Source organism: Amycolatopsis thermoflava N1165 (assembly GCF_000473265.1).
In the GTDB taxonomy this organism is placed as follows: domain Bacteria; phylum Actinomycetota; class Actinomycetes; order Mycobacteriales; family Pseudonocardiaceae; genus Amycolatopsis_E; species Amycolatopsis_E thermoflava.
Genome location: NZ_KI421511.1, coordinates 2573886 through 2794828, shown reverse-complemented (window position 1 = coordinate 2794828; position 220943 = coordinate 2573886). Strand labels below are relative to the sequence as shown.

General features: G+C 70.9%; 246 protein-coding genes, 3 rRNA genes and 4 pseudogenes (2 of these 253 cut by a window edge). 190 read left to right on the top strand and 63 right to left on the bottom strand.

Translation table 11 applies throughout. From position 1 onward, the window contains the following. A protein-coding gene (locus AMYTH_RS0114035; RefSeq protein ID WP_026153058.1) for an RluA family pseudouridine synthase crosses the window boundary here: on the top strand, nucleotides 1-299 show its final stretch. 628 nt of this gene lie to the left of the window's left edge; 299 of the gene's 927 nt are visible here — the last part of the coding sequence; the start codon falls outside the window, past its left edge; its stop codon occupies nucleotides 297-299. Here AMYTH_RS0114035 and AMYTH_RS0114030 read toward each other — a convergent pair. Beyond that, a complete protein-coding gene (locus AMYTH_RS0114030; protein ID WP_027930859.1) occupies nucleotides 296-691 on the bottom strand; it encodes a RidA family protein in 396 nt (131 codons plus the stop codon). The genes AMYTH_RS0114035 and AMYTH_RS0114030 overlap by 4 nt on opposite strands. A 97-nt stretch (nucleotides 692-788) precedes the next feature. Between AMYTH_RS0114030 and AMYTH_RS44785 the strand changes: the two are divergent. Both AMYTH_RS44785 and AMYTH_RS51310 read left to right on the top strand, forming a co-directional pair. Next, a pseudogene (locus tag AMYTH_RS44785) lies at nucleotides 789-1749 on the top strand (helix-turn-helix transcriptional regulator). Nucleotides 1750-1899: 150 nt separating this feature from the next. Then, nucleotides 1900-2031: pseudogene (locus AMYTH_RS51310) on the top strand (WCX domain-containing protein); the annotation flags it as partial. Between the two features lies 1 nt (nucleotide 2032). Here the strand turns inward: AMYTH_RS51310 and AMYTH_RS0114020 are convergent. Continuing rightward, on the bottom strand, nucleotides 2033-3058 hold the full coding sequence (locus tag AMYTH_RS0114020; protein ID WP_027930858.1) for a hypothetical protein: 1026 nt from the start codon (nucleotides 3056-3058) through the stop codon (nucleotides 2033-2035). A gap of 109 nt (nucleotides 3059-3167) precedes the next feature. Here AMYTH_RS0114020 and AMYTH_RS0114015 point away from each other — a divergent pair, with 109 nt between their 5' ends. Genes AMYTH_RS0114015 through AMYTH_RS0114005 form a run of 3 tightly spaced genes read left to right on the top strand, consistent with a single transcriptional unit; the run spans nucleotide 3168 to nucleotide 7537 of the window. Further along, nucleotides 3168-4823 carry a DUF885 domain-containing protein gene (locus AMYTH_RS0114015; protein ID WP_027930857.1) on the top strand — a complete coding sequence of 552 codons (1656 nt, stop codon included), beginning with the start codon at nucleotides 3168-3170 and terminating at the stop codon, nucleotides 4821-4823. Continuing rightward, nucleotides 4820-6451 carry a DUF885 domain-containing protein gene (locus AMYTH_RS0114010; RefSeq protein ID WP_027930856.1) on the top strand — a complete coding sequence of 544 codons (1632 nt, stop codon included), beginning with the start codon at nucleotides 4820-4822 and terminating at the stop codon, nucleotides 6449-6451. Before AMYTH_RS0114015 ends, AMYTH_RS0114010 begins: the two co-directional genes overlap by 4 nt. Before the next feature lie 45 nt (nucleotides 6452-6496). Beyond that, nucleotides 6497-7537, top strand: coding sequence for an LLM class F420-dependent oxidoreductase (locus AMYTH_RS0114005; protein ID WP_027930855.1), 1041 nt, complete (start codon nucleotides 6497-6499; stop codon nucleotides 7535-7537). On the opposite strand, the gene AMYTH_RS0114000 is transcribed toward AMYTH_RS0114005, so the two are convergent. Beyond that, a complete protein-coding gene (locus AMYTH_RS0114000; protein ID WP_027930854.1) occupies nucleotides 7530-7910 on the bottom strand; it encodes a nitroreductase family deazaflavin-dependent oxidoreductase in 381 nt (126 codons plus the stop codon). The two genes, AMYTH_RS0114005 and AMYTH_RS0114000, sit on opposite strands and share 8 nt — an antisense overlap. Before the next feature lie 85 nt (nucleotides 7911-7995). Here AMYTH_RS0114000 and AMYTH_RS0113995 point away from each other — a divergent pair, with 85 nt between their 5' ends. The 3 genes from AMYTH_RS0113995 (at nucleotide 7996) to AMYTH_RS0113985 (ending at nucleotide 9286) form a co-directional block, all read left to right on the top strand. Next, complete coding sequence (locus AMYTH_RS0113995) at nucleotides 7996-8775, top strand: Fpg/Nei family DNA glycosylase (RefSeq protein ID WP_027930853.1); 780 nt, start codon at nucleotides 7996-7998, stop codon at nucleotides 8773-8775. Nucleotides 8776-8805: 30 nt separating this feature from the next. Next, complete coding sequence (locus tag AMYTH_RS49525; protein WP_017981869.1) at nucleotides 8806-8979, top strand: hypothetical protein; 174 nt, start codon at nucleotides 8806-8808, stop codon at nucleotides 8977-8979. A gap of 97 nt (nucleotides 8980-9076) precedes the next feature. Continuing rightward, nucleotides 9077-9286 (top strand): hypervirulence associated TUDOR domain-containing protein, encoded by a 210-nt coding sequence (locus AMYTH_RS0113985; protein WP_027930852.1) that lies wholly within the window; start codon nucleotides 9077-9079, stop codon nucleotides 9284-9286. Nucleotides 9287-9664: 378 nt separating this feature from the next. Here AMYTH_RS0113985 and AMYTH_RS0113980 read toward each other — a convergent pair whose 3' ends face one another. The 3 genes from AMYTH_RS0113980 to AMYTH_RS0113970 all read right to left on the bottom strand — a co-directional run bounded on the left by AMYTH_RS0113980 (nucleotide 9665) and on the right by AMYTH_RS0113970 (nucleotide 13200). Then, nucleotides 9665-12046, bottom strand: coding sequence for a glycoside hydrolase family 65 protein (locus AMYTH_RS0113980; protein ID WP_027930851.1), 2382 nt, complete (start codon nucleotides 12044-12046; stop codon nucleotides 9665-9667). Next, nucleotides 12043-12777, bottom strand: coding sequence for an HAD family hydrolase (locus AMYTH_RS0113975; RefSeq protein ID WP_027930850.1), 735 nt, complete (start codon nucleotides 12775-12777; stop codon nucleotides 12043-12045). The genes AMYTH_RS0113980 and AMYTH_RS0113975 overlap by 4 nt, the downstream gene beginning before the upstream one ends. 72 nt (nucleotides 12778-12849) lie before the next feature. Beyond that, on the bottom strand, nucleotides 12850-13200 hold the full coding sequence (locus AMYTH_RS0113970) for an ArsR/SmtB family transcription factor (protein ID WP_037322532.1): 351 nt from the start codon (nucleotides 13198-13200) through the stop codon (nucleotides 12850-12852). A gap of 49 nt (nucleotides 13201-13249) precedes the next feature. On the opposite strand from AMYTH_RS0113970, the gene AMYTH_RS0113965 reads away from it, so the two are divergent. Both AMYTH_RS0113965 and AMYTH_RS0113960 read left to right on the top strand, forming a co-directional pair. Further along, nucleotides 13250-14665, top strand: a complete 1416-nt coding sequence (locus AMYTH_RS0113965) for an amidase (protein WP_027930848.1) — start codon at nucleotides 13250-13252, stop codon at nucleotides 14663-14665. Beyond that, complete coding sequence (locus tag AMYTH_RS0113960; RefSeq protein WP_027930847.1) at nucleotides 14662-15486, top strand: SCO6745 family protein; 825 nt, start codon at nucleotides 14662-14664, stop codon at nucleotides 15484-15486. The genes AMYTH_RS0113965 and AMYTH_RS0113960 overlap by 4 nt, the downstream gene beginning before the upstream one ends. Before the next feature lie 480 nt (nucleotides 15487-15966). On the opposite strand, the gene AMYTH_RS0113955 is transcribed toward AMYTH_RS0113960, so the two are convergent. The 3 genes from AMYTH_RS0113955 to AMYTH_RS0113945 all read right to left on the bottom strand — a co-directional run bounded on the left by AMYTH_RS0113955 (nucleotide 15967) and on the right by AMYTH_RS0113945 (nucleotide 19691). Next, nucleotides 15967-16254, bottom strand: coding sequence for a DUF6480 family protein (locus AMYTH_RS0113955; RefSeq protein ID WP_084022584.1), 288 nt, complete (start codon nucleotides 16252-16254; stop codon nucleotides 15967-15969). Then, complete coding sequence (locus AMYTH_RS0113950) at nucleotides 16251-18779, bottom strand: ATP-dependent Clp protease ATP-binding subunit (RefSeq protein WP_027930845.1); 2529 nt, start codon at nucleotides 18777-18779, stop codon at nucleotides 16251-16253. The genes AMYTH_RS0113955 and AMYTH_RS0113950 overlap by 4 nt, the downstream gene beginning before the upstream one ends. A 117-nt stretch (nucleotides 18780-18896) precedes the next feature. Next, nucleotides 18897-19691: a SigB/SigF/SigG family RNA polymerase sigma factor gene (locus tag AMYTH_RS0113945; protein WP_027930844.1), complete on the bottom strand. Its 795-nt coding sequence runs from the start codon at nucleotides 19689-19691 to the stop codon at nucleotides 18897-18899. Between the two features lie 138 nt (nucleotides 19692-19829). Between AMYTH_RS0113945 and AMYTH_RS0113940 the strand changes: the two genes are divergently transcribed. The 3 genes from AMYTH_RS0113940 (at nucleotide 19830) to AMYTH_RS0113930 (ending at nucleotide 22526) form a co-directional block, all read left to right on the top strand. Then, a complete protein-coding gene (locus AMYTH_RS0113940) occupies nucleotides 19830-20234 on the top strand; it encodes a DUF4383 domain-containing protein (protein WP_027930843.1) in 405 nt (134 codons plus the stop codon). Nucleotides 20235-20469: 235 nt separating this feature from the next. Beyond that, the gene (locus tag AMYTH_RS0113935; RefSeq protein ID WP_037322531.1) at nucleotides 20470-21294 is read left to right on the top strand and encodes a glycosyltransferase; all 825 of its coding nucleotides are present in this window, start codon (nucleotides 20470-20472) and stop codon (nucleotides 21292-21294) included. Then, nucleotides 21291-22526, top strand: a complete 1236-nt coding sequence (locus AMYTH_RS0113930; protein WP_027930841.1) for a glycosyltransferase — start codon at nucleotides 21291-21293, stop codon at nucleotides 22524-22526. The genes AMYTH_RS0113935 and AMYTH_RS0113930 overlap by 4 nt, the downstream gene beginning before the upstream one ends. 52 nt (nucleotides 22527-22578) lie before the next feature. On the opposite strand, the gene AMYTH_RS0113925 is transcribed toward AMYTH_RS0113930, so the two are convergent. Further along, the gene (locus AMYTH_RS0113925) at nucleotides 22579-23445 is read right to left on the bottom strand and encodes a manganese catalase (protein ID WP_027930840.1); all 867 of its coding nucleotides are present in this window, start codon (nucleotides 23443-23445) and stop codon (nucleotides 22579-22581) included. Nucleotides 23446-23583: 138 nt separating this feature from the next. Between AMYTH_RS0113925 and AMYTH_RS0113920 the strand changes: the two genes are divergently transcribed. The 11 genes from AMYTH_RS0113920 (at nucleotide 23584) to AMYTH_RS0113870 (ending at nucleotide 35565) form a co-directional block, all read left to right on the top strand. Continuing rightward, a complete protein-coding gene (locus AMYTH_RS0113920; RefSeq protein WP_027930839.1) occupies nucleotides 23584-24117 on the top strand; it encodes a MarR family winged helix-turn-helix transcriptional regulator in 534 nt (177 codons plus the stop codon). Nucleotides 24118-24749: 632 nt separating this feature from the next. After that, nucleotides 24750-25571, top strand: coding sequence for a DMT family transporter (locus AMYTH_RS0113915; RefSeq protein WP_027930838.1), 822 nt, complete (start codon nucleotides 24750-24752; stop codon nucleotides 25569-25571). Nucleotides 25572-25623: 52 nt separating this feature from the next. Continuing rightward, nucleotides 25624-26562 carry an NAD-dependent epimerase/dehydratase family protein gene (locus tag AMYTH_RS0113910; RefSeq protein ID WP_027930837.1) on the top strand — a complete coding sequence of 313 codons (939 nt, stop codon included), beginning with the start codon at nucleotides 25624-25626 and terminating at the stop codon, nucleotides 26560-26562. A 60-nt stretch (nucleotides 26563-26622) separates the two neighbouring features. After that, complete coding sequence (locus tag AMYTH_RS0113905) at nucleotides 26623-28251, top strand: carbamoyltransferase family protein (RefSeq protein WP_027930836.1); 1629 nt, start codon at nucleotides 26623-26625, stop codon at nucleotides 28249-28251. Then, complete coding sequence (locus AMYTH_RS0113900; RefSeq protein WP_027930835.1) at nucleotides 28248-29738, top strand: HAD-IIIA family hydrolase; 1491 nt, start codon at nucleotides 28248-28250, stop codon at nucleotides 29736-29738. The genes AMYTH_RS0113905 and AMYTH_RS0113900 overlap by 4 nt, the downstream gene beginning before the upstream one ends. Continuing rightward, nucleotides 29735-30748, top strand: a complete 1014-nt coding sequence (locus AMYTH_RS0113895) for a glycosyltransferase family 9 protein (protein WP_167344586.1) — start codon at nucleotides 29735-29737, stop codon at nucleotides 30746-30748. Before AMYTH_RS0113900 ends, AMYTH_RS0113895 begins: the two co-directional genes overlap by 4 nt. Further along, nucleotides 30745-31308 (top strand): D-sedoheptulose-7-phosphate isomerase, encoded by a 564-nt coding sequence (locus tag AMYTH_RS0113890; protein WP_027930833.1) that lies wholly within the window; start codon nucleotides 30745-30747, stop codon nucleotides 31306-31308. Before AMYTH_RS0113895 ends, AMYTH_RS0113890 begins: the two co-directional genes overlap by 4 nt. After that, nucleotides 31305-32666 (top strand): D-glycero-beta-D-manno-heptose 1-phosphate adenylyltransferase, encoded by a 1362-nt coding sequence (rfaE2, locus tag AMYTH_RS0113885; RefSeq protein WP_027930832.1) that lies wholly within the window; start codon nucleotides 31305-31307, stop codon nucleotides 32664-32666. The genes AMYTH_RS0113890 and rfaE2 overlap by 4 nt, the downstream gene beginning before the upstream one ends. A gap of 10 nt (nucleotides 32667-32676) precedes the next feature. Then, nucleotides 32677-33366: an SDR family oxidoreductase gene (locus AMYTH_RS0113880; RefSeq protein WP_027930831.1), complete on the top strand. Its 690-nt coding sequence runs from the start codon at nucleotides 32677-32679 to the stop codon at nucleotides 33364-33366. Further along, nucleotides 33363-34307: a glycosyltransferase family 9 protein gene (locus AMYTH_RS0113875; protein WP_037322530.1), complete on the top strand. Its 945-nt coding sequence runs from the start codon at nucleotides 33363-33365 to the stop codon at nucleotides 34305-34307. The genes AMYTH_RS0113880 and AMYTH_RS0113875 overlap by 4 nt, the downstream gene beginning before the upstream one ends. A 1-nt stretch (nucleotide 34308) precedes the next feature. After that, a complete protein-coding gene (locus AMYTH_RS0113870; protein WP_027930829.1) occupies nucleotides 34309-35565 on the top strand; it encodes a UDP-glucose dehydrogenase family protein in 1257 nt (418 codons plus the stop codon). 3 nt (nucleotides 35566-35568) lie between these two features. On the opposite strand, the gene AMYTH_RS0113865 is transcribed toward AMYTH_RS0113870, so the two are convergent. Together AMYTH_RS0113865 and AMYTH_RS0113860 are read right to left on the bottom strand one after the other, a co-directional pair. Further along, the gene (locus AMYTH_RS0113865; protein WP_027930828.1) at nucleotides 35569-35943 is read right to left on the bottom strand and encodes an STAS domain-containing protein; all 375 of its coding nucleotides are present in this window, start codon (nucleotides 35941-35943) and stop codon (nucleotides 35569-35571) included. 317 nt (nucleotides 35944-36260) lie between these two features. Beyond that, complete coding sequence (locus tag AMYTH_RS0113860; protein WP_027930827.1) at nucleotides 36261-36641, bottom strand: ATP-binding protein; 381 nt, start codon at nucleotides 36639-36641, stop codon at nucleotides 36261-36263. 100 nt (nucleotides 36642-36741) lie between these two features. Here AMYTH_RS0113860 and AMYTH_RS0113855 point away from each other — a divergent pair, with 100 nt between their 5' ends. From AMYTH_RS0113855 to AMYTH_RS49520, 8 genes are read left to right on the top strand one after another with little or no spacing between them, the layout of a single operon-like run. Further along, the gene (locus tag AMYTH_RS0113855) at nucleotides 36742-37299 is read left to right on the top strand and encodes a nucleotidyltransferase family protein (protein ID WP_027930826.1); all 558 of its coding nucleotides are present in this window, start codon (nucleotides 36742-36744) and stop codon (nucleotides 37297-37299) included. After that, nucleotides 37299-37559: a BON domain-containing protein gene (locus AMYTH_RS0113850; protein ID WP_027930825.1), complete on the top strand. Its 261-nt coding sequence runs from the start codon at nucleotides 37299-37301 to the stop codon at nucleotides 37557-37559. Before AMYTH_RS0113855 ends, AMYTH_RS0113850 begins: the two co-directional genes overlap by 1 nt. Then, a complete protein-coding gene (locus tag AMYTH_RS0113845) occupies nucleotides 37556-38272 on the top strand; it encodes a metallophosphoesterase family protein (protein WP_027930824.1) in 717 nt (238 codons plus the stop codon). The genes AMYTH_RS0113850 and AMYTH_RS0113845 overlap by 4 nt, the downstream gene beginning before the upstream one ends. 58 nt (nucleotides 38273-38330) lie before the next feature. Then, on the top strand, nucleotides 38331-40112 hold the full coding sequence (ctaD, locus tag AMYTH_RS0113840) for an aa3-type cytochrome oxidase subunit I (RefSeq protein WP_027930823.1): 1782 nt from the start codon (nucleotides 38331-38333) through the stop codon (nucleotides 40110-40112). 53 nt (nucleotides 40113-40165) lie between these two features. After that, on the top strand, nucleotides 40166-40585 hold the full coding sequence (locus AMYTH_RS0113835) for a phage holin family protein (protein WP_027930822.1): 420 nt from the start codon (nucleotides 40166-40168) through the stop codon (nucleotides 40583-40585). After that, the gene (locus AMYTH_RS0113830) at nucleotides 40582-40800 is read left to right on the top strand and encodes a DUF3618 domain-containing protein (RefSeq protein WP_027930821.1); all 219 of its coding nucleotides are present in this window, start codon (nucleotides 40582-40584) and stop codon (nucleotides 40798-40800) included. Before AMYTH_RS0113835 ends, AMYTH_RS0113830 begins: the two co-directional genes overlap by 4 nt. 4 nt (nucleotides 40801-40804) lie before the next feature. Beyond that, entirely contained in the window at nucleotides 40805-41146 is a 342-nt protein-coding gene (locus tag AMYTH_RS0113825; RefSeq protein ID WP_017981901.1) for a DUF3140 domain-containing protein, read from the top strand. Further along, nucleotides 41146-41322, top strand: coding sequence for a hypothetical protein (locus tag AMYTH_RS49520; protein ID WP_167344585.1), 177 nt, complete (start codon nucleotides 41146-41148; stop codon nucleotides 41320-41322). The genes AMYTH_RS0113825 and AMYTH_RS49520 overlap by 1 nt, the downstream gene beginning before the upstream one ends. A 625-nt stretch (nucleotides 41323-41947) precedes the next feature. On the opposite strand, the pseudogene AMYTH_RS44780 reads toward AMYTH_RS49520, so the two are convergent. The 5 genes and pseudogenes from AMYTH_RS44780 to AMYTH_RS0113795 form a co-directional block, all read right to left on the bottom strand. Next, nucleotides 41948-42578, bottom strand: a pseudogene (locus tag AMYTH_RS44780) (pyridoxamine 5'-phosphate oxidase family protein). A 166-nt stretch (nucleotides 42579-42744) separates the two neighbouring features. Then, entirely contained in the window at nucleotides 42745-44022 is a 1278-nt protein-coding gene (locus AMYTH_RS0113810) for a 4-hydroxy-3-methylbut-2-enyl diphosphate reductase (protein WP_084022582.1), read from the bottom strand. A gap of 409 nt (nucleotides 44023-44431) precedes the next feature. Further along, nucleotides 44432-45463, bottom strand: a complete 1032-nt coding sequence (locus AMYTH_RS0113805; RefSeq protein ID WP_027930819.1) for a family 2 encapsulin nanocompartment cargo protein polyprenyl transferase — start codon at nucleotides 45461-45463, stop codon at nucleotides 44432-44434. Beyond that, nucleotides 45460-46857, bottom strand: a complete 1398-nt coding sequence (locus AMYTH_RS0113800; RefSeq protein ID WP_027930818.1) for a family 2B encapsulin nanocompartment shell protein — start codon at nucleotides 46855-46857, stop codon at nucleotides 45460-45462. The genes AMYTH_RS0113805 and AMYTH_RS0113800 overlap by 4 nt, the downstream gene beginning before the upstream one ends. Nucleotides 46858-46897: 40 nt before the next feature. After that, nucleotides 46898-48313, bottom strand: a complete 1416-nt coding sequence (locus AMYTH_RS0113795) for a family 2B encapsulin nanocompartment shell protein (protein WP_027930817.1) — start codon at nucleotides 48311-48313, stop codon at nucleotides 46898-46900. Nucleotides 48314-48958: 645 nt separating this feature from the next. Here AMYTH_RS0113795 and AMYTH_RS0113790 point away from each other — a divergent pair. Together AMYTH_RS0113790 and AMYTH_RS49925 are read left to right on the top strand one after the other, a co-directional pair. Next, a complete protein-coding gene (locus AMYTH_RS0113790) occupies nucleotides 48959-49726 on the top strand; it encodes a bestrophin-like domain (protein WP_027930816.1) in 768 nt (255 codons plus the stop codon). Continuing rightward, nucleotides 49723-50844 (top strand): DUF6923 family protein, encoded by a 1122-nt coding sequence (locus AMYTH_RS49925; RefSeq protein WP_027930815.1) that lies wholly within the window; start codon nucleotides 49723-49725, stop codon nucleotides 50842-50844. Before AMYTH_RS0113790 ends, AMYTH_RS49925 begins: the two co-directional genes overlap by 4 nt. Nucleotide 50845: 1 nt before the next feature. On the opposite strand, the gene AMYTH_RS0113780 is transcribed toward AMYTH_RS49925, so the two are convergent. Beyond that, nucleotides 50846-51430, bottom strand: coding sequence for a TetR/AcrR family transcriptional regulator (locus AMYTH_RS0113780; protein WP_027930814.1), 585 nt, complete (start codon nucleotides 51428-51430; stop codon nucleotides 50846-50848). Between the two features lie 79 nt (nucleotides 51431-51509). Here AMYTH_RS0113780 and AMYTH_RS0113775 point away from each other — a divergent pair, with 79 nt between their 5' ends. Continuing rightward, complete coding sequence (locus AMYTH_RS0113775) at nucleotides 51510-52319, top strand: class I SAM-dependent methyltransferase (RefSeq protein WP_027930813.1); 810 nt, start codon at nucleotides 51510-51512, stop codon at nucleotides 52317-52319. Nucleotides 52320-52369: 50 nt separating this feature from the next. On the opposite strand, the gene AMYTH_RS0113770 is transcribed toward AMYTH_RS0113775, so the two are convergent. The 5 genes from AMYTH_RS0113770 to AMYTH_RS0113750 are packed head-to-tail and all read right to left on the bottom strand — an operon-like array spanning nucleotide 52370 to nucleotide 56808. Further along, nucleotides 52370-52738, bottom strand: coding sequence for a nuclear transport factor 2 family protein (locus tag AMYTH_RS0113770; RefSeq protein WP_027930812.1), 369 nt, complete (start codon nucleotides 52736-52738; stop codon nucleotides 52370-52372). A 19-nt stretch (nucleotides 52739-52757) separates the two neighbouring features. Continuing rightward, entirely contained in the window at nucleotides 52758-53927 is a 1170-nt protein-coding gene (locus tag AMYTH_RS0113765) for an aldose epimerase family protein (protein WP_228684743.1), read from the bottom strand. Between the two features lie 15 nt (nucleotides 53928-53942). After that, nucleotides 53943-54692, bottom strand: coding sequence for an ATP-binding cassette domain-containing protein (locus AMYTH_RS0113760; RefSeq protein ID WP_051362663.1), 750 nt, complete (start codon nucleotides 54690-54692; stop codon nucleotides 53943-53945). After that, nucleotides 54689-55711 (bottom strand): ABC transporter permease, encoded by a 1023-nt coding sequence (locus AMYTH_RS0113755; protein WP_051362662.1) that lies wholly within the window; start codon nucleotides 55709-55711, stop codon nucleotides 54689-54691. Before AMYTH_RS0113755 ends, AMYTH_RS0113760 begins: the two co-directional genes overlap by 4 nt. Next, entirely contained in the window at nucleotides 55708-56808 is a 1101-nt protein-coding gene (locus AMYTH_RS0113750) for a substrate-binding domain-containing protein (RefSeq protein ID WP_051362661.1), read from the bottom strand. The genes AMYTH_RS0113755 and AMYTH_RS0113750 overlap by 4 nt, the downstream gene beginning before the upstream one ends. 145 nt (nucleotides 56809-56953) lie before the next feature. Between AMYTH_RS0113750 and AMYTH_RS0113745 the strand changes: the two genes are divergently transcribed. From AMYTH_RS0113745 to AMYTH_RS0113710, 8 genes are all read left to right on the top strand, one after another. Beyond that, entirely contained in the window at nucleotides 56954-57691 is a 738-nt protein-coding gene (locus tag AMYTH_RS0113745; RefSeq protein WP_027930808.1) for a FadR/GntR family transcriptional regulator, read from the top strand. 15 nt (nucleotides 57692-57706) lie between these two features. Then, nucleotides 57707-58552, top strand: coding sequence for an SMP-30/gluconolactonase/LRE family protein (locus AMYTH_RS0113740; protein ID WP_027930807.1), 846 nt, complete (start codon nucleotides 57707-57709; stop codon nucleotides 58550-58552). Between the two features lie 97 nt (nucleotides 58553-58649). After that, nucleotides 58650-59672, top strand: a complete 1023-nt coding sequence (locus AMYTH_RS0113735; protein ID WP_037322528.1) for an alpha/beta fold hydrolase — start codon at nucleotides 58650-58652, stop codon at nucleotides 59670-59672. Nucleotides 59673-59702: 30 nt separating this feature from the next. Beyond that, nucleotides 59703-62021 carry an ATP-binding protein gene (locus AMYTH_RS0113730; protein ID WP_027930805.1) on the top strand — a complete coding sequence of 773 codons (2319 nt, stop codon included), beginning with the start codon at nucleotides 59703-59705 and terminating at the stop codon, nucleotides 62019-62021. Between the two features lie 104 nt (nucleotides 62022-62125). Continuing rightward, nucleotides 62126-62299: a hypothetical protein gene (locus AMYTH_RS48850; protein WP_017981913.1), complete on the top strand. Its 174-nt coding sequence runs from the start codon at nucleotides 62126-62128 to the stop codon at nucleotides 62297-62299. Nucleotides 62300-62592: 293 nt separating this feature from the next. Continuing rightward, nucleotides 62593-63813, top strand: a complete 1221-nt coding sequence (locus AMYTH_RS0113720) for an LCP family protein (protein ID WP_027930804.1) — start codon at nucleotides 62593-62595, stop codon at nucleotides 63811-63813. Nucleotide 63814: 1 nt separating this feature from the next. Beyond that, the gene (locus tag AMYTH_RS0113715) at nucleotides 63815-64147 is read left to right on the top strand and encodes a hypothetical protein (RefSeq protein ID WP_027930803.1); all 333 of its coding nucleotides are present in this window, start codon (nucleotides 63815-63817) and stop codon (nucleotides 64145-64147) included. A 119-nt stretch (nucleotides 64148-64266) separates the two neighbouring features. Then, nucleotides 64267-65385 (top strand): S1 family peptidase, encoded by a 1119-nt coding sequence (locus AMYTH_RS0113710; protein WP_027930802.1) that lies wholly within the window; start codon nucleotides 64267-64269, stop codon nucleotides 65383-65385. A gap of 55 nt (nucleotides 65386-65440) precedes the next feature. Here AMYTH_RS0113710 and AMYTH_RS0113705 read toward each other — a convergent pair whose 3' ends face one another. After that, the gene (locus AMYTH_RS0113705; protein ID WP_017981917.1) at nucleotides 65441-65653 is read right to left on the bottom strand and encodes a hypothetical protein; all 213 of its coding nucleotides are present in this window, start codon (nucleotides 65651-65653) and stop codon (nucleotides 65441-65443) included. Nucleotides 65654-65809: 156 nt separating this feature from the next. On the opposite strand from AMYTH_RS0113705, the gene coaE reads away from it, so the two are divergent. Then, complete coding sequence (gene coaE, locus AMYTH_RS0113700) at nucleotides 65810-66985, top strand: dephospho-CoA kinase (protein ID WP_027930801.1); 1176 nt, start codon at nucleotides 65810-65812, stop codon at nucleotides 66983-66985. 88 nt (nucleotides 66986-67073) lie between these two features. After that, nucleotides 67074-67907 (top strand): DUF4097 family beta strand repeat-containing protein, encoded by an 834-nt coding sequence (locus AMYTH_RS0113695; protein ID WP_027930800.1) that lies wholly within the window; start codon nucleotides 67074-67076, stop codon nucleotides 67905-67907. Between the two features lie 176 nt (nucleotides 67908-68083). Here the strand turns inward: AMYTH_RS0113695 and AMYTH_RS0113690 are convergent, their stop codons facing one another. The 6 genes from AMYTH_RS0113690 to AMYTH_RS0113665 all read right to left on the bottom strand — a co-directional run bounded on the left by AMYTH_RS0113690 (nucleotide 68084) and on the right by AMYTH_RS0113665 (nucleotide 73750). Further along, nucleotides 68084-68710: a response regulator gene (locus AMYTH_RS0113690; RefSeq protein WP_027930799.1), complete on the bottom strand. Its 627-nt coding sequence runs from the start codon at nucleotides 68708-68710 to the stop codon at nucleotides 68084-68086. Next, nucleotides 68707-69933: a sensor histidine kinase gene (locus AMYTH_RS0113685; protein ID WP_027930798.1), complete on the bottom strand. Its 1227-nt coding sequence runs from the start codon at nucleotides 69931-69933 to the stop codon at nucleotides 68707-68709. The genes AMYTH_RS0113690 and AMYTH_RS0113685 overlap by 4 nt, the downstream gene beginning before the upstream one ends. Next, the gene (locus tag AMYTH_RS0113680) at nucleotides 69933-71366 is read right to left on the bottom strand and encodes a glycosyltransferase family 39 protein (protein ID WP_084022580.1); all 1434 of its coding nucleotides are present in this window, start codon (nucleotides 71364-71366) and stop codon (nucleotides 69933-69935) included. The genes AMYTH_RS0113685 and AMYTH_RS0113680 overlap by 1 nt, the downstream gene beginning before the upstream one ends. An 80-nt stretch (nucleotides 71367-71446) precedes the next feature. Beyond that, on the bottom strand, nucleotides 71447-72184 hold the full coding sequence (locus AMYTH_RS0113675; RefSeq protein ID WP_027930796.1) for an ABC transporter permease: 738 nt from the start codon (nucleotides 72182-72184) through the stop codon (nucleotides 71447-71449). Continuing rightward, nucleotides 72184-73101 carry an ABC transporter ATP-binding protein gene (locus AMYTH_RS0113670; protein WP_027930795.1) on the bottom strand — a complete coding sequence of 306 codons (918 nt, stop codon included), beginning with the start codon at nucleotides 73099-73101 and terminating at the stop codon, nucleotides 72184-72186. Before AMYTH_RS0113670 ends, AMYTH_RS0113675 begins: the two co-directional genes overlap by 1 nt. 121 nt (nucleotides 73102-73222) lie before the next feature. After that, complete coding sequence (locus AMYTH_RS0113665) at nucleotides 73223-73750, bottom strand: DUF402 domain-containing protein (protein ID WP_027930794.1); 528 nt, start codon at nucleotides 73748-73750, stop codon at nucleotides 73223-73225. A 59-nt stretch (nucleotides 73751-73809) separates the two neighbouring features. Between AMYTH_RS0113665 and AMYTH_RS0113660 the strand changes: the two genes are divergently transcribed. The 4 genes from AMYTH_RS0113660 to AMYTH_RS0113645 all read left to right on the top strand — a co-directional run bounded on the left by AMYTH_RS0113660 (nucleotide 73810) and on the right by AMYTH_RS0113645 (nucleotide 78832). Continuing rightward, on the top strand, nucleotides 73810-75063 hold the full coding sequence (locus AMYTH_RS0113660; RefSeq protein ID WP_027930793.1) for a PucR family transcriptional regulator: 1254 nt from the start codon (nucleotides 73810-73812) through the stop codon (nucleotides 75061-75063). Nucleotides 75064-75342: 279 nt separating this feature from the next. Next, nucleotides 75343-75597: a hypothetical protein gene (locus AMYTH_RS0113655; protein ID WP_020420360.1), complete on the top strand. Its 255-nt coding sequence runs from the start codon at nucleotides 75343-75345 to the stop codon at nucleotides 75595-75597. Nucleotides 75598-75646: 49 nt separating this feature from the next. Further along, nucleotides 75647-77800: an excinuclease ABC subunit UvrB gene (gene uvrB, locus AMYTH_RS0113650; RefSeq protein ID WP_027930792.1), complete on the top strand. Its 2154-nt coding sequence runs from the start codon at nucleotides 75647-75649 to the stop codon at nucleotides 77798-77800. A gap of 711 nt (nucleotides 77801-78511) precedes the next feature. Next, complete coding sequence (locus tag AMYTH_RS0113645) at nucleotides 78512-78832, top strand: MmcQ/YjbR family DNA-binding protein (protein WP_027930791.1); 321 nt, start codon at nucleotides 78512-78514, stop codon at nucleotides 78830-78832. 154 nt (nucleotides 78833-78986) lie between these two features. Here AMYTH_RS0113645 and AMYTH_RS0113640 read toward each other — a convergent pair whose 3' ends face one another. The 5 genes and pseudogenes from AMYTH_RS0113640 to AMYTH_RS44775 form a co-directional block, all read right to left on the bottom strand. Next, the gene (locus tag AMYTH_RS0113640) at nucleotides 78987-79214 is read right to left on the bottom strand and encodes a hypothetical protein (protein ID WP_157360604.1); all 228 of its coding nucleotides are present in this window, start codon (nucleotides 79212-79214) and stop codon (nucleotides 78987-78989) included. 286 nt (nucleotides 79215-79500) lie between these two features. Then, nucleotides 79501-79881, bottom strand: coding sequence for a VOC family protein (locus AMYTH_RS0113635; protein ID WP_027930789.1), 381 nt, complete (start codon nucleotides 79879-79881; stop codon nucleotides 79501-79503). A gap of 39 nt (nucleotides 79882-79920) precedes the next feature. Continuing rightward, nucleotides 79921-80679 carry an enoyl-CoA hydratase/isomerase family protein gene (locus AMYTH_RS0113630; protein ID WP_027930788.1) on the bottom strand — a complete coding sequence of 253 codons (759 nt, stop codon included), beginning with the start codon at nucleotides 80677-80679 and terminating at the stop codon, nucleotides 79921-79923. Nucleotides 80680-80698: 19 nt separating this feature from the next. Next, nucleotides 80699-81625, bottom strand: a complete 927-nt coding sequence (locus AMYTH_RS0113625; RefSeq protein WP_020420365.1) for an ABC transporter permease — start codon at nucleotides 81623-81625, stop codon at nucleotides 80699-80701. Next, nucleotides 81622-84421: pseudogene (locus AMYTH_RS44775) on the bottom strand (alpha/beta fold hydrolase). The gene AMYTH_RS0113625 and the pseudogene AMYTH_RS44775 overlap by 4 nt, the downstream one beginning before the upstream one ends. A gap of 297 nt (nucleotides 84422-84718) precedes the next feature. On the opposite strand from AMYTH_RS44775, the gene AMYTH_RS0113615 reads away from it, so the two are divergent. Beyond that, a complete protein-coding gene (locus AMYTH_RS0113615; protein ID WP_027930787.1) occupies nucleotides 84719-85708 on the top strand; it encodes a TerC family protein in 990 nt (329 codons plus the stop codon). Between the two features lie 10 nt (nucleotides 85709-85718). Continuing rightward, the gene (locus AMYTH_RS0113610; protein WP_027930786.1) at nucleotides 85719-87647 is read left to right on the top strand and encodes a S9 family peptidase; all 1929 of its coding nucleotides are present in this window, start codon (nucleotides 85719-85721) and stop codon (nucleotides 87645-87647) included. Nucleotides 87648-87707: 60 nt separating this feature from the next. Here the strand turns inward: AMYTH_RS0113610 and AMYTH_RS0113605 are convergent, their stop codons facing one another. Further along, nucleotides 87708-88364, bottom strand: coding sequence for an RES family NAD+ phosphorylase (locus AMYTH_RS0113605; protein ID WP_027930785.1), 657 nt, complete (start codon nucleotides 88362-88364; stop codon nucleotides 87708-87710). A gap of 16 nt (nucleotides 88365-88380) precedes the next feature. Beyond that, nucleotides 88381-88965 carry a MerR family transcriptional regulator gene (locus tag AMYTH_RS0113600; RefSeq protein WP_027930784.1) on the bottom strand — a complete coding sequence of 195 codons (585 nt, stop codon included), beginning with the start codon at nucleotides 88963-88965 and terminating at the stop codon, nucleotides 88381-88383. Nucleotides 88966-89117: 152 nt separating this feature from the next. On the opposite strand from AMYTH_RS0113600, the gene AMYTH_RS0113595 reads away from it, so the two are divergent. From AMYTH_RS0113595 to AMYTH_RS0113585, 3 genes are read left to right on the top strand one after another with little or no spacing between them, the layout of a single operon-like run. Further along, the gene (locus tag AMYTH_RS0113595; protein ID WP_027930783.1) at nucleotides 89118-90674 is read left to right on the top strand and encodes a sugar ABC transporter ATP-binding protein; all 1557 of its coding nucleotides are present in this window, start codon (nucleotides 89118-89120) and stop codon (nucleotides 90672-90674) included. After that, nucleotides 90671-91696: an ABC transporter permease gene (locus AMYTH_RS0113590; RefSeq protein ID WP_020420372.1), complete on the top strand. Its 1026-nt coding sequence runs from the start codon at nucleotides 90671-90673 to the stop codon at nucleotides 91694-91696. Before AMYTH_RS0113595 ends, AMYTH_RS0113590 begins: the two co-directional genes overlap by 4 nt. Nucleotides 91697-91714: 18 nt before the next feature. Beyond that, nucleotides 91715-92710 carry a substrate-binding domain-containing protein gene (locus tag AMYTH_RS0113585; protein WP_027930782.1) on the top strand — a complete coding sequence of 332 codons (996 nt, stop codon included), beginning with the start codon at nucleotides 91715-91717 and terminating at the stop codon, nucleotides 92708-92710. Between the two features lie 68 nt (nucleotides 92711-92778). On the opposite strand, the gene AMYTH_RS0113580 is transcribed toward AMYTH_RS0113585, so the two are convergent. Beyond that, nucleotides 92779-93759, bottom strand: coding sequence for a LacI family DNA-binding transcriptional regulator (locus tag AMYTH_RS0113580; protein WP_027930781.1), 981 nt, complete (start codon nucleotides 93757-93759; stop codon nucleotides 92779-92781). Nucleotides 93760-93869: 110 nt separating this feature from the next. Between AMYTH_RS0113580 and AMYTH_RS0113575 the strand changes: the two genes are divergently transcribed. From AMYTH_RS0113575 to AMYTH_RS0113550, 6 genes are all read left to right on the top strand, one after another. Continuing rightward, nucleotides 93870-95285, top strand: coding sequence for an L-fucose/L-arabinose isomerase family protein (locus tag AMYTH_RS0113575; protein WP_027930780.1), 1416 nt, complete (start codon nucleotides 93870-93872; stop codon nucleotides 95283-95285). Continuing rightward, a complete protein-coding gene (locus tag AMYTH_RS0113570; RefSeq protein ID WP_027930779.1) occupies nucleotides 95278-96768 on the top strand; it encodes an FGGY-family carbohydrate kinase in 1491 nt (496 codons plus the stop codon). The genes AMYTH_RS0113575 and AMYTH_RS0113570 overlap by 8 nt, the downstream gene beginning before the upstream one ends. Nucleotides 96769-96777: 9 nt before the next feature. Beyond that, nucleotides 96778-97482 carry an MgtC/SapB family protein gene (locus AMYTH_RS0113565; RefSeq protein WP_027930778.1) on the top strand — a complete coding sequence of 235 codons (705 nt, stop codon included), beginning with the start codon at nucleotides 96778-96780 and terminating at the stop codon, nucleotides 97480-97482. A 145-nt stretch (nucleotides 97483-97627) separates the two neighbouring features. Then, complete coding sequence (locus tag AMYTH_RS0113560) at nucleotides 97628-98122, top strand: MmpS family transport accessory protein (protein WP_228684741.1); 495 nt, start codon at nucleotides 97628-97630, stop codon at nucleotides 98120-98122. 46 nt (nucleotides 98123-98168) lie between these two features. Continuing rightward, on the top strand, nucleotides 98169-98915 hold the full coding sequence (locus AMYTH_RS0113555; RefSeq protein WP_027930776.1) for an ABC transporter permease: 747 nt from the start codon (nucleotides 98169-98171) through the stop codon (nucleotides 98913-98915). A gap of 9 nt (nucleotides 98916-98924) precedes the next feature. Then, entirely contained in the window at nucleotides 98925-99431 is a 507-nt protein-coding gene (locus tag AMYTH_RS0113550; protein WP_027930775.1) for a mycothiol transferase, read from the top strand. Here the strand turns inward: AMYTH_RS0113550 and AMYTH_RS0113545 are convergent. After that, the gene (locus AMYTH_RS0113545) at nucleotides 99428-100075 is read right to left on the bottom strand and encodes a hypothetical protein (protein WP_027930774.1); all 648 of its coding nucleotides are present in this window, start codon (nucleotides 100073-100075) and stop codon (nucleotides 99428-99430) included. The genes AMYTH_RS0113550 and AMYTH_RS0113545 overlap by 4 nt on opposite strands. 262 nt (nucleotides 100076-100337) lie before the next feature. On the opposite strand from AMYTH_RS0113545, the gene AMYTH_RS0113540 reads away from it, so the two are divergent. Continuing rightward, a complete protein-coding gene (locus tag AMYTH_RS0113540) occupies nucleotides 100338-102524 on the top strand; it encodes a terpene synthase family protein (RefSeq protein ID WP_027930773.1) in 2187 nt (728 codons plus the stop codon). Between the two features lie 201 nt (nucleotides 102525-102725). Here the strand turns inward: AMYTH_RS0113540 and rnhA are convergent, their stop codons facing one another. Then, entirely contained in the window at nucleotides 102726-103184 is a 459-nt protein-coding gene (gene rnhA / locus AMYTH_RS0113535; RefSeq protein WP_026153069.1) for a ribonuclease HI, read from the bottom strand. A 122-nt stretch (nucleotides 103185-103306) separates the two neighbouring features. Between rnhA and AMYTH_RS0113530 the strand changes: the two genes are divergently transcribed. Next, complete coding sequence (locus tag AMYTH_RS0113530; protein WP_027930772.1) at nucleotides 103307-104077, top strand: hypothetical protein; 771 nt, start codon at nucleotides 103307-103309, stop codon at nucleotides 104075-104077. Nucleotide 104078: 1 nt separating this feature from the next. Then, nucleotides 104079-105932 carry a DNA/RNA non-specific endonuclease gene (locus AMYTH_RS0113525; protein ID WP_027930771.1) on the top strand — a complete coding sequence of 618 codons (1854 nt, stop codon included), beginning with the start codon at nucleotides 104079-104081 and terminating at the stop codon, nucleotides 105930-105932. Nucleotides 105933-105950: 18 nt separating this feature from the next. On the opposite strand, the gene AMYTH_RS0113520 is transcribed toward AMYTH_RS0113525, so the two are convergent. Both AMYTH_RS0113520 and AMYTH_RS0113515 read right to left on the bottom strand, forming a co-directional pair. Then, complete coding sequence (locus tag AMYTH_RS0113520) at nucleotides 105951-106412, bottom strand: STAS domain-containing protein (RefSeq protein WP_228684739.1); 462 nt, start codon at nucleotides 106410-106412, stop codon at nucleotides 105951-105953. 114 nt (nucleotides 106413-106526) lie between these two features. Beyond that, complete coding sequence (locus AMYTH_RS0113515; protein ID WP_027930769.1) at nucleotides 106527-107207, bottom strand: IclR family transcriptional regulator; 681 nt, start codon at nucleotides 107205-107207, stop codon at nucleotides 106527-106529. Between the two features lie 65 nt (nucleotides 107208-107272). Between AMYTH_RS0113515 and AMYTH_RS0113510 the strand changes: the two genes are divergently transcribed. The 6 genes from AMYTH_RS0113510 to AMYTH_RS0113485 all read left to right on the top strand — a co-directional run bounded on the left by AMYTH_RS0113510 (nucleotide 107273) and on the right by AMYTH_RS0113485 (nucleotide 112996). Further along, nucleotides 107273-108472 (top strand): styrene monooxygenase/indole monooxygenase family protein, encoded by a 1200-nt coding sequence (locus AMYTH_RS0113510; RefSeq protein WP_027930768.1) that lies wholly within the window; start codon nucleotides 107273-107275, stop codon nucleotides 108470-108472. A 20-nt stretch (nucleotides 108473-108492) separates the two neighbouring features. Beyond that, complete coding sequence (locus tag AMYTH_RS0113505; protein WP_084022579.1) at nucleotides 108493-109425, top strand: AraC-like ligand-binding domain-containing protein; 933 nt, start codon at nucleotides 108493-108495, stop codon at nucleotides 109423-109425. Nucleotides 109426-109504: 79 nt separating this feature from the next. After that, nucleotides 109505-110935 (top strand): aldehyde dehydrogenase family protein, encoded by a 1431-nt coding sequence (locus AMYTH_RS0113500; RefSeq protein ID WP_027930766.1) that lies wholly within the window; start codon nucleotides 109505-109507, stop codon nucleotides 110933-110935. Nucleotides 110936-110949: 14 nt separating this feature from the next. Then, on the top strand, nucleotides 110950-112173 hold the full coding sequence (locus AMYTH_RS0113495) for a styrene monooxygenase/indole monooxygenase family protein (protein ID WP_027930765.1): 1224 nt from the start codon (nucleotides 110950-110952) through the stop codon (nucleotides 112171-112173). A gap of 17 nt (nucleotides 112174-112190) precedes the next feature. Next, entirely contained in the window at nucleotides 112191-112499 is a 309-nt protein-coding gene (locus AMYTH_RS0113490; RefSeq protein ID WP_027930764.1) for an EthD family reductase, read from the top strand. Then, nucleotides 112496-112996 carry a flavin reductase family protein gene (locus AMYTH_RS0113485; protein ID WP_027930763.1) on the top strand — a complete coding sequence of 167 codons (501 nt, stop codon included), beginning with the start codon at nucleotides 112496-112498 and terminating at the stop codon, nucleotides 112994-112996. Before AMYTH_RS0113490 ends, AMYTH_RS0113485 begins: the two co-directional genes overlap by 4 nt. Nucleotides 112997-113162: 166 nt before the next feature. Here AMYTH_RS0113485 and AMYTH_RS0113480 read toward each other — a convergent pair whose 3' ends face one another. Next, complete coding sequence (locus AMYTH_RS0113480) at nucleotides 113163-113840, bottom strand: MBL fold metallo-hydrolase (RefSeq protein ID WP_027930762.1); 678 nt, start codon at nucleotides 113838-113840, stop codon at nucleotides 113163-113165. Between the two features lie 115 nt (nucleotides 113841-113955). Here AMYTH_RS0113480 and AMYTH_RS0113475 point away from each other — a divergent pair, with 115 nt between their 5' ends. From AMYTH_RS0113475 to AMYTH_RS0113455, 4 genes are all read left to right on the top strand, one after another. After that, nucleotides 113956-115215, top strand: a complete 1260-nt coding sequence (locus AMYTH_RS0113475; RefSeq protein WP_027930761.1) for an acyltransferase family protein — start codon at nucleotides 113956-113958, stop codon at nucleotides 115213-115215. A gap of 54 nt (nucleotides 115216-115269) precedes the next feature. Then, nucleotides 115270-118125 (top strand): excinuclease ABC subunit UvrA, encoded by a 2856-nt coding sequence (uvrA, locus tag AMYTH_RS0113470; protein ID WP_027930760.1) that lies wholly within the window; start codon nucleotides 115270-115272, stop codon nucleotides 118123-118125. A 669-nt stretch (nucleotides 118126-118794) separates the two neighbouring features. Then, the gene (locus AMYTH_RS44770; RefSeq protein WP_051362660.1) at nucleotides 118795-119256 is read left to right on the top strand and encodes a hypothetical protein; all 462 of its coding nucleotides are present in this window, start codon (nucleotides 118795-118797) and stop codon (nucleotides 119254-119256) included. A 21-nt stretch (nucleotides 119257-119277) separates the two neighbouring features. Further along, nucleotides 119278-119733 carry an SRPBCC family protein gene (locus AMYTH_RS0113455; protein ID WP_027930758.1) on the top strand — a complete coding sequence of 152 codons (456 nt, stop codon included), beginning with the start codon at nucleotides 119278-119280 and terminating at the stop codon, nucleotides 119731-119733. Here the strand turns inward: AMYTH_RS0113455 and AMYTH_RS0113450 are convergent. The 5 genes from AMYTH_RS0113450 to AMYTH_RS0113430 form a co-directional block, all read right to left on the bottom strand. Further along, nucleotides 119711-120637 (bottom strand): CE1 family esterase, encoded by a 927-nt coding sequence (locus tag AMYTH_RS0113450; RefSeq protein ID WP_027930757.1) that lies wholly within the window; start codon nucleotides 120635-120637, stop codon nucleotides 119711-119713. The genes AMYTH_RS0113455 and AMYTH_RS0113450 overlap by 23 nt on opposite strands. Then, nucleotides 120637-121947: a cation:dicarboxylate symporter family transporter gene (locus AMYTH_RS0113445; protein WP_027930756.1), complete on the bottom strand. Its 1311-nt coding sequence runs from the start codon at nucleotides 121945-121947 to the stop codon at nucleotides 120637-120639. Before AMYTH_RS0113445 ends, AMYTH_RS0113450 begins: the two co-directional genes overlap by 1 nt. 230 nt (nucleotides 121948-122177) lie before the next feature. Then, nucleotides 122178-123383, bottom strand: coding sequence for a tyrosine-type recombinase/integrase (locus AMYTH_RS44765; RefSeq protein WP_051362659.1), 1206 nt, complete (start codon nucleotides 123381-123383; stop codon nucleotides 122178-122180). Nucleotides 123384-123407: 24 nt separating this feature from the next. Next, nucleotides 123408-123707 carry a hypothetical protein gene (locus tag AMYTH_RS0113435; RefSeq protein ID WP_027930755.1) on the bottom strand — a complete coding sequence of 100 codons (300 nt, stop codon included), beginning with the start codon at nucleotides 123705-123707 and terminating at the stop codon, nucleotides 123408-123410. 116 nt (nucleotides 123708-123823) lie between these two features. After that, the gene (locus AMYTH_RS0113430; protein ID WP_157360603.1) at nucleotides 123824-124246 is read right to left on the bottom strand and encodes a hypothetical protein; all 423 of its coding nucleotides are present in this window, start codon (nucleotides 124244-124246) and stop codon (nucleotides 123824-123826) included. Between the two features lie 286 nt (nucleotides 124247-124532). On the opposite strand from AMYTH_RS0113430, the gene AMYTH_RS0113425 reads away from it, so the two are divergent. From AMYTH_RS0113425 to AMYTH_RS0112970, 83 genes are all read left to right on the top strand, one after another. Continuing rightward, on the top strand, nucleotides 124533-124745 hold the full coding sequence (locus tag AMYTH_RS0113425; protein ID WP_027930753.1) for a hypothetical protein: 213 nt from the start codon (nucleotides 124533-124535) through the stop codon (nucleotides 124743-124745). Beyond that, nucleotides 124738-124917 carry a helix-turn-helix transcriptional regulator gene (locus tag AMYTH_RS0113420; protein WP_027930752.1) on the top strand — a complete coding sequence of 60 codons (180 nt, stop codon included), beginning with the start codon at nucleotides 124738-124740 and terminating at the stop codon, nucleotides 124915-124917. The genes AMYTH_RS0113425 and AMYTH_RS0113420 overlap by 8 nt, the downstream gene beginning before the upstream one ends. Before the next feature lie 123 nt (nucleotides 124918-125040). Next, nucleotides 125041-125424: a hypothetical protein gene (locus AMYTH_RS0113415; RefSeq protein WP_027930751.1), complete on the top strand. Its 384-nt coding sequence runs from the start codon at nucleotides 125041-125043 to the stop codon at nucleotides 125422-125424. After that, nucleotides 125421-125678 carry a hypothetical protein gene (locus AMYTH_RS0113410; protein WP_027930750.1) on the top strand — a complete coding sequence of 86 codons (258 nt, stop codon included), beginning with the start codon at nucleotides 125421-125423 and terminating at the stop codon, nucleotides 125676-125678. Before AMYTH_RS0113415 ends, AMYTH_RS0113410 begins: the two co-directional genes overlap by 4 nt. A gap of 8 nt (nucleotides 125679-125686) precedes the next feature. Next, complete coding sequence (locus tag AMYTH_RS50875) at nucleotides 125687-125815, top strand: hypothetical protein (RefSeq protein WP_267283891.1); 129 nt, start codon at nucleotides 125687-125689, stop codon at nucleotides 125813-125815. Nucleotides 125816-125820: 5 nt separating this feature from the next. After that, nucleotides 125821-126231 carry an SsgA family sporulation/cell division regulator gene (locus tag AMYTH_RS47040; RefSeq protein WP_051362658.1) on the top strand — a complete coding sequence of 137 codons (411 nt, stop codon included), beginning with the start codon at nucleotides 125821-125823 and terminating at the stop codon, nucleotides 126229-126231. Then, nucleotides 126228-126629, top strand: coding sequence for a hypothetical protein (locus AMYTH_RS0113395; RefSeq protein WP_027930749.1), 402 nt, complete (start codon nucleotides 126228-126230; stop codon nucleotides 126627-126629). The genes AMYTH_RS47040 and AMYTH_RS0113395 overlap by 4 nt, the downstream gene beginning before the upstream one ends. 142 nt (nucleotides 126630-126771) lie before the next feature. Further along, nucleotides 126772-127659, top strand: a complete 888-nt coding sequence (locus AMYTH_RS0113385; protein ID WP_027930748.1) for an ATP-binding protein — start codon at nucleotides 126772-126774, stop codon at nucleotides 127657-127659. Then, the gene (locus AMYTH_RS0113380; protein WP_027930747.1) at nucleotides 127656-128102 is read left to right on the top strand and encodes a hypothetical protein; all 447 of its coding nucleotides are present in this window, start codon (nucleotides 127656-127658) and stop codon (nucleotides 128100-128102) included. The genes AMYTH_RS0113385 and AMYTH_RS0113380 overlap by 4 nt, the downstream gene beginning before the upstream one ends. Then, nucleotides 128099-128545, top strand: a complete 447-nt coding sequence (locus AMYTH_RS44755) for a hypothetical protein (protein ID WP_037322525.1) — start codon at nucleotides 128099-128101, stop codon at nucleotides 128543-128545. The genes AMYTH_RS0113380 and AMYTH_RS44755 overlap by 4 nt, the downstream gene beginning before the upstream one ends. Next, nucleotides 128542-128907, top strand: a complete 366-nt coding sequence (locus AMYTH_RS0113370; protein ID WP_027930746.1) for a DUF751 domain-containing protein — start codon at nucleotides 128542-128544, stop codon at nucleotides 128905-128907. The genes AMYTH_RS44755 and AMYTH_RS0113370 overlap by 4 nt, the downstream gene beginning before the upstream one ends. Next, the gene (locus AMYTH_RS47035) at nucleotides 128904-129383 is read left to right on the top strand and encodes a hypothetical protein (RefSeq protein ID WP_051362657.1); all 480 of its coding nucleotides are present in this window, start codon (nucleotides 128904-128906) and stop codon (nucleotides 129381-129383) included. The genes AMYTH_RS0113370 and AMYTH_RS47035 overlap by 4 nt, the downstream gene beginning before the upstream one ends. 880 nt (nucleotides 129384-130263) lie before the next feature. Next, complete coding sequence (locus AMYTH_RS0113360; protein ID WP_027930745.1) at nucleotides 130264-130839, top strand: hypothetical protein; 576 nt, start codon at nucleotides 130264-130266, stop codon at nucleotides 130837-130839. Nucleotides 130840-130853: 14 nt separating this feature from the next. Further along, nucleotides 130854-131342 (top strand): hypothetical protein, encoded by a 489-nt coding sequence (locus tag AMYTH_RS0113355; RefSeq protein ID WP_027930744.1) that lies wholly within the window; start codon nucleotides 130854-130856, stop codon nucleotides 131340-131342. After that, a complete protein-coding gene (locus AMYTH_RS0113350) occupies nucleotides 131339-131674 on the top strand; it encodes a hypothetical protein (RefSeq protein ID WP_027930743.1) in 336 nt (111 codons plus the stop codon). Before AMYTH_RS0113355 ends, AMYTH_RS0113350 begins: the two co-directional genes overlap by 4 nt. Beyond that, nucleotides 131667-132410, top strand: a complete 744-nt coding sequence (locus AMYTH_RS47030; protein ID WP_051362656.1) for a phage antirepressor KilAC domain-containing protein — start codon at nucleotides 131667-131669, stop codon at nucleotides 132408-132410. The genes AMYTH_RS0113350 and AMYTH_RS47030 overlap by 8 nt, the downstream gene beginning before the upstream one ends. Next, nucleotides 132407-132607, top strand: a complete 201-nt coding sequence (locus AMYTH_RS0113340; protein WP_027930742.1) for a hypothetical protein — start codon at nucleotides 132407-132409, stop codon at nucleotides 132605-132607. Before AMYTH_RS47030 ends, AMYTH_RS0113340 begins: the two co-directional genes overlap by 4 nt. Next, nucleotides 132604-132756 carry a hypothetical protein gene (locus tag AMYTH_RS48845; protein ID WP_157360602.1) on the top strand — a complete coding sequence of 51 codons (153 nt, stop codon included), beginning with the start codon at nucleotides 132604-132606 and terminating at the stop codon, nucleotides 132754-132756. Before AMYTH_RS0113340 ends, AMYTH_RS48845 begins: the two co-directional genes overlap by 4 nt. Beyond that, nucleotides 132753-133163: a response regulator transcription factor gene (locus tag AMYTH_RS51200; RefSeq protein WP_084022578.1), complete on the top strand. Its 411-nt coding sequence runs from the start codon at nucleotides 132753-132755 to the stop codon at nucleotides 133161-133163. Before AMYTH_RS48845 ends, AMYTH_RS51200 begins: the two co-directional genes overlap by 4 nt. 20 nt (nucleotides 133164-133183) lie before the next feature. Beyond that, entirely contained in the window at nucleotides 133184-133495 is a 312-nt protein-coding gene (locus AMYTH_RS0113325) for a hypothetical protein (protein WP_027930741.1), read from the top strand. A gap of 17 nt (nucleotides 133496-133512) precedes the next feature. Then, nucleotides 133513-134325 carry a hypothetical protein gene (locus AMYTH_RS0113320; protein WP_027930740.1) on the top strand — a complete coding sequence of 271 codons (813 nt, stop codon included), beginning with the start codon at nucleotides 133513-133515 and terminating at the stop codon, nucleotides 134323-134325. Further along, nucleotides 134322-134501, top strand: a complete 180-nt coding sequence (locus AMYTH_RS0113315; protein ID WP_027930739.1) for a hypothetical protein — start codon at nucleotides 134322-134324, stop codon at nucleotides 134499-134501. Before AMYTH_RS0113320 ends, AMYTH_RS0113315 begins: the two co-directional genes overlap by 4 nt. Before the next feature lie 479 nt (nucleotides 134502-134980). Beyond that, entirely contained in the window at nucleotides 134981-135223 is a 243-nt protein-coding gene (locus AMYTH_RS0113310) for a hypothetical protein (protein ID WP_027930738.1), read from the top strand. Further along, entirely contained in the window at nucleotides 135220-135630 is a 411-nt protein-coding gene (locus tag AMYTH_RS0113305) for a hypothetical protein (RefSeq protein ID WP_027930737.1), read from the top strand. The genes AMYTH_RS0113310 and AMYTH_RS0113305 overlap by 4 nt, the downstream gene beginning before the upstream one ends. Continuing rightward, complete coding sequence (locus AMYTH_RS0113300; protein WP_027930736.1) at nucleotides 135627-135944, top strand: hypothetical protein; 318 nt, start codon at nucleotides 135627-135629, stop codon at nucleotides 135942-135944. Before AMYTH_RS0113305 ends, AMYTH_RS0113300 begins: the two co-directional genes overlap by 4 nt. Then, nucleotides 135941-136201 carry a hypothetical protein gene (locus AMYTH_RS0113295; RefSeq protein ID WP_027930735.1) on the top strand — a complete coding sequence of 87 codons (261 nt, stop codon included), beginning with the start codon at nucleotides 135941-135943 and terminating at the stop codon, nucleotides 136199-136201. The genes AMYTH_RS0113300 and AMYTH_RS0113295 overlap by 4 nt, the downstream gene beginning before the upstream one ends. Next, complete coding sequence (locus tag AMYTH_RS0113290; RefSeq protein ID WP_027930734.1) at nucleotides 136198-136389, top strand: hypothetical protein; 192 nt, start codon at nucleotides 136198-136200, stop codon at nucleotides 136387-136389. Before AMYTH_RS0113295 ends, AMYTH_RS0113290 begins: the two co-directional genes overlap by 4 nt. Before the next feature lie 57 nt (nucleotides 136390-136446). Then, entirely contained in the window at nucleotides 136447-136650 is a 204-nt protein-coding gene (locus AMYTH_RS0113285; RefSeq protein WP_051362655.1) for a hypothetical protein, read from the top strand. A 29-nt stretch (nucleotides 136651-136679) separates the two neighbouring features. Then, a complete protein-coding gene (locus tag AMYTH_RS0113280) occupies nucleotides 136680-137024 on the top strand; it encodes a hypothetical protein (RefSeq protein ID WP_027930732.1) in 345 nt (114 codons plus the stop codon). 159 nt (nucleotides 137025-137183) lie between these two features. Beyond that, nucleotides 137184-137345 carry a hypothetical protein gene (locus AMYTH_RS48840; protein ID WP_157360601.1) on the top strand — a complete coding sequence of 54 codons (162 nt, stop codon included), beginning with the start codon at nucleotides 137184-137186 and terminating at the stop codon, nucleotides 137343-137345. Next, complete coding sequence (locus AMYTH_RS48835) at nucleotides 137342-137500, top strand: hypothetical protein (RefSeq protein WP_157360600.1); 159 nt, start codon at nucleotides 137342-137344, stop codon at nucleotides 137498-137500. Before AMYTH_RS48840 ends, AMYTH_RS48835 begins: the two co-directional genes overlap by 4 nt. Further along, nucleotides 137493-137837, top strand: a complete 345-nt coding sequence (locus tag AMYTH_RS0113265) for a hypothetical protein (protein WP_157360599.1) — start codon at nucleotides 137493-137495, stop codon at nucleotides 137835-137837. Before AMYTH_RS48835 ends, AMYTH_RS0113265 begins: the two co-directional genes overlap by 8 nt. Next, on the top strand, nucleotides 137830-138105 hold the full coding sequence (locus AMYTH_RS0113260) for a hypothetical protein (RefSeq protein ID WP_027930730.1): 276 nt from the start codon (nucleotides 137830-137832) through the stop codon (nucleotides 138103-138105). The genes AMYTH_RS0113265 and AMYTH_RS0113260 overlap by 8 nt, the downstream gene beginning before the upstream one ends. Next, complete coding sequence (locus AMYTH_RS0113255; RefSeq protein WP_027930729.1) at nucleotides 138098-138385, top strand: hypothetical protein; 288 nt, start codon at nucleotides 138098-138100, stop codon at nucleotides 138383-138385. Before AMYTH_RS0113260 ends, AMYTH_RS0113255 begins: the two co-directional genes overlap by 8 nt. Continuing rightward, the gene (locus AMYTH_RS0113250; RefSeq protein WP_027930728.1) at nucleotides 138378-138578 is read left to right on the top strand and encodes a hypothetical protein; all 201 of its coding nucleotides are present in this window, start codon (nucleotides 138378-138380) and stop codon (nucleotides 138576-138578) included. The genes AMYTH_RS0113255 and AMYTH_RS0113250 overlap by 8 nt, the downstream gene beginning before the upstream one ends. 2 nt (nucleotides 138579-138580) lie before the next feature. Further along, nucleotides 138581-139054: a hypothetical protein gene (locus AMYTH_RS0113245; RefSeq protein WP_157360598.1), complete on the top strand. Its 474-nt coding sequence runs from the start codon at nucleotides 138581-138583 to the stop codon at nucleotides 139052-139054. Further along, the gene (locus AMYTH_RS0113240; protein ID WP_027930726.1) at nucleotides 139051-139650 is read left to right on the top strand and encodes a DUF7736 domain-containing protein; all 600 of its coding nucleotides are present in this window, start codon (nucleotides 139051-139053) and stop codon (nucleotides 139648-139650) included. Before AMYTH_RS0113245 ends, AMYTH_RS0113240 begins: the two co-directional genes overlap by 4 nt. Next, on the top strand, nucleotides 139647-140909 hold the full coding sequence (locus tag AMYTH_RS0113235; protein ID WP_027930725.1) for a hypothetical protein: 1263 nt from the start codon (nucleotides 139647-139649) through the stop codon (nucleotides 140907-140909). Before AMYTH_RS0113240 ends, AMYTH_RS0113235 begins: the two co-directional genes overlap by 4 nt. After that, nucleotides 140902-141273: a DUF4326 domain-containing protein gene (locus tag AMYTH_RS0113230; protein WP_027930724.1), complete on the top strand. Its 372-nt coding sequence runs from the start codon at nucleotides 140902-140904 to the stop codon at nucleotides 141271-141273. Before AMYTH_RS0113235 ends, AMYTH_RS0113230 begins: the two co-directional genes overlap by 8 nt. Continuing rightward, nucleotides 141270-141662: a hypothetical protein gene (locus AMYTH_RS48830; protein WP_157360597.1), complete on the top strand. Its 393-nt coding sequence runs from the start codon at nucleotides 141270-141272 to the stop codon at nucleotides 141660-141662. Before AMYTH_RS0113230 ends, AMYTH_RS48830 begins: the two co-directional genes overlap by 4 nt. Before the next feature lie 145 nt (nucleotides 141663-141807). Next, a complete protein-coding gene (locus AMYTH_RS0113225; RefSeq protein ID WP_037322523.1) occupies nucleotides 141808-142188 on the top strand; it encodes a hypothetical protein in 381 nt (126 codons plus the stop codon). Next, nucleotides 142181-142408, top strand: a complete 228-nt coding sequence (locus tag AMYTH_RS0113220; protein ID WP_027930722.1) for a hypothetical protein — start codon at nucleotides 142181-142183, stop codon at nucleotides 142406-142408. Before AMYTH_RS0113225 ends, AMYTH_RS0113220 begins: the two co-directional genes overlap by 8 nt. Then, complete coding sequence (locus AMYTH_RS0113215; protein ID WP_027930721.1) at nucleotides 142405-142779, top strand: DUF6221 family protein; 375 nt, start codon at nucleotides 142405-142407, stop codon at nucleotides 142777-142779. Before AMYTH_RS0113220 ends, AMYTH_RS0113215 begins: the two co-directional genes overlap by 4 nt. Continuing rightward, complete coding sequence (locus AMYTH_RS0113210) at nucleotides 142772-143071, top strand: hypothetical protein (RefSeq protein WP_027930720.1); 300 nt, start codon at nucleotides 142772-142774, stop codon at nucleotides 143069-143071. The genes AMYTH_RS0113215 and AMYTH_RS0113210 overlap by 8 nt, the downstream gene beginning before the upstream one ends. Before the next feature lie 491 nt (nucleotides 143072-143562). Then, a complete protein-coding gene (locus AMYTH_RS49510; protein WP_167344584.1) occupies nucleotides 143563-143772 on the top strand; it encodes a helix-turn-helix domain-containing protein in 210 nt (69 codons plus the stop codon). Nucleotides 143773-144040: 268 nt separating this feature from the next. Further along, a complete protein-coding gene (locus tag AMYTH_RS44730; protein WP_037322521.1) occupies nucleotides 144041-144256 on the top strand; it encodes a hypothetical protein in 216 nt (71 codons plus the stop codon). A gap of 452 nt (nucleotides 144257-144708) precedes the next feature. After that, nucleotides 144709-145293: a hypothetical protein gene (locus AMYTH_RS0113180; RefSeq protein WP_157360596.1), complete on the top strand. Its 585-nt coding sequence runs from the start codon at nucleotides 144709-144711 to the stop codon at nucleotides 145291-145293. Continuing rightward, on the top strand, nucleotides 145290-145637 hold the full coding sequence (locus AMYTH_RS47025) for a DUF6221 family protein (protein ID WP_051362653.1): 348 nt from the start codon (nucleotides 145290-145292) through the stop codon (nucleotides 145635-145637). The genes AMYTH_RS0113180 and AMYTH_RS47025 overlap by 4 nt, the downstream gene beginning before the upstream one ends. A 368-nt stretch (nucleotides 145638-146005) precedes the next feature. Continuing rightward, a complete protein-coding gene (locus AMYTH_RS0113170) occupies nucleotides 146006-146221 on the top strand; it encodes a hypothetical protein (protein WP_027930715.1) in 216 nt (71 codons plus the stop codon). A gap of 124 nt (nucleotides 146222-146345) precedes the next feature. Next, the gene (locus AMYTH_RS44720) at nucleotides 146346-146600 is read left to right on the top strand and encodes a hypothetical protein (protein WP_157360595.1); all 255 of its coding nucleotides are present in this window, start codon (nucleotides 146346-146348) and stop codon (nucleotides 146598-146600) included. Nucleotides 146601-146880: 280 nt separating this feature from the next. Beyond that, nucleotides 146881-147045 carry an IDEAL domain-containing protein gene (locus tag AMYTH_RS0113155; RefSeq protein ID WP_167344583.1) on the top strand — a complete coding sequence of 55 codons (165 nt, stop codon included), beginning with the start codon at nucleotides 146881-146883 and terminating at the stop codon, nucleotides 147043-147045. Further along, nucleotides 147042-147188 (top strand): hypothetical protein, encoded by a 147-nt coding sequence (locus AMYTH_RS48825; protein WP_157360594.1) that lies wholly within the window; start codon nucleotides 147042-147044, stop codon nucleotides 147186-147188. The genes AMYTH_RS0113155 and AMYTH_RS48825 overlap by 4 nt, the downstream gene beginning before the upstream one ends. Then, complete coding sequence (locus AMYTH_RS48820; RefSeq protein ID WP_157360593.1) at nucleotides 147188-147346, top strand: hypothetical protein; 159 nt, start codon at nucleotides 147188-147190, stop codon at nucleotides 147344-147346. Before AMYTH_RS48825 ends, AMYTH_RS48820 begins: the two co-directional genes overlap by 1 nt. Beyond that, nucleotides 147343-147612 (top strand): hypothetical protein, encoded by a 270-nt coding sequence (locus AMYTH_RS0113140; protein ID WP_027930711.1) that lies wholly within the window; start codon nucleotides 147343-147345, stop codon nucleotides 147610-147612. The genes AMYTH_RS48820 and AMYTH_RS0113140 overlap by 4 nt, the downstream gene beginning before the upstream one ends. Nucleotides 147613-147625: 13 nt before the next feature. Continuing rightward, on the top strand, nucleotides 147626-147838 hold the full coding sequence (locus AMYTH_RS0113135) for a hypothetical protein (protein WP_027930710.1): 213 nt from the start codon (nucleotides 147626-147628) through the stop codon (nucleotides 147836-147838). An 800-nt stretch (nucleotides 147839-148638) separates the two neighbouring features. Continuing rightward, nucleotides 148639-148839 (top strand): hypothetical protein, encoded by a 201-nt coding sequence (locus AMYTH_RS0113130; protein WP_027930709.1) that lies wholly within the window; start codon nucleotides 148639-148641, stop codon nucleotides 148837-148839. Beyond that, the gene (locus AMYTH_RS0113125; protein WP_027930708.1) at nucleotides 148839-149324 is read left to right on the top strand and encodes a hypothetical protein; all 486 of its coding nucleotides are present in this window, start codon (nucleotides 148839-148841) and stop codon (nucleotides 149322-149324) included. Before AMYTH_RS0113130 ends, AMYTH_RS0113125 begins: the two co-directional genes overlap by 1 nt. Before the next feature lie 431 nt (nucleotides 149325-149755). Further along, complete coding sequence (locus AMYTH_RS47020; protein WP_157360592.1) at nucleotides 149756-150136, top strand: hypothetical protein; 381 nt, start codon at nucleotides 149756-149758, stop codon at nucleotides 150134-150136. Beyond that, nucleotides 150084-151622 carry a terminase gene (locus AMYTH_RS0113115; protein WP_167344582.1) on the top strand — a complete coding sequence of 513 codons (1539 nt, stop codon included), beginning with the start codon at nucleotides 150084-150086 and terminating at the stop codon, nucleotides 151620-151622. Before AMYTH_RS47020 ends, AMYTH_RS0113115 begins: the two co-directional genes overlap by 53 nt. Beyond that, on the top strand, nucleotides 151604-151777 hold the full coding sequence (locus AMYTH_RS48815) for a hypothetical protein (RefSeq protein WP_157360591.1): 174 nt from the start codon (nucleotides 151604-151606) through the stop codon (nucleotides 151775-151777). The genes AMYTH_RS0113115 and AMYTH_RS48815 overlap by 19 nt, the downstream gene beginning before the upstream one ends. A 3-nt stretch (nucleotides 151778-151780) precedes the next feature. Continuing rightward, complete coding sequence (locus AMYTH_RS0113105; RefSeq protein WP_027930706.1) at nucleotides 151781-153127, top strand: phage portal protein; 1347 nt, start codon at nucleotides 151781-151783, stop codon at nucleotides 153125-153127. Further along, the gene (locus AMYTH_RS0113100; RefSeq protein WP_027930705.1) at nucleotides 153124-153969 is read left to right on the top strand and encodes an HK97 family phage prohead protease; all 846 of its coding nucleotides are present in this window, start codon (nucleotides 153124-153126) and stop codon (nucleotides 153967-153969) included. Before AMYTH_RS0113105 ends, AMYTH_RS0113100 begins: the two co-directional genes overlap by 4 nt. 1 nt (nucleotide 153970) lies before the next feature. Continuing rightward, nucleotides 153971-155437 carry a phage major capsid protein gene (locus AMYTH_RS0113095; RefSeq protein WP_027930704.1) on the top strand — a complete coding sequence of 489 codons (1467 nt, stop codon included), beginning with the start codon at nucleotides 153971-153973 and terminating at the stop codon, nucleotides 155435-155437. A gap of 65 nt (nucleotides 155438-155502) precedes the next feature. Continuing rightward, on the top strand, nucleotides 155503-155781 hold the full coding sequence (locus AMYTH_RS44710; protein ID WP_051362651.1) for a hypothetical protein: 279 nt from the start codon (nucleotides 155503-155505) through the stop codon (nucleotides 155779-155781). Next, the gene (locus tag AMYTH_RS0113085; RefSeq protein ID WP_027930703.1) at nucleotides 155778-156176 is read left to right on the top strand and encodes a hypothetical protein; all 399 of its coding nucleotides are present in this window, start codon (nucleotides 155778-155780) and stop codon (nucleotides 156174-156176) included. Before AMYTH_RS44710 ends, AMYTH_RS0113085 begins: the two co-directional genes overlap by 4 nt. Before the next feature lie 14 nt (nucleotides 156177-156190). After that, nucleotides 156191-157093 carry a LamG domain-containing protein gene (locus tag AMYTH_RS0113080; protein WP_027930702.1) on the top strand — a complete coding sequence of 301 codons (903 nt, stop codon included), beginning with the start codon at nucleotides 156191-156193 and terminating at the stop codon, nucleotides 157091-157093. An 80-nt stretch (nucleotides 157094-157173) separates the two neighbouring features. Beyond that, nucleotides 157174-157578 (top strand): phage tail fiber protein, encoded by a 405-nt coding sequence (locus AMYTH_RS0113070; RefSeq protein WP_027930701.1) that lies wholly within the window; start codon nucleotides 157174-157176, stop codon nucleotides 157576-157578. An 18-nt stretch (nucleotides 157579-157596) separates the two neighbouring features. Further along, entirely contained in the window at nucleotides 157597-157893 is a 297-nt protein-coding gene (locus AMYTH_RS0113065; RefSeq protein ID WP_027930700.1) for a hypothetical protein, read from the top strand. Between the two features lie 12 nt (nucleotides 157894-157905). Further along, nucleotides 157906-159174 carry a hypothetical protein gene (locus AMYTH_RS48810; RefSeq protein ID WP_157360590.1) on the top strand — a complete coding sequence of 423 codons (1269 nt, stop codon included), beginning with the start codon at nucleotides 157906-157908 and terminating at the stop codon, nucleotides 159172-159174. A gap of 3 nt (nucleotides 159175-159177) precedes the next feature. Then, nucleotides 159178-159525 (top strand): hypothetical protein, encoded by a 348-nt coding sequence (locus AMYTH_RS0113045; protein ID WP_027930699.1) that lies wholly within the window; start codon nucleotides 159178-159180, stop codon nucleotides 159523-159525. Nucleotides 159526-159532: 7 nt separating this feature from the next. Beyond that, complete coding sequence (locus AMYTH_RS0113040) at nucleotides 159533-160330, top strand: hypothetical protein (protein WP_027930698.1); 798 nt, start codon at nucleotides 159533-159535, stop codon at nucleotides 160328-160330. After that, entirely contained in the window at nucleotides 160327-160803 is a 477-nt protein-coding gene (locus AMYTH_RS0113035) for a hypothetical protein (RefSeq protein ID WP_027930697.1), read from the top strand. The genes AMYTH_RS0113040 and AMYTH_RS0113035 overlap by 4 nt, the downstream gene beginning before the upstream one ends. Nucleotides 160804-160812: 9 nt before the next feature. Then, nucleotides 160813-161100, top strand: a complete 288-nt coding sequence (locus AMYTH_RS0113030; RefSeq protein ID WP_027930696.1) for a hypothetical protein — start codon at nucleotides 160813-160815, stop codon at nucleotides 161098-161100. Nucleotide 161101: 1 nt separating this feature from the next. Next, nucleotides 161102-162133 carry a phage tail tube protein gene (locus AMYTH_RS0113025; RefSeq protein ID WP_027930695.1) on the top strand — a complete coding sequence of 344 codons (1032 nt, stop codon included), beginning with the start codon at nucleotides 161102-161104 and terminating at the stop codon, nucleotides 162131-162133. After that, nucleotides 162070-162690, top strand: coding sequence for a hypothetical protein (locus AMYTH_RS0113020; RefSeq protein ID WP_157360589.1), 621 nt, complete (start codon nucleotides 162070-162072; stop codon nucleotides 162688-162690). Before AMYTH_RS0113025 ends, AMYTH_RS0113020 begins: the two co-directional genes overlap by 64 nt. 8 nt (nucleotides 162691-162698) lie before the next feature. Continuing rightward, nucleotides 162699-163067 (top strand): hypothetical protein, encoded by a 369-nt coding sequence (locus AMYTH_RS0113015; RefSeq protein ID WP_027930693.1) that lies wholly within the window; start codon nucleotides 162699-162701, stop codon nucleotides 163065-163067. A gap of 119 nt (nucleotides 163068-163186) precedes the next feature. Then, nucleotides 163187-167227: a lytic transglycosylase domain-containing protein gene (locus AMYTH_RS0113005; RefSeq protein ID WP_157360588.1), complete on the top strand. Its 4041-nt coding sequence runs from the start codon at nucleotides 163187-163189 to the stop codon at nucleotides 167225-167227. Next, nucleotides 167224-168093 (top strand): phage distal tail protein, encoded by an 870-nt coding sequence (locus tag AMYTH_RS0113000; RefSeq protein WP_027930691.1) that lies wholly within the window; start codon nucleotides 167224-167226, stop codon nucleotides 168091-168093. Before AMYTH_RS0113005 ends, AMYTH_RS0113000 begins: the two co-directional genes overlap by 4 nt. After that, the gene (locus AMYTH_RS0112995) at nucleotides 168090-169247 is read left to right on the top strand and encodes a siphovirus ReqiPepy6 Gp37-like family protein (protein ID WP_027930690.1); all 1158 of its coding nucleotides are present in this window, start codon (nucleotides 168090-168092) and stop codon (nucleotides 169245-169247) included. The genes AMYTH_RS0113000 and AMYTH_RS0112995 overlap by 4 nt, the downstream gene beginning before the upstream one ends. A 3-nt stretch (nucleotides 169248-169250) precedes the next feature. Then, the gene (locus AMYTH_RS0112990) at nucleotides 169251-170162 is read left to right on the top strand and encodes a hypothetical protein (RefSeq protein WP_027930689.1); all 912 of its coding nucleotides are present in this window, start codon (nucleotides 169251-169253) and stop codon (nucleotides 170160-170162) included. Nucleotides 170163-170186: 24 nt separating this feature from the next. Then, nucleotides 170187-170735, top strand: a complete 549-nt coding sequence (locus AMYTH_RS48805) for a hypothetical protein (protein WP_157360586.1) — start codon at nucleotides 170187-170189, stop codon at nucleotides 170733-170735. 337 nt (nucleotides 170736-171072) lie between these two features. Next, on the top strand, nucleotides 171073-172113 hold the full coding sequence (locus AMYTH_RS47015) for a glycoside hydrolase family 25 protein (RefSeq protein WP_084022576.1): 1041 nt from the start codon (nucleotides 171073-171075) through the stop codon (nucleotides 172111-172113). Then, a complete protein-coding gene (locus AMYTH_RS0112970) occupies nucleotides 172110-172364 on the top strand; it encodes a hypothetical protein (RefSeq protein ID WP_027930687.1) in 255 nt (84 codons plus the stop codon). Before AMYTH_RS47015 ends, AMYTH_RS0112970 begins: the two co-directional genes overlap by 4 nt. Before the next feature lie 97 nt (nucleotides 172365-172461). Here AMYTH_RS0112970 and AMYTH_RS0112965 read toward each other — a convergent pair whose 3' ends face one another. After that, complete coding sequence (locus tag AMYTH_RS0112965; RefSeq protein ID WP_157360585.1) at nucleotides 172462-172950, bottom strand: hypothetical protein; 489 nt, start codon at nucleotides 172948-172950, stop codon at nucleotides 172462-172464. A 684-nt stretch (nucleotides 172951-173634) separates the two neighbouring features. Continuing rightward, entirely contained in the window at nucleotides 173635-173787 is a 153-nt protein-coding gene (locus AMYTH_RS48800; protein WP_157360584.1) for a hypothetical protein, read from the bottom strand. 327 nt (nucleotides 173788-174114) lie between these two features. Here AMYTH_RS48800 and AMYTH_RS0112945 point away from each other — a divergent pair, with 327 nt between their 5' ends. Beyond that, on the top strand, nucleotides 174115-174360 hold the full coding sequence (locus AMYTH_RS0112945) for a winged helix-turn-helix domain-containing protein (protein ID WP_037323682.1): 246 nt from the start codon (nucleotides 174115-174117) through the stop codon (nucleotides 174358-174360). On the opposite strand, the gene AMYTH_RS0112940 is transcribed toward AMYTH_RS0112945, so the two are convergent. After that, complete coding sequence (locus AMYTH_RS0112940; protein WP_157360583.1) at nucleotides 174357-174842, bottom strand: hypothetical protein; 486 nt, start codon at nucleotides 174840-174842, stop codon at nucleotides 174357-174359. The genes AMYTH_RS0112945 and AMYTH_RS0112940 overlap by 4 nt on opposite strands. Before the next feature lie 73 nt (nucleotides 174843-174915). Then, on the bottom strand, nucleotides 174916-175308 hold the full coding sequence (locus tag AMYTH_RS0112935; RefSeq protein ID WP_027930682.1) for a DUF6221 family protein: 393 nt from the start codon (nucleotides 175306-175308) through the stop codon (nucleotides 174916-174918). Nucleotides 175309-175533: 225 nt separating this feature from the next. Here AMYTH_RS0112935 and AMYTH_RS0112930 point away from each other — a divergent pair, with 225 nt between their 5' ends. The 3 genes from AMYTH_RS0112930 to AMYTH_RS0112920 are packed head-to-tail and all read left to right on the top strand — an operon-like array spanning nucleotide 175534 to nucleotide 178297. After that, nucleotides 175534-177141: an ATP-binding protein gene (locus AMYTH_RS0112930; protein WP_027930681.1), complete on the top strand. Its 1608-nt coding sequence runs from the start codon at nucleotides 175534-175536 to the stop codon at nucleotides 177139-177141. After that, nucleotides 177138-177809 (top strand): response regulator, encoded by a 672-nt coding sequence (locus tag AMYTH_RS0112925; RefSeq protein ID WP_027930680.1) that lies wholly within the window; start codon nucleotides 177138-177140, stop codon nucleotides 177807-177809. The genes AMYTH_RS0112930 and AMYTH_RS0112925 overlap by 4 nt, the downstream gene beginning before the upstream one ends. A gap of 20 nt (nucleotides 177810-177829) precedes the next feature. Beyond that, nucleotides 177830-178297, top strand: a complete 468-nt coding sequence (locus AMYTH_RS0112920; protein ID WP_037322518.1) for a YbjQ family protein — start codon at nucleotides 177830-177832, stop codon at nucleotides 178295-178297. Between the two features lie 21 nt (nucleotides 178298-178318). Here the strand turns inward: AMYTH_RS0112920 and AMYTH_RS0112915 are convergent, their stop codons facing one another. The 8 genes from AMYTH_RS0112915 to AMYTH_RS0112880 form a co-directional block, all read right to left on the bottom strand. Beyond that, nucleotides 178319-179695: a beta-N-acetylhexosaminidase gene (locus AMYTH_RS0112915; protein ID WP_027930678.1), complete on the bottom strand. Its 1377-nt coding sequence runs from the start codon at nucleotides 179693-179695 to the stop codon at nucleotides 178319-178321. Further along, complete coding sequence (locus tag AMYTH_RS0112910) at nucleotides 179692-180540, bottom strand: carbohydrate ABC transporter permease (RefSeq protein WP_027930677.1); 849 nt, start codon at nucleotides 180538-180540, stop codon at nucleotides 179692-179694. Before AMYTH_RS0112910 ends, AMYTH_RS0112915 begins: the two co-directional genes overlap by 4 nt. Continuing rightward, on the bottom strand, nucleotides 180537-181496 hold the full coding sequence (locus AMYTH_RS0112905) for a carbohydrate ABC transporter permease (protein ID WP_027930676.1): 960 nt from the start codon (nucleotides 181494-181496) through the stop codon (nucleotides 180537-180539). Before AMYTH_RS0112905 ends, AMYTH_RS0112910 begins: the two co-directional genes overlap by 4 nt. A gap of 1 nt (nucleotide 181497) precedes the next feature. Next, complete coding sequence (locus AMYTH_RS0112900; protein WP_027930675.1) at nucleotides 181498-182784, bottom strand: extracellular solute-binding protein; 1287 nt, start codon at nucleotides 182782-182784, stop codon at nucleotides 181498-181500. A gap of 111 nt (nucleotides 182785-182895) precedes the next feature. Further along, nucleotides 182896-183270 carry a lactonase family protein gene (locus AMYTH_RS0112895; RefSeq protein ID WP_027930674.1) on the bottom strand — a complete coding sequence of 125 codons (375 nt, stop codon included), beginning with the start codon at nucleotides 183268-183270 and terminating at the stop codon, nucleotides 182896-182898. 24 nt (nucleotides 183271-183294) lie between these two features. Continuing rightward, a complete protein-coding gene (locus tag AMYTH_RS0112890; protein WP_027930673.1) occupies nucleotides 183295-184668 on the bottom strand; it encodes a GntP family permease in 1374 nt (457 codons plus the stop codon). Beyond that, complete coding sequence (locus tag AMYTH_RS0112885; RefSeq protein WP_027930672.1) at nucleotides 184665-186245, bottom strand: N-acyl-D-amino-acid deacylase family protein; 1581 nt, start codon at nucleotides 186243-186245, stop codon at nucleotides 184665-184667. Before AMYTH_RS0112885 ends, AMYTH_RS0112890 begins: the two co-directional genes overlap by 4 nt. A 9-nt stretch (nucleotides 186246-186254) precedes the next feature. Beyond that, complete coding sequence (locus tag AMYTH_RS0112880; RefSeq protein ID WP_027930671.1) at nucleotides 186255-187556, bottom strand: amino acid deaminase; 1302 nt, start codon at nucleotides 187554-187556, stop codon at nucleotides 186255-186257. 91 nt (nucleotides 187557-187647) lie between these two features. Between AMYTH_RS0112880 and AMYTH_RS0112875 the strand changes: the two genes are divergently transcribed. Together AMYTH_RS0112875 and AMYTH_RS0112870 are read left to right on the top strand one after the other, a co-directional pair. After that, the gene (locus tag AMYTH_RS0112875) at nucleotides 187648-188391 is read left to right on the top strand and encodes an IclR family transcriptional regulator (protein ID WP_027930670.1); all 744 of its coding nucleotides are present in this window, start codon (nucleotides 187648-187650) and stop codon (nucleotides 188389-188391) included. A 15-nt stretch (nucleotides 188392-188406) separates the two neighbouring features. Continuing rightward, nucleotides 188407-188787 (top strand): RidA family protein, encoded by a 381-nt coding sequence (locus AMYTH_RS0112870; RefSeq protein WP_017981977.1) that lies wholly within the window; start codon nucleotides 188407-188409, stop codon nucleotides 188785-188787. A 93-nt stretch (nucleotides 188788-188880) separates the two neighbouring features. On the opposite strand, the gene AMYTH_RS0112865 is transcribed toward AMYTH_RS0112870, so the two are convergent. Beyond that, the gene (locus AMYTH_RS0112865) at nucleotides 188881-189249 is read right to left on the bottom strand and encodes a DUF1844 domain-containing protein (protein WP_027930669.1); all 369 of its coding nucleotides are present in this window, start codon (nucleotides 189247-189249) and stop codon (nucleotides 188881-188883) included. A gap of 207 nt (nucleotides 189250-189456) precedes the next feature. Here AMYTH_RS0112865 and infC point away from each other — a divergent pair, with 207 nt between their 5' ends. From infC to pheT, 6 genes are all read left to right on the top strand, one after another. After that, nucleotides 189457-190071, top strand: a complete 615-nt coding sequence (infC, locus tag AMYTH_RS0112860) for a translation initiation factor IF-3 (RefSeq protein WP_017981979.1) — start codon at nucleotides 189457-189459, stop codon at nucleotides 190069-190071. A gap of 72 nt (nucleotides 190072-190143) precedes the next feature. Then, nucleotides 190144-190338 carry a 50S ribosomal protein L35 gene (rpmI, locus tag AMYTH_RS0112855; RefSeq protein ID WP_020420415.1) on the top strand — a complete coding sequence of 65 codons (195 nt, stop codon included), beginning with the start codon at nucleotides 190144-190146 and terminating at the stop codon, nucleotides 190336-190338. A gap of 70 nt (nucleotides 190339-190408) precedes the next feature. Continuing rightward, on the top strand, nucleotides 190409-190795 hold the full coding sequence (gene rplT, locus AMYTH_RS0112850; protein WP_017981981.1) for a 50S ribosomal protein L20: 387 nt from the start codon (nucleotides 190409-190411) through the stop codon (nucleotides 190793-190795). Between the two features lie 14 nt (nucleotides 190796-190809). Then, nucleotides 190810-191628 (top strand): TrmH family RNA methyltransferase, encoded by an 819-nt coding sequence (locus tag AMYTH_RS0112845; RefSeq protein WP_084022827.1) that lies wholly within the window; start codon nucleotides 190810-190812, stop codon nucleotides 191626-191628. A 96-nt stretch (nucleotides 191629-191724) separates the two neighbouring features. Beyond that, entirely contained in the window at nucleotides 191725-192792 is a 1068-nt protein-coding gene (gene pheS, locus AMYTH_RS0112840; RefSeq protein WP_027930667.1) for a phenylalanine--tRNA ligase subunit alpha, read from the top strand. After that, complete coding sequence (gene pheT / locus AMYTH_RS0112835; RefSeq protein WP_027930666.1) at nucleotides 192793-195312, top strand: phenylalanine--tRNA ligase subunit beta; 2520 nt, start codon at nucleotides 192793-192795, stop codon at nucleotides 195310-195312. On the opposite strand, the gene AMYTH_RS0112830 is transcribed toward pheT, so the two are convergent. Further along, nucleotides 195309-196010 (bottom strand): DNA alkylation repair protein, encoded by a 702-nt coding sequence (locus AMYTH_RS0112830; RefSeq protein WP_027930665.1) that lies wholly within the window; start codon nucleotides 196008-196010, stop codon nucleotides 195309-195311. The genes pheT and AMYTH_RS0112830 overlap by 4 nt on opposite strands. A gap of 121 nt (nucleotides 196011-196131) precedes the next feature. On the opposite strand from AMYTH_RS0112830, the gene AMYTH_RS0112825 reads away from it, so the two are divergent. Further along, a complete protein-coding gene (locus tag AMYTH_RS0112825) occupies nucleotides 196132-197718 on the top strand; it encodes an alpha/beta hydrolase (RefSeq protein ID WP_027930664.1) in 1587 nt (528 codons plus the stop codon). Nucleotides 197719-198161: 443 nt separating this feature from the next. Here the strand turns inward: AMYTH_RS0112825 and AMYTH_RS47010 are convergent, their stop codons facing one another. Then, the gene (locus AMYTH_RS47010) at nucleotides 198162-198713 is read right to left on the bottom strand and encodes a DUF4240 domain-containing protein (protein WP_027930661.1); all 552 of its coding nucleotides are present in this window, start codon (nucleotides 198711-198713) and stop codon (nucleotides 198162-198164) included. Between the two features lie 126 nt (nucleotides 198714-198839). On the opposite strand from AMYTH_RS47010, the gene AMYTH_RS0112805 reads away from it, so the two are divergent. The 20 genes from AMYTH_RS0112805 to recN form a co-directional block, all read left to right on the top strand. Then, nucleotides 198840-199340: a helix-turn-helix domain-containing protein gene (locus tag AMYTH_RS0112805; protein ID WP_027930660.1), complete on the top strand. Its 501-nt coding sequence runs from the start codon at nucleotides 198840-198842 to the stop codon at nucleotides 199338-199340. A gap of 151 nt (nucleotides 199341-199491) precedes the next feature. Then, nucleotides 199492-200520, top strand: a complete 1029-nt coding sequence (gene argC / locus AMYTH_RS0112800; RefSeq protein WP_027930659.1) for an N-acetyl-gamma-glutamyl-phosphate reductase — start codon at nucleotides 199492-199494, stop codon at nucleotides 200518-200520. Then, nucleotides 200517-201677: a bifunctional glutamate N-acetyltransferase/amino-acid acetyltransferase ArgJ gene (gene argJ, locus AMYTH_RS0112795; protein ID WP_027930658.1), complete on the top strand. Its 1161-nt coding sequence runs from the start codon at nucleotides 200517-200519 to the stop codon at nucleotides 201675-201677. Before argC ends, argJ begins: the two co-directional genes overlap by 4 nt. After that, nucleotides 201674-202588 carry an acetylglutamate kinase gene (gene argB / locus AMYTH_RS0112790; RefSeq protein ID WP_017981990.1) on the top strand — a complete coding sequence of 305 codons (915 nt, stop codon included), beginning with the start codon at nucleotides 201674-201676 and terminating at the stop codon, nucleotides 202586-202588. The genes argJ and argB overlap by 4 nt, the downstream gene beginning before the upstream one ends. Next, nucleotides 202588-203790 carry an acetylornithine transaminase gene (locus tag AMYTH_RS0112785; RefSeq protein ID WP_027930657.1) on the top strand — a complete coding sequence of 401 codons (1203 nt, stop codon included), beginning with the start codon at nucleotides 202588-202590 and terminating at the stop codon, nucleotides 203788-203790. Before argB ends, AMYTH_RS0112785 begins: the two co-directional genes overlap by 1 nt. A gap of 7 nt (nucleotides 203791-203797) precedes the next feature. Next, complete coding sequence (gene argF, locus AMYTH_RS0112780; protein ID WP_027930656.1) at nucleotides 203798-204733, top strand: ornithine carbamoyltransferase; 936 nt, start codon at nucleotides 203798-203800, stop codon at nucleotides 204731-204733. Beyond that, entirely contained in the window at nucleotides 204730-205233 is a 504-nt protein-coding gene (locus AMYTH_RS0112775; protein WP_017981993.1) for an arginine repressor, read from the top strand. The genes argF and AMYTH_RS0112775 overlap by 4 nt, the downstream gene beginning before the upstream one ends. A 20-nt stretch (nucleotides 205234-205253) precedes the next feature. After that, nucleotides 205254-206672: an argininosuccinate lyase gene (gene argH, locus AMYTH_RS0112770; protein WP_027930655.1), complete on the top strand. Its 1419-nt coding sequence runs from the start codon at nucleotides 205254-205256 to the stop codon at nucleotides 206670-206672. Continuing rightward, nucleotides 206669-207280: a VOC family protein gene (locus tag AMYTH_RS0112765; RefSeq protein ID WP_228684737.1), complete on the top strand. Its 612-nt coding sequence runs from the start codon at nucleotides 206669-206671 to the stop codon at nucleotides 207278-207280. Before argH ends, AMYTH_RS0112765 begins: the two co-directional genes overlap by 4 nt. After that, nucleotides 207277-207900, top strand: coding sequence for a DNA-3-methyladenine glycosylase (locus AMYTH_RS0112760; protein ID WP_027930653.1), 624 nt, complete (start codon nucleotides 207277-207279; stop codon nucleotides 207898-207900). Before AMYTH_RS0112765 ends, AMYTH_RS0112760 begins: the two co-directional genes overlap by 4 nt. Nucleotides 207901-207930: 30 nt before the next feature. Next, complete coding sequence (tyrS, locus tag AMYTH_RS0112755; protein ID WP_027930652.1) at nucleotides 207931-209205, top strand: tyrosine--tRNA ligase; 1275 nt, start codon at nucleotides 207931-207933, stop codon at nucleotides 209203-209205. A gap of 361 nt (nucleotides 209206-209566) precedes the next feature. Beyond that, nucleotides 209567-211089 (top strand): 16S ribosomal RNA (locus AMYTH_RS0112750). A 282-nt stretch (nucleotides 211090-211371) separates the two neighbouring features. After that, a 23S ribosomal RNA gene (locus AMYTH_RS0112745) occupies nucleotides 211372-214489 on the top strand. Between the two features lie 76 nt (nucleotides 214490-214565). Then, a 5S ribosomal RNA gene (gene rrf, locus AMYTH_RS0112740) occupies nucleotides 214566-214682 on the top strand. The 16S, 23S and 5S rRNA genes sit together here, the layout of an rRNA operon. Before the next feature lie 1719 nt (nucleotides 214683-216401). After that, a complete protein-coding gene (locus AMYTH_RS50285; RefSeq protein ID WP_228684735.1) occupies nucleotides 216402-217511 on the top strand; it encodes a tetratricopeptide repeat protein in 1110 nt (369 codons plus the stop codon). Then, a complete protein-coding gene (locus tag AMYTH_RS0112730; RefSeq protein ID WP_027930650.1) occupies nucleotides 217504-218514 on the top strand; it encodes an HAD-IIA family hydrolase in 1011 nt (336 codons plus the stop codon). The genes AMYTH_RS50285 and AMYTH_RS0112730 overlap by 8 nt, the downstream gene beginning before the upstream one ends. A 10-nt stretch (nucleotides 218515-218524) precedes the next feature. Then, complete coding sequence (locus AMYTH_RS0112725; RefSeq protein ID WP_027930649.1) at nucleotides 218525-218734, top strand: hypothetical protein; 210 nt, start codon at nucleotides 218525-218527, stop codon at nucleotides 218732-218734. A 4-nt stretch (nucleotides 218735-218738) separates the two neighbouring features. Next, nucleotides 218739-219548, top strand: coding sequence for a TlyA family RNA methyltransferase (locus AMYTH_RS0112720; protein WP_017982000.1), 810 nt, complete (start codon nucleotides 218739-218741; stop codon nucleotides 219546-219548). Further along, entirely contained in the window at nucleotides 219545-220456 is a 912-nt protein-coding gene (locus AMYTH_RS0112715; RefSeq protein WP_017982001.1) for an NAD kinase, read from the top strand. The genes AMYTH_RS0112720 and AMYTH_RS0112715 overlap by 4 nt, the downstream gene beginning before the upstream one ends. Before the next feature lie 46 nt (nucleotides 220457-220502). Then, nucleotides 220503-220943, top strand: partial view of a DNA repair protein RecN gene (gene recN, locus AMYTH_RS0112710; protein WP_027930648.1) — the 5' portion only. It continues 1350 nt past the right edge of the window; 441 of the gene's 1791 nt are visible here — the first part of the coding sequence; the start codon lies at nucleotides 220503-220505; its stop codon lies beyond the right edge, outside the window.

The following is a 220943-nucleotide window of genomic DNA, read 5'->3' as shown; positions in this document are numbered from 1 at the left end:
TGACGCACTACGAGGTGATCGAGGCCTTCCGCGCGGCGTCGCTGGTGGACGTCAAGCTGGAAACCGGGCGCACCCACCAGATCCGCGTGCACTTCTCGGCGCTGCGGCACCCGTGCGCGGGCGACCTCACCTACGGCGCGGACCCGGTGCTGGCCCGCAAGCTCGGTCTGACCCGGCAGTGGCTGCACGCCCGCACCCTCGGGTTCGCCCACCCCGCGGACGGCCGGTGGGTCCAGTTCGAGTCGCCCTACCCGGACGATCTGGCGCACGCGCTGGAAGTGCTGCGCGCGGAGAACTAGGCGACCGCGGTCCCTTCGAGTTCGACCATCAGCTCAGGGATCGCCAGCCGCGTCACGCCGAGCATCGTGGTGGGCGGGGCGACGCCGGCCGCGCCCAGCCGCGCCGCGAGCACGCCGTAGTGCGGGAACAGCTGATCGACGTCGGTGGTGTAGACGTTGAGCCGGACGAGGTTCGCCAGCGACATGCCGGCCTCGGCGAGCACGGCCTCCAGGTTGTCCAGGCTCAGCGCCAGTTGCTTCGCCATGTCCCCGGCGTGCTGGGGTTTTCCGTCGCCGCTCATCGCGGTCTGCCCGGCGCAGAACAGGGTCCGGGTGTGCCCGGCGACCAATTCGCCCTGGTGGTACCCCAGCTTCGCCGACCACGTCCACGGGTCGACCGCGGTGCGCTCCACTCCCACATCAGCTCCCTTCGGATCAGTGCTGTTACGGGACGAAGCCTGGCAGCGAATCACGACATCCTGTGTCGCGTATTTCGCTAGAGTTCGCGGAATGCGCGCCGACCGCCTGGTCTCGCTGGTGCTGTTGCTGCGCCGGCACGGCCGGCTGTCCGCGACCGCGCTGGCCCGCGAGCTGGAGGTGTCCACCCGGACGGTGCTGCGGGATGTCGAGGCGCTGTCCGCCGCCGGTGTCCCGGTCTACGCCGAACGCGGCAGGCACGGCGGTTTCGCGTTGCTGCCCGGGTTCCGGACCGAACTGACCGGGCTGAACCACGACGAGGCCCTCGCCCTGCTGATCGCCGGGTCGCGGCGCGGCGCGCAGGCGTTCGGCCTCGGCTCGGCGCTCGCCTCCGCCATGCTCAAGGTGGTCGACGCGCTCCCGGAAGGTCATCGCGAGATCGCGGCCGGCGCGGCGGAGCGGTTGCTGATCGACCCGGAGACCGACCTGCTCGCCCGCCGGGTCGCCGACGAGGAGGTGCCCGGAGCCGTCGTGGCCGAGGTCCGCCGGGCGGTGTTCGCGGGGCACAAGCTGCGCATCCACTACGCGGCCGTGGACCAGAGCCCGAAGTGGCGCACCGTGGACCCGATCGGCCTGGTCACCGTGCGCGGCCAGGGCTACCTGCTGGCCACCCGCTCCGGCGCCGACCGCACCTACCGGCTGTCCCGGATCCAGGCCGCGGAGGAACTCGCCGAACCCGCGAACCGGCCGGACCGGGCCGACCTGGACCGGGCGTGGCGGGACCGCAGCGCGCGGTTCCGGGCGGGGGGCGACCAGGTCACGGTCGTGGTCAGGGTGGACCCGGCGCGGCGAGAGGAGCTGGTGCGGACCGCGGTGGCCGTCCAGGCGGAAGAAGCCGAGCCGGACGGACTGCTGCGGCTTCCAGGATGCCCGGCACGCGGAGTGGGCGTTGTGGCAGCTCGGCACGGACGGGGAGGCGCTGGCGCCGCGGTGGTTGCGCGGCTCGCTGCGTGATCGGGCCGCGGCGATCGCTGCCCGCTACGGTGCATCTTGAGCTCCGCTGGCCGCGCCGGGTGGGCGTTGTGGCGGCTGGGCGCACGCGGAGGCGCTGAGCACACTGTGGTTGTGTGCCGCGCTGTGATCGGGCTGGGGCGATTGCCGCCAGTTTCGGCTCATCCTGAGCCGGAGCCGGCGGTCATTTTCCAAGGATGCCCGGCACGCGGAGTGGGCGTTGTGGCAGCTCGGCACGGATGGGGAGGCGCTGACGCCGCAGTGGTTGCGCGGCTCGCTGCGTGATCGGGCCGCGGCGATCGCTGCCCGCTACGGCTCTCGCTGACCTAGTCCTCCAGGGACCAGGTCAGGGAGCGCTCGTCCGGCTCGGGGCGGGGGCTCCAGCGCACCGCCACCACCCGGGTGCTCTCGGGCAGCACGTACACCGTGTGGCCGCCCGCCGTCTCGCCGGGCTGGACCCCGATCTTGTGCGGCGGCCGCGACGTCAGCGACACCGGCGCCTTCGCGACCGGCTTGCCGTCGGCGGTGAGCAGTTCCAGGTAGTTGTCCGGCAGCGACACGAACGGGACCGGGCCCTTGTTGGTGACCTCGGTGTGCACCACGACGGCCCGCTCGCCCGGTTCGAGCCGGTACCCGGCCGCGCCGAACAGGTAGTCCGCCGGGTCCTGCACCTCGAGCAGCTGCACGGTGAGCTGCTCGCCTTCGAGACCCTGCCCGGCCAGGCTGTCGCCGATCTTCCCGGTCCGCGGGCCCGCCGGCGGCGCGGGCCGCTGGTCGCCCCGCGCCCACGACGCGGTCTGCGGGGGACCCCACGTGCTGATCACCGGGTCCAGCGGCGCCGGATACGGCCCGGACGCCACCCCCGCGACCTGGTACGGCCCCGACGCGACACCCTGCTGGACGTGGTACGGCCCGGAGGGCAGACCCCGACCAGGGTCGGCGGGCGGGTAGCCCCCACCGGGCCGGGCCGGCGGCGGGTACCCGGGCGGCGCGGCCTGCGGCGGCTGCGCGGGCGGCGGATAACCGGGCACGGCCCCGGACGGCGCGTATCCCGGCGTCGCACCGGACGGCGCGAACGGCACCGCACCGGAAGGCGGCGCGTGGTAGGGCCCCGGGTTCGGCGTCTGCGGCTGCGCGGGCGGGAACGCGCCGGCGAGCGCCGCGCGCAGGCCCTGCGGGTCGCTCTCCACGCCGACCAGCAGCGGCAGCCCGCTGCCGGACAGGGCGACCAGCCGGTAGGCCACCTCGCGCGGGTCCATGCCGACGCGCGCCGCGAGCTCGTGCACGGCCACCTTGCCCAGTTCGGCCAGTGCGGCGAGCAGGCGGGCATCGGCGGGATCGGTCACGGCCACGTCCGGAAACGCTACCCGCTGACCTTCCCGGCCCGGTCGTTCACCCCGGCGCGGCGCCCGGAGGTTCTAGGCTGGCGGCACGCTTATCCGACGAAGCTGGGATGGATGGATGACCGAGGTCGTGAAGCTCGCCGACGAGTTCGTGGACGCCCTGTTCGACGCGGAGCCGTTGTGGCCCGCGGTGCTGGGGCTGGAGTCCGACCGGGACGGGCTCGGCGACCTGAGCGAGGAGGCCGAGGCCGCCTACCGCGAACGGCTCGAGGGGTTCGTCCGGCGCGCCGAGGAGATCGACCCGGCCGGGCTCGGCGCGGAGGACCGGGTGACCCGCGACGTGCTGCTCAGCCAGGCCCGCGGCAACCTGGACCGGCTGGACAGCCACCTGGTCGAGTTCACGATCAGCGACATCTTCGTGGCCCCCGCGGTCAGCCTGCTGACGATCCTGCCGATGGTCGGCCTGCCGGACGACGAGCAGGGCCGCCGCCACCTCGGACGGCTCGCCGCGATCCCGCGGTACCTGGAGCAGGCCGCGGACCGGCACCGGGCGGGCGTCGCGGCCGGGCGGGTGCCGGTCGAGCACCTGGTGCGCGCCGCGATCGCGCACCTGGACCGCTACCTGGCCGCGCCGGACTCCGACCCGCTGCTGCGCCAGCCCGCGCCGAGCGAGGAGTTCGCCGCCGACCGCGAACGGGTGCTGGCCGAGGTGGTGCGGCCCGCGTTCGCCGCCTACCGGGACGCGCTGGCCACCGACATCGCGCCGCACGGGCGCCCGCCGGAGAAGCCCGGCGTGTGCTGGCTGCCCGACGGCGAGCGCATCTACGCCTCGCTGGCGCGCACGCACACCACCACCGACCGCACGCCGGACGAGCTGCACGAGACCGGCCTGCGCGTCATCGGCGAGCTGGCCGCCGAGTACCGCGAGATCGGCTCGCGCGTGTTCGGCACCGACGACCTCGCCGAGATCTTCCGGCGGCTGCGCACCGATCCGCAGCTGCGCTGGCGCAGCGCCGAGGAACTGCTCGACACCGCCCGGTCGGCGATCAGCCGCGCCGAGGAGGCCGCGCCGCGCTGGTTCGGCCGCATCCCGCCGTACAAGTGGGTCGTGGAGCCGGTGCCCGCGGCCGAGGCGCCCGGCGGCCCGGCGGCGTTCTACCTGCAGCCGTCGGTCGACGGGTCGCGGCCGGGTATCTACTTCGCCAACACCCACGAGGTGACCGAGCGGTTCCGGCACGCCGCCGAGGTGACCGCCTTCCACGAGGCCATCCCCGGCCACCACTTCCAGCTCTCCACCGCGCTCACGCTCACCGACCTGCCGCTGCTGCGCCGGATCGGCGACTTCAACGCCTACGCCGAGGGCTGGGGCCTCTACAGCGAGCGGCTCGCCGCCGAGATGGGCCTCTACTCCGATGACGTCGCGCTGCTCGGGATGCTCACCATGGACTCGATGCGCGCCGGCCGCCTGGTCGTCGACACCGGCCTGCACGCCAAGGGCTGGAGCCGTCAGCAGGCCGTGGACTACCTGCGGGAGCACACCCCGATGCCGCAGGTCGAGATCGAGTCCGAAGTGGACCGTTACATCGCCTACCCCGGCCAGGCGCTGGCGTACATGGTGGGGCGCCTGGAGATCCAGCGCGTGCGGGCGCGGGCCGAGCAGGCGCTGGGGGAGCGGTTCGACATCCGCGCCTTCCACGACCTGGTCCTCGGCGGCGGCGCGCTGCCGTTGTCGGTGCTGGCGGCGGTCGTGGACGAGTGGATCGCGCAGGCATGAGCGAAGTGGACGCCCTCGCCGAGGAGCTCACCGGCCTGCTGTTCGAGGCCGACCCGCTGCGCCCGTCGGTGCTCGGCCTGCCCGGTGCCCACGACCGGCTGCCCGACCTCACCGCGAGTGCCGAGAAGCGGCACCGGACGGCCTACCTGGACGTGGCGGCCCGCGCGGAAGCGGCCACGCCCGCGGACGCCGAGGAGGCGGTGACCCGCGATGTCGTGATCCAGCAAGCCAGGGCCGCCGTCGACCTCCTCGACGCGCGGCTGCCCGAGTTCGCGGTCAGCGACGCCTTCACCGCCCCGCTCCAGCTGCTGCTGATGACCCTGCCGATGGTCGAGCTGACCGACGAGACCCGGGCACGGGGTTTCCTGGCCCGGCTCGCCGCGTTCCCGGCCTTCGTGGACCAGGTGGTGGAACGGCAGGCGGCCGGCCCGGTGCCGCCGGACTTCCTGGTGGACTCGGCGATCGGCTACTTCGACCGGATGCTGGCCGCGCCGGAGCTCACCTCGCTCCAGCTCGACGTGCGCTCGGCGACGCTGGCCGCCGAGCGGGACGCGCTGCTGTCCGGGTTCGTGCGGCCCGCGCTGGCCCGCTACCGCGAGTTCCTCGCCGAGGACCTGCGGCCGCGGGCCCGGCCCGCCGAGGAGGCCGGGCTGTGCTGGCAGCCGGGCGGCCTGCTGCGGTACGCCGGGCTGATCCGCGCGCACACCACCACCGAGCGCACCGCTCAGGAGCTGCACGACATCGGGCTGGCGCTGATCGCCGACCTCGCCGGGGAGTTCCGCACCCTGGGACGCCGCGTGTTCGGCACCGGCGACCTGGCCGCGATCTTCGAGCGCCTGCGCACCGATCCCGCGTTGCGGTGGGGCAGTGGCGAGGAGCTGCTGGCCGCCGCGCGCGCCGCCATCACCCGGGCCGAAGCCGAGGCGCCCCGGTGGTTCCGCACGATCCCGTCCGCGCGCTGCGAGGTGCGCCCGGTGCCGGAGAGCGACGCCGACGCGGGCACCATCGCCTACTACGTCGAACCGGCGCTCGACGGCTCCCGGCCGGGGATCTACTACGCCAACACCTTCCACGCCGGAGAACGGTTCCGGCACGTCAGCGAGGCGGTCGCCTACCACGAGGCCATCCCGGGGCACCACTTCCAGCTGTCGCTGGCGCTCGAGCTGGACCTGCTGCTGCTGCGCCGCGTCGCCGAGGTCAACGCCTACACCGAGGGCTGGGGGCTCTACGCCGAGCGGCTGGCCGAGGAGATGGGGCTCTACACCGGCGACGTGGCGCGGTTCGGGATGCTGACCCAGGACGCGATGCGCGCCGCGCGGCTGGTGGTGGACACCGGCCTGCACGCACTGGGCTGGTCGCGGCAGCAGGCGGTGGACTACCTGCGGGAGAACACGCCGATGGCGCCGGTGGAGATCGAGGAGGAGGTCGACCGCTACGCGGGCTGCCCCGGCCAGGCCCTGTCCTACATGACGGGACGCCTGGAGATCGAGCGGATCCGGGCCGGCGCGGAGCGGGCGCTGGGGGACCGGTTCGACATCCGGGATTTCCACGACGTGGTGCTGGGGCACGGCATCCTCCCGCTGCCGGTCCTCGACCGGGTGGTTTCGAACTGGATTACCAGCCGGTAATGTGCTCGGCAATCAGGTAAGCGATCGCTTAGAAGGGTTGGATCGATGCGGATCGGCACCCAGATCTCGTACTCCGGCGGGTTCGCCGAGAGCGTCCGGGATGTCGTCGAGCTGGAGAAGGCCGGGCTCGACGTCGTCACCATCCCCGAGGCCTACTCGTTCGACGCGGTCAGCCAGCTCGGCTATGTCGCGGCGAAGACCGAGCGTGTCCAGCTCGCGTCCGGCATCCTGCAGATCTACACGCGGACCCCGACGCTGACCGCCATGACGGCGGCCGGGCTGGACTTCGTCTCCGACGGTCGGTTCATCCTCGGCATCGGCGCGTCCGGGCCGCAGGTCGTGGAAGGCTTCCACGGGGTGCGCTACGACGCGCCGCTCGGGCGGACCCGCGAGATCGTGGAGATCTGCCGCCAGGTGTGGCGCCGCGAGCGCGTGGTCCACGACGGCAAGCACTACAAGATCCCGCTGCCCGCCGACCAGGGCACCGGCCTCGGCAAGCCGCTGAAGATCATCAACCACCCGGTGCGCGAGCGGATCCCGGTGCAGATCGCGGCGATCGGGCCGAAGAACGTGGCGCTGACGGCCGAGATCGCCGAGGGCTGGCAGCCGATCTTCTTCCACCCGGAGCGGGCGTCCGAGGTGTGGGGCGAGGCGCTGGCCGAGGGCAAGGCCAAGCGTGACCCGTCCCTCGGTGAGCTGGACGTCGCGGTCGGGGTGCCGGTGGCGATCGGCGAGGACGTCGGCCACATGCTCGACTGGGTCCGCCCCGTGGTCGCGCTCTACGTCGGGGGCATGGGCGCCCGCGGCAAGAACTTCTACAACGAGCTGGCCTGCCGGTACGGCTACGAGGCCGAGGCCAAGCTGATCCAGGACCTCTACCTCGACGGCAAGAAGGAGGAGGCCGCCGCGGCGGTGCCCGCCGAGCTGCTGCGGGCGATCTCGCTGGTCGGGCCGAAGGGGCAGGTCAAGGAGCGGCTGGCCGCCCTGCGCGAGGCCGGGGTCACCACCCTGCAGGTCACGTTCCTCGAACCCGACCCCGCGCGCCGCGTCGGTGTGGTGAGCGAGCTGCGCGAACTGCTCAGCTGACCCGGTCGAGGAACAGGAAGTCGGTCACGCCGATGACCGACAGGACCTGGCGGACGCCGGCCGGCATGCTGGTCCGCTTCTCGTCGTGCACCAGCCGGGGCCGGGTCGTTTCCACGACCTGGCCCCGCATCTCGATCCCGCACCCGCCCGCGGCCAGCACGTTCCTGACCCAGTCGGCCTGCGGCCCGTAGGTGAGGGCGACGACGAAGCCGTCCCCGGCGCGGAAGACGTTCACCGGTGTCCGGTAGGTCTTCCCGGACTTGCGGCCCCGGTGGACGATCGTCCCGAACCCCGGGAGCCCCTTCGTCAACGGTCCCAGCACGCGGTTGGTCGCCACGCGGTTGAACCGGGCGACCTTCTTCGACAGCACCATGCGATCAGCATGCCCGCTCGCCCGCCGGAAATCAACAGGTGATGAATTCAGGTTTAGGCGCCGGCGTGGGGTGGCAAGCTGTGGCGTGCCCGAGCTGCCGGACGTCGAAGGTTTCCGCCGCACGCTGGCCGCCCACGCGGTGGGCAAGCGAATCACCGGCGTGACCACGCTGGACGCGGGCGTGCTGCGCGGGGTGAGCGCGCGCAGGCTGCGGGAGACGTTGCGGCACCAGCGCTTCGGCGAGCCCCGGCGGCGGGGGAAGTGGCTGATCGTGCCGGTGCACGGCCGTCCCGCCACGATGGTGCTGCACTTCGGCATGACCGGGTCGCTGGAGTGGTCCGAGCTGGACGAGCGCAACCGGCACGACCGGGTGATCTTCGCCTTCGACGACGGAGAGCTGCGCTACCGCGACATGCGGAAGCTGCACGGCCTGCGCCTGCTCGCGGACGACGCGGAGCTGCGCCGGCTGCTCGCGGACACCGGGCCGGACGCGCTGGACGTGCGGAAGGAGCAGTTCCGCGTCCTCCTCCGCCGCCGTCGCGGGATCAAACAGCTGCTGACCGACCAGGCGGTGCTCGCCGGGCTCGGGAACCTGCTGGCCGACGAGATCCTGTGGCGGGCCCGGCTGGCTCCGCAGGTGCGCGCCGCGGACCTCGACGGCACGGCGGCCGACCGGTTGCACCGGGAGATGCGCGAGGTGCTGCGGGCGGCGGTGAAGGCCGGGCGGGTGCCGCCGCGCACCACGTGGCTCACCGGGCGGCGGGACGAGCCGTCGGGGGCCTGCCCGCGATGCGGGACCGTCTTGGAGCACGGCCGGGTCGGCGGGCGCGGCACCGTGTGGTGCCCGCGGTGCCAGGCCGGTTGACAGTTCGCGGAAAAGGGGTAAGCCGGTGCCATGAACGACAAGGACGACGAGAAGAAGCCGGTCAGCCCCGAACCACCCCTGTCGCCGGACTTCCCCGACGTCCGGCACCCCGACCTGGACATGGGCCCCACCGAGGACGTCGAGAAGCCGCCGAACACCGAAGAGGTCAAGCCGGAGGAGGGGATCCCGGAACCGCCCGACTGACCCCGCGGGGTGAGGTGGCGTGCAGCCCCGGGCGTCGCGGGTAACCGTCCGGGGTGCCCGGCGCCGCGTGGTGGTCGCCGAAGTGGCAGGAGGGACGATGGCGGAGTTCAAGAAGGGCGACCGGGTCCGCTGGGACGCCGGCAACGAGAGTTCGGTCGGCACGGTGGAGAGGAAGATCACCGAGGACACCCACGCGGGCGGACGCCAGGTGCGCGCCTCCGAGGACGCCCCGCAGTACCTGGTGAAGAGCGAGAAGACCGGCCGCACCGCGGTGCACAAGCCGGACAAGCTGCACCCCGCGGACTGAAGCACGGACTGAGGCGCGGCTGTTCTGGACGGGCACCGAGTCCGTCCGGCGGGCGGGCAGCGCCGTCTACACCCGGCCGGCGCGCTGCGGTGCGGCCACCTGGCCGGCCACAGTGCGCCGCGTCGTCGGCGAAACCGGCGGCGGGACGGCCCTACCGCCCGGCCGGCGCTCACCGGGAAGCGGCGATTGTTTGCCCTGCCGCGCCGCGGCGCCCGGTCGACGGGTGATGGGCAGGCAGCGATGGCCCGGCCCCGGCCCTCTCCGCGGGAAGCGGCGATGGTTCGACGCGCGGCACCGCGGCGTTCGGCCGACGGGCAGGCGCCGCAGCCCCGGCCAGTTGGCCGGGGCCACGGCGCGCCATCTCGTAGGCCGGGCCCGTCAGCGGGAAGCGGCGAGGTTGCGCCGCACCTGGGCGGGGTCCCTGCGGGCGGGCTCGCGGCCCGCGGGCTGGTGCGGTGCCGGGCCGGGGTCGATCGGCGGGATCGGTTTCGTCGTGGCGGCCTCGGTGACCGACATCGGTTCGCCGTGGTGCCGGATCTCCACCGGCTTCCCGGACAGCAGCCGGTACGTCGCGTGGTCGCGGTGGATCTCCACCAGGAAGCGGCTCTCCCGGAAGCACATGCGGAACTGGATCCGCTCCAGCGCGGGCGGCAGCCGCGGCGCGAAGGTCAGCTTGCCGTCGTGGTCGCGCATCCCGCCGAAGCCCGCGACCACCCCCATCCACGCCCCGGCCAGCGAAGCCATGTGCAGCCCGTTGCGCACGTTGTTGTGCACGTCGTGCAGGTCGGTCAGCGCCGCCTCGCCCAGGTAGTCGTAGGCCAGGTCCAGGTGCCCCACCTCGGCCGCGATCACCGACTGCGTGCCCGCCGACAGCGACGAGTCCCGCACCGTCCTGGCCTCGTAGTAGGCGAAGTTGCGCTGCTTCTGCTCCGGCGTGAACGCGTCGCCGCGCAGGTGCAGCGCCAGCACCAGGTCGGCCTGCTTCACCACCTGCTTGCGGTACAGGTCGAAGTACGGGTAGTTCAGCAGCAGCGGGTAGTTCTCCATCGGCGTGCCGGCGAAGTCCCAGTCCAGGTGCTCGGTGAAGCCCTCCGACTGCGGGTGCACGCCCAGTTCTTCGTTGTAGGGCACGTACATCTGCTCGGCGGCGCGTCGCCAGCCCGCCAGCTCGGTTTCGTCCACACCGAACAGTGACGCGACCTCCGGCACCCGCTCGCAGGACGCCGCCGCCTCGCGGAAGTTCCGCTGCGCCATCAGGTTCGTGTACACGTTGTTGTCCGCGACCGCCGAGTACTCGTCCGGCCCGGTCACCCCGTCGATGCGGAACCGGCCGTGCCGGTCGAAGTGCCCGAGCGACATCCACAGCCGCGCCGTCTCCAGCAGCAGCTCGGTGCCGCACTGGCGCTCGAACTCCGCGTCGCCGGTGGCCCAGTAGTAGCGGGCGACCGCGTCGGCGATGTCGGCGGTGACGTGGAACGCCGCGGTGCCCGCCGGCCAGTACGCCGAGCACTCCGCGCCGTTGATCGACCGCCACGGGAACGCCGCGCCGCGCAGGCCCAGCTGCCGCGCCCGCTCCCGCGCCTTGGGCAGCGTGGAATGCCGCCACCGCAACGCATCCCGCGCCGCCTCCGGCACGCTGTAGGTCAGCACCGGCAGCACGAACGACTCGGTGTCCCAGAACGCGTGGCCGTCGTAGCCCGGCCCGGTCAGCCCCTTGCCGGGGATCGCGCGGCTTTCCCCGCGGGCCCCGGCCTGCAGGATGTGGAACAACGCGAACCGGGTCGCCTGCTGCAGCTCCGGGTCGCCGTCGATCTCGACGTCGGCGGTCTCCCAGAAGTCGTCGAGGAACGCGCGCTGCTCGGCGAGCAGCCCGTCCCAGCCGGTCTGCAGCGCCCCGGCGAGCGCGGCGTCGACCTGCGCGCGCAACGCGGGCACCGAACGCTGCGCCGACCACCCGTACCCGACGAACTTCGTCAGCCGCAGCACCTTGCCCTGCGGCACGTCCACCGCGATGCTCAGCCGCGCCAGGTCCTCCTCGGCGAGGATGTCGGTGCGCAACCCGTCCGGCGACTCGATCTGGTGGTCCATCGCGGCCGCCACGCGCAACCCGGACCGCCGCGTCTGGTGCACCAGCACCGCGCGGTAGTGGTCGGCGAGGAAGAACTCCGACTCCAGCGGCGACTGCAGCGCCGCGGCCACCCGCGGGTCCTTGCTGTCGGACTCGATCGGCTCGTTCGCCAGCAGGTCCGACTGCAGCACCAGCTGCATCTTCCCGTCCAGCGGCTCGACCTCGTACCGGATCGCCACCACCGCGCGCTGGGTGAATGACACCAGCCGCTGCGTGCGCACCCGCACGTGCCGCCCGGTCGGCGACGACCACTCGGTGGTGCGGGTCAGCGTGCCCGTCCGGAAGTCCAGCACCCGCTCGTGCGAAGTGGCCGTGCCGTAACGCATGTCGAACGGCTCGTCCTCCACCAGCAGCCGGATGATCTTGCCGTCGGTCACGTTGACGACCGTCTGCCCGGCCTCCGGGTAGCCGTACCCCGCTTCGGCGTAGGGCAGCTCGTGCTCCTCGTAGAAGCCGTTCAGGTACGTGCCGGGCAGGCCGCGCGGCTCGCCCTCTTCGAGGGTGCCGCGCAGGCCGATGTGCCCGTTCGACAATGCGAACGTCGATTCCGTGCGCTGCAACTGGTCGACCGCGAGGCCGCGCCACCGCAGTTCCCACGGCGCGCACTCGTAGCCGCGTGTCACGAGGCTCATGCGTCGTCCCCCAGCAGTTCCGCGAGATCGTCCACCACCACGTCGGCGCCGTGCTCCCGCAGCGCCTCCGCCTGGTCCGCCCGGTTCACGCCGACGACGAACCCGAAGTTCCCGGCCCGGCCCGCTTCCACACCGGCCAGCGCGTCCTCGAACACCGCCGCCCGCGCGGGTTCCACGCCCAGCGCCTTCGCCCCGGCCAGGAACGAGTCCGGCGCCGGTTTGCCGCGCAGCCCGTCGCGGGTGATGACCAGCCCGTCGATGCGGGCCTGCACGAACGGGGTGAACTCCGCCGCGTCCAGCACCGCCTGTGCGTTCGCCGACGACGTCACCACCGCGATCGCCAGCCCGGCGTCCCGCGCGGCCTCCAGGTACCGGCGCGACCCCGGGTAGGGGTTCGGCCCGCGCTCGGCGATGATCCGCAGCACCAGGTCGTTCTTGCGGTTCCCCAGGCCGTGCACGGTGTGCTCGGTGACCGCGTCGCCCGGACCGCCCTCGGGCAGCTCGATCCCGCGCGAGGCGAGGAACGTGCGGACCCCGTCCAGCCGGGGCCGCCCGTCCACGTAGCGGGCGTAGTCCGCGTCGGTGAACGGGTGGAAACCGCTTCCGTCCCGTTCGCGCAGGAACTCATCGAACGTCTGCTTCCAGGCTTCCCGGTGCAGCGCGGCGGTGCCGGTCAGGACACCGTCCAGGTCGAACAGGCACGCGGTGATGGCGTCGGGCAACCCGATCATGCCTGCACGGTACCTGCGAACCCGCGCGCTCGCCGCGTGCCGCGGCCGTATAACGACCTATACCGCGCGGCTCTAGTGCTGCGGGTGCGGCCGGACGTGGTGGATGAGCTCGTGGACGGTGGCGTCCGCCAGCCGGTACCGGACGATCCGCCCGGTGCGCTGCGCGGTGACCAGGCCGTGCGCGCGCAGCAGCCGCAACGCCTGGGACACCGCGGTGTCCGTCATGCCAGCCGCCACCGCCAGGTCGGACACGCAGATCTCCCGCGCGTAGTGGATGCACACGAGCAACGTCAGGCGCGACGGGTCGGCCAGCACCGAGAACCGCTCGGCCCACTCGCGCACCACGTCGCGGTCGCCGAGGCCGTCCAGCGCCGCCTCGACGGCCGGGCCGTCGATCACCCGGCGTTCCGCCTCACCTGCCACCCCGGAATCGTCTCATCCACGCGCGCCCGCGGGCTGGCAGGATCACACCGTGACCGACATCCCCTTCCGCACCGCACGGGAACTGCGCGCCGCGCTCGGGGCGCGCGAGCTGTCCGCCCGCGAGGTCGTGCAGGCGCACCTGGACCAGATCGAGCGCGTGAACCCGGACGTCAACGCCGTCGTCACGCTCGTCGCCGAGCGGGCGCTGGCCGAGGCGGCCGCGGCCGACGAACGCGCCGCCCGCGGCGCGGAACTGCCGCCCCTGCACGGCATCCCGGTCGCGCACAAGGACACCCACGAGACGGCGGGCGTCCGCACCACCTTCGGCTCGCCGCTGCACGCCGACCACGTGCCCGACCGCGACGAGCTGGTGATCGAGCGCATGCGGGCCGCCGGGGTGATCAGCATCGGCAAGACCAACGTGCCGGAGTTCGCCGCGGGCTCGCACACCTTCAACCCGGTCTTCGGCGCCACCCGCAACCCCTACGACCTGTCGCGTTCGGCGGGCGGGAGCAGCGGTGGCGCGGCGGCGGCGCTGGCCACCGGGATGCACCCGCTGGCCGACGGCAGCGACCTCGGCGGGTCGCTGCGCAACCCGGCGTCGTTCTGCAACGTCGTCGGATTCCGGCCGTCGATCGGGCGGGTGCCGTCGTGGCCGGCGCCGCTGGGCTGGTCGGGGCTGGCCACGGCCGGTCCGATGGCCCGCACGGTCGCCGACGCGGCCCTGCTGTTGTCGGTGCTCGCCGGCCCGGACCCGCGGTCGCCGATCGCGCTGGACGAACCGGGGGCGACCTTCGCCCGTCCGCTGGACCGCGACGTGCGGGGCCTGCGGATCGCGTGGTCGCCCGACCTGGGCGGCAGCGTGCCGGTGGAACCGGAGGTGGCGGACGTGGTCGAGGCGTCGGCGAAGGTGTTCGGCGACCTGGGGTGCGCCGTGGAGCGCGACTGCCCGGACTTCGCCGGCGCGGACGAGGCGTTCCGGATCCTGCGGGCCTGGCAGTTCGCGGTGAAGTACGGGCCGCTGCTGGACACCGAGCGGGACCGGATCAAGGACACCATCGTGTGGAACACCGAGGAGGGGCTGCGGCTGTCCGCGACCGACGTCGGCCGCGCCGAGCTCCTGCGCACCGAGCTGTTCCACCGCTTCCGCGAGTTCTTCACGCGCTACGACTTCCTGCTGCTGCCGGTCAGCCAGGTGCCGCCGTTCGACGCGGAGCTGGAGTACCCGGTGCGGGTCGCGGGCCAGGACATGGAGACCTACCTCGACTGGATGCGCTCGGCCTACTTCGTGACAGTCAGCGGCTCACCCGCGTTGTCGGTGCCCGCCGGGTTCACGCCCGGCGGCCTGCCGGTCGGGCTGCAGATCGTCGGGCCGCACCGCGCGGACTTCGCCGTGCTGCAGCTGGGGCACGCGTTCGAGCAGGCCACCGGGGTGGCCCAGCGGCGGCCGGCGGTGGCGCGGTGAGGGCGCGGGAGCTGTGGGTGGTGCTGGAGACGTTGCACGACGTCACCTACTTCGCGCCGCAGGCCAAGGCGGCGCACGAGGCGGCGGGGCTGCGCGGGTTCTGGCGCGGCTACGTCGGGACGCGGGCCGCGCCGCTGGGGGCGGCCGGGCTCGGCGTGGTGACCGCCGTGTTCTACGGCTTCGCGCCGTCGTTCCTGGCGCGGTCGGTGCCGTCCATCTGGGAGGTGGTGTCCCCGGCGGAGGCGCTGGCCGCCCGGAGCGCGGGCGCGGTGGCGGCGTTGCGGGAGCACGTGCGCGAGGTGCCGGCGCCGGTGCTGCCGGTGCTGCGGCGGATCGTGGCGGCGGCCGGCTGGGCAGGCCGGCCGCTGGGGGCCGCGAACGCCGCGCTGCCGTGGCCGGACGACCCGCTCGCCGCGCTGTGGCAGGCGGCGACGACGTTGCGCGAGCACCGCGGCGACGGCCACGTGGCGGTGCTGGCCGCGGAGGGCGTCGACGGCCTGGAAGCGCACGCCCTGCGCGACGCGGCGGACGGCAGCCGGAGCGTCGTGGCGCCCAACCGCGGCTGGACGGACGAGGAATGGGCGGCGGCGCGGGACCGGCTGGCCGCCCGCGGCCTGATCGACGGGCGCGGCCTGACCGACCGGGGCGCCCGCCTGCGCGAGCACATCGAGCGGCGCACGGACGAGCTGGCGGCGGTGCCGTACTCGGCGGTGGGTGAGGACGAGCTGGCCGCGCTGGACGGCTGGCTCCGGCCGATCGCGCGCGGGCTGGTGCCGGTCCCGGTGCCGCACCCGAACCCGGTGGGGGCGCCCACGCCCTGAGCAATGGGCCGAATCGTGGGCGCGGGCCGCTGCGCCCGCTGCGCGGTTGTGGCGTTGCGTGGTGAGCCGGTGGGGGCGCGGATGCGCTGCCCGAGCGGCCCGACCGTGGGCGGGGGCCGGGCCGTTGGGCCGCCCGTGGCTGTGTTGTGGCATCGCGCGGCGAGCGGATGGGGGCGTTGACGAGCGGGCAGGTTCGTGGGCACGGGCCATACGGGCGGTTGCGCCGCCCGGTGGCTGTGTTGTGGCATTGCGCGGCGGCGGGTGGGGTGCTGGTGCGCGGCAGGTTTGTGGGCGGGGGCCGGGCCGTTGGGCGCGCGTGGTGGCTCTGTCTTGACATTGCGCGGCTAGGCGGTCGGGGCGCGGGCGCCCTGGCCAGCGGGCCGGGCTGTGGGCAGGGGTGATCGGCCGCTGCGCACCGGCCACGGCGTTGCGCGGCGAGCCTGCCCCGAGTCGGCGGCTCCGGCAGCCGCCGCGACCGCCTCAGAACTGCAGCCAGCCCACCGCTGAGGACACCAGCAGCGCCGCGACCAGGATGGCCAGCACCACGGAGATCACGATCGTCACCACGGGCAGCGCCCGCGGCGGTTTCTGCTGGTGGTGCGACAGTCCGGAGGTCTGGCCGGAGTCTGGGGGCGTGTCGCCGGGGGCGACGCCGCCGCCGGGTTCCAGTCCGGGCGTCCGGGCGGGATCGGGGTCGGGCGGGGTGTTGCCCGGCACGCCGCCGCCGGGTTCGGCCCCCGGAGTGGACCGCGGATCGGGACTGCTCATCGGTCTTCCCTTCCCACCGACGCTGACACGTCGAACGACAGGCCCTTGTCACCGGCGCCCACGCGCACCCGCGCGCCGGGGGTCAGCTCGCCGCGCAGCATCATCCGCGACAGCGGGTTGTCGACCTCGCGCTGGATCGTGCGGCGCATCGGGCGCGCCCCGAACTCGGGCTGGTACCCGGCCCGCGCCAGCCACTGCACGGCTTCCGGCGTGAACTCCAGCGTGATGTCCTGCGCGTGCGCGCGCCGTTTCGTCTGCTCCAGCATCAGCTCGGTGATCTGCTCCAGCTGCGCGGCCTCGAGCTTGCGGAACACGATGATCTCGTCGATCCGGTTGAGGAACTCCGGCCGGAACTGCTCCCGCAGCCGCCGCATCAGCCGCTCCCGCAGCGGCCGCTCCGAGTCGCCCCGGTCGGCGGCGAACCCGAGCGCACCCTGCGTGCTGCTGGAGATGATCTCCGAACCGATGTTGCTGGTCATGATCAGCACCGTGTTGGTGAAGTTGACCGTGCGCCCGCGCCCGTCGGTCAGGCGGCCGTCGTCGAGGACCTGCAGCAGCACGTTGAAGATCTCCGGGTGCGCCTTCTCGATCTCGTCGAAGAGCACCACCGAGTAGGGCCGCCGCCGCACCGCCTCGGTCAGCTGGCCGGCCTCCTCGTAGCCGACGTAGCCGGGGGGAGCGCCGATCAGCCTGCTGACCGTGTGCCGCTCGCCGTACTCCGACATGTCCAGCCGGATCATCCGGTCCTCGTCGCCGAACAGCGCCGCGGCCAGCGCCCGCGCCAGTTCGGTCTTGCCGACGCCCGTGGGGCCGAGGAACAGGAAGCTGCCGTAGGGCCGGTCCGGCGGCGCGAACCCGGCGCGCGAGCGGCGCACGGCTTCGGCCACCGCGTCCACCGCCTCCTCCTGCCCGATGACCCGCTCGTGCAGGTGCTCCTCCAGCCGCAGCAGCCGGTCGCGCTCGTCCTCGGTCAGCTGGTTCACCGGCACCCCGGTGAGCCGCGAGATCACCTCGGCGATGTCCTGCGGCGTCACCTCCTGCACGCCGCTGGGCCGCCCGTCGCTGTCGGCGGTGCGCAGCTGCTCGCGCAGGCCGGCGATCTCGTCCCGCAGGGCCGAGGCGCGCTCGAAGTTCTCCTCGGCGACCGCCTGGTCCTTGTCGCGGGACAGCTCCTCCAGCCGCGCCTGCAGTTCGCGCACGTCGTTGGGGCGGCGGCCGGACCGCAGCCGCACCCGCGCGCCCGCCTGGTCGATCAGGTCGATCGCCTTGTCCGGCAGGAACCGGTCGGTCAGGTAGCGGTCGGACAGGTCCGCGGCCGCCGCGAGCGCCTCGTCGGTGAACCGGACCTGGTGGTGCGCCTCGTACCGGTCGCGCAGGCCGTGCAGGATGGCGACGGTGTCGGACACCGACGGCTCGGGCACCAGGATCGGCTGGAACCGCCGCTCCAGCGCCGGGTCGTTCTCGATGTGCTGCCGGTACTCGTCCAGCGTGGTCGCGCCGACGATGTGCAGCTCACCGCGGGCCAGCGCCGGCTTGAGCATGTTGCCCGCGCCCATCGACCCCTCCGACGCGCCCGCGCCGACCACGGTGTGCAGCTCGTCGATGAACACGATCAGCTGGTCGCGGTTGCGGCGGATCTCGTCGAGGAGGTTCGTCATGCGCTCCTCGAAGTCGCCGCGGTAGCGGGTGCCGGCGACCATCGCGGTCAGGTCGAGCCGCACCACGCGGCGGCGGGCGAGCAGGTCGGGCACGTCGCCGTCGCAGATGCGCTGCGCCAGGCCCTCCACGATCGCAGTCTTGCCCACGCCCGGTTCGCCGATCAGGACCGGGTTGTTCTTGGTGCGCCGGGACAGCACCTCGACGGTCTGCTCGATCTCGTCGTCGCGCCCGACGACCGGGTCGATGTTGCCCTCGGCGGCCTCCGCGGTGAGGTCGCGGCCGTACTGGTCCAGCGTCGGGGTGTCGGTGCGCGGCTGCGGCCGCTGCTCCGCACGGCCGCGCGACATCGGCTGCCCCTGCGGCGGCCCCTGGAACGCCTCCGGGGTGACCCCGGCGCGGGCGAGGATGCGGCCGGCCGCGGAGTCCGGGTTGGCCACGAGCGCGAGCAGCAGGTGCTGCGGCCCGATGTAGCTGGAGCCGAGGGTGCGGGCGATGCCGTGCGCGTCCAGCAAGGTGCGCTTCGCGCCCGGCGCGAGCATGGCCGGGGTGGTGCGCTCGCCGTCGCCACGGCCGTGCCGGTCGATCTCCCGCGCGATCTCCTCGGGCTTCGCGCCCGCGCTCTCCAGCAGCTGCCGCGTCGGCGACGCCTGCGTGGCCGCCCACAACAGCTGTTCGGTGTCGACGTCGGTCCGGCCCTGTTCGGCCGCCTTCTCGGCGGCGTGCGCGACGAGTTCCCGCGCCTGGTCGGACATCAGCCGCGTGATGTCGACCGCGTTCGGCCGCCTGCTGGGCACGGCGTTGCCGAAGAACTGCGCCAGGAACTGGTCGAACGGACTGCCGGGCCCGCCTGCGAAAAAGCCGGTCATGGGGGAACGCTCCTCAGCCGTCGGGGGTGCGGGGCCCGGCGCTCCACTTCGGACGGAGCGGGCCCGGGCCGTCCACCGCCGTCGGCTACCCGTGCCCGGGCGGGGCGAAACGACGCGTCAGGGCTCTTCGGTGAGCTTCTCCCGCAGGTGCTGCAGGGTCTGCGCGAGCAGCCGCGACACGTGCATCTGGGAGATGCCGACGCGCTTGGCGATCTGCGTCTGCGTCATGTTGCCGAAGAACCGCAACATCAGGATGGTCCGCTCGCGCGGGGCCAGGTCGCGCAGCAGCGGTTGCAGCGCCTCGTGGTTCTCCACCGTCTCGATGCCGTAGTCCTCTTCGCCGAGGGTGTCGGCCAGCGACGCGGCCTCGTCGTCCTCACCGGCCGGTTTGTCGACCGACACCGCGTAGTAGGCGTTGCCCGCCTGCAGGCCCTCGCTCACCTCGTCCGGCGTGAGGTCCAGCTCGCGCGCGATCTCCGTCGGCGTCGGCGCGCGGCCGAGGCGCTGGCCCAGCTCGCTGCTGGCCTGCCCGATCTGCAGGTGGAGTTCCTTGAGCCGCCGCGGCACCCGCACCGACCAGCTGGCGTCGCGGAAGTGCCGCCGGACCTCGCCCATGATGGTCGGCACGGCGAAGGACAGGAAGTCGGTGCCGCGTTCCGGCTCGAACCGGTCGACGGCGTTGATCAGGCCGACCCGCGCGACCTGCAACAGGTCTTCGTACGCCTCGCCGCGCCCGCTGAACCGGCGCGCGATGTGCTCGGCCACCGACAGGTACTGGGTGACCAGCGCGGTGCGGAGCCGTGCCCGGCACGGATCGTCCGGCGCGGCGGCCGCCAGATCGGCGAAAGTGGGGGTGTTCTCCTCCGAGGAATCGTTGTCCTCGACGGTGCCCGCGAGGCGCGTCTCAGCCAACGTTCCGCTTCCCCCCGCTGTCTCGTGCCGACCTGGTCATGGCCCGGACTACCCCGTGCCGCCGTTCGCCACACCTGGTTGCACGGGCCCGGTCCGGGGAACCCCGCGCCGAGAGGAACGACGCAAGGAGGTCTTTCCATGGCTGAGCGCACCACGGGGCGGGCGCCGGTGGCACAAGGTTTCGCGTTGCTGGTCGGCGTGGTGTTCCTGGCGCTGGGCATCGGCGGGTTCGCCACTTCGGGCGAACTGCTGGGATTCCACACCGGAACGCTGCTGAACCTGACGCGGACCGCGGTGGGCGTGCTCGCGCTGGTGGCGGCCTGGAAGGGACCGTCCGCGCGGATCATCGGGCTGGTGGTCTTCTTCGGGCTGCTGGGCATCACGGTGTGGGGCCTGCTTTCGGCGGGCACCGGAAATCCGGCCGACGTCCGGCGACTGTTCGACCCGACCTGGGCGGACAACGCGCTGCACGGCGTCGTCGCGGTGCTGGGGCTCGTCGTGTTCCTGATGCCCGCCCGGTCGAGGACCACCGAACGCGTGTGACGAATACCGAGAGTAGCGGCATTGCGCAGCGTGTTTAGTTCCTCTGCCAGGGTGAAAGAACTCCTCCATGAGACGGGCAGAGGACAATCCGCTGCGAATACTGCTGTGGCACGTACACGGATCATGGACCAGTTCCTTCGTGCGCGGACGGCACGAGTACCTCCTTCCGCTGCTACCGGAGGGCGGTCCCTGGGGGCGGGGCCGCTGTGACCGAGCGTGGCCGTCCGCGCGAGAGGTGAGTCCGGCCGAGCTGCGGAACGCCGACATCGACGTGGTCGTCCTCCAGCGCCCGGACGAGATCGAGCTGACCGAGCGCTGGACGGGGCGGCGCCCCGGCCGGGACGTGCCCGCGGTGTTCGTCGAGCACAACACCCCGACCGGCGACGTGCCGCGCACGCGGCACCCGCTGGCCGACCAGGACGAGATCCCGCTGGTGCACGTCACGCACTTCAACAACCTGATCTGGGACTCCGGCCGGGCGCCGGCCACGGTCATCGAGCACGGGGTGGTCGACCCGGGCGAGCTGTACACCGGCGAGGAAGCTTCGATCGGCCTGGTCATGAACGAGCCGGTGCGCCGCGGCCGCGCGGTCGGCACCGACCTGCTGCCCGCCTTCGCCGAGGTAGCCCCGCTGGACGTGTGGGGCATCGGCGTCGAGAAGCTCGACGACCACTTCGGCCTGGGGGAGCGCCTGCGCACGCGGGGTGACCTGGGGCAGGACGCCCTGCACGCGGGTCTGGCGCGGTGCCGGTTGTACCTGCACACCCCGCGCTGGACGTCGCTGGGCCTGTCGCTGATCGAGGCGATGCACCTCGGGATGCCGGTGGTGGCGGTGGACAGCACCGAGGCGTCTCGTGCGGTGCCGCCGGAGGCGGGTTTCGTCTCGGCGGATGTGAACGAACTGGTGCGCGCGGCCGCCGACCTGGTGGCGGACCCGGAACTGGCGCACCGGATGGGCAAGCAAGCGCGCGAGCACGCGCTGGCCAGCTACGGCCTGGACGCCTTCCTGCGCAACTGGGACGTCCAGCTCGGCCGGGTGACGAGTGGAGGTAGCGCATGAAGATCTCGATGGTGTCGGAGCACGCCAACCCCCTGGCCGTCCTGGGCGAGGTGGACGCGGGCGGGCAGAACCTGCACGTGGCGGAACTGTCCGCGGCGCTGTGCCGCCAGGGCCACGACGTCACCGTCTACACCCGGCGCGACGACCGGGAGCAGCCGGAGGAGGTCCGGGCGCCCGCGGGTTACCGGGTGGTGCACGTGCCGGCGGGCCCGGCGGAGTACCTGCCCAAGGACGACCTGCTGCCGCACATGACCGAGTTCGGCCGCTACCTGGCGAAGGCGTGGCAGCGGGACACCCCGGACGTGGTGCACGCGCATTTCTGGATGTCCGGGCTGGCGTCGCTCCTCGCGACGCGCGGCTCCGATGTGCCGGTGGTCCAGACCTTCCACGCGCTGGGTGTGGTGAAGAAGCGCTACCAGGGCACGGCGGACACCAGCCCGCCGGAGCGGGTGCAGCTGGAGCGGCTGATCGGCAAGAACGCCGCGCGCGTCGCCGCCACCTGCTCGGACGAGGTGTTCGAGCTGGCCAGGATGGGACTGCCGCGCTCGCGGATGTCGGTCGCGCCGTGCGGGGTCGACCTCGAACGGTTCACCCCGGACGGGCCGGTCGCGCCGCGCGGCAACCTGCACCGGATCGTCAGCGTCGGGCGGCTGGTGCCGCGCAAGGGGTTCGCGACGGCGATCGCCGCGCTGCCCGCCGTGCCCGGCGCCGAACTGGTCATCGCGGGCGGCCCCGAGCAGGGGCGGCTCGCCGACGACCCGGAGGCCAAGCGCCTGGTGGAACTGGCCGAGCGGCTCGGTGTGGCCGACCGCGTGCGGCTGCTGGGCCAGGTGACGCGGGACGAGATGCCGTCGCTGCTGCGCTCGGCGGACCTGGTCGTGTGCACGCCGTGGTACGAGCCGTTCGGGATCGTGCCGCTGGAGGCCATGGCGTGCGGTGTCCCGGTGGTCGCGGCGGCGGTCGGCGGGCTGATCGACACCGTCGTGGACGGCGTGACCGGGGAACTGGTGCCGCCGAAGCGCCCGGAGGCACTGGCCGCGACGCTGCGCCGCCTGCTCGGAGACCCCGCGCAGCGCGAGGCCTACGGGATCGCGGGCTGCGACCGCGCCCGGTCGCGGTACTCGTGGGACCGCATCGCGATCGACGTCCTGCGGATCTACGAGAAGGCGCTGGGGGACAAGGCGCCCGCCGGTGCGGTCGTGCCCGCCGACGCCGCGGCGAGCCCGGTCTGACGAGGACGAAGGGAAGCCCCTCGGGATCGTGGTCCCGAGGGGCTTTCTTCCGTCACGTCAGCTTGTTGACCGCGGACTGGGCCTTGCCCTTGACCGTGCCCATCGCGTCCTGCGTGGGCGAGTAGGTGGCGTAGAGCTCGGGGGCGGGCTTGGGTGCGCTGCCCGGGCCGCCGAGGGGTTTGGGGTCCATCAGGTATTCGATGCGGTCCTCGCCGCTGGACCAGGTGCCCTTGTTGCCGTCGGGGCCGTCGGAGAGGTGCCAGATGGTGTTGTTGTGGGTCTGGTCCTCCTCGTCGAGCAGGGCGCCGGGGGCGATGTCCGATTCGAGGCCGTCGGCCTGGAGTTCTTCGATGGCGCGCAGCCACTGCTTCTGGTGCACGGTGTCGCGGGCCAGGTTGAACTTCAACATCTCCTTCACGCCCGGGTCGTCGGTCATGTTGTACAACCGCGCGGTCTGCAACCGGCCCTGCGCCTCGGCGGCGGCGTTGGCCCGGAAGTCGGCCAGCAGGTTGCCAGAGGCGACGATGTACTTGCCGTTCCACGGGGTGCCGTTCGAATCGGCCGGCACCGCGCCACCACCGGACACGATCGCTTGCTGCGGGTCCATTCCGCCCAGTACGGCGGCCATCACCGGGTCCTGGGCGGCTTCGGCGGTGGCGGTGGCGGGCGCGCCCTCCAGCAGCCGGGCGACCATGGTGGCCAGCATTTCCACGTGACCGATCTCCTCGGTCGCGGTGTCCATGATCAGGTCCTTGTACTTGCCCTCGATGCGGCAGTTCCAGCCCTGGAACAGGTACTGCATCGTCACCGTCATCTCACCGTAGGCACCACCGATGAGCTCCTGCAGCTTGCGCGCGTAGTACGGGTCCGGACGCTCCGGCTTCGCCTCGAACTGCAGCAGTTTCGTGTGTCGGAACACAGAGATCTCCCTTGGAAAAGAAGGAAAAGTTGTAGTCGGTACGCGTACGCAGACTGGGTGGCTTCCCCCGGGCGGGCGGGTTATTCGTGTCCGTCCGCCCGACTTGCGTAATCCACGCCGATGATTTATGCATGAGTCATGCATGACGAACGACTGGCGAACCTGCTCGGTGCTCTCGCGCTGACGGTCAACGACCTCGCGCTGACCGACGCGACGGCCGCCGCGGGCACGAGCGTGAGCGGATCGGCCGCGCTGGTGGTGCTGTCCACGGCGCCCGGGCTGTCGGTGACGGAGCTGGGGCGGCGGGTCGGCCTGAGCCAGCCGGCAGCCGCGCGGATGGTGGACGTGCTGGAGCGGCGGGGCCTGGTCGAGCGGCGGCCCACCCTCGCGCGGGCGGTCGCTGTGCACCTGACCCCGGCCGGCGCCGAGGCCGCGGGGCGGATCCTGGGCCGCCGCGGCGGACGGCTCGGGACGCTGACGGCCGCGCTCGACGAGCGGGAGCGGGCGGTGTTCGCGGAGCTGGCCGGAAAGCTGCTGACGGCGGCCTACGAGCAGCTCCCGGAGGCCGACCGCCTGTGCCGGCTGTGCGACCGCTCGGCGTGCGTGGCGGAGGGGGAGGTGTGCCCGGTGGGGGCGGCCTGCCGGGCGAGGGAGGCCGCTGATGAGGGGTGAGCAGGGGTGGGGTGGCTCGGCCCGCGCTGGGCGGTGGCCCGGAGAACCGTCTGCCAGGTGCGGGAGGCCGCTGGTGACTCTTGTGTCGGCGCGAGGTGGGCGGTGGCCGGATGGCCGCTCTCAGGCAGCGGAGGCGGGGCGGCGTAAATGCTCTGCCGGGCACGGCAGGCCGCTGGTGACCGGTGAGCTGGGTTGGGCCTGGTTCCCGGGGTGGGCGCTGGGTCGGACGGCCGTTGCCCGGCAGCGGTGGCGGTGCGGCGCCGTGGATGCTCTGCCGGGCACGGGAGGCCGCTGGTGACCGGTGAGCTGGGTTGGGCCTGGTCCCGGGGTGGGCGGTGGCCGGTGGGCGCTGGGTCGGACGGCCGTTGCCAGGCAGCGGTGGCGGGGCGGCGCCGTGGCGGGGGTGCTGCTGGGCACGGGAGGCCGCTGGTGACCGGTGAGCAAAGCCCTGGTCCGGGGCGGGCGATGGCCGCTGGGCGGCGCCGCCGCGCGGGGTGCCCGTGCTCCCGGTGCGTGGTGGCTTCTGAGGGAGCCGGAGCCGCGGAATCGTCGTCTGGGTGGCCGCGCGGCGGCTCGATGCGCCTGGGCGCGGCTGCCGTCGCGGGCGGTCTGTCCGGCCTCGGGGGGCGCCGATGACCGGGGAGTTGCTCGCCCTCGCCTCGGCTGGGTGCTTCGGCGTCACCCACTTCGTCAACGGCGTCGTCGCGCGCCGGGCGCCTGGGCTCACCGTTTCCCTCTACGCGCAGCTCGGCGGCACCCTCGTCACCCTGCTCGTCGCCCTGGTCTGGTCGGCTCCCACGAGCGAGGGCATCTGGTGGGGCGCGCTCTCCGGCGCCGGCACGGGGATGGGCGTCGGGTTCCTCTACCGGGCCATGAGCCGGGACGCGCTGAGCGTCGTGGTGCCCGTCAGCGATGTCGGGGCCGTCGCGCTGCCCGTCGTCGCCGGGCTGGCCTTCCTCGGGGAGCGGCCCTCGCCCGCGGCGATCGGCGGGATCGTGCTCGCCCTGCCCGCCATCTGGCTCGTCTCCGGCGGCGGGCGGCCCTCGGGACCGGGCATCCGGGACGCGCTCGTCGCGGGGGCCGGCTTCGCGATTCAATTCCTCGCCATGAAACCCGTGCCGCTGGACGCCGGGCTCTGGCCGATCGTCGTCAGCCGCGCCGCGTCCGTGGCCGTCATCTTGCCCCTCGTGCTCACCACGCGCACTCCGCTCGCGCTGCGGCCCCGCCTGGCCTGGCCGGCCGCGGCCGCCGGTGCGCTCGGCAGCGTCGCGATCGTGCTCTACTGGGTCGCCACCCACCAGCAACTGCTCGCCGTCGCCACAGTCCTGGCCGCCCTCTACCCGGCCATCCCCGTGGTGCTCGCACTGCTCTTCCTGGGTGAACGCCTCAGCCGGAAACAGACTCTCGGTGTCTGCGGAGCCGCCGCGGCACTCGCCCTGTTGGCCCTGGCGTAGGAGAAGTACCTCCGTAGCGTTTCGAAGTGACTCCGCCGGGTAGGAGGAGTGCGTGCCAGGGCATGCGGTCGTCACGGGTGGAGCGGGCTTCGTCGGCTCTCACCTCTGCGAGCGCCTGCTCGCCCGTGGCATGCGCGTCACCTGCGTGGACAACCTGTCCACCGGCCGCGCGGACAACATCGCGCACCTGCGCGGCGACTTCCGCTTCGTCGAGGCCGACGTCGCGCGTGGACTGGACATCACCGGCCACGTCGACCTGGTGCTGCACCTGGCCAGCCCCGCCTCGCCACGCGACTACGAGCGCCTGCCGGTGGAAACGCTGCAGGTCGGCGCCGCCGGCACCGGCCACGCGCTGGACCTCGCGCAGGCCAGCGGCGCCCGGTTCGTGCTGGCCTCGACCAGCGAGGTCTACGGCGACCCGCGGGAACACCCGCAACGCGAAACCTATTGGGGCAACGTGAACCCGGTCGGCCCGCGCAGCGTGTACGACGAGGCCAAGCGCTACGCCGAAGCCCTCACCGCCGCCTACCGCCGCGCCCGCGGCGTGAACACCGGCATCGCCCGCATCTTCAACACCTACGGCCCCCGCATGCGCGCCGACGACGGCCGCGCGATCCCGACGTTCGTCAAGCAGGTCCTCACCGGCGAGCCGGTCACCATCGCCGGCGAGGGCGCCCAAACCCGCTCCCTGTGCTATGTGGACGACACCGTCGACGGCCTGCTGGCGCTGGCGGACAGCGATTTCCCGGGACCGGTGAACCTCGGCAACCCGCACGAACTCCGCATTCGCGACCTGGTCGGGGAAATCCAGCGGCTGGCGGGCACCAGCGTGCCGGTGCGCAATATCCCGGCCCCGGTGGACGATCCGCAACGACGCTGCCCCGATATCGCGGTGGCGCAACGGGAACTGGGCTGGCAGCCGCGGGTGGAGCTGCACGAGGGCCTGCGCCGGACCCTGGAGTGGTTCACCACCCACCTCAGTCTCGTTTAGACGAGGAGTAGCAGGGGTAGCGCTAAGTAGCAGTGGTAACCGGATTTGGAGGTAACGAGCTTGCGGATCCTCGGGATCAACGCGGTGTTCCACGATCCGGCCGCCGCCCTCGTGGTGGACGGCCGGGTGGTCGCCGCCGCCGAGGAGGAGCGGTTCAGCCGCCGCAAGCACGGCAAGCGCCCGGTCCCGTTCGCCACCTGGGAACTCCCCGAGCAGGCCGCCCGCTGGTGCCTGGCCGAGGCGGGCCTGGAGCCGGGGGACCTGGACGCCGTGGGCTACTCCTACGACCCGGACCTGGTCGACCACGGCCTCGACGGCGTCGACCCGGGCTGGGAGGAGCTGCGCACCACGTACGCGCGCCGCGCCCCGAACTTCCTGAAGACCGCGCTGCCCGGCCTCGACCCGGCTAAGGTGCGGTTCGTCCGCCACCACGTCGCGCACGCCGCGTCCAGCGGGCTGGCCGCGCCGTTCGGCGACGCCGCCGTGCTGGTCGCGGACGGCCGCGGCGAGGCGACGTCCTACCTGGCAGGCGAGTACCGCGACGGCAAGCTGGTCGAGCTGGCCGCGCAACGGCTGCCGCACTCGCTCGGCCTGCGTTACGAGGACCTCACCGAGCACCTCGGGTTCGCGCGCTCCAGCGACGAGTACAAGGTGATGGCCCTTGCCTCGTACGGGAAACCACGGTTCCGCGACCAGCTGTGCGAAGCGATCGCCGCGTCGCCGGACGGCGGTTTCCGCGCCCCACCGGTGGATCTGACCCCGTTCGCGCCGCGGCGGGAACCCGGCGCGGACTTCCGGCCCGAGCACGCCGACCTCGCGGCCAGCGTGCAGCAGCGGCTCGAAGAGGTCCTGCTCGACCTGCTGCGCTGGCTGCACGCCCGGACCGGGCAGTCCAGGCTCACGATGGCCGGCGGCATCGCGCTGAACTGCGTGGCCAACACCCGGCTGCTCGCCGACGGCCCGTTCGACGAGATCTGGGTGCAGCCCGCCGCGGGCGACGCGGGCACGGCTCTCGGCGCCGCCCTGCACCTCGCCGCGGAACTGGGCGAACCGGCCGCCCCGATGCCGGGCGCCGACCTCGGGCGGGGCTTCACCGACGCCGAGATCCAGCAGGCGCTCGACACCGCCCGGCTGCGCTACGACCGGCCGGACGACCTCGCCGCCACCGTGGCCAAGGCGCTCGCCGACGACGAGATCGTGGCCTGGTTCCAGGGCCGCGCCGAGTTCGGCCCGCGCGCGCTGGGCCACCGCTCGCTGCTCGCGCACCCCGGCCACCGGCGCAACCTGGAACGCCTCAACGACGTCAAGGGCCGCGAGCAGTTCCGCCCGGTCGCGCCGATGGTCCTCGCCGACCGCGCGCGGGAGCTGTTCGAGCGTGGCCCCGTGCCCAGTCCGCACATGCTGTTCGTGCACGACGTCCGTCCGGAGTGGAGGGACCGCATCCCGGCGGTGACCCATGTGGACGGTACCGCGCGGATCCAGACGGTGGACCCGGCGAGCGAGCCGCTGGTCGCTCGCATGCTCGGAGAATTCGCCGCCCGCACCGGGATCCCCGTCGTCGTCAACACCAGTCTCAACACCGCGGGCCGCCCGATGGTCGACTCGCCGCGCGACGCGCTGGAGTGCTTCGGCTCCAGCCCCATCGACCTGCTCGCCATCGGCCCGTTCGTGGTGCGGAGGCCGGCATGACGGCCTACACCGTGGTTGTCCCGACGACCGGCCGGGACAGCCTCCGGGCTCTGCTGTCCGCGCTCGGCCACGGCATCGGGCCGGGCCCGGCGGAGGTCATCGTCGTCGACGACCGCCCCGAACCCGGCGACCTGCCCCTGCCCGACACCAACCTGAAGGTGCGCGTGCTGCGCTCCGGCGGCCGCGGCCCGGCCGCGGCGCGCAACGTGGGCTGGCGTGCCGCGGACACCGAGTGGATCGCGTTCCTCGACGACGACGTCCGCACCACCGCCGACTGGCCGTCGCGGCTGGTGACCGACCTGGAGTCGCTGGCCGCCGACGTGGCGGCCTCGCAGGGCCGGATCGTGGTGCCCGGCCCGACCGGCGGCCGCCGCCCCACCGACCTGGAACGGGACACCGCGGGGCTCGCCACCGCGGAGTGGATCACCGCGGACATGGCCTACCGGCGCGCGGTTCTCGCCGCCGTGGGCGGTTTCGACGAGCGGTTCCCGCGGGCCTTCCGCGAGGACGCCGACCTCGCGCTGCGCGTCCGGCAGGCCGGGTGGCGGCTGGAGCACGGCACCCGCCGGACACTGCACCCCGCACGGCACGGCGGTTTCTTCGCCAGCGTGCGCGCGCAGCGGGGCAACGCCGACAACGCGCTGATGCGCCGCAAATTCGGTCCACAGTGGAGGGAGCTGTCCGCCGCAGGCCCCGGCCGTCTCGGCCGCCACGCGCTCACCACCGTCAGCGGCGCGGCCGCGCTCGCGTTCGCCGCCGCCCGCCGCAACACGCCGGCCGCGTTCGCGGGCCTCGCCTGGCTGGGTCTCACCGCGGAGTTCGCGCTGCGCCGCATCCTGCCGGGGCCGAAGACGGCGGACGAGCTGGCGAAGATGGCCGTCACGAGCGTGCTGATCCCGCCCGTCGCGGTGGGCCACCGGCTCGCCGGCGAGGTGCGGGTGCGCCGTCCGCGCCCGGTCGCCAAGGCGATCCTGTTCGACCGCGACGACACCCTCATCCACGACGAGCCCTACAACAACGACCCGGACAAGGTCCGCCCCGTGCCCGGCGCCGAGGACGTGCTGCGCCGCCTGCGCGCCGCCGGCGTCCCGGTGGGCGTGGTGAGCAACCAGTCCGGTGTGGCCCGCGGGCTGATCACCCGGGACGAGCTGGCCGCGGTGAACGCCCGCGTCGAGGAGCTGCTCGGGCCGTTCGGCACCTGGCAGGTGTGCGTGCACGCCGACGGCGACGGCTGCTGCTGCCGCAAGCCCAAGCCCGGCCTGGTGACGCGCGCCGCGCTGGCACTGGGGGTGCGGCCCGAGGACTGCGTGGTCATCGGGGACATCGGCGCCGACATCGAGGCCGCCCGCGCCGCGGGCGCGCGCGCTGTCCTCGTGCCGACCCCGCGCACGCGGGCCGCGGAGATCGAAGCCGCGCGGCGGGACGCGCACGTGGCGGGTGACCTGGCCGAGGCGGTCGGGCTGGCGATGGGGGACCGGAAGTGGTGAGGTCACGGGTTCTGGTGGCGCGCTTGGACAACGCGGGCGACGTCCTGCTGTCCGGGCCGCTGGTGCGCGCGGTCGCGGCGGAGGCCGACACGGTCACGTTCCTGGCCGGGCCGCACGGGCGCGCGGCCGCCGAACTGCTGCCCGGCGTCGACGAGGTGGTCGAGTGGTGCGCCCCGTGGATCGACCCGCGGCCCCCTGCGGCGACCCCCGCCCACCTGGCCGCGTTGCGCGCTCACATCCGTGCCGCGCAACCGGACGCGGCGCTGATCGTCACGTCGTTCCACCAGTCGCCGCTGCCGCTCGCGCTGGTCCTGCGCGAGTGCGGGGTGCCGTGGATCGGTGCGATCTGCGAGGACTACCCGGGGTCGCTGCTGGACCTGCGGCACCGCGTCGAGGGCGACCCGCCGGAGGCCGAACGCGCCCTGTCGCTGGCGCGGGCCGCCGGGTTCGAGCTGCCGCCCGGCGACGACGGGCGGCTGGCCGTGCGCGAGCCCCTGCCGGACGTGTCCGGCCTGGTCGGCGAACCCGGTTACGTCGTGGTGCACCCGGCGGCCTCGGTGCCTGCCCGGCAGTACCCCGCCGAGCACAACGCGGAGGTCGTCCGGCTGCTCGCCGAATCCGGGTACCGGGTCGTCGTCACCGGCGGCCCGTCCGAACGCGATCTGACCGCCCGGGTCGCCGGTGACCACGGCCTGGACCTGGCGGGGCAGACCGATCTGCACGGCCTCGCCGCCGTGCTCGCCGGGGCGCGCGTGACCGTCGCCCCGAACACCGGGCCCGCGCACCTCGCCGCGGCCGTCGGCACCCCCGTGGTGTCGCTGTTCGCGCCGGTGGTGCCTGCCGCGCGGTGGGCGCCCTACGGCGTGCCGCTCGTTCTGCTCGGCGATCAGGACGCGCCCTGCCGCGACACCCGGGCCCGGACCTGTCCGGTGCCCGGCCACCCGTGCCTGGACCGGGTTCCGCCCGAGGAAGTCCTGCGGGCCGTGGAGAAACTAGGAGGTGCAGCGTGATCGAGGAGCGGTTCGCGGCGTTGGCCGCGACCATGCGGGACCTGACCGCGCTGGCGCCGAGGATCGAGGCGTGGGGTCGTCACCTCGCCGAGGTGCTCGGCGCCGGCGGACGGCTGCTCGCCTGCGGCAACGGCGGCAGTGCCGCCGAGGCCCAGCACCTGACCGGCGAGCTGGTCGGCCGGTTCGTCAACGACCGGCAGCCGCTGTCGGCGATTGCCCTGCACGCCGACACCTCGGCGGCCACCGCGATCGTGAACGACTACGGCGACCAGGAGGTGTTCGCCCGGCAGGTGCGCGCGCACGGCCGTCCCGGCGACGTGCTGGTGGCGCTGTCCACCAGCGGCCGCAGCCAGAACGTGTGCGCCGCGGCCAAGACGGCGCACGAACTGGGCATCACGACGTGGGCGCTGACCGGTCCCGGCCCGAACGCGCTGTCCTCGGTCAGCGACGACGCGGTGATGATCGACGCGCCGAGCACCGGCACCGTGCAGGAGGCGCACCTCGCGGTGATCCACGGCCTGTGCGCCGCGCTGGACGAGGCGCTGGGAGTGCCCTCGTGACCGGCCCGCTGGTGGTGGTCGGCGACACGCTGCTCGACATCGACGTGGACGGCAATGCCGACCGGCTGTGCCCGGAGGCGCCGGTGCCGGTCGTCGACGTCGGCCGCGAATGGCACCGTCCCGGCGGCGCCGGGCTCGCCGCCCGCCTTGCCGCCCGGTCCGCGGCGGACGTCGTGCTGGTCACGGCGCTCGGCGCGGACGAGGGCGGGGCGCGGCTGGCCCGGCTGCTGGCCGGCGAGGTCGAGCTGTGCGCGCTGCCGCTGGAAGGCGAGACGGTCCGCAAGACCCGCATCCGCGCGGCCGGGCAGTCCGTCGTGCGGCTGGACCACGGCGACGGGCACGCCGCGCACGAGCCGCTGGACGAGCGCACGGTGGCGGTGCTGCGTGGGGCGTCCGCGATCCTCGTCGCCGACTACGGGCGCGGCGTGGCGAGCCACCCGCGGATCCGGGAGCTGCTGGCCGCGACCGAGGCGCCGGTCGTGTGGGACCCGCACCCGCGGGGTGGCCCGCCGGTGCCCGGCGCCGCGCTCGTCACGCCCAACGACAGCGAGGCCGCCAAGTTCGCCGGAGTTGCCGGCACGCCCGGGGAGCTGGCCGAGCGGCTGCGGGCGGAGTGGGCGGCCGAGGCCGTCGCCGTGACCGTCGGCTCGAAGGGCGCCGTCCTCGCCGACGGCACCGGCACGCGGACCATCCCGGTGCCCAACGCCGCGCGCGTCCCGGCGAGCGTCCGGCCCGACACCTGCGGCGCGGGCGACCGGTTCGCCAGCGCCGTCACCGCCGCCCTGTTCGAGGGCGCCGCGCTGCCCAACGCCGTCGCGTCGGCGGTCGAGTCGGCGGCCCGGTTCGTCGCCGCGGGCGCGGCCACCGCGCTGTCCGAGCCCGCCGAGCCGATCCGCCCGCCCGAGGGGCTGACCGGCGTCGAGCTGGCCGAGCGGGTCCGGCGCCGCGGGGGCCGGGTCGTCGCCACCGGCGGGTGCTTCGACATCCTGCACCCCGGTCACGTGACGCTGCTGCGGCGCGCCCGCGAGCTGGGTGACGCGCTGATCGTGTGCGTCAACTCCGACGAGTCGGTGCGCAGGCTGAAGGGACCGGGCCGGCCGGTCGTGACCGCCGCCGACCGGGTGCGCGTGCTCAGCGCGCTGGAGTCCGTCGACGCCGTCGTGGTGTTCGAGGAGTCCTCGCCGGTCGAGGTGCTGCGCACGCTGCGGCCCGACGTCTGGGTCAAGGGCGGCGACTACGAGGGCGCCGACCTGCCCGAGGCCGACGTCATCCGCGAGAACGGCGGCAAGGTCGTGCTCGTGCCGACCGTCGACGGCTACTCCACCACGCGGCTCATCGAGACCGTGTCCAACGGATAGAAGGGAAGACATGGCTGCATCGCCAGGCAAGGTACTGATCACCGGGGGCGCGTCCGGGCTGGGCGCGGCGACCGTCAAGGCGGTCGCGGACGCCGGCGGGACCCCGCTGGTGCTCGACCGCAAACCCCCGGCCGCCGGCGTGCCCTACGTGCCGGTCGACCTCACCGACAGGGCCGAGACCGAGCGGGCCGTCGCGGAGCTGGCCGAGCAAGCCGGCGGGCTGGACGCGGTGTTCACCGCCGCGGGGATCGACTTCCCCGGCAAGCTGACGGATGTGTCCACAGAGGACTGGGAGCGCGTCGTCAAGGTCAACCTGTTCGGCACCGCCGCGGTGGTGCGCGCCGCGCTGCCGTACCTGGAGCGCTCGCGCGGCAAGGTCGTCACCGTGGCGTCCACCCTCGGCATCAAGGCGGTCAGCGACGCCACCGCCTACTGCGCCTCGAAGTGGGGCGTCGTCGGTTTCACCCGCGCGCTGGCCGCGGAGACCGCGGGCCGCATCGGCGTCACCATGCTGGTGCCGGGCGGCATGCACACGGCGTTCTTCGACTCCCGCGACGAGCAGTACAAGCCGCCCGCGGACGCGAAACTGAACAACCCGGAGAACGTGGCGCAGACCGTGTTGTTCGCGTTGTCCCAGCCGGCCGGCTGCGAGGTGCGCGAACTGGTCGTCGCGCACTCGGAGGAGGGCTCCTGGCCGTGACCGGCGACGTCCTGGTGCTGCGGGCGCTCGGGATGGGCGACCTCCTGGTCGCCGTCCCGGCGCTGCGCGGCCTGCGGGCCGCGTTCCCGGACGCGCGGATCACCCTCGCCGCGTCCGCGGCGCTGGACGAGCTGGCCGCCCTCACCGGCGCGGTCGACCGGGTGCTGCCCACGACCGGTCTCGGCGCGCTGCGCTGGACCGGCGCGCCGCCCGCCTTCGCGGTCAACCTGCACGGCAGCGGCCCGGAGAGCGTGACGGATCTGCTGGCCACGGGGCCGGACCGGCTGCTGACCCACCGGCACCCGGACTTCCCGGATCTGGAGGGCCCGGACTGGCGGGAGGACCAGCACGAGGCGTTGCGCTGGTGCCGGATGCTCGCGTTCTACGACATCGCGGCCGACCGGCACGACCTCGGGCTGGCCCGGCCCGAGGTGCCGAGCCCGGCGGCGGACGCGGTCGTCGTGCACCCCGGCGCGGCGTTCGGGTCGCGGCGCTGGCCGCCCCGGCGCTTCGCCGAGGTGGCGCGCGAGTTCTCCCGCGCTGGTCACCGCGTCGTGGTGACCGGTAGCGCCGCGGAACGGGACCTCGCGGGAGACCTCGCGGCCGCCGCCGGCCTCAGCGGCGACGCGGTGCTGGCCGGGCGCACCGGGCTGACCGAGCTGGCCGCCCTCGTGGCCGGGGCGCGGCTGGTGATCAGCGGCGACACCGGCGTCGGCCACCTGGCCACCGCCTACGGCACGCCGTCGGTGCTGCTGTTCGGCCCGACACCGCCGTGGCGGTGGGGGCCGCCGCCGGGCACCGAGGACCGGCACGTCGTGCTGTGGGCGGGGGAGGAGGGCGACCCGTTCGCCGGCACCCCGGCCGCCGGGCTGCTGCGGATCACCGTCGACGAGGTCGTCGCCGCGGGCCGGAAGGTGCTGCGGCCGGTGGCGGAGGTGTGACGTGGCCGCCGTCGGGGTCGCCGGGGCCGGCTACGTCGGCCTGACGACCGCCGCCTGCCTCGCCGGCCTGGGCCACGACGTGGTGTGCGCCGAGGTCGATCAGTCCAAAGTAGACGAGCTGTCCCGTGGCGAGGTTTCGCTGGGGGAGCCGGACCTGGCCCCGCTGGTGCGGGACGAGCTGGCCGCCGGGCGGCTGCGGTTCACTGCGGACCCCGGCGCGCTGGACGGCCGGGAGTTCGTGTTCGCCTGCGTGCCCACCCCGGCGGGCCCCGACGGGGCGGCCGATCTCGGCGCGGTCGAGGCCGTGCTCACGGCGCTGCACCCGGGCCCGCGCACCGTGCTGGTGGTCAAGTCGACCGTGCCGGTGGGCACCTGCGCCCGCATCGCGGAGACCGCCGGGATCCCGGTGGTGAGCAACCCGGAGTTCCTGCGCGAAGGCCATGCCGTGCACGACTTCCGCCACCCGGACCGGATCGTGCTCGGTGGCGAGGAGCCCGCGGTGACGCGGGTCGCCGCGCTGTACGCGGACCTGGGCGCGCCGGTGGTGCGCACCGACCACGCCAGCGCCGAACTGGGCAAGTACGCGAGTAACGCGTTCCTGGCCCTGAAGCTGTCGTACGTGAACCTGCTGGCCCGGCTGTGCGAGCGCACCGGCGCCGACATCGACGCCGTCACCCGCGCGATGAGCCTCGACGAGCGGATCGGGCCGCACTTCCTGCACCCCGGCCCCGGCTGGGGCGGGTCGTGCCTGCCCAAGGACACCAGGGCGCTGGTCGCCACGGGCGCCGCGGCCGGGGTGGACCTGACCGTCCTGCGGGCCGCGATCGAGGCGAACGACCGCCAGCACGACCACGTCGTCGCGCGGGTCCGGGAGGCCGCGGGCGGGCGGCTGGACGGGGTGCGGATCGGCCTGTTCGGGCTGACGTTCAAGGCGGGCACCCACGACCTGCGGGACTCGCCCGCGCTGGCCGTGGCCGGCCGGCTCGCCGCGGCGGGCGCCGTGCTGACCGGCTACGACCCTGGCGTGACCGGCGACCAGGCCGGGCCTGTCCAGCGCGTGGACGACCCGGTCCTGGCCGCCAAGGGCGCGCGAGTGCTGGTCGTGCTGACCGAGTGGCCGGAGTTCGGCGGGCTCGACTGGAGCCAGCTGGCGGCCGTCGCCGAGGGCGACGCCGTGGTGGACACCCGGGGCGTGCTCGATCCCGCGGCGCTGCGGGGGAGCGGGCTGCGCTGCCTGCGGCTCGGGCACCCGGCGTGACGGTCAGTGGGCGACCGGCGCGCCCTGCGTGAGGTGGCGCGTGGCCACGGTGACGCTCGGGAAGAGCGGCAACTGCTCGTGCAGGCCGGTGACCTCCAGCGGGCGGATGACCACGCGGTGGCTGCCTGCCAGCGCCCAGCGCACGGAGCGCCCTGCGGCGGCCTCGTCGGCGTCGACCAGGGCCTGCAGGCCCGCCGAACCGAGGAAGGTGACCGATTCGAGGTCGACGATGAACGTGCGGCCGTCGTCGACGCAGCCGGTCAGGAAGGCGCGCAGCGCGGGCGCCGCGGCGAGGTCGAGTTCACCGGTGAGGCGGGCCAGCCGGATCCCGTCGGCGCCGTTGGTGAGGTCGATGCGGAGTTCGTGAGCTTCGTACACGGGAGTCTCCCCGGGTCGTGGTGAGCACAGCGGGGAAGCCCACACACACGTCCAAGAATCCGAAGAGTCGAAATTCGAAAGCGCAAGGGCCGGGTGTGTCCTTCCCCGGCACGGCTGGTCACTCAACCGCTCCCCACCGACCGTACGGACCAGCGAGCCGCGTTGGCAACCCGGGTCATCCGGTTAGCGATGTTCCGGGTGGGTATCCGGTGCTCGTCGGCACGACGGCGAGCCGTTCGCGGCCGCCGCCAGGGTCGTCTCGTGGTGGGTGCGCCGGCGGTGCGGGACAGCGGTGGTCCGCACCGCCGGTCCGCGGCTCACCGCACGGTCGCCCACACCGTCTTGCCGCCGGCGGGCTCCCGGTCGCACCCCCACTGCTCGGAGGTCTGCGCGACCAGCAGCAGCCCGAGGCCCGGCGGGTGACCGCTTTCCCGGATGACCGCCTCGCGCGGGTCGTCGTCGGTGACCTTGACCGTCAGCTGGTCCCCCTTCAGCTGGTCTCGGTGCAGCTCCAGGCCGAGCCGGGGCGTCGCGCGGGTGTGCCGCAGCGTGTTCTCCACCAGCTCCGTGGCGATCACGACCGCGTCCGGCGCCAGCCCGGGCACACGCCACTTCGCGCACACCTCGGTGGTGAACCGGCGCGCCCGCCGCGCCGCGTCCAGTGTCCTGGGCAGCCTCAGCTCCGTACTGCGGCGCATCGCGCTCCCAACCGTCGCGGACGGAACGGGACATACCCGGTGGCCGGGGCCCGAAACCCGCGCCGTTTTGCCCCGGTCGGGCACGGGTACCCGGCCGGTCATGGACGAGCAGTCGTTGCTGCGCACGCTGACCAAGGTGGTCACCACGCTGACGGCTCGGGAGATCCCGTTCACCGTGTCCGGCGGCTGCGCGGTCTACGCCAGGGGCGGTCCGCCGTCGGACCACGACGTCGACGTCTTCCTCAAGGAGGAGGACGTGCCCGCCGCGCGTGCGGCGCTCGTCGCGGAGGGCATGCGGCCGGAGGACCCGCCGGAGGACTGGCTCAGCAAGGTCTGGGACGGCGACGTGCTGGTCGACCTGATCTTCCGGCCCAACTACCGCGCCGTCACCGACGAGACGCTGAGCCGCTCCGACGTGATGCGCGTCGGCCCGACCATGGCGCCGGTCCTGAACGGCACCGACATCATGGTCGACAAGCTGCTCGTCCTCGACGCGCACCGCTGCGATTTCGCCCCGCTGCTGCACATCGCCCGCGACCTGCGGGAACAGGTGGACTGGGAGCGCGTGGCGAAGGAGACCGGCGAGTCCCCGTACGCGCAGGCGTTCCTGACGCTGCTGGACTCGCTGGACGTCGTCGAGCTCGAAGGAACCACGTGATGACTGCCGAGCAGGAGACACCCCAATACCGCGCCGCGCACCTGCGCCGCGCGCTGGCCGAGGACTCCCGGACGGCCGAGATGGGCGTCCGGGTCAACGTCCGCGGCGACGACGTGCACCTGTCCGGGGAGGTGACCTGCGACGAGCGGCGCGCTGAGCTGGAGAACGTGCTGCACGAGGCCGCGCCCGGCCTGCGGGTGCACAACGACGTGCGGGTGGCCGACACCCGCGAACCGGCCCGGAGGGAGGACCTGCGGTGATCCGCGTGGCGGCGGTCGGGGACGTCCACCTCGGCGAGGACGCGCGGGGCCTGCTGCGCCCCGCACTGGAACACCTCGGCGACCTGGCCGACGTGCTGCTGCTGGCAGGCGACCTGACCCGGCACGGCGCGCTGGAGGAGGCCGAGGTGGTCGCCGACGAGTTCAGCGGCCTGGACCGGCCGGTCGTGGCCGTGCTGGGCAACCACGACTACCACAGCGACCGGCAGGACGAGATCACGAAGCTGCTGTCCGACCACGGCATCCAGGTGCTGGAGGGCGCCTCGACCCGGGTGGAGGTCGACGGGCAGACCCTCGGCGTCGCCGGGGTGAAGGGCTTCGGCGGCGGGTTCGCGGGCAAGTGCGCCAGCGCGTTCGGCGAGCGGGAGATGAAGGCGTTCGTCGAACACAGCATCGAACGGGCGGACGCGCTGCGCCGCGCGATGATGGAACTCGACGACGTCGACTACCGCGTCGCGCTCACCCACTACTCACCCATTCCGGAGACTCTGCGCGGCGAGCCGCCGGAGATCTACCCGTTCCTCGGCGCCTACCAGCTGGGCGAGGTCATCGACGAATGCGGCGCCGACCTGGCCCTGCACGGCCACGCGCACTTCGGCTGCGAGCAGGGCGTGACCCCGGGCGGGGTGCGGGTGCGCAACGTCGCACAGCCGGTCATCCGCAGCGCCTACGCCACCTACGGGTTAGGGTCTTGATTCACCGATGTGATCCGGAGCACTCTGGGTTCGTCCACTCGGCACCCGGGGAGGGCGCATGACGGAGCTGAAGGCACGTCCCATCGTCCTGGGCAACCGGTACGAACTGCCGGCCAGGCACCGCAGGGGCAACCTGCTGGTGAAGATGGCGAAGACGACCGATCACAAGCTGATCGGCCAGATGTACCTGTACACGTCGCTGGGCTTCTTCGTCGTCGGTGGGTCGCTCGCGCTGCTGATGCGGGGCGAGCTGGCGCGGCCCGGGATGCAGTTCCTGTCGCCGGAGCAGTACAACCAGCTGTTCACCATGCACGGCGCCATCATGCTGCTGCTCTACGCGACCCCGAACGTGTTCGCCTTCGCCAACCTGATCCTGCCGCTGCAGATCGGCTCCCCGGACGTGGCGTTCCCGCGGCTGAACGCGTTCTCCTACTGGCTGTTCCTGTTCGGCGGCTCGATCGTGCTGTCCTCGTTCCTCACCCCGGGCGGGGCCGCGGACTTCGGCTGGACGGCCTACACCCCGCTGTCCGACGCGATGCATTCGCCCGGCATCGGTGGCAACCTGTGGATCACGGGCCTGATCGTCTCCGGTCTGGGCACCATCCTCGGCGCGGTCAACATGCTGACCACGATCGTCACCCTGCGCTGCCCGGGCATGACCATGTGGCGGATGCCGATCTTCACCTGGAACATCCTGTTCACCAGCGTGCTGGTGCTCGCGGTGTTCCCGATCCTGACCGCGGCGCTGTTCGGGCTGCTCGCCGACCGGCTGATCGGGGCGCACGCGTTCGACCCGGCCGTCGGCGGGGCGATCCTGTGGCAGCACCTGTTCTGGTTCTTCGGCCATCCCGAGGTCTACATCATCGCGCTGCCCTACTTCGGGATCATCACCGAGATCGTCCCGGTGTTCAGCCGGAAACCGCTGTTCGGCTACCGGCTGATGGTGTTCGCGACGATGGGCATCACGGCGTTGTCGTTCGTGGTGTGGGCGCACCACATGTTCGCCACCGGCGCGGTGCTGCTGCCGTTCTTCTCGATCATGACGTTCTTCATCGCGATCCCCACCGGCATCAAGTTCTTCAACTGGATCGGCACGATGTGGAAGGGGCAGCTCACCTTCGAGACACCGATGCTGTGGTCGGTGGGCTTCATGGTCACGTTCCTGCTCGGCGGGCTGACCGGCGTCATCCTCGCCTCACCGCCGCTGGACTTCCACATCACCGACAGCTACTTCGTGGTCGCGCACTTCCACTACGTGCTGTTCGGCACGATCGTGTTCGCCACCTTCGCCGGCGTGTACTTCTGGTTCCCCAAGATGACCGGGCGGATGCTCGACGAGAGACTCGGCAAGCTGCACTTCTGGACCACGTTCGTCGGGTTCCACACGACGTTCCTGGTGCAGCACTGGCTCGGTGACATGGGCATGCCGCGCCGCTACGCCGACTACCTGGACAGCGACGGGTTCACCGTGCTGAACACGATCTCCACGATCGGCGCGTTCATCCTGGGCGCCTCGATGCTGCCGTTCATCTACAACGTGGTGCGCAGCTACCGGTTCGGGGATCCGGTCGAAGTGGACGATCCGTGGGGCTACGGCAACTCGCTGGAGTGGGCGACCTCGTGCCCGCCGCCGCGGCACAACTTCCTGGAGCTGCCCCGGATCCGGTCCGAACGGCCCGCGTTCGAGCTGCACTACCCGCACCTGGTGGAGCGGCTGCACGAAGAAGGACACATCACCCTCACCGGGAAGACCGTCCCGCACTCCGAGGCGTCGAAGACGCCGTCGGAGAAGGCCACCGAGGAGCTCAGCGAGGGCAGCTCGCCCACCGCGCACGATTAGCGCTCTCCGCCCGGGGGTAGCCGGACTACGAGCTACCCCAAGGGAGGCGAGGCATGACTGAGAGCACGGGCCGCGGCTCGACCGCGGTCGACGACCGCTCGATCGGGCAGCTCGTCCAGGACATGTCGCAGCAGGTCCAGCGGCTGGTCCGGGACGAGATGCGGCTGGCGGCCGAGGAGCTGCGGCGGAAGGGCAAGCGCGCCGGGACCGGCGCGGGCCTGGCCGGCGCGGCCGGGATGCTCGCGCTGTTCGGGGCGGCGACGCTGGTCGCCGCCGCGGTGCTGGCGCTGGCCCTGGTGGTGCCCGGGTGGGCCGCCGCGCTGATCGTCGGCGGCGCGCTGCTGCTGATCGGCGGGGTGGCCGGGCTGGCAGGCAAGAAGCAGCTGTCGGCGGCGGTGCCGCCGGTGCCGCAGGAGGCGGCGTCCGGGGTGCCCAAGGACGTGGCGGCCCTGCGGGAGGGGGTGCGCCGATGACCACGAAGAAGGACACCTTCCCGCACGACGCCGAACAGGCGCGGCTCGACCTCGAACTGACCCGTCAGGAGCTCGGCGAGACCGCCGAGGCCCTGGCCGGGAAGGTGCGGGAGACCGCGCACACGACACAGCGGATCGCGCTCGGCACCGGCGCCGGGATCGGGATCCTGGCGCTGGTCTTCGTGATCGTGCGAAGGCTGACCGCCCGGAGGTGACACGATGGCGACGCAGTCGCATGTGGACGAAGCACTGTGGGACGAGTTCCACCGCGTGGTGAACATGACCTCGCGCGAGCTGGGGGACTGGCTGCGGGTCCGCTCGGCCGGCACGGACAGCGAGGAGCTGCCGGACCAGTCGGGCACGAAGACCGGGCAGCACGTCCTGGAGATCCTCGGCAAGCGCCGGACGGACCTCACCGAGGACGACGAGCGCGTGATGCGCAAGGTGGTGGACAGGGTGCACGCCGAACGGCGGGACGACCTGGAGCCGACGGCAGGCCAGGAGAACTGGCGCCACCGGCTGATGACGATCGGGCACGACCCGTTGAAAGGGGCCGGCTGATGGAACGCGGCAGTGAGAAGCACAGCGCGCGCGAAGACGACGCGATGAAGGCCGAACTGCGCGGCACGTTGCAGGGCAACCGGTCCAGCCGCGCCGAGGAGTGGCGCGACCCGGAGCCGCCGGCGGACGACGACCCGGACGTCCCCCTGGCCGGCGAACGGCCCGAGGGGCAGTAAGGGGAAGCGAGCGGCCCGTGGTGTTGTCCGGGAGGGGGCACCACGGGCCGTTCCGCGTTCCGGCCCGCGTCAGGCGATCCGGCGGTGCCCCTTGGCTGGTGGATGGCCCGAGGGGGCGGAAGGGGAAGTTCGTGGTGTTGTCCGGGAGGGGCAGCGCGGGCTGTTGCGCGTTCCCGCCCGCCTACGACGACCCGGACGTCCCCTGGCCGGCGAACGGCCCGAGGGGCGGTAGGGGAAGTGAACGGCCTGTGGTGTTGCGGGAGGGGGCATCGCGGGCCGTTGCACGTTTCCGTTGGCGTCAGGTGATCCGGCGGTGCCCCTTGGCTGGTGGATGGCCCGAGGGGCAGTAAGGGGAAGCGAGCGGCCCGTGGTGTTGTCCGGGAGGGGGCGCCACGGGCCGTTCCGCGTTCCGGCCCGCGTCAGGCGATCCGGCGGTGCCGCTTGGCTGGTGAATGGCCCGAGGGGGCGGTAGGGGAAGGCGGGCGGTTCGTGGTGTTGCGGGAGGGGGCATTGCGGGCTGTTGCGTGTTTCCGCCGGCGTCAGGTGATCCGGCGGTGCCGGAAGCGAGCGGCCCGTGGTGTTGTCCGGGAGGGCCATCAAGGGCCGCTCCGCGTTCCGGCCCGCGTCAGGCGTACAGCTTCTTCACGTACTCCGGGCCGTAGTAGCGCTCGAGTTCCGCCAGTGACGCGTCCGGCTGCTCCAGCGTCTTGGCGATCACCGCGCGCGGGGCCATCTCCTCCGGCGCCCAGGTGTCCGCCTGCCACAGCCGCGACCGCAGGAACGCCTTCGAGCAGTGGTGGAACACCTCGTCGATCTCGACCAGGATCGCCAGCCGCGGCCGGTGCCCCTCCACGACCATCTCGTCGAAGAACGGCGCGTCCCGCACCAGCCGTGCCCGGCCGTTGATCCGCAGCGTGTCGCCCCGGCCGGGGGATGAAGTACAGCAGCCCGACGTGCGGGTTGGCGAGGATGTTGCGGAACCCGTCGGCGCGCCGGTTGCCCGGCCGCTCCGGCACGGCGATCGTGCGGTCGTCGAGCACCACCGTGAACCCGGCCGGATCGCCCTTGGGGGAGACGTCGCAGCGGCCGGCCGCGTCGGACGTGGCGATCAGGCAGAACGGCGACAGCGCGAGCCACTGCCGGTCCAGCTCGTGCAGCGCCGCCCGCTGCTTGTGCAGCACCCGCGGCAGCGGGTGCCCGATCAGCTCCCGCAGCTCGTCCTCGTCCGACACCTCGGTCACCCCAGTGAGATCCATGCCCGCAGGTTATCGGTCATCCGGGGAACCGCTCGAGCGCCACCTCCAGCAGCGTCTCCACGATCCGGCACCGGCGCACCGCCGCCGACGGGCACGTCGCCGACCATCACCTGACGGGAGTTCCGGCGCGGCGCGGGCACCTGCGGCATGCCCAGCGGCACCGCGGTCAAGGCTTCCTCCGCACGGCCGTCGGCAGCGTGAAGTGGATGGTCTCGCGGGTGGTCTCCCGTTCGCCGACGGTGAGCGGGCCGAGGCCGCCGAGCGCGGCGACCACGGAGTCGACCAGCCCCGGCGGCGCCGACGCGCCCGCGGTGAGCCCGATCCGCTCCACCCCGGACAGCCATTCGGGCCGCACGTCCCGCGCGTCGTCGATCAGGTGGGCCGGCGTGCCCGCCCGCTCGGCGAGTTCGACGAGGCGCAGCGAGTTCGACGAGTTCCGCGACCCCACCACCAGCACCAGGTCGCTGTCCCTGGCGACCGAGCGCAGCGCGTCCTGCCGGTTGGTGGTGGCGTAGCAGATGTCATCGGAGGCCGGGCCGCGCAACGCGGGGAAGCGCCGTCGCAGCTCGGCGAGCACGTCGGCGGTCTCGTCGACGCTGAGAGTGGTCTGGGTCAGGTAGGTGACGCGGTCCGGGTCCGGCACCCGCACCCGGCGGGCCTCCTCGACCGACTGCACGAGCACGGTCCGCTCGGGCGCCTCGCCGAGGGTGCCCTCGACCTCCTCGTGCCCGGCGTGCCCGATCAGCAGGACGGTGTCGCCCTGCCCGGCGAAGCGGCGCGCCTCGGCGTGCACCTTGGTGACGAGTGGGCAGGTGGCGTCGACGACCTTGAGACGGCGGCGGTCCGCCTCGGCGCGCACGGCGGGGGAGACGCCATGCGCGGAGAACACGACGGTCCCTCCCCGCGGCACGGCGTCCAGTTCGTCGACGAACACCGCGCCCCGCGCGCGGAGGTCGCCGACGACGTGGCGGTTGTGCACGATCTCCTTGCGCACATAGATCGGACCGCCGCGCTGGGCGAGGAGGCGTTCGACGATCTCGATGGCCCGTTCGACGCCCGCGCAGAACGATCGCGGCGCGGCGAGCAGCACCGAGCGGGGCCGCCCGGCGACGGCGAGCACCGAGGCCATCGCGGCGCTCACGGCGGCCGCGAGTGTGGAGGAGGCCTGCCCGGTGGCGGCGACGCCCAGCCCGGCCGGCCCGCGGGCCGCGGGGAGCACGGCACGCAGGGCGACCGCGGCGGCGTGGTCGGTGTCGACGTAGAGGGGCCCGCGGGCGGTGGCGATCCCGCGGCGCCGGAGCTCGCCTTCGAGCAGCCCCGCGCCGGGACAGCGGACCGACGGGCGGTCCGCCCAGAGCAACTCGTCGGCGACGAGGACCTCCCCGGGAGCCGGCCGGCCCGGATGATGCGCGGCGAGGATGCTCTGCGCTGCGGTGAACGACATGGTTTTCTCCCGTTCCAGGTGGGATGCGTGCTGTGCGCTCTGCCGGCGAGGGCCTCGGGGGTGACCCCGCTCTGCGGGGTGGGTTCTGGCGGGTGGCCAGGCTCTGCGGATGGCGGCCCGCGCCGTGGGGTGGAACCGGCCTGCCCGATGCGGTGCCGGGTCCCGCCTCACGCTGCGGGCCGGCCTTGGCCATGCCGCCCGCTCTGCGGGCGTGGCACCACGCGGCCGAGTGCAGCGGGCCCGCCCTTGATTGGGCGGCCGGTCCCGGCCTGGCGGCCCTTCCCACCCCGCGAAGTTCGCCTGCAGGGATGGCCGCGCCCGGCCAGTGTTCGGCCCGGGCGCGGCCCGCTTCACGGGTGCCCGGGACGCGGCCCGCCGGCGCGCCGCCGATTCCGGCCACCGCCGCCGGTTATCTGTCCCGGTCCGCGAGCAGCGCCGCCAGCGCCTCCAGCTCCGCGGCGCCTCGCGGGTCCGGCACCGCGGCTTTCAGGTGCTCCCGAGCCCGCTCCAGCAGCGCCGCCGCCTCGGTGCGGGTCCACTCCCGGCCACCGGCCTGGTCGACCAGCCGCGCGGCCCGCACCAGGTCCACCCCGGCCGGCTCACCCGGTGCCGCGTACAGCGACGCCAGCTCCCGGCCTGCCTCGGTCCCCGACGTCAGCGCCGCCACCACCGGCAGCGACTTCTTCCGGTTGCGCAGGTCCGAGAACACCGGCTTCCCGGTCGCCGCCGGGTCGCCCCAGATCCCGAGCAGGTCGTCGACCATCTGGAACGCCAGCCCGGCCGCCTCCCCGAACCGCCGCAGGTGCGCGACCTGCTCGGACGAGCCGCCGCCGAGCAACCCGCCCAGCGCGCACGCGCACCCCAGCACCGCCCCGGTCTTGCCCTCCGCCATCAGACGGCACTCGTCCAGCCCGACGTCGGCACGCTGCTCGAACGCCAGGTCCGCGCCCTGGCCCTCGATCAGGTCCTGCACCGCCGCACCGAGCATCCGCAACGCCTCCCGCGCCGCCGGGTGACCGCTCGCCGCCAGCACGTCCGACGCCGCGACCAGCAGGCTGTCCCCGGCCAGGATCGCCGGCCCCGGGCCGAACAGCTTCCACACCGTCGGCCGGTGCCGCCGCGTCTCGTCGCCGTCCATGACGTCGTCGTGCAGCAGCGAGAAGTTGTGCACCAGCTCGACGGCGACCGCGCCGGGCAGCGCCGGCCCCCACTCGCCGACCGCCCGCGCCGCCGCCAGCACCAGCGCCGGCCGCACCGCCTTGCCGCCGCCCCCGCTCGCCGGCGCGCCCGTCTCGTCCGCCCACCCGAAGTGGTAGGCGACCAGCGGCCGCATCGACTCCGGCAGCCGCGCCACCGCCGCCCGCAACGCCGGGTCCACGCATCCGCGGCTCCACGCCAGGAGGTCCCGCGCCGTCCGTGCCCCGGCCACCGTCTCCGTCACCGTCCGACCTCCACGTGCTCGAGCACGCCCAGCGCGTCCGGCACCAGCACCGCGACCGAGAAGTACGCCGTGACGAGGTAGGACACGATGGCGCGCGGGTCGATCCCCATGAACCGCACGGTCACGCCGGGCTCGACCTCGTCCGGCAGCCCGGTCTGGCGCAGCCCGATCACGCCCTGGCTGTCCACACCGGTCCGCATCGCGAGGATCGACGTCGTCCCGGTCCGCGACACCGGGATCTTGTCGCTGGGAAAGATCGGCACCCCGCGCCAGGTGGACACCACATGACCGTCCACTTCGGTGCGCTCCGTCGCGATCCCGCGCGCCGAGCACTGCCGCCCGAACGCCGCGATCGCCTTGGGGTGCGCCAGGAACAGCTTCGTCTTGCGGCGGCGGCACAACAGCTCGTCCAGGTCGTCCGGGGTGGGCGGCCCGGTGCGGGTGTGCAGGCGCTGGCTGAGATCGACGTTGTTGAGCAAGCCGAACTCGGCGTTGTTGAGCAGCTCGGACTCCTGCCGCTCGCGCAGCGCCTCCAGCGTCACCCGCAACTGCTGCTGCGTCTGGTCCATCGGCTGGTTGTAGAGGTCGGCCACGCGGGTGTGCACCCGCAGGACCGTCTGCGCCACCCCGAGTTCGTACTCGCGGGGGCTGAGGTCGTAGTCGACGAACGTGGCCGGCAGCGCGGGTTCGCCGGTGTGCCCGGACGCCAGCTCGATGTTCGCCTCGCCGTGCTTGTTCTGCGCCAGCTGCGAACTCCGCCGCAGCCCGTCCACATGCGACCGAAGCTCCGGGGAGGTGTCCAGCAAAGCCAGCACTTCCCGCTGCGGCAGGGCGAGCACGGTCACCGGCGTCTCCGCCCGGACGCCGTACGCCCACCGCTCCGGCGACTCGGCGAGCACCTGCTGCCCGAGGTAGTCGCCGTCGGCGAGCACCCCGAGCGTCACCGGGTCGCCGTAGTCGCCGCGGCCGACCTTGGTCACCTTGCCGTGCGCGACGAGCAGCGCCTCGCCGGTCGGCGCGCCCGCGGTGACGATCGTTTCCCCGGCCCGGTACTCGCGCTGCTCGAACCGGTCGGCCAGCGCGGTCAGGACGAGCTGGTCGCCGAAACCGCGGAACAACGGCAGTTCGGCCAGGCTGGCCGGCACCACCCGGACGCGGCCCGCCTCGACGGTGAACGCCACCCGGCCCTGCCCGGCGACGCACGTCAGCCGACGGTTGACCCGGTAGGTGCCCGCTTCGGTCTCCTCCCACGGCAGCAGGCTCAGCAGCCACCGGCTGGTGACCGCCTGGTTCTGCGGCACGGACTTGGTGGTGCTGGCCAGTTTGCGGGCCGCCGCCGTGCCCAGGCTCAGCCGGGTTTCGGTGTGCTGGAAGGTCTGCAGGGTTACGGTCAACGGACCCAACCACCCCTCGTTCGCTCGTGGCTTCCGCGGGTCAGCTCTCGCGGCCGATCTCCACCTTCTCCAGCACCGCCAGCGCGTCCGGCACCAGCACGGCCGCCGAGAAGTACGCCGACACCAGGTAGGAGATGATCGCCTTCTCGTTGATGCCCATGAACCGCACCGACAGGCCGGGCTCGACCTCGTCCGGCAGACCGGTCTGGTGCAGGCCGATCACGCCCTGGTTCTGCTCGCCGACGCGCATCAGCAGGATCGAGCTGGTGCGGGTCTCCGACACCGGGATCTTGTTCGACGGCAGGATCGGCACGCCGCGCCAGGACGGCACGTGATGCCCGTTGAACTCCACGCCGGCCGGGTAGATCCCGCGCGTGTTGCACTCGCGCCCGAACGCCGCGATCGTCTTCGGGTGCGCCAGGAAGAACGCCGGCTCCTTCCACACCGCGCCGAGCAGCTCGTCCATGTCGTCCGGCGTCGGCGGGCCGGTGCGGGTGTGCAGGCGTTGCTTGACGTCGGCGTTGTGGAGCAGGCCGAAGTCCTTGTTGTTCAGCAGTTCGGACTCCTGCCGCTCGCGCAGCGCCTCGATGGTCAGCCGCAGCTGCTGTTCGGTCTGGTTCATCGGCTGGTTGTAGAGGTCGGCGACGCGGCTGTGCACGCGCAGGACGGTCTGGGCGACGCTCAGCTCGTACTCGCGCGGAGACATCTCGTAGTCGACGAACGTGCCGGGCAGCTCCGGCTCGCCTTCGTGCCCGGAGGACAGCTCGATGCTGGCCTCGCCGTATTCGTTGCCACTGGACAGTTTCCGGGCGCGGAACAGCTCGATCTGCTCGCGCAGCGCCGCGGACTGCTCGACCAGCTCGTCGAAGCCGCGCTGTTCGAGCACCAGCACCGTGCAGGAGGTGACGGCCTTGACCGTGTACTCCCAGATGCTCGAGTCGTCCAGCAGCGAGTCGTCGCCGAAGTGGTCGCCGTTGGCCAGCACGCCGAGGTTGGTGAAGTCGCCGTACTCGCCGGGGCCGACCTTGCTGACCTTGCCGTGCGCGATGAGGAAGGCCTGGTCGGAGGCGCTGCCGAACTCGACGATCACGTCGCCGGGCTCGTACTCGCGCTGCTCGAACCGGCTCGCGAGCGCGGCGAGCACCTCCTGGTCGTCGAAGCCGCGCAGGATCGGCAGCTCACCAAGCTCGGCGGGGATGACCTCGATGTTCCCCGCGGTCGTCACGAACGTCACGCGCCCGTCGCCGACCGCATAGGACAGCCGCCGGTTGACCCGGTAGGCGCCGCCGGAGGCCTCCACCCAGGGCAGCAGGCGCAACAGCCACCGCGACGTGATGGCCTGCATCTGCGGGACGGACTTGGTCGTGGTCGCCAGGTTCCGCGCGGCCCGGGTGCTCAGGCTCTGCTGCTGGCTGCCGCTGTCCAGGGCGGGCACGGCGGGATCGGTCACAGTCACGGCAAATACCACCCATCGTCGAAAACTTGATCCGCGAATTGGAAATTGATGATCCGGCGAACTGGCGCCTTGTTTTCTCGGCCGGCGGAAGCGACGTTAGCACCGGCGTCGCGGACCCGTACAGTCACTCGTCCGTGGCGCGGCGTGATGGCAATTTCCGGAAAAGCACACGTTCGGCGGTTCCGGCAAACTCACGGTAGACCGGAATGGACGGTGATCACCCGGGCCGCCCAACCGGGCCGGTCCGGACGGCGTGACCCGCTCGGCAGCGTGCTCCCGGCATTTCCGGTCCACTGCTCCGAACGGGCTGAAACTTCCCGGACTCTGGGAACACCGTGGTCCGGGTAGGGCAACCGGGACGTTCTACCGTTGTCTGTTAACGGAAACCACCGTGAAGTCCGAGGTGGAGTGACGTCCGGTGACCGGAACTCGCCCGGTCGGCCCAGCCGCGCGTCCGGCCGCGCGTTGGCCGCGGGACAACAAGGCCGGTAAATTCGCGGAATACGCGCCGGCTGCTCCGAACAAGTGACCGGTAATAATCCGTCCTATTCCGTCGGGTTGAAAGAGCGGAACCAAACTTGCCGCCGTCATCCGGCCGCGCCTAGCGTGAGCCGACGTCCTTTTCCCGTTCGGGAGGCACAGCCGATGAATGTCTACGTGGCCGGTTCGCTGTGGGTGGTGGGCGCCGTCGGGCTCGGTGCGCTCATCGCTTACCTGGTCCGCCGTTACGGTCTGGACGAGGGCAGGCCGGACAACAACGACGCGGCCGGCCAGGCGTTCACCATCGTCGGCGGCCTGCACGCCGCGGTGATCGCGTTCGTGCTGATCTCGCTGTTCGACGCGGCGAGCACCGTGCGGGACTCCTCCTACGAGGAGTCGCAGAGCCTGGTCGCCGCCTCGTGGGCGGCCGACGCGCTGCCCGAGCCGGCACGCACGGAGATCCGCGAGCTGGCCGCGGGCTACGCGGACACGGTGGTGAACCGCGAGTGGCCGCGCATGCGGGACGGCGGCGTGCTGCCCGAGGAGGGCTGGGACCAGCTGGACCGGATGCGCGCGGTGGTGGACACCGCCGACGTGCCCGGCGACGACGACTGGCTGACCAGCCGCAAGACCGAGGTCGCCGACTCGCTGCTGGACGTGTTCAAGGAACGGCAGGCCCGGCTCAACGCGGTGCAGGACAACAACGTCGGCATGGTGGTGTGGTTCGTGCTGATCGGTGGGAGCGTGATCTTCGTGCTGCTGCCCAACCTGTTCGGCGGCACGAAGTCGCTCACCCACGTCGTGATCGTGTCCACCCTCGCCGCGGCGACGACCCTGCTGCTCTTCGCGATCTTCCAGATGCAGAACCCGTTCGCGGGCGGGTCGAAGGTGGGCCCGGACGCGTTCAGCCAGGCGATCGAGCGGCTGCGGTGAGGGTGCGGCGCCCGGCCCGGGCGCTGGCGGCCGCGGGCGTCCTGGCGGCGTCGCTGCTGCCGGTCACGCCGGCCGCCGGGGCGGCCCCCGCCACCGCCTGCACGGTCCTGCGGGTCGTCAACACGGCTCCGGGCGGACCGTCCACTGTGGAGCTGGTGCGGATGCCGTCCGGGGCGGTGGAGAGCCGGACCGCGCTCGGCGTGCAGGTCAACGCCCTCGGCTACGCGCGCGCCCAGGACCGGGTGTACGGCCTGACCCGCGACGGCACGGCGGTGGCCGTGGGCCGGGACGGCGAGCTGACCCGGCTCGGCCCGGTGCGGACGACGGACCGCCGCGGGCTGGACCGGGCCACCGCGGGCGCGGTGTTCGGCGACCGCTGGTACGTCCTGCGGGACGACGACCTGTACGTGATCGACATCGACCCGGGCGGTGACGGGTACCTCTCGGCGGTGCGCGGTGTCGGCCTGTGGCCTGCGCCGTTCACGTCCGGCATCGACGACTTCGACTTCGCCGGGGGCGCGCTCTACGGGGTGACGAGCACGTTCCCGTTCAGCGGGCGGGTCGTGCGGATCGACCCGGTGTCGGGGTGGACGCACCCGGTTCCCGGGCCGGTGCTGCCGCCGGCGACCGCGTACGGCTCGGTCGTGCTGGCGGGGGAGACGCTGTACGTCACGGCGAACCGCAGCGCCGGCCGCAGCCGCACGTTCCGGGTCGCCCGGGACGGCTCCGAGCCGGTCACCGAGGTGTCCGCCGGGGCGCCGCTGTCCGGTTCGGACAGTGCCGGGTGCCTGCGGGCGCCCCCGCTGCCGCCCCCGCCGCCGCCACCTCCTGCTCCGCCGCCGCCCCCACCACCTCCGGCAGTGGCTCCGCTCGTGCCCGCGCCGCCGCCTCCTTCGGTGCCGGACCCGCCGCCGCGACCGGTGACCACGCCGCGCCCGGCGCCGCCGACGGTCCCGCCGCCACCGCCGTCCACCACCAAGCGTCGTCCGGTGACCACGAAGAAGCCGGTGGCGCAGGTGTCCACACAGGAGCGGACCGAGGAGAAGCGCGGGTGGTCGTTCACCGTGCTGGTGCTGATCCTCGGCGCCGGGATCGCGGTGCGGCGGCTGAGCCGGTGAGTCAGAGCAGGCGGCGCTGCACGACGTCCGCGACGACGGTCTCCACGACCCGGCCGACCTCCCCGGCCGCCGGGCGGTGCGCGCGGTCGGCGAAGAGCAGGTGGCCGGCGCCGATCAGGACGAGTGCGAGCGAGTCCACGTCGGCGTCGGCGGCGATGCGGCCCTGCGCGCGTTCCTCGGTCAGGTAACCGGCGAGCATGGCCGCCGCGTCGGCGAGGACCGGGATGCCGCGCCCGAGCCGGGCTCGCAGCTCGTCGCGGAAGACGACGAGCCCGACGATGCCGACGGCGACCGGGTCGAACAGCTCGGTCAGGGCCGCGGTGAGGTTGCCGGTGACGGTGCCGGTGCCCGCCGACGCGCGCAGGATGGCGCTGTGGTCCCCGATGCGGCGTACGCGGTCCTGGACGAGCTCGGCGAGGAAGGCGTCGAAGTCGGTGAAGTGCCGGTGCAGCACGCCCTTGGCGACGCCCGCTTCGGTGGTGACGGCGCGGCTGGTGAGCGCGGCCGCGCCGTCGCGGAGCAGAACGCGCTCGGCGGCGTCGAACAGCTGCTGGCGCGCGTCGCGGATGTGCACCCCGGTTGGCATGCGCCCATTGTCCTCCTTGCCGTTGTGGGCGCTTGCCCACTAAGGTGGGCGCATGCCCACTTCGTACGAGGCCCGAGAAATGGCCGAATCATTCGGGATCGACGCGAGCCGCTACGACCGCGCCCGGCCGCCCTACCCGGACGCGCTGATCAAGCGCATCGCCGCACTCAGCCCCGCGAGTTCCACGCTCAACGGGGAGAGTTCCGCGTTCGGGGACGCCTCGCACCACGGGCCGGTGGTCCTGGACGTCGGCTGCGGCACCGGCATCGAGGCCCGGCAGTTCCGGGCGGCGGGCTGCCGCGTGCTCGGGGTCGACCCGGATCCGCGGATGGCGGAGTTCGCGCGCCGCGGCGGGATCGACGTCGAGGTCGCGACCTTCGAGGACTGGGATCCGGCAGGCCGCGAGTTCGACGCGGTGGTGGCGGGGCAGGCGTGGCACTGGGTGGCGCCGGAGGCGGGCGCGGCGAAGGCGGCGGCGGTGCTGCGGCCGGGCGGGCCGCTGGCGGTGTTCGCGCATGTCTTCGAACCGCCGCCCGCGGTGGCGGAGGCGTTCGCCGAGGTGTTCCGCCGGGTGGTGCCCGATTCGCCGTTCGCCGGGCAACCGGGCGGCGACGCGGTGGCGGCCTACCGCGCCGGCTTCGAGCGGTTCGCCGAATCCTTCCGGCAGACCGGGGCGTTCGCCGAACCGGAGCACTGGCGGTTCGACTGGGAACGCACCTACACCCGCGCGGAGTGGCTGGACCTGCTCCCGACGACCGGCGGCCTGACCCGCCTGCCCGCCGCCGCGCAGGCGGAAATCCTGACCGCGGTCGGCGCGGCGATCGACGACCTCGGCGGTGCGTTCACGAAGACGTTCACCACGCTCGCGGTGGTCGCCGTGCGCACCTGAAGCGGCGGTGCCGCCGGAGTGGCCGGCACCGCCGCGTCACGTTGTCAACGTCAGTCCTTCGCTCCGGCCGGGTTGGTGTCGTCGCCGAGGTAGGTTCCGTGGCCTTCGCGGACCAGTGGGCCGTCGAAGTGCAGCACCTCGTTGACCAGGCCGCCCTTCTGGTTGCGGTAGTTGATGACCACGGTGTCCACACCGGAGTACACGCCGACCACCTCGAAGCGCAGGTCCGGGATGCGGCGCAGGCCTTCGCTCCAGTAGGCGCGCAGTGCGTCCTTGCCGCGGATCACCGCGGTGCCGGTCAGCTGCGCGGCGACCGGTGAGGTGAACACGACGTCGTCGGTGAAGTGCGCCAGCAGCGCGTCGAGGTCGTGTGCGTTCCAGGCCTTGGCCCAGTCGTCGGCGAATTCGCGGGCGTCCATGCCCCGGAGCCTATCCGGCTCACTCCGCGCTCAGGGCGAAGACGGTCGTGGTGTGGTACACCTCTCCGGGCCGCAGCACGGTGCTCGGGAATCCGGGCTGGTTGGGCGAATCCGGGAAGTGCTGCGTCTCCAGCGCGAACCCGTAGCTCTGCCGGTAGGCCTTCCCGCCGGTGCCGACGAGCGTGCCGGTCAGGAAGTTGCCCGAGTAGAACTGGATCCCCGGCTCGGTGGTGTAGACGGTGAGCACGCGGCCGCTCGCCGGGTCCGCGGCACGGGCCGCTTGCGCGAGGCGTCCGGAGGAGTTCAGCGCCCAGTTGTGGTCGTAGCCCTGGCCGATCAGCAGCTGCGGGTCGTTGTCGGCGATGCGGGCGCCGATCGGCACCGGGCGGCGGAAGTCGAACGGGGTGCCTGCCACCGGGGCCAGTTCGCCGGTCGGGATCTGGGTCGCGTCGGTGGGGGTGTAGCGGTCGGCGTCGATGCGCAGGGTCTGGTCGTAGATGTCGCCGGAGGACTCGCCCGCCAGGTTCCAGTACGTGTGGTTGGTCAGGTTCACCACGGTCGGCTTGTCGGTGGTGGCGCGGTAGTCGATGGTGAGCCGGTTGTGGCTGTCCACTGTGTACGTCACGGTCGTGGTCAGGGTGCCTGGGTAGCCCTGGTCGCCGTCGGGGCTGACCAGGCTCAGCAGCAGCCCGGCCTTGCCCGGCTCGCGCACCTCGGCGGCGGACCACACCTTGTCGTCGAACCCGGCCGTGCCGCCGTGCAGGCTGTTGCCGTTGTTGTTGACCGGCACCTGGTACTCGACCCCGTCCAGGGTGAACCGGCCACCGGCGATCCGGTTGGCGTAGCGGCCGATCAGCGAGCCGAAGTACGGTCCGCCGCCTTCGGCCGGGCTGTTCTTCGCCACATAGTCGGCCAGGGTCGGGAACCCGAGCACGAGGTTCGCGGTCCGCCCGCGCTTGTCGGGCGCCTCCAGCGTCTGGATGGTGCCGCCGTAGGTCAGGATCCGCACCCGCATCCCGTTGCCGCTGGTCAGCGTGTACCGCTCGACGGACTGGCCGCCGACGCTGCCGAACGCTTCCTTGGAGATCGCGGGAGCCGTGGGCCGCGGGGCGGCGGAGGAGGTCACGGCGGGCAACCCTACCGCCGCGGACAGGATTGTGGCGCAGGCGATCGGAACGAGCTTTCGCATGAGGGCTCTCCTCGGTCACTGCTGGAGCCGGTACTCGGCGTGCACGAGCTCGAGCAGCTCGGCCACCGAGGTGTCCCGGGACGGTTTGTCGAACGTGATCTCGCCGTGCTGGAGCAGGTTGACCCGGTCGCACACGTCCACGACCTGGCTGTAGTTGTGCGCGATCAGGATGATCGCGAGGTCGCCGCGTTGTTTGAGCTGGGCGAGCAGCCGCAGGATCAGCCCGCCCTCCTTGGCGCCCATCGCGGCCAGCGGCTCGTCGAGCAGCAGCAGCTTGGTGTTGCGGGTGAACACCGAGCGGGCCACCGCGATCGCCTGCCGCTGCCCGCCGGAGAGCTGACCGACCTCGGCGGTCACCGAGGGGATGCTGATGCCGATCTCGTCCAGCGCCTCCCGCGCGCGCCGCTTCATCTCCCGCCGCTTCAGGAACGGCAGCGGCCGGTGCACCAGTTCCTTGTTGAGGTGCAGGTTCAGGTACACCGGCAGGTCGTTCACCATCGCCAGGTCCTGGAAGACCGTTTCGATCCCCAGCGACCGGGCGTGCGTCACCGACTTCAGCTGCACCGGCCGCCCCTCGAACAGCAGCCGCCCGCTGTCCGGCTGGTGGTAACCGGTCAGGATCTTGATCAGCGTGGACTTGCCCGCGCCGTTGTCGCCGATCAGGCCGAGGACCTCGCCCGCCGACACGTGCAGGCTGACGTCCGACAGCGCCCGCACCGGCCCGAACCGCTTGCCGATGTGCTCGGCCCGCACCACCTCGGTCACGGCCGCCCCCTCGATCCGAGCCGTTTGCGCATCACCGACACGTACACGTTGAGCAGCGCCGCGACCAGGATCGCGACCCCGAGCACCAGGTAGAACGCGTTGGCGCTGATGCCGGTCAGGTTGAACCCGTCGTAGACGAGCCCGAGCAGCAGCGCGCCGAGGAACGCCCCGACCACCGTGCCGGACCCGCCGAGCAGCGCGGTCCCGCCGATCACCGCCGCCGCCACGGCGTAGAACATCACGTTGAACCCGCCGTTGGTCGGGTCGTAGGAGCCGACCCGGGTGCCCTGCAGGATGCCGGCGAGCCCGGCCAGCGCGCCGACGATCGCGAAGTTGACCACCTTGATCCGGTTGGTGCGGATGCCTGCTTCGGCCGCCCCGACCGGGTTGCCGCCGGTGGCCTGCGTGGCGATGCCGAACCGGGTGGTGGACAGCACGACCTGCATGACCACCACGACCACGACCGCCCATACGAACTCCGACCAGCCCCACGCGCCGAAGACGTCCATCACCCAGCCGTCGGCCGGCGCGCTCACCGGGGAGCCGCCGGAGATGACCAGCGACAGGCCCCACAACAGGAACGCCATGCCGAGGGTGGTGATGAACGAGGACAGGCCGAAGACCGTGTGGATCAGCCCGTTCACCATCCCGATGGCGCCGCTGACCACGATCGCCCCGATGACGGCGAGCAGCAGCGGGAAACCGTTGTTGTGGAACAGCACCAGCACGAACGGGGACAGCGTGAACACGAACCCGGCGGAGAGGTCGATCTGCCCGCAGATCAGCACCATCACCTCGCCCGCGGCGACGATCGCCCACGGCGCCACGTACTGGGCGATCGTGTGGTAGTTGTCCGTGGTGGTGAACCCGGGCCCGCTGGTGAGGGCGAAGTAGATCGCCGCGGCGACCGTCACCAGCAGGATGCTCAGCTCCTTGACCCGGATCAGGCCGGGCAGGAACCCGCCGCGGCCACGCGCGCGGGCCGCGGCCGGTGGCCGTTCGGGAAGCGCTTTCGTCATCGCGCCTGCCCGGTCGCCGGCGGGAGCGGGATGGACGACGGCATCGGCACCAGGTCCGTCTTGGCGCCGCCCTCGAACTTGCTGTCCGCGGTCAGGTACGGCCCGACGTTGTCCTTGGTGACGAACGTGAGCCCGGTGTCGGTGAACGGCGGTGTGACCAGCGTGCCCGACACGCGGTAGAGGTAGAGATAGAGCACGGACAGGAAGCCCTGCAGGTAGGCCGACTGGTCGATGGTGAAGTCCAGCGCGCCGGACTGGACGCCGCGCAGGGTGTCGGTCAGCGTGTCGTACCCGCCCGCCCGCACCTGTCCCTGCAGGCCGCGGGTGGTGAACAGCTGCGCGATCGAGGCGGTGCTGCCCGCGTCGACGGCGTACACGCCCTTCGCGTCCCGGTGCCCGTCGTAGGCGGCGGTGATGGCGTTGAGCTCGGCGGCCTGCTCCGCGCCGGTGTTGATCGGCAGCACAGTCACCCCCGGCGCGGCCTGCCGCAGCGCGTCGGTGATGCCGTCCAGCCGCGGCTGCACGTTGTTGCCGCCGGGCTGGGAGATGCCGACCAGGATGAGCCCGGACGTGACGTCCCGCGCGATGCGTTGTCCCATCAGGAAACCGGACTGGTAGAGGTCCTGCCCGACGTAGGTCAGCGGATGGTTGCCCGCGGCGGTCGCGTTGTAGGCGATCACCGGGATGCCGCGCTCGAACGCGCGCTTGGTCGGCTCGACGAACGCGTTGTTGTCGGTCAGCGCGATCGCGATGCCGTCGACCCCGCCGTTGACCGCCGTGGAGAACGCGTTGGCCATCTCGGACACGTTGCCGTCGGCGGAGCCGGTCCACTGTGGCTCGGGGATGCCGACCAGCCGGGCCGCGTCGGCCATCCCGGTCCTGGTCGGCACGAAGAACGAGTTGGTCGTGACGTGGTTGACGAAGACGAAGCGCCAGTCCGGGGTGTCCGGGAACGCGCCGCCACCGCCCGATCCCGGGCTGTCGCGGACGCCTTGGCAGGCCGCCAGCAGGGCCGAGGCGGCCACGGCTCCGCCGCCTGCCCCGAGGAATTTCAGGGCGCTCCGCCGGGAGGTGAGGCTGATCTGGTCGTCGGTCATGGGGGACCACCCATCCACGTCGTCGGGGAGCTGGGATATCGAACCAAGAACCTGCATGAATGATTGGATGATTCGTCGATACAGTCAACCCCTGTCGTGTGATGGGCGCATTGACTTTATGGATCAATGATTTGAGGATTACTCCGTGAGCAGGAGTCAGAGCGGGCCGCTCGGGCGGCACCGCACCCTCCACGGCCAGGTCGTGGAGTGGCTGGGGCGGCGCATCGTGTCCGGCGAACTCGCCAACGGTAGTCAGCTGCCCAACGAGGCCGACCTGGCGGCCCAGCTGAACGTCAGCCGCGGCGGGGTGCGCGAGGCGGTCAAGGCGCTGGCCGCCAAGGGGCTGGTCGAGCCGCGGCCCCGCCTCGGCACCCGGGTGCTGCCGCGCGAGCAGTGGAACCTGATGGACCGCGAGGTGATCAGCTGGCACGGCCAGCTCTCCGACGCGGCCTTCCTGCGCGACCTGCTCGAGCTGCGGCTCATGGTCGAGCCCGGCGCCGCGCAGCTGGCCGCCGAGCGCGCGACGGACGAGCAGCTCGCCGTGCTCGAGAACGCCTGCGCCCGGATGGCGGAGGAGGCGGGCCGGGTCGACGCGGACTCCGCCGCGTTCGTCGAGGCCGACCTCGCCTTCCACCTGACCCTGCTGCGCGCGAGCGGCAACCAGCTCGTCGAGCAGCTGGGCCGGCTGCTGGAGGCGAGCCTGCACCACGGCCTGGCGGCCAGCTCGCACGCGCCCGGCGGGGTGTCCGCGACGCTGCCCCTGCACCACGCGGTGCTCGTCGCGGTCCGCGCCCGCAGGCCGACGGCGGCCGCGCGGGCGATGCGGAAGCTGATCGAGACCACCACCGACGCGGTGCGGCGGATGACGCCCGAGGGGGACTGACGCGTAGTGTCCACAGTGGACCAGGTGACGGAACCGGTGGCGGCGCACGGCGAAGGGCCGGTGTGGGCGCCGGAGTGGCCGGGTGTGCGGTGGGTGGACATGCTCGCCGGGGACGTGCTGGAACTCGACGGCGAGGAGGTCCGCCGCCACCACGTCGGCCCGGTCGCGGCGGCGCTGCGGCCGGGCGCCGCGGGCGGGGTCGTGCTGGCGCTGGAGCGCGGGTTCGCCCTCGCCGACGCCGCGCTGACCGAGGTGCGGCCGCTGGGGGAGGTGTGGACCGGCGCCGGGGTGCGGATGAACGACGGCGGGTGCGATCCGGACGGCCGGTTCTACTGCGGCTCGATGGCCTACGACGAGACGCCGGGCGCGGGCGCCCTGTACCGGCTCGACCCGGACGGCGCCGTCACCACGGTGCTCACCGGGGTCACGATCTCCAACGGCCTCGCCTGGAGCCCGGACGGCGGCACGGCCTACTACGTCGACACGCCCACGGGCCGGATCGACGCCTTCGACTACACCGCCGCGGCCGGGCTCACGCACCGTCGCCCCGTGGTCACCATCCCGGACGGAACCGGCTCCCCGGACGGCCTGACCGTCGACGCGGAGGGCAACATCTGGGTCGCGCTGTGGGGCGGCGGCGCGGTGCACTGCTACACCCCGGCCGGCGGGCAGGTCGCCCGCGCCGAACTCCCGGTCACCCAGGTCACCGCGTGCGCCTTCGGCGGGCCGGACCTGGCCGAGCTGTACGTCACCACGTCGCGACAGGGCGTCGAGGAAGGCACGCAGCCCGAAGCCGGGGCCCTGTTCCGCCTCCGGCCCGGCGTGCGGGGCCTGCCCGCCCACCGCTATTCCGGCTGCTGACATCTCCGTACCGAAATACGTACTTTCCCGGTGCCCGGGTTTGGCCGCGACCAGGCAGGGTCAGTCTGTCGTGGTTTGCGCACCCGGAGGAGTGACGATGCGAGCGGTCAAGGCGGTCGAGCTGGGCCTGGTGGCCGGGCTGGTGCTGACCAAGACCGCGCTGCGCGCCGCGACCGGCGGCCTGGCCGGCCCGGCGTCCCGCACCGGGCCGGCCATCCCGGTCACCCGCGGCCGCGGCCAGTCCCGGACCGTCACCGCCGACGACGGCGTCGAGCTGCACACCGAGGTCTTCGGCGACCCGGCCGCGCCGGTGACGGTCGTGCTGTGCCACGGCTACGCCCTGTCCAGCGCCAGCTGGTGCTTCCAGATCGCCGAGCTCGCCCGCCACGCCCGGGTCGTCACCTGGGACCAGCGCGGGCACGGCCGCTCCCAGCGCGGCACGGCCGCGCACGCGACCGTCGACCAGCTCGGCCGCGACCTGCGCGCGGTGCTCGACCAGACCACGCCCCACGGGCCGGTGGTCCTCGCCGGGCACTCGATGGGCGGCATGACGATCATGGCGCTGGCCGAGCAGGAGCCGGAGCTGTTCGGCACCCGCGTCGCCGCCGTCGCGCTGCTCGCCACCAGCGCCGAGCCGGTGCTCGGCGGCCTCGGCCTGCCCCGGCACGGCATGCGCGCGCTGCACTGGGTCACCCCGTGGGCGCTGGCACTGCTGCAGCGGGCCACCGTCCTGGCCGGACCGCTGCGTGAGCTGACCGGGGCGGTCGTGCCCCGGCACGCGTTCGCCTCCGACGTCCCGCCGCACGTCGCCGAATTCCTGGTCGAGCAGATCGGGCAGACGCCGCTGGACGTGCTGGCCGACTTCTTCCCGCAGTTCCGGGTGCATGACAAGACCGCCGCGCTCGCCGCGCTGACCCGGGTCGACTGCCTCGTGCTGGCCGGCTCACACGACGTGGTCACGCCGCCGGAGAACAGCGAGGCGATCGCGCGGGCGGTGCCCGGCGCGGATCTGGTCGTCCTGCCCGACGCCGGGCACGCCTTCCCGCTGGAGCACCCGGAGCTGGTCAACGCGCACCTGGTGACCCTGCTGCGGCGGCAGAGCCACCGCCGAACCGCCTGATCAACCGCGAACCCGGCCTAGAATCGGGGGATGCCCGACGTCTCGCGAGGCGCAGGCAACCTGCCCAGCGAACTCACCAGCTTCGTCGGGCGGCGCCGCGAACTCGCCGAAACCCGCCGCCTCCTGGCCTCCGCCAGGCTGGTCACGCTGACCGGGGTCGGTGGCGTCGGCAAGACCCGGCTGGCCCTGCGCGCGGCCGCCGACGTGCGGCGGGCGTTCCCCGACGGCGTGTGGTTCGTGCCGCTGGCCGAGCTGCGGGATCCGGCCCTGCTGGCCCACACGATCGCCACCACGCTCGGCCTGACCGACGAGGCCGGCGCGCAGGTGGGCGGGCTCGCCGAGTACCTCGAGGACCAGCGCGTGCTGCTCGTGCTGGACAATTGCGAGCACGTGCTGGACGCGTGCGCGGTGCTGGTCGCGAAGCTGCTGTCGGCCACCTCGTCGGTGCGGGTGCTGGCCACCAGCCGCCAGCTGCTGCGCGCCGACGGCGAACAGGTCCTCGTCGTGCCGCCGCTGCCGGTGCCCTCGGAAGGGGAGCCCGCGGTCGAGGCGGTGACGTTGTTCGCCGAGCGCGCCGCCGCCGTGGTGCCCGGGTTCACCGTCGACGCGTCCAACCGCGACACCATCGTCCGCATCTGCCGCCGCCTGGACGGCATCCCGCTCGCGCTGGAACTGGCCGCGGTCCGGCTGCGGGTGCTCTCGGTCGAACAGCTGCTGCAGCGCCTGGACGACCGGTTCCGGCTGCTCACCGACGGCAGCCGGACGGCGCCGGACCGCCAGCAGACGCTGGAGGCGGCGATCGCGTGGAGCTACGACCTGTGCAGTCGTGCCGAGCAGGCCGTGTGGTCGGCGGTGTCGGTGTTCGCCGGCGGCTTCGACCTGGAGGCCGCCGAGGCGGTGTGCGCCGCGGTCGGGATCGGCCCGGACGAGGTGCTCGACCTGATCGCCGCCATGGTGGACAAGTCCATCCTGGTCCGCCGGGACGGCACCTTCGGGCGGGCGGCGTGGTACGGGATGCTGGAGACCGTCCGCGAGTACGGGCACGTCCAGCTCGTGCGCTCCGGCCGCGAGAACGCCGTGCGGGGCCGCCAGGTCGAGCACTGCGCCCGCCTGGCCCGCCGCTACCACACGGAGAGCTTCGGCCCGCACCAGCTGGACTGGGTCGGGCGGATGCGGCGCGAGCAGCCCAACATCCGCGTCGCGCTGGAGCACTGCGTGTCCGGCGGCCCGGAGGGCGCCTGCCGCGCGGCAGAGATCACCGGACCGCTGTGGGACTACTGGTTCGCCGGCGGCTACGTCCGCGAGGGCTACCGCTGGCTGCGGGCGTCGCTGGCCCAGGAGGTCGCCCGCGACACCCCGGCCCACGCCCTTGCCCTGCAGGGCGCCGCGTTCGTGGCGGCCCAGATCGGCGACGAGGAACCGGCCCGCGCGATGCTCGCCGAGCTGCGTGAGCTGGCCGACGCGCTGGACGACGACAACCTGCGTGCCGGCTGGGCCCAGTGCGCCGGCATGGGCTCGATGTTCCTCGGCAGGCTCGACCGCGGCCGCGAACTGATGGAGCAGGCCCTGGACGGGTTCCTGCGCACCGGCGACGAGATGCAGGCGTGCAACACGCGGATCCTGCTGGCCGCGGCGCTGTTCTTCCTCGACGACCCCGAGGGCCTGGTGGTGGCCGAGGCGGCGCTCGCGCAGTGCGAGGAACACCAGGCCGGCTGGTCCCGGGCGTACGCGCTGTGGGCGGTGGCGATCAACACGTGGCGGCGGGGCGACCACCGCCGGGCGTCGGCCCTGCTGCGCGAGGCCATCGCGATGCGGCAGCCCGACCGCACCCAGCTGGCCTTCACGCTGACCGCGCTGGCCTGGTGCGCGGGCGCGGCGGGGGAGCACGAACGCGCCGCCGGGCTGCTCGGCGCGTCCAGCGCGGTGTGGCGGATCAGCGGCGCCGGCGTCGCCGAGACCGGCCCGTACCGCCAGTTCGACGAGGAGTGCGAAGCGCGGGCCCGCGACGCGCTCGGCGACGACGGCTACACCCGCGCGTTCGCCGCGACCAGCGGGTTCGACGTCGACGAGGCGATCGCGTACGCGCTGGCGGAGAAGCCGGGCGGACCGCGGGCGCCGCGCCGGGGCAGGCAGAGCAGCCCGGGCGGGCTGACCCGGCGCGAGCGCGAGATCGCCGAGCTGGTCGCCGACGGCCTGAGCAACAAACAGATCGCGGGCAGGCTGGTCATCGCGCAGCGCACCGCGGAGACCCACGTGGAGAACATCCTGACCAAGCTGGGCTTCACCTCACGCGCCCAGATCGCCGCGTGGCTGGCCGAGCAGCGCGCCGCACCGGGGGACGGTACGTAGCCCGGTTCTACGTACCCAGATGCGTAGGACTCCCGGTTCCCCGGCCCCTCTTCCCAGGCACTCTGGTATTCGCGACCGGAGCCGAGAACACCGGAGGGGTGGTCATGAAGGTCGATTCGCCGCCGCAGCCCTGCTCGCGGTGCCACCGTCAGGTGGTGCTCGCCGGGTTCAGCTGGGGACGGCAGTGGGTGCACCTGGGCACGTGGCGGCCGCAGTGCGGTCCGCCGTCCTGGGCGCTCGCCCGCTCGGCCGGGACCACCTCGACGGCGGCTTCCTGACCCCGGTCCGGTCCACAAGTCCAGCCGTCCGGCGCCGCCCTCCCCCTCGCGTGCCGGCCGGTCGAGCGCGGCGGGTCGTGCCCAGCCTGCCCGCGAACTCCGGCACCCCGCCGCGCTCACTCCAACCGAACACGGAAGAACCGCCCCGCTCCCCGGGGCGGTTCTTCGCGTGACAAGAAGTTCACCGGCCGCGGCCTGGATTTCACAGCAAACTGTCAGATTTCTCGTGGATCCTGGTGTTAGCTGGATCGAGTGATCTTCGAGGGGGAACCGGGGTGCTGCGCAAACGGGGAGTGACTGCTGCGCCCGCGCGCGGTCACCGTTGGCGCCCGGTCGCGTACACCGCCGTCGGGCTGGCGTCGCTGCTCGTGCTCGGCGGCACCGGCTTCGCCTGGACCCAGCTGTCCCGCCTGGACACCGGGCTGGCCACCGCGGACGTGATCGCGCCGTCCGCGCAGGTCCCGTCCGGGCGGGCGAGCCTGTCGGTGGACCAGAACATCCTGCTGGTCGGTCTCGACTCGCGCACCGACCTGCAGGGCAACCCGCTGCCGCAGGACGTGCTCGACCAGTTGCACGCCGGGGACGCCGCGGACGGCGGCGACACCACCGACACGATGATCGTGGTGCACATCCCGGCGGGCGGCGGTTCCGCGTCGGCGATCTCGATCCCGCGCGACTCCTACGTCCAGATCGCCGGCGGGTTCGGCAAGCACAAGATCAACTCCGCGTACACCTACGGCAAGCAGGCGGCGCTGGACACGTTGCGCGAGCAGGGCCTGACCGGGGCCGCGCTGGAGCGCGCGGCGTCGGCGGCCGGGGCCAGGACCGCGATCGAGACGGTCGAGGACTTCACCGGACTGACGATCAACCACTACGCGGCGGTCAACCTGGCCGGGTTCTACGCGCTGAGCAACGCCGTCGGCGGGGTGCCGGTGTGCCTGAAGCAGGCGGTGCACGACAGCTACTCGGGCGCGGACTTCCCGGCGGGGGAGCAGACGCTGTCCGGGGCGCAGGCGCTGGCGTTCGTGCGGCAGCGGCACGGTCTGCCCAGCGGCGACCTGGACCGGATCGCGCGCCAGCAGGCGTTCCTGTCCGGGATGGCCCAGGTCGTGCTCGGCGCCGGGACGCTCACCAATCCGCTCAAGCTGTCCGGGCTGATCGACGCGGTGCAGCGGTCGGTGGTCCTCGACCAGGGCTGGGACGTGCTGACCTTCGCCGAGCAGATGCACGGCCTGACCTCGGGGTCGATCACGTTCGCCACCATCCCGGTGCAGAGCCTGAGCCTGCAGACCCCCTACGACGGCGACGCGGTGAAGGTCGACCCGGTGCAGGTGCGCGACTTCATCACCGCCCTGCTGGGCGGCCCGGCCGCCGCGACGCGGGGCGGCAGTACCGCCACGACGCCGGCGAGCGTGGCGAAGCAGGCCGCGGAGACGGCAGGCGCGACCACGACCACCCCGTCCACGATCGCGCCGGAAACGGCCAGCACGGACCTGTCCGGCTGCGTGAACTGACGTGACGGGCGACCCGCACATCCACGTCGAGCGGGGCGTCGCGCACGCCGGCTCCGCGCTCCGCGGCCTGGTCGCCTCGACGTTCGGCCTCGTCGCCGACGCGCCGGCGGAGGTCACCACCGGGTGCGGCGCCCGCGTGCCCTACGCGATGACCTCCACCCGCCCGGAAAGCGTCACCTGTCTGGCCTGCCGCGAACACGCCCGGCGGGAGCACCTGCGGCTCGCCGGCCAGGTCGAACTCCTCGGCCGGACGCCGGGCGCACCGGTGTCCGCGGCGGACGCGGCACGCGCCGCGCGCGGGCTGCGAGACCTCGCGGAGCGCTACGCCGGATAGTCCGGACGGACGGGGCCGGCCGGGTGAGACATTCTCCAACCCTACTTCCGGCGGGTGTGAAGTTGTCGTGACCCGCAGCAGACTGCGCGTGTCCCCATCGGCAGCGAAGGAAGGCACCCATGAAGCGACCACCCCTCGTCCGCACGATCGGCCTCACCGCGCTGGCCGTCGGCTCGGTTCTCGCCGCCACGGTGAACTCCGCCGGGGCCGCACCGGCCTCGCCGCTCCTCGGCGCGGTGCAACGGGACCTCGGGCTCACCGCCGAGCAGGCCGGCGTCCGGCTCGCCCAGGAGGCCGCGGCCGCGAACGTCGCCCCCGCCGCCGAGGCCGCGGCCGGTCCCGCGTTCGGCGGCGCCTGGTACGACGCCGCGTCCGGCAAGCTGGTCGTCGGCATCACCGACGCCGCCCGCGCCGGCGCCGTCGAGGCCACCGGCGCCGACACCGCGCTGGTCGCCCACACCGAGTCGGCGCTGGACGCGGCCAAGGCGAGCCTCGACACCCTCACCGCCCCGCGCGAGGTCACCGGCTGGTACGTCGACGAGCGGGCCAACCGCGTGGTGGTGACCGTCGTGCGCGGCGCGCAGGGCGCCGCGGTCCAGGGCTTCCTCGACCGGGCCCGCGCCGCCGGTCCCGTCCAGGTCGAGGAGACCACCGACGTGCCGCGGCTGTTCGCCGGGAACATCGTCGGCGGCGACGCCTACTACATCAACGGATCCGCGCGCTGCTCCATCGGTTTCTCCGTGCAGGGCGGGTTCGTGTCGGCCGGCCACTGCGGCAGCGCGGGCGACTCGGTCAGCGCGCCGGACGGCTCGGCGATGGGCACGTTCCAGGGCTCTTCGTTCCCCGGCAACGACTACAGCTACGTCCGCACCACCTCGTCCTGGACACCCACGCCCGTCGTGGACGGTTACGGCAACGGGAACGTGACGGTCACCGGGCACACCGCGGCCCCGGTCGGCTCGTCGGTGTGCCGCTCCGGTTCCACCACCGGCTGGCACTGCGGCACCATCCAGGCCACCAACCAGACCGTCAACTACGCCGAGGGCTCCGTCTCCGGCCTGACCAGGACCACCGCGTGCGCCGAGCCGGGCGACTCCGGCGGCTCGTGGGTCAGCGGCAGCCAGGCGCAGGGCGTGACCTCCGGCGGGTCCGGCAACTGCAGCAGCGGCGGGACGACCTACTTCCAGCCCGTCAACGAGATCCTGTCCGCCTACGGGCTCACGCTCGTCACCGGCTGACCGGCACGACCCGCGGCCCCCGTCCGGAAGGCCGGGGGCCGCGTCGTGTCCGTGCTCAGGTGGTGGCCGGCGCCCAGGCGCGCTCGAGCGCCGCGGCGCGCGCCCGGCGCTTCAGGCCGGCGAGGCTGTGCTTGGCGGGGATCAGCAGCGCGGTCAGCCAGGTGCGCCGGTACTCCTCCAGCGCCAGCGCCACGGGGCGATGCATGACGCAATGCACCAGACCCGGCGTGCCGAGCCGGTGCCTTCCGGTGTGCTTGCTCTGCGTCATCGTTCCTCCGTGCGGGCGACCTTTCCCGCCGCGCACCGTACGCAACGAGAGGCCCGAAGCGTAGTAGCGCGGCGGCGTGTCACCGATCTCGTTCCGGTCACAGACCGATCAGGGAGTAAAGAACACCCGATCGTGGCGTCTGGTCTAATGCGAACCATGCTGCGGGTGGGGTTGTCCGGTGGGATCGGTGCGGGGAAGTCGACTGTCGCGGCGCGACTCGTGGAGCACGGCGCCGTGCATGTGGACGCCGACGCGATCGCCCGCGAGGTCGTGGAACCGGGCACCGAGGGGCTCGCCAAGGTCGTGGAGGCCTTCGGCGCGGACGTCCTGGGCGAGGACGGCCGGCTGAACCGCCCCGCCCTGGCGGCGAAGGCGTTCGCGGACGAGGATTCGCGCCGCCTGCTGAACGGGATCCTGCACCCCCTGATCGGCGCCCGCACCGCCGAGCGGATGGCCGAGGTGCCGCCGGACGGGATCGTGCTGCACGACGTGCCGCTGCTCGTCGAGGGCGGGTACGCGCCGAACTACCACCTCGTGGTGATCGTGGACGCGCCGGTGGAGACGCGGGTGCGGCGGCTGACCGAGCTGCGCGGGATGTCCGAAGCGGACGCCCGCGCCCGGATCAAGGCGCAGGCCGGTGACGAGCAGCGTCGCGCGGTGGCCGACGTGTGGCTGGACAACTCCGGCGCGGCGGAGGACGTGCTGTCCGAGGTGGACCGGTTGTGGCGCGAGCGGCTGGTGCCGTTCGAGGAGAACGTCCGGCTGCGCCGCCCGCGCCCGCCGATGCCGCCGAAGCTCGTGCCCTACGACGGGACGTGGCCGACGCAGGCCGCCCGCGCGCTGGCCCGGCTGCGGCTGCTGACCGCGGGGCGCGCGTTGCGGGTGGACCACATCGGGTCCACGTCGGTGCCCGGGCTGCCCGCGAAGGACGTGCTGGACCTGCAGGTGACGGTCTCGACGCTCGCGCAGGCCGACGAGTTCGCCGACGTCCTGTCCGACGCGGGTTTCCTGCGCGCCGAGGGAGAGTGGTGGGACGACCCCCAGGGCGGCGGCGAGCGCTGGGAGAAGCGGTTCCACTACGGCGCCGACCCGGCGCGGCCGGTCAACGTGCACGTGCGCAGCACGGCCACCCCGGCCTGGCGGCTGGCGCTGCTGTTCGCCGCGTGGCTGCGGGCGAACCCGGACGAGCGTGACGCGTACGCCGAGGTGAAGGCGTCGCTGGCGAAGGCGCACGCGACCGTGGACGGCTACGCCGAGGCGAAGCAGAGCTGGGTCAACGACGGCTTCCGGCGGGCCGAGGAGTGGGCGGAGCGCACCGGCTGGTCCGCCTGACGCCTGGCGTCAGCGGTGTGACAGCCCGGTGTCAGGTCCGGTGGCGAGGGTGATCACCACGAACCGCACACCGGACGAGGAGCCCCCGATGAACACCTTCGCCACGCCGTCGCCCATCACCGCCGCCCTGATCACCGCGGGCGCCCGGGTCCGCATCGCCGCGAGCGAGCGGCCGGACACGGTGGTCGGGGTCGAGCCGCTCGACGCCGCGAACGCCTCGGACGTGACGGTGGCGGAACGGACCGAGGTCGCCTTCGCCGGTGGCGAGCTGTCGGTCAAGACGCGGAAGCCGGGCGGCCGGACGGGTTCGGTCGCGATCACGATCGAGCTGCCCGCCGGATCCCGGCTCGTGCTGCACAGCACCTGGACGGACGTGCGGGCCGAGGGCCGGTTCGGCGACTGCGAGCTGAACCTCGGTTCCGGGCACGTCCAGCTCGACCACATCGCCGCGCTGCGCGGGAACCTCGCGGCAGGCTCGGTCGCGATCGCGCACGTCGCCGGGCCGGCCGACGTGGACGGTGGCGCGGCCGGGCTGCGGATCGGCGAGGTCGACGGCGTCGTCCGGTACCAGGGCTCGACCGGGCAGGTGTGGATCGGCCACGCCCGGTCCGACGTGGACCTCGGCAGCGCGCGGGGCGGCTTCGACATCGACCGCGCCGACGCCGGGGTCGTCGCGAACGCGGGCGACTGTCCCATCCGGATCGGCCGGATGACCCGCGGACGCGCCGAGCTGGCGAACGCCTCGGGCGGCATCGAGGTCGGCATCAGCGAGGGGGCCGCCGTGTCGGTGGACGCGAAGAGCACGAAGGGGGCGGTGCGCAGCTCGCTGTCCGCGCAGGACGCCGAGGGTTCCGGCGAGCGGGTCAGCGTGCGCGCCCGCACCCGGCTGGACGACATCGTGATCCACCGGGTGGCCGCGTGAGCGGGGGCCGCGCGGCCACGGGGCACGGGCGGCGAGTGCCGCGACAGGCGTGGCTGCCTGTGCGGCGACCCGCGGCGGGTGTTGCGGGGCGGAGCCCCACCTCCTGCACACGGCGCGGCGACCGGCCGAGCACCGGGAGTGCTGTGCCCCGCGCTACCGAGCAGCGCCGCCCGGATCTAGTCCAGCTCGATGAGCCCCCGGCGCAGCGCGAGCGCCACCGCGGCGGCCCGGTCCTTCACGCCGAGCTTGGCGTAGGCGTGCAGCAGGTGCGTCTTCACGGTGGCCTCGCTGATGAACAGCTTCGCGGCCGCGTCCTTGTTCGTGCCGCCGCGCGCGACGAGCGTCAGCACCTCGATCTCGCGCTGGCTCAGCTCCTCCCGGGCCGGCGCGCGCACCTGCCCCATCAGCCGCGTCGCCACGGCGGGGGAGAGCACCGCCTCGCCCCGCGCCGCCGCCCGCACCGCCCGGAACAGCTCCTCCCGCGGCGCGTCTTTGAGCAGATAGCCGGTCGCGCCGGCCTCGATCGCGGGCAGCACGTCCGAGTCGGTGTCGTAGGTGGTCAGCACGAGCACCCGCGCCGGGTTGCCGCGGCGCGCCAGCTCGGCGATCGCGTGCACCCCGTCGGTGCCCGGCATCCGCAGGTCCATCAGCACGACGTCGGGCCGCACGCGTTCGGCGAGCGCCACCGCCTCCGCGCCGTCCGCGGCCTCGCCGAGCACCTCGAACCCGTGCTCGGCGGTGAAGATCCCGCGCAGCCCGTCCCGCACCACCGGGTGGTCGTCGGCGAGCACCAGCGTGATCATGCGGCTCCGATCGCATGCAGGCTGGCCGAGATGGCCGTCCCGGCGCCGGGTTCCGACTCCACCGCGAGCGTCCCGGCGAGCCGCTGCACCCGCTGCAGCATCCCGGGCAGCCCGAACCCGTCGCCCCGCCGCGCCGGGTCGAACCCGGACCCGTCGTCCCGCACGTCGAGCGTCACCTGATCCTCCATGTAGGACAACGTGAGGCCGACGCGCCGCGCGCCGGCGTGCTTGGCCACATTGGACAGTGCCTCCTGCGCGACGCGCAGCAGCGTCGCCTCGATCTCCGGGTGCATCGGGCGGGCGGTGCCGGTCGCGGTGAACTCGATCGCCACCTCCGACCGCTGCGCCCACCGCTCCGCCACCGCCTTCAGCGCGTCCGGCAGCCGGGCCTCGTCGAGCGGGCCCGGCCGCAGCGCGCGCACCGACCGCCGCGCCTCGGCGAGGTTCTCCCGCGCCAGCGCGGTGGCCGTGGCCACCCGCCGCCGCCACTCGCCGGGGTCCTGTTCGGCGGCCTCGAGCTGGGTGATGATCCCGGTGAAGCCCTGCGCGAGGGTGTCGTGGATCTCCAGGCTGAGCCGCTGCCGCTCCTCCATCACGCCGGCCTCGCGGGCCTGGGTGAGCAGCTGCCGGTGCAGGCCCGCGTTCTCCGCCTGCGCCGCCTCCAGCTGTTCCAGCGCCGCGCGCCGTGCCTCGTTCTGCTCGCTGACCTTGCGCGAAACGATGGTGCCGAAGCCGATCGCCCCGGTCTGCACGGCCACGATGGTCACCCACAGCAGCGGCTCGGTGCTCAGCGCCTCGCCCGGCCCGCCCGCGCCGATCGTGTTGATCAGCAGGGAGGTCGTGGCCAGCGCCAGCACGCCCAGCGGCGCGGGCTTGAGCCGCAGCGCGCCGAAGAAGCAGGTGAGCATGAACACCAGGAACAGCACGTCCTGGAACATCAGCAGGGACGCCAGCGTCAGCGTCCCGGCGAAGGACACCGCCAGCGTGATCCCGTGCGACCGCCACCGCCGCGGCACCGCGGGACCGGTCAGCAGCAACCACGCCAGCGCCGCCCCGGCCAGCGGCAGGGTGTCGGCGCGGTGGACGAGCAGGGTCGCCAGTCCCAGCAGCAGGTACGGCAGGTAGTGGTCGACCAGCCGACTCCACGTCCGCGCCAGCGGTCCGCCGGAGCCCTCGGCGAAGTCGAGGGGCTGCATCCAGGAGCGGCGGTTCACACCGGGCATTATCCGGTCCCCACGTCCAGATCCCGCATCCGCGGCCACACCGCGGACCACGGTTCGGCTCGGCCGGTGGCCAGCCACAGCGCGGTGCCCTGGCCGAAGCCCGGGCCGTCGTCGATCCGCCCGGCCGGGGTGATCGCGGCGAAGTGCCCGGCCAGCACCGCCGGGTCGTCGCCGACGAACAGCACGTCCCGCGCGCTTTCCGGCGGTGTGCCCAGGTCCCAGTAACCGCGGCTGCCGCTGAAAGGCCCGGGCAGCCCGAGCGGACGGCCGAAGCGGTCCAGCGCGGCCGCGTGCCAGTAGAAACCGGTCACGATCGCCGTGCGGGCGGGGTCGGGCACCTGCCGGTAGGCGCGCGCCACCGACGCCGCGACCTCGGGCCAGCCGATCTCCGCGGTGGCGAACCCCGGCGCGGGCGCCCTGCCCAGCCAGGACACCGGCACCACGGGCAGCGCGAGCGGCACCGCGATCAGCGCGCTGACCGCGTACACGGGCCAGGTCGCGACCCAGCGCCACCACCGCGCCGCCGCCCCGGCCTCCAGGCTCACGGCGGCGGCCGCCCAGCACACCGCGAACATGCCGGCCACGTAGTAGGACCGCCCGCCCGTCACGAGGAACACCGCGGTGAGCCCGGCCGTGGCCGCCCCGAGGAACCGGTACGCGCGCAGCTCCGGCGCCCGCAGCAGCCGCCACACCCCGTGCACCAGCAGGACCGCGCCCACCACGATCCCGGCGCCGGCCAGCATCCCGGGCAGGAACATCAGGCGCCCGCCGTAGACGTGCTCGACCTCCGCGGCGATGGCGGCGTTCATCTCCAGCTGCGGCCAGCCGTGCGCGGCCTGCCAGACCACCGTCGGCGCCGCGCCGGCCGCGGCGATCAGCGCGCCTGCCCACAACAGCGGCCGCCGCAGCAGCCCCCGCGGCCCGAACACCAGCACGCCGATCCCCGCCACCAGCCAGAACGCCAGGACCAGGAACTTCACGTTGACCGCCACCGCGGTCACCACCCCGGCCCACACCAGCAGCCCGTCGGCGCGGGTGCGCACCCAGCGGACGAGCAGCCAGCACAGCACCGTCCACAGCAGCGGGTCGAACGTGGAGGTCGCCAGGTAGTGGCCGGTGCCGAGGAGCTGCCCGCTGATCGCGAACGCCCCGGCGGTGAGCACCTGCGCGCGCCGACCGCCGCCGAGCTCCCTGGCGATCAGCGCGGCGACGACCACCCCGGCGGCGGTCGCCAGCGTCGCCGGCAACCGGAACACCACCAGCGACCCGGGCGCCAGCGCGTCCATCAGGTGCGCCAGCTGGGGGAGTGCCGGCGGCTGGTCGGCATACCCCCAAGCCAGATGCCGACCAGCCGCCAGGAAATACAGCTCGTCGCCGAACCAGCCGTAGCGGCCGCTCGTGACGAGCAACAGCAGCCCGACGGCCCCCGCCATGGCGAGCACGGGAACGCGAGCGAGCTTCGCAACTCTGACGCCGCCCGGGGCCGTTCGGTTGCCCACGAAAGTCAACTTCTTCACTTCCACCGGAAGAAGCGGACCGCCAGACCACCGCAGACCAGTGCGAACACGATCATCGTCGCCAGCTGCAGCGGCTCCGGCGAGCCGCCGGTCCAGCACGCGCGCAGCGCGTTCAGCATCGCGCCCAGCGGCAGCACGTCGGCCAGCTCCCGCAGCACCCCCGGCAGGTTCTCCTTCGGCACCCACACCCCGCCGAGCGCGAGCATCGGGAAGAACAGTGCGGTCCCGACCCCGCCCGCGGTCCGGCCGGTCGGCGCGAGCGCGGCGACCAGCAGCCCCGCGGCGAACAGCGCCGTGGTGCCCAGGACGAGCGTGAGGAGGAAGCCGCCCGGGTTGGCGGGCACTGCCAGGCCGAGCACGACGTGCCCGCCGACGACGATCAGCAGCACGACCACGAGCGCGGCGGCCAGGTTGACCAGCAGTTGCGCGGTGAGCAGGCGGGACGGCGGCACCGGGCTCGCGGCGAGCCGCCGCAGCACGCCGCGTTCCCGGTGCGTCGCCATCGCGCCGGGGAACAGCGTCAGCGCCAGCATCCCGATGAGGATCGCCACCGCGAGCGGCGCGATGAACCCGGACAGCGGCGGCCGGCCGCCGAACTCCTCGCTCGGCTGGTTCGCGTCCGGCAGCAGCCCGAACACCAGCAGCAGCGCGATCGGGACGCCGAGCACCGTGATCGGCGCTCCGGGGTCGCGCAGGAACAGTTTCGCCTCGACGGCGGTGAGCCTGGTGAGCATCAGTGGTCCCCCTGTCCGATCCGGCGGCCGGTGAGCGCGACGAACGCGTCGTCCAACCCGGCCTGTTCCACCCGCAGCTCGCCGGCGACGATCCCGCGCCGCGCGAGGACGGACGTGACGGCGTGCAGCACGTTGCCCACGCCGCTGACCTCGACCTGCTCGCCGCGCCGCGTCACGGTCCGCACCTCGCGCAGGCCGGTGAACAGCTCGTCCGGCACCGGCTCCGACGGGCGGAACCGGATCACCTGCTCGTCGGCGACGCGCGCGACGAGCCCGGCCGGCGTGTCGACGGCGACGACGCGCCCGGCGTCGATCACCGCGATCCGGTCGCAGAGCCGTTCGGCCTCCGCCATGAAGTGGGTGACCAGCAGGATGGTCACCCCGCGGTCGCGGATGCCCTCGATGACCTCCCAGGTGTCCCGGCGGGCCTGCGGGTCCAGCCCGGTGGTGAGCTCGTCGAGCACCGCGACCTCCGGGTTGCCGATCAGCGCCAGCGCGATCGACACACGCTGCTGCTGGCCGCCGGACAGCTTCCGGTAGGCCGTGCCGCGCCGCCCGGACAACCCCAGCTGCTCGAGCAGCACGTCCGGATCGGCCGGGTTCCGGTAGAACGACGCGTACAACTCCAGCGCCTCGCCGACCCGGAGCTTGTCGGGCAGCCTGCTCTCCTGCAGCTGCACGCCCAGCCGCTGGCGCAGTTCCGCGGTGTCGCGCCACGGGTCCAGCCCGAGCACCGTCGCGGCGCCGCCGTCCGGGCGCCGCAGTCCCTCCAGGCACTCGACGGTCGTGGTCTTGCCCGCGCCGTTTGGCCCGAGGATCCCGAAGATCTCGCCGCGTTCGACCGTGAAGGACACGTCCTCCACGGCGGGTTTCCCGCCGTAGTGCTTCCTGAGGTTCCGCACCTCGATGACCGGCATCGTGCCGCCCCCTTTCCTCCGCCGGACCAGCATGCGGGGGAAGGGGCGGGCGCCGGATCGACTCCGCGGCGGGACTTCGGTCAGCCGCCCGGTGACCGGGCATCCACCGATCGGTGGATGCTCAGCGGCGGCGCCAGGTCAGCTCGATGTCGTGGGTGGCCAGCCAGCGGTCCACGCGGTAGCCGTGCGCGGCCAGGCCGTCCACCGCGTGGTAGGCGATCTCCAGCGCGCGCCGCGCCTCGCCCGCGGTGAGCAGCCCGGCGCCGGCCGCGGCGAGCAGCTCGTCGATGTCGACCACGTCGACCCGCGCGCCCTCGCGCACCACGAGGTCCAGGTACCAGTCGGTGGTGCGCCAGGTGGCGCCGTCGCGCTCGACCGAAACGACGTCGAGGTAGAAGTCCTGGTCGCGTTCGTGGCCGGGCCGGAACCAGAAGTCGGTCAGCCGCAGGCCGAGCCCGGGCAGCAGCCAGGATTCGAGGTAGTGGAACTGGGCGCGGCCGGGGGTGGGCCGGGCGAGGTAGAGCCCGAACGGCTCGACCCGGTACTCCTCGACGGCGCGGGCGATGCCCTTGGGGTCGGTGTTGGTCCGGTTCGCGACGTCGAAGGTCTCGATCTTCGGGGGGTGGATCGTCCCGGCGTGCGCGGTCATACCTCCCATTCTGCTGGTTTACATAAGTTTGGGAACTGTCACGACGGTAGGGTGATCACGTGGCGGACGAGGCAGACGCGGTCGAAGGAGTGGCGCGGGTGGCCGCCGTGCTCGCGGAGCGGGCCACCGAGCTCACCGGCGAGCTGGTGCAGTTGTACGCGCGCGAGCTGCCGAACCTGGTCAACGACGACGAAAGCGTCGTCAGCCTGCTCTCGGCGAGCGTCTACCAGAACGTGGACACCGCGCTGCGCATCTTCCAGCACGGCATCGACCCACGCCGGGTGGAGGCGCCCGCCGCCGCGATGGAGTACGCGCGCCGCCTCGCCCAGCGCGGCACCCCGGTGGTCGACCTGATCCGCGCCTACTACCTCGGCCAGACCGCGCTCCTCGATTATTCCCTTCGCGAGGCGGTCAAGCTCGAGTCCGACCCGGAGCTGCTGGGCGGCATGATGGGGCACGCGCTGACCGGCGCGTTCGCCTTCATCGACCGCGTGACACAGCAGGTGGTGTCCGCCTACCAGGAGGAACGCGACCGCTGGCTGGTCAACCGCAGCGCGGTCCGGGCCGCCAGGGTGCGCACCCTGCTGGAGGGCGGGGCCACCGACACCAGCGAGACCAGCCTCGGCTACCGGCTGCGCGGCACGCACCTGGCGATGATCGTGTGGCAGGCCCCGGTCCCGGGTGCCGGGCACGTGCTCGGCGGGCTGGAAGCGGTCGCCGCCGAGCTCGCCGCCGGCCTGCCCAGCACGGGCGCGCCGCTGTTCGTGCCGAACGACGAGGTCTGCGCGTGGGTGTGGTTCCCGCTGGAGCGGCCCGCGATGCCGGACGAGGAGCGCGTCCGGAAGGTGCTGGAGAAGGCCGATCCGGGCATCCGGCTCGCGCTCGGGGACCCGGGGGATGGGCTGGACGGGTTCCGGCGCAGCCACCGGCAGGCGCAGCGGGTGCACAACCTGGCCTTCGCCGCGGGCGAGCACTGCGACCGGGTCCTGACGTTCCGCGAGGTCGGGGCGATGGCCCTGATGGCGGGCGACATGGCGGCCGCGCGCGGCTGGGTCGCGGACACGCTGCGAGACCTCGCCACCGACGACGAGCAGCACGCCCGGCTGCGCGAGACGCTGCGGGTGTTCCTCGCCGCGGGCGGCAGCTACACCGCGGCGGCCACCCAGCTGACGATGCACAAGAACTCGGTGCAGTACCGGGTGCGCAAGGCGGAGGAGATGCTGGGCCGCCCGGTGTCGGAGAACCGCCTGGACGTCGAGCTCGCGCTGCGGCTGTGCCACCGGCTCGGCGGCGCCGTGCTGACGACGCAGTAACTCTGCTGTCTCGCCCCGCACCTCGGAAACCCGCCGCCGACAAGCCTTCCCCGCCTGGCTTCCCCGTCTGGCCGAGCGCGGCCACGCCCATCCGGCCGCGGAACCAACCGCACGGGACGACACACCGAGCGGCACGCCTGGTTTGTCACTTTCGGGTGTTTCATCGACCCCCGCGGCACGCCGCGGTCCAGCGCTTTCGTCCTTCAGGACCAGTCCTGGCCCCCAGGATTGGGCCGACGGCACGAAGATTCCACGATTATTCCGGTTTACGCTTCGCCCATGGGGAACGTCGTCCACGCCGAGCCGACCGGAGTGATGGCCCTCGTGCGCCTGCGCCGGGGCGCCGCGGGTGAGCGCGACCGGGTCTGCCACCTCGTCCCGATCCCCGAGACCGGCCCCATCCCGGAGGTCCTGATCGCGCGCTGCGGCGCGCCGATCGCCTGCGGGAGCGCCGAGCTGCTGGAGCGGATCTGCGGCATGCCGTGCGAGTCGTGCCTGGCCCGCGCCGCCCGCGACCGCCGTCTGGCCTGCTAGAACGCCGCCTCGCTGAAAACTGTCGGTGGGTCGGCCTACCCTGGTTCCCGTGGCTTTCGCAACCGAACACCCCGTGCTCGCCCAGTCCGAGTTCCGGCCCGTCTCCGAGATCCCGCGCGCGGGCGGCCGGTTCGAGGTCGTCAGCGAGTACCAGCCCGCCGGTGACCAGCCGGCGGCCATCGACGAGCTCGCCAAGCGGCTCGAGCGGGGCGAGAAGGACGTCGTGCTGCTGGGCGCCACCGGCACCGGCAAGTCGGCGACCACGGCCTGGCTGATCGAGCGGGTGCAGCGGCCCACGCTGGTCATGGCGCCCAACAAGACCCTGGCCGCGCAGCTGGCCAACGAGCTGCGCGAACTGTTCCCGCACAACGCGGTCGAGTACTTCGTCAGCTACTACGATTATTACCAGCCGGAAGCCTACGTCCCGCAGACCGACACCTACATCGAGAAGGACTCGTCGATCAACGACGACGTCGAGCGGCTCCGCCACTCGGCGACGATGAACCTGCTGTCCCGGCGGGACGTCATCGTGGTCGCCTCGGTGTCCTGCATCTACGGCCTGGGCACGCCACAGTCCTACCTCGACCGGTCCTCCAAGCTGGAGGTCGGCATGGAGGTCGAGCGCGACACGTTCCTGCGCGCGCTGGTCGACGTCCAGTACACCCGCAACGACCTGGCGTTCTCGCGCGGCACGTTCCGGGTGCGCGGCGACACGGTGGAGATCATCCCGGCGTACGAGGAGCTGGCCGTGCGGGTCGAGTTCTTCGGCGACGAGGTCGACAAGCTGTACTACCTGCACCCGCTCACCGGCGAGATCGTGCGCGAGGTCGACGAGGTGCGGATCTTCCCGGCCACCCACTACGTGGCCGGGCCGGAGCGCATGGAGAAGGCGATCCGCGGCATCGAGGCGGAGCTGGCCGAGCAGCTGGAGCGCCTGGAGAAGCAGGGCAAGCTGCTGGAGGCGCAGCGGCTGCGCATGCGCACCAGCTACGACATCGAGATGATGCGGCAGGTCGGGTTCTGCTCGGGCATCGAGAACTACTCGCGGCACATCGACGACCGCCCGGCCGGGTCGGCGCCTGCCACCCTGATCGACTACTTCCCGGAGGACTTCCTCCTGGTCATCGACGAGTCGCACGTGACGGTGCCGCAGATCGGCGGCATGTACGAGGGTGACGCGTCGCGCAAGCGGACCCTGGTCGAGCACGGGTTCCGGCTGCCCAGCGCGCTGGACAACCGGCCGCTGACGTGGGAGGAGTTCACCGACCGGATCGGCCAGACGGTGTACCTGTCGGCGACGCCGGGGCCGTACGAGCTGGGCCAGACCGGCGGCGAGTTCGTCGAGCAGGTCATCCGCCCGACCGGCCTGATCGACCCGGAGGTCGTGGTCAAGCCCACCGAGGGCCAGATCGACGACCTGGTGCACGAGATCCGGTTGCGCGCCGAGCGGGACGAGCGGGTCCTGGTGACCACGCTGACCAAGAAGATGGCCGAGGACCTCACCGACTACCTGCTGGAGCTGGGCATCCGGGTGCGGTACCTGCACTCCGAGGTGGACACGCTGCGGCGGGTGGAGCTGCTGCGGCAGCTGCGGTCGGGCGATTTCGACGTGCTGGTCGGCATCAACCTGCTGCGTGAGGGCCTCGACCTGCCCGAGGTGTCGCTGGTGGCGATCCTGGACGCGGACAAGGAGGGCTTCCTGCGCAGCGGCACGTCGCTGATCCAGACGATCGGCCGCGCGGCGCGCAACGTCTCCGGCGAGGTCCACATGTACGCGGACAAGATCACCGACTCGATGCGGTACGCGATCGACGAGACCAACCGCCGCCGCGAGAAGCAGATGGCGTACAACAAGGAGCGGGGCATCGACCCGCAGCCGCTGCGCAAGAAGATCGCGGACATCCTGGACCGCGTCTACAGCGAGGCGGAGGACTCGGAGCAGGCGGTGCAGGTCGGCGGTTCCGGCCGCAACGCCTCGCGCGGCAAGAAGCCCGAGCAGGGCGGCCGCAGCTCCGGGGTGCTGGTGGACCGCGACGTGGCCGGTATGCCGCGTGCCGAGCTGGCCGACCTGATCCAGCAGATGACGGACCAGATGATGCAGGCGGCGCGCGACCTGCAGTTCGAGCTGGCGGCCCGCCTCCGCGACGAGATCGCCGAGCTGAAGAAGGAGCTGCGGGGCATGGACGCCGCCGGCGTGAAGTGACCCTCCGCGGTGCTCGGCACCGGGGTGCCGGTGGCCGGCGATTCACCCCGGGATGGGGGCGTGGAGGGTCGGGCACCGGATTGCCGGTGGCTGGTCACCCTCCGCGGTGCTCGGCACCGGGGTGGCGGTGGTCGGCGATTCACGCCGGGATGGGGGCGTGGGTGGTCGGGTACCGGGGTGCCGGTGGCTGGTCACCCTCCGCGGTGCTCGGCACCGGGGGTGCCGGTGGTCGGCGATTCACGCCGGGATGGGGGCGTGGGTGGTCGGGTACCGGGGTGCCGGTGGCTGGTCACCCTCCGCGGTGCTCGGCACCGGGGGTGCCGGTGGTCGGCGATTCACCCCGGGATGGGGGCGTGGGTGGTCGGGTACCGGAGTGCTGGTGGCTGGTCACCATCTGCGGTGCTCGGTACCGGGGTGCCGGTGGTCGGCGATTCACGCCGGGATGGGGGCGTGGGTGGTCGGGTACCGGAGTGCCGGTGGCTGGTCACCCTCCGCGGTGCTCGGCACCGGGGGTGCCGGTGGTCGGCGACTCACCCCGGGATGGGGGCGCGAGTGGCTGGGCGCCGGGGTGCCGATGCCCGGTGCCCTGCCCGGGCGGAGGGCGCGGGCAGCGGGCGCCGGAGTGCCGGTGGCCGGTCACCGGCCTGGCTGCGGGGAGTGACTGGGCGCCGGGATGCCGGAGCTCAGCGACCCGGATGGAAGGAGCGGCCGTTGACCCGCGACGAGGTGATCGCCTGGTGCCTGGCGCAGCCGGGCGCCGTGGAGACCTATCCGTTCGGTGAGCACGTGCTCGTCGTGAAGGTCACGGGCAAGGCGTTCGCCTACATCGGCTTCGAGGAGAACTCGATCGCCCTCCGGTGCGGCGTCAACGCCGAGGAGGCCGCCACCGTGCGGGCCCGCCACCCGGACGCCGTGCGGCCCATGGGCTACCAGTCCCGCCACGGCTGGAACACGATCACCTTGGACAGCGCCATCCCTGACGCCGAACTGCACGAACTGCTGGCCGCGTCCTACGACCACGCCCGCTCCTGACCCGGCAGCACCCTCGCGGTGACTCCATCGGAGCCCGCCCGCCGAACCAAGCTTCCTGCGCTCGAACTTGCCGCGCCACCTTGGGCACGGCACCGCGGTTCGCCGCTCGCGGGCAGGCGCCACCCGCCCCAGCGGTGTGAGCCTCAGGCCAGGCTCACCACCCGCGGCGCTTCGCATCCACCCGCCCCAGCACCGAACCGACCCGCTTCGCAGCGGCATCACCCAACCCCGCCGCCGCAGCGGCATCACTCGACCCCTGCCGCCGCACCGGCATCACGATCCCCGCCGCCGCAGCGGCATCACTCGACCCCTGCCGCCGCACCGGCATCACCATCCCCGGCGCGGCAGCGGCATCGCCCGAGCCCTGCCGCGGCAGCGGCATCACTCGACCTCCGCTGCGGCAGCGGCATCACTCGACCCCTGCCGGGGCAGCGGCATGACTCGACCCCTGCCGGGGCAGCGGCATGACTCGACCCCTGCCGGGGCAGCGGCATGACTCGACCCTCGCCGCCGCAGCGGCATCATCCGACCCCCGCTGCGGCAGCGGCATCACTCGACCCCCGTCGCCGCAGCGGCATCACGCAACCCCGCCGCCGCAGCGGCGCCCCTCGACCTCTACCTCCAGCAGCCTGTACCGGCTCCATCCGGCCTACAGCCCCGCCCCACCATCACTCGGCTTCCGGGGCCGGCTCCAGCATCCCGAAGATGTTTCCCTCGGTGTCCACGCAGTACGCGAGCCACCCGATCCCCGGGATCGGGCTCCGCGGCACCGCGACCTGACCGCCCGCCTGTTCGACCCGCCGCACGGCCGCGTCGAGGTCGTCCACCTCGACGGTCAGCGGGAAGGCGTTCACCGGCGCGTCCTCGGTGGGCGCGGGGCCCTGCCGCGGCACCAGCCCACCGTCGATGCCCGGGCCGTCGCCGGTGCTGATCAGCCAGTACGGGTTGCTGCCCCACCGCTCGAACGTCCACCCGAAGACCGTCGCGTAGAAGGTGACGGCTCGTTCCGGGTCGCTCGCGTGGATCTCGAAGTGCACCGGACGCGGCATGGCGGCCTCCGGGAGGCGGTGGGCGGGGAACCGAGAATGCTACCCGCCGAGCGTGGTCCGCACGTACTCCTCGATCGCCGCCAGCGAGGACGGCGCCGACCACACCCGCTCGACGTGCGCGTCGTCCCCTGCGCGCTGCTCGCCGATCCGCTCGTCGAACGGCCGGTGGATCTGCGCCTTCGTGTGCCGGAACGCGTCCGACGGCACCGAAGCCAGCCTCGTCGCCGTCTCGATCGCCCTCGGCAGCACCTCCGCCGGCGCGGCCAGCTCGTCCACCAGACCGCGGGAAAGCGCTTCGCGGCCGGCGTAGGTCTCGCCGAGGAACGTCAGCCCGGGCAGCCGCTCCGTCCCGTACGCGCAGCGCAGGATCTCCAGCGCCACCAACGGGAACGGCACCCCGACGAGCAGTTCGGTGACCCCGAACCGGCCCTGCCGCTCGTTCAGGATCCGCCGGTCGCACGCCGCCGCCAGCACCGCCCCGCCGGCGATCGCGTGCCCGGTGACCGCCGCGACGACCGGGCCGGGGAACCCGAACACGGCCAGGAACGCGTCCGACAGCGCGGGCAGGAACTCCCGGAGGTAACCGGCCCGGCCCGCGGCGACCCGCTTGAGGTCGACGCCGGCGGAGAACATCCCGTCCCGCCCGGTCAGCACCACGCCCTTCGCGCCGCCGAGCTCGGCCTCCTCCAGCCGTGCCACCAGCTCCCGGCACAGCTCGGTGTCCATCGCGTTCGCCTTGCCGTGGGCCAGTTTCAGCACGGCGACGTCGCCGGCCTTGTCCACCTCGATCGTCGTCATGGCCCCACCGTAGGGCACGTCAGCTGGTGATGTCCTTGGTCGCGAAGCGCCGCGCGGCCAGCAACGTGAACACGGTCGCGTAGATCACCGCGGACAGCGTCCCGGCGGCCATGTTCGTCCAGTCGATGTCGGTGGCGATCAGGTCCATCCAGCCGTACGAGTAGTGCGTCGGCAGGTAGTTGCGCAGCGTGCCCAGCGCGGTGATCTGGTCGAGGATCTGCGACAGGATCGCCGCCAGCACCGCCCCGCCGACCGCCCCCAGCGGCGCGTCGGTGAGCACCGACAGCAACAGCGCCAGCCCGGCCACCCACGCCAGCTGGATCACCACGTACACCGTGGACAGCCCGATCGCGATCAGGCTCTGCCCGAACGGGATCGCGTCGCCGGTGGGGCTGACCGCGTCCCCTGCGCCGTAGAAGATCAGTCCCGCCACCAGGGCCACCAGCGGCAGCAGCACGAGCGCCACCACCGACAGCAAGCCGGACGCGATCGCCTTCTGCCGCAGCAGCCGGTGCCGCGGCACCGGCATCGCCAGCAGGTACTTCAGGCTCGACCAGGACGCCTCGCTCGCGATCGTGTCCCCGAAGAACAACGCGACGATCGTGGGCAGCAGGAACGTCCCGGACACGAACAGCGCCAGCACGACGAAGTTCGGCGCGCTCGCCGTCGCCAGGTCGACGAACCCGCCGGAGCGCCGGTTCGGGCTGGACTCGCCGATCTCGAACGCCACCACCAGGATGAACGGCAGCAGCACGACGAACCCGAGCACCAGCTGGGTGCGCCGGCGCCGCAGCTGACGCCGCAGTTCGACGCCCAGCCGCAGCGTCCGCCGCGCCCGGTAGCCCTCGACCGCGCCGTCCGCGCCCACCCCGGAGTGGGTGTGCGCGGCGGCGTCGGTCAGCTCGTCCAGTGCCGCGGGATCGGTGTGGACCCCGTTCTCGCTCATGACGTTTCCTCTCCCACGAGCTGGAGGAACGCGTCCTCCAGCCGCCGCCGCGGCCCGGCCTGCTCGACCGCGACCCCGGCCCGGACCAGCGCCGCGACCGCCTCGGCGCGCGGCATGCCGTCCAGGTCGGCGTGCACGAGGGTCCCTTCGACGTCCACACCGGACACGCCGGGCACCCCGCGCAGGGCGTCGGCCGCCGCCTCGGGCCGGTCCACCCGGAAGGTGGCCTCGCCGCCGGCGGCCACGATGTCGCCGACCTCGCCCGCGGCCACCAGCCGGCCGCGGTGCATCACCACGACGTGCGTGCAGGTCTGCTCGACCTCGGCCAGCAGGTGGCTGGATACCACCACGGTCCGGCCGGTCGCGGCGTACCGCTGCAGAACCTCGCGCATCTGGTGGATCTGCGGCGGGGTCGAGCCCGTTGGTCGGTTCGTCGAGCACGAGCAGCTCCGGCAGCCCGAGCATGGCCTGCGCGATCGCCAGCCGCTGCCGCATGCCCTGGCTGTAGGTGCGGACCTTGCGGTGCACGGCGTTGCCCAGCCCCGCGATCTCCAGCGCCTGCTCCAGGTGCGCCTGCTCGATCGGGCGGCCGGTCGCGTCCCAGTACAGGCGCAGGTTCGCGGTGCCGGACAGATGCGGCAGGAACCCGGAGCCCTCGACGAACGAGCCGATCCGCGACAGCACCGGCGCGCCCGGCGTGATCCGGTGGCCGAACACCCTGATCTCCCCGGCGGTCGGGGTGATCAGGCCCATCAGCATGCGCAGCGTCGTGGTCTTGCCGGCGCCGTTCGGCCCGAGCAGGCCGAGCACCTGGCCCGGTTCGACGCGGAAGGACAGGTCCTTCACCGCGGTGAGCCCGCCCGGGTAGGCCTTGGTCAGCCCGTCGATCACCAGCGGCACCCCGGCAAGGTCCGGATCGGCCTGGTGCGACCGCCGCCTGCGCACCGCGGCCAGCGCGGCGACCGCCGCGGCGAGCGCGAGCGTGACGGCGATTCCGACGAGCGTGCCGACCGGCCACCCGCCACCGACGGCGTTGCCCGGCACGACCGGCACCGCGATGGCCGGGTCGGCGAGCGAGACGCGGTAGGCGGCCGGGGTCACCGGGGTGGCGTACGCCTGGTCGGTGGTCGTGACCACGAGCTGCAGGGCGTGCCCGGCCTCGACCGGCCGCACCACCCCGGGCAGCGTCACGGTCACCTCGGCGGTGCCGGACGCCGGGATCGCGACCCGCACCGGGGCGATCTGGTTCGCCGGCAACGTGCGGGTGCCGTCCGGGTTGAGGTCGTAGAGCTTGACGAACAGCACCGCCTCGCCGGTGCCGGACACGCGCAGCCGGACGGTCGACGAGCCGGTGATCAGCAGCTGCGAGTCGACGGGCGCGGTGGTGAACCGCGCGGACTGGCCGGGCGGGTCGACGCTGAACAGCCCCGACAGCCGCGACGATCCGCTGACCAGCGCGTTCAGGCCGGGGATCCCGCTGACCGCGGCGGGCGTGCCGCCGGGCGGGTTGACGATCGTCTGCTCGTCGCCGGTGAGCCGCAGCGTCCGCCGCTGCGCCTGCGCCGGGTACTCGCCCGCGTCGACGGTGCGCACCGAGGGCGAACCCGACGCGCGCAGCGAGCCCTGCACGTCGTAGGAGAACCCGCTGAACGGGTTGCCGCCCTCGCCGGTGAGCTGGAACCACAACCAGTCGCCGAGCTTCGCGCGCAGCTGCGGGCCCGGCCGTCCGCCGTCGTGCCCGCCGGTGAACCAGACCTGCTGCACCGTCCCGCCCGCCGCGGTGATCTGCCGCGCGGTGGCGTCGGACTGGTCGAGCCCGAACAGCGTGTCGGCCTCGCCCTGCACCAGCAGGGTCGGCGCGGTGATGTGCCCGGTGACCGCGGCGGGGGACAGGCGCTGCAGCAGGGCCGCGACCTGCGGGCTCACCTCGCCGGTGGTGGCCAGGTCGGCGTAGGCCCGGCAGATCTCGGCGGTGAAGCGGCCGCACGTCGTCCCGCCGAGCTGCTGCGGCGGCTGCTGGGGGAGCGGCGCGGCGGCGGCCGAGCCGCCACCGCCCGTGGTGCCGGCGCTCTGGGTGTCGTCGTCGGTCTCCTGGCCCGGCTCGGGCGCCTCCGCGCCCAGCCCGCCCGCGCCCGAGGGCGAGGTCCCGGCGGAGAAGAGCAAGCCTGCCCACGACTTCTTGAACACCCCGTCCGGGGAGAACGCGCCCGCCGCCGGGGTGCCTGCCGCCGGCGCCGTCGCCGCGGCCGCGTTCGGCGTGAGCCCCTGGGCCAGGTCGTTGTAGGTGATCACCGGCGTGATCGCGTCGACCCGCTTGTCGCGTCCGGCCAGCTGCAGCGCCAGCGCGCCGCCGTAGGAGGCGCCCAGCACGCCGACCCGCGGATCGCCGGGACCGTCCAGCCGGACTTCCGGGCGGGTGGCGAGCCAGTCGAGCAGCCGGGCGGCGTCCGCGACCTCGAAGTCCGGGTCGTTCAGCCCGATCTCACCCGTGCTGCGGCCGAAGCCGCGCGCCGAGTAGGTGAGCACCACGAACCCGCGCCGGGCCAGCTCCTGCGCGTCGCCCGCGACGCTGTTCTTGTCCCCGCCGAACCCGTGCGGCAGCAGCACCGCCGGGGCGGGCGTGCGCTCCGGCAGGTAGAGCGTGGTGTCCAGCGTGACCTTCGCGGCGGAGCCGGGCGCGGCGGGCACGTCGAGGAAGGCGTCCTGCGTCGGCACCGCGGCGGGCTCGCTCGACGAGCGCGTCCAGACGAGCACGGCGGCCGCCACCAGCAGGACGACGACCCCGAGGGCCACCATCCGGGAACGGCGCGTGTGCGGGAGCGGGATTCGGGGCACACCGAAACCGTATGGGAGCTTTCCTGAGAACGCGTCAGCGCGGGTCCTGATCTTGGAATCCGGGTGATGAGGGTTACCTAAGGTGGTGTTCGTCCGGTTGATCAGGAAAGATGGATACGACGTGGAGGGGAGTATTCCTTCGCGGCGGTGTCGTCAGCACGGCGGTCCTTCGGGGCACCCGGCACCGTCGGCCGGTTCCACCGGCGGAAGAGACCTCCGGCTAGCTGCTGCTGCGCGCTAACCGGAGGTATTGCGTAGATGAATGTCCCCGTGTGGCTGTGGGCTGCCACTGTTGCAGGCCTGCTCGTGCTGATCGCGATCGATCTCGTGATCGTCGACCGGAAGCCGCATGAAGTCACCACCAAGGAAGCGGCCAAGTGGGTCGTCTTCTACGTCACCTGCGCGGTGCTGTTCGGCATCGGCGTGTGGGTCCTCGCCGGGCACGACTACGGCGTCCAGTTCTTCACCGGGTACATCACCGAGTACTCGCTCTCGGTGGACAACCTGTTCATCTTCATGATCATCATGGCCTCGTTCCGGGTGCCCGCGATCCACCAGCACCGCGTGCTGCTGATCGGCATCCTGCTCGCGCTGGCCATGCGCAGCGTGTTCATCGCGGTGGGCGCGGCCCTGATCGCCCAGTTCGTGTGGGTGTTCTTCCTGTTCGGCGCGGTCCTCGTGTGGACGGCCATCAGCATGCTGCGCGGCAACGACCACGAGGACGAGTACCACGAGAACGCGGTCGTGCGGTGGATCCGCAAGGTCTACCCGGTCACCGACGACTTCCACGGTCACAAGATGACGATCAAGCGGGACGGCAAGCGCTGGCTGACCCCGATGTTCGTGGTGATCGTGGCCATCGGCAGCGCCGACCTGCTCTTCGCGGTCGACTCGATCCCGGCGATCTTCGGCATCACGCAGGAAGCCTTCCTGGTGTTCACCGCCAACGCGTTCGCGCTGATGGGGCTGCGGCAGCTGTACTTCCTGCTCGGCGGCCTGGTGAACAAGCTGGTCTACCTGTCCTACGGCCTGGCGGTCATCCTGGCCTTCATCGGCGCGAAGCTGATCCTGCACGCGCTGCACGAGTACCACGCGGTACCGGACTGGCTGGACATCAACAACTGGGTGTCGCTGGGCGTGATCGTGGTCGTCCTGACCGCCACCACCGTCCTCAGCCTGGCCAAGGCCAAGCGGGACGAGAAGAAGTCGGAGTCAGAGGCTCTTAGCGAGGCTAACGAAATCCGGTAGGTTCGGGGGCATGCGTCCCTCGGATCTCGAACTCCTCGCCGTGCCCGGCACTCCGGCGCTGCACGGCACCCTGCTGCTGACCGCGGTCACCACCCCCGACCTCGGCGGCAACACCTATCGCAGTTCGCTGTGGCGGGCCGCCCCCGACGGCGGGGCGGCCCGGCAGTGGACCCACGGCGAGCGGGACACCGATCCCGCGATCTCCCCGGACGGCCGCTGGGTGGCCTTCCTCCGCGCGGACGGCGACAAGCCGCAGCTGCACGTGATGCCCGCCGACGGCGGCGACGCCCGGCGCCTCACCGAACTGCCGCTCGGCGCCGGCGCCCCGGTGTGGGCGCCGGACTCGCGCCGCGTCGCGTTCACCGCGCGGGTGCCCGAAGCCGGCCGTTACGGCGCGCCGGACGAGGACGGCGAAGTCCTCGAACCGGGTGCGGAGGCGCCCCGCCGGATCACCCGCTACGACTACCGGCTCGACAACGTCGGCTTCCTGCGGGACCGCCCCCGTCGGCTGTTCGTCCTCGACGTCACCGACCCGGGTGAGCCGGAGCCGCTGACCGACGACCAGGCCGACGTCTCCGACCCGGCGTGGCTGCCGGACGGCTCGGCCGTGCTCGTCGTCGCGCCCCGCGAGTGGGGCGCCACCGACACCGAGGAGAGCGACCTCTACCTGGTGCCGGCCGAGGGCGGTGAGCCGGTGCTCGCGGTGCGGAGCGCGGGCAGCGCGGCCAAACCGTCGGTGACCGCGGACGGGACGATCTTCTTCTACGGCCAGGAGTACACGTGGCCGCACGTCGTGGCCCGCAACCCGGGACTGTGGTCGGCCGAGCTGCCCGCCGACGGCGAGCCGGCGAAGCCGCGCCGCCTGACCGACCCGGAGTCCGTGTACTGCATGGCCGACGTGCCGCCCGCGCAGTTCCGCGACGAGGTCCTGGTGACCGTGCTCAACCGCGGCGCGATCGAGCTGCGGGCCGTGCCGCGGGACGCCGACCGGGCGCCGCTGGACGGCCTGGGCAGGCTGCTCGGTGACCGCGGCGCGGTGCGGTCGTTCACGGTGCACGGTGAGCGGATCGCCGCGGTCGTGGCGCGGCCGGACAGCTCGGGTGACGTGGTGCTGCTCGACGGCCCGGACCAGCTGGTGCTCACCGACTTCGCCAAGCCGGTGCGGGAGAAGGGGATCCACCCGGTCGAGGAGCTGACCGCCACGGCGCCGGACGGGTACCCGGTGCACGGCTGGCTGGTGCTGCCCGAGGGCGACGGGCCGCACCCGGTGCTGCTCGTGGTGCACGGCGGTCCGTTCGCGGCCTACGACTGGGGCCTGTTCGACGAGGCGCAGGTGTACGCGTCGGCCGGATACGCCGTGGTGATGGGCAACCCGCGCGGTTCGGCCGGCTACGGCGAGAGCCACGGGCAGGCGATCGTGCACGGCCTGGGCACGGTCGACGTCGACGACGTGCTGGCGCTGCTGGACGCGGCACTGGAGCGCGACGACCTGGACTCCTCGCGGGTCGGCGTGATGGGCGGTTCGTACGGCGGTTTCATGACCACGTGGCTGGCGGCCCACCACGGCTCCCGGTTCCGCGCCGCGTGGAGCGAGCGGGCCGTCAACGCGTGGGACTCGTTCACCGGCAGCTCCGACATCGGCTGGTTCTTCACCGAGGCCTACGTCGGCGCGGACCCGGTGGTGCAGCGCGAGCGCAGCCCGCTGACCTACGCCGCGCAGATCCGCATCCCGTTCGCGGTGGTCCACTCCGAGCACGACTGGCGGTGCCCGGTGGAGCAGGCCCAGCGGCTGTTCGTGGAGCTCAAGCGCAACGGCACGGAGGTCGAGATGCTGCTCTTCCCCGGCGAGGGCCACGAACTGAGCCGGTCCGGCAAACCGCGCCACCGGGTGCAGCGCTTCGACGCGATCCTGGACTGGTGGTCGCGCCACCTGGCGTGACGCGCCGGTGCGGGCCCGCTCACCCGGGCGGGCCCGCACCGGCCGCCGGGCGGGGACGCTTCAGTTGAGCAGCACGTAGTTCAGTTCCTCGCACACCCGGCCCAGCGGCACGTCCAGGCCGGGGTGGTCGAGCGGCAGCAGCACGTCCGGCGCCAGCGGCAGCGCCTCGCCCGCCGGCGGGTCCCACAGGCACAGCGCGGGGTGCCCGCCGTCCATCGACGAGCGGTACCACAGCCCGTCCAGCTCCGGGAAGGCCGCGCGGATCGCCCGCGCCCACGCCTGCGTGATCTTCTTCGGCCCGCTCGAAATCTCCTGCGACGCCCCGACCCGCGTCGGCCACAGGCCGGTCAGGTCGAGCAGCCTCAGCGGCCGCGAGGGGCGCACCACGACCAGCCGCGGGAGCCGCGTCCTGCGGTCGACCAGCGACGTCGTCTGGAACACCTCGGCCACGCTCGTCCGCACGGTCAGCCCGAAGTACAGCACCCCGTGGCCGGGGTCGGCGGTGGCGCGGCCGTCCCGGCTGGGCGGCTGCGGGTCGAAGCGACCGTGCGGCAGCGGACCGGTGTAGCGGAACGTGTTCCACTGCTGCGGGTGGTTGCCGCCCGCGGTGAAGATCCGGACCAGCCGCCGCGTCGGCGGCACGGTCACGATGTCGACGTCGGCGCGCAGGGCAGCGACGAGCTCCGCCCGCGACGGCGGGAGTGGCAAGCGGGCCATGGGATGCGGCGCGGCCTCAGAACGGGGTGCCGAGCGTGGCGGCGAGCGCGGCGACCGGTCCGGGGTCGCCCCCGGCCAGCAGCCACTGCCGCGGGGTGGCGGGCCGCCCGCCGATCTGCAGGTCGGCCTGCTCGGTGTTCATGAACGCGGCCACGACCAGCGCGGGCTGGTCGTCCGGCACCGCGGCCAGCACGGCTTCCAGCCCGGGCAGCGCGCCCCGCTCGCCGAACTGCCACGACGGCAGCCGCCAGCCGCCCTGGTCCTTCCAGCCGGTCAGGCGCCGGTCGGCCAGCTTGTGCCGGATCCGGCTCGGGTCCACGCCCAGCCGTCGCGCGGCCTCGGCGACCGTGAGGGCGGACTCGGCGAGCACCGCGTGCGCCGCGACCGACGGCGCGCGGCTGTCCGGCTCGTCGTCACGCCGGGGCGACAGATCGAGCCCGGTCTCGGCGAGCGCGGCCCGCTGCCCCTCGGAGAAGAAGGACACCGGGTCCGGGTTCGGCGGGGCGAGGCGGCGCGCGGCATCCTCGACCAGCGAGAGGAAGTCCGCGGCGTCGATCCGGAGGCCTGCCTTGGCGAGGACGTTCTCCAGCGCGACCGTCATGGGCCCCAGCATAGCGCTCGGCGTGCGGGTTCGTGCGCCCTGGGGGAAACTGTCCGCAGAGGACACGACCTTGTCCACTCTTGACATGTGGGTCGGGTCACTCTAGGTTCGGCCGAGTAATCGATTTCTCGCAGCGTGGCGAGGGGGCCGGCATGGACGCGGAGGCACGGTCGTCCCTGGTCGAACTGGCCGGGGTGAGCAAGTCCTACGGCGGCGTTCATGCGGTGCGTGACGTCGATTTCACTGTTCGTGCCGGAGAAGTGCACGCGCTGCTCGGTGAAAATGGCGCGGGCAAGTCCACTTTGATGAAGATCCTCTCCGGTGAGGTCGGCGGCCACCGCGGGGAAATTCGCATCGACGGCTCGCCCGTCCGGTTCGCCCGGCCCGCCGACGCGCAGCGCGCCGGGGTCGCCATGATCCACCAGGAACTCGACCTCGTCCCGGCGCTGCCGATCGCCGAGAACGTGTTCCTCGGCCGCGAACCACGCACCCGCTTCGGCACCATCGACCGCCGCAGGATGGTGCGCGAGACCGCGCGCCTGCTGGACCGGATCGGCATCGCGCTCGACCCGCGCCGTCCGGTGGAGGAGCTGCGCACCGGCGAGCAGCAGCTGGTCACCATCGCGAAGGCGCTGTCGCTGGACGCCCGGATCATCGTGATGGACGAGCCGACCTCCGCGCTGTCCGCGCCGGAGATCGACCGGCTGTTCGCCGTGATCGCCGAACTGCGCCGCGCCGGCGCCGGCGTCGTCTACATCTCGCACCGCATGGACGAGATCGGCCGCGTGGCGGACCGGGCGACCGTGCTGCGCAACGGCGAGGTGGTGGCGGAGTTCGACGCGCGGGCGATGACCGCGCAGCAGGCGTCCGAGGCGATGGTCGGCAGGCCGGTCGAGTCGATGTTCCGCACCGGCGACGGCGCGGGCGCGGGGGAGGAGCTGCTGCGCGTCGAGGACCTGGTCGTGCAGTCGCGGCGCCCTGGCCGTCGTGATCCGGCCGGCATCAGCCTGCGGGTCGGGCGCGGTGAGATCGTCGGCGTCGCCGGGCTCCTCGGCGCCGGCCGCACGGAGCTGCTGGAGACGATCTACGGCGTCGGGGGACGCTGGTCCGGGCGGATCCTGCTGCGCGGCGAGGAGATCCGTCCGCGCGGCCCCCGCGGCGCGCTGCGGCTGGGCATCGCGTTCGTGCCCGAGGACCGGCGCGTCGCGGGCCTGGCGCTGGAGCACTCCGTGCTCGCCAACACGGTGCTGTCCATAGTGGACCGCATCGCCCGGGCCGGGGTGGTGCCGCGGCGGCGGGAACGCGGCGCGGCGCAGGAGATGGTCGACCGCCTCGGCGTGAAGCTCGCGTCGCTGCGGGATCCGGCCGGCTCGCTGTCCGGCGGCAACCAGCAGAAGGTCGTGCTGGGCCGCGGCCTGCTCACCGAACCGGCGCTGCTGTTGCTGGACGAGCCGACCCGCGGGGTGGACGTCGGCGCGAAGGCCGAGATCTACCGGCTCCTCGGCGAGGCGGCGAGCAGGGGCGTGGGGGTCCTGCTCGCGTCGTCGGAGCCGGCCGAGCTGATCGGCGTGTGCCACCGCGTGGTCGTGCTGCGGGACGGCCGCAGCGTGCGGGAACTGGACACGGCGAGCACCACCGAAGCGGAGCTGCTGGCGTTCTCGATGGGCGAGGGGGCCGTCGAGGACCTGGTGGCGGAAGGGACGTCATGACCAAGGTGGCCGCGCTGCCCGACCTCGCCCGCCCCGGCGGCGGACTGCTGGCGACGTTGTTCCGGTTCCAGAGCCTGTTCGGCCTGGTGCTGGTGTTCATCGCCGCGGTGGTGTACTCGCCGAGCAAGAACGGCGAGCTCGTGTTCCTGGACTCGGGCAACCTGTTCAACGTCGTGCGCTCGATGTCGGAGATCGGGATCCTCGCCGTCGGGATGACGCTGGTGATCCTCATCGGCGGCATCGACCTGTCCGTCGGGTCGGTGCTCGGCCTGGCCAGCGTGGGTGTGGCGGTCCTGCTCACCGAGAACGACCTCGGGCTGGTGCCCGCGGTGGCGCTGGTGCTCGCGATCGGGCTCGGGTTCGGGCTGTTGCAGGGGTTCGCGATCACGTCGTTCGGCATCCAGGCGTTCATCGTGACCCTGGCCGGCATGCAGATCGCGCGCGGGCTGGCGCGGATCTGGTCCGGCGGGCAGGGCGTGTCGATCACCTACGGCGAGGGGCCGGGGCAGGCGCCCGAGACGTTTTCACTGCTGGGGGAGCGCACCTTCAACGGGCTGGTGCCGATCCCCGCGCTGATCTTCCTGGTGGTCGCCGCCCTGGCGGTGGTGCTGCTGCGGGTCAGCGCGTTCTCCCGGCACATCTACGCCATCGGCGGCAACGAAAAGGCCGCGCGCCTGTCCGGCGTGCCGGTCAAGCGGGTGAAGATCATCGTGTTCGGCCTGTGCGGGCTGCTCGCGGCGCTGGCCGGGATCGTGCACGCCGGGCAGCTCAACTTCGGCGGGCCCAACGACGGCGCGATGTACGAGCTGGACGCGATCGCCGCCGTGGTCATCGGCGGCACCAGCCTGATGGGCGGGCGCGGCTCGGTCGTCGGCACGGTGGCCGGCGCGCTGCTGGTCGGCGTGCTGCGCAACATCCTGGGCCTGAACAACGTGGACTCCAACGTCCAGCTGCTCGTGATCGGCCTGGTCATCGTGCTCGCCGCGGGGTTGCAGCGGCTGCGCCCGGCATCGGTTTCCTGACGAGAGGGGATAAGGACCATGAGGAAGTCCCGTGGCCTGGCGGCGGTGGGCGCGTGCCTGCTGCTCGCGGCCTGCGGCACCACGAACGAGAACTCGGGCAGCGGCGGCGGCGCGCAGGGCGTGCCGGAGCGGTGCGGCGCCGACGGGCAGTACACGATCGGGATGAGCCAGGCCAACGTCGCCGAGCCGTACCGGCAGCGGATGGACGACGACATCCGCGCCGCGGCCGCGTCGGTGCCGCAGTTCACCGTCAACTTCGCCGACGCCGCACAGGACAACTCGAAGCAGGTCGAGCAGGTCGACAACTTCATCACCCAGCAGGTCGACCTGCTCATCATCAGCCCCAACGAGGCCACGCCGCTGACCGCGCCGGTGAAACGCGCCTACGACAAGGGGATCCCGGTGCTGGTGCTGGACCGCAAGGTCGACGGCGACGCCTACACGTCGTTCATCGGCGCGGACAACGTCGACATCGGGCGGCAGGCCGGCGAGTACTTCAAGACGACGTTGCTGCCGGACGGCGGGAAGATCGGCGAGTTGCGCGGGCTGGCCGGGTCGACCCCGGCGCGGGAACGGCACGACGGCTTCATGCAGGGCATCCAGGGTTCGAAGATCGAGATCGTGGCCGCGCAGGACGGCGACTGGCTGCGGGACAAGGGCCAGCAGCAGGCCGACGCGATCCTCAAGGCGAACCCGGACATCCAGGCGATCTACTCGCACAACGACCCGATGGGCGAGGGCGCCCGCATCGCCGCCGCGAACGCCGGGCGGCCCGACCTGCCGATCACCGGGATCGACGGGCTGCCGATCGAGTCGGGCGGGCTGAAGGCGGTCGAGGCGGGCCGCCTGTCGGCGACGTTCATCTACCCGACGGGCGGGCAGGAGGCGATCGCCGCGGCGAAGAGCATCCTGGTGGACTGCCGCCAGGTGCCGAAGACGCAGACGCTGCCGACGAAGCTGGTGACGAAGGACAACGCGGCGGCCACGTACGCCGAGCTGAACAACGGTTCCTGACCGTTTCGCGCGCCGTCCCGTCGCCCCGGCGGCGGGACGGCCCCGGATCGCCGGAAACGAACCCCCGTTCAGGCGCGGTGGCTGCTGCCCCGCTCGATGAGCTGCGCCTCCAGCGTCGTCGCGGTCGGGGGCAACGAGCCATCGGCTATCCGGGCCAGCAGCAGCCGCGCCGCTTCCGCTCCGATTTCGTACGCCGGCTGGGCCACGACCGTCAGCGGCGGGTCGATGAGCGTCGCCCAGGGGACGTCGTCGAAGGCCACCACCCCGACGTCCCGCCCCAGCCTCAGGCCGGCCGCCCGCAGCGCCTCCAGCACGCCGATCGCCATCGCGCTGTTGGCCACCAGCAGCGCGTCCGGCGGCTCCGCCTCGGCCAGCAGCGCACGCGTCGCCGCCTCGCCGCCGGACGCCCGGTACTCGGCCCGCCGCTCGCGCCGCTTCCGCCGCCCGAGCGCGTCCCGGTACCCCGCCAGCCGGTCGTCGGCCGTGCGCACCCCCGCCGGCCCGGTCACACACCCGACCCGCTGGTAACCGGCCGCCAGCAGATGCTCGGCCGCCGCCCTGGCCGCGGCCCGGCTGTCGACCAGCACCTGATCACCGGTGCCCGCGCGCAGCGGCCGGTCCACCGCGACGACCGGGGTCCCGCGCCGCAGCAGCATCTCGACCCCGGCCCACTCGTCGGTCGGCGAGATCACCACCCCGGCCACCCGCTCCTGCAGCGCCACGTCGATGTAGCGGCGCTCCTTCTCGGCGCTCTCGTCTGAATTGCACAGCACCACGGAGTAACCGGCCGTCTGCGCCACGTCCTCGACGCCGCGGGCGATCGCGGTGAAGAACGGGTTCTCCACATCGGAGATGATCAGCGCGAGCACCGCGGTCTCCTGCCTGCGCAGGTTCCGCGCGAGCCCGTTCGGCTGGTAGCCCAGCTCTTCCGCCGCCGCGCGCACCCTGGCGACCAGCGCCGGATCCACTGTGGACACGCCGTTCAGCGCCCGCGACACGGTGGCCGTGGACACCCCGGCGCGCCGCGCCACATCGCTGATGGTCGCCACCGCGACCTCCCGTCTTCCTCGCCGCTCACGCGGTGGACGGGCGGCTATTGACACCGTCCGGGGTCCAGAATAGCGTCTTGAGTAATCGATTACCCGCCCTAGGAGGCAGCGTGGCCCGCATCGGTGTGATCAGCATTTCCGACGGGCGTGACCATGTGCACGCGCGCAACGCCCGGTTCATCCAGTCCAAACAGGACGAGCTCGTGCGCTCGCTGACCGCGGCCGGGCACGACGTGGTCGCGGGGCCGGACCTGGTCGCGACCAACACGCTGGCCACGTCGGTGGCGCGGGAGGTCGCCGCCGCCGGGGTGGACGTCACGATCTTCTACTACGCGGTGTGGAGCTTTCCGCACTTCACGATGCTCGCCGCGGACGCCACGCGCAGCCCGCTGATCCTGGTCGCCAGCACCGACCCCACCGAGCCGGGGCTGGTCGGCATGCTCGCCGCCGGCGGCGCGCTGGACCAGATCGGCCGCGCCCACACCCGGATGTGGGGCGCGCCGGACGACGCGGACCTGGCCGGCCGGGTCGGCGCGCACGCGCGGGCCGCCGCCGCGGTCGCGTCGCTGCGCGGGTCCACCTTCGGCCGCTTCGGCGGCCGCCCGATGGGCATGAACACCGCGGTCGCCAACACCGACCAGTGGATGCGCCAGTTCGGCGTCGACGTCGAGGAGATCGACCAGTACGAGCTGGTGCTGCGCGCGGAGAAGGCCGACGTCGGCGAAGCGGCCAAGGCGCGCCGCTGGATCGAGGAGCACGCCGCCGGTGTCCACTACGACGGCCAGAAGCTCACGCCCGAGCTGCTGGAGCGGCAGATCCGGTCGTACCTGGCGATCCGCGACATCATCGACGAGCGCAAGCTCGACTTCTCCGGCATCAAGGGCCAGCCGGAGCTGACCGAGCACTTCGCCACGATGGACGTCACCGAGGCGTTCCTCAACGACCCCTACGACTGGAACGGCCCCAAGCCGGTGCACGTCACCGCCACCGAGGCGGACATGGACGGCGCGCTGACCATGCAGCTCATGCACAAGATCTCCGGTGACCCGGTGCTGTTCGCCGACGTGCGCCACTACCACGCCGACCGCGACATCTGGGACCTGTGCAACTCCGGCCAGCACGCCACCTGGTACGCCGCGCGCAGCGACGACCCGGCGGAGAACCTGGCGAAGGTCCACTTCTATCCGGAGGTGTTCTTCTTCCCCGCGGGTGGCGCGTCGGTCCAGCACATCGCCGCGCCAGGGCAGATGACGCTGGGGCGGCTCACCCGGCAGGCCGGGGAGTACCGTCTGCAGCTGATGCTGGGCGAGTTCGAGAACTACGACGACGAGACCAACGAGTCCCTGATGCGGCAGTCCACGCCGGAGTGGCCGCACGCGTGGGCGCGGCTGGACGCGCCCGCCGAGACGTTCCTGTCGCAGTTCGGGGCCAACCACATCCACGCCATCCCGGGCGACCGCCGCGCCGAGCTGCGGGCCGCGGCCGGCCTGCTCGGCGTCGACGTGCACGAGTGGTCCCGTGACTGATCTGCTGCTCGGCATCGACATCGGGACGTCCAGCTCGAAGGGCGTCCTGGTCACCCCCGACGGCGAGATCGTCGCCCGCGTCTCGCGGGCGCACGAGACGTCGTGCCCGCACCCGGGCTGGGTCGAGCACGACGCGGAAACCGTGTGGTGGCAGGACTTCCTCGCACTGACCCGGGAACTGGTCGCGGCGGCGGGCGATCGGAAGCCGGCCGCGCTGGCGGTGAGCGGCATCGGGCCGGTGCTGCTGCCCGCCGACTCGGACGGCAAGCCGCTGCGGCCCGCCATCCTGTACGGCGTGGACACCCGGGCGTCCCGGGAGATCGAGGAGCTGACCGCCGAACTCGGCGCGGAGTCCATTCTGGAGCGGGCCGGGACGGCGCTGTCGTCGCAGGCGGTCGGCCCGAAGTGGCGCTGGCTCGCCCGCCACGAGCCGGAGGTGTTCCGGCGCACCCGGCTGTTCTTGATGTGCAGTTCCTACCTCGTGCACCGGCTGACCGGCGAGTACGTCCTGGACCACCACTCGGCCAGCCAGTGCGACCCGATGTACGACCTGCGCGCGGGGGACTGGGCCGCGGACTGGGCGGCGCTGTGCGCGCCCGGCGTCGAGTTGCCGCGGCTGGTGTGGCCGACCGAGGTGGCCGGCGTGGTCAGCGCGGCCGCGGCGGCGGAAACCGGTCTGCCCCAAGGTCTCCCGGTCACCGCCGGGACCGTCGACGCGTGGGCCGAGGCCGCCAGCGTCGGCGTCGCCGAGCCGGGCGACACGATGGTCATGTACGGCACCACGATGTTCCTCATCCAGGTGCTGGCCGACCCGCGCCCGCACACCGGCCTGTGGACGACGTGCGGCGCCTTCCCCGGCACGTACTCGCTCGCGGCCGGAATGGCGACCTCCGGCGCGATCACCGACTGGCTGCGCCGTCTCGTCGGCGGCGACTTCGCCACGCTCGTCGACCAGGCCGCGAAGGTGCCGCCGGGCAGCCGGGGCCTGCTGATGCTGCCCTACTTCGCGGGCGAGCGCACGCCGCTGTTCGACCCGGACGCCCGCGGCGTGCTGGCGGGGCTGACCACCTCGCATGGCATCGGCGAGATCTACCGCGCTGCCCTGGAGGGCATCGCCTACGGGGTGCGGCACAACCTGGAGGCCATGCGCGACTCCGGCGGCGCGGCGGGCCGGCTGGTCGCGGTCGGCGGCGGCACGCAGGGCGGGCTGTGGACGCAGATCGTCAGCGACGTGACGGGCGCCGACCAGCAGGTGCCCGCGGAGACGATCGGCGCCGCGCTCGGCGACGCGCTGCTGGCGGCCGTCGCGATCGGCACGGAGCCGGACATCACGCGTTGGAACCCGGTGGCGAGCACGGTTCGCCCGGATCCTGCCGCGGTGGACACCTATGACCGGTTCTACGCGCGGTACCGCGAACTCTACCCCTCCACAAAGGACATAACGCACTTTCTGGCCGAGCAGCAGCGGGAGAGCGGGCACTAGCCTGGCCGGGTGTTTTCCGAACCCTCGGGCCAGGGCTGGCAGCAGGTCGGCGAACTCGTGCTCGCGCTGGTGCTGTGCTCGCTGATCGGCCTGGAACGCGAACTGAAGCAGAAGAGCGCCGGCCTGCGCACGCACACGCTGGTCGGGGTGGGCGCGGCGCTGTTCCTCCTGGTGAGCAAGTACGGCTTCACCGACGTGCTCGAGCCGGGGCGGGTCGTGCTGGACCCGTCGCGGGTGGCGGCGCAGATCGTGTCCGGGATCGGATTCATCGGCGGCGGGCTGATCTTCGTGCGGCGCGACGTGGTGCGCGGCCTGACCACCGCGGCGGTGGTGTGGATGAGCGTGGCGGTGGGCTGCGCGTGCGCCGCCGGGCTGCCGCTCCTGGCGGTGGTCGTCACCGCGGCGCACTTCGTGGTGGTCTACGGCTACCCGCCGCTGGTGCGGCTGCTGACGCGCCGGAGCCCCGCGACGACGACGGTGCGCCTGGCCTACCGGGACGGCGAGGGGGCGCTGCGGCGCATCCTCGAACTGGCGACCCGTTCCGGCTACTCGGTCCAGCAGGCCCTGACCGACCGTCGCGACTCCGGCGGCGTGATCGACCTGAGGATGCGGCTGCTCGGGCCGCGGGGCGTCGACGACCTGCTCGCGGCGCTGGCCGAGCAGCCCGGGATCCTGGCCGTGGAGACCGGCGCGATCGACGATACGAGCGAGTAGAAGTCGCAGGTCAGCGGGGTTGCACTACCCCGAGCGGGTGAAAAGCGGACGGTGGTGTTCCCGCTAGGTAACGATTCACGCTCGGCTTGCGAGGAATGGTTGACGCGCTCGGTGGAAGCGCGGTGAGCCGAGAGAAGACGACGCCATGGGTGTTGTTCCCACCGTGGGTCCCGGGCCGGGACCGCGGCGGCCGCTGGCCAGTTCGATGGCGGTGTTCGCCGCCCTCGGGGTGGTCCTGACGGTCGGCCTCACCTCGCTGCTCGTCGCCGGGCAGCGCTCCGCCGACCCGTCGGTGGGGTCGCTCAGCGGGGCCAGCGCGCCGGTCGTGGCGCCGGTCGCGCCGGTGCCGCAGGTGTCCTACGCCGTGACGTACGAGCTGACGGGCGGCGCCGGTGCGCTGAACGTGACGTACGTGGCGAAGGGCGCCGACATCGCCCAGGTCCTCGAAACGGACACGCCGTGGTCGGTGTCGATCGAGCGCACCGGGCCGCAGGGCTCGGAGCAGTACTTCAGCCTGACGGCGCAGAACGCCGGCGGCGGCACCCTGACGTGCCGCATCATCGTCGACGGGGTCGTGGTGAGCGAGCGGTCCGTGTCGGCGCCGCGGGGCATGGTGCGCTGCTCGAAGTCGCTGCCCTGACCCGTCCGCGCCGCCTCCCGCGGTCGCCGTGGGGCACGATCACCTCGTGAACGGTGCGACGCTGCAGACCGGGCCGGTGCTGGCCGTCGTCCTCGCCGCGCTCGTCGTGGTGGGCGCCCTCGCGGTGTGGCTCGGCCGGCTCGGGCCCGGGTGGGCGGTCGCCACGGCGGCCGGCCGCGCGATCGTCCAGCTGGGCGCGGTGTCGCTGCTGATCACCGCCGTGCTCCGGTCCGGCTGGCTGACCGGGCTGTTCGTGCTGCTCATGTTCACCGTCGCCGCGGTCACCTCGGCCCGCCGCGTCGGGCTCCGGCTGCGCCGCGTGCCGTGGATCGCCGTCGCCCTGGCGTGCGGTGTTCTCCCGGTGCTCGCGCTGGTGCTGGGGTCGGGTGTGGCGCCGCTGGAGCCGATCGCGGTGGTGCCGATCGCCGGCATCGTCATCGGCGGCGCCATGAGCGCGACGTCCCAGGCCGCCCGCCGCGCCCTCGACGAGCTGGCCACGCGGCACGGCGAGTACGAAGCCGCGCTCGCGCTCGGTTTCCTGCCGCGGGCGGCCGCGCTGGAGATCTGCCGTCCCAGCGCCGGGCAGGCGCTGATCCCCGCGCTCGACCAGACCCGCACGGTCGGCCTGGTGACCCTGCCCGGCGCCTACGTCGGCGTGCTGCTCGGCGGGGCCAGCCCGGTGCAGGCCGGGGTGACGCAGGTGCTGGTCCTGACCGGTCTGCTGGCGGCCGAGGCGATCGCCGTGCTCGTGGTGGTCCAGCTCGTGGCGGCGGGACTGGTCGATCGCGGTTAGCGTGGGGGCATGACTGTTGCGGACTTGGTGATCGACGGGTTCGGCCGCGTCCAGGAGGTCGTGCACGAGGCCGTCGACGGGCTGACCGAGGACCAGCTGGCCGAGCGCCTCGACGCGGACGCCAACTCGATCGCGTGGCTGGTCTGGCACCTCACGCGCGTGCAGGACGACCACATCGCGGACCTGGCAGGCACGCCGCAGGTGTGGACCGAGCAGGGGTGGCACGAGCGGTTCGGGCTGCCGTTCCGTCCGGGGGCGACGGGCTACGGGCACCGCTCCAAGGACGTCGCCGCGGTGCGCGCGGAGGCCAAACTGCTCACCGGCTACCACGACGCGGTGCACGATTCGACGGTCGCGTGGCTGGGCTCGCTGCGCGAAGACCGGCTGGACGACGTGGTCGACGAGGCGTGGGACCCGCCGGTGACCCTCGGGGTCCGGCTGGTCAGCATCCTCTCCGACGACCTCCAGCACGCCGGGCAGGCCGCGTTCATCCGCGGCGTCCTGGAGCGGCGTTAGGGCGGTGGGAACTCGGCCGCGACCTCGGCGGCGTCGTCCATCGTCGCGGGGTCCGGCCGACCGCCGCCGGGCGCGGCCTCCGCGATGACGACGAGCGAGCCGTCGCGCCGGGACCCGTAGTACCGCCCCGTGAACTCGACGCCGGTGAGGCCGAGCGCGCCGGCCGCCAGGGGCTCGACGTTGCCCGTGCCGTCGGTGTCGGCGAGCTCCTTGAGGTCGGCCGCGGTGCCCGCGCTGGGCATGCGCACCCACGCGATCGACACGACGACGGTGTTGCCGCGCGTGTCCCCGATCGCGAGGAGGAGCCGGTCCAGCTTGCGGCACGGGTGCGTCCGGAAGAACTGCTGGACCTGGCCGTAGGATTGGGCGCCGCAGGTCGTCGCGGCGTGAGCGGTCTGCCGCAGCTGGCGCAGGCCGATGCGGTTCCAGGCCTCGCCGCGCTGTCCCTTGCGGGCGGCGTCCTTGCCGGCCGACTTGCCGTGGGCGGAGGTGGCGGAACCGCCGGTGACGCCGCCGCCCGTGGTCAGTCCGGCCCCGCCCGCTGTCAGCGCACCCACCGCCACGGCCGCGACGATCGCCTTGCCGCCCTTCTTGGGGCGGTCCTCCCCGAAGGGGCGCTTCTTGCCGTTGATCGTGCGGACCATGGCCGGAATAGTCGCCGTTTCACCCCATTGGTTTCATCGGTTGCGGTGAAATCGCTCGAACGGCCCAGTCCCGAATTCTGGCGAGATTTCAAATGCTCCCAGTATTCCGAGAAGAACCGCTGGTCGTGACTGACAAAACCGGCACTGTCCGAAAAGGACACCGAGGCCACTGAGGGTGTTCTCGCCGGTTCATCCGAACAGGACCCCGGGTCGCTCGCCTGGCCGTTGCCGCCACCCGATCACCGATGGCACCGTCGAAGACATGCAGGCCTTCACTCTGCCCGAGTTCTACGTCCCCCATCCGGCCAGGATCAACCCGAACCTGGAGGGCACCCGCGCGCACAGCATGGACTGGGCGCGTCGCATGGGCATGCTCGACGCGGCCAAGCCCGGCGGGGGTGTGGTGTGGACCGAGGCGGCGCTGGCCGAGATGGACTACGCCCTCATGTGCGCCTACACGCACCCGGACTGCGAGGGCCCGGCCCTCGACCTGATCACCGACTGGTACGTCTGGGTGTTCTTCTTCGACGACCACTTCCTCGAACAGTTCAAGTACTCCCGCGACATGGCTGGCGCGAAGGAGTACCTGGACCGCCTCGAGCTGTTCATGACCGCGCCCGGCCAGGAGCCGCCGGAGCCGGCGAACCCCGCCGAGGCCGGGCTGAAGGACCTGTGGGAGCGCACGATCCCGGCGATGTCGGAGGGGTGGCGGCGGCGGTTCACCCTGAGCACCCACAACCTGATGGTCGAGTCGATGTGGGAACTGGCGAACATCGACCTGGGCCGCGTCGCCAACCCCATCGAGTACATCCAGATGCGGCGGCGGGTCGGCGGGGCGCCGTGGTCGGCGAACCTGGTCGAGTACGCCGTGCGGGCCGAGGTGCCCGACCGGTTGTCGGCGACGCGGCCCGTCGAGGTCCTGTCCGACACGTTCGCCGACGCCGTGCACCTGCGCAACGACCTGTTCTCCTACCAGCGCGAGGTGCAGGAGGAGGGCGAGAACTCCAACGCCGTGCTGGTGCTCGAACGGTTCCTCGGCTGTTCCACCCAGGAGGCGGCCGAGCTGGTCAACGACCTCCTGACGTCCCGGCTGCAGCAGTTCGAGGACACCGCCTTGGTCGACGTGCCCGCGCTGCTGGCCGAGCACGCGGCCCTGCCGCACGAGCAGATCGCCGTCGGGGCGTACGTCAAGGGACTGCAGGACTGGCAGTCCGGCGGTCACGAGTGGCACGCGCGGTCCAGCCGCTACATGAACGAGGGCGCGGCCGGCGGCGGCTCCAGCCGGCTCACGGCCGGACCGGTCCTGCGCACCCGCACGCAGCAGCGTGACCACGTGCCGTTCACGAAGGTCGGGCACCTGCCGCTGCCGGAGATCTACATGCCGTACGCGTTCCGCACGAGCCCGCACCTGGACGAGGCGCGCGAGCACAACGCGCAGTGGTGCCGGGAAATGGGTTTCTACGATTCCGTGCCGGGTGTGGAGGCCGGCGGGGTGTGGGACGAGGAACGGCTGCGGGGGATCGACCTGGCGCACTGCGCGTCGATGATCCACGCGGACGCCGATCCGGACGAGCTGCACCTGTCCACGGCGTGGCTGGCGTGGGGCACCTACGGCGACGACTACTTCCCGGCGGTGTTCGGCGCGGGCCGCAACGTGCCCGCCGCGAAGGTGACCAACGACCGGCTGTCGCTGTTCATGCCACTGGACGCGGGGGAGACGCCGGAGCCGCTGACCCCGCTCGAGCGCGGCCTGCAGGACCTGTGGCGGCGCACGGCGACCCCGCTGAGCGGCGACGCGCGGCGGGTGTTCCGGAAGGCGGTCGAGGACATGACCGCGAGCTGGGTGTGGGAGCTGGCCAACCAGGCGCAGAACCGCATCCCGGACCCGATCGACTACGTCGAGATGCGGCGGCGCACGTTCGGCTCGGACATGACGATGAGCCTGGCCAGGATCACGCACCTGACCGAGGTGCCGCCGGAGCTGTTCGGCACGAGGACGCTGCGTGAGCTGGAGACCGCGGCGCAGGACTACGCGTGCTTCGCGAACGACCTGTTCTCCTACCAGAAGGAGATCGAGTTCGAGGGCGAGCTGCACAACATGGTGCTGGTCGTGGAACACTTCCTCGGCCTGGACCGGCTCGCCGCGCGGGACGTGGTGAACGACCTGATGACGGCACGGATGGGACAGTTCGAGCACATCCTCGCCACGGACCTGCCACAGCTCTTCGAGGACGCCGAACTGGACCAGCCCGCCCGCGACGCGCTCCTCCGCCACGCCGACGAGCTGAAGGACTGGATGTCCGGCATCCTCGAGTGGCACCGCCAGTGCGTGCGCTACACCGAGCCGGAGCTGAAGCGCCTGACCACTCCCGCGGCGCCGGCGTTTCCCGCCGGGCTCGGCATGTCGGCCCTCCGGCTGGCCGACCGTTTCCGGGCCGCCTCGGCCTGAGGAACCGCGCGGGCCGGGGGCGCGGGTCAGCGGCGGCTGCCGGGTTCAGGCCGGGGCGACCAGGCGCCGAGGGCGGACCCAGCCGCCGCGCCTGGCGCGGCGGGGGGCAGTGGCGAGCAGCTTCCGTCCGGGAGATCGTGGCGGTGAGGAAGTCACCCCTGCCGGGAGACCACTCCCGGGGAAATCACCCCCGCCGGAAGATCACCCGCGCCCGGCGGCTTCCTTCGCGCCTCGCACGGCGAGCTTGTCGGCTCGTTCGTTCTCGGGGTGTCCGGCGTGCCCCTTGACCCAGTGCCACTGCACCTCGTGGGCGCCGATCGCCGCGTCGAGGCGTTGCCACAGGTCCGCGTTCTTCACCGGCTCGCGGCTCGCCGTCTGCCAGCCGTTCGTCTTCCAGCGCGGCATCCACTGCGTCACGCCGTTGCGGACGTAGCTCGAGTCCGTGTACACCCGCACCACCGAGGGCCGCGTCAGCGCCTCCAGCGCGCGGATCGGCGCCATCAGCTCCATGCGGTTGTTCGTCGTCGTGCCGGGTTCGCCGCCGTAGAGCTCCTTCTCGTGCCGCCCGTAGCGCAGCACCGCGCCCCAGCCGCCCGGCCCGGGGTTCCCGCTGCACGCGCCGTCGGTGTAGATGTCCACGACCGGCCCGTCCTCCTGCACGCGCGGAAGCGTAGCAGCGGCAACGAATCGTTCACCCCACGGCCACACCGGATCAAGTAACTTCCGCGCCCCGGCCGCGACTCCAGGAGGAGGCCCTCCGGACTCACCCGCGGGAGTGGATCATGCGTTACCGTCCCATCGGCAGCGATCCCCTGGACGGGCGGCTCGGCCGCTACATCCCGGACGACTGGCGCCACCTGGAGAACTACCCGATCACGGCGCTGCCGGAGGTGGACCGCCCCAGCGCCGTGCCCGTGGTGATCGGCGTCAACTGGTACGAGGCGTTCGACGAGCCGGAGCGCGACGAGCGGTCCGGCGAGTTCTTCATCGGCCACCGGGGCGACCTCGGCCGGATCCGCGGCGGGCACTGCGTCTGCCTGGAACCGGGCGGCGACCCGGACACGGACGACTGGTACCGCTTCTACGACCAGGGCCACGAGGGCGCCTGCGTCGGTTTCGGCTGGTCGCGCTGCATGACCCTGCTGAACAAGGGCCTGTACGCCGCGCGCTGGCTGTGGGACCGCGCCAAGGAACGCGACGAGTGGCCGCAGACCAACCCCGGCGACGACGAGGGCACCTCCGTCCGTGCCGCCGCCGAAGTGCTCGTCGCCGCAGGCCACGTCGACTGGCGGGAGGACTTCGCCGGGGACGACTCGGGCGAGCGCGCCGGGTACGAGCCGGACGTGGCGGACGGGATCCTCGCGTTCCGCTGGGCGACCTCCGCCGCGGACGTGCACCAGGTGCTCGCCAACTCGAGCGCCGACGAACTGAACGCCGTGCCGATCCTCAACTCGTGGGGCGACAACTACCCGCACCGGGTGTGGCTGCCCGACGAAGTCCTCGACCGGCTCATCGGCGAGGACGGCGAAGTCGCGATCCCCACGGACCGCTGACATGACGTCCTACCCGGACCGCGACGCGGTCGAGAAGCGCGTGCACGAGCGCGAGGACGAACGCCTGCGCAAGATCGCCATCCTGGCCGAGCCGTTCGGGCTCGCGAAGGCCGACGACCCCGGCCGGGTCGCCACCCGCATCGACCGGCTGAGCCGCTCCCGCCCGGACGTCCGCCCGGTCGACCCGGTAGCCATCGCGGAGGGGCAGGAGGACGCGCTGCGCGACGCGGGCACCGTGCTGGAGCGGATCATCCGCACCGACGACCTGCTCGGCGTCGGCTACCTCGAAGGCGGGGTGCGCGCGGCGAAGGCGGTGGGCCGCATCTCCATCCGCGACGACCGCGGCCGCCTGCGCGGCTACGGCACCGGGTCGCTGGTGTCGGCGGAGCTGCTGCTCACCAACCACCACGTCCTCGCCGACGCCGCGACCGCCGCGTGCAGCGTCGTCGAGTTCGACTACCAGGACGGCGCCGACGGCCTGCCGCTGCCGGTGCGGCTGCTCGCGCTGGACCCGGCGCGGTTCTTCGCGGCCGACCAGGGCCTGGACTTCGCGCTCGTCGCGGTCCGGGCCACCGCCGCGGAGCTGGCGCCGTTCGGGTTCAACCGGCTGGTCGAGGCCGAGGGCAAGGCGATCGTCGGCGACTTCGTGACGATCGTGCAGCACCCGAACGGCGAGCGGAAGCAGATCGCGTTGCGGGAGAACAGGATCGTCGACGTGCTGGAGCGTTTCCTGCACTACGAGACCGACACCGAACCGGGCTCGTCGGGCTCGCCGGTCTTCAACGACCAGTGGGAGATCGTGGCGTTGCACCACGCCAGCGTCCCCGCGCCGGAGAAGGGCGAACTGGGCGGCGTCGTCAACGAGGGGGTGCGGGTCAGCCGCCTGCTGGCCGCCCTGCGCGTCCGCACGTTCCCGCCCGAGCAGCAGGCCCTGCTGGCCGGCGTGTTCGGCGAGCCCTCGCCGGTGGTCGCCGCCCCCGTCACCGAGGCCATCCGCATCGACCCGGACTACGGCAACCGGGCCGGTTACGACCCGGATTTCCTGGCCGGTCACCGGGTTCCGCTGCCCGAGCTGTCACCGGACCTGGTGCCGCTGGCCGCGGTGAACCGGCAGGCCACGAGCGAACCGAAGCACGTGCTGCCCTACCACCACTTCAGCGTGGTGCTGAACAAGCAGCGCAGGCTCGCGTTCTTCACCGCGGTCAACATCGACGGCGCGACGAGCGTCCGGTTGCGCCGCGAGAAGGACAAGTGGTCGCTGGACCCGCGGGTGCCGGAGGAGGAGCAGACCGGTGAGCCGGTCTACGCGGACAACCCGCTCGACCGCGGGCACCTCGTGCGCCGGCTCGATCCGGCGTGGGGACCGTCGCGGGAAGCGGCGAAGTCGGCCAACGACGACACCTTCCACTTCACCAACTGCACGCCGCAGCACGAGGACTTCAACCAGAACCGCACGACGTGGGCGGGGCTGGAGGACTACGTGCTGGAAAACGCCGACAACCGGGACCTGCGGGTCAGCGTCGTCACCGGCCCGGTGTTCGCCGCCGACGACGACCAGTACCGGGGCGTGCAGCTGCCGCGGCAGTTCTTCAAGGTGGTGGCGATGGTCCGGCAGGACGGCAGCCTGTCGGCCACCGGCTATCTGCTCAGCCAGGAACAGCTGCTGCAGGGCCTGGAGGTCGCGGCCGCCGAGTTCTCCTACGGCGCCTACCGCACGTTCCAGGTGCCGGTCCGGCGCATCGAGGACCTGACCGGGCTGTCGTTCGGCCCGCTCGGCGACGCGGATCCCCTGGGGCAGCAGGAATCGGCGACGACCGCGAAGGAGGTCGGCGGGCCGGCGGACCTGGTCCTCTAGGGCGTCACGCCCGCGGCGTCACCAGGGCGCCCGCCCGACGTTCTGCTCCGCGACGTGCCGCAGCGCGATGTCCTCGGCGGGCTCGTCGGCGGCGGGCAGGCTGTGCAGCATCCCCGCCGCGCGCAGCGCGCGTTCGACCGGGCGGGCGCCGGTGCCGGTGACCCGCAGGGCGGCGCCGCGGCGCGCGGCGGCCTGCTGGGTCTCCACGAGCACCGTCAGCCCGGCCGTGCCGAGGAAGGTGACCTCGGACAGGTCCAGCACCAGCAGCGTCACCGGGCCGCGCAAGCGGTGACCGATGACCTGGGACAGTTCGGGGGCGGCGGCCAGGTCGACGTCGCCGCCGACCTCGACGAGCAGGGTGTGCGGCGCGGGCTGGGAGACCTCGACCGTGAACGCGCCGGCGTCCGGGGGCTGGATCGATCGCGGAACCGGGATGGCCCCCTGCGTGACCGGGGCGGGGCGGGTTTCCGGAGGAGCCATGAGCACGGCCTCCACACTGCGCGGCAAGCGCCTGTCGGATACGTCATGACGGCTACCTGCTCAACCGCAGGCCCGATGCTACCCCCGGGCCACCACTTCTGCGAGGCGCCCAGGTCAGCGGCCGGCGAGCTGGGTGGCCGCGGCGTGCAGGCCGGTCAGCGCGGCCTCCTCGTCCAGGCGACCGGGGACGAACAGCACGCACGCGCTCGCCACCCGCCCGGCCCGCAGCGCGACGGGCACCGCGAGCGCGCCGATGCCGGGCAGCACCTCGCCGGTGGTGCGCACGTGGCCCAGCTCGCGGGCCAGGGTGACCTCGGGTCGTTCGTTCGGGCGCGGTGGCAGCGCGGCGAGCAGGGCGAGGCCGGGCGCGCCGCGGGTGATCGGGTGGCGCACACCCGGCCGGTAGGACACCGGGCCTGCCGCGGCCGGTGGTTCGACGGTGACCAGCGTGAGCGCCTCCTCGCCGTGGGGGACGGCGAGGAACGCGACGGTCCCGGTGGCCTCGGCGACCGGCGTGAGCGCGGAGTGCGCCAGCGACTGCAGGTCCGAACGCACGGCCGAGGCGACGGTGAGCACGGCCAGGCCCACCTCGTAGCGGCCCGCCGGGTCGCGCTGCAGGTAACCGTGCGCCTCCAGCGTGCACAGGACGCGGTAGGCGATCGACCGGTGCAGGCCGGTGACCTCCGCGATCGTCGCCGTCGTGCACGGGGCGTGTTCGGCGACGGCCTCCAGCACGGCAAGCCCCCGTTCGAGTGTTTGCAGTCCCGCGCCGCCGACGACCTTGCCTTCTGCCATGCCGCCCTCGTACTGTTCTCTCAGAAATAGAACTCTCTGCTCGATAATAGAGTAAGGACAGCGCAGTGACCACGGTCGGCATCGTCGGGGCGGGCATCGCCGGTCTGCACCTCGGCCTGGCCCTGCGTGCCGCCGACGTCCCGGTCACGCTGTACGCCGACCGGCCCTTCGACGAGCTGGCGGCCGGTCCGCTGCTCAACACGGTCGCGCACCACCACCCGCTGCTGGAACGCGAGCGGGCGCTCGGCGTGCACCACTGGCCCGCGGCCGAGTTCGGATACCGGGCGCACCACCACTGGATCGGCGGCCTCCGCTTCACCGGCCGGTTCACCCACCCGTCGTGCGCCGTCGACCACCGCCTCTACCTGCCGCGGCTGGCCGAGGACCTGGCCGCGCGCGGCGGGCACGTCGAGGTGCGCGAGGTCGGCCCGCGCGACCTGGGCGCGCTGGCCCGGCGGCACGACCTGCTCGTCGTCGCGTCCGGCCGTGGCGCGCTGAGCGGCCTGTTCCCGCGCCGCCCGGAACACAGCCCGCACGACGCGCCGCGCCGGCTGGTGTGCGCCGGCCTGTACACCGGCATCGCGCCTGCCGAACCGGCCGCGGTCACCATCGGCGTCGCACCGGGGCAGGGCGAGCTGCTGGAGATCCCGCTGGTGTCCCGGCACGGCCGGGTAACCGCGCTGCTGTTCGAGAACGTGCCGGGCGGCGACCTCGCGGTGCTGAACGAGCTGTCCCCGGCGGAGGACCCGGCGCTGTTCCGCAAAACGGTCGTGGAGAAGCTGCACGAGCACCACCCGGCGACGGCCGAGCGCGTGCTCGGCGACTTCGCCCTCACCGACCCGCGGGACCTGCTGCAGGGCGCCGTCACGCCCGCGGTGCGGGAGGACTTCCTGCCGCTGGGCGACGACAGGTTCGCCCTCGCGCTCGGCGACGCCCACGTGGTGGTGGACCCGGTGATGGGGCAGGGCGCGAACATCGCCGCCTACAGCGCGGCCGTGGTCGCCGCGGAGATCGCCGCCGAAACCGTCTACGACGAGGTGTTCTGCCGCCGGGTCGCGCGGGCGCGCGAGGAGGTTCTGCTGGGCGCGTCGGCGTGGACGAACCTGGTGCTGGACCCGCCGCCGTGGCTCGGCGAGCTGTGGCGGGGCCTGGCGGACGACCCGCGCCGCGCGGACGAGTTCACCGACAACTTCGACCACCCGGACCGGCAGTGGCGCGCGCTGGCCACCCGGCGCCGGGTGCGGGCGTTCCTCGACGGAAGCTGACCGGGAGAGCGGAGGACAACGTGGTCCACACAGCGACGAAGATCCTGAGCACGCGGGCGGCGCCCGGCGGCGAGAGCGTCGACTACTGGCGGCACGTCATCTCCGACGCGTTCGTGCCGCTGGAGGCGGCCGCGCCGGAGCCGTCGTTCCGCGGCGAGGTGCGCATCGACCGCCTCGGCTCGACCCTGGTGTCCAGAGTGGACGCGGGGCCGCACCGCGTCCGCCGCACGAAGGCGATGATCAGCGCGAGCGAACGCGGCTACTACAAGCTGGGCCTGCAGGTGCGGGGCAGCTGCCTGCTCGTGCAGGACGGCCGGGAGGCGCTGCTCGGGCCCGGCGACTTCGCGCTCTACGACACCGACCGGCCCTACACGCTGGCCTTCGGCGAGCCGACCTCGATGGCGGTGTTCATGTTTCCGCGCGAGCGGCTGCGCCTGGGCGCCGGGGGAGCGCGGCAGGTCCTGGGGCAGCCCATCCGCGGCGACGACGAGCCGGGTTCGCTGCTGTCGCCGCTGTTCCGGCGGCTGGTGCGCCAGCTGGGCGGCGCCACGTCGCCGATCCCGCTGGCCGACGCCGTGCTCGACCTGCTGGCCGCGCTGCTGACCGAACAGGCCGGCGCGGCGCCGGATTCGCTCGTCCTGCAGGCCCAGGCCTACATCGACACGCATCTGTCCGATCCGGACCTGTGCCCGGATTCGGTCGCCGCCGCGCTGCACATCTCCACCCGGTACCTGCAGAAGCTGTTCGCCGAGCAGGGCACCGGCGTCGCGAGCTGGATCCGCACCCGGCGGCTGGAGCAGTGCCGCCGCGACCTGTCCCGGCCGGAGCTGACCCGCCCGGTGAGCGCGGTGGGCGCCGCGTGGGGCCTGCCGGACGCGGCGCACTTCAGCCGCGCCTTCAAGGCCGCGTACGGGCTGAGCCCGCGGGAGTTCCGCGCCCAGGCGCTGTCCTGACGCCCGGCCGTTCGCGAATCGTCAAGAAGCGTTCGCCTGAGGGAAAGACCGGCGGGGCCGCGCCGCGCAGGATGGTCCCATGAACCTGACCGGGCAACTCCTCATCGGCGGCGAGTGGACGGCCGCAAGCGGCGGAGGCGTCTTCGAGACCGTCGACCCGGCCACCGCGCGGCCCATCGGCACGGTCGCCGACGCGCGCCAGGCCGATGTGGACAGTGCCGTCGCCGCCGCCCGCGCCGCGTTCGAACCGTGGCGCCGCCTCAGCCCCGCCGCCCGCGCGCGCATCCTGTGGCGCGTCGGCGACCTGATCGACGAGCACGCCGACGAACTGGCCGCGCTGGAGACCCGCGACCAGGGGCAGCCGATCGGCATCGCGCGGAACGTGTCGGTCGCCGCGGCCGCCGAGCACTTCCGCTACTACGCCGGCTGGGTCACCAAGATCGAGGGTGAGACCTCGCCGGTGTCCGTTCCGGACGTCCTCCAGTACACCCGCCGCGAGCCGGTCGGCGTGTGCGCGCTCATCACGCCGTGGAACTTCCCGCTGATGATCGCGTCCTGGAAGCTCGCCCCGGCGCTCGCGTGCGGCAACACCGTCGTCGTCAAGCCCGCCGAGCAGACCCCGCTCACCACGCTGCGCCTCGCGCGGCTGATGGTCGACGCCGGTGTCCCGGCCGGCGTCCTCAACGTCCTCACCGGCGGCCCGGAAACCGGCCGCGCCCTGGTGGACCACCCGGACGTGGACAAGGTGTCGTTCACCGGCTCCACCGACGTCGGGCGCGAGATCGTGCGCGGCAGCGCGGGCAACCTCAAGCGGGTGTCGCTGGAACTGGGCGGCAAGGCGCCCGCCGTCGTCCTGCCCGACGCCGACCTGCCCGCCGCGGTGCAGGGCTGCCTGCAGGGCGCGCTGCTGAACTCCGGCCAGGTGTGCGCCGCCTACACGAGGTTCTACGTGCACAGCTCCCTGGTCGGCGAGTTCGGCGAGCGGCTCGCGCGGGCCGCCGAGAAGATGGTCATCGGCCCCGGCCTTGACCCCACGACCCAGCTGGGCCCGCTCGTCTCCGCCGACCACCTGTCCTCAGTGGACACCGCGGTGCGCAAGGCCGCGGCCGAGGGCGCCCGCATCGCCACCGGCGGCGAAACCACCGGCAGCGACGGCTACTTCTACCGCCCGACCGTCCTCACCGGGGTCACCGACGACATGGCCGTCGCCCGCGACGAGATCTTCGGCCCGGTGCTGGCGGTGCTGCCGTTCGACGACACCGACGAGGTCGTGCACCGCGCCAACGACACCGAATACGGCCTCGCCGCGTCGGTGTGGACCCGCGACGTCAGCGCCGCGCACCGCCTCGCCGACGCCATCCGCGCCGGCACCGTCTTCATCAACATGCCCAACCCCGTCGACGCCGCGGCGCCATGGGGCGGGTTCAAGTCCAGCGGGTGGGGCCGCGAGATGGGCAGGCACGCCATCGAGCTGTACACCGAGATCAAGAGCGTCTGGACCCACCTGTGAGGAAAGGAGCGACCATGCCGGACATCGGCATCATCGGCGCCGGGATCGCCGGCCTGCAACTGGGACTGCTGCTGCGCAAGCACGACGTCCCGGTGACGATCTACACCGACAAGACCGCGGCCCAGCTGGCCGGCGGGCGGCTGCTCAACAGCGTCGCCCACCACGCGCCGACCCTGAAGCGCGAACTCGAGCTGGGCATCGACTTCTGGCCGGTGGAGGAGTACGGCTACTCCTGCCACCACCACTACGTCGGCGGGCCCGAGCCGATGTCCTGGCGCGGCGACTTCGCCGAGTGGTCCAGCGCCATCGACTACCGCCTCTACCTGCCCAAGCTCACCGAGGCGTTCGAGGAGCGCGGCGGGCGGCTGGAGGTCCGGACGCTGCAGGCCGAGGACATCGAGCCGATCGCCGACCGGCACGACCTGCTGGTCGTCGCGGCCGGACGGGGCGCGTTCGCCGCGTTGTTCCCGCGCCGCCCGGAGCTGAGCCCGTACGACGGGCCGCAGCGGATCCTGTCCGTCGGCCTCTACCGCGGCATCACCTACTCCGAGCCGAAGGGCGTCACCATCAGCGCCTCGCCCGGGCACGGCGAGCTGCTGGAAATCCCCATGTACGGCAAGGACGGGTTCACCACCGCGCTGCTGTTCGAGAACGTGCCAGGCGGCGACCTGGAGATCCTCGGCCGACAGTCCTACGACGCCGACCCGAAGGCGTACGAGCGGCTCGTGCTGGACAAGCTCGCCAAGCACCACCCGCAGACGTTCGAACGCGTCGACCCGGCGAGCTTCGCGCTGACCGGCCCGCTGGACATCTTGCAGGGCGCGCTGACCCCGACCGTGCGGCAGGACTACGCGAAGCTGCCGAACGGCAAGTTCGCGCTGGCCATCGGCGACGTGCACACCGTGGTCGACCCGGTCGTCGGGCAGGGCGCGAACTCGGCGTCGCACTCCGCGTGGGTGACCGGGCAGGCGATCCTGGAGGACTACGGGTTCGACGAGCTGTTCTGCCAGGACGTGGCCGCGCGCCGCGCGGACGTCGTGCTGGGCGCGGCGAACTGGACCAACCTGATGATCGGCCCGCCGCCGGAGCACCTGCTGCGCCTGTTCGGCGCGATGCACGCGGACAAGGCGATCGCCGACGAGTTCACCAACAACTTCGACTACCCGGACCGGCAGTGGCGCATCCTCGCCACCGCCGAGCGCACCGACGAGTTCCTGGCCCGCCACGCGAAGGCCTGAGGAAGGGAGTTTTCCGCATGTACCGGCTCACCGTGTTGTACCCGCCGCCGGCGGACCCGGAGCACTTCAAGCAGTACTACGTCAGCACGCACCTGCCGCTCGCGGCGAGGCTGCCGGGCCTGCGGGCCATGCGGTACAGCTTCGACGTGGCCGCGATGGGCGGGGAGAGCCCGTATTTCGCGATCTGGGAGGGCGAATTCGACTCGGCGGAGGCGATGGCCGCGGCGATGGCGTCGGAGCAGGGCCAGGCCGTGGCAGGCGACGTGCCGAACTACGCGACGGGCGGGGCGCAGATCCTGCACTACGCGCCCGTCGAAGGCTCGTGACCGCGGGCGTGGCCACCGACCCGCGCCGGTTCCGCACGGCGATGGGCCGGTTCGCCACCGGGGTCACGGTGATCACGACGAGGACCGCCGACGGGCACGTGCACGGCATGACGGCGAACGGGTTCCTGTCGGTGTCGCTGGACCCGCCGCTGATCCTGGTGTCGCTGGGCGCGTGCACGATGGCGCGGCACCTCGAGGCAGGCGACCGGTACGCGGTGACCGTGCTGTCCGCGGAGCAGGAGGAGGTGTCCCGCCACTTCGGCGGGCGCCCGTCACTGTCCGTGGAGTTCGCGTCGGAGGGCGGGTTCGACTTCGTCCCCGGCGGCCTGGCGTTCATCGGCTGCCGGATCGTGGACCGCCACCCCGCCGGGGACCACACGCTGTTCCTCGGGGAGGTCGAGCACCTGGCCTACCGGGACGGCGCACCGCTGCTCTTCTACACCGGCTCGTACCGCACGCTGCACGCCGGCCTGACGGAGGACGTGTTCTTCTACTGATCGAGCCAGGCCGCTCCCTCGCCGCCGCCGGCTCACGGCCGTGGAGCTGGTGGGGCGATGGCGCGTAATGGGTTGCCGCTCTGCACCCGCGATCCCGGCGATTTCGCCGGGCTGGAGGGGATGGTGGAGATCGTTCCCGTCCAGGAGCGATCTCCACCACCGGCTATCACCAGCCGCGCTCGCGCCACTCCGCCAGCTTCGGCCGCTCCGCGCCGAGCGTCGAGTCGTCGCCGTGGCCCGGGTAGAACCACGTCTCGTCCGGCAGCCGGCCGAACACCCGCGTCTCCACGTCGCCCAGCAGGGACTGGAAGTCCTCCGGCGAGTTCGTCTTCCCGACGCCGCCGGGGAACAGCGAATCGCCCGTGAAGAGGTGCGTGCCGCCGTCCGCGTCGCGGTACAACAACGCGATCGAGCCCGGAGTGTGCCCCCTCAGGTGAATCACCTCGAGCGTGCAGTCACCCACCGTGAGGGTGTCGCCGTCCTCGACCAGGAAGTCCGGGGGGACCGGCAGCGCCGAAGCGTCCAACGGGTGAGCCGCCGTGTTCGCTCCGTACGCGCCCGCCACCGCGCCCAGCGCCTGCCAGTGGTCGGCGTGCTGGTGGGTCGTCACGATCGTGCGCAGCGCGGGACGGTCCGGGCCGTGACCGATGAGGTCCGAGATCCGCTCCGGGTCCGCCGCGGCGTCGATCAGCAGCGCCTCGTTCTGCCGGCGGCAAACCAGCAGGTAGGCGTTGTTGTCCATGGGGCCGACCGACAGCTTGGTGATGGCCAGCCGGTCCAGTACCCGCCGGGCCGCGTCCCCGCCCGGCTCCACGTGGCCGGTGTAGTCCTCTACGACGTTCACGCCGCCAACCGTAGTCGCCGCGCCACATCGCGTTCCACCCGTTCAGGTTGGTCTCGGATCGGTAACGTAGGCTCCGGTGCGTCCCCGAACCCGATCTTGCGAGACGCCCCGAGACGTGCCGAGCTTCCTCCCCGAGAACCCCCGCACCAGCACCCGCCGCATCAGCTGGGACGCCGTCCGCGTCCTGGCGGTCCTGTCCGTGGTGCTCGGTCACATCACCCACCAGGGACCGCTGGCCCACACCGAGCTGAACGACTACCCGGTCAAGGTCACCGCCCAGTTCGGCGCCGCGATCCTGATGGTCGTCTCCGCGTTCTTCGTCTGCCAGACCGTCCGGCGCGGCGACAGCGGGCGGTGGATGTGGAAGAAGGCCGCCCGGCTCGTCCCGCCGTACCTGGTCGCGGTGCTGCTGACCTACTTCGTGATGCGCTGGGCGGACGCCTCGTTCAACGGCCAGGAGTTCGGCAGCCACTGGTGGGACAAGCTGTTCGGCCCCACCACCGACGGCGTCGCGTGGGCGAGCTCCTGGTACGTGCCGGTCGGCTGGGACCTCCTCGTCAACCTGACCATGATCCAGGGCTGGCACCAGGGGTTCATCTGGCTCGACGGCTCCTACTGGACGCTGCCCGTCCAGCTGATGGTCTTCGCGGGCGCCGCGCTGCTGTGGTCGCGCACCCCCTGGTTCCGCTCGCCGCACGCGGCTCGGCACGCGAAGCTGCTCGCCTGGGCGATGGTCGTCGTCCCGCTCGTGCTGCGGTTCTGGGTGTTCGGCGTCACGAACACCTCGCCGTGGGCGTTCGCCGTCGTCTTCGGGTTCGGGCTGCACCGGCTGCACGCGTTCGCCGCGGGCGTCGCGGTGTGGCTCTGGTCGCGCGACCGGTTGTCCACGCCGCACCTGGCGCTGCTGCTCGCCGCCGTCGTCGCCGCGCAGGACCTGCACCTCTACCCGTTCCACGTGGCGTTGCCCACGGACCCGTCGCGGCTGCCCTCCATCATCGGGTTCGCGCTCGTGCTCGTCCTGGTGTGCGCCGCGGCGAAGGGCCCGGACTGGACGTTCCTGCGGCCGCTGGCGCCGGTCATCGGCTGGTTCGCCGGAATTTCCTACGGCGTGTACCTGTTGCACCAGGAGCTGGGCTACATCCTGGCCAAGGCGCTGCAACTCGCGGGACTGCCGGGCTGGGCGCGGCTGCCGCTCGTGCTGGGGGCGGCGACCGGCGCCGGATGGCTGCTCACGAAACTCGTCGAACGGCCGGCCCACCGCTGGCTGACCACGCCACGCGGCGCCACCGCGCCGCCGCCCCGGAGGGCTCCGGACGACCTCGTCCGCGAGGAGCCGACCGGTCCGGCTCCGGTTTCTGTCGGTGGGTCGTCCTAGCATGGATGCGGCTGGCTGATCCGGCCGTCACATTCCAGGGAAGGGACCTCATCCGTGGCTGATCGCCTCGTTGTTCGCGGTGCGCGCGAGCACAACCTCCGCGGCGTCGACCTCGACCTGCCCCGGGACAGCCTGATCGTGTTCACCGGCCTGTCCGGGTCGGGCAAGTCGAGCCTGGCCTTCGACACGATCTTCGCCGAGGGGCAGCGGCGGTACGTGGAGTCGCTGTCGGCCTACGCCCGGCAGTTCCTGGGGCAGATGGACAAGCCGGACGTCGACTTCATCGAGGGCCTGTCGCCCGCGGTGTCGATCGACCAGAAGTCCACCTCGCGCAACCCGCGCTCCACCGTGGGCACCATCACCGAGGTCTACGACTACCTCCGGCTGCTCTACGCGCGCGCGGGCAAGCCGCACTGCCCGCAGTGCGGGGAACCGATCAGCAAGCAGACCCCGCAGCAGATCGTCGACCAGGTGCTGGCCATGGAGCAGGGCACCCGGTTCCAGGTGCTCGCGCCGGTCGTGCGCGGCCGCAAGGGCGAGTACCTCGACCTGTTCAGCAACCTCCAGCAGCAGGGCTACTCGCGGGCGCGCATCGACGGGCAGGTGTACCAGCTCACCGACCCGCCGAAGCTGAAGAAGCAGGAGAAGCACCACATCGGCGTCGTGGTCGACCGGCTGACCGTCAAGTCCTCGGCGAAGCAGCGGCTGACCGACTCGGTCGAGACCGCGCTGCGCCTCGCGGACGGCCTGGTCGAGCTGGAGTTCGTCGACCTGCCGGAGGGCGACCCGCACCGCATCCGCGGGTTCTCCGAGAACCTCGCCTGCCCGAACGGCCACCCGCTGGCCATCGAGGACCTCGAGCCGCGCTCGTTCTCGTTCAACTCGCCCTACGGCGCGTGCCCCGAATGCACCGGCATCGGCATCCGCAAGGAGGTCGACCCGGAACTGGTGGTGCCCGACGACGAGCTGTCGCTCGCCGAGGGCGCGATCGCGCCGTGGTCGGGCGGGCAGAGCGCCGAGTACTTCCAGCGGCTGCTGGAGTCGCTGTCGGAGACCATCGGCTTCCGCATGGACACGCCGTGGCGCAAGCTGCCCGCGAAGGCGCAGAAGGCGGTCCTGCACGGCGTCGACGAGCAGGTCCACGTCCGCTACCGCAACCGCTACGGCCGCCAGCGCAGCTACTACGCGAGCTTCGAGGGCGTCATCCCGTTCCTGGAGCGGCGGCTGGACCAGACCGAGTCCGAGTACATGCGCGAGCGGTACGAGGGCTACATGCGCGAGGTGCCGTGCCCGGCGTGCCAGGGCAGCAGGCTCAAGCCGGAGATCCTCGCGGTCACCCTGGAGCACGCCGAGCGCGGCGAACGGTCCATCGCCGAGGTGTGCGCGCTGTCCATCGAGGAGGCCTCGGAGTTCCTCGACGGCCTCAAGCTGGGGCAGCGCGAGGCGATGATCGCCGGCGCGGTGCTGAAGGAGATCCAGGCGCGGCTGCGCTTCCTGCTCGACGTCGGCCTCAACTACCTGTCGCTGGACCGCGCGTCGGCCACGCTGTCCGGTGGTGAGGCCCAGCGCATCCGGCTGGCCACGCAGATCGGGTCCGGCCTGGTGGGCGTGCTGTACGTGCTGGACGAGCCGTCGATCGGCCTGCACCAGCGCGACAACCGCCGCCTGATCGACACGCTGACGAGGCTGCGCGACCTGGGCAACACGCTGATCGTCGTCGAGCACGACGAGGACACGATCCGCGCCAGCGACTGGGTCGTCGACATCGGCCCCGGCGCGGGCGAGCACGGCGGGCACATCGTCCACAGCGGACCGTTCGCGAAGCTGCTGAAGAACAAGAAGTCGCTGACCGGCCAGTACCTGTCCGGGCAGGAGGTCATCCCGGTGCCGGCGATCCGGCGGCCGGCGAACAAGAAGCGTCAGCTGACCGTGGTGGGCGCGCGGGAGCACAACCTGCGCGGCGTGGACGTGTCGTTCCCGCTGGGCTGCCTGGTGTCGGTCACCGGCGTGTCCGGGTCGGGCAAGTCGACGCTGGTCAACGACATCCTCGCGACGGTGCTGGCGAACAAGCTCAACGGCGCCCGCCAGGTGCCGGGACGGCACACCCGCGTGCGCGGACTGGACCACGTGGACAAGCTGGTGCGCGTCGACCAGTCGCCGATCGGCCGCACGCCGCGGTCCAACCCGGCGACGTACACGGGTGTGTGGGACCACGTGCGCAAGCTGTTCGCGGCCACCACCGAGGCGAAGGTGCGCGGCTACCAGCCGGGCCGGTTCTCGTTCAACGTCAAGGGCGGCCGCTGCGAGGCGTGCGCGGGCGACGGCACGATCAAGATCGAGATGAACTTCCTGCCCGACGTGTACGTGCCGTGCGAGGTCTGCAAGGGCGCCCGGTACAACCGCGAGACGCTCGAGGTGCACTACAAGGGCAAGACGGTCTCCGACGTCCTCGACATGCCGATCGAGGAGGCCGCCGAGTTCTTCGAGCCGATCAAGGCGATCCACCGGCACCTGCAGACGCTGGTCGACGTGGGCCTCGGCTACGTCCGGCTGGGCCAGCCCGCGCCGACGCTGTCCGGTGGCGAGGCGCAGCGCGTGAAGCTCGCCTCCGAGCTGCAGAAGCGCTCGACCGGCAAGACGGTGTACATCCTCGACGAGCCGACCACCGGCCTGCACTTCGAGGACATCCGCAAGCTGCTCGGCGTCATCAACGGCTTGGTGGACAAGGGCAACAGCGTGATCGTGATCGAGCACAACCTCGACGTGATCAAGACTTCCGACTGGGTCATCGACCTGGGTCCGGAAGGCGGCTCCGGCGGAGGCACCGTCGTCGCCGAGGGCACGCCCGAGCACGTGGCCACGGTCGAGGGCAGCTACACGGGCAAGTTCCTGCAGGAACTGCTGAACTGACCGTGACGAGCCGCGCGGCCGGCGAGCCGCGCGGCGCGTTCCCGGTCGCCTCCGGACCGTGCGGGTGCGGGTGGCACCGGCCTCGCGGCGGGGTGGTGACCGTCGCGGAGGCGACGACCCGCTCGGAGGCTCGCCAGGCACCTCGCCCACACCGCGTGGGACTGCGGCGGGGCGGGCGGGCCGCCGCGGCTCGGAGCTGCCGAAAGTTCGGGCGTGCGTCGGCGGAGCAGGGTTTGGTGGCGCTGGCGGAGCAGGCCCTTGGGTGTGCGCCGGCGGAGCAGGCCCTTGGGTGTGCGCCGGCGGAGCAGGGTTTGGTGGCGCTGGGGGAGCAGGCCCTTGGGTGTGCGCTGGCGGAGCAGGCCCTTGGGCGTCCGCTGGCTGAGCAGGGGCTCGGGCGTGCCCCGGTGGAGCAGGCCCTTGGGCGTGCGCCGGCGAAGCAGGCCGCCGCGGCCGCGGCACTGCGCGGCGCGCTCGGCGGGCAGCGGCTCGGCGAGTGCGGCGACCCGGCTCGGCGTCGCGCCCCGGGCGTCCGCCGGTTGGCGCTCCCGAGACCCGTCGGGTGCGCGCGCCGACCGAGCGTGTCGGACCGGTGAACCGCGAAGCGCGCCCTCTCGTGTCATGGGGTGACCCGGTCGCCGTGCACCGGGCTCGCACCGCGGGAGGTGCCCGATGACCCGCCTGCTCATCGCCGTGATCGTGGCGGCGTTCGTGTCCGCGTGCGGCCCGGCCGCGCCGGAGCGCGCGCCCGCCGACCTGCGCGTTGCCGTCATCAGCGGGCTCGGGGACGTCGTGGCCGACAGCCAGGGCCGCACGCTCTACCGCTTCGACCTGGACAGCGCGTCACCACCGGCGACCAACTGCGCCGGCGCCTGCGCGACCCTGTGGCCGCCGGCAGCGGCCGGCGCCGCCCCGCCCACCACCGACGGCATCGACGGCGGGCTCGCCGGGGTTTTCGTCCGCCCGGACGGGGTCCGGCAGCTCACGCTCGGCGGCTGGCCGCTGTACCGCTACGTCAACGACACCGCACCCGGCCAGGTCAACGGCCAGGGCGTCGACGGCACCTGGTTCGTGATCGCCCCGTCCGGGGTGAAGGTGACCGGCACCCCCGCCGACGGCGGGTCCGGGTATTGATCTCGGCGGATACTCGGTGCCATGCGGATCAACGCCTACCACTTCCGGGACACCTGGCTGCTCTCCGCGCCCGTGCGCAGCGTGTTCGACGCGGTCACCGACGTCGCCGGGTATCCGCTCTGGTGGCCGGACGTGCGTGAGGTCACGCGCGTCGACGACGACACCGCCCAGCTCGTCTGCCGCGCCGCGCTGCCGTACGTGTTGGTCGTCCGCATGCGCCGCGCCGAGCAGGATCCGGACCGCGGCCGCCTGCGCGTCCACCTGACCGGCGACCTCGAAGGCTCACTCGCGGCGGTCGTCCTCGGCAGGCCGGGCGGCACCCGGCTGGAGATCACCCAGCGGGTCCTCGCCACGAAACCGCTGCTGCGCACCTTCTCCCCGCTGGCACGGCCGGTGTTCCGCGCCAACCACGCCCTGATGATGCGGCGTGGCAGGCGCGGACTCCAGCACCACCTCAGCGCAGCGGGTGCGCGTTGAAGAACCGCAGGATCACCTGCGTCGCGTCGATCACCGACGGGACGTCCGAATCCGGGTTGGGCGCCGTGCTCGGCCAGTCGTGGCCGAGGCCCTCGACCCGGTAGTGCACGACGTCCGCGGCACAGGACCGCCACCGCTCGACCCGCACCCCGTCGCCGAGATCACGCACCACGGGCTCCGCGGCGCACCCGTCGCGCGACGCCCAGCCCGCGAGCCAGTCCGGAATGGACGGCAGCCCGCGCGCCGGATCGCCGGCGTAGGGGATGGTCGCGTCCGCGGTGCCGTGGAAGTCCAGCACCGGCGCCGGCCGCGACGGGTGGCACTCGCCGCCCTGCGGGTAGAACGCCCCGGACACCGGCGCGAACGCGGCGATCCGCCCGCTCAGCCGGCAGGCCAGCACCCCGGTGAACCCGCCGCCGTTGGACTTGCCCGCCGCGAACACGCGCCGCGGGTCGACGCACAGCTCGCGCTGCAGCTGGTTCAGCAGGTCGCTGGTGAACAGCACGTCGTCCGCGGCGGCCGAGTACGGCGCACCCGTCCACGCGCTCTCCCCGTCGGTCCCGACAAGGCCCTGCGGGTAGACCGCGATCACCGACCGGCCGGAGAAGCCGGACAGCTCCTCCTGGTACTCGGCGGTGCGCCGGTGCCCGTGGAAGGACAGGACCAGCGGATCCGGCCGGTCGGGCCGGTAGTCCGCCGGAACGTGCAGCAGGTAGCTGCGCGTGAGCCCGCCCGAGGTGACGGTGCGGGTCACGCTCTGTCCCGCCGGCACGGGTGCGGGGTGGCCGCAGCCGGCGGACGGCACGGGGAAATCGACGATCCCCGACGCGGTGGCGGCCGGAGCGGCCAGGAGGGTGCCGGTGATCGCGGCCACCACCGCGATCACCAGCCGCGGGGCGCGCATCAGACGCCGGCCTTCACGGGCTCCCGCTCCGGCTCGGCCGCCGGGTGGTCGTCCACCAGCGTGGTCTCGTTGAACGGGTCCTGCCCGGACAGCACCCGCTGGGCCCGCGACCGGTCGAACTCCTTGGTCCAGGACCCGATGACGACCGTCGCCACGGCGTTGCCCGCGAAGTTGGTCACCGCGCGCGCCTCGGACATGAACCGGTCGATGCCGAGGATGAACCCGACGCCCCCGACCAGGTCCGGCCGGTGCGACTGCAACCCGCCTGCCAGGGTCGCCAGGCCCGCACCGCTCACGCCTGCCGCGCCCTTCGACGCGATGATCATGAACACCAGCAGGGAGATCTGCTCGGCGACGGACAGCGGGCTGCCCTGCGCGGTGGCGATGAACAACGTCGCCATCGTCAGGTAGATCGCGGTGCCGTCCAGGTTGAACGAGTACCCGGTCGGCACCGTGATGCCGACGACCGGCTTCGACACGCCCAGGTGTTCCATCTTCGCGATCAGCCGCGGCAGCGCCGACTCCGACGACGACGTCGACACGATCAGGATGAACTCGCGGGTGAGGTACCGCAGCAGGCTGAAGATGTTGATCCGCGCGCCGAGCCAGAGAATCGCGCCGAGCACGATCGTCACGAACAACGCGCACGTGACGTAGAACCCGATCATCACCACCGCGAGGCTCTTCAGCGCGTTCCACCCGGTCGCGCCCACCACCGCGGCGATCGCGCCGAACGCGCCCACCGGCGCCGCCCACATGATCATCGACAGGATGCGGAACACGAGCTTCTGGATGTGCTCGATGCCGCGCAGGATCGGCTTGCCCGCCTCACCCATCTTCTGCAGCGCGAAGCCGGCGAGCAGCGCGACCAGCAGCGTCTGCAGCACCGAACCCTCGGTGAACGACGACACCAGCGAGGTCGGGATGATGCCGAGCACGAAGTCGGTGGTGCCCTCGCTGCCCTTGCTGGCCTGTTCCTGCGCCTTCGCGATCGACGACGGGTCCAGGTGCAGGCCGCTGCCCGGGTGCAGCAGGTTGCCCACGATCAGGCCGATGGCCAGTGCGAACGTGGACATCACCAGGAAGTAGCCGATGGCCATCAGGCCGACCTTGCCGATCTTCGCGGCCTTGGCGACCGACCCGATGCCGAGCACGATCGTGCAGAAGATGATGGGGGAGATCATCATCTTGATCAGGTTCACGAACCCGGTGCCGAGCCAGGCCAGGCTCTTGCCGAAGTCGGGGAACAGGATCCCGACCGCGACACCGAGGACGACCGCGGCGATGACCGCGAGGTAGAGGTAGTGCATCCGGTCGCGGCGCGGCTTCGCGCCGGCCGGTGGTGCCGTAGGCAACGTTGCCTCCTGTGGGGACGTGACGCGCCCAGTCCGGCGCAGCTCGCGTGGAACTATCGGCCACGGCTATGACCGCGGTCACCGTTGTGTTCATAGAGTTCACAAACCCAACCACACAGGCGCTGACCTGGGCCAGACACCCGTTGAAGATCAACGGGTACAGAATGGGTATAGATCACAACAGCTCATCCATGGTCCTGGCCCCGGTGGTCATCTTCGATCGTGAGTGCTGCTTCCATCACATCTCGGGTACGGTCGTCCTGCCCTGGCCACTCGTGCACGTACGTGTTCAGTGTGATGGTCGGGTTCGCGTGCCCCAGCGCCATCTGCACCACCTTCACAGACTTCCCAGCGTGGATAAGGCTGGTGGCGAAGTAGTGCCGCAGCCCATGCAACCCGAAGTCCGCCGGCAACCCCGCCCCGGACACGGCAGCCTTCCACGGCTTCTGCCACGTCGACCCATCCGTCACCGGCTGCCCCGTCGGTGAAGTGAACAGCAACCTAGCTTCTCGCCGCTGGATCTTCCGGGGATTACGCGCGTCTGTCAGCTCAAGCGGGTGGGGCGGGAACTCCTGGATGTGGCGAGCTAGCTCGTCCAACACCAGCTGCGGCACCTCAACCGTGCGCAGACTTGTCTTCGTCTTCACCTTCGCGATGTGCATGCCGTGGGTCTTCGTTCGGATCAACTGCTGCTCCACCCGCACCACGCGTCTCAGAAAGTCCACGTGCCCGACCTCAAGGCCGCGCAGCTCGGATGGACGTAACCCGGTGCCAGCCGCCAGCAAGGGGAGGGGTCGCCAGCGCGGCTGAATCTTCTTCGCCAGCAGGTGCACTTCCTTCGCTGTGGGGATGTATCTGCTAGCGGGGTCGATCTCACCCACCCCCGCACCCTTGAAGGGGTTCCGGCCGATGCACTCGCCCACGGCGGACTCGAACATCGACCTGACCGTGGTGAGCTCGATCAGCAAGGTCGACGGCGCGAGCTCCTCGAGCATGTCCTTCACCCACTTCTTGGCGTGGGTAGAGCGCACTTTGTTCATCTGCATGTCCCCGAGATGCGGGTACAGATGCATCCTGAACGCCCCTTCAACCCGGGCTGCGGTGCGCTCCCGGTGGACCTGGGTTTTCCGCCATTGCTCGGCGTACTCCCGCACGGTGACTTCGCCGGCGCGGAGGTCGAGGTATTGGCCGCGGGAGATGTCTGCTCGAACGTTGGCGTCGAACAGGTCGGCGTCCTGCTTCTTGTCGAAGCTGCGCGTCAGGGGTTGTCCGGTGTTGGGGTCGGTGTAGCGGACCCTCCAGCGCTGCCCGCGGCCGTGGCGGGCGAGCTTCACTGGTTTCTTGTCCGGCCCGCGTCTCTTCTTCGAGTACCAGAGGTCGTCGACCGCCATGGCCCTGTCTCCTTTTTCGATCTCTCAGCGGGAGGCTGTGCGCTTGAAAGGAATCACCACCCGGACGGGGTCCTCCTGCCGGGGGCTGGGGGTGAGGATCCGTTCCTCGTGGAGCTCGTTGATCTGCTCTTGGAGGTCGGAGAGTTGGTCAGCGTCGGCTGCTCGTAGCCAGGTGAACCAGAACAACCCGGTGATGATGGTGCTCGCCATGACGACCAGCACCAGGACTTCGCGGGAGGTGCTCACGGTTCCGGCGAGCAGGTAGTTAGTGGCCAGCGTGGTGGCCGTGACGATTACGGCGCAGGAAAGCTCCCTCGCGTGCATCGGCTACATCCAGTCATCGTTCAGTGGCCCCCCGTGGGCCTGATCATCTGATTCATCGTTCAGAACTGGTGCTCGTTTACCGGCATTCGCGAACCGTTAAGTTTTCAACGAAGCGCTCACCCGGTCGCACTAGTAACTCCCCCATGTGAGGGAAGGCGAAGGGCCCACTCGTGGAGGCCATCCGGTCCCAGGGTCTCGGCCAGGACGCGTAGCTGCGTCGCAGTGAAAGTCTGCTCGGCCTGCGCCGGCGTGTCCGGCACAGGCGTCGCGGTGGTGGTGTCGATTGGCGGGAACTCGTCAACCTCGCCGCGGAGGACGGCCTCGCAGATCCCGATGGGCAACCTCAGCGCGATCTCAAGCCGGGTGTAGGTGGTGTTCGAGGCGACTCGGTCGCCCAACTCGATGGCGGCGATCGTCCGTTCGGCGGGCCGGTTGTCTGTCAGCTCTGCCAGGGCTCTTGCAGACTTGATCCGCAGCTGAGCCCTGCGGCCCTTGATGAGTGCCCCAAGTCGCTTGCGTCGCTCGACGTTCGTCTCCACGTGCCTAAGGTGCCGCATCGGTCGTGACCTGGGCAAACAGGTGGAGTCGGTCCGGTTGGGTGGTCGCCCGAGTACGTGCATGTCAAAACTGTAACCCCTGCCATGTCAGATCTGCAATCACTGTTACGCGACCGAGACAACGACAGGTTTGACAGAAATTGCAGAGACGACATAGAGTGACGACATGCAAGACGGGCCCCCGACAAAACCCCCAACCGGGTCACCCCCCACGAGGCCTGCCCCCGCTCAACCACCACCGAAGAAGCCCCCGATCAGGAGTTGATGGATGACCAGGACCAATCGCCAGTCACCCGTCTACCTGCGCGCCTACCGCATCCGCAGCCGCAAGCAGAAGACCCTTCCTATCCCGGTCGGTGTGCTCGCCAAAGCGATCGCGAACGAGGACGCCGCGAAGGCGTTCATGTCATCCCCCATCAGTGACCACCTCGGAGACGACATCGTCGCCGCGGTCAAGGAAGCCGGCGAGACCGATGACTGACGACGACCTCCTCACCACCACGGAGCTCGCCCAGATGCTGCGGGTGTCGGTCAACACGATCTACGCCTGGAACAAGCGAGGCACCGGTCCGAAGCGCGTGAGGGTCGGGAAGTACTGCCGGTATCCGCGCAAGTACGTGGAGATCTGGAAGAGATCCCGCACCACCCAGTAGACGGCCACTCCCCAGGCCTCTGGCCTCCCTAACCAGGCCTGGGGAGTGGCGATCCAAGAAGACGCCCCGGCGCTGCGAACACCGGGGCCAGCCAACGGAACCACACCACTCGAAGGAGTTCCGATGACCAAGGTGATTGTCCCAGACAACCCCGACAGGCCGCCACCCCGCCACGGAGAAGATCGGCACCTCACCAAGCCGACCATCCCGTTCTCGGTGCTGTGGCGCAGGGAACGCGGGGATGCCCCGATCCAGCCCATGACGCACCGGCGGTGGCGGGTCGGGTTCCCCGCGGTGCGCACCCCACAGGGATTGCGGGAGTACATCGACCCGCGCACCGACGACAACCTCGCGCCGGCCGATCCGGGGGAGGTGTCGGTGTCCTCGAACCCTTTCGCCCCAAGCCCCACCGACCCGCCCTACTCGGTAGGGGTGGTGTATCAGCTGCCCGCGGCGTTGGTGGCGGCCGTGTTGTCCATGGTCGCCTGGCTGGGGGTGGCGGCGTGACACACGAACAGTGGACCGCGCTCGGCGACAAGGTGTCGCAAGGCCTGGACGCGTTCATCACCGCGTTCGCGATCTGCGCCGGTGTGTTCTTCCCCGTCGCGGCGTGGTTGATCGGGTGGGCGTTCGCCGACGACAAGTGGCCGGATCAGCACCCTGCTCTGGCTGTGTTCTTCGGGCTGGGTTTGGCCCTCCTCACCGTCGGGCTGGAGATCGGGATCTCCGTCCTCGCAGAAGCAACTGAGATCAAAAGGTAGGGGCCGTCATGGGCATCTTGAAGAAGGCAGATCAGGCCGCGCAGCGCCGTATCGACCGGGCGCTGGGGAACTCGAAGCCGCAGGACGAGGTCGCCAAGCAGCGCGAGAAGCGCCAGCAGAAAGGCGGCCAGAAGTGAATTCAGTGTCGATCCGGCAGCCCATCAACGCGGTGTGCTTCCAAGCTGACGGTGTCGTCCACCAGATCGGGATGGCCTGGCGCTACTCCACTCGGGACCCGTACGCCGTCATCCTCGAGTTCCGGTACAGCGACAAGACGTGCGTGGAGTACCACTTCGCCCGCGAACTCCTGCGAGACGGCGCGAACTCCGACTGCTGGAAGGGCGAGGGCGACATCCTGGTCCGCCGATCCGGCAACCACGTCGAGGTTGTGCTCAAGAACCCCGAAGGGGAGCCGCCGTTGGTGTTGGCGTTCGACCGGGCCGAGATCAAGGTGGCGCTGGTGAAGATGGGGCTGATGGCCCCATTCGGGTGCGAGCGCGGCTACTACGACCTGGATCAGGAGATCGCGACCTACCTGGGGGTGGCGTCGTGACCGCCCAGGATGTGGCTCAGGTCGTGGCCGAACTCCTCGCTGAGCCTGTGCCTGCGCCGTCGATGGTGTCGATGTACCCGCCGCCGATGTGGCCGGCGCACGTGGAGATGCAGGCCACCACCCCCCGGGATGTGGCTGCGTGGGCCCGACAGCATCACACCAACCTGGTGGTGCACCAGGGAGATGTGTGCACGTGGGTGGACGCGAACTTCACCACCCACTCGGTGCCGGTGAGGATCCGTGCGCGGGCCCGCTACGCCGACGTGTTCCAGAAGCTGTCCGCGCGGGGGATCACGTTCGACGGTGACGCCGTCGAGGTGAACCCCGAGGTGTTCGGGTGGGGGTGTGACTCGTGCCCGAACAAGACGAAGTGCGTCGTCGAGGGGTGCCAGCGTTGATCCTGCACTCGCTGCCGCGGTTCTGCATCTGCAAGGGCAAGCGGCTGATGAAGGTCCGGCTGATCGGTCAGCACACCTGGTTCACCGTCCCCTGTCCCCACTGTGCCCACTCGTTACCCCTGCTGGAGTTGGTGGCCCCCCGATGACCATCGAATTCGTTCCCGCAACCCGGGCGTCGTCGAAAGCGCGGATCGCGCTGGCTGGCCCGTCTGGGTCCGGGAAGACGTTCACCTCCCTCGCGTTGGGAACCGCGTTGTCGGACAACGTCGCAGTCATCGACACGGAACGCGGGCGCGCGTCGCTGTACGTCGGGGTGAACGGTTGGCAGTTCTCGCGGCTCAACCCACAGTCGTTCTCACCCAAGTCCCTCACCGATGCGCTCGCCGTTGCGGCCAGCCAGGGATTCGGGTGCATCGTCGTCGACTCCCTCTCGCATTACTGGATGGGTGTCGACGGCATGTTGGAACAGGCCGATCGACGCGCGAAGGGCGGCAACAGCTTCTCTGGCTGGAAGGAAGTCCGTCCGGACGAACGTCGCATGCTCGATGCTCTCGCCTCCTACCCGGGGCACGTCATTGTCACTCTGCGGGTGAAAACCGAGTACGTGGTGGAGACCGACGAACGCGGCAAGAAGGTCCCGCGCAAGGTCGGGATGCGACCGGAGCAGCGGGAAGGCATCGAGTACGAGTTCGACGTCGTCGGGGACCTTGACCTCGACAACGTGCTCACCGTGTCGAAGTCCCGCATCCCAGCTTTGTCTCGCGCCGTGATCCCCCAGCCGGGCCCCGAGCTCGCAGACACCATTCGCGAGTGGCTGGAACAGGGCGAGGACGCCCCAGACGCCATGACCTATCGGGAACGGGCCCTGCAACTGTCCACCTACGAGGAATTGCTCGCGCTGTGGACGGAGGTGGAAAAGGCAGGTCTGCTCGGCGCGCCGATCCTGGACAACGCCGACAAACCCACCGTGTTGGGCGACTTCATCAAGTACCTGGGCATCCAGGCCAAGACCAAAGCAGGTGCACAGTGAAGCGCCGCAAGGTCCTGATGGACGAGCTCACCGCCATGACCGCCCGCTACTTGCAGGCGGAGGACAGGATCGACGCGCTGCTCATCGAGCTGGGTCGAGCGTTGGAAGCGGAGCGTCGCACGAAGGGCGTGTTCCGGCTGATGCTCGAACCCGCCCGGGAGGGCAGCTGCGAGAAGGTGCGGCTGTGGAACCGGAGCGAGGCGGAGCGGTTCGCGCGTCTGGTGGAGCGTGAAGCGAAGACCGGTGAGGGCGCGTTAGAGCCGTACCGGTGCCCGATCTGTCCACGCCAGCCGATCGACTTCGCCCACTTCTGGCACATCCGCCACGCGGATCCGACGAAGCGTGGTAAGGGCGCGAAGCAGTACGCGAAGCGGCGCGGGTTGAAGCAGGGGTTCTCGCCGGCGGATCTGGCGCGGCTGGTCTCCAGGTTGGAGGCGAGGTGAACGAGCAGCCGACGATCCTGTTGACGATCTCCCGTACCTGGTCGCAGTGGTCGACGGTGCGGGACGTGTTCGCCAAGGTCCTCGAAACCTACCCAGACGCGGTGTTGATGCACGGCAACGCGATCAAAGGTGACCAGCAAGCCGCCGGTATCTGGCGCGCTCTCGGCGGGAGAGACATGCCGGTCGACGCGGACTGGGACCACTGCGACCCCGAACACGACGTGGCGTGCCGCAAGGCGCACCGGAAGCGGCGCAGCGACGGCACCAAGTACTGCCCCACCGCCGGGCTGCGGCGCAACAGCGACATGGTCGAAGCCGGTGTGGGCCTGTGCCTGTCGTTCATCCGCAGCCGTTCCCGCGGCGCGTCGGACTGCACCCGCAAAGCCGAAGAAGCCGGAATCCCCACCGTCCGATACACCCAAACCACAGAGGACCCGTCATGAACCTGGAGCGTTACCGCACCTACCGGCTCGCCGCGATCCTCGGCGCGTTCTCCGTCACTGTCGACAGCTGGCACCGCCTGTTCACTGAGGAAGCCAGCGCGCTCGCGTGGGTCGCCTCGATCGGACTCACGGTCGTCAGCCTGTACCTCGTGCACTGCGCCATCGCCGACCGTGTCGACCGCCGCCGCGACAAGCAGCGGTGCGAGAGCCGGTTCTTGACGGACGACATCGACTTCCACGGCACCGGTGAGGGTCGGCGGATCGACGTCCGCTGCGACCTCCCGACCGACCACGAGGGTGACCACCAGAGCGGCAAGTACAGCTGGGCCATGTACGGGTTCTCGGAGAGGTTCGAGGAGTGAAGCGCGGGAAGCCGCTGGCGCGGAAGACCCCGTTGCGCACGAACGCGCCGCTGAAGTCGAAGCGGATCGCGATTGGCAAGACCAGCGTCGCCCACAAGCCGATGAAGCCGTACCGTCCGCCGGCGAAGTCCGAAGCCGAGATTGACGCCCGCGCGAAGGTCGCCGCCCGCAGCGGAGGCATGTGCGAAGCGGCCATTCCCGGCGCGTGCCAGGGGCAGGGCCGCGAGTTCCAGCACCGCCAGGCCAAGGGCCAGCAGGGCGCATGGAGCGCGAGCAACGGGCTGTGGGTGTGCGGCCACGGCAATACCGACGGCTGCCACGGCTACATCCACCGGCACCCCATCGAGGCGCACCTCAACGGCTGGTCCGTGCAGTCCTGGGGCGATCCACTTATCCGACCCGTCCTGCGCCGCGGCGTCCGGGTGCTCCTCGACGACGAAGGCGGCTTCCAGCCAGCTAGGGCCGGGACTGGCTAGGCGAGACATGGATGGGGCGCCCGGATGGTCGCACTGGTGGTTCGACTCCACCAGCGGGCACGCGCGGCTTGGTGGGCAAGGCATGGCCTGGCTGTGCGAGGCCCGGCGCGGCAGGGACGGGATGGGAGAACGGCATGCACTCAGGTTCGAGCCCTGAGCTCCCACGCGTGGCACGGCGCGGCACGCCTGGGCTTGGCCCGGCGAGGCGCGGTCCGGCTAGGCGCGGCACGGCGAGGAAAGGTGGCTCCGATGGTCGTACAGCGGGTTCGACTCCCGTTGGGAGCACGCGTGGCCATGCAAGGCCAGGCATGGCTGGGATTGGCATGGTCCGGCATGGCGAGGAAGGCGGGCGGATGGCATACACCGGTGGGTTCGAGGCCTCGACGCCCACACGAGCCACCGCTTGGCGTGGCTGGGCCCGGCAACGCAGGCCGCGGCATGGCAAGGGAATGGCGGGAGAGCGGCACACACCACGGTTCGAGTCCGTGGCTCCCACGCAGGGCCAGGCAAGACGGGGCAAGGCACGGCCAGGCCACGCACGGTGAGGCAAGGCCCGGCAGGGAAGGAGCGGGAACGGCATACATCGGGGTTCAAGTCCCCGACCCGCACGCGAGCCCAGGCAAGGCAGGGCGGGGCCACGCGAGGCGAGGCATGGCAAGGAAGGCGGGCGGAGTGGACCACTCCGGGGTTCGAGTCCCCGGCCTCCACGCAGGACATGGCGGGGCCAGGCTGGCCGCGGCGAGGCTCTGCGCGGCAAGGAAAGGGGAGAACGGCATACATCGAGGTTCGAGTCCTCGACTCCCACAAAGGTCAGCGCGCCACGTCACCCGCAATGGCGGGACAGGGACTCCAGCGCAGCACCTGAGAGAGGAGACACCCCATGAGGATCGAGATGGTCGGCACCGCACCACTGCTGATGCACAACGTGCGGCTGGCCGACGACCAGGACCCCTACGTGCGTGAGATCAAGAAGCTCACCGCGAAGAAGACAAAGAAGACTGAGGAGGACAAGCTCGAGATCGACCGTTTGTCGTTCGCCGGCGGCCTGTACTACGACGAGGAACTCGGCCCGTACCTCCCAGCGGAGAACATTTTCCGCTGCCTCATGGAGGCCGGAAGCCTCACCCGCTCCGGGAAAAAGATCGAACGCGGAGTCATTTTCGAAAGCACCCGCGCCCGCCTGGAGTACGACGGCCCCCGGGACATCGAAAAGCTGTGGGGCGACAACGGTGACTCCCCGTTCGTCGACCGCCGCATGGTCGCCGTGCAGCGGCAGCGCATCCCGCGCGTCCGCCCTATCTTCCCCGACTGGTCCGCCTCGATCGGCGTCGACATCGACCCGCAAGTCATCGACCCCGAGGAGTTCCAGGACATCGTGGAGAAGGCCGGGAAGCTCATCGGCATCGGCGACTACCGCCGCTTCTACGGCAAGTTCATCGGTGCTGTCACCGATTGACCAGCGGAGAACCAGTGACCAAGCCATTCCAGCCCGCGAACGGGGACCGCGCCCGATGGCGCTACGCCTACGACCTCGTCGTGGAGCGTAACCCCGGTGACGACATCACCGTGGACGAGCTGAAAGAGCTCCTCGACATCGACACAGACACGGCGTGGGCCGTCATGCGCGAAGCCAAGAAACACCTCGAAGAGGACAGGCAACAGACTGTTCGCACGGTCTCGCGTTTCGGCTGGATCGTCATCGACGCCCGAGGAAACCTCGACGAGATTGAACGGCGTCGACGGAAGGCGTACCGCGCCACCGACCGAGCCGCCAGGCTCATCGTCGCCACGCCCCGGGACCAGCTCTCCCAGATCGAACGTTCTCGTCTCGACTTCGAAACGAAGAACATCCTCGCCGCCCGAGGTCTCTACTCGCGCAAGACGAGGTCGCTCTCCGAGCTCGAGAAAGAGTCCAAGCGCCAGCAGAACCCCCAGCTTCCGTTCAAGAAGTCGTCATGACCCGCCACCTCGTCATCTGCCAGGACTGCGACTCGCCCGAGTACGAGTTCCCCACAGAGAACGACCGGATCTCGTGGGAGCACCTGCACTACGACCAGACCGGGCACGAACGGTTCTTCGAACGAGACATCCCCACCGACATGCCCCCGCCGGTGCGGGTGAACGGCCGGATGCGGCTGTTCGTGTCCCGCTACGACGGCCGCTGCCTCCGCTGCGGCGAACCCTACAAGGCCGGGCAGGAGATCGAACGTCTCGTGCCGACAGGGTTCGCCGGCCCCTGCTGCGCCACCCCCGCCCCGACTGCTGACCTGACCGGAGGTGTCCGTGACTGAGCTGTCCCTGTTCGAAGGTGCCGGTGAGGGACTGGACCCCGAGCACTTCGGCATCGCCGACGACGGTCGCGCCTACGTCCAAGCACCCGCGTTCGCTCGAGCGATGGGTTACTCCCGCACCAGCGATGCGCTCAAGATGCTCGACGACGACGAGAAGGGTACGGCGATCTGCCGCACCCCCGGTGGCAACCAGCAGTTGTCCGTCATCTACGAGGACGGCATCTGGGAGCTGATCTTCCGATCCACACTTCCCTCAGCGAGGTCGCTCAAGACGCGAGTGAAGGCGATCCTGCGGGAGCTCCGGGAGACCGGGGTGGTGGATACCCGGCCGGCGGACAAGCAGCTGCCGCAGGACTACGAGACCGCCCTGGTGCACCTCCTCGAGCAGGTGCGGGCACGGAAGGCTCTCGAGGACAAGGTTCAGGCAGACGCCCCGAAGGTCGAGGCGTGGCAGGCGTTCATCGACCGTGACGGGTGGCTGCAAGTATCCGACGTTGCTCGAGCGATCGGGTGGGGCCGGAACAAGATGTTCGAGCGGCTGCGGGAGTTGGGTGTTCTCCTGCAGCGCCCGAAGAACGCTCCGTGCGCGGAGTGGGTGAAGAAGGGCTGGGCGTGTGCCCGCCCGAACGGGCACGTCAACCAGCGTGGCGAGGAAGAAACCACCACGCTGATCTCCCCCGAGGGAGCGGCCCGCATTGAACGACTTCTCAACCGAGACCTGGACGGTGTCGCATGACTGTTCACGAGCTTCGCCAGTCACCCGAGGGTGTCGTGGTGATCCACGACGTGCGGTTCTACGGCGGTAACGCCCTGCCGTGGCACGTGTTGTGGGTGCCGCCGCACTGCCGGTCCCACTGGCCCTCGCAGGCCTTGTCACAGCAGTCCGTGGCCACGTGGAGTGTGTTGACCGCGGGGACGCGGGTGACCGCGTGAACGGCCTCATCGCCCGCGTCCTTGACCAGGTCGCCGACCGAGTCGCCGGCACCGCCCTCACCGTGGCCACGGTTCTGCGCTGCTACGCCGATGCTTTCGCGTCCGCCCAACACCGGGTGGACGCCGTGACGAAGGAGACCCCGAAATGACCGAGATGCGTGCAGTGCTGGTGCACCCCGATGTGTGGCCCGACCTGGTGGAGTGGCTGCGGTTGAAGCCCATCGAACTGCTCCACCACCCCAGCGCCCCCTCACAGACCCAGCGGTACACGATGCTGCCGTTCCAGATGGTGCCGCTGACGGTGAAGCGGATGCGCACCCCCAAACCCAAAACACCCCTGGCCGCATCGCAAGTGTTGACCGACCGGGAGATGCAGGTCCTGTTGGGCATGTCCCGCGGCATGACGAACGGTGAGATCGGCCGGCAGATCTACATCTCCGAAGACACCGTGAAAACCCACGCCCGCCGCATGTTCCGGAAGTTGGGGGTGACGGACCGGGCCCACGCTGTGGCGAAGGGCTACGAGACCGGGCTGTTGAGCGCGGTCGAAGCGTAGGAGGACCGTTGATTCCGAGCATGTCGCTCCTGCATCAGGCCAACCGGCTCGTCGACCTGGCGATAGACGGCACGCTCGAGCAGGAGGAGATGGCGCTCCGGTATCAGGCTGGGGCGAACCCTGCCCGGCTGGTGGGGTTGGTGCTGGTGTTGGCGGACATGGTCGCCGCTGCTCGCCCCCCAGAACTCCCGTACGACGACCCGTCGTACCAGCTGTACCTCAAACGCGCCCACGCCGCGTACGCGCGTGGCGAGCGGATGGAGTGGGTGGTGACAGGGGAGCGGGAGTACCAGCGCAACCGCAAACGCAACAACCGGGCACGGGTGAGCTGATGGCAAGGATCCGATCGGTGCGCCCCGAGTTCTGGGACCACGAAGGCATCGGCGCGCTCCCGCGGGACGCTCGGCTGCTGTTCCTCGCCTCGTGGAACGTCACCGACGACGAGGGCCTGGTGCGGTGGACAGCGACGTTCCTGAACTCGCAAGCCTTCCGTTACGACGACCTACCCAACGACTACGTCGAGGAACTGATGGTCGCCATCGTCGCGGGCGGCCACGTGGTCCCGTACGAGGCCGGCGCGACACGACAGCGGTTGGGGTGGATTCCGGGGTTTAGGGACGCGCAGAAGCCGAACCGGCCCCAAACGTCGCGGCTTCCTCCGCCTCCGCTGTCCAACCCGGACGTGAGGGAGGCGTACGGGGAGCGGGACGACTGGTCGTGCGCCCGCTGCGGAGGGGACATCGCGCGCAACGATTTGGCGTTGTCGTTGATCCGTCGCGGTTCGGCGCACCCGAAGAACGTGCAGATCCTCCACACGGGATGCGGCGGTGAAGACGCAGGGAAAGACGACGTGAGCAGTTCACTGAACGATTCACGGAGTCACTCATTGGCGGAGGGGAGGGGAGAGGAGGGGAGAGTAGGGGAGGGGAGCAACCGACCGTCCGCACGTTGTCCACAACATGTGGACAACCCCAAACCCCCGAACTGTGGTGCCTGCAAAGAAGCCCGACTCGCCCTCCAAGCCTGGGAACGCGACACCGCCAACACCCTCCGAGCCTGCAGGCTCTGCAACATCGACGGCTACCGCCTCGTCCCCGGCCGCGGTCACATCATCGAACCCCCGATCCGCTGCAACCACCAACCCCTCTGGGAGGTGTCATGACCGAGGGAGCGACACACCAGTACATCCCCAACTGCGTCTGGACAAAACTCGTCGGCGACCGCGGCTGGGTCTACCAAGCCTCCAGGATGAGCCAGATCGTTGGCCTCACCAACGAGCAGCTCACGTTCCCCTGCGCCTTCGTTTACCGGGCAACTTCCCCGTTCGAGACGGAGTGAGGCCACCATGAGACGCACTCGCCGGGAGATCGCCGACATGGAATGGCGACAACTCCGAGACGACTCCCTCGCCGTGGACTGCCCCGAACCCCCGTACGGGTGCAGTGTCCCTGCGGGGGAGGTGTGCGTGAACGCCGACGGGAAACCGTTGGGTTGCTCGCCGGCGCACGCGATCCGTCTCCGCAGGGCTAGGGACGTTTCGGCAGGGTCGCCCCCGGGCGGCGGAGGTACCAGCGAATGAGCCGGTTGATGACCTTGGCCCTGTCGAGTCCTTGGGTCTTCGCTTGGGTTTGGAGGTCGTTCCAGTCTTCGTCGTCGATGCGGACTGACCTGTGTTGGGTCTTGGGTGCGTCTGGCATGTGTTGCTCCTCGCGTGGTGTACGTACATGGGTGAGAGTACCGGCTGTTGCGGTGTACGTACACCTGAGCTATGATGGTGTACGTACACCGACTTGGTCCTGACTGTCTGGGGAGACGCGATGAACGACACCACCAACCCGCCCACCGGGCAGGGCATGAACCACGACGACTGCCGCTACCTCGAACAAGCACTCCGGCAGATGCGGGACGACTACCTGGCCGACGCTGCTTTCTACCCGTCGTTGCGGCGTGAGGCCGAGGCGCGGGCCCGCACGATGCGGTCTGTGTTGTCGGAGCTTCACCGCTGGTCCAACGGGCAGTACGGCGAGCCTTACACCTACCCCGAGACGGAGAAGAAATGAGCGACCCCATCGGAACGATCCGCCGTGAAGACCACTACCACGGCGACGGCTACAGCATCTGGGCGCGAATCCATCATGCTGACTACCGGCGCAATGAGGAGTGGACCTGCGTGTGGTCCACGGCTGAGGGCAACGTCGGCGAGCGCCTGCGGGCGGCCGTGATCGAGGTCGCCGAGGTTCCGGTTGTGGGCGCGATCCCCGGTACTCCGGCGGCGAGCGCCAAGCCACCTGTGTTCAGTCCGTACCCAGACGAGGAGGCGCGGCTCCGCTGGGAGACGTTGCGGGCCGCTCGTGCGGTATCTGAAGAGCGCGAGGTCGGGTCCATCCCGGTTGTCGTCGGGAACCTGCTCGCGATGTACGAGGCCGACTGTTCCCTGTCTGTTTCTGTGACCGAGGAGAAGAGATGAGCACCGACTACGACCGCGAAGCGATCAAGTCCGCTGCGCGTGAGGCAGCGTACGAGATCGGCCAGGAGTGCCCCACCTGCAAGGGCGACGGGCGTGTCCCCGGAGGTGACAAGGTCATCCACTCGCGGAGTAGGAGCGGGTTCGGCGCGGACTGGAACCTGGACGGTGTCCTGGAGGCGATCGACGACGCCACTGAGATCCTGTGGGAGAAGTCCCTGTTCGGGCACGACTTGCGGCTGTTGGTGGGCGGCGAGGTCTACAGCTTCGAGGTGCCAGCTCCGGTCCGTGCTGCTCTTTCCGAGGAGGACCGATGAGCGCCAAGAGGAAGCTGTGGGCCACGCGTTACAGCGGGTTCAGCAACCCGATGAAGCGTCACGAGTCGAAGGCCGCCGTGTACCGCTACGTGCAGAACGAGGTGGCGAACTGGCTGTGCGGCGCTCTGCGGTCGAAGCGTCTCGCGGTGTACGTGGACAACCGGGAGGGTCTGGGTTGGCAGCTCTACGAGTGGGTCGACCTGGACGAGTTGGCCGTGTCTGAGTCCCGCGCTGCTTTGTCTGAGGAGACCCGATGAGCGACAAGACACCACCCCGGCCGAAGCCGGGCGACCGCGTGCGCCTCCGGCTGGTGCCCCAGCTCCACGGCACGGTCACTGCGGACGTCGATGCCCAGCGTGTCGCGGTGCGTTGGGACAACGACGGTTTCGTGTCGGCTGCTGGTGTGGGCAACGTCGAGGTGATCACTGAGGACCGGGGTGTGTGACGTGACCAGGCTGACCGACCTCCGCCGCGCGGGTGTCCGACACACGGAGGACCACCAGTGACCGAGACGCCGCTGTTCGTCTTCGCGCCGGCGTCTCCAGCCGACCGAGCGGAACTGGTCGAGCAGGCCGCGCACGCGATCGCCGAAGGCATGTGGCCGGACGTGGTGACCAGCTTCGACCGGCTCACCGACAGCGCGAAAATTCGCTACCGCGCCGCCGCCGAAGCTGCCGCGGACGTGTTCCTCGGCCCCACCGCCTGACCCTTTCGACCCCACCAGGGAGACCCCAAATGACCAAGGAAACCACCATGACCGAGCAGCACACGATCCTGCGTCGCTGGAAGAACCCGCGCTCAACGGGCGTCGTGCATCGCGCTGAGTGCTCGTGCGGCGAGTACTTCGGGGGCCCGGACGCGGCGGGCCGTGACCGCCAGGTCAACCAGCACCTGGCTCTGTACGTCCCGGAAGTGGGGCAGGTGTTCATGTGGAACGGGAACACCCGCTGCACCGTGACCAAGGTCGGCCGCAAGTACGCCTACCTCCGCTGCCAGGCCATCGACCGGCTCAGCGGCACGTGGGAGAAGAAGCAGCCCATGCCGCTCGCCCCGAGCTTCGTGCTCGTCGAGGAGGCGTGATGACCACCCACAACGAACACCGCGACCAGCTCGCCGCCCTCATCGACGACATCGGGGGCGAGGACCGCGGCCCGACCTGGATGGCGCTCAACGCAGCCGACCGGATCCTCGCTGCGGGCTGGCGGAAGCAGGGGGCCGCACACCCGGACGCAGCCGCTCATGAGGCGAGCCCGGGAGGTGCAGATCGAGAACGCCCGCGTCGCCGTCGCCGCCATGCTCCGCAAGCTGGCCGACCACGACTGCACGTGGACCGACACCGACCTCGAACGCCTCGCCGACGAGATCGACGCCAACACCACACACCAGGAGAACCCCCGATGATGGACTCCACAGGCCACGACGACAACGACCTTGCCGAGCGGCTCCTCGACGACGCCATGACAGCCATCGCCGAAGAGGACGACGTGATCTGGCCGGAAGCGGACGACCTGCACATCCTCGCGGGCGACATCGAGGAGGGGGCCAGTGGTGTCTGAGACCCCGCCGGCGACCCTGCTACGACAGGCCGCAGCCCGGATCCGCGAACTCGCCGCGGGAGCCCAGAACGGCCCGTGGACCTACAACGACCAGCTCGACCACATCCACACCGCGAACGACGCATTCGTCACCCACGTCGGCGCCTGCCACTGGGCCGACGCCCGCTGGATCGCTGCGATGGGGCCACAACTCGCCGAGAACTTCGCAGCTCTGATCGAGGTCACCGCCGAGCGCGTCGAGGACGGCTACACCACCAACGACTACCCCCACGCACTGGCGATCACCCGTCTCGTGCTCGCTCAGTCCGCCTCCACCGACAAGGACCACGATGGCTGACAACGTCGACATCTACCCCGTAGGACTGCTACACGACTGGAAGCACCGGAAGATCCGGCCTCTCCGTCGAGCACTGCGCTACCCGATCAGGCAGGCTCGCGCCGGGAACTGGCGCGCGGTCAGCAACTACTTCAATGGCTACCTCGCCGAGCACCAGACCGAGCATTGCAACGCGGGACACGGCTGGACCAAGCGCCGCGCCCACCGCGACCTCAACCGCCATTTGGCACGCAAGTCCGCCCCCACCGAGGAGAAACCTCGTGCGTGATCCCGCCTCGCTGAACGTCGAACTCACCATCGTCGGCATGGACCGGCACGAAGCCGCCGCCATCCTCAACGCGCTCCCCGCCGACCGCGACACCCACATCGCCGCCACACAACCCGCGCTCGGCGGACCTCGCTACAAGGCCACCATCCACGGGCTGTCCATCGCCCAGGCCCACGACGTGGCAGGTGCTCTCAAATCGCACACCGAGGCCGTGTGGAACAGCCGCTACGAGCCCGCGAAGTACCTGACCGCCCCCACCGAGGAGACCCCCAATGGCTGACGACAGCCCGCTGACTGGCGAAGTCCAGTTCCTCAACAGCCACGACCAGTGGACCGACGGCCAGATCGTCGACACCTGGACCGAAGAGTACGAGGAAGGCGTTCACGAACGCTGGTACGCGGTGATCGATCTGACCAACCCGGACGGTATCGAGCACGAGAAGCACGCCGACAGCGTGCGGAAGGGAGCCTGACCGTGCCCACCCCACAACCGCCCACACCACCCCAGCAGCCCATCACCCGCGTCGACCTGTTCCGCCGCATGCCCCAAGGCGGCACCACCTACCTCAAGGCGAAGCAGGATCCGCGCTGTCCAGCGTGCAACGTGGAGCACCTTCCCTACGAACCAGGTGACCTGTGCTGGCTCGGTCGGTACCAGCGTGAGGGCTCCGCCATCGTCGACACGGCCACACCGGAACAGGTCGACCTGATGCGGACGAGGGCTGAGCTGCGTGCCGAACGCGACGAACTGCGGGCGCAGGTGGAACGCCACAACACTGAACTCCGCCAGCAGATCGCCCGCGGTGTCGCAGCCGAGTTGGAACGGATCCGCCGCGAGATCCACGACGAAGGAGCCCTCGCCACCTACACCGCGATGGACGTCGAACTGCGGCTCGACGCGGCAGCAGCAGAGATCCGCGCAAGACTGTCTGGGGAGGACCGGTCGTGACCAGCAACCGGTTCCACCTCGGCGACCTCCTCACCATCGCAACCGGACAGCTGCTCTCCCCGCGAGGGCTCCCTGGCGTCCAGCAGTTCGTGGACCACGTCACCGGGCAATCCCACCTCACCCACCAGATCCCCCGCGCGATCGAGGAGACCCGGCCCTTCCTGCTGCAGCAACACCCCTGGCTCGCCGGCATCACCGTCCCCGCAGGACTCGACACTGAAGCCAACGTCACCGCGTGGCTGAAGGTCGCCGGCGAACGCTACGGCGAATGGCACGAGGTCGAACCGATGCCAGCCGTGACCAGCAAGCCCCCGTTGGGTGACATCGAGGCCACCCGGGCGTGGCTCGCCACCCGACCCGCCCAACCCGCCACCGTCGTCGTCGACACCCTCCCCGACAGCGTGTGGGTCGTGGCTGTGGAGTTCGCCGGTTCCCGCAACCCTGTCGCCGCGACCGGCACCCCCGAACGGGCCGAACTCGTCGCCACGGCCCTCGCCCACTACGAGACCACCCAGCCGGGGGTGTTGTTCGCGCACCTCGCCGCCACCACCGGGGCGGTGCCGACTGCGTGGCCGGACTTGAAGGAGCAGCAGTGACCGACACCAACCCGCCCGAGCTGTACTGGTCGAACACGCTGGGGTTGCTCAAGCGCAAGGACGACCTCTGGTGGGTCGCGACGGGTGGGTGGGAGTCGCTGCGACACCACCTCGGCACCGGCGCGGACAGCAACCCGGAGCCTGCGCACGCGGACCGCCTGGTCCCGCAAACCGAGCTGGACAAGGCCAACCGCCGCTACGAGGTCGCGTTCGAGGGCCGGGAGGACGCCTGGAACCAGCTTGACGCCATCCTCGCCGCCTTCGGTGAGACCACGGAGACGGTCGACATGTCCTCGGTGGCGCGCTTTGTCGAACAGCAGGTGACGCGCGTCGTTGTCGAGATGGCTCGGCTTCGAGACCAGACCCCGACACCACGGTGGGACGAGGATCCGCTGGTGATTGAGCGCGGCTGGTTGGAGGGCCGCTGCGGCAAGTGCGGCGAGGAGCTGGCGGGTGGCGACTCGCAGCGTCGTGCCTTGTGGGAACTGTTGAAGACCGCAGTGCGGGAGTACCGCCTGTGGCGGGAGCGGGCCCGGGTCGTCAACACTGAACGTGCGAAGGCGAACGGTGAGCGTGACGCTGCGCGTGCTGAGTTGGCTGGGTTGAGGGAACACGCCATCCAACTCCCCTCTGCCGCCGAGCTGAAGATCCGGGAACTCCTCCGCAGCCTCCCCGGCGGTTTGGACGGGCATGACACCAACCGCGCTGTGAAGATCATGGAGTTGCTGGAGTCGTGGCGTACCGCCACCCCCGCATTCAAGTGCGACGCCGAAAACTTGAACCTTGCCCCTGAAGGTTCAAGCCACTTACCGCCCGGAGCGTCTGGCCCCGGATGGTCCTGCGCGATCTGTAGCGGCAGGAGCAACCGCGACCAGGTCCCGGACTGGTACGCGTCCTGGCACGACGACCATGCACCGTCCGGTCCGAGGGTGTTGGGGGTGGACCAGCCCAACCCGCCGGCGACCGGAGTCACTGGAACAGAGAAGAAGCCGCCGACGCTCGCGGAGACTCGCACAGGCACGGACTGGTGCCCTTGGTGCAAACGCGAGGTTGGGACGGACCGGTACACCCAGGAGTCCAGCACCCTCGAACGCTGCGGTGTTTGCAGCGCTGTCCTCAAGCCGTTGCCCGGCCGTCCGGTTTCGGAGACCAGCCCTGCCACCAACGTTGGAGCGTCGGACCCAACTTCCAACGAAACTGGCCTCATCGTTGGGGCTTCGGAGACCAGCGAACTCCACAAGGAGGAACACGATGGCTGAGCCAAAGCGGATCCAGCGTCGCCGGACACGTGGCTGGCGCATGCCGGAAGACGCGGTGTACGTCGGACGGCCCACCAAGTGGGGCAACCCGTACGACTGGACCAGCTACCCCGCGAGCCGCACGACCACCAGCATCGACGGCGAGCCCTACATCCACCGCTTCGACGACAACCAGCGTCGCCACTTCGCGGTCTCCGACTTCGAGAACGGCCTCCTCCACGGCAAGTGGCTGACGGACTACCCCAGTCCCGAGGAGATCCGCCGCGAACTCGCGGGCAAGGACCTTGTCTGTTGGTGTCCTCTTGATCAGCCGTGTCACGGGGACGTTCTCCTTGAGATCGCTAACGCTGGGGAGGGGTTGTGACCCACCTCCGAGACCAACTGGTCCGCCACCTGAAGCAGTGCGGGTTCGTGGACCCCGAGGACGACTGTGTCCCGATCTTCCCCACGACACGCAGTGTCGGCCCGCAGGTGTGGACCTCTGCGAACAAGCTCGCCGATGCGATCCTCAACGGAGGTTGGGTTCGGGTTGATCCTGAGGACCCCGACACCGTAGAACGCCTCGCCCGATCCCTCGCGCGGGCAGAAGCAACTAGGGAGACCGGGCAGTACTGGACCGACGCGACGTTCAATCGGTACTGGTCAGGCTTCCTTGGAGCACCGGAACGTGAGCGCTACATCGATCACGCGGCGGCTGCTCTTCGTGCTCTTCGGGGTGTGTCCCAGCACCCCACAGGAAAGGACCCGCAGTGACGGTCTACGACGACCACTCGTACCACGACGATGGGTGCCGTCTGCACGAGCCGGTCTGCTGGTGCGACCCAGCGAACCCGCGCAGTGTCACCTACGACCCTGACAGCGACCTGTGTCGCTGCCCCTCTGGAGAGGACCCCGACCAGTGACTGACGATGTGCGCCGGCGCATGGAGAGCATGCGTCGGGTGGAGCAGACCAAGCAGGAGCATCCCTTCCCGGGCGAGTACGAAGAGGTGCTCGGGGACCGCGAGCGCGCGGTGAAGTTCATCGAACTCGTGGCTGCTGCCTATGCGTCTGCGAAGTTCGACGCTCCCGCCACCTACGCCCCGGGCGTGAAGCGCTCAGCTCGCGTGGTCCTGTCCAAGCCCCTGCGGACTGCTCAGCAGCTGCGGGTCGCAGCGGCCTGGGCGCTGCGCTGGCTCGCGAACCATCCCGACATGCTCACCCCTTCCCGGCTGCGATCTTTCGCGGCAGTGGTTGAAGGGGCCCGCCCCTCTGGAGAGGACACACCCACCCATGCCTGACAAGACGAAGTCCGATGCGCTCGACACCCTGACGTGGGCGGTCGGCTGCGCTATCGCCGCGATGGTGTTCGACTTGGCCCGCGAGATCACCGATGTTGCGTGGCTCGGTGTGCCAGCGCTGGCCGCGAAGATGGGCACTTGGGTGTTCCTGCTGTGGGGGCTTGCCCTTCTGCGGCGCGAGCGGTCGGCGAAGCACGCCAAGGATGGTGATCGGCCGTGAGTGACACTGAGGCTCTGATCGCGTTCCTCCGCGCCTGTCTTGATGAGGACTGGAACTGCGCTGCCGCCGCCGGGCACGGCTTCGGGCATCTGCCGCTACTCACCGAGCACAACGGCGGCTGGACCCGCCTGGATCTGGACGAGAACGTACGCCCTAGCTACGACGTGCGCTACCTGAAGTGGTTCGACCCGCACCGCATGATGGCGGAGGTGGAGTCCAAGCGCCGCATCCTCGACCTGATCGAGCCTCCTTTGCGCGGGGTCTACGTCGACGAGGGCGAGCAGGTCATGGCACAGCAGCTACTTCGCGTCCTCGCCGTGGCTTTCCGGGGTCGTTCTGGGTTTCAGGAGGAGTGGGCACCCCATGACTGACTCGTGGGTGCGCGCGACTGATCCGCCGTCGCTGTGGGTGGAGGTGCTGCGGAAGCGTGTCCCGATCGCCTTGCCCAGCTTCCACCTGCCTCGAACGGATCTGGTCACCATGATGTGGGACTGGCAGGCACCAGGAACGACGCTGCGGGTGGAGGTGTTCCAGGGGCACGTCTCCAGCGCGGCGGCACCACCCGAATGTCCGCAGGACAGGACACCGCTGGCGCATGTGCTGGTGCGTCCGAACACGACGGGCATCACCGCCGACGACATCACCCCTGTGGAGGGACCGTGACTGACTTTTCGCGTCATGAGGTGTGGCGACACAACCCCCAACCGGCTGGGGACTCCATCCCGGCCAGGTTGTCCCGGGGCCGGGTCATCCTCCCGGACGGTGTGAGCGACCGGGCGCGGGAACTCGCGGCCCGCATCGCTGGCGGTGACGCCGAGGTGTACACCGCGTCGGAATGGATCGCGGCGGGCGGGGAGCTATCGGCGGGGGACGCCCGCCAACTTAATTACCAGGAACCGTCCATCAGTGACGGCGGCCCCGGAGGGTCCTGGTCCGACTTCCTGGCCCGCCTCGATGCAGCGATCGGAGACGAACCGTGACTGAGCTTGCTAGCGAGCATGCCGCGCTATGTCCGCATGGGGAGGTGCGGTGGCATTGCCACCCCTGCGCCCAAGACTCCACCGCGGCTGCTTCTGAGCCTGTGCCGACCCTCCCTACCGCCTCGAACGGGGTGGCGGGGGGTGAATGGTTCCCGTCGTATGAGGAGACCGTCGTTGGCGACTGAACCCCACACGCTGGTGGCCGAACTCGTCGCCACCCGCAAACGCCTCGGCATCTCGCAAGAGGAGATCGCCGACCGCATGGGCATGCAACGACCGCAGGTGTCGATGTTCGAGACAGGCCGACGCGAACCACGCCTGTCCACCCTGATGCGATACGCCGACGCTCTTGGGGCTCGCCTGGGCATCGAGGTGACTGGGTGAAGCCCCTGCACGCCTGCGAACCACCCATCACCATCCGCACGATCGCGATCCACATGTTGGGGGAGGAGTCCGAACACACCCACATCGACCCGGACGGATCGGCTGGCGGCGTGTGGCGCTGCCGCTGCCGGGCGCTGTGGCTGCTCCGCCCCATCTGCGACATGTGCAACCAGGTGGGCCGGTTCTGGAACCACCCCGGCCTCCACCTACCGGGCCGCATGTGGCGACCCGCCACCCCATGGCAGCGACTCACCCACTGGAGGACCAAGTGACCGTGCTCAACAGCCAAACCGGGGACGACATCATCGGGTTCGCCTCCCGCGGCACCGCGCTCCTCAAAGGCGCCGGCGAGGTGGACCCAGACACCGCCCGGAAAGCGGCGCTGTTCGTCGCCGCCCACGCCGATGACGCCGAGGACTGCGCCCAGCTACTCGACATGCTCGGCCTGATCCAACTCCCACACGAACCCCCCGTTGTGCCCTGAGGGGCTGCATTTGATGACGGAGGAGAACCGCAAGGTGTACCAGCCGGGGCACAGCCCGAAGTGTCGAAGATGCGACAACACCCGCCGGAAGGCTCTACGAGACGAGGAGGGCAAGTGAGCACGGCCCCGAAGGTGAAGCCTGGCACCGCGAGGGCGATGGGCATCCGGAAGGGACACCCGCCGCAGCATCAGATGCTGCTGCTTCTCTCACCCGACGTGTCCCCGGAGGATGTGGTTCGTCTGGTTCAGGAGACCGAAGCCGGGGGGATGCTCGCCCGCCCGCTCATCGCCGCGAAGGTCCCTGAGCCCACATTTGCGCAGCGGTGGGTGCCGTACAGCCTGCGCCGCCGTGTCGCCCTGTGGAGGTCCCGATGAGCGTGTGTGTGGCGTGCCCGTCGAACCGGCAGCACCGAGCCGATGTTGGGCACGTGTGCCACCCCTGTCTGGACAGGGTGCGGGGACAGCTGCGGGAGATCGAACTCTATGCGTCGGTGTTGACGGCGGAGAAGGGATCCACCCCAGGTGGCCGGCGGGCACCAGGGTTCCGGTCCACCAGCCCCGCCAGGGACGAGGTGATCGTCGCCCGAGATGTGCGCTCGAAGGCGTGGGGCGACGGGCCGGACGACACCGACACCCGCCTGCGGTCGATCCTCGGCACCCTCCACGGCCTCTCCACCGCTGTGAGGGAGGAGTTTAACCGGCCCACCCCACCCGAACCGCCCACGATCATGTCGGAAGTTCGGTTCCTCACCGACTGGTGCGGCAAGCGGGCCGAGTTGGACGGGTTCGACGAGTTCGCGCAGGAGATCCGCGAACTCCACAACCTCGTCCGCGGCCTGTCACCCCTCGCCGACCCCACCCGCACCCGCAAACTGGGGCCTTGCCCCGAGGACGAGTGCGGCGGGGTGGTGTACGCCGAAACCGACGGCAACAAGGCTTGGTGCACCCAAGGTCACGAGTGGGACCGAAGGTACTGGGCGTGGTTGGGTAGGCGGATCGAAGAAGCAGCACAGCACTACAAAGGGGAGACCAGATGACCACGGACGACCTGATCGCGTTCCTCCGCGCCCGCCTTGCCGCGCTGGAAGCTCGTGCGGAGCATCTCCACGAGGGGCAGGGCTGCTCAGCGCATTCCGAGTTCTCCTGGGGCTACGAGTACAACGCGCAGGACTGCGACTGCGGCGAGCCTCAGCGCGTGCTGGCCGAGGTGGACGCCAAACGGCAGATCGTCGAGCGCTGCATCGGGGTCATCGCCGAGCAGAACAACCATCTGATCGGTCTCGACGAGGTCGGAGGCATCCCACTTGCGGAAGACACGCTGAAGCTGCTCGCTCTGCCCTACGCCGAGCACCCGGACTACCGCGAGGAATGGCGACTGTGAGGCCGCGCCGCCAGGTGGTCGAGACCGACACCGGATGGTCGGTCACCGACTCCGACTTCACCACCACTGACCGCGCCCTAGCCGAAGCTACGCGCGACGAACTTGACCGTGTGGCCCCGTTGCCGTGCCCACACAATGGCGATCTCCTCGAGCTCCGTAAGCTGGGCGACGTGTGGCCGCGCTATCTGTGTGGTGACTGTGGCATGTGGTTTGGCCATGATGATCCGGTGGTTGCCAAACGCGGAGGTTGTTGGCCGTGATCCCTCGCCGTCAGCAGCGAGCAGAGCTGGCTACGGAGACGGAGTAGTGGCTACCCGACTGGTGGTCTTCTCTCCGGCGTTGCCGGTCCATTGTGGGACAATCACAGTGTGACGGATCGCCTGGTTCTGCTGGACACCGAAGCGCTCTCCTTCCACTACTCCGTGCCCGCCGCGACACTCAGGTATTGGGCGATGCAGGACGGGTGGACGAAGTACGGCACCCGCCGCACCCGCCAGTGGAACCTCGATGAAGTCGAAGCCTCGTTCGTGCGCCGTCGCGCACCTGAGCTGGCTGTGACACTCGGCGTGTCGCTTGCCACTTGACCAGCGCCAACGTATCGTCCCTCATGGTCATGAAGTGTCGGCTTCACGACCCCAGCCCCCTCAGTGCGTCACGCGCGAGGGGGGCTTCTTCATGTCGGGGGTGGGCTTCAACTCGGAGGTCTGCATGAACCCCAACATCATCTGGCCTGTGGTGACGGGTGGCTTCCTGGTCGCGTTCGGCGTGTTCGAAGCCCTCGCGATCCGCAACGGCGACCGGGACCGGGCCGCCGGCAAACCGTCGGGCACCTACACGGCGTGGATCCGCCGAACCCTCGGCCTGGACCCAGCACGGTGGTGGCGACCGATCGGCATCGCCGGGTTCGCCTCGTTCATGGTGTGGTTCTTCGGCCACATCCTGTTCGGCATCTGGAACGCCTGACACTGGCTCATGGCCCGGAACCGGCAGGAGCACTACTGCATCGCCGACAACCTCCTGAAGCGTGTCGAGATGTCCCAGACCTACATCAAGCAGGGCCGGGTAGCGCCGGAGGACAGGGACACGTTGGAGCTTGCCCGCACTCACGCGCTGATGGCGTCGCTGAGGGTCGAACAGGACCACGTGGACCGGTGGAACGGCTCGATGGATCGACTCTTGTGACCTGCGGAAAGTCTCACTTCCCCACCGGCGGGTAAGAACGATCATGGGGATGGTGAGGGTCATGACCCCAGCTGTGCTGGACCAGCAGATCACCCTGACCCTGCGTCGTATCGACCGGGCATTGGATGTGCGGAACCGGCACATGTTCCACGCCCTCTGCCAGAGCCTGGCCGCGTTGAAAGCCCAGCGTCGCCGTGCCACAGCCGCGGTAGGAGCCACGACATGACCGAACCCTGGTACGCCCAAGGCGGCCCGATCCCAGCGGGCCACGTCACCGTGGTGAACGAGACGGCGTGCGCTCGCCGCGTCTACACCCGACAGGACATCGAAGACCTCATCGAGTCTGGTGGAAGCGAGGGAGACGACTAGTGACCCCGCAGCTGCATGCCTTTCTGCTGTCCCTCGCTGTCGCTCTCGTCGGCATCGGCCTCCTGATCTCCCACCCCACCGCCACCCGCGTGTGTATCGCCCTCGGCACCATCTTGGCCGGCGTGGTGTTGGTGAACGACGCCCTCCAACTGGCATGACCCTGTTCGACTCCACCCACCGTGGCGCGTCGATCCAGGTCGATGTGGAGGGCCGGTGCAAGGTCCAGTTGGACGGGCACGACATCACCCAAGGCATCACCGGCGTCACGCTGGAGATCAGCCAAGGCCTGTACCCGCGGCTCGTGCTCGACCTCAGCGCGCTTGAGGTGGATGTGACCACGGACGGGCAGATCGGGGTTGTGATCCCCGACGCCACAGCCGAGGTCCTCACACGGCTCGGCTGGGCACCACCACCACAACCCTGACAGGGAGGCCGACGTGTTGAAGCTGCTGCGCGAGATCCGGGACCTGATGAGGTCCATCAACCACCACCTCGAGGTCGCGGCACAACCACGCTCGATCAACATTGACCCCAACCACGTCCTGACGTGGGAGCAGCTGCAGGAGCTCTCCGACAAGATGTCGAAGCACACCACCTACTCGAAAGGTGGACCGTTGATCGCGCACCGCTACGAGTCATTCAAGGACTGATGTCCCGCACAGAGGCCACACGCGCGGGCAGGGTCGGTAGACCGTGGCGTGAGGTCTCGGCCGCGGTGTACGCGGAGGAGAACCACTGCTGGCTGTGTGGCGGGTTCGTCGACCAGCGCCTACCGCCCACGCACCGCCTGTCCCGCTCGGCTGACCATCTGGTGCAGCTGCAACACGGCGGACACCCCACACAGCGCCAGAACCTTCGCCTCGCGCACCTCGGCTGCAACTCGGGCCGTTCGAACGCTCTACGTGGCCTACAGCCCCACGAATGCGCCTGCTCGGTGGGCAGGCCGTGCGCCCGCCTGAATCCGAACCAGAAGCGTGGTCTGGTGACCGTAGACCTGAACGAGGTGTGACCGATGCTGTCCACGATCGACATAACCGAGTTCACACGCATCGTCGGGCTCGACCTGACCGACGAGCAGACCGCAGACCTACGGGAGATGCTCCAACAGCGCCGACACCGGCAAGCGGATCAAGTTCGTATGCACCAGCTATGCCGGGTCAGTGCGCGGCCATGTCGCCGACCTGTTGATCCTCGATGGCTCAGGCCGACGGGAAGACCTGCTACCGACGGTGGCGTCCAGACCCAACCCGCAGATCGTGTACGTCTGAGAGCCCAGGAGGGCAGCGATGAGCGACCGGGACTTCTGATGGGCCAGCAGGCGGCGCGTAACCCTGGCACCACACCACGCCAGCCAGCGGACCCACCGCCGCCGCCACCTGGCCGTGCTGGTGTGTCCACCCGCAAGCGCTGCTGCTGCCACTGCACCTGCCACAAGTAGGAGACCCCTCTGATGGACGAGCAGACACCGGCAGTGGTTGAGGCCATCACACGTATCCACCTCGAACCAGGTGACGTGCTCGCCGTCCGCTGCCCAGCCGACTACGACACTGCGTCGCTTGCCCGACTGCACGGCATGCTCGCCGAGTTGGTACCCAATCATGAGGTGATCGTGGTGAGCGGGGACGTCGAGTTCACGGCCATCAACCGCTGATGCGCATCGTGGTACTCGCCGGCCCACCGTGCTCGGGCAAGACCACCCTGGCCCACACCATCGCCAAGCGTGAGGACGTGGTGTTGGACTACGACCACATCGCCCAAGCCCTCGGTTCGCCAGTGGAGTGGATACACCCCGAGCCCTACCGCACCCAGGCAGAGCAGCACATGCAGGCCGCTATCGCCCAGGCCTACCACCACCCAGCCCACGGCACGGCATGGGTGCTGCGCACCGCCCCACACCCAACCTCACGCCAAGCCCTAGCCCAACGGTGGCGTGCCCAGATGTATGTGCTCAACCCAGGCAAGACCGTGTGCGAGCAGCGCGCCCTGGACACTGGCAGGCCACGTGGCACCCGCACCCGGATAGGCCAGTGGTACCACCGCTACCAGCCTTGGCTCGGTGACTTGGACCCTGGCCTGCTCCACCCCGACTGGGCCAACCCCCGAGGCACCGTGGCCCTGGACCCTGGCACAGTGTGACCCACCAACCACCACGCACTCGGCCATCAAAGCCGCAGGTCAAAGCCACATGATGACCACAGTGGACGGACGAGCACTGTCCGATGTGGATGGTCTCGGCGACTGCCGATAGGCCGTTTCCGCAGGTCAGAGCCATGTTGGTGAATAACCAACCAGATGCACCGAGGTAACGGGGGGTACCCACCCCGTCGAGAAAGATCCACAACGGAGACCCCACTCCACCGCTCCCGTCAAATCTCCCCCCGGAATGATCTCTGGAGGTCGTGATGGCCGATGCCACTGCGGCCTCGCGTGCGCGCGCGTACCGGGACCGGCGCAGGCGTCATGAGCAGGGAGATCACTCCCGATGCGTGGTCGGGAACTGCGCGGTCATCACGCCCGAGGCCGTTACGTCACCCGTAACGCCTGAGGAGTCCGTAACGGGATCCAGCGTGCCCGTGGATGAGATGGGGCTGTCCAGCCGTGGTCGGCGGCTCTGGGACCAGATGACAGCCGCCTGGCAGCCCTCCCCGCTGCACCGGGAGATGCTGCTCGAAACCTGCCGCATGGCGGACCGGCTCGAGCGGCTGGACCGGCATTTGAAGGGCGAGGACTGGTTGCGGTTCTGGTCCCGCAACGACGACGGGTCCCGTGTCGAGGTCGTCGTGGACAAGCTGCTGACCGAGTCGCGGGAGCTGCAGAGCGCGTTCCGGATGGCCGTGACGGACTTGGTGAAGGCCGCCGGCGCTCAGAAGCCGCAACCGAAGGGTGGTGGGGTGCTTGCTGACCTCGCCGCCAAGCGTGCTGCGCGGAGCGCTCACACCGCGGGTTGAGTCCCGGCCTGACAACATCGTCGGCTCGTTCGGCGACCTCGCCGCGGACCTGATGGAGGCGGCGGGGAAGCCGCTGGAGCCGTGGCAGAAGGACAGCGTCGACCTGATGCTGTCGACGCGACCGGATGGCAAGTGGGCGTGCTACGAGTACGCGGAGTGGGTCGCCCGCCAGAACGGCAAGGGCGGGCTGGGGGAGGCCCGCGCGCTGGTCGGGTTCTTCGTCCTCGGCGAGGAACTGATCATCTGGTCGGCGCACGAGTACAAGACCGCGATGGAAGCGTTCCGCAAGATGCGGAAACTCATCCGCGCGCTGGGCACCCCGATCAGTGACACGCTGGTCGAGGTCGACGGCGTGATGGTGAAGATCTCCAACACCAACGGCGAAGAGGGCTTCGAACGACTCGACACCGAACAGCGGATCAAGTTCGTCGCCCGCTCGAAGGGGTCCGGTCGAGGGTTCTCCGGTGACTTGAACGTCATCGACGAGGCGTTCGCCTACACCCCAGAGCAGGCGGAGGCGTTGGGGCCGACGCTGATCGCCCGCCCGAACGCGCAGATCGTGTACCTGTCGTCGCCGCCGTTGACGGGTGACACGGGCGAGGTGATGTACGAGCTCAAGGAGCGCGCCGAGAAGGGCGGAGACGACTCCCTCGGCTACCGCGACTGGGGACTCCCCGGGGACCTCGAGGACATCCACGTCAAAATCGACATCGACGACCCGCAGAACTGGGCGTACTCCAACCCGGCGCTGGGGTTGGGGCGCGTCACCTTGGAAACCATCCGCCGGCTGCGGAAGATGCTGTCGGCGAACAAGGGGCGTGGGTTCGCTCGTGAGGTGCTGGGGTTGTGGCCGCGGCGCATCACCGGCGGTGGCGCGATCGACGTGGTGTGGTGGAACACCAAGCTGCATGACCCCGAGTCGCGGCGTGACGGTGACGTGGCGATCGCGATCGACATCGCCCCGCAGCGGGACTACGCCGCCATCGCGCTCTACGGGATCCGCGCCGACGGTCTGGGGCACACCCAGTTGTTGGACTACCGGCCGGGCACGAACTGGCTTGTTGACCGGATTCGCGAGTGGAACGAAGCGCTCAACCCGGTGGCGATCGCGGTTGGCCGCGCCGTGGGAGCTTCCCTCGGTGTCGACCTGGAAAAGGTCGGGATCACCAAGACCGAAGACCCCGAGTACCCGAAACGTGGGGATCTGGTGGTCACGACCGCGACGGAGATGACCGCCGCAACGGGCCAGATCCTCGACGCGGTCAAACAAGCCTCGTTCCGGCACATCGGCCAGGACGAGCTCGACGCCTCCGTGGCGGGAGCGAAAACCAAGCAGACCGGGGACAGCTTGATGTGGGCCCGAAAAGAAGCCGACGCCGACACCTCACCACTCGTGGCGGTGTCCCTGGCGCGGTGGGCATACGAGTCCAGGGCTCACCTGGTGGACAAGGAACAGGAGGTTGAGCCGTGGGCCGTGTTCGGCTGAACCGGCACCTCCTGTCCCGCCTCACCGTCCTCGGTGGTCTCACCGTCGCCCTCTCCGGTGTGTACCTGCTGTGGGGGTTGGCGATCGTGCTGTTCGCGGGCGGGTTGGTGGCGGTCGCGTGCGGGCTGTTCCTTATCGACGTGGACCGGAGGTAGCACGTGGCTAACCTGATCCGGTCTTTGATGGGCCGGCCGGAACGCGCCATCACCACCATCGACGACTACGCCACCGCCCTGAACCAGTTCGTGTACCAGGGCAACGCCTACGGGCTGGGTGGTGTTCAGCAGACGCTCCGCGGATCCACCGAGAAGATTTCGAACGACCTTCGTGGCTACGCCTCGTCGGCGTACGCGTCGAACGGTGTGGTGTTCGCCTGCATGCTGGTCAGGCAGCTGGTGTTCTCCGCCGTGCGGTTCCAGTGGCAGGGACTCTCGGGTGGTCGACCTTCAGGGTTGTTCGGCACCACCGAGTTGGAGCCGTTGGAGACGCCGTGGCGCGGCGGCACCACGCAAGACCTCCTTGCCCGGATGATCCAGGACGCGGACCTCGCCGGGAACAGCTACTGGACCGTGGTCGACAGCGAGTTGGTGCGGCTACGCCCCGACTGGGTTGAGATCGTCCTCGAACCGCGCACAACACCGAACGGTGTCGTCGGGTTCAAGAAGATCGGCTACGTCTACTACGAAGGCGGGATCACGGGCAGCCGTGAACCGTCCGCCGTGTTCCTGCCTGACGAGGTGGCGCACTTCGCGCCAATCCCCGACCCCCTCGCCACCTACCGGGGCATGTCGTGGCTCACCCCCGTGCTGCGGGAGATCGCGAACGACAAGTCGATGGGGACGCACAAGTCGAAGTTCTTCGACAACGGCGCAACCCCCAACATGGTCATCAAGCTGGACAAAGCGATCTCGCTGGAGAAGTTCGCCCAGTTCAAGGACCGGTTCGAGGCCACCCACCGCGGCCCTGAGAACGCCTACAAGCCGCTGCTTGTCGGTGGTGGCGCGGACGTCACCGTGGTCGGGAACGACTTCAAGCAGATGGACTTCAAGGAAGTCCAGGGCCACGGCGAAACCCGCATCGCTGCTGCCGCCGGTGTCCCCCCAGTCATCGTGGGCCTGTCAGAAGGTTTGGCCGCGGCGACCTACTCGAACTACGCGCAAGCCCGCCGCCGGTTCGCGGACGGCACCATGCACCCGCTATGGCAGAACGCCGCCGGGTCCCTCGCCACACTGATCCCGCCACCGAAGGGCGCTGCGCGGCTCTGGTACGACGCGCGCGACGTGCCGTTCCTGCGAGAAGACCGCAGAGACGCCGCCGAGATCCAAAACCGGCAAGCCAACACCATCAAGCAACTCATCGACGCCGGCTACGAACCCGAGACCGTGATCCGAGCGGTCGACTCCGAGGACTGGACGTTGCTGCGGCACACCGGTCTGTACTCCGTTCAGCTGCAAGCGCCGGGCACCACAACGCCCGCAACCCCTTCCGAGGAGGTGGCTCCGTGAGCCTGGCGATCCAGTCCAGCCTGATCCGGTCCATCCCGTTCACCCTGGAACGAGCCGACGACGAGGGTGACGGGCACACACTCGAGGGCTACGCCGCGGTGTTCGACACCCCCACGCGCATCGACTCGTGGGAAGGCACGTTCGACGAGCAGATCCAGCGGGGCGCGTTCCGCAAGTCCATCAGGGAACGCACCCCGGTGATGCAGTTCGACCACGGCCGCCACCCCATGATCGGCTCCATCCCGATCGGGGTCATCAACTCCCTGTCCGAGGACGATCAGGGGCTGCACGTGGTGGGGCGGCTGTCGGACAACTGGCTCATCGAACCCGTCCGGCAGGCCATCGCCGACGGGGCAGTGGACGGCATGTCGTTCCGGTTCGAGGTCGTGCGCGAGGAATGGCGCGACATCAACGGGAAAGTCATCCGCGACCCCAAGGAACTGATGCAGCTCCTGTGGGAACCCGGCGACCGCGGCCCCCTCGTGCGCACCTTGAAAGAGGTGAAGGTCGCCGAGCTCGGCCCCGTGGTGTTCCCCGCCTACCGCGAAACCACCGTCGGTGTCCGCTCCGCCGACGACGCCGCCACCGCACGACGCGACACCGTTCGCGAACTCATCACCCTCCAGACCCGCTCGGAGGAGTCCGCGCCGCTCGGAGAGCACCCGGACCCCGACGAGCGCAACGAGACGCCGCCCGACTCTGGGCACGTCGCCACCGGCGCGCCGCTCGCCTCTGAGCACCCGTCAGAACCCACCAGCAACGAAGCCGAACGCCGGCGCGCCAACATCCGCGAAGTGCGGGCGCTGATGCGGGAACGGCTCTCCACGATCCGTGAGGACTGACATGGAACTCTCCCACCCCCAGGCGGTCATCCGCCTGAAGGACATCGAAGCTGAGCTCGAGCGGCTCGAGGCCAAGAACGACCTCACCGCCGAGGACGAGCAGCAGTTCGACGAGCTCACTCGCGAGTTCGCCGAGGTCGACAACCACCGCCGCCAGCTCGAGCGGAAGGCCGCCCTGGAGCGGGTTCGCTCCGCCACCCGCACCACCGAGCGGCAGCCGTCCGCGCTGAAGGTCGAGCGCGGCGTCTCCTACGGCTCCGACGGCTACGACCTGGACCCCATCCTCAACCCCGACTCGGTGGAGGACTGCCGGTTCCGCAACCCGTGGGACCTGTCCGAGGTCCGCACCTTCGACCGCTCGAAGGGGCAGGTGGCGAAGGAGTTTCGCGCCCGCGCCTTGTCGGCGATCGAGAAGATGGGCGGCGCGAACGACCGTGTCCGCGAGGCCGGCACGAACATCATCGAGCAGTTCGACGACGGCGATGCCAAGATCGCACGGCTCGTGCTGGCCACCTCGAGCCCGGAGTACCTGCGGGCGTGGTCGAAGTGCGCGGCCGGTAAGTCGCACATGATCTCGGCGGACGAGCAGAAGGCCCTCGAGCGCGCCATGTCCCTGACGGACAGCGCCGGCGGCTACCTCGTTCCGTTCCAGCTCGACCCCACCGTCATCGTCACGGCGAACGGATCCCGCAACCAGATCCGGCAGGTCGCCCGGCAGGTCGTCGCCACCGGCGACGTGTGGAACGGTGTCAGCTCGGGTGCGGTGTCGTGGAGCTGGGACGCGGAAGCCACTGAGGTTTCCGACGACTCCACCACGTTCGCCCAGCCCACCGTGCCGATCTACAAGGCCGCCGGGTTCGTGCCGATCTCGATCGAGGCGCTGGAAGACGAGGCCAACGTCACCAGCGAGGTCGCGAACCTACTCGCCTTCGGGCGGGACGTGCTCGAGGCCGCGGCGTTCGCCACCGGCACCGGCTCCGGCCAGCCGACCGGCATCGTCACCGCCCTCACCGGCACCGGCTCCGAGGTCGCCGCCACCACCGCGGACACCTTCGCGGCGGCGGACATCTACAAGCTGGACAACGCCCTCCCCGCCCGCTACCGCGCGAACGCGTCGTGGCTGGCCAACCGCGCCATCTACAACCTGGTGCGGCAGTTCGACACCCAGGGCGGCGCGCAGATGTGGGAGCGGATCGGCGCGGACGTGCCGCCGCAGCTCCTCGGCCGGCCCGCGCTGGAGTCGGAGGACATGGACGGCACCGTCACCGCCGCCTCGACGAACTACCTGGCGGTGTACGGCGACTTCTCCAACTACGTCATCGCCGACCGGGTGGGCATGAGCGTCGAGTTCATTCCGCACCTGGTGGGCGCGAACCGTCGCCCGACCGGTCAGCGCGGCTGGTACGCCTACTACCGCGTCGGTGCCGACTCGGTCAACGACGGCGCGTTCCGGATGCTGAACGCCTGACAGTGATCGGGGGGCGCGTCACCGCGCCCCCCGATCACTGGCCCCCGACCGTGAAGGAGTCTGTTGTGGCCATCAAGCGGTGCATCTCCGCTTTCTCCGTTTTCACCGACGGTGTCCCCCGGGTCGTTCCTGGCGGGGCGCTGATCGACGACTCCGACCCCGTCTACAAGGGCCGGGAGTCGTACTTCGAAGCTGTCGAGACCGGTGTGAAGCGTGACCGCCCGGTCGAGACCGCGACCGCCGCGCCAGGGGAGTTGCGGCAGACCGACACGCCGCGCCGTGGGCGTCCGCCGGGCAGCAAGAACAAGCCCAAGGACGAGGAGCCCGACGGGGGCGACAAGTGAGGCGCACCGTCTACTCCAACACCCGTGCGCTGCAAGCTGTCCCGCCGGCGGGTCTGCGCACGAACGGGACCGTGAACGGCACCACGATCGACCGCTGGTCGAACCCGGTGTACTTCAGCTCCGTGATGTTCGTGGTGCACACCGGGACCGTGACCGACGGTTCCCACGCGGTGGCGGTGCAGGAGTCCGACAACGGTTCCGCCTGGTCCGCCGCCGCGGCGGGTGATGTGCAGGGCACCGCCCCCACCATCACCTCCGCGAACGGCAACACCGCCTACGAGGTCGGCTACGTCGGGTCGAAGCGGTACACGCGCATCACCCTCACCACCTCCGGTGCCACCACCGGTGGGTTCGTGGACGCCGTCGCGATCTGCGGTATCCAACCGACTCGTTGATCTGGGGGTAGTCGATGGCGTTGTTGGCTGCCTGGTCATTCGACGAATCCGGGCTCACCGTCGTCGACTACTCCGGGAACGGTCGTTCTTTCACCCTCAACGACTACGTACAGCGCGTCGAGGACGGCCACACCAACCTCGGGTTGCAGTCCAATGGGGGAGGAGCGGTCCCCCTCCCCGACTTCGGGGAGACCGCCAGCCGTTCGGTGATGTTCTGGGTGCGGGAACCGGTGGGGTTCTCGTCGGAGCACTTCATCATCACGTGGGACGTGCCCAGTGTCGGTTCGGCGTGGGGGATCGACCTGGTCAACGGGACACCCCCGAAGCTCCGGTTGTACGGGCGGAACGCCTCCACCGTGGCCTACGCGGAGGTGGACTACCCCGATGACGGCGAGTTCCACCACGTCGCCGGCACCTACGACCAGAACTTCCTCCGCCTCTACCTCGATGGGGTGCTGGCCGGCACCACAGCACTCACCGGTCCGCTGAGGACCGACAGTGACCCGCCGAAGCTGTTCACAGGGTTCACCACAGCGACGATCGACTGTGGCCGGGTGTACGACACCGCGTTGGACATCACCAGCGTCAGGGCGGCGAAAGACACCCCAGTGGAGGGGAACCTCACCGCCGCAGCGGCGCTGGCGGTGACCACGTCGTTCATCAACCGGTGCACCGCCGCCGCGCAACGCTACGCGGCGACCCTCGCCACCCAGCTGATCGGGTCAGGCAGCCAGAACGGCAACGACAAGCTGAAACTGATCCTCGCGCAACAGGTCGCGCTCAACCCCAACGCCTACGGGGAAAGGTTCGCGTGGCTCATCGCCTCCGACGGGTCCATCACCGGTGACCCCCTGGACGAAGTGATCGCCCTCAAAGTGTCAACCCTGTGGGACTTCGTGGCGGGAGTGACGATCTGATGGACAACCAGTGGGTGCTCGTGATCACCGCCGACGCGGAAGTCACCAAAGCCGAAGACATCAAGGAAGAGGACTGACGCATGGCTGTCGGTTTGAGCGCCGCGAACCTGGCGAACGCGTGGCTGAACACGATGCGTGGCGGTGGCGCGGGTACGAACTTCACCGCACCGGCGACGCTGTTCGTGCAACTCCACACCGCTGATCCTGGCGCGTCTGGAACGACGTCGGTGTCCTCAACCACCACTCGGCAGGCGTTGACGTTCGCCGCCGCCTCGGGTGGGTCGATGGCCATCACCGGCACCACCCAGTGGACCAACTGGGCCGGCACCAACGGTGAGGTCGTCACGCACATCTCCGTGTGGTCCGCAGCGTCCGCCGGCACCTTCTACTTCTCCGCCGCCCTCACGGCGTCGAAGACCGTCAACACCGGGGACACGCTCACGCTGTCCACACTGACGTTCGCGCTCACACCGATCGCGGCGTAACACCCGAGGGGGGCCTCTGTGGCTGTTGGGTATCCGAAGAACAAGGACAGCATCGACTCGATCCTCGGCGAGCTGGCGCAGTCGGTGAACCGGAACTTCCGGCGAGCGTCGCAGCTCAAAACCGAGCTCGACGCCTACACCGACACGGCACTCACCAACGCTGGCTACACAGCTGGCGAAGTGACCGCGATCCACACCTTCGCAGCAGATCTGCTGCAGCTGAGCAACATCTACACGGGGTCCGCGGCGCTCGCTTCCGCGAAGGACTTCCGCGCCAGCCTCCGCCCCCTCTGGGGTGTGCTCGGCGACTTCTAACGGGAGGGCCCTGTGGCTGTCGGGTACCGGTCCTCGTCCGCCTCTGGAACCGCCGATACCCAATCGACCTCGTGCGTCGTCCCCGTACCGTCGGGAGCGGCAGCGGGTGACATCGCGCTGCTCGCCATCGAACAGTGGGAATCGTTCGGAGCCACGAACACACCCCCAGCGGGGTTCACGCTCGCCGCTACGGTCGAGAACAGCACCGTGCGGATGCAGGTGTACTGGAAACGCCTCTCCGGCGCGGACACCGGCAACTACACGATCACGTGGACCGGCAACATCTGGAACATGGGGCACTGCATCCTCATCACGGGTGCCGCCGCCTCCGGTGACCCGATCGAAGCCACCAACACCGCATCGTCCGCGTCGGGCACCGGAATACCCAGCACCACCGTCACCACGGTCACACAGGCGTTCCTCGCGCATTTCGCGGCGAACGACAACTCCGGATCCGCAACCCCACCAACCGGGTTCACCGAGGTCCAAGACGGCCAGTACATCCACACCAACTACCGAATCCCCGGCACCACCGGAACCCAAACCGCCTCAGGCGGGACCATCTCCACCTCCGGGATCCACGTCGCCGCTTTGATCGCGGTCAAACCCGACGCGACCGGCTCCCAGACCGCGGACGCCTCCCTCACTGGCACCGCCGGAGTGACCGCGGCCGGGACATCAACGAAACCGGCAGCTGCGACACTGCCGGTGACCGCCACTCGATCTGTGGCGGGAACGTCAACCAAACCAGTCGCTGCGTCCCTAGACGGAACCGCAGCCGTCAGCGCGAGCGGCACAGCAACGAAACCAGCCGCAGCGTCATTGACCGCCACGGCGGCGATCACCGCAGATGCCACGGTGGGGCTAGCTCCGAAACTTGCGGACGCTGCGTTAACTGTCACCGCGGCCCTCAGCGCAACCGCGGCAACCACGAAACCAGCGGCTGCGTCCCGGACCGTTACTGCGGCGCTCACCGCCAGCGCAATCGTCACCGACACCGCCACCGCGACTGTCACCACCACGGCAGGTATCACCGCTGCCGGAGCAGTGACGAAACCGGCCGCTGCGACGCTCACCGTCACCGCAGGAACGACAGCGACACTCGAGTCCTCCGCGGATGTGGACTTCGTCTGCCAAGACTTCGCCGGCACTGCGACCACCGTCGCCTACAGCGGCACTTCGACCCTCGTCGCGCACGCTGGATCGGCCAGCTTGGACGCCTACGGCGGAACCGTGTCCACCGTCAGCCATGGCGGGACAGCATCGATCTGTGGGAGGTAACCGATGGCGGTCTCCGCCCCGCTGACCCTGAACGAGAACAACGACGAGGAAATCCTCGCCACCCTCACCACCAACCAACCCAGCTCAGGAACCCCACTGGATCTCACAGGGAAAACCCTGGAGGTATTCCTCAAAGCCGGCGCGGACACAGCCGACGTGGACGGGTGGAAAGGGCAGTCCACCGGCGGGTCACCGGCGATCACCGTGACGAACGCCGCCGCTGGCCAGGTGTCCATCATGGTGCCCGCCGCCCAAGTCACCACCACGGTGAAGTGGTGGCGGCTCGACGTTCTCTCCGGGGCGCTCCGCAAAACCGCGCTGTACGGCGCGGTCACCGTGAACGACATGTGAGGGGAGCATGGCAGTCGACCTCGGCGACGTGTACCGCTGCACGTTTGCGAACAAGAACCCCTCCGGCACGCTGGTGAACGCGGACACCGTCACCCTCACCATCACCCTGCCCGACGACACCACCACCGTCGTCACCCCAGTCACCCCAACCAGCACCGGGAACTACCAGTACGACTACACCACCGTCCAAGCCGGACGTCACCGAGCCCGCTGGGTCGGGGTTGGCGCCAACCCCGGTGCACATGTCGAGGTGTTCGACGTCCGCCCGGCAGAGGTGCCCTACATCGTGTCGCTGGCGGACGCGAAGGAGCAACTCAACGGAGCGAGCAGCGCCTCCGACGAGGAACTCCGCTTCTTCCTGGAAGGGACCACGGGGGCGGTCGAAGGTCACCTCGGGCAGGCGGTGGTGCGGCGCAACTTCACGGAAGAGGTCGCGGTCACCGGGGGACGCGCGGTTCTCACCTGGTCCCCGGTGGTCGCGCTGATCAGCGCCACCACGGTGGATGGCGTCGTCCTCGACGTGGACGACTTGAACTTGTCACCGTCCGGGGTCGTGTCCGGCATCGGGATTCGAAGCCGGGTCGTGTTCGTCTACAAGGCCGGGATGGCGATCGTGCCCGCCAACGTGGGGCTCGCTGCCCGGATCATCCTGCAGCACTTGTGGGAAACCCAACGCGGATCCTCGGGCGGCGCACGTCCCGGCGGCTTGGGCGACTCGATGCAACTCGGCCAAGGCCACTTCGGATACGCCCTCCCCAACCGTGCCATCGAGCTGCTCGGCGCAGGATTGCCAGGCATCGCATGACCCAGTGGACCTTCCCGGCCGCAGTGGACGCGATCGTGGCGGCGCTGCAGGCAGCGGGGCTCACCGTGTGGGACGGCCCGATCGTCAGCGGCAACTACGACGACGCTGTCTACATCGGCTACGACGGTATTTCTGCCGCCGGTGACGAAGAACCTGCCGGGACAACGACGCAGGAGTGGGCGGCGATCGGGCAGCGGAAACGCGACGAGGAAAACACGATCACCTGCGCTGTGGTCGCTCTCATCGGTGACAGCGAGACGTCGTGGAAACCGGTCCGGGACCGGATCGCGGCGATGGTCGAAACCGTGGGCCAGGTTCTGCGCGATGACAGCGCACTCGGCCCCTCGCTCGGGTTCACCGGGAGGCCCTACTCCATGGCCGAGTGGTCTATCGGTGACTACTTCCAAGAGAACGGCCCCGCAGGGATGCAAGCCCGCCTGCTGTTCACGATCCGCCACAAGACCCGCGTCTGAAGGAGCACCATGCCGAAGTTCAAGCTGCGCGACGACCACCCCGCAGTCGACCTGTATAAGCCCGCAAGCCGTGGCATGGGGTCGTTCCGCGTCGAGCCTGGACAGGAGATCGAGGTCCCTGGAGACCTCGTCACGTCCCGCCCAGAGCCGAAGAAGGGTGAAGAAGCCTTGCCCTCGTTGCCGGAGGACGCCTACATCGTCGCCAACCGCGGCGAGGAGAAGGCGTGGCCCCACGCCGTGTGGGAGCTGGTCACCGAGAAGCCGGCCGTGAAGGCCCCGGCTGTGAAGGAGAACTGACATGGCTACGGGTTCCGGCCTCGACGCCCAACTCATGGTCGCCCAGGAGTCCGCCTGGGGCACCGCGGTCACCGTCACCAGGGGCTACGAGTTTCTCTCCGAGTCGCTCAACCAGGAGATCACCTACACCGACTCGGCCGGTCTGCGGACGGGTACCACGTTCAGGCGCACCGCCCGCACCAAGCAGGCCCGTATCTCCGTCAGTGGGGACATCGAACTGGAGATCCCCACCTTGGGGGCCGGTCTGCTGGTGAAGCACATGCTCGGGTCGAGCGTTACCACTCCTACCCTTGTCGCCGCGTCGGCCTACAAGCAGGTTCACACCCCCGCCGGCATGGCCGGTCTCGGGTTGACCATGCAGGTCGGCCGCCCGGAGCCGGTGTCGCCGTACACGGTTCGGCCGTTCACCTACGAGGGCTGCAAGGTCACCAAGTGGGAGATCTCCCTCAAGGACGGTGGTCTCGCCACCCTCAAGCTGACCGTCGACGGCCAGGCCGAGTCCACCGCGACGGCGTTGGCGACGGCGAGTTTCCTCGCGAACTCGGCTGTGTACAGCTTCAACCAGGCGAGCATCAAACTCGGCGGCACCGCCGCCACCGCCTCGGGCGAAACCACGATCACCGGCGGCACCCAGATGTCCACCGTGGCGAAGTCCATCACCATCTCCGGTGATAACTCCCTCGCCACCGACCGGTACGGCATCGGCAACGCCGGGCAGAAGAAGGAACAGCTGCAGAACGGGATGCAGACCATCACCGTCAAGCTGGACTCCGAGTTCTCCAAGACCGAGCTGTACGACCTGTACACCGCGGGCACCCCCACCCCGATCCAGTTCGACCTCACCGGTGCAGCGATCGGGGCGAACAACTTCCTGTTCTCGGTGATCCTGCCGTCCTGCATCCTGAAGAAGGCCCCGCCCTCGGTGAACGGTCCGGACATCGTGCAGATGTCGACCGAGTGGGAAGCGGAGTGGGACGAAACCAACCCGCCCATCCAGATCAAGATCGTATCGACGGAGTCGACGAACATCTGATGGCCAGGGTGGGGGTCTCGGTATCCAACAGCGGAGCTGACGAGTTCCGGGCCCTCGCCAAGAAACTCCGCCAAGCCGGCCGCAAGGACCTGCGCACGAAGCTGCGTCAGGAGATCCGCCGCGCGGGTCAGCCGGTGCTCAACGACGTGAAGTCCGCGGTGCAGTCGCTGAACGTGAAGGGAACCGGCGGTGGTGGCGTGTCCGCTCGCCGCCGGTTCAACATCGAACGCGCCACCACCGCGAGGGCGAAGAGCGCAGCGGAGCGCCGCGGGGCGGGGTTGCGGGCTGCGGTGGCGAGGGCGACGAAGCTGGAGCAAACCGCGCGTGGTGTGCGGTTCGTGACGCGCTCGAACCAGATGCCGCCCGATCAGAAGAACTTGCCGCGCCACCTCGATTCCGAGAAGGGCTGGCGGCACCCGGTGTTCGGTGACAGGGACACGTGGGTCCACCAGAAGGGTGGCCCGTGGTTCGGGAAAACCATCAAACGCAAGGCACCCGCCTTCCGCAAAGCGGTGCTGGACGCGATGGAACAGATCAAGAACGAGATCGAATCCTAAGGGGAGCCATGCCGAAGTTCGCCATCGAGGACAAAGAGTACGACTACGACGGGAAGATTTCCGTCAAGGACTCGATGTTCATCTTCGAGAAGTCCAAGGTCGGGATCGCCGAGTTCCAGTACGCCATCTTCGGCCAGGGGAACCCGTTCGCGATCGCCGCTTGGGTGTACATCCTCAAGCGCCGCGCCGGCGAAGCGGTCCAGTGGGACGACGTGCTCGAACTGGACCTCCGTACGTTCCGGTTCATCGAGGATGAGGAGGAGCCGAAGCCTCCCACCGATGAGGAGCCGAAGAAGGAGGGCGAGGCGGACCCTACTTCGCCACCTTCGCGGAGCGGTGGAAAAACCCGCAAGAGCGCTACTGGAGCTACCTCGTAGCCCTCACCGAAGTTTTCGGTTTCACACCCCGGGACGTGCAGGAACTCAGCGTGTTCGAGTTCGACCTGTACGCCCAGCGCATCGAAAAACTCAATGAGCAGGCCAGCGAGGGGTGAGTGATGGCGGACCTCTCGTTCAACATCGTCGCGTTGGACAAGGCTGGGGCGACTTTCGTCAAACTGGCTGAGCAGGCCGAACGTCTCTCCGACAAGCTCGACAAGATCGACGGGCGGGACGCCACCGCCACGGTGAACGTCCGCACCGACCAGTCCGACAAGGCGCTGGACTCGTTCTCCAACCGGTTCGCCCTCCTCGCCGCCGGCATCACCGCTGCGTCGCCGGCGGTGGGTGCGGCGATCCTCGGTGGCGTCGGTGCGGGCTTCATCGGTGTCGGTGCGCTGGCGCTGAAGTCCAACCAGGACGTACAGCAGGCCTACAGCTCGATGTGGTCGAACGTCGTGTCCACGTCGAAGGCCGCCAGCGCTCAGCTGGTGCCGCAGTTCGTGTCCGCCGCGAACGCCATGAACGCGGAGGTCACGAAACTCGGTCCGGCGATCTCCAGGGCGATGTCGTTCGCTGGCCCGGACATCGTCGCCCTGACTCGCGGTATCAACACCCTCGCCGACAACGCGATGCCGGGGCTCAACGCGGCCATGGCCAACAGCCTGCCGGTGTTTCAGGGCGTCGCGGGCGCGATGGGGATCCTCGGGACGTCCTTCTCGAACAACATGACGTCGATGTCGGCCAACGCCACCAACTACGGCCTGGTGGTGCAGTCGACGGCGTCGATCGTCGACTCCGCCCTGACCGCCGCGGTCGGCATCGTCAACACCCTGGCGACCGCGTGGGGCCGTAACTCGACGTCGATCAACAGCGCGGTGTCGTCGGTGGGTGCGTCGATTTCCGGGCTCGCGCAGGGCACCCTGCCGGTGCTGTCCGCTGCGCTGGGAGCCGCATCCGGGGTGCTGAACGCCATCGCGTCGGTCCTCGCTCCGATCGCGCCACTTCTGGGCGGTGTGGGTGCCGCGGCGCTCGCGACGTGGGCGGCATTCAAACTCGCCGGGGCGGTCCAAGCCGGTGTGCAGGCCCTCGCCATGGGCGTGCTGAACCTTGGTGTGCGGATGGAAACGGCGGGCGCCGCCAGCGCCCGCATGATCACCGGTTTGGGTGGCGTGTCCGGGGCGTCCGCGACCGCCGCCGCCGGTGTCACCGCGGCAGGGAACGCTGCTGCGGGGGCGTCGCTGCGGTTCGCCGCTGCCGCCTCGGCGATGGCCGGCCCACTGTCCATCGCGCTCGTCGCGGGCACCCTGCTCCTCGGACTACTCGGATCGAGTTTCGGGTCCGCTTCCGGTGGCGCGAAGGACCTTTCCACCAGCCTCGACGGGGTCACCTCCGCCCTGCAGTCGAGCCACGGCGCGTTCAGCCAGGCGGTGCGGGACGCGCTCGTCGCCGACCCCGCGTTCAAGGGCCTCGCCGACTCGCTGGCGGGCACTGGGGTATCACAGCAGGAGCTGATCGACGCGATCACGCAGGGCGGGCCCGCGCTTGACGCGTTGAAGGCGAAGCTGGCCGCCGCTGAAGAGGCCGGCTACTCGATGGTCAGCCCCATGAAGTTCCTCACCACGAACTTCAGTGATATGCGCATCGCCGGTGGCGGTGTCATCGAGTCCTTGAACGACCAGGGCAAAGCGGCCCGGGACGGGCAAGTAACACTAGACGAGTTGGCGAAGTCCTACGCCAAGTCCGCCGCCGACGCCAAGACCGCGAGTGCCGCGGCGGCTTCGGCGGCGCACTCCACCGCCCAAACCAGTGCGTACAGCACGCAGGCCGGCGCGGCGGCCCAGTTCCTCGGGTTGAGCCTGTACACGGTATCCCGAGGATTCGAGGGTGTGCTGGCGACGTCGGACCAGGCGAACTGGTCGGTCCAGTCCACCAGTGTCGGGTTCTTGAAGGCCAGTCTGAACGTGGCGAACGCTGCCGCGCAGCTGACGACCAACTTCACCCAGGCGGACAAGGCTGTGGTGTCGGCGCACCAGTCGGTGGATCAGGCGCAGCATTCGCTGGCGCAGTCCACCCGGTCGGTGGCGGACGCGCAGCATTCGGCCGCGCAGGCCGCGCGGTCAGTGGTGGATGCGCAGCAGGGTGTGGCTGACGCTGCCCGGCAGGTGGAGCAGGCCCAGCGCGGGTTGGACGACGCCTACTACGGGGTGACCCAGGCGGAGCAGGCCTACACCCGTGCTCAGCAGAACGCGCGCGACGCGCAGCAAGCGTTGAACGAGGCTCGCGAACAGGCCATCCAGGACCTCAAAGACCTGCGGCTGCAGATGGAGGACCAGGTCCTGTCGGAGGAGCAGGCCGCGGTCAACCTGTTCGAGGCGCAGAAGAAGGCTGAGGGCGCGGGCATCACGTCGATGGATCAGGCGAAGGATATCGCCTCCGCTGACGTGACCGCAGAGAACATCGAGCAGAAGAAGGTCGCGTTCGAGCTGATCGCGGCGCAGAACGCGCTGAACAACTCCCACAACCGCGGTGTGCAGATGCGGGAGAAGCTGAGCGAAGCCGAACGGGAAGGTGTCAACGGCGCGCAGGGTGTGATCAACGCCCAGAGGCAGTTGGACTCGGCGAACCAGCAGGTTGTGGATTCGCAGCGGGCATTGGAAAAGGCGCACCAGCAGGTGCGGGACGCCGCGTATTCGCTGGAGTCGGCGGAGCGCGGGTTGGAGCGTGCCCACCGGCAGGTGGAGGACGCGGCCTACGGCGCGATGCGAGCTCACCAGGCGGTGCGGGACGCCCAATACCAGCAGGCCCAGGCTTCTCAGCAACTCCAGCAGGCGCAGCTAGGGTTGCGGGACGCCCAGGACGCCGCGTCAAGGTCGCTGGACCTCAACACAGAGGCAGGCCGGCGGAACCTCACCTCCCTGCTGGCGGTGTGGGACCAGATCCAGAAGACCGGTATGCCCATCACCGACCAGTACCGGCAACTGATCGACATCTTCGCGTCATCGTTCGGAGTCTCTCGAGACCGGGCCCAGGAGTTCCTCACCCAGCTCGGGTTGATCCCGAAGGACTTCAAGTACTCGATCACCGCGATCACGCAGGTCGACACCAACAACTTCAACCAGTGGTTGTCCGGTGTGTTGAAGACCGGCGGGTACGCGATGGACTCCCGCAACCAGCAGAAAACCGTGGGCGGCACAGGGTATGCCACGGGTGGACAGATCACCGGGTGGAGTCCGACCAAGACGGCCGACAACGTGCCCATCATGGCCACCGCGGGAGAGTGGGTGCACCCGGTGGACGCGGTCGAGTACTACGGCCCGGGATTCATGGAAGCGATCCGCACCAAGCAGTTCCCCAAGGGCGGGGACGGGGCGGCGCTCATGGGCTATGCCAGGGGTGGTGTGGTCCGAGCGGCGCAGGACACCTATGCCGGAGCGAACCTCGGGGCCGGGTACTTCGCCACGAACCAGGCGATGCGAGTCATGGGGTTCCCCACGCTGCAGGACTTGCCCAAGTGGGTGCCGCCACCAGTCGACATGGGCGGATACTCCGGCACCATTCCCGGCTACAAGCCCTCGGCCGGGGTGGCGCAATGGACACCGCAAACCCTGCAGGCCATGAACATGCTCGGCCTACCAGGGGCGTTCCTGCCCGCCATCCAGCGCCGCATGATGCAGGAATCCGGCGGTAACCCGACCATCGTCAACGACTGGGACAGCAACTGGCGCGCCGGCCACCCATCAGTTGGTCTGATGCAGGTCATCCGCGGCACCTACGCCTCCTACAAGGGCCCCGACGTGGGCCCCTACCTGTACGGCGTGTCCGTGGACCCGCTGTCGAACATCTACGCCGGTCTCAACTACGCGGGCCGCGTCTACGGGCCACGTAGGGGCGGGTTCGCCAACGGTGTCCTGTACGCGATGAACAAACCCGGTGGCTACGACGCCGGCGGGTGGCTTCCTGACGGCGGTACCGGCGTGAACTCGACCGGTAAGCCGGAGGCGGTGCTGAACCCGGACGAGTCACAGGCGTTCGTGAAGCTCGTCAAGTCCGGGCAGTTCGGCAAGGCCACCTACATCACGATCAACGTCACCGCGGCGAAGTTCGACCGCGCCGAGTTCGCGCGGGAGATGAAGATGGTGGAGGCGATGAATCTGTGACCGCCGAGATCATCGAGTGGGTTGACGCTGACGGTGGTGTGACCGTGCTGGACGCGGACTGGCCGGCACAAGGCAGGTTCATGCCGCCGATCACGGTGGAACAGATCGGTGTTCCCCGAACCCCGGGCGGGGTCCTGTTGGACGCCCGCCACGGGGTTCGGGAAATGCTGATCTCCTTCTGGATCATCGGCACCGACGAAGCCGACCTGCGTGTGAAACTTCGCGACATCGTGCGGAAACTCAACCCCGCCAAGGGGCCCGGGTATCTGCGTGCCACAGCCCCGGACGGGGTCGTGCGGCAAATCCAGTGCATCAACGTGGACGGCGTCCAGATCCAAGAAGAGCTCGGGGAGAGCTCGGGGTACGCGGCGCAGAAGATCGCAGCCCAGTTCAAGGCGTACAACCCGTACTGGCAGGACGTGTCCGCCATCAGCCCACCCGAGTGGTCCACGGGTGTGACCCCTACGTTCTTTCCGATTTTCCCCATCCGGTTGACCTCGTCGGAGATCGCGGTCGACGGGACGATCGACAACGCCGGGGATGTGGAGGCGTGGCCGGTGTGGACCATCACCGGCCCAGGCTCAGGGATCGTGCTCCGCAACCTCTCCACCGGCGAGTACCTGTCCTTCCCTGACGTGGTGATGGGGGAGGGGCAAACCCTCTACATCGACACCCGGCCTGGGGTGAAGACCGTCACCCTGGATACCAACTCGGTGGGCACGAACATGTTCGGAGCCATGTACGCCGGGTCCAGCCTGTGGCCGCTCGTGCCGGGTAGCAACGCGATCCGCCTGGAAATGGCCGGCATCACCGTGGGCACGTCGAAGCTCGCGGTGTCCTACACCCAGCAGTACCTCACGCCATGACCTGGACCGTGCGAGTCAGGAACTCGATCAACGAAGACGTCGGGGAACTGGACCAGTACTCACTGTTGGAGATGGTCCTCCGCCTCAACGACGTGTCGGCGTGGCAGTTGACGGTTCCCGCGGACAACCCGCTGATCGGGGAACTGGTGAAACCCGGCGCTGGGCTGCGGGTGTTCACCTCCGCCCTCCCCGGGACAGCGGTGTTCACCGGGCCGTGGACGTCGATGGAAGTGCGCAAGACGGCCGAGGAGCGGACCTACACCTTCACCGGCGTGGACGACACGGTGTGGCTGAAGCGCCGGCAAGCGTCCCCCTCACCGACGGAGGGGTTCCCGCCGTACACGGTGTCGGCGAAGGACACCGTGTCGAACCAGCCTTGCTCGACGGTGCTGGGCTACTACGTGAACCGCAACATCGGCCCCGACGCCCACAGTTCGCGGAAACACCCCCTGTGGACCTACAGCGCGAACCCCGGGCTGGGGGCGAACGTGTCCGGTGAGGCGCGGTGGCAACCGCTCCTCACGCTGCTGCAAGAACTCGCGGTCGCGAACGGCAACAACATCGGGTTCAAGGTCATCCAAAACGGTGGGGCCTACCAGCTGTACCCGTTCCAACCCCAGGACCGCACCGCGACCGTGATGTTCTCCGAGAAGCTGGGGAACCTCGCCGACTTCACCTACTCGATCGAGGCACCCGAAGCGAACTACGTCTACGTCGGTGGCGACGGCGAAGGCACCGCGAGGACGTTCAAGGAACGTTCCGACGGTGAGTCCATCGCCCGCTGGGGCCGCATCGAAGGCGAACTCGTCGACCGGCCCGGGACGACCGACACCACCCAGCTCGAACAAGCTGGAGACGAAGCGCTGATCGACCGGCAGGAGAAGGTGTCCCTGTCGCTCACACCGATCGAGTCGAAGTACATGCGATTCGGGGCGGACTTCTACCTCGGGGACAAGGTCACCGTCCAGCTGGAGGGCGACACCGAAGACGGCCGCATCCAAGAAGTCATCCGCGAAGTGAAGATCTCCCTCACCCCCGACGGCCCGTGCCTGGTCACCCCCAGTGTCGGCACACCGGGTCGGCAGGACATCTACCGGGTCTTCAGAGCCATCCAGGATATCAGGGATCGCCTGATCTACAAGGAAAGGCGGTGACAGGTGGCGACAGCGCTCGACCTCTACATGCCCTACGACACCGGTGCCGGCGCGAACGTCACCGAAGACGGATGGCGACGCTTCGCCAAACACTGGCGCGGGGACGGGGTTATCCGCAACTACGGCTCCGAAATGGCCGTGTTTGGCGACTCTTCGGGGATGCAGGTGAAGGTCCCCACGGGGGAGTGCTGGATCCAAGGCGCGTGGGGCCAGATCACATCGACGAAGATTCTGCCGATCGCCGCGGCCCACGCCACCCTCGCACGCCGGGACCTGGTGGTGGCGCGGAACGACTTCATCAACAACCGCATCGAGGTCGACGTTAAGACCGGCACCCCCGCCGCCTCACCCACCTACCCGACGTTGACGCAGAACACGTCGATGTGGGAAATCCAACTCGGCAAGGTCCAAGTTGCGGCCGCGGCGTCGGGGATCGCCGCGGGGAACGTGCAGGCCCTCCAAACCTTCGTGGACGGGTCCTGCTCCTACTCGGTGGACTTGGCGTTCCAGTCCATCCCGGACAACGCCCCCACTCGCGTGGACTGGGACCTCGAACTGTTCCCGTCCAGCGCGGTGGATCGCACCGGCACCAACGGCCTCAACGCTTTCACGTTGCGCCGCGCCGGCCAGTGGCTGTTTGTCGCGTCCGTGGAGTGGAACGTGTCCACCGTCGGGTTGCGGGCCGCGTGGGTGGCCCGCACCGCGGACGGATCCTCCTCCGGGAACCGGTTGGGGTTCTCGAGCATCGCCCCCAACGTGTCCGGGGCGAAGACGATCCAGAACATCACCGCCACCGAACGGTTCACCGCGAACGAGGAGGTCGCGCTGTACGTGCACCAAACGTCCGGCGGTGGCCTGTCCCTGACAAAAGACTTCACCTCGACGCGCATCCAGATCTACTGGCTGGGGCCCTGACGGACTCTGTGGAGAGGGGGCTGGGTGGAGTGGCTGCCGACCGCAGGACCCTACGGGGCACTCGGCGCGATCATCATCTACCTGGTGCGGCTGCTGATCGTTACCGACCGGCGCCACACAACGGAAATCAACGACTCTGCGAGGCGTCATGCCGCGGAGATGACACGCATCAGCGAAGCCCACGCGGCGGAGATGAAGCGCATCAACGAGGCGCACGCCGCGGAGATGAAAAGGATCAACGAGGCGCACGACGAGGAGATCCTCGAGTTGCGCGACGACATCGCCAGGCTGCGGGAGGACATCGCGCAGCTTCAGAACGCGCTCGACACCGAGACACAAACTCGCCGCGCCGCGGAGGAGCTCGCGCACCAACTCCGGACGGGGGTCGGTAATGCCGGAAACCGTGAAGGGTCGCCGCCGCATCGCCATCGTGCTCGCGATCGTCGCGATCCTGATCGCCCTGTTCGCGGTGTGGCGGACGTGGGGGGTGGAGCAGACAGCGACGGACTTGGGGGGACAGGTGGCGACAGCGTGCCGCCTGGACGCGTCCGACGCGCAGAGGAAGGGGCTTAACTGCGCCCAAGCGGAGGCGGTGTCGGACCCCTCGCCAGTCACCCTGACCCAGCCACCTGTCACCAACACCCTGCTGGTGCCGGGGCCAGTGACGGTGGTGACGGAAACCAACCAGGTGCCTTTGCCTCTGCCGACTGTGGTGCCGTTGCCTGGTCTCACGGTCGTCTCGGTCACCCCGGGGCCGACAGTGACCAAAACGGACACCTCCACCACGACGGTGGTTCCGCCGCCGCAGACCGTGACCGAAACCCAAACGCAGACCGAGACAGTGACCGCGACCACCACGGTGAGTTGCCCATCGTTGGGCCCCTGCGGGCCTGAAGGACAGGGATGATCGATGAGCCTCGGCGTTGACCTCCATTGCTACTACCAGCGAGCCATCAACTGGGGCGCGCTCGCTGCCGCGAATCTCGGTGGGAGCCGGGTGGAGTACGGCTGGGTGAAGGTGTCCGACGGTGGATCGGCCTACACGAAGAAGGTCGACGGGGTCACCTACTACCCGTCCACCATGGTCAACGGGTTGAAGGGGATCGGCCGCAAGGTCGGGGCCTACCACTACGCGCAGTTCTCCCCAAGCCCGGAGGCGCAGGCTGACGTGCTGGTGCGGGAAGCGCGCCGGCTGGACGCGATGGATCTCGTCCCGATGCTGGACCTAGAGGACCCGTTCGAGGCCAACGCCGCGGCGAAGGACTTCGCGATCCGGTTCTGCAAGCGCGTCGCCGCGCAGGGAGTGAAACCAGGCGTGTACATGTCCGCCTCGTTCGCGAAGACCCTTCGCCCGGACCAGTGGGGCATCCCCGGTCTGGTCATCTGGATCGCCCGATACGGGGCGAAGCCAGAAGCCGCCGGCTCAGCGCAGTACACCGGCCGCTACGACATCCACCAGTACAGCTCCACCCAAGACATCGGCGGCTTGGCCGATGTGGACGTGAACTGGGCCTACACCAACAACCACCTGATGGCAGGGAACCAGGAGGACGACATGTTCGACGACACTGACCGGCAGATCCTTCGCACCATCTGCAACCAGCTCACCGGCAACCCCGCCGGCGACCCGTGGAACGTGCCGGGCTGGCCGTCCCTGGTCACCCCGGGCGCGAAGCTGTCCGTGACCGACTACGTCCGCTGGCTCGACCTGCACGCGGTAAAGACGGGGGAGAAGGTCAACGCGATCGCGGACCTCGTGGCGAAGCAGAACGGGGTCACCGCGGAGGAGATCGCCGCAGCGCTCCGCACCGGTCTCGTCGCCGACCTGCTGCCCGTCCTGCAGCAGGTGTTGGCGGACGCTCTCGACGACGACAACGGCGAACAGGCCGCCGCCATCTCCGACGCCGTGCTCACCAAGCTCGGCGAGAAGCTCGCTGGAGGGAACGCATGACCACCTATCTGAAGGACCTGCTGGAGCGGGCCGCCGCCACGTTCGGGGCGGGGTTCTTTGCCGCGCTCTTCGCGGACTGGACTGGGGCGATCCCTTCCGACTGGAAGGCGTGGCTCCTGACTGGTGTCGTGGCCGGCGTGCTCGACACCGTCAAGGGACTCGTGTCGAAGAAGGTCGGCGACCCCGGCACCGCGTCGGCGTTGCCGCGGCTCACGGTCGGCGAGGTCGAGCCAGGCCGGCACCTCAACTGAGCTGGTCGCCCGCTACCCCTGTCAGGCGGGCGACCGTCAGCCCCCCAGCACTCCCCGAGGACTCCCCTCTCGGGATGAAGTGCTGAGGGGCCCTTTCTCATGCCTTGGCCGGTTTCACCGTCTCGCGTTTGACCATCACCGGGCCCTGCACGCTGCCGTCGTCCACCCACGCGGCGTCGACAGGTGGCTTCGCGCCAGGGTGGTCGTCGCGTGGAACGAACTTGCCGGTCACTAGGCCTGTGTGGAGGTCGGAGCCCTCGGGGTCGTCGTAGTAGGGCTCCGCGACGACGAGGTCCCCGCGCTTGAGCTGCTTGCCGAGCCATTTCCGGACGGTCATACGGTCGATCGCGGCCAGCCGTGCGATCTCGGTCTCAGGCATGCCGTTGTCGGCTGCGGCGTAGACGGCGTAGCGGAGGAGCGGCTTGATTCCCTGGTTCACAATGCCGAGGCCCTGGAGGGTCTCGGAGATGCGTGCTGCGGTGAATGGTGCACGTTCACGGAACGTCTTCGCGATCTCGGTGAAGGAGGCTGCGAGTGCGCCCATGCTGCGGTTGAGTTCACTGAGGACGATTGACTGGTCCGTCATGTAGAGAACTCTACAGGTCGCCTGTAGAGAAGTCTACAGAAGCTCACCTGGCTGGGCACATGCCGGAGCCCCCGTCCGGGACATGGTGAACGGGGGCTCCTTGACGCGCTCACCAGACAAACGGGAGTCGCCGGTGCGCGCGAGCTACTTCCAGATACCTTCCCGCCACGCGATCCACCCCACCATGGGACCGAAGATCGCGCAGTAGATCCCGCAACCCAGGGCGACTTGGCCGAGCCGGCTGGACAGGTCCGGGTCGAAAATCAGGGCTGGCACGCACAACAAGGCGGCGGCCAGGATCGCGGCTAGCAGTGGCATGGGGACCCGCAGATCCGACAGAAGTGGTCAGAACCGCCCTTCGAGGGCAGGCAGGCGTGGTCGTAGCCCAGCCATTTCATGATCCGTTTTAGCATGGTCGGCATCCTCCCTCATCCACCCCAGGATCGCCCGGGGTGGTCGGATCTCATTCTCTGCGCGATCGCGTCCCGCAGCTTCGTGGACAACTCCACCGCGTGGTCCTTCCCTCGCCACCCCGCGGTGGGGAGAGCGGCGGTCATCCCGAACTCGCCAACACGGATGCCCACTTCCACCTGGTCGTGGCGTTCGATCAGCCCTACCACGACTTCGGTGCGGTTTCCGTACACGTCCACGGCGCGGACAGGCCAGGACACGAGCCAGCCGAAGTCACTTTCCCCGCTCGTCGGCGTCAGCATCGTCCTGCCTCTCACGTTCGAACACCTCACCGGTGGTCATGTCGGTCACGCAACTGTCGGTCTCGTACACGTTCTTGAGGTACCGCTCTTCGACAGTCGTGGGGTATTGGGGGTCTGTGATCATCACACGCCTCCCGGCCCATCAAAGGTGTTACTCACCAGGTACACGCATATGGAGCAGCGCGGCACAGAGCCTCGCCGGTCACGCCGGGAAGGAGTGCCCACCAAATTGCAGGCGGTGGCCGTGGTGGGCCCATTCCGGACGCGGCGGAACGGGAACTCGATGAGCGCGTGCTCCTGCTCGCCGAGAGCGACCCATGTCGGCCGCCCCCTGTCATCCGTGACATAGCGAGACACGCGCGGCAGTATATGGACCGCCATGGACCGCTGTACACCGCCATGGCGGTATCGACTCCGATAAGGCGGTCTATCACCCGATATGTTGATCTTCATGTGGGAAGACAGGTCGGGCCGGATCAACCACGAAGCATCCGGCTACATCTGGGCGCAAGTAGCCGATGACCTGCGCAAAGAAGTCCGCGACGGCACCCTACCGTCCGGGCTGCAGCTCCCCGCAGCTCACGAACTCGCCGACATCTACGGCGTAGCCCGCGGCACCATCCTCCGCGCCATCCGCGAACTCACCGAAGAAGGCATCCTCGTCATCACCCCACACCGAGGCACCTTCGTCGCCTAGCCCTGCGGTGACAACGTCAACTGCACACCCTGCACCTGACGAGCCTGGACCTCGTCCACAACCTGCGTACCCCGATGCGAGATCGTCACCGTGTACTGGCCTCGCCCCGTCGGCAGACCAGGGACGGTGAACGGCATCGTGCACGCCGCCACCGAGCTGCCCGAGTACACCTTCTGCCCCTCGGCGAGGGACCCGATCCCCAACGTGTTGCCCTTGGCGTCGGTGACCGTGACGGCCGCGCCGGCGACGATGTCGCTGAACCCACCCGTGCCGTGGCAAGTCCACCCCGTGTCTTGCACGGTCACGGGGTAGCCGTTCACCAGCTGGATCGACCCCTGCATCGCGAACAGCTGCACGGTGGGTGTGGGTTCGCTGGGGGTGGCAGCGGCGAACACCCCGATCGTGATCCCCGCGCCGGCGATGACGCAGCCGAGCACGACGGGCCAGGGGCTTCGTTTCTTGGTGGCAGGTTCGCTGGTCATGGGTTCCTCCAGGCTGGTTCGGCTTGTGGTCGCTCCAGGTCAGACGTTCGTTACGGGTGGACGGTTGGGGTAGTCACTCGCTCGGAGCAGCGGAGATGCCGTAGCCCTCGGCGAGGTACTGGAGCGTTGGACATGGCCATGAGACTGGATAGTCGGTACCGCCACATTCACCGCAGTACTTCCGAGACCCCTGTGGCTCGTGCAGCTCCAAAAGCTTCCGGTCTGCTGCGCAGCGGCGGAGGACGGATGCCGGGTCGTGGTGGGCGACGTGGTAGCCGACCTTGTCGAACTCGGCGCTGGCACGCCCGGCGGGGTCGTCCACCGCCTCCAACGTGCCGCCGATGCCGATCCAATGAAGTCCTGTCCGACTGTCACCGTAATCCTCTCGCGCCTTCTCGGCTGCGGCGTTGGCGATGTGTTCGGTCTCGTCGATCGCTGCGATCAGCCTGTCTCTGATGTCGCTCATGGTGGGAGTCTCCTTGGTGGGCGTCGGGTACAAAATGGGTACAGATGAGTCTGACTAGCGGTGACTAACGTCGACCGTCGATGACTAGAGTTTTGCCTGGTCAAGCGGGGTGTGTCCGGCGTCTGTGCAGGTCAGCGTTTCGCGAGGAAGGCTTGTGTTCATAGAGTTCGCGGCGCGACCGGCGTCCCCCGGCGGGCGGCCCGGCCGGTGTGCTGGGATGGCGGGGTGCGGATCACGAGCAGGCGCTGGAGCCTCGCCCGGCAGCTGCTCCTGCTGCAGGTGGCGGGAGTGGCCGTGCTGGTCGCGGTGGGGGCGCTGCTGGCCTACTTCGACGCCGCCCGCGCGGTGGACGCCCGCGCGCAGGACAAGGTGGTCGCCATCGCGAGCACCCTCGCCGACTCGCCGACGGTGCTCTCCGCCTTGAGACTGCCCGCACCGAGCACCGAACTGCAACCCTTCGCCGAGCAGGTGCGGCGCGACACCGGGGTCGACTTCATCACGATCATGGATCCCGGCGGCATCCGCTACACCCATCCGAACCCGGAGCTGATCGGGCAGCGGTTCCTCGGCACGATCGACGTCGCCCGGCAGGGCCGCGTCTACACCGAGACCTACACCGGCACGCTCGGCCCGTCGATGCGCGCGGTCGTGCCGGTGTTCGACCCGGAGCGGCGCGTGGTCGCGCTGGTGTCGGCGGGCATCAAGGTCGACGCCATCTCGGCCGCGCTGGCGCAGCGGATCTGGACGCTCGCCGCGGTGGCCGGCGCCGCCCTGGTGGTGGGTGTCGCGGGCAGCTACCTGGTCAGCAGCAGGCTGCGGCGGCAGACCCGCGGTCTCGCCCCGGCCGAGCTGAGCAGCATCTTCGCCTACTACGAGGCGACCCTGCACGCGGTGCGCGAGGGGCTCGTGCTGGTCGGCGCGGACGAGCGGGTGGTGCTGTGCAACGACGCCGCCCGCGACCTGCTCGGGCTCGGCGCCGACCCGACCGGCAGGCCGGTCACCGAGCTGGGGCTGCCGCCGAGCCTGGTCGGGGCGCTGCGCGGCCAGGAGCCCCGGCGCGACGAGATCCACCTGACCGACGTGCGGGTCCTGGTGGTGAGCACCGCACCGGTGCGGTCCCGCGCCCGCGCGAAGGACCACGGCACCGTCGTCACCCTGCGCGACCACACCGACCTGCAGCTGCTCACCGGCGAGCTGACCACCGCGCGCGGGCTCGCCGAGTCACTGCGGTCGCAGGCGCACGAGGCGGCCAACCGCCTGCACACGGTGGTGTCCCTGGTGGAGATGGGCCGCACGCAGGAGGCGATCGAGTTCGCCACGGCGGAGCTGGAGATCGCGCAGCGGCTCACCGACCAGGTGGTCGGCGCGGTGTCCGAACCGGTGCTGGCCGCGTTGCTGCTCGGCAAGACCGCCGAGGCCAGCGAGCGCGGCGCCGAACTGGTGCTGACCGAGGACACCGCCATCGAGGACACCGACACCGGCATCGAGCCGCGCGACCTGATCACCGTGCTGGGCAACCTGATCGACAACGCGATCGACGCGGCCATCGAGGCCGCGGGGGAGCGGCCGGAGCGGCCGCGGGTCACGGTGACCGCGAAGATCGAGGGGGAGGAGCTGCTGTTGCGGGTCGCCGACAACGGCCGGGGCGTGCCGGACGAGGCGCGGCGGCGCGTGTTCGAGCGCGGCTGGACGACCAAACCGGACGGTCACGGGCTGGGCCTGGCGCTGGTCGGGCAGGTGGTTCGGCGCAACGGCGGACGGGTGGACGTGGCCTCCCGCGAGGGCGCGGTGTTCACCGTGCGGCTGCCGGTGCGGCAGGAGGTGCCGCGGTGATCCGGGTGCTCGTGGTCGAGGACGACCCGGTGGCCGCCGAGGCGCACCGCACCTACGTGGAGCGGGTCGCCGGGTTCACCGTCGCCGCGGTCGTCCACTCCGGCGCGGAGGCGCTGCGGTTCTTCGAGCGCGACACCGCCGACCTGGTGCTGCTCGACTTCTACCTGCCCGACACGCACGGCCTCGCGGTGTGCCGGGCGTTGCGGGCCGCGGGCAACCTGGTGGACGTCATCGCGGTGACCTCGGCGCGGGACCTGGCGGTGGTGAAGGCCGCGGTGTCGGTGGGGATCGTGCAGTACCTCATCAAGCCGTTCACCTTCGCGTCGCTGCGGGACAAGCTGGACCGGTACGCGAAGTTCCGGGAAAGTTTCGGTGAAACCGGCGAGGTCGGACAGTCCGAGGTGGACCGGGCGTTCGCGGCGCTGCGCTCACCGGTGGCGACGGCCCTGCCCAAGGGGATGAGCGGGCAGACCCTGGACGCGGTGGTCTCGGCGCTGCGGGACGAACCGGACGGGCTGTCCGCGGGCGCGGCCGCCAGCGCGACCGGGGTGTCCAGGGTGACCGCGCGGCGGTACCTGGAATACCTGGCGGACAACGGACTCGCGCGACGAGAGCCGCGATACGGACAGGTCGGACGGCCGGAGGTTTGGTACCGGGCTGTCAAGTGAAGGACGCTACGATCCGCGGCATGAGCCAGCCTTACCAGCAGCAGCCCCGGTTCCCGATCCTGCTGTCCACTATGAATGATTTGCCCGGCTACCGGGTCGTGCGCGTGTACGGCGAGGTGTTCGGGCTGACGGTGCGCAGCCGGAACATGTTCTCCAACCTCGGCGCCGGCTTCAAGGCGATGGCGGGCGGCGAGCTGAAGGGCCTGTCGAAGCTGCTGTCTGATTCGCGGTACGAGGCGCTGGGGCGGCTCTGCCAGGAGGCGATGGCCTTCGGGGCGAACGCGGTGCTGAGCATGCGCTTCGACTGCAACGAGATCGCCCAGACCGCGAGCGAGATCGCCGCCTACGGCACGGCGGTGTACGTGGTGCCCGACGGCACGGACCCGAACGCGCAGCAGGCCGCTCAGCAGCAGTACCAGCAGCAGCCGCAGGCGCAGGGTCAGCAGGCGCAGGGCCAGTTCCAGCAGGGTTTCACGCCGCAGCAGTGACCCCGGGCGCCGGCCCGGCCGTCACCGCGGCCGGCCCGGCACGCCCGGCCGCCGCTGCCACGGGCGCGGCCCGTCGAGGGGCCGGTACTCCACGCCGAGGGCGTCCAGCCGCGGCAGGTGGTGTTCGGCCAGTCGCGTGTGGAACTCCGCGTGGTCGCGGTCGGGCGGGCTCCACACGACCTCGGCGAAGGCGCACAGCCGCGGGAACGTCGCGTAGTCGACGCGCCGCACCGAGTCCAGGTGCTCGGTCCACACCTGCGCCTGCGCCCCGAGCACCCCGGGCGGCGGCTCCCAGCGGTGGACGTCGGCCAGGGTCCGCACGAACCCGACGGGGACGGGCTCGTCGTCGCCGTCGGCCTGCCGGTGGTCGAGGTACACCGCCTGCTCCGGGCACGCGACGACCTGACAGCCCGCCTCGATCGCCCGCGCCACCTGGGTTTCGTCGCGCCACGCGCCGATCACGGTGCCGGCGGGCAGGGCGGTCCCGGTGTCCAGCACCTCGTCCCAGGCGTGCGCCCGCCGCCCGCGCGCGTGCAGGTGCTCGATCATCCGCGCGGTGAACTTGCCGTGCTCGGGTGTGGCGCCCGGCGCCTCGTCGCCGCCGACGCCGATCACCTCGGACGGGAAGATGTCCAGCACCTCGTCGAACACCGTGCGGAAGAACTCCACTGTGGACTCCGACGGGTCCAGCAGGTCGGTGCTGACGCCCCACGATGTCCACACGTCGAGCTCGCGCCCGCCGCCCAGCTCCGGGTACGCGGCGATCGCCGCGCGGGAGTGGCCGGGCACGTCGATCTCGGGCACCACCGTGATCGCCCGCGCCGCCGCGTACGCGACGATCTCCCGCAGGTCGTCGCCGGTGTAGAACCCGCCGTGCGGCCGCCCGTCGCGCTCCGGGCCGTCGTGGCGGCCGACCATCGACTCCCGCCGCCACGACCCCACCTCGGTCAGCCGCGGGAACGCCGGGATCTCCACGCGCCAGCCCTGGTCGTCGGTGAGGTGCAGGTGCAGCACGTTCAGCTTGTGCGCGGCGAGCAGGTCGGCGAACCGCAGCACCTCGGCCTTGGTGCGGAAGTGCCGCGCCACGTCGAGCAGGCAGCCGCGCCAGGCGAACCGCGGGTGGTCCAGCACCGTCCCGCACGCCAGCTCGGCCGTCCCGCGCAGCGGCACGGCGCGGAACGCGTCCGGCCCGATCAGCTGCCGGAGCGTCTGCCGCGCGTAGAACTCGCCCGCCGCGTCCGGCGCCTCGATCAGCACCCCGTCCGGCTGGATCGTGAGCCGGTAGCCCTCCGCGGGCAGGTCCGCCGCCCGCACCTCGACCGGCGCCGGCCACTGGCACGTTCCGGGCGCGGGGGTGACCGACACCGGCCGGGGGAGCAGCGCGGTCAGCGGGATCACCCCTTCACCGCCCCGGCCATACCGCTGACCAGCCTGCGCTGCACGAGCACGAAGAACACCAGCACCGGCACGGTCATCAGCGTCGAGGACGCCATGATCGCGCCCCAGTCGTTCTCCTCCGGTTTGAAGAACACCAGGATCGCCTGCGGCAGCGTCTGGTTCTCCGAGCGGGAGATGATGAACGTCTTGGCGAACAGGAAGTCGTTCCACGCGTGGATGAACGACAGCACGCTCGTCGCCACGAGGCCGGGCGCCACGAGGGGGAACAGGATCTGCCACACGAACCGGAGCCGGCTCGCCCCGTCCACCTTCGCCGCCTCTTCGAGTTCGGCGGGCACCGCGGCGACGAAGCCACGCAGCATCCAGATCGCGAACGGCAGGCTGAACGCCAGGTGCACCAGCACCAGCGAGCCCAGCTCGTTGAGCCCGAACGCAGGCGCCACCTGCCCGACCGAGCGCATCAGGAAGAACAGCGGGATCGTCAGCGCCTCCACCGGCACCATCTGCGCGACCAGGAGCATCACGAGCAGCACCGTGCGGCCGCGGAATCTGAACCGGGTCAGCGCCACCGCGGCCAGGAAGGCGAACAGCAGCGACAGCAGCACCACGACGAGCGCGACCACCAGGCTGTTGAGGAAGTACCGGCCGAACCCGGACACCGTCAGCACCCGCTGGAAGGAGTCCAGCGACGGCGCGAACGTCCACGGCGCGGCCGACTGCACCTCGCCCGGTGGTTTCAGCGCGGTCAGCACCATCCAGTACAGCGGGAACGCGACCACGGCGGCGGCGAGCACGGTGACGATCTCGGCGAACGTGCGGCCCGGCTTCCGCACCAGCGTCGTCATGCCAGCCCCGCACGCTGGGACCGGACGTACAGCCCGGTGACGGACAGCAGCAGCACGGTCATCACCACCCCGATCGCCGCGCCGAGGCCGTAGCGCGAACCGGCGAAGGCCTGCTGGTAGGCGTAGACGTTGAGCACCAGGTTCCGTCCCGCGACGCCACCGCCGCTGGTCATCACGTAGATCTGCGTGAACACCTTGAAGTCCCAGATGATCGACTGCACAGTCGCGATCAGCAGCATCGGCCGCACCATCGGCAGCAGCACCGAGGTCGTCGTCCGCCACGCGCCCGCACCGTCCAAAGTGGCCGCCTCGACGACCTCGGCGGGCACCGCGCGGATCCCGGCGTACATGGTCACCAGGACGAACGGGAACGAGCACCAGATCACCTCCAGCGCCACCAGGCCGAACGCGCTGGTGGTGCCGAAGGTCCAGGAGTGCCCGGCCATGCCGCCGAACCCGAGCGACGCCAGCGCCTCGTTGACCAGGCCGAAATCGGCGTCGAAGAGGAACAGCCAGATGTAGGACCCGGCCACCGCGGGGGTGGCCCACGCGCCGAGCGCGGCCAGGAACAGCAGTGTGCGGGGCACCGCGCGGACCTTGCTCGCCAGCACCGCGAGCCCGGTGCCCGCCACCAGGCTGCCCACCACGCACACCGCCGCGAACACGACGGTCTTGGCGAGCACGGTCCAGAACGTGGCGCTGCCGAGCAGTTCCGCGTAGTTGGCCAGCCCGAGGAACCGCAGCGGCGCGTTTCCCGCCGCCTCGGCCTGGCCGTAGTCGTAGAACGAGATGACGACGAGCTGGTAGATCGGGTAGGCCAGCACCACCAGCAGCAGGATCGCGGCGGGGGCGAGGTAGCGGCCGGCGGCGGGGCCGTCCCCGCGCCTGCGGCGGCGCGGGGACGGTGCGGGTGGCGCGGCCGGCGCCTCGGGCGCCAGCAGGTTCGGTGTCGCCACGTCAGCCGCCGAAGGCCTGGTTCATCGCCTCGTTCGCGGCCGCGAGCGCGGCGTCCGGGCTCTTCTCCCCGGTCGCGATCTGCTGCACCGCGGTCGGCAGCACGCCCTGCGCGTCGATGCGCGACCAGGCCGGGCTGGACGGCACGAACTTCGTGCCCGCCTTGAGCGTCGCCACGAACGGCTCCAGGAACGGGTCGCTCGCCGCCACCTGGTTCTGCACCGCGGTCAGCGTCGGCAGGTTGCCCATCGCCTCGTACATCCGCGCCTGGTACTTCGCCCCGGCGAGCAGTTCGGCGAACTCGGTGGCCAGGCTGCGGTGGGTGGTCGCGCGGAACACGCCGAGCAGGTTGCCGCCGGCGAACGCGGGCGCGACCGACCCGGGCTGGGTGCCGGGCAGCGGCACGACCGCGTACTTGCCCCGCACCGCGCCGGCTTCCACGGCCTTGCGGTTGAAGTCGCCGCCGATCGTCATCGCGGCCTTGCCCCCGGCGAACGCCTGCACGCTCTGGGTGCCGGTGGAGTTCGCGCACTGCTCCGGCGGGCAGATGCCGGGGCTGATCAGGCTCGCGTAGGCGCTGACCCCGGCCGCGGTGGCGGGCGAGGTGAGGTCGCCGCGCCAGGCGCCGCCGGTGTTCCGGGCGACCTCGCCGCCGTGTGCCCACACGAACGGCAGCAGCGCGTAGGCGTACTTGCCGCCGACCGAGATGCCGTACAGCTCGGGCCGCGCGGCGCGGATCGCGCGGGCGGTCTCGGTGAGCTCGGCCAGCGTCGCCGGCGGGCGCAGGCCCAGCTCGGCGAACACGTCGGTGCGGTAGTAGAGCGCCCGGATGCCGGTGTACCAGGGGATGCCGTAGGTCTTGCCGTCCGCCTTCGCGGTGTCCAGGACGCTCGCCTGCAGCCCGGCGCCCTCCGGCCAGGCGCGGATGTCCTCGGTGAGGTCGGCCAGCGCGCCCGTCTGCGCGTAGCTAGCGACGTCGGTGTTGCCGAACTCGGCGACGTCCGGGGCGCTCGCGGGATCGTTGAAGGCGCCGGAGAACCGGTCCGCGCGGCCTTCCACCGGGATCCACTGGACGTCCACCTTGACGCCGGCGTGCGCGGCTTCGAACTCCGCGACCGCGTCCTTCACGACCGCTTCCTTGGGTGCGCGGTTGGCCTCGTCGAACAGCCAGACCCGCAGGGTTCCGGTCTTCTCGTCACCACCGGGCCCGGCCGGCCCGGTCTGGGCCGGCGCGCAGGCCGCGGCGGTGGCCACGACCGCGAGCGCGGCGAGGGTACGACGGATTCTCAACGCAGCCTCCGTTGCGTGTCACGCAATGTGCGTTTCGCTATTGGCAACAGAGCCTAAAGCGGACGTTCACCTCGCCACAAGGGTCTAGACCATTACCACTGCGTAACTCCCTCAGCGGAACAGCACGGTGGCGACCTCGGGCACCGCAAGTTCGCCCTGTGCCGCGCCGAGCCGTCCGGTCGCCGGATCCCGCGGCAGCCAGGTAACCGTGCCGGAACGCTGGTTCGACACGTACAGCCGGCGCGCGGACGCGTCGAAGGTGAAGTGGCGCGGCCAGTTCCCACCCGCCGGCGCCGCCTGTACCGGCGTCAGCGCGCGACCGGTGCGCAGCGCCGCGATCGTGTTCGCGCCGCGCACCGACACGTACACGAACCGGCCGCCCGGGGACACCGCGATCTCCCCGGGGTAGTCCTGGTCCCGCACGCCCACCGGCACCGCGTCCCCGAGCCGGACCTCGCCACGCACCGGGTCCCACGTGCCCGGCACGACCGCCGGGTCCAGCCCGCAGGCCTACACGATCGCCATCAGGATCGCGGCCATCGCGAACCCCGACACGGACAGGATGGTTTCCAGGACGGTCCAGGTCTTGAGCGTTTCCCCGACGGTCAGCCCGAAGTACCGCGACACGATCCAGAACCCGCCGTCGTTGACGTGCGAGGCGATGATCGACCCGGCGGCGATCGCGACCACGATCAGTGCCAGCTGCGCCTGCGAGTACCCGGCATCGGCCAGGCTCGGCGCGATGATGCCGCCGGTGGTCACGATCGCGACCGTCGCCGAACCCTGCGCGAGCCGCAGCCCGCAGCTGATCACATAGGCGGCCGCGATCACCGGCAGGCCACCGGCCTGCAGCGAGTCGGCCACCGCCTTGCCGATCCCGGTCGCCGACAGCACCGCGCCGAAGAACGCGCCCGCGCCCACCACCAGCAGCAGCATCGCCACCGGGCGCAGCGCCGCGGCCGACAGCTCCTTGCCGGTCATCCCGCGGCGTGTGCCCAGCAGCCAGGACGCGAGCAGCACGGCGATCGTGAGCGCCACCGCCGGCGTGCCGACGAACGCCGCCACCCCCGCGGCCGCGGAGTTCTTCGGCAGCCAGATGCTGCCGAACGTGCCGGCCAGGATCAGCACCAGCGGCACCGCGATGATGGCCGACACCAGTCCCAGCGACGGCCCGGATCCGTCCTCGCCGTCGTCGTCGACGATCATCTCGGCGGGCACCTCGATGTTCATCCGCTTGCCGATCCACGACGGGAACACCACGCCGGCGAGGAACCACGCGGGCAGACCGCACACCGCGCCCATCAGGATGATCCAGCCGAGGTCGACGTGCAGCAGCCCGGCCGCGGCCACCGGGCCAGGGTGCGGCGGGATGAACGCGTGCGTCATGGACAGCCCGGCCAGCAGCGGCAGGCAGTACAGCAGCAGCGACCGGCCGCCCTGCCGCGCGGCGACGTACACCAGCGGCGCCAGCACGAAGATGCCGATGTCGAAGAACACCGGGACACCGAAGATCAGGCCGGCCAGGCCCATCGCCAGCGGCGCGCGCTTCTCGCCGAAGGCCCGCAGCAGCGCGCCGGTCAGCACCCGCGCACCGCCGGACTTCTCCAGGATCGCGCCGAGCAGCGTGCCCAGCCCGATGATCGCGGCGATGTGCCCGAGGATCCCGCCGAAACCCTTTTCCAGCAACGAGTCCGACGTTTTCTGCGCGGTGCCGACGATCGTGCCGACCGGCAGCCCGGCCGCCAGCGCGGTGAGCAGCCCGACGATGATCAGGGCGATGAACGGTTCGGTCTTGAACCGGATGATCATGACCAGCAGGACGGCGATCGACACCGCCGCGAGCGTGAGCAGCCCGCCGGTGGAGTGCTGCAGCCAGTCGATCAAGCGGACCTCCTGAGTGAACGGCCGGCGAGCGCGCCGGTGGGCCTGCCGTCGTCGATGGCCGCGACGCCGTTGACGAAGACGTAGGGGATGCCCGCGGCCTGCTGCCGCGGGTTGTCGAAGGTTGCCGTGTCGGCCACGGTGTCCGGGTCGAACAGCACCAGGTCGGCGGCGTACCCCGGCTTCACGAGCCCGCGGTCGGTCAGCCGCAACCGGCGCGCGGCCCGCCCGGTCAGGTGCGCGACGCAGTCGGCGAGGTCGAGCACGCCCAGTTCCCGCACGTACCGCGCGAGGTACCGGGGGAAGGTGCCCCAGGCCCGCGGGTGCGGGCGGTCGCCGACCAGCAGGCCGTCGCTGCCCCCGGTGTGGGTGCGGTGCCGCATGATCGCCTGCACGTTCTCCTCGTGCCCGACGTGCATCAGGCACGACGTGCCGAGCCGCTCGGAGACCAGCACGTCGAAGTACAGCCGCGCGGCGGGCACCCCGGCGCGGCGGGCGGACTCGGCCACCGAAAGCCCGACCAGGTGGGCGTTCTCGGCCTTGCGCACGCCGTTGATCTCGATGCACTCCCAGTCGATCGGCACGCCGTGCGCGCCGTCGGAACCGGTTTCCTCGATCTCGGCGCGGATCCGCTCCCGCGTCTCCGGATCGGCGAGCCGCGCGAGTGTCGCGTCGATCCCGCCCTCGGCCGCCCAGCTCGGCAGCAGCGCGGACAGGTAGGTCGCGCCGGGCAGGTACGGGTAGGTGTCGAGGGTGATGTCGGCGCCGTCGTCGAGCGCGGCGTCCAGCAGCCGCAGCAGATCCGGCGCCCGGCCCTTGTTGACGGAGAAGTTCATCGTCGCGTGCGCGAGGTGCAGTGGGCACTTCGCGCGGCGGGACACCTCGACCATCTCCGCGAACGCCTCCAGCGCGCCCGCGCCGTAGCTGCGGTGGTGCGGGCTGTAGTAGCCGCCGCGCGCCCCCACCACCTCGCACAGCGCGACCAGTTCGTCGTCACTGGCGTACATGCCCGGGGTGTAGGTCAGGCCCGAGGACATGCCGACCGCGCCCTCGTCCAGGCCCGTCGCGACCAGCTCGCGCATCCGGTCCAGTTCGGACTCCGTGGCAGGCCGGTCGTCGAACCCGACGGCGAGCATCCGGACGGTGCCCTGCGGGACCAGGTAGGCCGCGTTGACGGCGACGCCCCGGTCGAGCCGGTCCAGGTACTCGCCGACCGAGCGCCAGTTCCAGTCGAACCCGGGCGGGTCGTCGTTCCAGCCGGCGAGCTGCTCGCGCAGCGCGGCCAGCGTGGCGTCGTCGACCGGGGCGTAGGACAGCCCGTCCTGGCCGAGCACCTCGGTGGTCACGCCCTGGGACACCTTCGCCAGGTGATCCGGCGCGGCGAGCAGCTGCAGGTCGGAGTGCGAGTGCATGTCGACGAAACCGGGCGCGAGCACCAGCCCGTCCGCGTCGATCACCCGCGTGCCCGTCAGGCCTGGGCCGATGTCCGCGATCCGGCCGCTCTCGACGCCGACGTCGGCCGTGAACAGAGGAGCGCCGGTGCCGTCGGCGATCCGCGCGCCACGCAGAACGAGGTCCATTGTGGACTCCTAGAAGTAGGTGCGGACGAAGTCGACGACGGTGTCGCCCTCGACCACCGGCAGCAGCGGCCACTTGTCGAACACGGTGCACGGGTGGGACAGGCCGAGCCCGACCCAGTCGCCCACCCGCAGCGGCGAATCCGGTGGCAGCGCGACGAAGGCGTGCTGGTCGTTGAGCGCGGTGACGGTGTGGCCGGCCAGCTTCGCCGTGGGTTCGCCGGGACGCCGGTGCCACTGCGGCTCGGGCAGGCCCTCGTCGAAGGAGGCGTCCCGCTTGCCCAGCGTCAGCAGGGCGAGGTCGTCGGTCGGACGCGAGGTGACCTGGGCCCAGGCGCGCAGCGCGGAGCGCAACCGCGGGGTCCCGTCGATGCGCGGCTGCTCGCCGAGCGGGGAGATGCCGCGGTAGAAGCCGTCGTCGTGGGTCAGGTAGGCGCCGCTGCGCAGGACCGGCACCACCGGCAGGCCGTCCCAGTCCCCGGTGAGCGCGGCGGCGACCTGGTCGAAGTAGGCGCTGCCGCCAGCCGTGACGATCACCTGGTCCAGCCCGGCGAACAGGCCGCGCCGGCCGATCGCGAGGGTGAGCTCGCGCAGGCGCCCGAGGTAGGTGTCGACCGTTCGTCGCGACTCCGGGCCCGGGTCGTGGGCCAGTGCGCCTTCGTAGCCGCCGGTGCCTGCCAGCCGCAGGGCCGGGCTCGCGTGGGCGGCTTCGGCGATCGCCAGCGCGGTGTCCAGGTCGCGCGCGCCGGTGCGCCCGCCGTCGCCGCCCAGTTCGACCAGCACGTCGACCTGGCGGCGCGTCCCGCGCAGCGCTCCGGTCATCAGCTCGACCGACGCGACCGAGTCGACCCAGCAGCTGAACTCGAACTCCGGGTGCGCGTCCAGTTCCGCGCCGAGCCAGCGCAGCGCGGCGGGGTCGACGAGCTGGTTGGCCAGCAGGACCCGGGACACGCCGAAGGCGCGGTAGATCCGCAGCTGGCTCGCGTTCGCCGCGGTGATGCCCCACGCGCCGTGCTCCGCCTGCCGCGCGAACAGCTGCGGCGCCATCGTGGTCTTGCCGTGCGGCGCGAGCCGGACGCCGGCCTGGGCGCACCACTTCGCCATGGTCCGCAGGTTGTGCTCCAGCGCGTCCGCCTCCAGCGCCACCACCGGCCCGACGAAACCGCCGCTGAACAGGCCGGGCCGGCGCGCGGCGGCCTCGGCGAGGGTGAGCCCCCAGAGGTCGGCGGGGAGGGATTTGAACCGCCAGTCGAGCCGTTCGCCCGCGATCGCCGCCAGCGCGGCCGGGTCGAGGGTGCAGTCGGAGGAAGCCATTCGAACTCCGTTGCGTGTTGTGCAACGCACGTTGCGCAAAATGAATGCGATAGGTGTAGCATCCGGTTCGTGGCAGGTCAATGGAGCGAACGTGAGCCAGAGTCTTGATCGCGGGCTGAGCCTGCTGACCGCGCTCGCCGGCGGCGCGAGCACCCTGGACGAGCTCGCCGACGCGCTCGGCGTGCACAAGTCGACGGTGCTGCGGCTGCTGCGCACTCTGGAAGCGCAGCACTTCGTGCAGCGCGAGGGCGCGCGGCACTACCGGCTCGGCAGCGCCCTGTTCGACCTGGCGAACCGCGCGCTGGAGGGCCGGGACGTGCGGCGCGAGTCCGCGCCCGCGCTGGCCGCGCTCAACGACCGCACCGGGCACACCGTGCACCTGGCCACCTACGAGGACGGCGAGGTCGTCTACGTGGACAAGTACGAGGGCAGGCACAGTGTGCGGATGTACTCGCGCGTGGGCAAGCGCGCGCCACTGCACTGCACGGCGGTCGGCAAGGTCCTGGTGGCCGCCCTGCCGGAGGCCCAGCGGGAGAAGGTCGCGCGCGGCCTGGACTACCCGCGGCTGACCGCGAACACGATCACCACGGCCGAGGAGTACCTGGCCGAGCTCGCGCGGGTCGCGGAGCGCGGGTACGCGGTGGACAACGCCGAGCACGAGGACTTCATCCACTGCGTGGCCGCGCCGGTGCGCGGCCCGGGCGGGGCGGTGCTCGCGGCGGTGTCCCTGTCGGTGCCGAAGGTGCTGCTGGACTACGACGGCCTGCTGGCGCTGCTGCCGGACCTGCGGGCCGCCGCGGAGGACGCGTCCACCCACAACGGGTGGACCCGATGAGGAAGGAACTCCTATATGGCGAAGGTCGCGATCACCACGGAGAACGCCCCCAAGGCCGCGGCGAACTACTCGCCGGCCGTGCGCAAGGGCAACATCCTCCAGCTGGCCGGGCAGGTCGCGTTCGACCCGAAGACCGGTGAGGTCGTCGGCGACTCCGTGGGTGAGCAGACGCGCCAGGTGTTCCGCAACCTGGAGGCGGTGCTCACCGAGGCCGGTGCCGGCTGGGAGGACGTCGTGATGGTGCGCGCGTACCTCACCGACACCGGCCACTTCGCCGAGTTCAACGAGGTCTACAACCAGCTCATCCCCGAGCCGTACCCGGCGCGCACCACGGTGTACGTCGGGCTGCCGAAGGGCCTGCTGGTGGAGATCGACCTGCTGGCAGTGGTGGACTGATTTCCCGGCCGCTTCGAGGCCGATGTGAAAACGCCCGGCAGGGAGTCCCTGCCGGGCGTTTCCGCCGACGTTGTCGTTCTGCGGGCCGTCGCGTCAGTAGACGGGGCCGGTGTACTTCTCGCCCGGACCCTCGCCCGGCGCGTCCGGCACGGCCGAGGCCTCCCGGAACGCCTTCTGCAGCGACTGCAGCCCGTCCCGCAGGGGAGCGGCGTGCACGCCGAGGTACTCGGCCGAGGCGGTGACCAGGCCGGCCAGCGCGGTGATCAGCCTGCGGGCCTCGTCGAGGTCGCGGTGCGGGCTGGTGTCCGGGTCCTCGTCGGCGAGCCCGAGCCGCTCGGCCGCCGCGGACAGCAGCATCACCGCGGCCCTGCTGATGACCTCGACACTGGGGATGTCCTGCAGGTCGCGGACGGGCGGGGAAATATCGCCCGGGTCGGGCGCGTTGGAACCATCGTCAAGCACGTCTGGTACCCTTCCACGTGCGACCAGTCCCCGAGGAATCGGGGGCGGCAAGTGGAGCCCCGCTCCCACCCGAGTCGCCGCACGAGGCGGCCGGGTCCGGTCCCGCCAACGGGCGTTGCCCGTGGCGGCGGAACGTTCGTCGTAGCTGTCGGACGTGATCGGAAAGCAGGGCCCCGCATCCTGGCCAGCAGGCCTGGGACGGGGCCCGTGGTATGTGGGCACCAGGTCGAGCAGGCTAGACAACACACCTCGGACCAAGGAGGCCACATCAGCGCCGAGACACGCATCAACGAACGCATCCGCGTTCCCGAGGTCCGGCTCGTCGGACCGAACGGCGAACAGGTCGGCATCGTCCGGATCGAGGATGCGCTCAGGCTCGCCCAGGAAGCGGATCTCGACCTCGTCGAGGTCGCCCCGCAGGCGCGCCCGCCGGTCTGCAAGCTCATGGACTTCGGCAAGTTCAAGTACGAGAGCGCGCAGAAGGCCCGCGAGTCACGCCGTAACCAGCAGCTCACCGTCATCAAAGAGCAGAAGCTGCGCCCGAAGATCGACCAGCACGACTACGAGACGAAGAAGGGGCACGTGTCCCGCTTCCTCGCCGCGGGGAACAAGGTCAAGGTGACCATCATGTTCCGCGGTCGTGAGCAGTCGAGGCCGGAGCTGGGTTTCCGGCTGCTGCAGAAGCTCTCCGAGGACGTGGCCGAGCTCGGTTACGTGGAGGCGTCCCCGAAGCAGGACGGCCGCAACATGATCATGGTGCTGGCGCCGCACAAGAACGCCAAGCCCAAGCAGAAGGCCGCCAAGGAACCCGTCGACTCCTGACGGGCGCCGCGACCGACGCAGTTCGCAGCACACCGGATCTCCGGTGTGCTGCACCATGAAAGAGAGCACTCAATGCCGAAGATGAAGACGCACAGCGGGACCTCGAAGCGGATTCGGGTCACCGGCAGCGGCAAGCTTCGCCGCCAGAAGGCCGGCCGCCGCCACCTGATGGAGAAGAAGTCGAGCCGCGTCACCCGCCGCCTGGAGGGCACCGGCGAGGTCGCCAAGAACGACGTCGGCCGGGTCAAGCGGCTCCTCGGCCGCTGACGCCTCTCCTTTTCCGCCGTAAACCCCCCGGGGCGCCGACCGCGCCCCCTGAGATCGACAGGACGGACCCGTGGCACGCGTCAAGCGGGCGGTCAACGCCCAGAAGAAGCGTCGCGCAACTCTCGAACTGGCCAGCGGTTACCGCGGCCAGCGCTCGCGGCTGTACCGCAAGGCGAAGGAGCAGATGCTCCACTCGCTCAACTACGCCTACCGGGACCGCCGTGCCCGCAAGGGTGACTTCCGCCAGCTGTGGATCACCCGCATCAACGCGGCCGCCCGCCAGAACGGCGTGACCTACAACCGCTTCATCCAGGGCCTCAAGGCCGCTGGTGTCGAGGTCGACCGCAAGATCCTCGCCGACCTCGCCGTCAACGACCCCGCGGCGTTCACCGCGCTGGCCGAGCTGGCGAAGCAGAACGTGACGACCGGGCCGAGCGACGAGAAGAAGTCGGCCTGAGCGAGCACACCGATCTGACCCGGCCCGGGGCGGCTCCGTTCACCGAACGGACCCCCCGGGTCGTTGCTGCGCGGCGCCTGACGCGCCGCGCCGAGCGGGACAAGACCGGCCGGTTCCTCGCCGAGGGCGCCAACGCCGTCGGCGCGGCACTGGCCCGCGATCCCGGCACGGTGCACGAGCTGTTCGTCACCGACCGCGCCGCGCAGGCTCACCCGGAGCTGGTCGCTTCCGCGGCCGAAGCGGGCGTGCGGGTCTCGCCGATCACCGACCGCGCCGCGGCCGGGCTGTCGGAAACCGTGACGCCGCAAGGGATCGTCGCCGTCTGCGCACTGCTCGACCGGCCCCTCGACGGGCTGCTCGGCAGCACCGCCCGGCTGGTCGCCGTGCTCGACGGCGTGGCCGACCCCGGCAACGCGGGCACCGTCATCCGGGTCGCCGACGCGGCGGGCGCCGACGCGGTCATCCTCACCGGCGACAGCGTCGACCCGCACAACGGCAAGTGCGTCCGCGCCTCCGCGGGCAGCCTCTTCCACCTCCCTCTCGCGCGGGTGCGCGACACCGCCACGGCGCTCGCCGCCTGCCGCGAGGCCGGGCTGCGCCTGCTCGGCGCCCACGGCTACGCCGAGACCGAGCTGGGATCGGTCGACGCCGCCGCTCCCACCGCCTGGGTCTTCGGCAACGAGGCGCACGGGCTCTCGCCCGAGGTCCTCGCCGCCGTCGACCTGCCGGTGCGGATTCCGCTCTACGGCGCGGCGGAGAGCCTCAACCTGGCCACGGCGGCCGCCGTGTGCCTCTACACCAGCGCGATGGCGGCCCGTCGTCCGGCCGGGTGACGCGCCGGTCCCGGATCGCGATCGCCTAGAATCCACCGGTAATCGTCACGTGTGCGTGTCGCACGGCGGATCCCGTCCAGCGGACACCGAGGAGTTATGTCCGGAGCCACCGAGAAGCAGGACCCGACCCCGGCCGAGGCCACCTCGCCCGAAACACTGGGGGCGGCGGTGAAGCACGCCGAGGCCGAGTTCCAGGCCGCAGGCGATCTGGACGCCCTGGCCGCGGTGAAGCCGGCCCACCTGGGTGACCACTCGCCGCTGATGCTCGCCCGCCGCGCCATCGGCTCCCTGTCCAAGCAGGAGAAGGCCGAGGTCGGCAAGCGGGTCAACGAGGCGCGCCAGGCCATTCAGGGCGCGTTCGACGCCCGGCGGGCCACGCTGCTGGCCGAGCGGGACGAGCGCGTCCTGCGCGAGGAGGCCGTCGACGTCACGCTGCCCTGGGACCGGATCCCGCGCGGCGCCCGGCACCCGCTCACGACGGTGAGCGAGCGGATCGCCGACGTCTTCGTCGCCATGGGCTGGGAGGTCGCCGAAGGCCCCGAGCTGGAAGCCGAGTGGTTCAACTTCGACGCCCTCAACTTCGCCAAGGACCACCCCGCCCGGCAGATGCAGGACACCTTCTACGCCGGTGAGCCGGGCTCCGGCCTGGTGCTGCGCACGCACACCTCCCCGGTGCAGGCCCGCACGCTGCTGCACCGCGACCTGCCGGTGTACGTCGTCTGCCCCGGCCGCACCTACCGCACCGACGAGCTGGACGCCACCCACACCCCGGTGTTCTCGCAGGTCGAGGGCCTCGCGGTGGACAAGGGCATCACCATGGCCCACCTCAAGGGCACCCTGGACGCGTTCGCCCGCGCGATGTTCGGCGAGAAGTCCAAGACCCGGCTGCGCCCGCACTTCTTCCCGTTCACCGAGCCCTCCGCCGAGGTCGACGTCTGGTTCGAGGAGAAGGCGGGCGGCCCCGGCTGGGTCGAGTGGGGCGGTTGCGGCATGGTGCACCCGAACGTGCTGCGTGCCTGCGGCGTCGACCCGGACGTCTACTCCGGCTTCGCGTTCGGCATGGGTATCGAGCGGACCCTGCAGTTCCGCAACGGCATCCCCGACATGCGCGACATCGTCGAGGGCGATGTCCGCTTCACCCTTCCCTTCGGAACGGAGGCCTAAGTGCGAGTCCCCGTCAGCTGGCTGCTCGAGCATCTGGATGCCGGCGAGGTCGGACCGCAGGAGCTGGCCGAGGCCTTCGTCCGCATCGGCATCGAGGTCGACGAGGTCCGGCCGCTGGACCAGGTCACCGGCCCGCTGGTGGTCGGCCGCGTCGCCGAGATCGAGGAGCTGACCGGCTTCAAGAAGCCGATCCGGTTCTGCCGGGTCGACGTCGGCGAGGAGGCCTCCGAGGACGAGCCCGCCGACGACGAGGGCCCCTCCGGCATCCGCACCCGCGGAATCGTCTGTGGCGCCACCAACTTCGCCGAGGGCGACCTGGTCGTCGTGGCGCTGCCCGGCACGGTGCTGCCCGGGCCGTTCGAGATCGCCTCGCGCAAGACCTACGGCCGCGTCAGCGACGGCATGATCTGCTCGGCCCGCGAGCTGGGCCTGGGCGACGACCACACCGGCATCCTGGTGCTTCCGCCCTCGACGGCCAGCCCCGGCGACTCCGGCCACGAGGTGCTCGGCCTCGGCGACACCGTCCTGGAGCTCACGCCGACCCCGGACCGCGGCTACGCCCTGTCGGTCCGCGGGCTGGCGCGCGAGCTGGCCGCCGCGCTGGACGTGCCCTTCGGCGACCCGGCCGCGCTCGACCTGCCCCCGGCCGAGGGCGAGGCGTGGCCGGTCGAGATCGAGGACCCCACCGGCTGTGACCGGTTCGTGGTGCGCCGGGTGACCAGCCTGGACGCCGGCGCCCCGACCCCGTGGTGGATGCGCCGCCGGCTGCTGCTCGCCGGGATCCGGTCGATCTCGCTGGCCGTGGACGTCACCAACTACGTCATGCTCGAGCTGGGTCAGCCGCTGCACGCGTGGGACACCGCGTCGCTGCAGGGCGGTCTGGTCGTCCGCCGCGCGAAGCCGGGGGAGAAGCTCACCACCCTCGACGACGTGGAACGCACGCTCGACGCCGACGACGTCGTGATCGCCGACGAGCGCGGCCCGGTGTCGCTGGCGGGCACGATGGGCGGCGCGAGCACCGAGATCAGCACCGAGAGCACCGATGTCCTGATCGAGGGCGCCCACTGGGACCCGCCGTCGATCAGCCGCACCGCGCGGCGCCACAAGCTGTTCTCCGAGGCCGCGAAGCGGTTCGAGCGGTTCACCGACCCGCAGGTCTGCGCCGCGGCGGTGGAGCGGGCCTCCCGCCTGCTGCGCACCTACGGCGACGGCAGCATCCAGCCCGGCCGCACCGACGTCGGCTCCGTCGAGCCGCCGTCGCCCATCACGATGCCGATCAGCCTGCCCGACCAGATCGCCGGCGTGCGCTACGAGCGTGGCGTCACCGTCCGGCGGCTGAACCAGGTCGGCTGCAAGGTCACGGTCGGCGCTGGCGACGACGGTGTCGCGACGGTGACCGCGACGCCGCCGAGCTGGCGTGGCGACCTGAAGCAGCCGGCCGACCTCGTCGAGGAGGTGCTGCGGCTCGAGGGTTACGACAGCATCCCGTCGGTGCTGCCCACCGCCCCCGCCGGCACCGGTCTGACCGCCGCGCAGCGACGCCGCCGCACCGTGTCGCGCGCGCTGGCCGAGGCGGGTTACGTCGAGGTCCAGCCGTTCCCGTTCGTGGGCGAGACGGTGTGGGACGCGTTCGGCCTGCCCGCCGACGACGTGCGCCGCAAGACGGTGCAGGTGCAGAACCCGCTGGAGGCGGACAAGGACCGGCTGGCGACGACCCTGCTGCCCGGTCTGCTGGAGACGTTGCAGCGCAACGCTTCCCGGGGCTTCAAGGACCTCGCGTTGTTCCACATCGGACAGGTCGTGCTGCCCGGCGCGAGCCCAGTCCCGATGCCGGAGCTCGGGGTCGGCGGACGCCCGTCGGACGAGGACCTGGCGCAGCTGGAGGCGGCGGTGCCCGCCCAGCCGCAACACGTCGCCGTGGTGCTGGCCGGCCAGCGCGAGCAGGCCGGCTGGTGGGGCAAGGGCGAGCAGGCCGGGTGGGCCGACGCCGTCCAGGCCGCGCGCCTTGTCGGCCAGGCTGCCGGCGTCGAGCTGCGGGTGCGCAACGCCGAGCTCGCGCCGTGGCACCCCGGCCGCTGCGCCGAGCTGCTCGTCGGCGACTGGCCGGTGGGGCACGCCGGTGAGCTGCACCCCAAGGTGATCGAGGCGCTCGGCCTGCCCAAGCGGACCGTGGCGATGGAACTGGACCTGGACGCGATCCCGCTGCAGGACCGCAGGCCGGCCCCGGTGATCTCGCCGTACCCGCCGGTGCTGCTCGATGTCGCGCTGGTCGTGGACGCGAAGGTGCCCGCCGCCGATCTCGCCGAGGCCCTGGTGACCGGCGGCGGCGACCTGCTCGAGGACACCTCGCTGTTCGACGTCTACACCGGCGACCAGGTGGGCGAGGGCAAGCGGTCGCTGGCCTACAAGCTGCGCTTCCGCGCCCCGGACCGCACGCTCACCGTGGAGGAGGCGACGCAGGCGCGCGACGCCGCCGTCGCCGAAGCCGCCTCGCGCTACGGCGCGGAGCTGCGCGCCTAGGGCTGTCCACCGCCGAGGTGTTTGAGCGCTTCCCGCACTGACAACGGCGACAGTGCGGGATGCGCCTCGACGAAGGCGCGCACCCAGTCCGGCTCCGTGCGCGCGTAGTCGCGCAACGCCCAGCCGATTCCCTTGCGCAGGAAGAAGTCCCGGTCGTCCTGGTTGGCCTCGATCGCCGCGGTCAGCAGGTCGCGGTCGGTGTCCGCCTTGGCGGTCACCTGGCAGATCACCGCCGTCCGGCGCCGCCACCGGTCCTCGTCGTGCGCCCATCGCCGCAGCACCGGTGTCATCCGCTCCCGGTCGGCCCGCAGGAGCGACCCGACGCGGTGGATGGCGACGTCGTCCACGTAGTCCCACCACGCTCCCGTGACGATCATCTCCTCGTAGAGCGGCATCAGCGAGTGGTCCTGCCACCGCGCGTAGGCCCGGTGCCCGGTGAGGTCGATCGCCAGGTAACGCTCCTCCCGGAACGCGGCCTCCCGCCACAGCGCCAGGACCGCCGCGACGAACGATTCCCGGTCCGGCAGCGGGTGTTCGCCGAACACGAGCCGCGCCAGCTTGACCCGCTCCGGTTTGTACACGCCCCGGAAGTCCATCGCGGACTTCAGGTACCGGTGCATGTGCGCCGCCCGCACCGGATCGGCCAGCTCCGCCAGCCCCGAGCGCGCCGCCCGGACCAGTTCGTCCACTTCGTCCATCCGCAGTTCCTTCCCCGTCGGGTGGCATCCGGGATCCCGCCGCGAGTCGGCTGGCGGAAAGCGCCGTGATCCACGATCTTGTCGTGAGGTTCTGACCGCACAGTCGACGAGAAGGAGCACTGTGAGCAAGCTCGTGCCCGCGATCCTCGCGGCCGGTGCGCTGGCGAGTTGCCTGGTGGCGGTGCCCGCGGCCGCCGCACCGCCGACGCCCGCCGAGTTCACGCCCGCCCCGATCAGCTGGGGCGCGTGCGGATCGGCCGGCCTGGCCCGCGCGGGCGCCGAATGCGGTTTCCTCGAGGTGCCGCTGGACTACCGGGATCCCGCCGGCGCGAAGATCTCGCTCGCCGTCTCGCGCGTCCGCCACACGAGCGCCGGCTACCAGGGCGTGATGCTCGTCAACCCCGGCGGTCCCGGCGGCTCCGGGCTCGGTCTGTCGACCATCGGCCGGGCCGTGCCGAAGGACGCGGGGGCGTCCTACGACTGGATCGGCTTCGACCCGCGCGGTGTCGGGGCCAGCAGGCCGGCACTGTCCTGCGAGCCGGAGCACTTCGCGTACAACCGCCCGGCCTACGTGCCGTCCACACCGGACCTGGAGCGCAATTGGCTGCAGCGATCCCGCGATTACGCCGCGGCGTGTGAGAAGAACGGCCCGCTGCTGCGGCACCTGCGCACCACCGACGTCGCCCAGGACCTGGACAGCCTGCGCAAGGCGCTGGGGGCCGAGCAGATCAACTACTACGGCTTCTCCTACGGCACCTACCTCGGCCAGGTGTACGCCACGATGTACCCGCAGCGGGTCCGGCGGATGGTGCTGGACAGCAACGTCGACCCGCGCAAGGTGTTCTACCAGGCCAACCTCGACCAGGACGTGGCCTTCGACCGCAACATCAAGATCTACTTCGACTGGATCGCCCGCCACGACGACGTCTATCACCTGGGCACGACAGGCAAGGCCGTCGAGGACCTGTGGTACGCCCAGCAACGTGAGCTGACCCAGGCACCGGCGGGCGGTGTGATCGGCCCGGCCGAGTGGACCGACATCTTCCTGCAGGCCGGCTACTACCAGTCGACCTGGACGGGGCTTGCCGAGGCCTTCGCGGGCTGGGTGCACCAGCGCGACTGGCAGACGCTCAAGACCCGCTACGACAAGACGAACTCGCCCGGCGACGACAACGGGTTCGCCGTCTACAACGCCGTGCAGTGCACCGACGCGCCCTGGCCGCGGAACTGGACCACCTGGAAGGTGGACAACTGGATCACCCACGCGAAGGCGCCCTTCGAGACGTGGGGCAACGCCTGGTACAACGCGCCGTGCCGCACCTGGCCGGTGTCCGCGGGCAAACCGGCCGACGTCGACGGCCGTGGTGTCGCGGGCGCCCTGCTGATCGGGGAGGAGCTGGACGCGGCGACCCCGTTCGCGGGCAACCTCGAGGTGCGCCGCCGGTTCCCGCGGTCGAGCCTGATCGGGGAGCCGGGCGGCACCACGCACGCCGGTTCGCTGTCCGGCAACGCGTGCGTGGACGACCGGATCGCGGACTACCTCGCCACCGGGGCGCTCCCGCCGCGCCAGAGGGGCGATGGCCCGGATGCCGTCTGTGAGCCGCTGCCGGAGCCGGTGCCGGAAGGTGCGCCCGGTGCCCGTGCCGACAACGGTGGGTCCGGGCAGCCGGGCGAGCTGCGCGACGCCTTGCAGGCCGCGGTTCGTTAGTGAGCGCCCGTCCACGTGGCCGGCGTGGTGCGGCTGGTGCTCGCCGCGAGGGCGTTGCCGCCGCGCGAGAGGGGCGATGGCCCGGACGCCGTCTATGAGCCGCTGCCGGTGCCGGAAGGTGCGCCGGGCGCCCGTGCGGACCATGGTGGGTTCGGGCAGGCGGCCGGGCTGCGCGCCGCCTTGCAGGCCGCGGTTCGTTAGTGAGCGCCCGTCCGCGCGGTCGGCGTGGTGCGGCTGGTGCTCGCCATGGGGGCGTTGCCGCCGCGCGAGAGGGGCGATGGCCCGGACGCGGTCTGTGAGCCGGTGCCGGTGCCGGTGCCGGTGCCGGAGGGCGTGCCCGGTGCCCGTGCCGACCATGGTGGGTTCGGGCAGCCGGCCGCCCTGCGCGCCGCAGTGCCTTTCTGACCGCCCGTCCGTGCGGCCGTGGTGCGGCTCATGCCTGGTCATCGGCTCGTCCTCGCCGGCGCGAGCCCCAGGATCGGCTCGCCCACGAGCCCGTACCGCGCCGTGAGCCGCGGGTAGCAGCGGGCGAGCGTGGCGGCGTCGAGCGCGGGCCGCTCGCCGGGCGGCGACCCCTGGAGACCGGCCGCGCCCAGGATCGACGCGAGGGCGTCCCGGCACGCCGCGGCCACCTCGCCGGTCCCGGGCGGGGCCAGCAGCCGGAGCGCGAGACCGGCGAGTTCGCCGGATCGGGTGATCTCCAGCGGGTCGGCCGGGAAGCCCGCCAGCACGTCCGGGTCCACCAGCGTCCGGTGGTACGCGCGCCGCCCCCGCAGCATCAGCCAGCACACGCCGTCCCGCAGCTGACCGGCCCCGGCGCCGCCGAGGACCAGGCCGAACGCCGTCCACACGTCCCACCGGCAGGCCTGCACGTGCAGGCGCCGGAAGTGGTGGTGAAACCGGATGACCTCCAGCGCCGGGCGCCCGCGCAGCAGCTCGCCGATCTCGGCGACGGTGCGCCCGGCGACCAGCCGCCAGAACTGGTGTTCCCTCATGTCTCCCCCAGTGGTCCGCGATCAGGTGAACAACGTTAGGACGGGGGTACGACAATTTCGGTTCGCGACCACCCGGCGACGCTTGGTGACCGAAAACTGTCGGTGGGCGTCGCTAGCGTGCCGGGCATGAACATCATCGAAGAGCACCGGAGCACTCTCCGGGCTGGTGACACCACCTTTTCCATCGAGGTCACCGCGCTGCCGGGCGGTGGCCGTGACGCACTCGCCGACCGTCTCGTCATCAGGGTCGGCGCGGCCGGATCCGAGGGCGAGCCGGTGGCCGACGGCCAGATCGAGGTCGCCGCCGGTGCGGCGGCGACACTCGGCTCGGTGCTGTCGGAGACGCTGCGGCACCACGCGGCACTGGCCGATCCGGGTGGCCGAAGAGGCCGCGACCGGCCGGCAGGCCAGGGCAAGCCGTGGACGCCGGAACTCGACGCGGAACTCGAGCGTCGGTGGATCGCGGGGGAGAGCGTCGCGGACATCGCCCGCGAGCTAGCCCGCAGTCCCGGCGGCATCCGGGCGCGCCTGCCGCGGGTGGGGTGCGATCCGGAACGCCGCGGCGAGTACCTGCCCGATCCGCCCAGCATGCGTCCCGTGCCGGAGGGGAGCGGAGATGCGGCCTGAGCGGGACGCCTCACCCGACGTCGCTTGCGCCCACCAGCCGGATACCGGAGGTGAAGATGACGGCTGAGCGCTGACGCCGTGAGCCCCGGGCATTGTGACCCTTGCCGGAACTCGTTTGATTGATCTTCCGCCGCAATGCATAATCATGCGTATGACGGTGAAGGTCGCGGTGGCCGGGGCGAGCGGATACGCGGGCGGGGAAGCCCTCCGCCTGCTGCTGGCGCACCCCGAGGTCGAAATCGGTGCGGTGACGGCGGCGAGCAGCGCAGGCACACCGCTGGGTCAGCACCAGCCCCACCTGGTCCCGCTGGCCGGGCGCATACTGCAGGAGACCAGCGCGGAGACGCTGGGCGGCCACGACGTGGTCTTCCTCGCGCTGCCGCATGGTCATTCAGCGGAGATCGCGGCCCGGCTCGGGCCCGACGTGCTGGTCGTCGACCTGGGCGCCGACCACCGCCTGGCCAGCGCGGCCGACTGGCAGCGCTGGTACGGCGGCGACCACGCCGGCACCTGGCCCTACGGCCTGCCCGAGTTGCCTGGCGCGCGCGAGAAGCTGGCCGGCACCAAGCGGATCGCCGTGCCGGGCTGCTTCCCGACCGGGGGCACGCTCGCGCTGGCCCCCGCGCTGGCAGCCGGCCTGGTGCGGCCGGAGGTGACCATCACGGCGGTGACGGGCACGTCCGGCGCGGGCAAGAGCCTCAAGCCGCACCTGCTCGGCTCCGAGGTGATGGGCTCGGCGAGCGCGTACGGCGTCGGCGGCGCCCACCGGCACACGCCCGAGTTCGCGCAGAACCTGACCGCGGTGGCCGGGGCGCCGGTGACCGTGTCGTTCACGCCGGTCCTCGCGCCGATGCCGCGCGGCATCCTCACCACGGCGAGCGCGCCGCTGGCGGGCGAGACCGACACGGCGGCGGCACGCGCGGTGTACGAGAAGGCCTACCAGGCCGAGCCGTTCGTGCAGGTCCTGCCCGAGGGCAGCTGGCCGGTCACCTCGGCGACGCTGGGCTCGAACAACGTGCAGCTGCAGGTCGCGGTGGACGCCGACGCGGGCCGCCTGGTCGTCGTGGCCGCGATCGACAACCTGACCAAGGGCACCGCGGGCGGCGCCATCCAGTCCATGAACATCGCACTCGGTCTCCCCGAGACCACCGGCCTTCCGACAGTAGGAGTCGCACCGTGACCGTGACCGGACCGAAGGGGTTCCGCGCCGCAGGCGTGGCCGCCGGGATCAAGGCATCCGGCGCCCTGGACCTCGCGCTCGTCGTCAACGACGGGCCCGAGCAGGCGGCGGCGGGGGTCTTCACCCGCAACGTCGTCAAGGCGGCGCCGGTGCTGTGGTCCCAGGAAGTGCTGCGGCACAAGCGGTTGCGCGCGGTCGTCCTCAACTCCGGCGGCGCGAACGCGGCCACCGGCCCCGGCGGCTTCCAGGACACGCACGCCACCGCCGAGAAGGTCGCCGAGCTGCTGGAGGCCGGCGCGATCGACGTCGCGGTGTGCTCGACCGGCCTGATCGGGGAGAGGCTGCCGATGCCCGCCGTGCTGTCCGGTGTGGACGCCGCGGTCAAGGCGCTGGACTCCACGAGCGATTCGGCGCTGGCCGCCGCCACCGCCGTGATGACCACCGACACCAAGCCGAAGCAGACGCTGCGGAGCCACGACGGCGGCTGGAGCGTCGGCGGTTTCGCCAAGGGCGCCGGCATGCTCGCCCCGAACCTGGCCACGATGCTGTCCGTCCTCACCACCGACGCGGTCGTCGACCCGGACGCGCTCGACGCCGCGCTGCGGGCCGCCACCCGCGTCACCTTCGACCGCCTCGACGTCGACGGCGGCACGTCCACCAACGACACCGTCCTCGTGCTCGCCTCGGGGGCCAGCGGCGTCACGCCGGGCCTGGACGAGTTCACCGACGTCCTCACCGCCGCCTGCATGGACCTCGTCCAGCAGCTGCGCGCGGACTCCGAGGGCGTCACGAAGGAGGTCGACGTCGTCGTGCGCGGCGCGGCCAGCGAGCAGGACGCGATCAACGTCGGCCGCACCGTCGCCGAGGACAACCTGGTCAAGACCGCGTTGTTCGGCTCGGACCCGAACTGGGGCCGCGTCGCGATGGCGGTGGGGCGCGCCCAGGCCGAGATCGACCCGGGCGCGCTGTCGATCAGCATCAACGGCGTCACGTTGTTCGCGAACGGCACCACGGCGGCCGACCGCTCCGCCGCGGACCTGTCCGGCCGTGCCATCGAGATCGTGATCGACCTGGGCGTCGGCGCCAGCGAGGCCACGATCTTCACCACCGACCTGTCGCACGCCTACGTCGAAGAGAACAGCGCCTACTCCTCATGACTCCTCCCGAACTGGTCGCGGCCGACGACCGGATGGCCACCGCGGCCGAGAAAGCCGGCGTGCTGATCGAGGCCCTGCCGTGGCTGCAGCGGTTCCACGGCGCCACCGTCGTCGTCAAGTACGGCGGCAACGCGATGATCGACGACGAGCTCAAGCGCGCTTTCGCCCAGGACATGGTGTTCCTGCGGCTGGCCGGCCTGCGCCCGGTCGTCGTGCACGGCGGCGGCCCGCAGATCACCGCCATGCTGTCGAGACTCGGCATCGAAGGCGAGTTCCGCGGCGGCCTGCGCGTCACCACCCCGGAGACGATGGACATCGTCCGCATGGTCCTGGTCGGGCAGGTGAGCCGCGAGCTGGTCGGGCTCATCAACGCCCACGGCCCCTACGCCGTCGGCATCTCCGGCGAGGACGCGCAGCTGTTCACCGCCGAACGCAAGCAGGCCACCGTGAACGGCGAGTCCGTCGACGTCGGCCTGGTCGGCGAGGTCGCCTCGGTCAACCCGGACGCGGTGCTGGACATCGTCAACGCGGGCCGCATCCCCGTGGTGTCCACAGTGGCCCCCGACGCGGACGGCGTGGTGCACAACGTCAACGCCGACACCGCGGCCGGCGCGCTCGCCGCCGCGCTGGACGCCGAAAAGCTGGTCGTGCTGACCGATGTCGAAGGCCTCTACGCGAACTGGCCGGACCGCTCGTCACTGATCGACCGGATCCGCGTGGACCGGCTCGAAGAACTGCTGCCGACCCTGGCCAGCGGCATGATCCCCAAGATGGAGGCCTGCGTGCGCGCGGTCCGCGGCGGCACTCGCCGCGCCCACGTCATCGACGGCCGCATCGCCCACTCGGTCCTGCTCGAGGTGTTCACCTCCCGCGGGATCGGCACCATGGTTCTCCCCGAACAGGAGTCCTGATGGACGCGCTCTCCTCCAATGCGGACGGCAGGCAGCACTGGCAGTCCGCGCTCATGGACAACTACGGCACCCCCGGCCTGACCCTGGTGCGCGGCGAGGGCGCCCGGGTCTGGGACGCCGACGGCGCCGAGTACGTCGACCTGGTCGGCGGCATCGCGGTCAACGCGCTGGGGCACGCCCACCCCGACATCGTGGCCGCCGTGACCGAGCAGATCACCAAGCTGGGCCACACCTCCAACCTCTACGTCAACCCGGTGACCGTCGAACTGGCCGAGGCGCTGCTCGACGTCGCCGGCCTGACCGGGCAGGGCAAGGTCCTGTTCGTCAACTCCGGCGCGGAGGCCAACGAGGCGGCGCTGAAGATCAGCAGGCTCACCGGCCGCACCAAGGTCGTCGCGTGCGAGGGCGCCTTCCACGGCCGCACCATGGGCTCCCTGTCCCTGACCGGCCAGCCCGGCAAGAAGCAGCCGTTCGAGCCGCTGGTCCCGGGCGTCGTGCACGTCCCGTTCGGCGACGTGGACGCCCTGCGCGCGGCCGTCGACGCCGAGACCGCCGCGGTGTTCCTCGAGCCGATCCTCGGCGAGGGCGGCGTCATCCCCGCGCCCGACGGCTACCTGCAGGCCGCGCGCGAGATCACCAAGGCCGCCGGAGCGCTGCTGGTGCTCGACGAGGTGCAGACCGGCATCGGCCGCACCGGGGACTGGTTCGCCTTCCAGCGGGCCGGGATCACCCCGGACGTCATCACCCTGGCCAAGGGCCTCGGCGGCGGCCTGCCGCTGGGCGCGGTGATCGGCGTCGGCGACGCGGGCGAGTTGTTCAAGCCCGGTCAGCACGGCACCACGTTCGGCGGCAACCCGGTCTGCTGCGCGGCCGGGCTGGCGGTGCTGCGCGCGATCTCCCGCGACGGCCTGATCGACCACGTCTCCCGCGTGGGCAAGGACATCGCCGCCGGCGTCGAGGAGATGGCCCACCCGCTGGTCACGGGCGTGCGCGGCGCCGGCCTGCTGATCGGCATCACGCTCGCCGAGCCCGTCTCGCCCGCCGTCGCCAAGGCCGCCCAGGCCGCGGGCTACCTGGTCAACCCGGTCGCTCCCGACACGATCCGGCTGGCCCCGCCCCTGATCCTGAGCCAGGAGCAGGCCGGGGGCTTCCTCGCCGCGCTGCCCGGCGCGCTCGACACGACCACCACCACGAAGGACTGACTGCCCGATGCTCCGCCACTTCCTGCGCGACGACGACCTGACCCCGGACGAACAGCTCGCCGTCCTCGACCTGGCCGCCGAGCTGAAGAAGGACCCGCTGTCGAACCGGGCACTGGCCGGCCCGAAGTCGGTGGCCGTGCTGTTCGAGAAGAACTCGACCCGGACCCGGCTGTCGTTCGAGGTCGGCATCGCCCAGCTGGGCGGCCACCCGATCATCGTGGACGGCCGCTCGATGCAGCTCGGCCGCGAGGAGACGATCGAGGACACCGCGCGGGTGCTCTCGCGTTACGTCGACGCCGTCGTGTGGCGCACCTTCGCCCAGCAGCGCATCGTGGCGATGGCCTCGGCCGCCACGGTCCCGGTGGTCAACGCCCTCACCGACGAGTTCCACCCGTGCCAGGTGCTGGCGGACCTGCAGACCATCCGCGAGCGCAAGGGCAGGCTGGCCGGGCTGACGCTGACCTACCTCGGCGACGGCGCCAACAACATGGCCCACTCGCTGCTGCTCGGCGGGGTCACCGCGGGCCTGCACGTGCGGGTCGTGGCGCCGGAGGGCTTCCAGCCGGACGCCGACGTGGTGACCGACGCCAAGAAACGCGCGGCGGAGACCGGCGGCAGCGTCGGCCTGTTCACCGAGCCGCACGCCGCGGTCGAGGGCGCCGACGTCCTGGTTACCGACACCTGGACCTCGATGGGCCAGGAGAACGACGGCATGGACCGGGTCACGCCGTTCAAGAAGCTGCAGGTCAACACCGAGCTGCTGGCCGAGGCCGGGGACGACGCGATCGTGCTGCACTGCCTGCCCGCGCACCGCGGCTGGGAGATCACCGACGAGGTGATCGACGGCCCGGCCAGCGCGGTGTGGGACGAGGCCGAGAACCGCCTGCACGCGCAGAAGGCGCTGCTGGTCTGGCTCCTGGGACAGGAGGCTTCGCGACGATGAACCGCGCCGCCCGCCAGGCCCGCATCGTCGAGCTGGTCTCGTCGATGGCCATCCGCAGCCAGACCGAGCTGGCGAAGCTGCTGGCGGCGGAGGGCGTCGAGGTCACGCAGGCTACGTTGTCCAGGGACCTCGACGAGCTGGGCGCGGTCAAGCTGCGGGGCGCGGACTCCGGTGCGCCGGTGTACGTGATCCCCGAGGACGGCAGCCCGGTGCGCGGGGTCCAGGGCGGGACGTCACGGCTGTCCAGGCTGCTGGCGGAGCTGATGGTGTCGGTGGACTCGTCCGGGAACCTGACGGTGCTGCGCACGCCGCCGGGCGCGGCGCAGTTCCTGGCCAGCGCGATCGACCGGGCCGCGCTGGAGGAGGTGGTCGGGTCGATCGCGGGCGACGACACCGTCGCGGTGATCGCCAGGGAGCCGCTCACCGGCCGGGACCTGGCCGACCGGTTCTCGGCGCTGGCGCGGCGTTCCTCTACTTTGGACTTGCACGACGACGGATGAGCGAAGGCTGAGACGAACACATGGCAGACAACGGCCAACCGGGGATCGCGCTCTGGGGCGGGCGCTTCAGCAGCGGACCGGCCGAGGCGATGGCGGCGCTGAGCGCGTCGACCCACTTCGACTGGCGGCTGGCGCCCTACGACATCGCCGGTTCCCGGGCCCACGCCAGGGTGCTGCACCGGGCCGGTCTCCTCACCGAGGACGAGCTGACCCGGATGCTCGCCGCGCTGGACGCGCTCGCCGCGGACGTCGCCTCGGGTGAGTTCACACCGACGGTCGCCGACGAGGACGTGCACACCGCGCTGGAGCGCGGCCTGATCGAGCGCGCGGGCGCCGAGCTGGGTGGCAAGCTGCGTGCCGGCCGGTCCCGCAACGACCAGGTCGCCACCCTGTTCCGGATGTGGCTGCGCGACGCGGGCAAGCGCGTCGCGGCCGGCACGCTGGACGTCGTCGACGCCCTGGTCGCCCAGGCGCGCCGCCACCCGGACGCGATCCTGCCGGGCCGCACCCACCTCCAGCACGCCCAGCCGGTGCTGCTGGCGCACCACCTGCTCGCGCACGCGCAGTCGCTGCTGCGCGACGTGAGCCGGCTGCGCGACTGGGACGCCCGCACGGCCGAGTCGCCCTACGGTTCGGGTGCGCTGGCCGGGTCGTCGCTCGGGCTCGACCCGGAGGCCGTGGCCGCCGAGCTGGGCTTCGCCACCAGCGTGGACAACTCGATCGACGGTACCGCGTCCCGCGACTTCGCCGCCGAGTTCGCGTTCGTGCTGGCCATGCTGGGCGTGAACCTCTCCCGCATCGCCGAAGAGGTCATCATCTGGAACACCGCCGAGTTCGGCTACGTGACGCTCGACGACGCGTGGGCCACCGGCAGTTCGATCATGCCGCAGAAGAAGAACCCCGACGTCGCCGAGCTGACGCGCGGCAAGTCCGGACGGCTGATCGGCAACCTGACCGGCCTGCTCGCCACGCTCAAGGGCATGCCGCTGGCCTACAACCGGGACCTGCAGGAGGACAAGGAACCGGTCTTCGACTCGGTCGAGCAGCTGGAGCTGCTGTTCCCGGCCATCGCCGGGATGGTCGGCACCCTGACCTTCCACACCGAGCGCCTGGCCGAGCTCGCCCCAGCCGGCTTCACGCTCGCCACCGACATCGCCGAGTGGCTGGTGCGGCAGGGCGTGCCGTTCCGCGTCGCGCACGAAGCGGCGGGGGAGTGCGTGCGGGTGGCCGAGGCACGCGGCGCGGGCCTGGACGAGCTCACCGACGAGGAGCTGGAGAAGATCAGCCCGGCGCTCACCCCGCGGGTGCGGGAGGTGCTGACCGTCGAGGGCTCGGTGGCTTCCCGCGACGCCCGCGGCGGCACCGCCCCGGCGCGCGTGGTCGAGCAGCTGGAGCGGCTCGTCACGCGGGTCGCCGACCACCGGCAGTGGATCGGGTGAACCTCGACCACCTGGTCTACGCGACACCGGACCTCGCCGGGACGGTGGCGGACCTGCGCGAGCGCGGGATCGACCTCGTGCCCGGCGGCCCGCACCCGGGGCGCGGCACGCGCAACCACCTGACCGGGCTCGGCGACGGGGCCTACCTGGAGGTCATCGGCCCCGACCCTGAGCAGGAGGCGCCGGACGGGCCGCGCTGGTTCGGCATCGACGACCTCACCGGTCCCCGGCTGGCCGCGTGGGCGATCCGGGTGCCGGACCTGGCCGCGGCGCTGGAGCGGACGCGGGCCGCCGGCTACCCGTTCGGCGACGCGCGGCCGATGTCGCGACGGCGGCCGGACGGCGTGCTGCTGAGCTGGTCGCTGGCCTTCCCGGCCGACGACGGGGAAATGGTGCCGTTCCTCATCGACTGGCAGGACTCGCCGCACCCGGGCGAAAGCCTGCCCGCGGGCGCCTCGCTGGTGTCGCTGACCGGCGTACACCCCGACCCGGGCCTGGTCGCGGGCCCGCTCGCCGCGGTGGACGCCGCGCTGACGGTCGTCACCGGCCCGGCCCCGCGGCTGGAAGCGGTGCTCGCCACGCCCGGTGGTGAGGTGGTGCTGCGATGACCGGACGCCTGTTCAAGCGCGAGGAGCTGGCGATCGACCCGGTCGACCTGGCGCACGTCCTGCTCGGTTCGGTGCTGGAGTGCGCGGGCTCCGAGGGCACCGTCCGCGCGCGGCTGGTCGAGGTGGAGGCCTACCGCGGGGAGGACGACCCGGCGTCGCACTGCTACCGCGGGCGCACAGCGCGCAACACGGTCATGTGGGGCCCGGCGGGTCACCTGTACGTGTACTTCGTCTACGGCATGCACTTCTGCGCCAACGTGGTCGGCCGGGAGGACGGCGAGGCGGGAGCGGTGCTGTTGCGTGCCGCCGAGATCACCGAGGGGGCCGACGTGGCGCGGTCCCGGCGCAAGGCCGCGCGCAAGGACGTCGAGCTGGCCCGCGGACCGGCCCGGCTGACGTCCGCGCTCGGCATCGGCCCGCAGCACAACGGCGCCGACCTGGTCGACCCGCGGTCGCCGGTGCGCCTGCTGACGGGGGAGGAGATCCCCGCCGAGCGCGTCCGCTCCGGCCCGCGGGTCGGGGTGGCGGCGGCGATGGACACCCCGTGGCGGTTCTGGATCGACGACTCCCCTGCCGTGTCGCTCTACCGGCGCGGCGGACGGGCCCGCCCCGCCAAATAGTCGGTTGACCTCGTAGGAGAGTATCGAGCCGTGAGCGAACACATCCTCGACGAACTGTCCTGGCGCGGGCTGATCGCGCAGTCCACCGACATCGACGCGCTGCGGAAGGACCTGGACGCCGGTCCGCTCACCCTCTATGGCGGCTTCGACCCGACCGCGGAAAGCCTGCACGCCGGCCACCTCGTCCAGCTGCTGACGCTCGCCCGGTTCCAGCAGGCCGGCCACCGGCCGATCGTGCTCGGCGGGGGAGCGACCGGCCAGATCGGCGACCCGCGCGACGTCGGTGAGCGCTCGCTGGTCACGCCCGAGGTGACCGCCGCCCGCCTGGAGAAGATCCGGGTGCAGCTGGAGAAGTTCGTGACCTTCGACGACTCGCCGACCGGGGCGATCGTCGAGAACAACCTGAACTGGTTCAAGGACGTGTCGGCGCTGGACTTCCTGCGCGACGTCGGCAAGCATTTCTCGGTGAACGTGATGCTGGCGCGGGAGACGGTGAAGCGGCGCCTGGCCTCCGACGGCATCTCCTACACCGAGTTCAGCTACCTGCTCCTGCAGTCCTACGACTACCTGACGCTGTTCCGGAAGTACGGGACGAAGCTGCAGATCGGCGGCTCGGACCAGTGGGGCAACATCGTCGGCGGGGTGGACTACATCCGCAAGGTCGACGGTGCGAGCGTGCACGCGCTGACCACACCGCTGGTCACCGACTCCGAGGGCCGCAAGTTCGGCAAGTCCACCGGCGGCGGGAACCTGTGGCTCGACCCGGAGATGACCTCGCCGTACGCGTGGTTCCAGTACTTCGTGAACGTCGCGGACTCCGACGTCCTGCCCTACCTGCGCATGCTGACGTTCGTGCCGCGCGAGGAGATCGACGAGATCGCGCGGCTGACCGAGGAGAAGCCGCACCTGCGGGCCGGCCAGCGCCGGCTCGCCGAGGAGCTGACCACGCTGGTGCACGGGGAGGACCAGACCCGCCAGGTCATCGCCGCGAGCCAGGCGCTGTTCGGCCGCGGTGAGCTGGCCGAGCTGGACGCCCGCACGCTCGACGCGGTCATGGCCGAGGTGCCGGTGGGCGAGGTGCGGCTCGCGGACGAGCCGACGATCGTCGACCTCCTCGTGGCCACGGGTCTCGTGGACAGCAAGGGCGCGGCCCGCCGCACCGTGAAGGAGGGCGGCGCGTACGTGAACAACGCGAAGATCGCCGACGAGGAGTGGCGCCCGGAGCTCGGGGACGCCCTGCACGGGACGTGGCTCGTGGTCCGCCGGGGCAAGCGGAACACCGCCGGGGTCAAATTGCTGGCCTGACCAGGGGAAACGTGGTTAAGGGACCCCCCTGTTCGAGGGGGGTTTCCGACCATGTAAAGTTCTCTTCGTCGCCAGGGAGACCGGGCCGGGGCCGAGAGCCCCAGGAGCGCGGGGTACCAGGCGGGGGGTCACGAACCAAGCTCCCACCGATGGTGGTAGAGTGGGTGACCGCCGCCGGACGAAACCACAGCGAAATTGGAGTCGCGAGACTTCGCGCGCTGGTGGGGTCGTCGGGTGACACAACAAAACGTGTTGTTTGAGAACTCAACAGTGTATTGATGAGCTAAAGCCAGTTGATTAGCTAGAACCCTTTGTGGGTTCCTTTGAGGCTATGAGAATAGCCGGGTTTGATTTTCTGACATTGTTGGAGAGTTTGATCCTGGCTCAGGACGAACGCTGGCGGCGTGCTTAACACATGCAAGTCGAACGCTGAAGCATCTTCGGGTGTGGATGAGTGGCGAACGGGTGAGTAACACGTGGGTAACCTGCCCTGTACTTTGGGATAAGCCCTGGAAACGGGGTCTAATACCGAATATGACCTTGCGCCGCATGGTGTAGGGTGGAAAGTTTCGGCGGTACAGGATGGGCCCGCGGCCTATCAGCTTGTTGGTGGGGTAGTGGCCTACCAAGGCGACGACGGGTAGCCGGCCTGAGAGGGTGACCGGCCACACTGGGACTGAGACACGGCCCAGACTCCTACGGGAGGCAGCAGTGGGGAATATTGCACAATGGGCGGAAGCCTGATGCAGCGACGCCGCGTGAGGGATGACGGCCTTCGGGTTGTAAACCTCTTTCGCCAGGGACGAAGCGTAAGTGACGGTACCTGGAGAAGAAGCACCGGCTAACTACGTGCCAGCAGCCGCGGTAATACGTAGGGTGCAAGCGTTGTCCGGAATTATTGGGCGTAAAGAGCTCGTAGGCGGCTTGTCGCGTCTGCTGTGAAAATCCGGGGCTTAACTCCGGACCTGCAGTGGATACGGGCAGGCTTGAGTTCGGTAGGGGAGACTGGAATTCCTGGTGTAGCGGTGAAATGCGCAGATATCAGGAGGAACACCGGTGGCGAAGGCGGGTCTCTGGGCCGATACTGACGCTGAGGAGCGAAAGCGTGGGGAGCGAACAGGATTAGATACCCTGGTAGTCCACGCTGTAAACGTTGGGCGCTAGGTGTGGGCGACTTCCACGTTGTCCGTGCCGTAGCTAACGCATTAAGCGCCCCGCCTGGGGAGTACGGCCGCAAGGCTAAAACTCAAAGGAATTGACGGGGGCCCGCACAAGCGGCGGAGCATGTGGATTAATTCGATGCAACGCGAAGAACCTTACCTGGGCTTGACATGCACTGGAAACAGGCAGAGATGTCGGCCCCCTTGTGGCCGGTGTGCAGGTGGTGCATGGCTGTCGTCAGCTCGTGTCGTGAGATGTTGGGTTAAGTCCCGCAACGAGCGCAACCCTTGTCCTGTGTTGCCAGCGCGTAATGGCGGGGACTCGCGGGAGACTGCCGGGGTCAACTCGGAGGAAGGTGGGGATGACGTCAAGTCATCATGCCCCTTATGTCCAGGGCTTCACACATGCTACAATGGCTGGTACAGAGGGCTGCGATACTGTGAGGTGGAGCGAATCCCTTAAAGCCGGTCTCAGTTCGGATCGCAGTCTGCAACTCGACTGCGTGAAGTCGGAGTCGCTAGTAATCGCAGATCAGCAACGCTGCGGTGAATACGTTCCCGGGCCTTGTACACACCGCCCGTCACGTCATGAAAGTCGGTAACACCCGAAGCCCATGGCCCAACCCCGCTTGCGGGGAGGGAGTGGTCGAAGGTGGGACTGGCGATTGGGACGAAGTCGTAACAAGGTAGCCGTACCGGAAGGTGCGGCTGGATCACCTCCTTTCTAAGGAGCAACTCACTTCCATCCCTTGGGGATGGAGTGGCTGAGTCTAGTACCCGAGTGTGGTGCTGCTCAGACGCTCAAGGAATTGTGGACGGCTGGCTGATGCTCATCACTTGGATCAAGGGTGTGTCTAGTACTGCTGGCTTCGGTCGGCGTGGAACGGGCGCTGGAGATCTCGGGTGGTGGGTGTTCATCTTTACGCTGTTGGGTCCTGAGGCAACACGGTGTGTTGTTTCTGGGTGTGGTGTTTGAGAATTGCAGAGTGGATGCGAGCATCTTTGTGGTCAAGTTGTTAAGGGCACATGGTGGATGTCTTGGCATCAGGAGCCGATGAAGGACGTGGGAGGCTGCGATAAGCCTCGGGGAGCTGTCAACCGAGCTGTGATCCGAGGGTGTCCGAATGGGGAAACCCAGCACCTGTTATGAGGTGTTACCCATACCTGAATATATAGGGTATGTGGAGGGAACGCGGGGAAGTGAAACATCTCAGTACCCGTAGGAAGAGAAAACACTAGTGATTCCGTGAGTAGTGGCGAGCGAAAGCGGAGGAGGCTAAACCGTGCGCATGTGATACCTGTCAGGGGTTGTGTGTGCGGGGTTGTGGGACCTGCCTTCCAGGAGCTGACACTCCTGGCATCGTGCTGCATGGCTAGTGGAACCGCCTGGGATGGTGGACCGGAGTGGGTGAGAGTCCCGTACGCGAAAGCTGTGTTGGTGTGGTGTGGTGGTGTTCCCGAGTAGCAGCGAGCTCGTGGAATTTGCTGTGAATCTGCCGGGACCACTCGGTAAGCCTAAATACTTCCTGGTGACCGATAGCGGACGAGTACCGTGAGGGAAAGATGAAAAGTACCCCGGGAGGGGAGTGAAAGAGTACCTGAAACCGTGTGCCTACAAGCCGTCAGAGCCATCCGTGTGATGGTGATGGCGTGCCTTTTGAAGAATGAGCCTGCGAGTTAGTGCTGCGTGGCGAGGTTAACCCGTGTGGGGTAGCCGTAGCGAAAGCGAGTCTGAATAGGGCGTTTGAGTCGCGTGGTCTAGACCCGAAGCGGAGTGATCTACCCATGGCCAGGCTGAAGCGAGGGTAAGACCTCGTGGAGGGCCGAACCCACCAGGGTTGAAAACCTGGGGGATGAGTTGTGGGTAGGGGTGAAAGGCCAATCAAACTCCGTGATAGCTGGTTCTCCCCGAAATGCATTTAGGTGCAGCGTCGCATGTTTCGTGGTGGGGGTAGAGCTACTGGATGGCCTAGGGGCCTTACCGGGTTACCGAAGTCAACCAAACTCCGAATACCATCACGTGAGAGTGCGGCAGTGAGACGGCGGGGGATAAGCTTCGTCGTCGAGAGGGAAACAGCCCAGAACACCGGCTAAGGCCCCTAAGTGTGTGCTTAGTGGGAAAGGATGTGGGGTCGCTTAGACAACCAGGAGGTTGGCTTAGAAGCAGCCACCCTTGAAAGAGTGCGTAATAGCTCACTGGTCAAGTGGTCCTGCGCCGATAATGTAGCGGGGCTGAAGTACACCGCCGAAGCCGTGTCAATAACACAATACATCCGCTCAGCCCTTCGGGGGTTGTGTGTAGTGGTGTTGTTGGGTAGGGGAGCGTCCTGCATCCAGGGAAGCGGCCGTGGAAGCGAGTCGTGGAGGGTGTGGGAGTGAGAATGCAGGCATGAGTAGCGAATGCAGAGTGAGAAACTCTGCCGCCGGATGACCAAGGGTTCCTGGGTCAAGTTAATCTGCCCAGGGTAAGTCGGGACCTAAGGCGAGGCCGACAGGCGTAGTCGATGGACAACGGGTTGATATTCCCGTACCCGCGTATGTTCGCCCATGACGAGGCGCATGATACTAACCGCCCTGAACTGTGAGGCTCTTCGGAGTTGAGCGGGGACGCGCGGGACCTGAGTGTGTAGTAGTCAAGCGATGGGGTGACGCAGGAAGGTAGCTCCGCCAGTGAGTGGTTGTACTGGTGTAAGCGTGTAGCCTGGGACATAGGCAAATCCGTGTCCCGTGTAGGGTGAGACGTGATGCGTAGCCGTTGAGGCGAAGTAGGGTGATCCTCTGCTGCCGAGAAAAGCCTCTAGCGAGAACATGTGCGGCCCGTACCCCAAACCGACACAGGTGGTCAGGTAGAGAATACTAAGGCGGTCGGGTGAACTGTGGTTAAGGAACTCGGCAAAATGCCCCCGTAACTTCGGGAGAAGGGGGGCCAAAGCACTTGAAGCCCTTCGCGGGCTAGGGTGAGTTGGCCGCAGAGACCAGCGGAAAGCGACTGTTTACTAAAAACACAGGTCCATGCGAAGTCGTAAGACGAGGTATATGGACTGACGCCTGCCCGGTGCTGGAACGTTAAGAGGACCGGTTAGCTCCTTTGTGGGGCGAAGCTGAGAATTTAAGCGCCAGTAAACGGCGGTGGTAACTATAACCATCCTAAGGTAGCGAAATTCCTTGTCGGGTAAGTTCCGACCTGCACGAATGGCGTAACGACTTTCCGGCTGTCTCAACCACAGGCCCGGTGAAATTGCACTACGAGTAAAGATGCTCGTTACGCGCGGCAGGACGGAAAGACCCCGGGACCTTTACTATAGCTTGGTATTGGTTTTCGGTTCGGCTTGTGTAGGATAGGTGGGAGACTGTGAAGCGGGGACGCTAGTTCTCGTGGAGTCGTTGTTGAAATACCACTCTGGTCGGATTGGGAATCTAACCTAGGGCCCTGATCGGGTTCAGGGACAGTGCCTGGTGGGTAGTTTAACTGGGGCGGTTGCCTCCTAAAAGGTAACGGAGGCGCCCAAAGGTTCCCTCAGCCTGGTTGGCAATCAGGTGTTGAGTGTAAGTGCACAAGGGAGCTTGACTGTGAGACTGACGGGTCGAGCAGGTGCGAAAGCAGGGACTAGTGATCCGGCATCTCCTGGTGGAAGGGATGTCGCTCAACGGATAAAAGGTACCCCGGGGATAACAGGCTGATCTTGCCCAAGAGTCCATATCGACGGCATGGTTTGGCACCTCGATGTCGGCTCGTCGCATCCTGGGGCCGGAGTAGGTCCCAAGGGTTGGGCTGTTCGCCCATTAAAGCGGCACGCGAGCTGGGTTTAGAACGTCGTGAGACAGTTCGGTCCCTATCCGCCGCGCGCGTAGGAGACTTGAGGAAGGCTGTCCCTAGTACGAGAGGACCGGGACGGACGAACCTCTGGTATGCCAGTTGTCACGCCAGTGGCATGGCTGGTTAGCTACGTTCGGAAGGGATAACCGCTGAAGGCATCTAAGCGGGAAGCCTGTTCCTAGATGAGGTCTCCCACCCCTTTGTGGGTTAAGGCCCCCAAGAGACGATTGGGTTGATAGGCCAGACATGGACGCACAGTAATGTGTTTTTGAGTGGACTGGTACTAATAGGCCGAGGACTTGCCCACAAAGCTGCTACGCATCCGCTCTGCAACTCTGAAACACCACACCAGTCTGGAACACTCTGGTGTTGTTTCGGAGAGTTTCGGTGGTCATGGCGGCAGGGAAACGCCCGGTCCCATTCCGAACCCGGAAGCTAAGCCTGCCAGCGCCGATGGTACTGCACCCCCGCGGGTGTGGGAGAGTAGGACACCGCCGAACACCCTTTCCCAAGGGCCCGTTAGGATAGCCGATTGGCTCGCCTGACGGGCCTTTGGTGCGTTTTCTGATCTTCACAACCTAGAAAGAGGAGGCCCAGGTGGCGGACTTCGGGCGGCGCGACTTCGACGGCGCTGCATCCGATCGCCCCCGGCGCCGCGATACGGCTCCCGGCGCAGGACGATCGGGAGCGCAGCGAGGCACCCCGCGAGGCAAGGCGGGACAGGGTGGCCGGTCGGGCGGATATGGCCGGCAGGACGACAAACGATCCGGCGGACGCGACTTCGGCGACCGCCGAGGCGGCGAGAGCAACCGCTCGAGCTGGAACCGCGACGACGACCGCCGCGGGAACAACCGCGGCGCCGACGACCGGCGCGGCGACCGCCCGGGCTGGAACCGAGACGAAAACCGCCGCGGCGGCTGGAACCGCGATGACAGCCGCGCCGGCCGCTCCTCCGAGGGGCGTGGTGGCTGGAACCGCGACGACAACCGTGGCGGCCGCTCCTCCGAGGGGCGTGGTGGCTGGAACCGCGACGACAACCGTGGCGGCCGCTCCTCCGAGGGGCGTGGTGGCTGGAACCGCGACGACANCGCTCCTCCGAGGGGCGTGGTGGCTGGAACCGCGACGACAACCGTGGCGGCCGCTCCTCCGAGGGGCGTGGTGGCTGGAACCGCGACGACAACCGCGGGGGCCGTCCGTTTGAGGGCCGCGGTGGCTGGAACCGTGACGACAAGCGCGGCGACCGTTCGTCCGACAACCGGCGTGGTGAGCGCTCCTCCGAGGGGCGCGGCGGCTGGAACCGGGACGACAAGCGCGGCGAGCGCTCGTTCGACAACCGCGGCGGCCGCACCTCTGAGGGGCGTGGCGGCTGGAGCCGCGATGACAACCGCGGGGGCCGCTCGTCCGAGGGGCAGGGCGGCTGGAACCGCGATGACAACCGTGGCGGGCGTTCGTCCGAGAGCCGCGGTGGTTGGAACCGTGACGACCGCGGGCGGGATGACAGGCGTGGTGGCCGGCCCGCCGAGGGCCGTGGCGGTGAGCGCCGGGACTTCAACCGCGGTGAGCGTTCGTTCGACAACCGCGGGGGTCGTCCCTCCGAGGGGCGCGGCGGCTGGAACCGGGACGACAAGCGCGGCGGGCGCTCGTTCGACAACCGTGGCGGGCGTGACGATCAGCGCGGTGGCCGCTCCTTCGAGGGGCGCCGCGACTTCGACCGTGGCAGCCGGTCCGCCGAGGGCCGCGACGAGCGTCGTGACTTCGACCGCGGTGGCCGCTCTTCCGAGGGCCGTGGTGGCGAGCGCCGCGACTTCAACCGCGGTGGGCGTTCGTTCGACAACCGTGGCGGTCGTTCTTTCGAGGGGCGCCGCGACGAGCAGCGCGGTGGCCGCTCGTTCGACGAGCGTCGTGGGGAGCGGCCGGGCTGGAAGCGCGACGACGACCGGCGTGGCGGCGGCTACGCCAAGCGGGACGACGACCGTTCCGGGCCGCGCCGTGACGACACCCGGTCGGGCGGGCGCCGGTTCGACGACCGCGGCTCCGGCGGGACGCGCGGCAAGTTCGACCGGGGCGACCGGCCGGGCTGGAAGCGCGACGAACGGTCCGAGGCTGCCGCGGAAACAGCGGAGGAGCGGCTGGACGAGGCTCCGGCCCTGAACTCCGAGGCCGACGCGATCAGCGAGGGCGAGATCGCCGCCAAGGCGGACGCGACCGGCGCCGACCTCGTGGACGCTACCGGCGCTGCCGGTGACGACAGCACCTCCGAGGGCCGCGCTGCGGACACCCTGGACGGAAGCGCCGACACGGACAGGCCCGATGACGGCGCCGGCATCACCGACGAGGATGCGGCGGGCAGTCCCGGAGAGGGCGGCGCGAACCTCCCCGACGAAGACGCCGCGGACGGCCTCGGCGAGGACGAAACCGTCGAGCTGGTCGCCCGTGCGGACGACGTCGAGATCGCCGCCGACGCCGCGGACATCGCGGACGGCTTCGGCGAGGACGAGACCATCGAGCCGGTGGCCGCGCCCGTCGCCCGTGAGGACGATGTCGAGATCGCCGACGCCGAGTTCCGCGACGCGCGCCGCGAGGAGCGCAGGTCCTTCGACGACCGCCGGGGCAAGCGGGGTGGCCGGGACCTCGACGACGCGGCCCTCGCGCGGGAACTGCTCGAAGCCCCGGAACTGCCGGAGGACATCGAGTACAGCGACCTCGACCCGGACGTCCGGCGCGAGCTCCGCTCCCTGCCGAAGTCGCTCGCCGAGACCGTGGGCAAGCACCTCGTCGCGGCGGGCAACCTCATCGACACCGACCCCGAGGCCGCCCTGGCGCACGCCAAGTACGCCAAGACCCGCGCCTCCCGGATCCCGATCGTCCGCGAGGCGCTCGGCCTGGTGTCCTACCACGCCGGCCGCTGGCAGGAAGCCCTCGCGGAGCTGCGGGCCGTGCGCCGGATGACCCACACCGACCAGCACATCGCCGTCATCGCCGACGCCGAGCGCGCCCTCGGCCGCCCCGAGCGGGCCCTCGACCTCGCCAAGGAGATGCAGGGCCGCAAGCTCCCGCGCGACGTCGAGATCGAGCTGAAGATCGTCGCCGCCGGGGCGCGGCGCGACCTCGGCCAGGTGGACGCCGCGGTGGTCTCCCTCCAGGGCGACGACCTCGACCCGCGCAAGCGCGACCCGTGGAGCGCCCGGCTGTTCTACGCCTACGCGGACAACCTCGTCGCGGCCGACCGCACCGAGGAAGCCCTCCGCTGGTTCCTGCACGCCGCCGAGGCCGACACCGAGGACGAGACCGACGCCGCCGAGCGCGCCGCGGAGCTCGCGAATGGCTGACGCCCTCCAGGCCGCCTACGACGCGTTCCTGTTCGACCTCGACGGAACCGTCTACCACGGCCCCCGGCCCATCCCGGGGGCCGCGGCGGCCATCCGGCAGCTGCGCGACCAGGGCGCCGCGGTCCGCTTCGTCACCAACAACGCCTCCAAGGCGCCCGGGGACGTCGCGGACCACCTCCGCGCGCTGGACATCGACGCCACCCCGGACGAGGTCAGCACCAGCGCCCAGGCCGCCGCCCGGCTGCTCGGCGAACGGCTGCCCGCCGGCGCGCTCGTCCTCGTCGTCGGCACCGATGCCCTCGCCGGCGAGATCACCGCCGCCGGGCTCCGGCCCGTGCGCGAAGCCGGGGACGACGTCGCCGCCGTCGTGCAGGGCCACAACCCCGCCACCGGCTGGGCCGACCTGGCCGAGGCGTGCGTGGCCATCCGCGGCGGCGCCCTGTGGGTCGCCTGCAACGTCGACACCACCCTGCCCACCGAACGCGGCCTGCTGCCCGGCAACGGTTCGATGGTCGCCGCCCTGCGCACGGCCACCGGCGCCACCCCCGAGGTCGCGGGCAAACCAGAGGCGCCGCTGTTCCACACCGCCGCGAGGTCGGCGAACGCGAGCCGTCCGCTGGCGATCGGGGACCGGCTGGACACCGACATCGCGGGCGCCGTCACCGCGGGCATGGACTCGCTGTGCGTGCTCACCGGCGTCGCGACCCCCGCCACCCTCGTCACCGCGGTCCCCGCCGAACGGCCGACCTACCTGGGCGCCGACCTCGGCGCCCTCACCGAACCCGCGGACGAACTGCGCGTCGCCCCGCAGGCCGGCTGGGACGTCCGCCGCGACGGGGACACCCTCGTCGTGACCGGCGACGGCGACCCGCTGGCCCTGCTGCGCACCCTCTGCGCCGTCGCCTGGGACACCGGCGTCACGGCCATCACGCCAGGGGACGACCGAGCCGGAAAAATCCTCGCGGAGCTGGGGCTGCCGTCCGGCGGCCGACCGATCCGTTAGCGTGGTGACCGTGCAGCACCAACCGACTCCGCAACCCCCGCGGCCGGTCCCCGGGCCGCCGCCGGCCGCCGCGCCGCAGCAGGACCCGCGCGCCGGCATCGAGGAGGCCATGGCCGCGCTCGGCGACCTGGACCGCATCCCGCTCGCCGAGCACGTCGAGCGCTTCGACGCCGTGCACGCCGAGCTCACCACCGCCCTGTCCAGCATCGACAAGGTGTGAGGCGATGCCCCGCAGGGCCCGCCTCGACGCCGAACTGGTGCGCCGCGGCCTCGCCCGCTCCCGCGAACACGCCAGCACGCTGATCAGCGAGGGCAAGGTGACCGTCAACGGCATGGTCGCCAGCAAACCGGCCACCGGCGTCGAGACCGGCGCGCCGATCGTGGTGAAAGCCGCCGACGACCCGGGCTGGGCGTCCCGCGGCGCCCACAAGCTGCTCGGCGCGCTCGAGGCCTTCGAACCGGCCGGGCTGTCCGTGGACGGCAAACGCTGCCTGGACGCCGGCGCCTCGACCGGCGGGTTCACCGACGTCCTGCTCCGCCGCGGCGCCGCCCAGGTGGTCGCCGCCGACGTCGGACGCGGCCTGCTCGACTGGCGGCTGCAGACCGACGAGCGCGTCGTCGTGCTGGACAAGACCAACGTCCGCAACCTCACCCCCGAGCAGTGCGGCGGTCCCGTCGACCTCGTGGTCGGCGACCTGTCGTTCATCTCGCTGCGCCTGGTCCTGCCCGCCCTGGCCGCGTGCGCGACCGCGGAGGCCGACCTGGTCCCGATGGTCAAACCGCAGTTCGAGGTCGGCAAGGAACGCCTCGGCAGCGGTGGGGTGGTGCGGGACCCGGAACTGCGCGCCCGTGCCGTCCTGGACGTCCTGGACGCCGCCGCCGGGCTGGGCCTGCACCCGCACGGCGTGGTCGCGAGCCCGCTGCCGGGACCGTCCGGCAACGTCGAGTACTTCGCCTGGCTGCGCCGCGACCCGGCGCCGGACCAGGACGTCGAGCAACTGGTCCGCGACGCGGTCGGGAAGGGGCCCCAGTGAGCGAGCGCCGCGAGGTGCTGCTGGTCATGCACCCCGACCGCGAGACGACCAAGGACGCCGCGCGCGAGGTCGCCACCCGCTTCGACGAGGCCGGCATCGGGCTGCGCGTCATCGACGACGAGGTCAAGGAACTGATCGAGCACGACTCCCTCGACGAGCTGTGCACCCTCGTCGCGCCCGGCGACGACCCCGCCCGCGGCGCCGAGCTGGTGCTCGTGCTCGGCGGCGACGGCACCCTGCTGCGCGCCGCCGAACTGGCCCGTCCCGCCGGGGTGCCGGTGCTGGGCGTCAACCTCGGCCGCGTCGGCTTCCTCACCGAGGCCGATTCGGACGCGCTCACCGAGACCGTCGGGCGGGTCGTCTCGCGCGAGTACACCGTCGAGGAGCGCATGACGATCGACGTCACGGTGTCGGTCGAGGGCCGGGTCGTGGCCCGCACCTGGGCGCTCAACGAGGCCAGCGTCGAGAAAAGCACCCGCGAGCGGATCCTGGACGCGCTCATCGAGGTCGACGGCAGGCCGGTGTCCGCCTTCGGCTGCGACGGTGTGCTGTGCGCCACTCCGACCGGCTCCACCGCCTACGCGTTCTCCGCGGGCGGCCCGGTGATCTGGCCCGACGTCGAGGCGCTGCTCGTCGTCCCCAGCAACGCGCACGCGATGTTCTCCCGCCCGCTGGTCGTCTCGCGCGACTCGGTGATCACCGTCGGCGTCGACCCGTACGGCTCGCCCGCGGTCCTGACCTGCGACGGGCTGCGGCACATCGCCCTGCCGCGCGGCGCCAGGGTCGAGGTCGTCGCCGGTGAGGTCCCGGTCCGGCTGGCCCGCCTGCACCCCGGCCCGTTCACCGACCGGCTGGTCCACAAGTTCTCGCTGCCCGTCAAGAGCTGGCGGGAGCGGCACGCGCGCTGAGGCGAGGCGTCCGCGGATTGTCGGAGCGGACCGCTACGGTGGTCCCGTGCTGGCCGAGATGCGCATCCAGGGCCTCGGAGTGATCGAGGACGCCCTGCTCGAACTGCACCCGGGATTCACCGTGGTCACCGGCGAGACCGGCGCGGGCAAGACCATGGTCGTCACCGGGCTGCACCTGCTGTCCGGGGGACGCGCCGAGGCGTCGAAGGTCCGCAACGGCTCCGGCCGGGCGAGCGTCGAGGGACGTTTCGAAGGCGTGTTCGCCGGTCACGTCGCCCGGATCGTCGCCGACGCGGGCGGCGAGACCGACGAGGACGGCAGCCTCATCGCGCTGCGCTCGGTGGGCGCCGACGGGCGGTCCCGCGCCCACCTCGGCGGCCGCTCGGTGCCGGTGAGCGTGCTGTCCGACCTGGCCGACCGTCTGCTGGCGGTGCACGGGCAGAACGACCAGCTGCGGCTGCTGCGCCCCTCCGAACAACGCGAGGTG

What these genes read in the sequence shown, in the direction of transcription:
- coaE (WP_027930801.1), top strand. Translation starts at nt 65,810, where the DNA reads ATGCTGCGGGTGGGGTTGTCCGGTGGGATCGGTGCGGGGAAGTCGACT.
- AMYTH_RS0113305 (WP_027930737.1), top strand. Translation starts at nt 135,220, where the DNA reads ATGAGCGACCCCATCGGAACGATCCGCCGTGAAGACCACTACCACGGC.
- AMYTH_RS0113915 (WP_027930838.1), top strand. Translation starts at nt 24,750, where the DNA reads ATGACCGGGGAGTTGCTCGCCCTCGCCTCGGCTGGGTGCTTCGGCGTC.
- AMYTH_RS0113130 (WP_027930709.1), top strand. Translation starts at nt 148,639, where the DNA reads ATGGACGAGCAGACACCGGCAGTGGTTGAGGCCATCACACGTATCCAC.
- AMYTH_RS0113015 (WP_027930693.1), top strand. Translation starts at nt 162,699, where the DNA reads ATGCCGAAGTTCGCCATCGAGGACAAAGAGTACGACTACGACGGGAAG.
- argC (WP_027930659.1), top strand. Translation starts at nt 199,492, where the DNA reads ATGACGGTGAAGGTCGCGGTGGCCGGGGCGAGCGGATACGCGGGCGGG.
- AMYTH_RS0113070 (WP_027930701.1), top strand. Translation starts at nt 157,174, where the DNA reads ATGGCTGTCGGTTTGAGCGCCGCGAACCTGGCGAACGCGTGGCTGAAC.
- AMYTH_RS50875 (WP_267283891.1), top strand. Translation starts at nt 125,687, where the DNA reads ATGGGCATCTTGAAGAAGGCAGATCAGGCCGCGCAGCGCCGTATCGAC.
- AMYTH_RS0113860 (WP_027930827.1), bottom strand. Translation starts at nt 36,641, where the DNA reads ATGCGCCGCAGTACGGAGCTGAGGCTGCCCAGGACACTGGACGCGGCG.
- AMYTH_RS0113600 (WP_027930784.1), bottom strand. Translation starts at nt 88,965, where the DNA reads ATGACGGTCGCGCTGGAGAACGTCCTCGCCAAGGCAGGCCTCCGGATC.
- AMYTH_RS0113880 (WP_027930831.1), top strand. Translation starts at nt 32,677, where the DNA reads ATGGCTGCATCGCCAGGCAAGGTACTGATCACCGGGGGCGCGTCCGGG.
- AMYTH_RS0113750 (WP_051362661.1), bottom strand. Translation starts at nt 56,808, where the DNA reads ATGACCGACGACCAGATCAGCCTCACCTCCCGGCGGAGCGCCCTGAAA.
- AMYTH_RS0113080 (WP_027930702.1), top strand. Translation starts at nt 156,191, where the DNA reads ATGGCGTTGTTGGCTGCCTGGTCATTCGACGAATCCGGGCTCACCGTC.
- AMYTH_RS0113770 (WP_027930812.1), bottom strand. Translation starts at nt 52,738, where the DNA reads ATGGACGCCCGCGAATTCGCCGACGACTGGGCCAAGGCCTGGAACGCA.
- argB (WP_017981990.1), top strand. Translation starts at nt 201,674, where the DNA reads ATGACTCCTCCCGAACTGGTCGCGGCCGACGACCGGATGGCCACCGCG.
- AMYTH_RS0113610 (WP_027930786.1), top strand. Translation starts at nt 85,719, where the DNA reads ATGCGTCCCTCGGATCTCGAACTCCTCGCCGTGCCCGGCACTCCGGCG.
- AMYTH_RS0112920 (WP_037322518.1), top strand. Translation starts at nt 177,830, where the DNA reads ATGAGCCAGCCTTACCAGCAGCAGCCCCGGTTCCCGATCCTGCTGTCC.
- AMYTH_RS0113765 (WP_228684743.1), bottom strand. Translation starts at nt 53,927, where the DNA reads ATGCGAAAGCTCGTTCCGATCGCCTGCGCCACAATCCTGTCCGCGGCG.
- AMYTH_RS51200 (WP_084022578.1), top strand. Translation starts at nt 132,753, where the DNA reads ATGACCGAGATGCGTGCAGTGCTGGTGCACCCCGATGTGTGGCCCGAC.
- AMYTH_RS0112940 (WP_157360583.1), bottom strand. Translation starts at nt 174,842, where the DNA reads ATGACCAGCGAACCTGCCACCAAGAAACGAAGCCCCTGGCCCGTCGTG.
- AMYTH_RS0113350 (WP_027930743.1), top strand. Translation starts at nt 131,339, where the DNA reads ATGACCCGCCACCTCGTCATCTGCCAGGACTGCGACTCGCCCGAGTAC.
- AMYTH_RS0113230 (WP_027930724.1), top strand. Translation starts at nt 140,902, where the DNA reads ATGGCTGAGCCAAAGCGGATCCAGCGTCGCCGGACACGTGGCTGGCGC.
- AMYTH_RS0113250 (WP_027930728.1), top strand. Translation starts at nt 138,378, where the DNA reads ATGGCTGACGACAGCCCGCTGACTGGCGAAGTCCAGTTCCTCAACAGC.
- AMYTH_RS0113855 (WP_027930826.1), top strand. Translation starts at nt 36,742, where the DNA reads ATGGACGAGCAGTCGTTGCTGCGCACGCTGACCAAGGTGGTCACCACG.
- AMYTH_RS0113095 (WP_027930704.1), top strand. Translation starts at nt 153,971, where the DNA reads ATGGAACTCTCCCACCCCCAGGCGGTCATCCGCCTGAAGGACATCGAA.
- AMYTH_RS0113315 (WP_027930739.1), top strand. Translation starts at nt 134,322, where the DNA reads ATGACCGAGGGAGCGACACACCAGTACATCCCCAACTGCGTCTGGACA.
- AMYTH_RS0113520 (WP_228684739.1), bottom strand. Translation starts at nt 106,412, where the DNA reads ATGGCTCCTCCGGAAACCCGCCCCGCCCCGGTCACGCAGGGGGCCATC.
- AMYTH_RS0112880 (WP_027930671.1), bottom strand. Translation starts at nt 187,556, where the DNA reads ATGGCTTCCTCCGACTGCACCCTCGACCCGGCCGCGCTGGCGGCGATC.
- AMYTH_RS0113790 (WP_027930816.1), top strand. Translation starts at nt 48,959, where the DNA reads ATGAATGTCTACGTGGCCGGTTCGCTGTGGGTGGTGGGCGCCGTCGGG.
- AMYTH_RS0113595 (WP_027930783.1), top strand. Translation starts at nt 89,118, where the DNA reads ATGGACGCGGAGGCACGGTCGTCCCTGGTCGAACTGGCCGGGGTGAGC.
- AMYTH_RS0113040 (WP_027930698.1), top strand. Translation starts at nt 159,533, where the DNA reads ATGGCAGTCGACCTCGGCGACGTGTACCGCTGCACGTTTGCGAACAAG.
- AMYTH_RS0113955 (WP_084022584.1), bottom strand. Translation starts at nt 16,254, where the DNA reads ATGAGCAGTCCCGATCCGCGGTCCACTCCGGGGGCCGAACCCGGCGGC.
- AMYTH_RS0112775 (WP_017981993.1), top strand. Translation starts at nt 204,730, where the DNA reads ATGAACCGCGCCGCCCGCCAGGCCCGCATCGTCGAGCTGGTCTCGTCG.
- AMYTH_RS0113140 (WP_027930711.1), top strand. Translation starts at nt 147,343, where the DNA reads ATGACCCTGTTCGACTCCACCCACCGTGGCGCGTCGATCCAGGTCGAT.
- AMYTH_RS0113930 (WP_027930841.1), top strand. Translation starts at nt 21,291, where the DNA reads ATGAAGATCTCGATGGTGTCGGAGCACGCCAACCCCCTGGCCGTCCTG.
- AMYTH_RS0113490 (WP_027930764.1), top strand. Translation starts at nt 112,191, where the DNA reads ATGTACCGGCTCACCGTGTTGTACCCGCCGCCGGCGGACCCGGAGCAC.
- AMYTH_RS0113290 (WP_027930734.1), top strand. Translation starts at nt 136,198, where the DNA reads ATGAGCGACAAGACACCACCCCGGCCGAAGCCGGGCGACCGCGTGCGC.
- AMYTH_RS49520 (WP_167344585.1), top strand. Translation starts at nt 41,146, where the DNA reads ATGGAACGCGGCAGTGAGAAGCACAGCGCGCGCGAAGACGACGCGATG.
- AMYTH_RS0113920 (WP_027930839.1), top strand. Translation starts at nt 23,584, where the DNA reads ATGCATGACGAACGACTGGCGAACCTGCTCGGTGCTCTCGCGCTGACG.
- AMYTH_RS0113425 (WP_027930753.1), top strand. Translation starts at nt 124,533, where the DNA reads ATGACCAGGACCAATCGCCAGTCACCCGTCTACCTGCGCGCCTACCGC.
- AMYTH_RS0112970 (WP_027930687.1), top strand. Translation starts at nt 172,110, where the DNA reads ATGACCACCTATCTGAAGGACCTGCTGGAGCGGGCCGCCGCCACGTTC.
- ctaD (WP_027930823.1), top strand. Translation starts at nt 38,331, where the DNA reads ATGACGGAGCTGAAGGCACGTCCCATCGTCCTGGGCAACCGGTACGAA.
- AMYTH_RS0112910 (WP_027930677.1), bottom strand. Translation starts at nt 180,540, where the DNA reads ATGACGACGCTGGTGCGGAAGCCGGGCCGCACGTTCGCCGAGATCGTC.
- AMYTH_RS0113675 (WP_027930796.1), bottom strand. Translation starts at nt 72,184, where the DNA reads ATGCTCACCAGGCTCACCGCCGTCGAGGCGAAACTGTTCCTGCGCGAC.
- AMYTH_RS0112730 (WP_027930650.1), top strand. Translation starts at nt 217,504, where the DNA reads ATGGCTGACGCCCTCCAGGCCGCCTACGACGCGTTCCTGTTCGACCTC.
- AMYTH_RS0113630 (WP_027930788.1), bottom strand. Translation starts at nt 80,679, where the DNA reads ATGACGACGATCGAGGTGGACAAGGCCGGCGACGTCGCCGTGCTGAAA.
- AMYTH_RS0113125 (WP_027930708.1), top strand. Translation starts at nt 148,839, where the DNA reads ATGCGCATCGTGGTACTCGCCGGCCCACCGTGCTCGGGCAAGACCACC.
- AMYTH_RS0113420 (WP_027930752.1), top strand. Translation starts at nt 124,738, where the DNA reads ATGACTGACGACGACCTCCTCACCACCACGGAGCTCGCCCAGATGCTG.
- AMYTH_RS44765 (WP_051362659.1), bottom strand. Translation starts at nt 123,383, where the DNA reads ATGGCGGTCGACGACCTCTGGTACTCGAAGAAGAGACGCGGGCCGGAC.
- AMYTH_RS0113435 (WP_027930755.1), bottom strand. Translation starts at nt 123,707, where the DNA reads ATGCACGCGAGGGAGCTTTCCTGCGCCGTAATCGTCACGGCCACCACG.
- AMYTH_RS0113635 (WP_027930789.1), bottom strand. Translation starts at nt 79,881, where the DNA reads ATGCCGCGTCCGGTGCACTTCGAGATCCACGCGAGCGACCCGGAACGA.
- AMYTH_RS0112935 (WP_027930682.1), bottom strand. Translation starts at nt 175,308, where the DNA reads ATGAGCGACATCAGAGACAGGCTGATCGCAGCGATCGACGAGACCGAA.
- AMYTH_RS0113730 (WP_027930805.1), top strand. Translation starts at nt 59,703, where the DNA reads ATGCCCGACGTCTCGCGAGGCGCAGGCAACCTGCCCAGCGAACTCACC.
- AMYTH_RS0113605 (WP_027930785.1), bottom strand. Translation starts at nt 88,364, where the DNA reads ATGGCCCGCTTGCCACTCCCGCCGTCGCGGGCGGAGCTCGTCGCTGCC.
- AMYTH_RS48840 (WP_157360601.1), top strand. Translation starts at nt 137,184, where the DNA reads ATGAGGCGAGCCCGGGAGGTGCAGATCGAGAACGCCCGCGTCGCCGTC.
- AMYTH_RS0113495 (WP_027930765.1), top strand. Translation starts at nt 110,950, where the DNA reads ATGCCGGACATCGGCATCATCGGCGCCGGGATCGCCGGCCTGCAACTG.
- AMYTH_RS48835 (WP_157360600.1), top strand. Translation starts at nt 137,342, where the DNA reads ATGATGGACTCCACAGGCCACGACGACAACGACCTTGCCGAGCGGCTC.
- AMYTH_RS0113030 (WP_027930696.1), top strand. Translation starts at nt 160,813, where the DNA reads ATGCCGAAGTTCAAGCTGCGCGACGACCACCCCGCAGTCGACCTGTAT.
- AMYTH_RS0113005 (WP_157360588.1), top strand. Translation starts at nt 163,187, where the DNA reads ATGGCGGACCTCTCGTTCAACATCGTCGCGTTGGACAAGGCTGGGGCG.
- AMYTH_RS49525 (WP_017981869.1), top strand. Translation starts at nt 8,806, where the DNA reads ATGAACGACAAGGACGACGAGAAGAAGCCGGTCAGCCCCGAACCACCC.
- AMYTH_RS0112805 (WP_027930660.1), top strand. Translation starts at nt 198,840, where the DNA reads ATGAACATCATCGAAGAGCACCGGAGCACTCTCCGGGCTGGTGACACC.
- AMYTH_RS0113810 (WP_084022582.1), bottom strand. Translation starts at nt 44,022, where the DNA reads ATGTCGTTCACCGCAGCGCAGAGCATCCTCGCCGCGCATCATCCGGGC.
- AMYTH_RS0112760 (WP_027930653.1), top strand. Translation starts at nt 207,277, where the DNA reads ATGACCGGACGCCTGTTCAAGCGCGAGGAGCTGGCGATCGACCCGGTC.
- AMYTH_RS0113280 (WP_027930732.1), top strand. Translation starts at nt 136,680, where the DNA reads ATGACCAAGGAAACCACCATGACCGAGCAGCACACGATCCTGCGTCGC.
- AMYTH_RS0113615 (WP_027930787.1), top strand. Translation starts at nt 84,719, where the DNA reads ATGAATGTCCCCGTGTGGCTGTGGGCTGCCACTGTTGCAGGCCTGCTC.
- AMYTH_RS0113550 (WP_027930775.1), top strand. Translation starts at nt 98,925, where the DNA reads ATGACTGTTGCGGACTTGGTGATCGACGGGTTCGGCCGCGTCCAGGAG.
- AMYTH_RS0112785 (WP_027930657.1), top strand. Translation starts at nt 202,588, where the DNA reads ATGGACGCGCTCTCCTCCAATGCGGACGGCAGGCAGCACTGGCAGTCC.
- AMYTH_RS0113310 (WP_027930738.1), top strand. Translation starts at nt 134,981, where the DNA reads ATGAACGACACCACCAACCCGCCCACCGGGCAGGGCATGAACCACGAC.
- AMYTH_RS44720 (WP_157360595.1), top strand. Translation starts at nt 146,346, where the DNA reads ATGAACCCCAACATCATCTGGCCTGTGGTGACGGGTGGCTTCCTGGTC.
- AMYTH_RS0113985 (WP_027930852.1), top strand. Translation starts at nt 9,077, where the DNA reads ATGGCGGAGTTCAAGAAGGGCGACCGGGTCCGCTGGGACGCCGGCAAC.
- AMYTH_RS48825 (WP_157360594.1), top strand. Translation starts at nt 147,042, where the DNA reads ATGACCGAACCCTGGTACGCCCAAGGCGGCCCGATCCCAGCGGGCCAC.
- AMYTH_RS0113155 (WP_167344583.1), top strand. Translation starts at nt 146,881, where the DNA reads ATGACCCCAGCTGTGCTGGACCAGCAGATCACCCTGACCCTGCGTCGT.
- AMYTH_RS0113545 (WP_027930774.1), bottom strand. Translation starts at nt 100,075, where the DNA reads ATGGTCCGCACGATCAACGGCAAGAAGCGCCCCTTCGGGGAGGACCGC.
- AMYTH_RS0113680 (WP_084022580.1), bottom strand. Translation starts at nt 71,366, where the DNA reads ATGGCGGGGGCCGTCGGGCTGCTGTTGCTCGTCACGAGCGGCCGCTAC.
- AMYTH_RS0113665 (WP_027930794.1), bottom strand. Translation starts at nt 73,750, where the DNA reads ATGACCGCGCACGCCGGGACGATCCACCCCCCGAAGATCGAGACCTTC.
- AMYTH_RS0113210 (WP_027930720.1), top strand. Translation starts at nt 142,772, where the DNA reads ATGACTGACTCGTGGGTGCGCGCGACTGATCCGCCGTCGCTGTGGGTG.
- AMYTH_RS0113835 (WP_027930822.1), top strand. Translation starts at nt 40,166, where the DNA reads ATGACTGAGAGCACGGGCCGCGGCTCGACCGCGGTCGACGACCGCTCG.
- AMYTH_RS0113455 (WP_027930758.1), top strand. Translation starts at nt 119,278, where the DNA reads ATGCGGATCAACGCCTACCACTTCCGGGACACCTGGCTGCTCTCCGCG.
- AMYTH_RS0113830 (WP_027930821.1), top strand. Translation starts at nt 40,582, where the DNA reads ATGACCACGAAGAAGGACACCTTCCCGCACGACGCCGAACAGGCGCGG.
- AMYTH_RS0113735 (WP_037322528.1), top strand. Translation starts at nt 58,650, where the DNA reads ATGCGAGCGGTCAAGGCGGTCGAGCTGGGCCTGGTGGCCGGGCTGGTG.
- AMYTH_RS0113850 (WP_027930825.1), top strand. Translation starts at nt 37,299, where the DNA reads ATGACTGCCGAGCAGGAGACACCCCAATACCGCGCCGCGCACCTGCGC.
- AMYTH_RS48800 (WP_157360584.1), bottom strand. Translation starts at nt 173,787, where the DNA reads ATGATCACAGACCCCCAATACCCCACGACTGTCGAAGAGCGGTACCTC.
- AMYTH_RS0113370 (WP_027930746.1), top strand. Translation starts at nt 128,542, where the DNA reads ATGAACCTGGAGCGTTACCGCACCTACCGGCTCGCCGCGATCCTCGGC.
- AMYTH_RS0113560 (WP_228684741.1), top strand. Translation starts at nt 97,628, where the DNA reads ATGGGTGTTGTTCCCACCGTGGGTCCCGGGCCGGGACCGCGGCGGCCG.
- AMYTH_RS48850 (WP_017981913.1), top strand. Translation starts at nt 62,126, where the DNA reads ATGAAGGTCGATTCGCCGCCGCAGCCCTGCTCGCGGTGCCACCGTCAG.
- AMYTH_RS0113980 (WP_027930851.1), bottom strand. Translation starts at nt 12,046, where the DNA reads ATGAGCCTCGTGACACGCGGCTACGAGTGCGCGCCGTGGGAACTGCGG.
- AMYTH_RS0113415 (WP_027930751.1), top strand. Translation starts at nt 125,041, where the DNA reads ATGACCAAGGTGATTGTCCCAGACAACCCCGACAGGCCGCCACCCCGC.
- AMYTH_RS0113220 (WP_027930722.1), top strand. Translation starts at nt 142,181, where the DNA reads ATGCCTGACAAGACGAAGTCCGATGCGCTCGACACCCTGACGTGGGCG.
- AMYTH_RS47010 (WP_027930661.1), bottom strand. Translation starts at nt 198,713, where the DNA reads ATGAGGGAACACCAGTTCTGGCGGCTGGTCGCCGGGCGCACCGTCGCC.
- AMYTH_RS44770 (WP_051362660.1), top strand. Translation starts at nt 118,795, where the DNA reads ATGACCCGCCTGCTCATCGCCGTGATCGTGGCGGCGTTCGTGTCCGCG.
- AMYTH_RS0112885 (WP_027930672.1), bottom strand. Translation starts at nt 186,245, where the DNA reads ATGGACCTCGTTCTGCGTGGCGCGCGGATCGCCGACGGCACCGGCGCT.
- AMYTH_RS0113695 (WP_027930800.1), top strand. Translation starts at nt 67,074, where the DNA reads ATGAACACCTTCGCCACGCCGTCGCCCATCACCGCCGCCCTGATCACC.
- AMYTH_RS0113705 (WP_017981917.1), bottom strand. Translation starts at nt 65,653, where the DNA reads ATGACGCAGAGCAAGCACACCGGAAGGCACCGGCTCGGCACGCCGGGT.
- AMYTH_RS0113325 (WP_027930741.1), top strand. Translation starts at nt 133,184, where the DNA reads ATGTCGCTCCTGCATCAGGCCAACCGGCTCGTCGACCTGGCGATAGAC.
- AMYTH_RS0113585 (WP_027930782.1), top strand. Translation starts at nt 91,715, where the DNA reads ATGAGGAAGTCCCGTGGCCTGGCGGCGGTGGGCGCGTGCCTGCTGCTC.
- AMYTH_RS0113710 (WP_027930802.1), top strand. Translation starts at nt 64,267, where the DNA reads ATGAAGCGACCACCCCTCGTCCGCACGATCGGCCTCACCGCGCTGGCC.
- AMYTH_RS0113300 (WP_027930736.1), top strand. Translation starts at nt 135,627, where the DNA reads ATGAGCACCGACTACGACCGCGAAGCGATCAAGTCCGCTGCGCGTGAG.
- rpmI (WP_020420415.1), top strand. Translation starts at nt 190,144, where the DNA reads ATGCCGAAGATGAAGACGCACAGCGGGACCTCGAAGCGGATTCGGGTC.
- AMYTH_RS0113035 (WP_027930697.1), top strand. Translation starts at nt 160,327, where the DNA reads ATGACCCAGTGGACCTTCCCGGCCGCAGTGGACGCGATCGTGGCGGCG.
- AMYTH_RS0114010 (WP_027930856.1), top strand. Translation starts at nt 4,820, where the DNA reads ATGAGCGAAGTGGACGCCCTCGCCGAGGAGCTCACCGGCCTGCTGTTC.
- AMYTH_RS0113670 (WP_027930795.1), bottom strand. Translation starts at nt 73,101, where the DNA reads ATGCCGGTCATCGAGGTGCGGAACCTCAGGAAGCACTACGGCGGGAAA.
- AMYTH_RS0113540 (WP_027930773.1), top strand. Translation starts at nt 100,338, where the DNA reads ATGCAGGCCTTCACTCTGCCCGAGTTCTACGTCCCCCATCCGGCCAGG.
- AMYTH_RS0113975 (WP_027930850.1), bottom strand. Translation starts at nt 12,777, where the DNA reads ATGATCGGGTTGCCCGACGCCATCACCGCGTGCCTGTTCGACCTGGAC.
- AMYTH_RS0112945 (WP_037323682.1), top strand. Translation starts at nt 174,115, where the DNA reads ATGTGGGAAGACAGGTCGGGCCGGATCAACCACGAAGCATCCGGCTAC.
- AMYTH_RS0113640 (WP_157360604.1), bottom strand. Translation starts at nt 79,214, where the DNA reads ATGCCGCTGCCGCGGCAGGGCTCGGGCGATGCCGCTGCCGCGCCGGGG.
- AMYTH_RS0113525 (WP_027930771.1), top strand. Translation starts at nt 104,079, where the DNA reads ATGACGTCCTACCCGGACCGCGACGCGGTCGAGAAGCGCGTGCACGAG.
- AMYTH_RS0113590 (WP_020420372.1), top strand. Translation starts at nt 90,671, where the DNA reads ATGACCAAGGTGGCCGCGCTGCCCGACCTCGCCCGCCCCGGCGGCGGA.
- AMYTH_RS0112870 (WP_017981977.1), top strand. Translation starts at nt 188,407, where the DNA reads ATGGCGAAGGTCGCGATCACCACGGAGAACGCCCCCAAGGCCGCGGCG.
- AMYTH_RS0113940 (WP_027930843.1), top strand. Translation starts at nt 19,830, where the DNA reads ATGGCTGAGCGCACCACGGGGCGGGCGCCGGTGGCACAAGGTTTCGCG.
- AMYTH_RS0113655 (WP_020420360.1), top strand. Translation starts at nt 75,343, where the DNA reads ATGGGGAACGTCGTCCACGCCGAGCCGACCGGAGTGATGGCCCTCGTG.
- AMYTH_RS0113260 (WP_027930730.1), top strand. Translation starts at nt 137,830, where the DNA reads ATGGCTGACAACGTCGACATCTACCCCGTAGGACTGCTACACGACTGG.
- AMYTH_RS0113045 (WP_027930699.1), top strand. Translation starts at nt 159,178, where the DNA reads ATGGCGGTCTCCGCCCCGCTGACCCTGAACGAGAACAACGACGAGGAA.
- AMYTH_RS0113340 (WP_027930742.1), top strand. Translation starts at nt 132,407, where the DNA reads ATGACTGTTCACGAGCTTCGCCAGTCACCCGAGGGTGTCGTGGTGATC.
- pheS (WP_027930667.1), top strand. Translation starts at nt 191,725, where the DNA reads ATGTCCGGAGCCACCGAGAAGCAGGACCCGACCCCGGCCGAGGCCACC.
- AMYTH_RS47015 (WP_084022576.1), top strand. Translation starts at nt 171,073, where the DNA reads ATGAGCCTCGGCGTTGACCTCCATTGCTACTACCAGCGAGCCATCAAC.
- AMYTH_RS0113690 (WP_027930799.1), bottom strand. Translation starts at nt 68,710, where the DNA reads ATGATCACGCTGGTGCTCGCCGACGACCACCCGGTGGTGCGGGACGGG.
- AMYTH_RS0113685 (WP_027930798.1), bottom strand. Translation starts at nt 69,933, where the DNA reads ATGCCCGGTGTGAACCGCCGCTCCTGGATGCAGCCCCTCGACTTCGCC.
- AMYTH_RS0112830 (WP_027930665.1), bottom strand. Translation starts at nt 196,010, where the DNA reads ATGGACGAAGTGGACGAACTGGTCCGGGCGGCGCGCTCGGGGCTGGCG.
- AMYTH_RS0113360 (WP_027930745.1), top strand. Translation starts at nt 130,264, where the DNA reads ATGAGGATCGAGATGGTCGGCACCGCACCACTGCTGATGCACAACGTG.
- AMYTH_RS0114005 (WP_027930855.1), top strand. Translation starts at nt 6,497, where the DNA reads ATGCGGATCGGCACCCAGATCTCGTACTCCGGCGGGTTCGCCGAGAGC.
- AMYTH_RS0113025 (WP_027930695.1), top strand. Translation starts at nt 161,102, where the DNA reads ATGGCTACGGGTTCCGGCCTCGACGCCCAACTCATGGTCGCCCAGGAG.
- AMYTH_RS0113515 (WP_027930769.1), bottom strand. Translation starts at nt 107,207, where the DNA reads ATGGCAGAAGGCAAGGTCGTCGGCGGCGCGGGACTGCAAACACTCGAA.
- AMYTH_RS0113500 (WP_027930766.1), top strand. Translation starts at nt 109,505, where the DNA reads ATGAACCTGACCGGGCAACTCCTCATCGGCGGCGAGTGGACGGCCGCA.
- AMYTH_RS0114015 (WP_027930857.1), top strand. Translation starts at nt 3,168, where the DNA reads ATGACCGAGGTCGTGAAGCTCGCCGACGAGTTCGTGGACGCCCTGTTC.
- AMYTH_RS0113780 (WP_027930814.1), bottom strand. Translation starts at nt 51,430, where the DNA reads ATGCCAACCGGGGTGCACATCCGCGACGCGCGCCAGCAGCTGTTCGAC.
- AMYTH_RS47025 (WP_051362653.1), top strand. Translation starts at nt 145,290, where the DNA reads ATGACCACGGACGACCTGATCGCGTTCCTCCGCGCCCGCCTTGCCGCG.
- AMYTH_RS0112995 (WP_027930690.1), top strand. Translation starts at nt 168,090, where the DNA reads ATGACCTGGACCGTGCGAGTCAGGAACTCGATCAACGAAGACGTCGGG.
- AMYTH_RS0113825 (WP_017981901.1), top strand. Translation starts at nt 40,805, where the DNA reads ATGGCGACGCAGTCGCATGTGGACGAAGCACTGTGGGACGAGTTCCAC.
- AMYTH_RS0114000 (WP_027930854.1), bottom strand. Translation starts at nt 7,910, where the DNA reads ATGGTGCTGTCGAAGAAGGTCGCCCGGTTCAACCGCGTGGCGACCAAC.
- AMYTH_RS0113445 (WP_027930756.1), bottom strand. Translation starts at nt 121,947, where the DNA reads ATGCACTACCTCTACCTCGCGGTCATCGCCGCGGTCGTCCTCGGTGTC.
- AMYTH_RS0113450 (WP_027930757.1), bottom strand. Translation starts at nt 120,637, where the DNA reads ATGCGCGCCCCGCGGCTGGTGATCGCGGTGGTGGCCGCGATCACCGGC.
- AMYTH_RS0113775 (WP_027930813.1), top strand. Translation starts at nt 51,510, where the DNA reads ATGGCCGAATCATTCGGGATCGACGCGAGCCGCTACGACCGCGCCCGG.
- AMYTH_RS0113950 (WP_027930845.1), bottom strand. Translation starts at nt 18,779, where the DNA reads ATGACCGGCTTTTTCGCAGGCGGGCCCGGCAGTCCGTTCGACCAGTTC.
- AMYTH_RS0113385 (WP_027930748.1), top strand. Translation starts at nt 126,772, where the DNA reads ATGACCATCGAATTCGTTCCCGCAACCCGGGCGTCGTCGAAAGCGCGG.
- AMYTH_RS0113755 (WP_051362662.1), bottom strand. Translation starts at nt 55,711, where the DNA reads ATGACGAAAGCGCTTCCCGAACGGCCACCGGCCGCGGCCCGCGCGCGT.
- AMYTH_RS0113625 (WP_020420365.1), bottom strand. Translation starts at nt 81,625, where the DNA reads ATGAGCGAGAACGGGGTCCACACCGATCCCGCGGCACTGGACGAGCTG.
- AMYTH_RS0113295 (WP_027930735.1), top strand. Translation starts at nt 135,941, where the DNA reads ATGAGCGCCAAGAGGAAGCTGTGGGCCACGCGTTACAGCGGGTTCAGC.
- AMYTH_RS0112965 (WP_157360585.1), bottom strand. Translation starts at nt 172,950, where the DNA reads ATGACGGACCAGTCAATCGTCCTCAGTGAACTCAACCGCAGCATGGGC.
- AMYTH_RS0113900 (WP_027930835.1), top strand. Translation starts at nt 28,248, where the DNA reads ATGACGGCCTACACCGTGGTTGTCCCGACGACCGGCCGGGACAGCCTC.
- AMYTH_RS0112720 (WP_017982000.1), top strand. Translation starts at nt 218,739, where the DNA reads ATGCCCCGCAGGGCCCGCCTCGACGCCGAACTGGTGCGCCGCGGCCTC.
- argF (WP_027930656.1), top strand. Translation starts at nt 203,798, where the DNA reads ATGCTCCGCCACTTCCTGCGCGACGACGACCTGACCCCGGACGAACAG.
- AMYTH_RS0113530 (WP_027930772.1), top strand. Translation starts at nt 103,307, where the DNA reads ATGCGTTACCGTCCCATCGGCAGCGATCCCCTGGACGGGCGGCTCGGC.
- argH (WP_027930655.1), top strand. Translation starts at nt 205,254, where the DNA reads ATGGCAGACAACGGCCAACCGGGGATCGCGCTCTGGGGCGGGCGCTTC.